Source organism: Variovorax nivicola (assembly GCF_051216475.1).
Taxonomy (GTDB): Bacteria; Pseudomonadota; Gammaproteobacteria; order Burkholderiales; family Burkholderiaceae_C; genus Variovorax.
Genome location: NZ_JBPJZK010000006.1, coordinates 112,687 through 335,918 on the forward strand (window position 1 = coordinate 112,687; position 223,232 = coordinate 335,918).

Below are 223,232 nucleotides of genomic sequence, written 5' to 3' on the forward strand. Positions count from 1 at the left end.
GGCATATGCCGCTGGGGTTGCTGTTGATCGCCGTCGCCTTGTGGGCACCCAAAGGACTTGCTGCCCTGTACAAGCGCCGCTTGCCCCTCACCCCAACCCTCTCCCCAGAGGGGCGAGGGAGTAAGACGACACCATGAGCCTTTTCAGAATCGAAGGGTTGGTCAAGCGCTTCGGCGGACTGCTGGCGACCGACCATGTGAACCTCACCGTGGAGCGCGGCGAAGTGCATGCGCTGATCGGGCCGAACGGCGCGGGCAAGACCACGCTGGTGAACCTGATCACCGGCCTGCTGAAAGCCGATGCCGGTCGCATCCTGCTCGACGAAGCCGACATCACGAAGCTGAAGGACCACCAGCGCGTGGCCGCCGGCATGTCGCGCTGCTTCCAGGTAACGCGCGTGTTCCCGAAAGAGACCGTGCACGACAACCTCATGCTCGCGGCGCAGGCCCATGCGGGCACCAGCTTGCGCTTCATGGCGCCGCGCGCGAAGGAGCGCGACCTTGTCGATCGCGCCATGGCGCTGGCCGACCGCGTCGGCCTCGGCAGCGAACGCGAGCGCATCGCGGGCACGCTGCCCCACGGCGCGCAGCGTGCGCTCGACGTGGCGCTGGCGCTCGCGGCCGAGCCCAAGCTGCTGCTGCTCGACGAGCCGATGGCCGGCATGGGCCCGGACGAATCGGCGCGCATGGTGGAGCTGATCGAATCGCTGCGCGCATCGATGGCCATCCTGCTGATCGAGCACGACATGGATGCGGTGTTCCGCCTCGCCAACCGGCTCACCGTGCTGGTGCAGGGCAAGGTGTTGATGAGCGGCACGGCCGACGAAGTGCGGGGACATCCCGACGTACAAGCCGTCTACCTCGGCACCGAAGCGGAGGGCCACTCATGAGCACGGCCACTACATTGCTCGAAGCTAAATCCATCGAAGCCGGCTACGGCGCGAGCCAGGTGCTGTTCGGCATCGACCTCGACATTCGCCCCGGCGAAGTGCTCGCGCTGCTCGGGCGCAACGGCATGGGCAAGAGCACACTGCTGAAGGTGCTGACGGGCACGCTCTCGCCGATGCGCGGCAGCGTGCACTTCGGCGGCGCGGCCATCGGCGGCCACAAGCCCGACGCCATTGCACGGCGCGGCGTGGCCATCGTGCCCGAGGGGCGGCATGTGTTTCCCAACCTCAGCGTCGATGAGCATCTGCGCGCCTTCGCAAGACCGCGTCCGGGCAGCGCGCCGCGCTGGACGCTCGATGCGCTCTACGGTTTGTTCCCTCGCTTGTCCGAACGCAAGGCCAACGCGGGCAACCAGCTCTCGGGCGGCGAGCAGCAGATGCTGGCCATCGCCCGCGCGCTGTCGACGCACCCGCGCCTCTTGATCCTCGACGAAGCCACCGAGGGCCTGGCCCCGGTGATCCGCGAGGAGATCTGGCACTGCATCGCCACGCTCAAGGCCGAGGGCGAAGCGATCCTGGTGGTCGACAAGTACGTGCAGCGCCTGCTGCCGCTGGCCAATCGCCATGTAATCCTCGAACGCGGGCGCGTGGTGTGGCAGGGCGACTCGACCGCGCTGGATGCCGACCGGTCGTTGTGGACGCGCTACCTGGGCGTGTAGGGCCTCCGTCTCATTGCGGACGAAGCGCCAGGAAGTAGACCCACGCTTCCTCGTTGCGGCCGATGCGCTCCATCTCCCAGTGCGTGCGCAAGCCGGCCTCTTCAAGCTGCGCGGCGAACAGGTCTTTCGCCCAGTACACGGTGTGACAGTCGCCATTCGTCTCGCCTTCGCCGACGCGCATGGAGACCAGGAAGACACCGCCGGGCTCGAGTGCGTCGAAGACCTTGCGCAAGATCGGGCCGATCTGCGCGCGATCGACATGAATCAGCACGCACATCGCGAGGATGGCGTTGTAGGGCCCGCCCAGCGCATCCGTGATGACGTCGAGCAGTTCGCCCTTCTTGCCGCGCTCCGCCTGCAGATCGAGAAATGCCTGTGCCGCATCGGTGCGCCTGACGACCCCGCCCAGGGACTCGACGAAGTCGGCGTCCCGCCCCGGACCGGAGCCGATCTCGAGCACGGTGCCGCCGGTGGGCACGAACTGCATCATCCGCCGCAGCGCGTCCGCGATTTCGGGCTGCAGCGGGTGTTCGGCCACGATCGCGTTGTACTCGCGGGCAGAACCTTCATAGGACTGGACGGTGCGGTGCGATTTCTCCAGCGCCTGTGCGGAGATTTTCATGAGCAGCCTTTCCGGCCCATCGGACATCCGGCGGGACCTGGATGGAAAGTCTAGGTCCAACGCGCCATCCGGCGCATGGTGGGCGAAAGCCCCGGGCGCTTTCGCACGCTGAGCCGCGGCGATCGCGCAATCAGCGCCTAGCGCACTTCGCAGTCGACAGCGTTCGGCTTGGGGGCAGAGGAACTGCCGCTGACGGGTGATGGCGCGCTGAAGGCGGGCGGCAGCGTGAACGTGAGGCCGGGGTTCTTCGGAACGACGACCGGCGCCTGGATAGGCGTTGGCGTGAAGCCGAATTGCCCCGCGGCAAAGTTGGCGCTCCCGCCCTTGTTGCTGACATTGATCAGGCCATCGATCACCTGGACATACAGACCCGGCGGAAGAACGGGAGTGGAAGCAGCTGGTACAGACCTGGGCAGCACAAGCTGCTGTGCAGTTGCGTGCATCGGGACCAGGGCAGCCAACAGCGCAGAAAGGAAGAAGAAAGAGAAATTTTTCATCGGATGGTCTCCTTGCAGTACGCGGCTCACTGCGGCACGAGGGAAACGACCATGCTGGCGCTCCCCTTCAGCACACCCGCCGGGGTGTTGATGACGGTCGCGTCCTGGCTGCGCTGGCCGAGCGCGCCCGCGATGCTGCGAAAACCGCCTTGCGCCAGCCCCAGTTCGACCTTGTCGTCCTGCGGCTTGCCGGCGTCGTAGCTGTAGCGCGTCACCACGAGCATCGACTGCGGCTGCAGGATCAGCTCGGCGCCGTCCGCGAACTTCAGCTGCGCATAGGCGCGGCTCTCGGTCGTGAGCGTGTCGCCCTGGTGAACCGGCGAATCCACCGCCAGCAGCCGGGTGACGCCCTGCGCGTTGCGCGCGGCCAGGATGCCCGAGAGATTGGTCACGGTGCCGACCACCTGTGCGTAGGCCGAGGGCGCCAGCGCCAGCCAGCCGATGAGGCAGAGCAGGCCCGCGATGCGTCGTGTCGTCGTCGATTTCATGTGGCGCTCCTCAATTGCAGTACATCTTCTTGGCGGGCTCGTTCTTGGTCGCGACCTTGTCCGCCGACGCCACTTCCTTGGTGTCTGTCTTGTCGGCGGCTTTGTCGGACTTCGTGTCGCTCGTCTTGTCGTCGCTGGACGACGTGGACGAAGTAAAGAAGAGCGCGCCCCCGGAAGACGACCAAGTCACGGTCTTGATGATCTCGTTGGTCGCCTGCTGCACCGGCTTGACCGGTTCCGACGCCGTCGGCGGGCTCAGGACCTGGCAGAGCGCCGAATTGGGCGCGATCGTGCAGATGTCGGCGGAAGGCGGTGTCGACGTGACCGGCGTTGTCGTTGTGGGCGGCGCCTCGCACCCCAGCATCGTGGGGCTCACGGTGCATGCGGCCGCAGTCGGCAACACGGCCGAGCAGCCGTCGAGCGACCTGTTCGCCACGCACTGCGTCAGCGTCGGCAATACCGCGTCGCAGCCAGGCAGCGCGGGGTTGGTGGTGCAGGCCCCCAGCGTGGGCACGACGGCGGCGGTGGCGCGCGCCACCGAGCTTCCGCCGGTCGGGTAGCTGACGGTCAGCGTGGCCGTGCTGCCCGGCGAGGTCTGCGCGGGCGCGTTGACCTGGCTGAAGGTGCCGCTGTTGCTCAGGCCCCGCGCCACGACGAAGTCGGCCTGCGCGCCGTTCGCGGGCAAGGCGCCGCCAAGCCCGGCGAGGTTGAGCGCGCCGGCGAGATGCGCCGACCCGTCGATGTCGAGCAGGTCGAAGCCGCTGCCGCCGACCTTGATGTTCAGCGTGCCGCTGCCGGTCTGCGTGTAGTTGCCGCGCACGGTGAGCGTGCCCGCCGTCGTGGCGGTGCCGGGCGACACGATGCCGTTGTTGACCAGCGTGCCGTCGCCGCCCAGCGCGATGGTGCCGCTGCCGCTGATGCTGCCGTTGTTGTAGATGTCCGCGCCGCCACCGCCCAGCGTGGCGCCGGCCTGCAGCACGATGGCGCCGTTGTTGGGGTTGTCGGTGCCCTGGCGCGCATCGAGCGTGCCGCCTTCGATGCGCACCGTGCCGCCCGCCATGTTGCTCAGAGGCACGGCAACGAGGCCCGTGCCGGTCTTCACCACCGTGCCGCCGTTCGCGAGCCGCCCGTCGCCGGCCGTGAACGCAGCGCCGTCGCCGAGGTTGAGGGTGCCGAGGTTGTTCCACGTCACGGCTGCCAGCGTCACTTCGGAGCCGGCCATGTTCACGACGTTGCGCGTGGTGAGCGTGTTGCCCTGCCCCTGGATCGCGGTCGATGCGCCCATCGACAGCACCGGGGCGGCCGCCTTGACGTCCACCGCGCCGAGCAGCGAGATGTAGTTCTGCCAGGTCATGGCGCCGGCGCCGGAGAAGTCGGTGCTGCTGTCGAGCGTCACGTTGTCGAGCGTCAGTTGCGCGCCGCTCGCGACCTGCATCTTGCCGCCGAGCGTGGAGCTCGCCAGGGTCAGTCGCCCGGCGTCGGCGCGGATGGTGCCGGCCGCGCCGTTCTGGATGCCAGTGAACTGCTGGTCGCTGGCAGTGGCCTTCACCAGCGTGCCGTTGTTGATGAAGGTGGCCATGACACCGCCCGTGCCCGCGAACACGTCGGAGCGCGTGCCGGTGGTGGTGACGGTACCGTCGTTCTCGAACTTCACGCGCTCGTCGTGCGCCAGGATGGCGCCGCTGCTGCCCCTGACCTCGACGGCCGCGCTGTTCCTCCAGACGCCGGCTTCGCGCAGGGTGACTGCGCCGTCGACCACCACGCCCGCGCCCTGCGTCAGCAGCGTGTTGCCGCCGGTGTTGAGGCTCATGTCGTGCAGCACCAGGCTGTTGCCGCCCTGGCTGAAGCTCAGGTTCGTGCCCAGCGTCACGGCGTCTGACCACGCGACCGTGCCGGTGCCGGTGAAGCCCGAACCGGCGTTGAAGGTCTGCCCGCCCGACATCGACAGCGTGGAGGGCGCGCTCACGTTGAACACGCCGCTGTGGGTGCCGCCTTGGCCGAACGACACCGTGCCGGGGCTGTCGATGCTCACCGTGCCGGCGTTGTTGAGCACGCCCGAGATCGGCGAGCCTTCGCGTTGCACCAGCAGCGTGCCGCCCGCTCCCACATTGACGGTGCCGGCGACGATGGCCGAGGTGGGCGCGGCCAGCGAGGTGGTTCCGCCGCCGATGATGAGCGTGCCGTTGCCGGTCGTCGAAGAACCTTCAGACACGGTCAGCACGCCGCCGTTCAGGTTCATGTCGGCGTTGACCTGGGCCGCATGACTGGCGCCCGAGTCGTCGTTCTGCAGGTTGCTGTTGAGATTGAGCCCGAGCTTGCCGCCCTTGCTGGTGATCGCCGCATTGATGACGATGTTGTTGCTGGCGTTCAGCGTCAGCGTGGAGTCGGCGGCGCTGGTCCTGGCGATGGCCGACGAGACGGTGATGTCGCCGGCGCCGGTCGTGGGGCTGCCCGTGGTGATGCTCACGTCGGTGCCCGCGTCGAGCTGCGACGTGATGATGTCGGCGCCGATGTGCGCGCCGGTTTCGCTCGAGGTGATGGCGTTGGTGCCGGTGGTGCCGCCACTGCCGCCGCCGGCCACGATCTCGATGCTGAGCGGGTCGATGTGCCACTCGCCGCCGCGGCCCACGATGGGCACGTTGACCACGTCGAGCGAGCGCTGGCCCGAGGTGTCGACATAGCCGCCGCGCCCCGCGCTGCCGGTGGCCGACACGCGGCCGTCGATCGCCGCCGCGCCGTCGGCGTAGAGAACGACGTTGCCGCCGGTCGTGCCGTTGGCGCTGATGTCCGATGCTGCCGTCGTCTTCAGGTCGCCGGAGGCGCGCAGGAACACGCGGCCACCCTCGCGCACCACGCTGTCGGCGTTGATGCTGCCGCTGTTGGTCACGAGGCCCGCCGCCAGGCCGATGCGCCCGGCCTCGGCCGCGATGCGCCCGAGGTTCTTCGCCTCGCCCGGCGTGCCGGTGATGGCCACCGAGACACCCGGCGTGCCGGTGTCGACCAGTTGCACGGTCTGCCCCGCGGCCAGCAGCACTTCGCCGTTGGGTGCATTGAGCGTGCCGCTGTTGACCACGCTGGGGCCGACCAGGTAAATGCTGCCGCCGCTCGCGGCGTTGATGGTGCCTGCGTTGCGCACTTCACCCGCCGAGGCCGTGCCGCGGAACATGAGCCGGCCCGCGAGGAAGTCGCTGTCGCTGACGTTGAGCGTGCTCGCGATGAAGCTGCCGACGTCGATGCGCGCGCCGGGCCCGACCATGATGCCGGCCGGATTGATGAGCCAGAGCGCGCCGTTGGCCTTGATCTGCCCGTAGATCAGCGACGGGTCGCCGCCGACGGTGCGCGCCAGCAGCGCCGAGGTGCTGCCCGGCTGGCGGATGTCGACCAGCGCGTTCGCGCCGACATTGAAGGTCGCGAAATTGACCAGGGCCTGCGGCGTGCCCTGCAGGATGTTCAGCGTGGTGCCGTTCTGCGTGAACGAGACATTGCCGGAAGTGACGCTCCAGCCCGTGGGCAGCGCGCCCGGCAGCGGCTGGGCCCACAGCGGGAGCGGAGCGGCTGCTGCTGCAGCGCACAGCGCAGCGGCGGCCATCGGCAGGAGGCGGCGTCTGAAGTTCGGGCGCATGGTGTGTTTGCCTTGTGTGGGGTTCAGAACGCCAGCATCGCGCTCAGGTGGGCGCGCCAGTCGCCGCGTTTTTCGGTGAACGAGGGACCTGCGTCGTTGACGCGGGCGATGTCCAGCCGTAGGCTGAAGTCGCGGCCCCAGCCGTAGCGCGCGCCCACGCCCATGCTCGACACATGGACGCGGCGCGGCAGCGTGGTGCCGGCCGTGCGGCTGTTGCTGCCCTGCCCCGCATCGAAGAAGACCAATGCGCGCAGCTGGCCGGGCACGCCTGTCAGGGCACTCAGCTCGGGTGAATAGAGCTCGGCGTTGACCACCACGCCGCTGTCGGCCACGACGGCACGCTCCTGGAAGCCGCGCACCAGCGTCTGGCCCGTCAGGCCGAACTGCTCGCTCGCCACCAGTGGCGTGTTGGTGTACTGCGCGCTGCCCGCGAGCCGTGCCTGCCATCCGCCGAATGTGCCGGACAGGTTCTTTACGTACGAGGCGCTGCCGCGCAGCACGACGAAGTCGTCCCGCGTGCGGCGGTTGCCGGGCGTGAGGTAGGAGTAGCGGTCAGTGCGGCCGTCGAGGTTGGTGTAGCGCGTGCCGCTGGGCAGGTTGCGCGACAGGCCGGCGCTGTAGGCCAGCACTTCGTCGACGCTGTCGCGCTGGCCGATGTAGGTCAGGCTCAGCGGCATGGTGACGTAGGGCACGCACGAGGCGATGGGCGGTGTGGGCGGCGCAATGCTCACCTGCTCGCCGCCGATGTCGCAGCGCGAGTCGATGCGGCGGCGGTCGAGGCCGACCACGAGCTTCGAGCTGCTTTCGCCGCTGCGGCCGAGAAAGTGGTTCCAGCGCAGGCCGTAGACATCGCCCTTGCCGGTGAAGCCCAGCACGCCGCCGAGCGTGGGCGAGCTGGCCGGCGAGTTGACGCTCGACTTGCCGTAGATGAAGTCCAGGCTGTCGCCGAAGCCGTAGAGCGGGATGCGGTAGCCCAGCGAATACAGGTGCAGCCGCATGCCCGCGGGGCTGTCGGGCGAGGTGGTGTACGCCAGCGTGCCCACCTGGTCGCGGTTGAACAGGTTGGCGTGCTGCAGCGCGACGCCGGTGCGCCAGCGGCCGCTGGTCTCGGTGCCGGTGTTGTCGAGCGTGGTGATGAGGCGCAGCGGATCGTGGTCGACCACCGCCACCTTGGCGTCGATGGTGCCGGGGCTGGCGCCTTCGCTGAGCGTCACGCCGATCTGCTTGGCCGGACTGTCGTTGGCCAGCTGCACCGACTCCGAGATGGCGCGCAGGTCGGGCACGCGGCCGGGCTGCAGGCGCGAGAGGCTGGCGCGGATGTTGTCCGAATCGAAGTGCGTATTGCCGCTGACCGTGACCGACGAGATCACGCTCTCGGTCACGCGCAGCTTCACGGTGCCGCCGGTGAGTTCCTGTTCGGGCACCGAGACCCGCACGGTCGTGTAGCCGGCGCGGGTGTAGGCCTGCTGCAGGGCGTCTACCGCGAGCTGGATGTCACCGTAGGCCTTGCCGGGGCCCGCCATGGAGGCGACCAGCCGGTCGACTTCGGCGGCGCCGAGCAGTGTGTCGCCTTCGACCTGGAAGCGCGCGATGTCGAAGCGCTCGCCCTGCTGCGCGTTGGCTGCAAAGCCCGCCATCGCCAGCGCAGCAGCCACGCCGCATCGAACCCACTTTCTCGCCAATCTTTGTCTCATTCGTTCACCCAGGGAACACCGGTGGCTGAACAAATAAGGCGCGATGGCGGCCGTGTTCAGGATGCTACATATAGTAATTCAACGTAAATAAAAGTGTAAATATGTTGTGGATCGCGACTTTATGGGGTTGATATGTTTCAAAAAGTTGTCCTCACACAACATTCGAGGCGTCAGACGGAACGCGTGATGCCGCCGTCCACGCGCAGGTTCTGGCCGGTGATGTAGCCCGCGCCTTCCGACGCGAGGAAGCCGATGACGGCGGCGATCTCGCTGCTCTTGCCGTAGCGGCCCATCGGAATGCGGCCGCGGAATTCGGCCTTCTCGGGCAGGCTGTCGATGAAGCCGGGCAGCACGTTGTTCATGCGCACGTTGTCGGCCGCGTACTTGTCGGCGAAGAGTTTGGTGAAGGCTGCAAGGCCGGCGCGGAACACGCCCGATGTGGGGAACACGGGGTCGGGCTCGAAGGCAGCGAAGGTGGAGATGTTGATGATGGAGCCGCCGCCCTGCTTCACCATCAACGGCGCAACGAGGCGTGCAGGACGCACGGCGCTCAGCAGGTAGACGTCCATGCCGCGGTGCCAGTCTTCGTCGGTGATGTCGAGGATCGGCGCGCGCGGGCCGTGGCCTGCGCTGTTGACCAGCACGTCGACGCGGCCCCATTCAGCTACGACCTTGTCGACGAGCCGCTTCAGGTCGTCGTTCGACTGGTTCGAGCCGGTCACGCCGATGCCACCCAACTCGGCGGCCAGTGCCTCGCCCTTGCCCGACGACGAGAGGATGGCGACGCGAAAACCGTCGTCTGCGAGCTTGCGGGCGGCGGCGGCGCCCATGCCGCTGCCACCTGCGGTGACGATGGCTACTTTTTTCTGCTCTTCAGAAGACATTCGGGATTCCTTGGTTCATGCAGAGCCTGCATTTAGCCAAGGAATCGGGGCTCTTGCTATTCAGGCTTTTGTTGTTCAGGGCGAGTGCGAATGACACCGGGTACTCCCCTCCGCGAATGTCCCCCGGCCTTCGGCCTCCTCCTTTATTTCGCTGCGGGGAGCACCCGATGCCATTCGCACATGAGCGCGGTCGTTGTGCCGCCGGATCAACCGCTGCGTCCATCGATCACGTCGGCGGGGTGCGCAGGCCTACTGCTTGCAGGTGCGCTGACGTTCAACCTGTTTCGTCATCTGAACGATCTCGTGCTCAACGCACATGGACTCCGCCGTCTGCTCCAGCGATCCACCGCCATAGTCCTTCGCCGCGCTGCGTTTGCATCCTTGGTCGCGCACGACTTCCCAGCGGGCGATCTTGGCTTCGAGACGCTCCTTGCAGGCCAGCAACTGCTGCACCTTGCTGGCTAAAGCGTGCTTCAGTTTCAAGTCAGCCGCAACGACATCGCGATACGCGCAAATGTTCATCGCTGATTGACTTGCCTCGCAGCGGGACAGAAGGCCGCGCAATTCGTCCTCAGGTATCCCGGAGCGTTGCGCCAAGGCGGTCAATACCTCCTGAAAACCAGGCTCGTACTTCGCAGGAGATGCTGCGGATGCTCCCGAGACTGCGCAAGCAGTCAGCAGCGCAATCAACACGCGTTTCATCGTGCGGGCTGAAATAGGGATGCCTCTTCGCGTCGGCGGTTTGCTAGGCTCTGCAAACGAACAGTGCGAAGACGGTGGCCGCGAGGTTCTGCGCGCCCACTGGCACTCATCACCGTGTTCTCGTTGGCCATTCAAGCTCCCTTGTTGTGCTTCTAAGGCCCGCGTTTTACCAACGCCTCATGACGGAACCTGTACTTGGCCGAGAACTCGGCTTTCTTGCCATTCAGGCTCTTGTTATTCGGGGTGCGTGCGAATGACACCGGGCACTCCCCTCCGCGAATGTCCCCCGGCCTTCGGCCTCCTCCTTTATTTCGCTGCGGGGAGCACCCGGTGCCATTCGCACATCAGCGCTGCTCTCGTGCCGGCGGTTCGACCGCTGCGCCCGACGATCACGTCGATGGGGTGCCTTGCGCAGCGAAATAAAGGAGGAGGCCGAAGGCCGGAGGACATTCGCGGAGCAAGGTACCCCGTCGGCGTGATCGCGCCCCCGAAAGCAAACGAGTCGAAGCTCAGGCAGTAGGCAAGGTCGCCTGCATGGAGGCACGCCGGTTGAACACCTCGAACCACTTCGCACTGTTCGGCGCCTCAGCGCGCCAGTCGACGGCAGGAAAGCGGAAGTCCATGTAGCCCAACGCACACCCGAAAGCGATGGTGCCGATGTCGACACGATCACCGAACGAAGGCGCAGCCGTCTCGAGCCATTCGAGGCCAGTGCGCACCTTGGCGAGTTGGCCATCGGTCCAGTCAGCCCAGCGCAGTTCTTCAGGACGCAGCACGCTCTCGTAGCGAGCGAGCAATGCAGCGCCAGTCATGCCGTCGGCCAGCGCGAGCTCGGTCAGGCGTGCCCAGCGCGCGGCGCCGTCGGCCGGAAACAGCTTGCCCGATTGCGTGGCGTTCAGGTACTCGCAGATCACGCGGCTGTCGAACAGCACCTGGCCGTCGTCGGTGATGAAGGTCGGCACCTGGCCGAGCGGGTTCTTCGGGATGATGGTGGCGTCGCGCTTCACCGGGCCGGCCGCGCTCGGCAGCTTCTCGATGCGGTCTGCAATGCCGAGTTCGTGCGCCACGACCATGCACTTGCGCACGAAGGGGGAAGCGGGAGAGAAGAAGATTTTCATGATGAGGCGGGAGTTTGTGTTTCAGGCGTGCACTGTGACTACGCCGGCTTCCTGATGCGCAACATGCCCTCCTGCGCGGCCGAGGCCACCAAGCGGCCGTCGCGCGCATAGAGGCTGCCGCGGCACAGGCCGCGCGCCCCGCCCGCGCTGGGCGAATCGAGCACGTACAGCAGCCAGTCGTCCATGCGGAAATCGCGATGGAACCACATCGCGTGGTCGAGGCTCGCGGGGCGCACCTGGCCGCTCATGAAGCTCAGGCCGTGCGGCAGCATCGCGGCGCGCAGCAGGCCGTGGTCGGAGGCATAGGCCAGCAGCGCGCGGTGCACCATCGGGTCGTCGGGCAGCGGCGCGATGGCGCGCATCCAGATGGCGCTTTGCGACGCCGCCGGGCGCGGCAGCGGCGCCATCAGGTCCTCGGGATCGACGCGGCGGTATTCGATGCCGTGCGGCTGGATCGCCTTGGAGCGCCAGGGCTCGGGCAGGCGGTCGCCGAGGGCGATGCGCTGGTCGAGTTCGCTGACGAGGCCTTCGGGGCCGGCCACCTCGGGCATGTCGAACTGATGCTCGACGCCTTCGTCCACCGTCTGGAACGAGGCCGACATTTCAAAAATGATGCGCTCCTGCTGGCGCGCCACCACGTGGCGGGTGGTGAAGCTGCGGCCGTCGCGCACACGGTCGACGCTGTACTCGATGGGTGCATGCTCGCCCGGCAGCAGGAAGTAGGCGTGCATCGAATGCACCGGGCGCTCGGCGCCCACCGTGAGGCTGGCCGCCATCAGCGACTGGCCCAGCACCTGGCCGCCGAACACGGCGGGCGTGCCGATGTCCTCGCTCTGGGCCCGGAAGCGGTCGCCACCCAGTGGCTCGAGCTGCATGAGCGCGACGAGTTCGTTGACGAGGTGGGAGGCGGTGGCGGAGTCGGTGGTCATCAGAGGGAGCAGTCAAAACAAGGCAGAAAGCAACCTTGGACCATAGCAAAGGACGGGCCCGCGGGCTGTCGCGGGCCCGTCAGCAGCTGCTATTTGAAGAAGCAGATGTCCATGAGGCGGGCCCGGCAGCTGTAGTCCGTTCCGCCCTGCACCACGGCGAGCGGCGCCCCGCCCAGCACCAGCGAGCCGTCGGCGGCTCGGGACACCGGCGTTGGCGCCGCCTTGTCGGCGGGGCCGCTGGCCGTTTCCTGCTCTACGTACTTGAGGTACTGCGTCCGGGTGAAGTCGACCGCCTCGTCCTGCTTCAGCACGCCGGCCTCGTAGCGGCGGCCCTTGACGCTGCCGAAGTAGCGCAGCGCCGGGCCGGTGCGGTCGCCGTATTTCACCTCGGTCTTTGCGAAGCCGGTCTGGATCAAAAAGGCCTGGTCGTCGGGCGTCAGGTCGGTGTCGAAGACCATCAGCACGTACTGGCCTTCGAGGCTCTGGTTGCGTGCCACCTTCAACTCGCCGACCAGGGCGGGCGAGATCTTGGTGCGCCCTTCCCACCGCAGGATGGTGGCCACGCCCGGGTCGCCGTCGAACACGTAGTGGTACTTCTCGCCGGCAATGACGAGCTTGCGGCCGTCCTTGCTCGCAAGAAAGCTCACCATCGCGTCCTTGCCATGAACGGGCTCGCCCTCGGGCGTGCTGGCGCAGCCCCACTGCATCAGGCCGAGCGCAGCGCACGAAAGAGCCAGGAAGCCGCGGCGCGCGGTGATCGACAACGAAAGAAGGTTCACGTTTCGTCCGGGGGTCGAGTTCATCTTGCCCCGGACTCTAGCGCGCCGCCGTGCTCAGCGGTCGAGGTCAGCGCCGTCGGCGACCAGCTTTTTCTGCAGGGCGGGCACATCGACCTTCGCAAAGGCCGTGCTGCCCAACGACGCCGCCGCCGTGCCCGCGGCCTGCCCCATGACGAAGCAGCCGCCGCTCGCGCGCGCAGCCGACTGGCCTTCGTGCGTCATCGATGCGCAGCGGCCGGCCACGAGCAGGTTGTCGAGCGCCTGCGGCACCAGCATGCGCCACGGCAGGTGGTTGTAGGCGTTGGCTTCGTCGCGCGGAAAGGCCCACTCGATGCGGCCGTCGGCATGCATTTCCATCGGCCATGCATTCAGGCCGATGTTGTCGTCGAACTTCGCCGAACCGAGGATGTCCTCGCGCCCAAGCGCGTACAGGCCCTGGATGCGCCGCGTCTCGCGGATGCCGACCTGCGGCGCGATCTCCACGATGGACGACTGCGCGAAGCCCGGCACCTCGGCCTTCAAAAACTTGAAGTACTCGCTGATCTGGCGGCGGCCTTCGAGTTCGCCTTCGGTGAGCTCGCGCGCATCGACGCCGTTCATCGCGCGGCCTTGGGCGTTGCGGATCTGCGTGACGTTGGCGCGCCATTCGCGCGGGTCCTTGTTGGGCCGCAGGATCGCGCCTTCGCGCGGAAACTTGTAGACGCCCGGCTTCTGCTGCTCGGTGCGCGCCATGTAGTCGTTGATGGCCTTGAACTCGCCCACCGCCTCCAGCGCGGCCGGCGCATCGACCTGGCCGATGCGGAACATGGTGGTCGGGAACAGCCCGCTGCCATGGCCGTCGCCCACTTCGAAGGGCACGCCAGCAAAGGCCGCCACATCGGCGTCGCCGCTGGCATCGATGAAGGCGTTGGCGCGAATGGCCTGGCGGCCCGACTTGGTCTCGACCACCAGCGCCGCGATGCGGCTGCCGTCGCGAATCACCGCGGCTGCGTAGGCATGGAACAGCAGCTTCACGCCCGCGGCGTCGAGCAGCTGGTCGGCGGCCAGCTTGTAGGCAGAGGTGTCGTACGAGCGCACGCAGATGCGCCCGCCCATGCCGTTCTGCGGCTGGTTCATGCCGTTGAGCCCGGCAATGCGCTCGATCAGCTCGTCGACCACGCCGTGCACCAGCTGCGTCATCTCGCCCTTGCGCTTGCCGTACAGGCCCGCGAAGTTGGTAACGCCGCCGGCAGTGCCCATGCCGCCGAGAAAGCCGTAGCGCTCCACCAGCAGCGTGTTGGCGCCGTGGCGTGCGGCGCTCACGGCGGCAGCGATGCCGGCGGGGCCGCCGCCGACCACCACCACGTCGTATTCGCCGAATACCGGCAGCTCGCGCGCCGGTTCATGCAATGTCTGGACTGTCATGTGATTACTGGAGCTTGATGCCGCGTGCGGAAATGATCTTGCTCATGATCGCCGCTTCTTCATTGACGCGCGTGCGCATACCGTCCGGCGAGGTGCCCACGGCCTGCCAGCCCTGCTCGAAGAGCTTGCGGCGCACGTCCGGGTTCTTCATGACCACTTCGAGTTCGCGGCTGATGCGCGCCTGCGCCGCCTTCGACAGGTTGGCCGGGCCGAGCAGCGCCACCCACACTTCGAGATTGAAGTCTTTCACGCCGGCGTCGGACAGCGGCGGAATCTCGGGCACCAGCGCGCTGCGGCCGCCCGTGAGGCCGATGGCCTTGAGCTTGCCGGCCCTGATCTGCGGCATGGCCACGCCCGGTGGGATCAGGCCCATCTGCACCTGGTCGCCCAGCATCGCGGTAATGACTTGCGGGTTGCCCTGGTAGGGCACGTGCTCGGGCTTGAAGCCGGGCACGCGGGTCTTGAGCAGTTCCATGCCCAGGTGGCCGACCGAGCCGATGCCCACCGAGCCGTAGTTCCACTTGTCGCCGGCCTTGCGGCCCTCATCGAAGAAAGCAGTGCCCGAAGGCAGGTTGTTCTGCGCCACCAGCACCAGCGGCGCGGTCGCGATCAGCGACAGGTAGGTGAAGTCTTTCACCGGGTCGTACGGCAGCTTGGCGTACAGCATCTTCGACGACGTGAGGTTGCCGTTGATGACGATGCCCAGCGTGTGGTCGTCGGTGGCCTTGGCCACCTGGTCGGCTGCGATGTTGCCCGAGGCGCCGGCCTTGTTGTCGACCACGATCGGCTGGCCCAGCGCCTTCGACAACGGCTCTGCGATGGTGCGCGCCGCGATGTCGGGCGTGGAGCCGCCCGGAAAGCCCACGAGCAGGCGGATCGGCTTCGTCGGCCAGGCGGCATTCTCTGCACTGGCGCTCATCGGCAGCGCGGCGGCGGCAGCCAGGCCGCAGGCAATCAAAAGAGCTCTCTTGGTGGCTTGCATGAAAAGAAGTGTGAAAAAGTTGTCAAAAAACAAAGAGGGCCAGCTTAACTGTCGAGCGAGACACCGGGCAAGCCCCAGGGCTTGGCAATGTCCCCGTTAATCCAGGCTGATGTTGCCCCTGCGCACCAGCTCGCCGTACACCTTCGACTTGGCCTCGGCATTGCGCTCGATTTCCTCCGGCGACCAGGCCAGTGGCTCGAAGGCGAAGGTGTCGAAGCGGGCGCGAATTTCGGGGTCGGCGATGACCTTGGCCACGTCGGCGTTGATCTTCGCCTTGATGGCCGCCGGCACGCCCTTCGGCGCGAGCAGCGACACGAACGAATTCACCTCCAGCGAGGCCGGGCCGCCGGCTTCTGCCATGGTCGGCACGTCGGGCATCTGCGGAATGCGCTTGGGCGCCGCGATGGCCAGGTAGCGCAGCTTGCCGGCCTTGTAGATGCCCTGGCTCGACGGAATGCTGGCAAAGCTCCACGGCACCTCCCCGGCGCCCACGTTGGAGAACAGTTGCGACACCTCGCGGTACGGCGCGTGACGCATATGGATGCCGGTGAGCGCTTCGAGTTGTTGCGCCCCCAGATGGCCCGGGCTGCCCACGCCCCACGAGCCGTAGACGATGCCATCGGGGTTGGCCTTGGCGGCGGCGATCAGGTCGCTCATGTTCTTCCACTTCGAATCGGTGCCCACCGCCACGAAGAAGGGCGTGCGGAACAGCGAAGCCACCGGGTCGAAGTGCTGCAGCGTCACGAAGTTGCGCGACTTGTACAGGTGCGGCAGCGCGGCGATGTGCTCGCTGTCGAGCTGCAGCAGCGTGTAGCCGTCGGGCGCCGCGCGGCGGGCCTGGTCGATGGCGATGAAGCCGCCGCCGCCGGGCTTGTTGTCGATCAGCACGCGCTGGCCCCACAGGCGAGAGAGCTTGTCGGAGACGAGGCGTAGCACCGCATCGGGCCCGCTGCCGGCCGCAAACGGGGTGACCAGGGTCACGGGCTTGTTGGGGAAGTCGCTGGCTTGCGCCATGGCGCCTGTTGCTGCCGTCAAGGCAAGGACGCCTGTGAGCAGTGCGCGCGAGAAATTCATGTCTTGTCTCCTGGGCGTGAACCTAGATGGTCGCCTCGATGGTTATGAATGATGGAAGCAACGGGTGTCAGTGCGGCGAAAGCACGGCGGCCGCTTCGGCAGATGGCCGCAGCGCCTCAGGCGCATCGTCCAGGCAATGCTCCGGCCGCCATGCATAGAGCCACTCGACCGCATCGTAGAAGCGCTCGGGCGAGCGGCCGACCCACAGGCTGTTTCGCACGAGGCGTTCCACGCCCTTGGCGTGATACAGGCGCCCCATCTCGCGCACCGACAGCACCACGCGCGCCGTGCGGGCGATGCGTGCCGCCTCGTACAACTTGAACGCGGCGGTCATGTCGAAGCCGCAGGCCTTCACCGCCTCGCCGAGCGTCACTGCGTCTTCGAGCGCCATGCAGGCGCCCTGCGCGAGGTACTGCATCATGGGATGCGCCGCATCGCCCAGCAGCGTGGCCGGGCCCTCGCTCCAGCGCTCGACCGGGTCGCGGTCGGCGGTGCTCCAGCGGCGCCACGAGGTGGGGCGGTCGAGCAGCTGGCGCGGGCGCGCATGCACGCCTTCGAAGTACGACAGCACTTCTTCCTTGCTGCCATCGGTCACGCCCCACTCTTCCTGCTCGCGGCTGTGGAAGGTGACGACGAGGTTGTATTGCTCGCCATGGCGCAGCGGGTAGTGCACCAGATGGCAGTCGGGGCCGGCCCAGACCACGGGCGCGTTCCAGCGCAGGTCGGCGGGCATGTCGGCCGCGGGCACCACGGCGCGGTAGACCACGTGGCCCGAGACGCGCGGCGCATCGCCGATGAGCTTGCTGCGCACCACCGACTTCACGCCGTCGCAGCCGACGATGGCGTCGGCCTGGAAACGGCGGCCGTCGCTCGTGACGGCCGTGACGCCCTGACTGCCCATATCGATAGCTTCAACCTGCGCCGAGGTGTGGAAGCGGATCAGCGGATGCTGCTTCACGGCCTCGTGGATCGCGCCATGCAGGTCGGCGCGATGGCTCACCGCATACGGATTTTTGAAGCGCGCGCGGAAGGCTTCGCCAACCGGCACCGAGGCCACTTCGCCGCAATCGACCGCGTCCATCATCACCAGCCGGTCGGTGAACACCGAGCCCCGGCGCACTGCCTCGCCCACGCCCAGCGCGTCGAGCGCGGCGAAGGCATTGGGGCCGAGCTGCAGGCCGGCACCGATCTCGCCGATGGTGGCGCTCTGTTCGAGCAGGTCGATGGAAACGCCCAGGCGCGCGAGCGCCAGCGCCGCGGCCATGCCGCCGATGCCGCCGCCGACCAGCAGCACGGTGGGAGGGTTCTTCGATGGGGTCATGGCGGGCCTGTGCTTTTCTCGGTGAAGGAGATCAGTCGATATGCACGGTGAGCGACGGCAGACGGTCGATGCTCACCTTGATCGTCTGGCCGGGCTTCACCGCGCCCACGCCTTCTGGCGTGCCCGTGAAGATCAGGTCGCCGGGCTGCAGCGTGAACAGCGTCGACAGGTTGGCGATGACTTCGTTCACCGACCAGATCAGGTGGGTGATGTCGCTGTTCTGGCGCACCTGGCCATCGACTTCGAGCACGATGGCACCGGCGTTGATCTCGCCCACGTCGGCCAGCGTGCGCAGCGGCGCGATGGGCGCGGAGAAGTCGAAGGCCTTGCCGATTTCCCACGGACGGCCCTGCTCGCGCATCTTCATCTGCAGGTCGCGGCGGGTCATGTCCAGGCCCACGGCGTAGCTGTGGATATGGCTGGCGGCCTGGTCGACGGGAATGTCCTTGCCGCCCTTGCCGATGGCGACCACCAGCTCGGCTTCGTAGTGATAGTTGCTCGTGAGCGGCGGGTAGGGAATGGACGCGCCCTTGCCATCGAACACCGGCACCACGGAAGCGTCGTCGTTCGGCTTGCAGAAGAAGAAAGGCGGTTCGCGGTCAGGGTCGAAGCCCATCTCGCGCGCATGGGCCGCGTAGTTGCGGCCGACGCAGTAGACGCGGCGCACAGGGAACTGCTGATCGGAACCCACGATGGGCAAGCCGACGATAGAAGGAGGCGTGAAGACGAAGGACATGAAGGCTCCCGCCGCGCGTGGCGGCACACGGTCGAACAAAAAAGAAAAGATGGGTCGCCCGGGCTTCAGGCGTCTTCGAGGAAGGCTTCGCGCAGGATGCCCATGGCCTGCTGCACCGGGCGGTCGGAAAAGCTGAACAGCACGGCGTCTTCATTCGGCGACGCCAGCCGCAGCGGCGCCCACGAAGGCACCACGAAGGTGTCGCGCGGACCGAACTCGAAGCGCTGGCCTCCGATCTCGGCCGTGCCATGGCCTTCGACCACGCTGTACACCGCGCCATCGGTCGCACGGTACGTCTTGCCTGCGAAGCCCTTGGGCAGCAGCTGCAGGTTCGTCGAGATGGTCGGCATCGGCGAACCACCGGTCAGCGGATTGATGTAGCGCAGCTTGTGGCCCAGCCAGGCGTCGGGCGCTTCCTGCGTCTGCAGCTGGGCCAGCGCCTCGCGGCTACGCGCATAGGGGTAGTTGAAGATCGGCGAGGTGGCCGATGCGTGGTCGTGCCGCACCGGCACCATGTTGTGGCCAAAGCGCGCGAGGCTGTTGCCCTCGGGGCGCGACACGTGCTGCACCTTGGCGTCGTCGTTCTCGGCGAAACCGGCATCGAAGAAGCGCAGCATCGGAATGTCGAGCCCGTCGAGCCACACCACCGGCTCCACGGTGCCGCCGATGCCTTCGTTGCCATGGTCGTGCCAGGCCCACGAGGGCGTGATGATGAAGTCGCCGGGGTACATGGTGGTGCGTTCGCCGCCCACCGTGGTGTAGGCGCCCTTGCCGTCGACGATGAAGCGCAGCGCCGACTGCACGTGGCGGTGCGAAGGCGCCACCTCGCCCGGCATGATGAGCTGCAGGCCGGCGTAGAGCGACTGCGTGATCGACGAGTTGCCGGGCAGCGCCGGGTTCTCGAGCACCAGCACGCGGCGCACGGCCTCTTCGGCGGTGATGAGCTCGGCCGACTCCATCAGCAGCGGGCGGATCTCATCGTAGCGCCACAGCGCGGGCACGCAGGGCGTCTGCGGTTCGCGCGGCACCAGCGCGTGCAGCGACTCCCACAGCGGCGTGAGGTTCAGCGGGCGGATGCGGGCGTAGTAGTCGCGGCGTTCGGCCGCATTGGAAGGCGCGGGTTTCATGGCGTGGGTGTCTCCGTGGCGGCATTGTTGAGCCGGACCACTATTTCCTCAAGACCGGTAGCCAATACACGGAATTCGAAATTTCGATAATGGTGTCTTTCACCGTACGCAGGAGCCCCGGATGTCCAAGCTCGATCTCGAATGGCTCGCCGTGTTCGACGAGGTCTACAAGACCGGCAACGTCTCCAAGGCGGCCGAGCGGCTGGGCATGGCGCAGGCGGCGGCCAGCACCGCGCTGAACAAGCTGCGCGCGCACTTCGACGACCGCCTGTTCACCCGCACCGCCCAGGGCATGCAGCCCACGCCGCATGCCGAGCGCATCTATCCGAACCTGCGCGAGGCGCTGGCGCAGCTGGCACAGGCCCAGGGCAACCGCAGCAGCTTCGAGCCCGCGCAGGCGCAGCGGCGCTTTCGCATCTGCATGACCGACATCAGCGAGGTGGTGCTGCTGCCCGGCCTGCTCGACCACCTGCGGCGCGCGGCGCCGGGGGTGCACATCGAGACCGAGATCATCTCGACCATCAGCGGACGCCGCCTGCAGGACGGCGAGGTCGACCTGGCCGTGGGCTTCATGCCGCAGCTGGACGCGGGCTTCTACCAGCAGACGCTGTTCATGCAGAACTTCGTCTGCCTGGCGGCGCAGAACCACCCGCGCATCGGCGCCAAGCTCACGCGCAAGCGCTTCGAGGCAGAGGCGCACGCGGTGGTGTCGACCTCAGGGACCGGGCATGCCATCGTCGACACGACCATCGCACGGCTGGGCCTGAAGCGCGACGTGGTGGTGCGGCTGTCGAGCTTCCTGAGCGTGGCGCGCATCGTGGCGCACACCGAGCTGATCGTGGTGGTGCCGCGCATCCTCGGCAAGGTGCTGGCCACGCAGGAGCCGGTAAAGCTGCTGGAGCCGCCCTTCACGCTGCCGGCTTATGCAGTGAAGCAGCACTGGCACGAGCGCTTTCATGCCGACCCGGGCAATGCCTGGCTGCGCCGCACGCTGGCGCAACTGTTCAGCGGCAGCTAGCCGAACGTGCCTGCGCGGACGACGGGCGGCGTCCGCAAGCGTGCGCCCGCTCGCATAATCGCGGCTCCCCACCCCATAGCCATATCCGAAAAGGCGGCCCCATGTCTTCGATCACCCTGCGTTTTCTTGCCGAGCCCAGCACCGTCAACTTCGGCGGCAAGGTCCACGGCGGCACGGTCATGAAGTGGATCGACGAGGCCGGCTACGCCTGCGCGACCAGTTGGGCCAAGCGCTACTGCGTCACCGCCTTCATCGGCAGCATCCGCTTTCACCGGCCGATCATGATCGGCGACCTCGTCGAGGTGGAGGCCCGCCTGGCCTACACCGGCAACACCAGCATGAACATCTCGGTCGAGGTGCGAAGCGGCGACATGAAGGGCGGCTCGATGGAAAAGACCACCGAATGCCTGATCGTGTTCGTCTCGGTCGACTCGCACGGACGGCCGCTGCCGGTCGAGGCCTATGTGCCCGGCACGCCCGGCGAAATGGCGCTGGCCGAGCGCGCGAAGGCGCATCTCGACGCGAGCCGCGCGGCGGGCGCAACGCCCTGAGCCTTTCCCGGAGGCTTCGCCCCATAGACGCGAAGCTCTAATGCAAAGGACGTCGAACGGCTAGAGTCAGCCGATTGTTTGCAAAGGAACATTCGCATGGCTACCCAGGACGACGACAGCAACGGCAAGGCCGCAGACCGCATCAAGGATTCCGCCCAGCAGATCTGGCTCGCCGGGCTCGGCGCCTTCGCCAAGATGCAGCAGGAGGGCAGCAAGGCCTTCGAGGCGCTGGTCAAGGACGGTGCCGGCATGCAGAAGAAGACCCAGCAAGCGGCCGAGGAAACCCTGGCCCAGGCCCAGCAGCGCATGGCCGGCTTCGCCAGCGAGTTCGGCACCAAGGCCGCGGGCCAGTGGGGCAAGCTGGAGAACATTTTTGAAGAACGCGTGGCGCGCGCCCTCGAAAAGCTCGGCATCCCGAGCGCCGCCGACATGGCCGCGCTGCAGGCGCGCGTAGAGGCGCTCGAAGCGCAGCTGAAGAAATCGCAAGGCGCCACCGCCGCTCCCCGCAAGACCGCAGCCCGCAAGACGGCCGCGCCGGCCGCCAAGAAAACCTTGCGCCGCAGCAAGGCCGGCTGAGCCAGCCCGAGCCGTCTGCCGACCGGTCGGTCTTGCGGCACTGCACAAAAATTCAGCGCCGCAAAACATGTCCCGCACCGTTCATGGTGCGGTGCACATGCGCTAGAGTGCCCCCAAGAGACCACGAGACAACCGGGGGCACCGACATGGCAAAGAAGGCGCCACGCCGCACAGCGCAACGCATCCTCGAAGCCGCATTGGATCTGTTCAACCGCTTCGGGGAGCCGAACGTCTCGACCACGCTTGTGGCGGGCGAACTCAACATCAGTCCGGGCAACCTGTACTACCACTACCCGGCCAAGGAAGAGCTGATCAACAAGCTCTACGAAGCCTACGAGATCGAGCTCAACGAGCTGCTGCACGCGAGCGAAGGCGTGCACGACGTGGAAGACGCATGGTTCTTCATGCACAGCCTGTTCGAGCTGATCTGGCGCTACCGCTTTCTCTACCGCGACCTCAACGACCTGCTCAGCAAGAACCGGCGGCTGGAGACCCAGTTTCAGCTGGTGCTGAAAAACAAGGCACGCGCCATCCGCCAGCTGATTGCCGGCCTGAGCCGCGCCGGCCACCTCGAGATCGACGTGCATGAGGTCGACACGCTCGCGCAGAGCATGGTCGTCGTGCTGACTTACTGGCTCAGCTACGAGTACGTGCGCAACCCGCGCGAGGCGCTGGAGCCCGCGCATGCGCAGGGCGCGCTGATGCGCGGCGGCCACCACACCCTGCACCTGCTCGCGCCCTACCTCGGAGGGGAACAACGGCGGCATCTGCTGACACTCAGCAATGCCTACAACGGCGAAGATTCCAGTAACGGCGGTGCCGGCAGCAGCGCCGGCGCCGTGGCTTCCCCGGTCGATATGGCGGTCTAGCAACCATGCCCCACCCCGATTTCAAACCGCTCTCGCTGATGTCTGCCAGCCCGATTGCCACCGCCGACGCGGCCCCCTGGGCGCCCCTGCCCTGGGCCGACGTGCCCCGCTTCGATGCCCGCAGCGTGCTGCTCCACTGGCCGCGCCTGCATGCCGGCCACGAACTGCCGCTGCCGGCCGAAAGCTCTGCGCTCGCCGAAGGCTGGGCGCTGTACCACAGCGGCGAATTCGAACGCGCCGCCGCCGTCGGCCTGCTGCAGGGCGCCGAAGGGCTGGCGCTGGCCAACCAGGCGACCGCGATCTACGCCAACTACGTCGAACCGCGCGAGGCCGTGCGGCTCGCGATGTTCCGACAGGTGATCGAACGCGCAAGCTCGCAGGCCGCAGCCGAGCCCGAGAACTGCCAGGCCCTCTACTGGCAGGCCTATGCGCTGGGCCGCTACAGCCAGGGCATCAGCGTGGCGCGCGCGCTGGCGCAGGGCCTGGGCAGCAAGCTCAAGGGCGCGCTGGAGCGTGTGATCGAGCTGCAGCCGCGGCACGCGGACGCGCACCTCGCGCTGGCCTCGTTCCATGCCGAAGTGATCGACAAGGTCGGTGCGCTGGTCGGGCGCATGACCTATGGCGTGCGCTCGGAAACCTCGCTCGAACTGTTCGAGCGCGGCCTCGAACTGCACCCCCATTCAGCCGCCGGAATGATGGAATACGCCCGCGCACAACTGATGCTGCACGGTGAATCGCGCATGGGCGAGGCGACGCGGCTCTATGAAAGGGCTGCAGGGCTGAAGCCGGCCGATGCGCGGGAACGGCTCGATGTGGAGTTGGCGCGGGCGGGGCTGAAGGACTGAATCTGGTACCACTGGGTACCGCGCAATTTAAGATGCACGGTTTCCGCTTTCTTCAATTCGATCCACATGTCCGATCTCAACGCCCAATTCGAAGCCGCCCAGGCCAACTCCAAGCTGCTCGCCGAGCGCCCTGACAACCCGACGCTGCTGAAGATCTACGGCCTCTTCAAGCAGGCCACCGAAGGCGACAACACCGCCAAGAAGCCCAGCTTCAGTGACATCGTCGCGCGCGCCAAGTGGGACGCGTGGACCGCCCAGAAGGGCGCAAGCGCCGACGAGGCCAAGCAGAAGTACATCGACCTGATCGAATCCCTGCGCAGCTGATCGGGGCCTGCGCTACCGCGCAGCGCAGGCAGTCAGGCCGGAAGCTTCGTGTCGGCGTAGCGCCGGATGGGCTGGACGAACGCGATGTCAACGCCATCGAGCACGTCACGCCCTTCGAGGCTTTCGAACTTGAGCCCGGTCTCTGCTTCGATGAACGCGAGCGGGCGCTGCGAGGTTTCGAAGTCTTCGAGGTCGCGCGCCACTCCTGAATCGAGATAGGTGCCCTGGCTCATCAGGTAGGCGATGGCGCTCAGCTCGCCCGTCGCTTCGCTGATGAAAGCAACGACTTTCCAGAAGTCCCGCGGAATTTGTATGCCGAATCTCTCCGGGTCGTCCGACCGGAGGATGGGGCCCGTGAAGACGCTGATGCGCTTGTCGTCGCCCTGGGCATTCCCGAGGATGTAGTCCTCGAGGTCACCCCACAGCCCATCGTTGAAGGGCTGCCATTGCGGGCAGGCGTTGGTGGCAAAGAAGGTATCGATGTTGGCCCGTTGCGCCGTTGCCAGCGAGCCCCAGTTCGGGTCCTGCCTGCGCGTCATGTGGCCGCGGGAAAATTTCTTGTCCTGCTCGGGGCCGTAGGCCTCCCGCAGCATCTGGTATTCCTTCCTGATGCGGCCGTCGTAGTTCCAGGTGTCATGGCGCGGAACGTTCTTCGACTTCGACCCGTCGATGTTGCAGGCTGAATAAAGCGGCACGCGCCGGGAAATGCATTGCACCGTGCTGAAGTGCTGGTACTTGAGCTCGAAGGAGCCGTCTTCGAGCCTTGCGATGTCGTCCATGGAGATGGCTTCGCCCATCGATGGCAGCTCCACGCGGTTGGCTTCCCCGAAGAACTCTGGTGCGTAGCCCTCGCGGCCCCTGAAGAATTCAGGCGGCTTCGGCGTTGCGGCGACACGCTGGATTCCGGCCCATGAATTGCTCACGACCTGGATGTCTGTATCGGACATGAAACTCCCTATCCAAAAAACTCCATGACCACCAGCGGCCGTGGGCGCCTTGCGGCTATTTCGCGAGCTTGGCGCGTGCGTTTTTCAGATTGAAGACAGGCTTGCGGATTTCCGCGAAGGTAGGTTGGGACACGGCCCATTCGGGGTTCTGTTCGAGCGCCGCCAGCTGCTCCTCGTCGAGCTGGGCTTCCACCAGGGTGCTCGTCTTCGGCGTCAGCACGGCGCCCGGCACGCTGCGGCGCAGCCGCGCCTGCGCCGACAATTTCTTGCCTGGGCTGCCTGTGTAGGTCAACACGACGCTTGTCACTTCAGAACTCCAAAACCTTCATATTCGACTGGCCAACCCACCTTTTGCGCCGTCTGCGACAGCATCTTGACGATGGCGTCGGCCTTTTCAGGACCGTCAGGCATGTTAAGCAGCTTCGAATTCCCTGACAACAGACGGGCCGCCATGCCCGACGTGTACGGCGTGGCCATCGAAGTGCCGGACATCATTGCGTACTTTTCACCCGGAAACGTCGACAGCACGGCCACGCCGGGGCCGATGAAATCGGTCGAAAGCCCGTAGTTCGAGAACTCGGCGACAAACTCCTTCTTGCGGCGGATCTCGCTCTCCTGAAAGCTCTCGGGGCAATCGGCCGGAAATGTCCCGTCGCGCCCCAGTGCGCCAACGGCCATGGTGTGGCTGTACCGGGCCGGATAGCGCAGCAGCGGCTGGCCGTCGTTGCCGGTGGCCGCGAACACCACAACGCCGGCATCGCGCGCCTTCTGGAGGATGTCCGGCATCTCCGGCATCGGCTCCAGGCTGCCCATGCTGATGTTGACGATGTGGCAGCCGTCGCTGATGGCGCGTTCGAGCGCACTGGCAATGTCGGTCGATTTGGCGCGTCCGCGCTCGCCGGTTTTCGGGCAGACGCGGTAGGCCAGCAGGCGGCAGGCCGGTGCCAGGCCATAGATGCCGGTGGCCGCGGCCTTCTTGCCCGCGATGATGCCGGCGACGTGGGTCCCGTGCCCGATGCCGTTGTCGAGAAAATCCGCGGCATTCTCGCCAGTGACGAAGCAGCCGCCGCCCGCCACGGCGATGTCCGCATGCGGCCCGACACCGCTGTCGATGACGCCGACCGTCACGCCCGCTCCCGCCTGGGGGTCGTAGGGCGCGTAGTTCGCCAGCAGCTGGAAGGCATCGGGTACCAGCGGCGCGGCCTGCACGTTCAATCGCTTCGGTGCCGCGACCCGGTCGAATCCCTTGATGAATACCGACCAGTGCGTGTGTTCCGGCTCGACCAGGATCATTTCCACACGGGGGTAGAGCACCGGAATTCCCAGGCTCGCGATTCCCTTGCTGTCGGTCACCGCGGGCACATGCGCGCCGTCCCAATCGACGAGCGCCTTGACCCGGACGCCCGGCACGGGCTTGCCCTGCGGGTCCGCAAGATGCAGCTCGAAACTCTTGACCTTGGCCCCCGGCGCAACCTGGATCGCGCTGGAATCCAGTTCATCGCCCAGCGGCCGGATGTACTGGAGGTAGGCCCATGCAGCAGGTGCCACACGCAGCCCTGGCGTGTTGCGGCGCATTGCCAGCAGGGCGGACGAGTTGGCCTGCATCACGGACACGTCGTCGAGCTGCTTGACGAGCTTCATCCGGGGAATGCCGCGACCTTCCACTCTTTGGCCGAGCGCCTCCGCCGCGTTGCCGAGATTGATCGCGCTCAGTGTCGCCATCTCGGCACCACCAGCCACAGCGCTCCTTGAAGGCCACACGATGACGTCATCGGAGAACTTGGGCTCCACAGCCACGCGGCGCAGACGCAGTTGCAGCAGCAGGCGCTCCATCTTCTCGCCGTCCGATTTCGACAAGTCCCATTTCGCAGTCCCGTAGACGCGTTCGGGTTCGCGCGGAGCGGTTTTGTTTCGCTTCGGGGCTTCCTGTCGCCTGTTCGCTGCTGCCATGGACTCTCCTTGTTGCCCGGTTTATCGCACGGAGGCCATTTCAGGCCCATGAATGGCCTGCTGTATCGGCTAGCCCACTATTCCGCGCTCGTGCAACGCGGCGATCTGCTCGGCGCTCAGGCCGATCTCCTTCAGCACCGCATCGGTGTCCGCGCCCAGCGCCGGCGCGTTGTGCCGGTGGCTGGCCGGCGTGAGCGAGAGCTTGGGCACGAAGCCGGGCACGGCGAGCGCACGGCCATCAGCCATCTGCACCTGCTGCAGCATGCCGCGCGCGGCGTAGTGCGGGTCGGCCGCGATGTCGGCGATGGTGTAGATGCGGCCGCCCGGCACATGCGCTGCATCGAGCGCTGCCAGCACCTCGTCGACGGTGTGCTGCGCGGTCCAGTCGCCGATGGCGGCGTCGAGCATTTCGACCTGCGCCACACGGCCGGTGTTGCCGGCCAATGACGGATCAGCGGCCAGGTCGGGCCGGCCGATGCAGGCCATCAGCCTGCGAAAGATGCTGTCGCCATTGCCCGCGACGATGGCGTAGCCGCCGTCCGCGCAGCGGTACGCATTGGTCGGCGCAATGCCCGGCAGTGCGCTGCCGGCCGCCTCGCGCACCGCGCCGAATTCACCGTACTCGGGCAGCAGGCTTTCCATGCAGTTGAAGACGGCCTCGTAGAGCGCCACGTCTATCACTTGCCCGCGGCCTTTCGGATATTCCGCGCTCACCGTCGCATGCCGGTGCTGCATCGCCATCAGCACACCGATCACGCCATGCAGCGAGGCCAGCGTGTCGCCGATCGAAACCCCCACGCGCACTGGCACACGTCCCGGCTCGCCCGTGAGGTGGCGCAGCCCGCCCATGGCCTCTGCCACCACGCCGAAGCCGGGGCGATCACGATATGGGCCGGTCTGGCCGTAGCCGCTGATGCGCAGCATCACGAGCGCGGGGTTGGCGGCCAGCAGCTCGTCGGGGCCGAGGCCCCAGCCTTCCATTGCGCCGGGGCGGAAGTTCTCGATCAGCACGTCTGCCTCGGCCGCGAGCTTGCGCACGACGGCCTGCGCTTCGGGCTCGCGCAGGTCCAGCACCAGCGAGCGCTTGTTGCGCGACTGCACCTGCCACCAGACGGAGGTGCCGTCTTTCAGCAACCGCCAGGTGCGCAGCGGATCTCCCCCGCCGGGCGGCTCGATCTTGATGACCTCGGCGCCGAAGTCAGCCAGCGTGCGCGCGGCGAAAGGCCCGGCGATGAGCTGCCCGAGCTCGATGACCTTGAGGCCGGCCAGCGGGCCCGCTGTGGGAGGGGAAGAGCTTGTTGTCGTCATGACGCCAGAGTGTGCCCGGGCCTGCCGGGGCGGGAAAACACCTATGAATTCTTGACTCCGCAATTCCGGCGCTTTCCGCAGCGCAGCAAATACCGCCCTCGCACCCTCCCCTCCCCGAGGAGAAAGGGCTTTGCTGCGGCGCAATGCATGGCGCGGCATCGGCCAATCAGGCCTCCTCGAAAGTCAAAAAAGTATCGGTTCAGGGCGCCATCTCTGGTTGTTGGCATCGGGAGCGGTTCGTACAGTCCGCCCCATGCAACCCGACCTGGAAATCGTTGAAGTCCGCGGTGACGAATCGTTCACCTGCTGGGCGCACGGCTACCCGTACCGCACGGTGCGCTGGCACTTCCATCCCGAGTACGAGATCCAGCTGATCGTCGAGACCCAGGGCGTGTATTTCGTGGGCGACCACGTCGGCCACTTCGAGCCGGGCAACCTCGTGATGATGGGGCCCGACCTGCCGCACAACTGGATCAGCGACGTGCCCACGGGCCAGAGCGTCGAGCGGCGCGGCATCGTGATCCAGTTTCCGGCCGGGCTGATGCAGAACATGGCCGGCACCTTTCCCGAGTTCGAGCGCATCGCGCCGCTGCTGGCCGAAGCGGGCTCGGGCCTGCTGTTCTCGGTGGAGACCGCCGCCGCGGCCAAACCGATCATGGAATCGCTGCTGGAGGCGCGCGGCCTGCGCCGCGTGATCCTGCTGCTGTCGCTGCTCGAACTGCTGGCCGACGGCCACGACCGCCAGCGCCTGGCCAGCCCCGCGTTCAAGCCCGACCCCAAGGCCTTCATGTCGCACGCGATCAACAACGTGCTGGCCCACATCGCGGCCAACCTCGGCGACGACCTGCGCGAGCCGATGCTGGCCGAGCTGGTGGGCCAGAGCCCGAGCGCGTTCTCGCGCTCGTTCCGCAAGCACACGGGTCAATCGTTCGTGCGCTACGTGAACCGGCTGCGCATCAGCCGCGCCTGCGAGCTGCTCACCAACAGCGAGAAGCCGGTGCTCGACGTCTGCATGGACGTGGGCTTCAACAACGTGTCGAACTTCAACCGGCAGTTCCTGCTGCACAAGCGCATGCCACCGACCAAGTTCCGCAACTTCCATCGCATGCAGGCAGCCGCCTCGCGCGCAGCCAGCCCGCCCTAGCGCGCCACCCGAGTTCCCCGCGTCGTTTCTGGCGTGGCGCATGGGCGCCGCGCGGGGCGACCCTTTGCCAGCGTTTTTCAAACAGAGACAACCTCAAGGAGACAGCCACCATGAAGAACATCCTCAAAGCCACCGCCCTCACCGCCGCGCTGGTCTGCGGCGCATCCGCCGCACAGGCGCAGGCACCGAAACAGCCGCTGCGCATCGGCATGACCTTCCAGGAGCTCAACAACCCCTACTTCGTGACGATGAAGCAGGCGCTAGAAGAGGCCGCCGCCAGCATCGGCGCCACCGTGGTCACCACCGACGCGCGGCACGACGTGGCCAAGCAGATCGGCGACGTGGAAGACATGATCCAGAAGAAGGTCGACATCCTGCTGCTGAACCCGACCGACTCCACCGGCGTGCAATCGGCCGTGCGCTCGGCCAAGAAGGCGGGCCTCGTGGTGGTGGCGGTTGATGCCAATGCGCAGGGCCCGGTCGATTCCTTCGTCGGCTCGAAGAACACCGACGCCGGCCGCCTGGCCTGTGAGTACCTGGCAAAGAGCATCGGCGAAAAAGGCGACGTGGCCATCCTCGACGGCATTCCGGTCGTGCCTATCCTGGAGCGCGTGAAGGGCTGCCGTGAAGCGCTCGCCAAGTACCCCGGCATCAAGGTGGTGAGCACGCAGAACGGCAAACAGGAGCGCGCCACCGCGCTCACCGTGACCGAGAACATCCTGCAGGCCAACGGCAACCTCAAGGGCATCTTCAGCGTGAACGACGGCGGCTCGATGGGCGCGCTCGCCGCCATCGAAGCCAGCGGCAAGGACGTGAAGCTCACCAGCGTGGACGGCGCGCCCGAAGCCATCAAGGCCATGCAGAAGCCCGGCTCGAAGTTCATCGCCACCACCGCGCAGTACCCGCGCGACCAGATTCGCCTGGCCATCGGCATCGCGCTCGCGAAGAAGTGGGGCGCCAATGTGCCCGCTGCGGTACCGGTCGATGTGAAGCTGATCGACGCCGAAGGCGCGAAGACCTTCACCTGGTAACTAACGCTCGAAGCAGCGCACGGCCATGAACGACACCGCCGAAATGCTGAGGCTCGAAGGCGTCTCGAAGAGCTTTCCGGGCGTGAAGGCTCTCGCGGGCATCGACCTCTCGATCCGCAAGGGCGAAGTGCACGCGCTGCTCGGCGAGAACGGCGCGGGCAAGTCGACGCTGATGAAGATCCTCGGCGGCATCTACCAGGCCGACGAGGGGCGCATCTTCATCGAAGGCAGCGAGCGCAAGTTCGCGGGCTACAACGATGCGATTGCTGCCGGCATCGGCATCATCTTCCAGGAGTTCAGCCTCATCCCGTACCTGAACGCGGTGGAGAACATCTTCCTCGGCCGCTACCTGAAGAACCGTTTCGGGCTGATGGACAAGACGGCGATGAAGCGCTCTGCGCAGGCCTTGTTCGACGAGCTGGGTGTGCAGATCGATCTCGGCGTGCCGATCTGCCAGCTCTCGGTGGCGCAGCAGCAGTTCGTTGAAATCGGCAAGGCGCTGTCGCTGAAGGCGCGCCTGCTGGTGCTCGACGAGCCGACCGCTACGCTCACGCCGAACGAGGCCGGGCACCTGTTCAAGATCATGCGGGAGCTGCGCGCCAAGGGCGTGGCGATGATCTTCATCTCGCACCACCTCGACGAGATCTTCGAGGTCTGCGACCGCATCAGCGTGCTGCGCGACGGCGCCAACGCAGGACACGCCGAGGTAGGTGCGACCGACGTGGATGCACTGGTCGAGATGATGGTGGGCCGCCGCATCGAACACAACTTTCCGCCGAAGCCGGTGCCCGCGCCGCGCGGACGCAAGGTGCTCGAGGTGCCGCACATCCAGCTTGCGAAGGGCGGGCCTGTCAACGCCTTCGACCTGCACGAAGGCGAGATCCTCGGCTTTGCGGGGCTGGTCGGTTCGGGCCGCACCGAGCTGGCGCTGGGCATGATGGGCGCCGACCGCGCGCACCGCAAGACGGTACTGCGCAACGGCAAGCCCGTGCGACTGAACGACCCGACGCAGGCGCTGGAAAACGGCATCGGCCTGCTGCCCGAAAGCCGCAAGGTCGAGGGGCTGATCACCGACTTCACGATCCGCTTCAACATCTCGCTGAACAACCTCGGCAGGCATCGCACCGCGGGGCTGGTAAGCCAGGCGTCTGAGAAGCAGGCGGCCGGGGAACTGTCGCGCCGCGTAGGCGTGAAGGCACCGGGCATCGAGACGCGCGTGGCGACGCTGTCGGGCGGCAACCAGCAGAAGGTGGTGATCGCGCGCTGGCTCGGCCACGCCTCTGAAGTACTGATCTTCGACGAACCCACACGCGGCATCGACGTGGGCGCCAAGGCCGAGATCTACGGCCTGATGCGCGAACTCACGCGCCAGGGAAAGTCCATCGTGATGATTTCGAGCGAGCTGCCCGAGATCGTCGGCATGTGCGACCGCGTCGCGGTGTTCTCGGGCGGCTCCATCGTGGCCGTGCTCGAGGGCGACTCCATCAACTCCGGCGACATCATGCGCCACGCAACCACAGGGGGCCTGCAATGAACGCCACCGCCACCCATCCCGTGCCACCGGTTCCCACCGGCGGATTCCTCACCCGGCTGCGCCGCTCGACGGCCTTTCTTCCGCTGGTGGGCCTGGTCGCGATCTCGGTCTTCATGATCGTCGCGACCGACAACTTTCTCTCCTGGGGCAACCTGCAGAACATCGCGCTGCAGTCGTCGATCAACGCGATCATCGCTGTGGGCATGACGGCTGCGATCCTCACCGGTGGCATCGATCTGTCGGTGGGCGCGGTGGTGGCGCTGTCGGGCACGCTGGCCTCGGGAATGATGGTGCAGTTCGGCCTGCCGCCGATGCTGGCTGTGCCACTCGGCCTGGCCGTGGGCGTGGTGATCGGCCTCTTCAACGGCTACTGCGTGGCCTACCTGCGCATGCCGCCGATCATCGTGACGCTGGCCACCATGGGCATCGCACGCGGCATTGCGCTTATCTACACAGGCGGCTACCCCATCGACGGGCTGCCCGACTCGTTCGCCTTTCTCGGCGGCGGCGTGCTGGCCGGCATCAAGGTGCCGATCATCATCATGCTGGCGACCTACCTCGTGGCGTACGTGCTGCTGAACATGGCACCGTTCGGCCGCTACGTGTATGCCATCGGTGGCAATGAGGAAGCCACCCGGCTGTCTGGCGTGCGCGTGTCGCGCTACAAGCTGCTGGTGTATGCGCTGAGCGGATTCACCGCCGCCATCGCCGGCATCGTGCAGGCGGCGCGCGTAACCAGCGGACAGCCCGGCGTGGGCGTGGGCTTCGAGCTCGACGCCATCGCGGCCGTGGTGATGGGCGGCACGTCCATTGCCGGCGGGCGCGGCGCCATCGTCGGCACGCTCGTCGGTGCGTTGCTGCTGGGCGTGCTGAACAACGGTCTCAACATGATCGGCGTGTCGCCGTACCTGCAATTGATCATCAAGGGCGGCATCGTCCTGCTCGCCATCTTCATCAGCCGCGAAGCAAAGAGATGAGCTCGCCCCCAGGCTTCGCGCACTTCGTGTCGCTTCTCCTTCCCCCTACCGGGGGCAACACCAGCGGCCCGGCAAAGCCGGTTCCGCGGTGTTTCGCGAAAAAACCGCAATCCTTCTGATCAGAGAGAACCATGAGCTACCAAAAACTCCAACCCGGCACATCCGGCGCCATCACCCAGCTCGCCATGCAGGCCGTCGTCTGCCATGGCCCCAAGGACTACCGCCTCGAAACCGTCGACATGCCGACCATCGGCCCGAACGAGTTGCTGATCTCCATCGCCGCCTGCGGCATCTGCGCCTCCGACTGCAAATGCCACTCGGGTGCGAAGATGTTCTGGGGTGGCGACGGCCAGCCCTCGTGGGTGAAGGCGCCGGTCATCCCCGGCCATGAATTCTTCGGGTATGTCGAAGCCCTCGGCGAAGGCGCGGGCGAACACTTCGGCGTGGAGAAAGGCGACCGCGTGATCGCCGAGCAGATCGTGCCCTGCGGCAAGTGCCGCTTCTGCACTTCGGGCAAATACTGGATGTGCGAAGTGCACAACATCTTCGGCTTCCAGCGCATCGTGGCCGACGGCGGCATGGCCGACTACATGCGCCTGCCGCCAACCTCGCGCGTGCACAAGATCCCCGACGGCATCTCGCTGGAAGATGCGGCCATCATCGAGCCGCTGTCGTGCGCGATCCACACGGTGAACCGCGGCGACATCCAGCTCGACGACGTGGTGGTCATCGCAGGTGCCGGCCCGCTGGGGCTGATGATGGTGCAGGTCGCGGCGCTGAAGACACCGAAGAAGCTGGTCGTGATCGACCTCGTGCCGGAACGCCTGGCGCTCGCGAAGCAATACGGCGCCGACGTCGTCATCAACCCGAAGACCGAGAACGCCGACGCCGTCGTCAAGGGCCTGACCGAAGGCTACGGCTGCGACGTATACATCGAGACCACGGGCGCCCCCATCGGCGTGACGCAGGGGCTGGACATGATTCGCAAGCTCGGCCGCTTCGTCGAGTTCAGCGTGTTCGGCTCGGAAACCAGCGCCGACTGGTCGATCATCGGCGACCGCAAGGAACTCGACGTGCGCGGCGCGCACCTGGGCCCGTACTGCTACCCCGTTGCCATCGACCTGCTGGCGCGCGGCCTCGTCACCTCGAAGGGTATCGTCACGCACGACTTTCCGTTGACCGAATGGGAGCGCGCCTTCGCGCTGGCAAACTCGCTGGATTCCATCAAGGTGCTGCTCAAGCCGCAGCCCCGATCCTGAGAGACAACACACCATGAAGTACGTGATCGGCGTCGACATCGGCACGCAGAGCACCAAGTGCCTGCTGGTCGGCATCGACGGCAAGGTGCATGCGCAGACGAGCGTGGCCTACCAGCCCGAGACGCCGAAGCCGCTGTGGGCGCAGCAGGACTGCGCCGTGTGGTTCGACGCGGTGTGCGAGAGCGTGCGCGCCTGCGTGGCTGGCAGCGGCGTCGCGCCGTCGGACATCGCCGCGATGTGCGTGAGCAGCCTCTACGGCGGCGCGGGCATTCCAGTCGATGAAGAGATGCAGCCGCTGCACCCCTGCCTGATCTGGATGGACCGCCGCGCCACGGCCGAGGTCGCATGGGTGAACGCGAACGTGGACGTACCACGCCTCGAAGCCATCACCGGCAACGGCGTGGACAGCTATTACGGCTTCACCAAGATCCTGTGGGTGCGCGAGCACCTGCCCGAGGCGTGGGCGAAGACGCGCCACTTCCTGCCGCCCAACAGTTACATCAACTGGCGGCTCACGGGCGAGCTGGCGGTCGATCACAGCTCGGCCGGCAACATCGGCGGCGTGTACGACGCGGCGCGCCGGCAGTGGTCCGAAGAGGCGATGCAGATGCTCGGCGTTCCCTCGCGCATGATGCCGCCGCGCCTGGTCGAGTCGAGCGAGGTGGTCGGCGGCCTGAGCGCCGAATGGGCCGCGAAGCTCGGCCTTGCCGAAGGCATGCCACTGATGGCGGGCGGTGTCGATGCGGCGGTAGCCACCTTCTGCGCGGGCGTTACCGGCAGCGGCGACCACGTGGCGATGATCGGCACCAGCATGTGCTGGGGCTTCGTGAGCCCTACGGTCGATGCGCGGCACAAGCTCATCACGATGCCGCACGTGTATCGCGGTGCGGACCGCAGCTATGTGTTCGGCGGCGCGATCACGGCGGGTGCGGCCATCACGTGGTTCCGCGAAGCCTTCTGCCAGGCAGAAATCGCCGAGGCGACGCGCACCGGCGAAGACGCGCACGCGCTGATCGAACGCAAGGCCATCGACGTGCCCCCCGGCGCGGAAGGCCTCGTGTTCCTGCCCTACCTCATGGGCGAGCGCAGTCCGATCTGGGACGCGCAGGCCAAGGGCGCATTCATCGGCCTCTCGCTCGCGCACAGCCGGGCACATCTCTATCGCGCGGTGCTCGAAGGTGTGAGCTTCGCGCTGCAGCACAACATCGAGGCGGGACGCCAAAGCGGACAACCACTGGACAACCGGCTGATCGTGGTGGGCGGCGCGGCGCACTCGGACCTGTGGATGCAGATCGTGGCGGACATCACGGGCTACCCGGTGTTCACCATCGAGCAGGAGGTCGAAGCGGCGCTGGGTGCGGCGATGCTCGCGGCACTCGGTGCTGGGCTGGTCGATGCTGCAACGGCCGAGCGCGGCTGGGTCACGCTGGTGGAGCGCGCGCGGCCTGAGCCTGCAGCGCAGGCTGTGTATCGCGAGCGCTTCGAGATCTACAAGTCTCTTTATCCAGCATTGCGTGATGCGATGCATCGGCTGATGTGACTGCTCGATGCGATCGGGGGTGCGATCACGCCAACGGTGTGCTCTGCTCCGCGAATGTCCCCCGGCCTGCGGCCTCCTCCTTTATTTCGCTGCGCAGAGCACACCATCGACGTGATCGTTGGACGCAGCGGTTGATCGGTCGGCACTACAGCTGCGCCCATGTGCGAATGACACCGGGTGCTCCCCGCAGCGAAATAAAGGAGGAGCCGAAGGCCGGGGGACATTCGCGGAGGGGAGTACCCGGTGTCATTCGCACGCACCCCGGACGAACACTGAAGCAACTGACATGACAACCTCCTTCAACTTCTCCGGCCAACGCGCACTAGTGACCGGCGCGAGCAGCGGCATAGGCCGCACAGTGGCGATGCGACTCGCGCAGTCCGGCGCAATGGTCACAGCCGTGGGACGCAACGCCGCGGCACTGGAAACGTTGCACGCCGAAGCCGGCTGCACGCCACTGGTGCTCGACGTGGCCGACGCTCCCGCCCTGGAGCGCGCGCTAGCTGCATTGCAAGCATTCGACCTCGTAGTGAACTGCGCCGGCATCGCGCTGCTCGAATCTGCCGTCGCAATGAAGGCCGAGAGCTTCGACGCCGTGATGGCAGTCAACGCGCGCGCCGCAGCGCTCGTGGCCTCACGCTGCGGCAAGGCCATGATCGCGGCCGGCATACGCGGCAGCATCGTCAACGTGTCGAGCCAGGCTTCGCTGGTCGCGCTCGACGCGCATCTTTGCTACTGCGCCTCGAAGGCCGCGATGGACGCCATCACGCGCTCGCTGTGCCTGGAGTTCGGGCCGCACGGCATTCGCGTGAACAGCGTGAACCCGACCGTCACGCTCACACCGATGGCCGAACAGGCCTGGGCCGACGCGGACAAGAGCGCTGCCGCCCTCAGGAACATTCCGCTGGGCCGTTTCGCGCAGGTGGAAGAAGTGGTGGCGCCGATCCTCTTTCTGCTGAGCGATGGCGCGTCGATGGTGAGCGGCGTGTCGCTGCCGGTGGACGGCGGCTACACCATCGTCTGAAGCTGAAGGCTCTCAGGCCAGACGAGTGCCTCCGCCCCGAGGGGCATCGAGCAGCGCGTCGAGGTTGCGCGTGATCTTCTGCTCGATCATTTCGCTGAAGCTGCTGAACAGGAAACCCAGCGTCGCATCGAGCGTGAAGGTGCTGGCCGTGACCTCGACGGTGCCGTCGATGCCCGCGCGCGTGAAGGTTGCCACGTCGCGGTCTTCGCCCCGGGTGTAGACGCATTCGAGGCCGAACTCCTGCTCGGCCTGCTTGATCCACTGGCGCGCGGCGACGCGCGCACCAGTGAGCCCCAGCGTGTGATTGCGTTCGATATGGATGTCAGGCACCGTGATCTCCGTTTTTTTGTTCCGGGCTGGAATGGGTTTGCATGATGCCGGTCGCCGCCTGCAAGGCACTGCGGCGTTCTTCCGTGGTCGGCAGCGCGGCGATGCGCCGGACCTCAGTGTAAAAGCGCGGCCAGTCGTGGCCTTCGCGTTCGAAGAGTTTCTCGAAGCTGGGCACGAGATCGTCGTAGGCGCCCTGTGCGCCGAAGGCCGCGTTGTTGGCGCGTGCCACCCAGGCGTCATAGGCGTTGCGGCGGGGGCCAGACCAGCCCGCCTTCAGCTTTGCATAGCGCTCGCGAAAATCGGCCATGGCGGCCTGCTTCATGACCTCGACCTTGGCCCAGTCCTTGTCCTTGGCTTCGGGCGATTCGTAGACCTGCGTCAGCGCGCGGCGGGTGTTCAGCGCCAGCGCGCGGAAGTCCTGGCGCTGCCCATCGAACTGGGCGTACTCGCGACGGGCCTGCTCGCCGGCCTCGCGCTGCAGCCACATCGCCCCGCCGATGCGCTCGACCGCCGTGGCGTACGACTCGTTGAACACAGTGTCGCCGGCCACGTAGAGCACCTGGTGCGCCAGTTCGTGGAACACGATGCGCGCGAGCTCGCCCTCGGGGTAGCCAATGAAGGTGGACAGCAGCGGATCGCCACCGGCCCAGTTCATCCAGCCCAGCGTGGAGTACGCGGGCACCGGGTACACGGCCACTTCCAGGTCCTGCTTCTTCTGCGCTTCGGCTTCGGTCTTGGCCGCATCCTCGCTGTAGTAGCCCCGGTAGCCCACGCAGCCGGCCACCGGGAAGCACCAGCTCTTGAGCGTGAGCGAGTACGGCGGCGCGGCCACCACGTTCCACACGGCGGCGGGGCGGTGCAGGTCGGCGTACGACTTGTAGCTGGCGTTGTCGGGCAGGCCGAGTTGGGTGGAAGCGAAGCGGCGGATGCGCTGCGTGAGTTCGAGCTTGGCCTTCAGCGGCGCGGACACGGCCGGGTCGGCCAGCCACTCGGGCACGGGCTTGGCGGCCCGCATGATGCCGATGTGGCCGCTGGCGGACTGCCAGTAGTAGCCGAGGTCGGCGCAACCGGTGAGCAACAGCGAGCCGGCCAGCGCAAGCGCGGGAAGAGGCCTCACGCTTTTTCGACCTCGACGAGGCAGTCGTAGAAGGTCGGCCCGCGGCCGATGTCGGTCAGGCGCTGGCTGGTCAGCTCGTTGACGTTGGTGCCATCCATGCCGAGCTTGCGCCACCAGATGCCCATGCCGTGCACCACGCCCTGCCGCGCGCGGCGCGAGACTTCGGCGCGGCAGCGGTGTTCGCCGCGCTTGTTGAACACGCGCACCATCGCGCCGTCCTCGATGCCGCGCGCTGCGGCGTCGGCCTCGTGGATTTCGAGCAGCGGCTCGACCTCGATGGCGCGCAGGCTCGTCACGTTGACGAAGGTCGAGTTGAGGAAATTGCGCGCCGGCGGCGAGATCATGGCCAGCGGGAATTCGGTCGAGCTGCCGGCCGGCTCCCAGTTGGGCACGTGGTCGGGCAGGCCGCCGATGCCCATGGCTTCGAGGCGCGCGCTGAAGAATTCGCAGCGGCCCGAAGGCGTGGGGAACCTGCCTTCGGCAAACGGCGCCTCGGGCAGCTTCACGCTGGTGAAGCCCTGCGCCAGCAGTTCGGGGAAGTCGATGGCGTTGTCGGCAAAGGCGGTGCGGCACAGCGTCTCGTCGGAGTCCGAGAAACAGGGCTCGGTAAAGCCCATGCGACGCGCCAGTTCGCGGAACACCCAGGCGTTGCTGCGGGCCTCGCCGCGCGGCGCCACGGCCGGGCGGTTCAGCAGCACGTCGGTGTGGCCGTAGCTGCAGTGGATGTCCCAGTGCTCCAGCTGCGTGGTGGCGGGGAGCAGGTAGTCGGCGTAGTCGGCGGTGTCGGTGCGGAACTGCTCCAGCACCACGGTGAACAAATCTTCGCGCGCGAAGCCCGCCGCCACCTTGGCCGACTCGGGCGCCACCGCCACGGGGTTGCTGTTGTAGACCACGATGGCCTTCACCGGATTGGCGGTGTCCAGCAGCGCGTCGCCGATGGTGCTCATGTTGATGGTGCGCGGCTTGCGCCCGGCCAGCAGGTCGGGGCGCTGAAGCGCGGCGCGGTCGACCGGGTAATGACCCGAGCTGCTCAGCAGCAGGCCGCCCGCGCGGTCGCGCCAGGCGCCAACCAGCGCCGGCAGGCAGGCGATGGCGCGGGCCGCGTTGCCGCCGCCGCGCACGCGCTGCATGCCGTAGTTCAGGCGGATCGCGGCCGGCTTGGTGGTGCCGTAGGCCTTTGCCAGCGAGACGATTTGCTCTTCTGGAATGCCGCAGACTTCGGCCGCGCGCGACGGCGGCCATTGCAGCGCGCGCTCGCGCAGCTCCTCCCAGCCCAGCGTGTGGCTGGCGATGTAGTCGTGGTCGAGCCAGTCGTGCACGATCAGCTCGTGCATCAGGGCCAGCGCCAGTGCGGCGTCGGTGCCGGGCAGCAGCGCGATGTGCTCGTCGCACTTGTCGGCGGTTTCGGTCTTGCGCGGGTCGATGCACACCAGCCGTGCGCCGGCACGCTTGGCGGCCTGGGCGTGGCGCCAGAAATGCAGGTTGCTGGCGATGGAATTGCTGCCCCAGATGAGGATTAGCTTGGCTTCGGCGAAGAATTCGATGCGCATGCCGACCTTGGCGCCCAGCGTGTAGACCATGGCTTCGCCGCCGGCCATCGAGCAGATGGTGCGGTCCAGCAAGGTGGCGCCCAGCTTGTGGAAGAAGCGCCGGTCCATCGACTCGCCCTGCACCAGGCCCATGGTGCCCGCATAGCTGTAGGGGACAATAGCTTCGGGTTTTCCCTGTAATACTCGAAGATGCGCGGCGATGTCGTCCAGCGCGGCGTCCCACGACACGGGCTCGAACTGGCCGCTGCCCTTGGGGCCGACACGTTTCAGGGGCTGTACCAGCCGTTCGGCGTGATCATTGCGTTCGATGTAGCGGGACACCTTGGTGCACAGCACGCCACCGGTGTGCGAATGGGCGGCGTTGCCCTGCAGCTTGACGGCCACGCCGTCCTTGACGGTGGTAACGAGCGCGCAGGTGTCCGGGCAGTCGTGGGGACAGGCGCCCAGCACGGTGGTCGTTACGGGCTGGGAAGGCGCTTCTTCGAGCAAGGTATCCGGTGCGTGGGCCATCGGGCGAGTCTAATTTGTGCGCGAGTCAGAGCGCGGGAGTGGGTTTTCATCATGTTGAATCGACGTCATTTTTCTTTGGCCGCAGGCGCGGCCGCCACACTGGGTGGCTTCGGCATCGCGCGGGCACAGGGCGACACGCCGCTGGTGCTGGGCCAGTCGGCAGCGTTCACCGGTCCGGCGGCGCAGCTGGGCATCCAGTTCCACCAGGGCGCCAAGCTGTTCCTGGACCAGTACAACGCCCAGCCGGGCCGCCGCAATGTGGTGATCAAGAACCTCGACGACGGCTACGAGCCCGACCGCTGCGCGGCCAACACGCAGAAGCTGATCGAGGAAGACGTGTTCTCGCTCTTCGGCTACATCGGCACGCCGACCAGCCTGGCGGCGCTGCCGCTGGCGGTGAAGGACAAGGTGCCGTTCGTGGCGCCGTTCACTGGCGCGATGTCGCTGCGCGAGCCTTTCCAGAAGAACGTGTTTCACCTGCGCGCCTCGTACAACGACGAGACGGCGCTGATGGTGAAGCAGCTCACCCACCTGGGACTGAAGAAGATCGCGGTCTTCTACCAGAACGACGCTTACGGCAAGGCCGGGCTCGACGGCGTGACGCTGGCGCTCGGCGAGCAGCAGCTCAAGCCCGTGGCGCTGGCCACGGTGGAGCGCAACTCGGCCGACGTGGCGCAGGCGGTGAAGTCCATCGTGGCGGCGAAGCCCGACGCGGTGGTGCAGGTGGGCGCGTACAAGGCCTGCGCAGCCTTTATCCGCCAGGCGCGAAAGGCGGGCTATGGCGGCACTTTCTTCAACATGTCTTTCGTCGGCACGCAGGCGCTGGCGGACGAGCTGGGCAAGGACGCGGCCGGCGTGATGGTGACGCAGGTGGTGCCCTCACCCTACAACCAGGCCAATGCGCTGGCGCGCGAGTTCACCGAGGTGGTGCGCAAGGCCGGCGGCGGCGCGAGCGCCAATTTTTCGAGCATGGAAGGCTACCTGGCCGCGAAGGTGCTGACCGAGGGCCTGCGCAAGGCGCCGGGCAAGCCCACGCGCGACAGCCTGATCGCGGGGCTGGAGAGCATCGACCGCCAGCAGTTCGGCGGGTTCGAGGTGTCGTTCTCGGCCAAGAACCACGTGGGCTCGAAATTCGTCGAGCTGTCGATGCTGACCGGCGACGGCCGCGTCAGGACCTGATCAGGCCGCCTTGCCGCTGAGACCGTCCACAGCCTGGAACATCGCCTGCCGCGCCTGGCTGACGATCTGTCCGCGCCAGGCATCGGTGTCCGTATAGAACGCTTCCAGCATCCGCGCCCGGATGCCGTCGGCCAAGTCGGCCGGCGCCTCGGGGTGCTTGTGCAGCCAATGGTCGGCACGCAGCGCGCCGGTCACTTCGAGGATGGGCAACGTGCCGTATTCGAGCGCGATGCCGGTGTATTCCGCCTGCGGGCACTCCTCGTAAACAGAGTCCCACATCAGCCCCCGCAGCAGCGCAGAGGTCGAGGAGCCGTCGTAGATCGAGGTGACGGGCGCGGCGGGCGTGCCCCACCACGCATTGGCGCGCGCATAGGCGACCTTGTCGTCGCGGCAGGCGAAGATGCGTTCGCCCAGGCCGTTCGGGCCAAGCCCCGTGTGCAGGTCGATCCAGGCAATGCGCTTCGCGCTGCCCGCGTGGCGCTTCAGCACGCTGCGGATGGTCTTGTTGCTCCAGGTCGGCGCCTTGCCGCCGAAGAACAGGCCGTCGTCGAACTGGTACTGCCCGCTGGTCACGGCCGCCTGATAGGCAGTGGCGCCGTGCTTGCCGATCCACTTGTCCACCGCCGCCTGGTTCTCGGGAGTGGGCGGCCAGGTGGCGGGCAGCAGCAGGTCGTGTAGCTTGGCATACGGCTCGTTGATCGGCACCGGCTTCGAGAAGTCGATGAAGTTGCGGTTCAGGTCGACGTTCTCGTGCGTCACGCGCCGGCCGTAGGAAAAGCCGTGCGGGTTGAGCGCGTGCACGTAAAGCACCGCCACGCCCTGTGCCTTGGCCTTCTCGCGCCATTCGGCGTCGTGCAGTGCGAACACCTGCACGCCGCTGCCGCAGTGGCCCTCGGCGCCATGGCAGGCACTGGAGACGATCAGCAGGTTCTGCGCATTCGCGTCGCCGTCGAGCGCGACGTCCATCGACAGGTCTTCGCCGTCGCGCCCCTTGAGCGGGTGCGCATGCGGCTCGACCGTGAGGCCGGCGCTCACGCAGCCTTGCAGGAACTTCTGGCGCGCCTGGGCGTAGCGCGGCGAAAAGGCCTCGGCGATGCCGATCATGTCGCTGCGCCGCCGGGCTTGAGGAACTGCTCGGCGATCTGCACCCAGCAGGTCGCGCCCAGCGGGATGAGATCGTCGTTGAAGTCGTAGCTCGCGTTGTGCAGCGTGCAAGGGCCTTCGCCGTGGTGCACGTCGCGATGCGTGCCGTCGCCGTTGCCGATGAAGGCATAGGCGCCGGGCTTGGCCTGCAGCATGAAGGCGAAGTCTTCGGACGTCATGGCGGCCTCCTGCTTCAGCACGTTCTCGGGGCCGACGATGCCGCCCATCACGCGGCGCGCGAAGTCAGCCTCGGCCTCGGTATTGATGGTGGGCGGGTAGTAGCGCTCGAAGCGGAAGTCGCAGGTGGCGTCGTGCGCCGCGCAGATGTGGTCAGCGACCTGCTTCATCTTTGCCTCGATCAGGTCGAGCACCTCCAGCGAAAAAGTGCGCACGGTGCCCGACAGCTCGCAGTTGTCGGGAATCACGTTGTTGGTTTCGCCGGCATGGATGGTGGTGACCGAGATCACGGCCGAGTCGGTCGGCTTCATCTTGCGCGTGAGGATGGTCTGGAAGGCCTGCACGATCTCGCAGGCGATCGGCACCGGGTCGATGCCCGTATGCGGCAACGCGGCGTGGCCACCCTTGCCGATCACGTTGATGTGGAACTTGTTGCCCGACGCCATCACCGGCCCCGGGCTCACGGCGAACTGGCCCGCCTTCATGCCGGGCCAGTTGTGCATGCCGAACACGGCGTCCATGGGGAACTGCTCGAACAGCCCTTCCTTGATCATTTCGCGGGCGCCGCCGCCGCCCTCTTCCGCCGGCTGGAAGATCAGGTAGACGGTGCCGTCGAAGTTGCGGTTCTTCGCCAGGTGCTGCGCGGCCGCCAGCAGCATGGCCGTGTGGCCGTCGTGGCCGCAGGCGTGCATCTTTCCGTGGTGCTTGCTCGCGTGGGCGAAGGTGTTGAGTTCGGTGACGGGCAGCGCGTCCATGTCGGCGCGCAGGCCAACTGCGCGGCTGCTGGAGCCATTCTTGACGATACCCACCACGCCGGTGGTGCCCAGCCCACGGTGAATGGGAATGCCCCATTCGGTGAGCTTGCCTGCCACCACGTCGGCGGTGCGGACTTCCTGGAAACAGAGTTCGGGGTGGGCGTGGAGGTCACGTCGGACGGCGGCGATGCCAGCCGCCTGCGTGACGAGCGAGTCGATGAGTTTCATGGCGTGGACGTCTCAAAATGCCAGTCTATCCACTCTGGCGTTTTGAGGCACCACCAAAAATACGCACCCCAGGTGCGCACCCGGGGTTCAGTGCCCGGCGGTCCAGAAGCCGACGTGCGGCACGGCGGCCTCTTCCTCGAGCAGCGGCCCCACCACCTCGACGCGCCGCTGCCCGCGCGCAAAGACCTCGCGGCAGGGGAGCGAAAAAGTCGGGTTTTCGGGGTGGTCGCCGGTCAGGCCAAGCAGCGCGTGCTCTGAAAGCGCGTAGACCACGCGGCCGATGTTCGTCCAGTAGATGGCGCCCGCGCACATGCAGCAGGGCTCGGCGCTGGTGAACAGCGTGCAGCGCGCGAGCTGCTCGGGCGTGAGCAGGCGCGCGGCCTGCGCGGCGGCCACCAGCTCGGCGTGCTGCGTGGGGTCGCCCTCTGGTGGCATCGAGTTGTTGCCCGCGGTGACGACGACCTCGCCATGCTCGTTCGCCACCAGCGCGGCAAAGGGATGGCGCCCGCGCGCCTTCGACTCGTCCGACAGGCGGATGGCCATGCGCAGCAGTTCGAGATCGCGCGGCGACAGGTCGTCGGTGGTCATTTGCAGACAGCGCCCCCGTTCAGCGGCCGATGCTCTTCAGGTAGTCGGCGCGAGCGGCCAGCGCGGTGTCGGTGAAGTCGGTGAACACGCCGTCCACGCCGAGCTTGTAGTACACGCCGTATTCGTTCTTGCCGTCCTTGTTGTAGTCGGACGCGAGGCGGCGCGACTCGTTGCGGAAGGTGAAGGGGTGCACGAACAGGCCTGCCTTGTGCGCATCGGCGATCAGCGAGGTGGGCGCGGTGGAGGTGGCATCGGCGTCGTTGATCTTGCCGTCCTTGTTGACGTCCACCGGCTTGCCGTCGGCGCCGATGGTGCCCTTGATGCTCACGATGTAGCGCTTCCACGGACCGATGCCGTCGGCGTAGGTCTTGATCTCGGCCAGGCCCGCGGGCGTGACCATGGCGTCGAAGTTGCGCTTGTCGCCGGCCTTGGTCCAGTCGTAGGGGCGGTCGCTGGGCACGGCGAAGGTCACGGCGCCGGTCTTCAGGTCGACGCTGTCGCCGTCGATCAGCTGGATGAGCCGGGTGTTCAGGCCCTTGCTCTTCATGTACTTGAGGCTGCCGGGCTCGAAGGACTGCACGTAGATGGGCGCGGTCTTGCTGTTCCAGCCCGCTGCGTTGATGGCGGCGATGACCTTGTCTTCCATCGGCAGGCCGAGTTCGCGGAAGTAGGTCGGGTTCTTGGTCTCGGGGTAGATGGCGATGGTGCGGCCGGTTTCCTTCGACTTGGCCTTGGCGAAATCGATGATCTCCTGGAACGTGACGACCTTGAACTTGCCGTTGAATTCCTGCGGGCGCTCGGCGTCGGTGGAGATGCCGCCCAGCGTCTTGATCTCGGCCAGCGTGAAGTCGTTGCTGAACCAGCCGGTCTGGGTCTCGCCGTCGATCTTGATGGTCTTCTTGCGCGAGGCGAAGCGGGGGTGCTTGGCCACGTCGGTGTTGAGGGCGAGGTTGGGGTCGTGGCGGGCGATGAGCACGCCGTCCTTGGTGGAGATCAGGTCCATCTCGATCACGTCGGCGCCGAGCTCGATCGCACGCGCATAGGCTTCGAGCGTTTCTTCCGGCAGGTAGCCCGAGGCACCACGGTGGGCGATGACCAGCGGCGGGTTGCCGTCGAGCGTGAGCAGTTTGGTGCTGGAAGGCCCGGTAGTGGTGCAGGCGGCCACGCAGAGGGCGGCGGTGGCGGTCAAGGCGATCTGAAGGGTGCGCATGGTCCTGGTTTCTCCGTCCAAAAGAAGAGGGGCAGCGTACCTGCTTCGCGTGACTGCTTCGACATCCACGCACGCGCGGCGCCGACTTCCGGGAGAATGTGTTGCATGCTCCACACGCTTTCCCCCCAAAGCCTGCTGCTGGCCCAGACCCTGGTGCGCATGAACACCGTCAGCGCCAACAGCAACCTCGAACTGATCGACTTCGCGCAGAGCCACCTCGCGGCCCTGGGCGTCAAAAGCCGCATCACCTACAACGCCGAACGCACCAAAGCGAACCTGTTCGCCACGCTGGGCGAAGGCAAGCCAGCCGGCGTGATCGTCTCGGGCCACACCGATACGGTGCCCTGGGACGGGCAGGACTGGAGCGTCGACCCGCTCTCGGCCGTGGTGCAGAACGAGCGCCTCTACGGGCGCGGCTCGGCCGACATGAAGAGCTTCATTGCCATCGCGCTGGCCAATGCCCATCGCTTCCTGGAAAGCGACTCGCCCTTCGCGGTGCACTTCGCCTTCAGCTACGAAGAAGAAATCGGCTGCTTCGGCGTGAAGGAACTCATCGCCGACATGCGCGACGCCAACATCAAGCCGTTGGCATGCATCGTGGGCGAGCCCACCAGCATGGTGCCCGCCATCGCGCACAAGGGCGTGTACCGCTACAAGTGCTGCGTGCGCGGCAAGGAAGCACATTCCTCGCTCACGCCGAAGTCGGTCAACGCCATCGAAATGGCGGCCCGGGTGATCGGCAAGGTGCGCGACATGGCGGAAGACTTCGAGCGCAACGAGCCGCGCTACGAAGGCTTCGACGTGCCCTTCAGCACCGCGAGCGTGGGGCAGTTCCACGGCGGCATCGCCGACAACGTGGTGCCGCGCGACGCCGAGTTCCGCTATGAATTCCGCGACCTGCCCACCGCCGATGCCAAGCGCATGCAGGCCGACGTGGTCGCCTACGCGGGCAGCATCGAACCCGCGATGAAGAAGGTCGCGCCCGACGCGGGCTTCAGCTTCGAGACCATCTGCGAGATTCCGAGCTTCCTTGGCGCGGCCGACAACCCGATCACCAAACTGGCGCAGCGCCTCGCGGGCGAAGAACGCACCACGCTGGTGGCCTTCGGCACCGAAGCGGGTCTGTTCAAGAACGCCGGCATCCCCACCGTGGTGTGCGGGCCCGGCAGCATCGAGCAGGCGCACCAGCCTGACGAGTTCGTGAGCCTCGAACAACTCGCGCGCTGCGAGCTGTTCATGGAACGCCTGGCCTCCACGCCCGCCATTGGCTGAACCAGCAGAAAGCGGCGGCGACGCGCTGCGGCGCATGAAGCGAATCGCGCTCGGCCTGCTGTGCGGCGCGGCGCTGCTCTATGCGGTGGCGAGTGCGCTGCATGCGCAGCACCCGGCCTGGGGCTACGTGGCCGCCTTTTCAGAAGCCGCGATGGTCGGCGCCATTGCCGACTGGTTCGCGGTGGTGGCGCTGTTTCGCCATCCGCTGGGCCTGCCGATTCCGCACACCGCGATCATCCCGAGCAACAAGGACCGCATCGGCGCCAAGCTCGCGGGCTTCATCTGCGACAACTTCCTGAGCACTGAACAAGTGCTCGGCAAGCTGCGGCAGTTCGATGCTGCCGGGCGCATCGCCGATTGGCTGGCGCGGCCCGCCAGCGGCGAGAAGCTCGGCGAATGGGGCGTGGCCGCCACGCGCTACGGGCTCTCGGCCTTCGACGACGAGCGAGTGCGCGACTTCATGGGGCGCGCCGCCGCGGCCGGCCTCGAGAAGATCGACCTCTCGCGCCTGACCGGCCAGGCGCTCGACGCGCTCACAGCAGGCGGGCGCCACCAGGCCCTGCTCGACGACGTGCTGCAGCAGGTGGCCGGCCTGCTCGAAGGCGACGAGGTGCAGGCGCACATCACAGAAGCCATCGCGCGCGAGATCAAGACGCTGCGCTACGTGGGCCTCGACCAGGTGGCGGCCAAGCTGGCCACGCGCAAGATCGTCGCGGTCGTGGCGCGCACCATCGGCGAGCTGGCGGCCGAGCCCGAGCATCCGATGCGCAGGCGCTTCGATCACTTCGTCGACGACTTCGTGGTGCGCCTGAAGCTCGACCCCGAGTTTCAGCAGCGCGGCGAGCAGATTCGCGCGGAGCTCATCGCGCACCCGGCCCTTGGCGACTACCTGCACGGGCTGTGGGGCGAGCTGCTGGCGTGGCTGCACGACGACCTGGGCCGCAACGATTCGACCATCCGCCAGCGCATCGCCTCGATGGCCGGCTCGCTGGGCGCACGGCTGCAGGGCGACGAAGCCATCCGCCGCTGGATCAACGAGCAGATCGAGGCCGCCGCGCCGCTGGCCATCGAGCGCTACCGCGAGGACATCCGCCGCTACATCGAGGAACGCGTCGGCGAATGGAACGCGCAAGAGATGACGCTCGAGCTGGAGCGCCACATCGGGCGCGACCTGCAGTTCATCCGCATCAACGGCACGCTGGTGGGTGGGCTGGTGGGGTTGCTGATCCACACGGTGACGCAGCTGCTGCGCGGCTGAACGGGCCCGGGTAATCCACAGCGGACGAAAGTCCGCATCGTGTCTCCGGAGAGACTTCGCGGGCCCTTTCGCCTCCTAGACTGCTTCGCGCATCAACAAGAGGAGAAAAACGCCATGCCCTGTCGAAGCAGCCTGCGCACGGTCGCGCTGACCACCACCCTCGCCCTGATGGGCGCCTGCAGCACGGTCGCGCCGCCATCGCCTGCCACCCGGCCCGTCTCGTGGGGCGCTCCTGAGGCGCTGGTCGCCCCGTCGTCCTTCTCGGGCGTGCACGGGCTGGCCATCGATGCGAAGGGCCGGCTGCTCGCGGGCTCGGTGGTCGGCAACACGTTGTGGGAGGTCGACCGCAACACCGGCGCGGCCAAGGTGCTCGTCGATGCACCCGAAGGCCAGGCCGACGACATCGCCGTGGGCCCGAAGGGCGAGCTGGCCTGGACCAACTACCTCATGGGCATGCTGCGCTACCGCGAGAGCGACACCGCCCCGATGCGCGTGCTGGCCAAGGACTTGCCCGGCCTCAACTCGCTCGACTTCGACCGCCGCAACGGCAAGCTCTACGCCTCGCAGGTGTTCCTGGGCGACGCGCTGTGGGAGATCGACCGCGAAGGCCAGAAGCCGCCGCGGCTCATCAAGAAGGACATGGGTGGCTTCAACGGCTTCGAGGCCGGACCCGACGGCATGCTCTACGGGCCGCTGTGGTTCAAGGGCCAGGTGGTGAAGATCGATCCGGCGAACGGCAACATGACCGTGATCGCCGATGGCTTCAAGATACCGGCCGCCGCCAACCTCGACGGCAAGGGCAACCTCTGGGTGGTCGATGCGCGCAGCGGCGAGCTGGTGCGGGTGGAACTGGCCACCGGGCGCAAGACGGTCGCGAAGCAGCTGCGGCCTTCGCTCGACAACCTGGCCATCGCGCCCGACGGCACGATCTACGTGTCGAACATGGCCAACAACGAGGTGCAGGCCTTCAACCCCGCCACCGGCGAACTGCGCACGCTCACCAGCGGCAAGCTGGCGGTGCCGGCCGGCATGAAGATCGACGGCAACGACCTGTGGGTGGCCGACGTTTTCGGCTTCCGCCAGGTCGACGTGCGCACGGGCGAGGTGCGCGACGTGTTCCGCATGCAGCGCGACCCCGAGCTCGACTACCCGTTCGCGGTGGGGCTGTCGCCCAAGCTCTTTGCGTTGAGCTCGTGGTTCACGGGCACGGTGCAGCTGGTCGACCGGCAGACGCTGAAGACCGTCGAGACCATCCACGGCCTGAAGGCGCCGTTCGACGCCATCCCCATGCCCGACGGCAGCGTGATCTACGCCGAAATAGCTACCGGCAGCGTCACCCGCGCCAGCGGGCCGAAGTTCACTGAAAAGTCAGTGCTTGCTAGCGGCCTGAACGGCCCGGTGCAGATGATCGTCGGCCAGGACGGTGCGCTCTACGTGACCGAGGCCGCCGGCAAACTGCTGCGCATTCCGCTCGACGCCAGCGCGCCGCTGCGCACCATGGCCGACGGACTGGCGCTGCCCGAAGGCGTGGCGCAAACGCCGTGGGGCAGCTTCATCGTGGCCGAGAGCGCCGCGCGGCGGCTGGTGGAAATCGCCTCCGACGGCACACGCCGCACGGTCGCCGAGAACCTGCCGATCGGCCTCGCGCCCGGCCCCGGGCTGCCCCCGCCCTACGTGGTCACGGGCGTCGCCGTGGGCCGCGACGGTACGATCTACATGGCGGCTGATCGCAACAATGCGATATATCGAATCCGCCCCGTAAGGTAGGGTAACAATAAGTGTAAATTGCAGTTTACTTTTAAAAACAAATATTACAGACTGCGCGGGACGTCTTGTGGCGCCCCGATTGCATCCGGTGGTCGGGAGGTCTGCGAGGCGCTCTTTTCCTGAACTTGAAAGGACATCGCATGACTCCGCTCGTCGTAGGCCAACTCCTGTCGCCCGAGTACTCCCTGGGCATGGTGGCGCTCTCCTTCCTGATCTCATTCGCGGGCTCGCTGGTGGCCCTCATCTGCGCCGGCCGCATGGTCGGCGCGGACGGCAAGCCCAACCTCGCCGTCGTGGCCTGCGCTGCGGTGGCGCTGGGCGGCATCGGCATCTGGTCTATGCACTTCATCGGTATGCTGGCGTACCGCCTGCCGGTGGCCATCTCGTACAACATGCCGCTCACGGTGGTGTCGCTGGTCGCGGCCATCCTGATCTCGGGCATTGCGCTGTACATGGCCGGCGGACGGCGCAAGTTCAGCAAATCGGGCTGGCTCGCCGGCAGCCTGCTGGCCGGTGTCGGCGTCTGCGTGATGCACTACATGGGCATGTTCGCAATGAGCATGCGCGCCTCGATGAACTTCGACATGGCGGTGGTCGGGCTGTCGGTGCTCATTGCCGTCACCGCTGCCGCGGCGGCCCTGTGGCTGGCGTTCAACCTGCGCAAGCTCTCGCACAAGGTCGCGGCGGCTGCCGTGATGGGCGTGGCGGTCTGCACCATGCACTACGTGGGCATGAGCGCAGCCAGCATGGTCTGCATCGCAGCCGCGCCCGCCGACGCGCTGGCCATCGGCGGCAGCTACATGGGTCTCACGGTGTTCGGCACGGCCGGCGCGGTGCTGATCTTCATCTACTGGGTGGTCACGGGCAGCAGCCTCGACGCCCCGGTGGCCCCGCAACGCGCACGCGCCAGCTGACCAGCTAGTAGGCGCAAGCGGGCGCGGCGCCCGCCCCCTAGAGTCTGTGCAGAGCGAAAACAAGCGACCTGCACAGACTCTTCCCATGCCCGTCATCGAATCCCGGCTGCAATCGGCCAGCGACACCTTCCAGGCCAACCGCACCGGCATGCTCGCGCTGCTCGACCAGGTGCGCGCACATGAGGCCCGCGCCGTCGCAGCCTCCGGCGCCTCGGCCGAGCGTTTTGCCAAGCGCGGGCAGCTGTTGCCGCGCGAGCGCATCGCGCTGCTGCTCGACACCGGCGCGCCCTTCCTGCCGCTGGCCTCGCTCGCGGGGCTGGGGCAGGACAACCCCGATCTGGTCAAGAGCGTGCCCGGCGGTGGCCTGATCTCCGGCATCGGCCAGGTATCGGGCGTGCGCTGCATGGTGAACGCCTCCGACTCGGGCATCGACGCTGGCGCACTGCAGCCCATGGGCCTCGACAAGCAGCTGCGCGTGCAGGAGATCGCGCTCGAAAACAAGCTGCCCTACGTGCAGCTGGTGGAAAGCGCTGGCGCCAACCTCATGCACTACCGCGTGCAGGACTTCGTGCGCGGCGGCAACATCTTCCGCAACCTCGCGCGGCTGTCGGCCGCGGGGCTTCCGGTGGTGACAGTGACGCATGGCTCCTCGACCGCGGGCGGCGCCTACCAGACGGGCTTGTCCGACTACATCGTGATGGTGCGCGACCGCACGCGGGCTTTTCTCGCGGGGCCGCCGCTGCTGAAGGCGGCCACCGGCGAGATCGCCACCGAAGAAGAACTGGGCGGCGCGGTGATGCACACGCACATCTCGGGCCTCGGCGACTACCTGGCCGAGGACGACCGCGACGCCATCCGCATCGCGCGCTCGATCCTCGGCGGCATCGACTGGGCGCGCGACGAAGCGCCGCGCCGGTTCACACCGCCGCGCTACGACGCCGAGGACCTGCTCGGCATCATGCCCAGCGACGGACGGAGGCCGGTGGACATGCGCGAGGTGATCGCGCGCATCGCCGATGGCTCCGAATTCCTGGAGTTCAGCGAGCACTACGGCAGCGCCACCGTCTGCGGCCACATCCGGCTCGAAGGCCATGCTGTGGGCATCATCACCAACAACGGCCCCATCGATTCCGACGGCGCGACCAAGGCCACGCACTTCATCCAGGCCTGCTGCCAGACGCGCACACCCATCGTCTACCTGCAGAACATCACCGGCTACATGGTGGGCCGCGCGCACGAGGAGGCCGGCATCATCAAGCACGGCGCGAAGATGATCCAGGCCGTGACCAACGCCACAGTGCCGCAGATCACGCTGCACTGCGGCGCCTCCTACGGCGCGGGCAACTACGGCATGTGCGGCCGGGGCTTCGCGCCGCGCTTCTGCTTCTCGTGGCCCAACGCGCGCACCGCGGTGATGGGCGGCGAGCAGGCGGCAAAGACCATGGCCATCGTGATGGAGGCAGGCATGGCGCGAAAGGGCGCGGTCGACCACGCGAAGATCGATGCGATGCAGCAGCAGATCGTCGAACGCTTCGATCGGCAGATGAGCGTATTCACCACCAGCGCGCTGCTGCTCGACGACGGCGTGATCGACCCGCGCGACACGCGTGCGGTGCTGGCCGAAGTTCTTTCGATCTGCCGCGATGCCGATGCGCGCGTGCCGCAGGCGATGCAGTTCTCGGTGGCACGGCCATGAACAGCCCATTTCAAAAAATCCTGATCGCGAACCGCGGCGAGATCGCAGTGCGCGTGATGCGCACGGCGCGCGCGATGGGCTACCGCACGGTGGCCGTGTACTCCAGCGCTGACGCGGATGCCGAGCATGTGCGGCAGGCCGACCAGGCGGTTTGGATCGGCGAGCCTCTGCCCGCGCAGAGCTACCTGAACATCGCCGCGATCATCGAGGCCGCGCGTGCCAGCGGTGCTGATGCGGTGCACCCGGGCTACGGCTTTCTCGCGGAGAACGCAGCGTTCGCGCAGGCTTGTCGCGATGCAGACCTCGTCTTCATCGGCCCCTCGCCCGAAGCCATTCGCGCGATGGGCGACAAGGCCGGCGCCAAGCGGTTGATGCAGGCGGCGGGTGTGCCGTGCATTCCGGGCTACCAGGGCGAAGACCAGAGCGCGGAGACGCTGGCCGCCGAGGCAGCGCGCATCGGCTGGCCCGTGATGATCAAGGCAACGGCGGGTGGCGGCGGGCGGGGCATGCGGCTCGTCACCTCGGCCGCTGACTTCGCCGGTCAGCTGCACAGCGCACAGTCCGAAGCGCTCAATGCATTCGGCAATGCCACCGTGATCCTGGAGCGCGCTATCGTCGCGCCGCGCCACGTCGAAGTCCAGGTGTTCGCCGACCGACACGGCAACGCCATCCACCTCGGCGAGCGCGACTGCTCGGTGCAGCGGCGGCACCAGAAGGTCGTCGAGGAAGCGCCCTCGCCCGCAGTGTCCGAAGCGCTGCGCGAACGCATGGGCGCGACCGCCGTCGCCGCGGCGAAAGCCATCGCTTACGAAGGCGCGGGCACGCTCGAATTCCTGCTCGATGCCGAAGGCCAGTACTGGTTCATGGAAATGAACACGCGCCTGCAGGTGGAGCATCCGGTGACCGAAGCGGTGACGGGCCTCGACCTCGTCGAGCTGCAACTGCGCGTCGCGGCCGGGGAGCCCTTGCCGCTCGCACAGCAGGACGTGCGCATCACCGGCCACGCAATCGAAGTGCGCCTGTGCGCCGAAGATCCGCGGCAGGGCTTCATGCCGCAGAGCGGCACGCTCGCGGCATGGCGGCCCTCTGCCGCGTTGCGCACCGAACACGCCTTGCGCGACGGCGCCGCTGTGCCGCCCTTCTACGACTCGATGATCGCCAAGCTCGTGGCGCATGGCCGCACGCGAGAAGAAGCCCGGCACCGGCTGATTGCGGGCTTGCAGGACACGGTGGCGCTCGGCATCTCGACCAATCAGCAGCTTCTGCGACGCGTGTTGTCGCATGACGTGTTCGCAAGCGGCGCGGCAACGACCGCCTTCATCGGCGATCACCTCGACGCGCTGCTCGCCGCCGATGCGGCGAACGACACCCGCGCCGCATTGCTCGCCGCCCTCCTGCTCCAGCTGGGCGAGCGTGGCTGGCCCTCGCCGCTCGCGCACACGCTGCCCAACGCGCTGCGCTTCGCACTCGACGGCACGGTGCACGCAGCCCGGGTGACGCCGCGCGGCGCCGGCCGGTTCGACATTGCACTGGACGACGAGGCACCCATGCAGCTTGCATTGCTCGCCCTGCCAGGCGACGGCAGCCTCCGCTTCTCATGCGACGGCCTGTCCGAGCAAGCGTTCGTCGTGCGGCAGCCCGACCGCGTGGACTTCCACTTCCGCGGCCAGTCATTCCAGCTGGAGAACCTCACGCACGTCGCGGTCGCACGCACTGACGGCACCAGCGGCGACGGCCTGCTGCGCGCATCGATGAACGGCCGCGTGATCGCCCTGCTGGTAGCCGAAGGCGACGCGGTCGCCGCTGGCCAACCGCTCGTCACGCTCGAAGCGATGAAGATGGAGCATGTGCACTGCGCGCCACGTGCCGGCCGCGTCGCGCTGCATGTCACGGTGGGTGCGCAAGTCGCCGCACGCCACGTGGTCGCGCAGATCGCCGCGGTATGACAGAGACAGCCCCAAGAGACTCCAGAAGGTCATTCGCATGAACGCCCCCTCCTCCCATTACCGCTCCGTCTTCGCGCCTGGCCTGTTCGACGGACAGGTCATCGTCGTCACCGGCGGTGGCTCCGGCATCGGCCGCTGCACCGCGCACGAACTCGCCTCGCTCGGCGCGCACGTGGTGCTGGTCGGCCGCAAGCCCGAGAAGCTCGACACGGTACGCGCCGAGATCGAAGCCGGCGGTGGCAAGGCCAGCACGCAAGCCTTCGACATCCGCCAGGAAGAAGCGGTGTGCGCGGCCGTCGCCGCCATCGTCGCCGCACATGGCCGCATCGACGGGCTCGTGAACAACGCAGGCGGCCAGTACATCACGCCCCTCGCCGCCATCTCGGCCAAGGGCTGGGAGGCGGTGATCCACACCAACCTCACGGGCGGCTTCCTGGTCGCGCGCGAGTGCTACGTGCAAAGCATGCAGGCCAACGGCGGCGCCATCGTCAACATCGTGGCCGACATCTGGGGCTCCATGCCCAACATGGGCCACAGCGGCGCGGCGCGCGCGGGCATGGTGAGCTTCACCGAGACAGCGGCCGCCGAGTGGGCCGTTAGCGGCGTGCGCGTGAACGCGGTGGCGCCGGGCTACATTGCATCGAGCGGCATGGACCATTACCCGCCCGAAGCCGGCGACATGCTGCGCGCCATGCGCAACACCGTGCCCGCAGGCCGCTTCGGCAACGAGGCCGAGACCTCCGCCGCCATCGCCTTCCTGCTGAGCCCCGCGGCCAGCTTCATCAGCGGCAGCGTGCTGCGCGTGGACGGCGCACGGCCGCAGGTGCGCATGGGCTGGCCGATGGAGATTCCCGATGCGCAGACGCAGCAGCGCGCGGCGGTGCGGCCTTTCGATGGCTTTCATCTCGCGCAGGTACCGCGCGTGTTCCAGGACAAGTAAAGAACGAACGACCGGAGACAAGACACCATGCAGTACACCCATGAACACCTCGAAATACAGAAGACCCTGCGCCGCTTCATCGACGACGAGATCAACCCGCACGTGGATGAATGGGAAGCCGCCGAGATCTTCCCGGCGCACGAGGTTTTCAAGAAGCTCGGCAATCTCGGCATGCTGGGCCTGAACAAGCCCGAGGCCTTCGGCGGCGCCGGACTCGACTACTCGTACGCGATGGCGATGGCCGAGGCACTGGGCCACATCAGCTGCGGCGGCGTGCCGATGGCCATCGGCGTGCAGACCGACATGTGCACGCCCGCGCTCGCACGCTTCGGCAGCGACGAGTTGCGCCGCGAGTTCCTTGCGCCCGCCATTGCCGGCGACATGGTCGGCTGCATCGGCGTGAGCGAGCCCGGCGCGGGCAGCGACGTGGCGGGCCTGAAGAGCCATGCGCGCAAGGACGGCGACGACTACCTCATCAGCGGCCAGAAGATGTGGATCACCAACAGCCTGCAGGCCGACTGGATGTGCATGCTGGTCAACACCAGCGACGGGCCGGTGCACCGCAACAAGTCGCTCGTGATGGTGCCGATGGACAGCCCCGGCATCGAGAAGGCGAAGAAGATCCGCAAGATCGGCATGAATTCGAGCGACACCGGGCTCATCTACTTCGACAACGTGCGCGTGCCGCAGCGCTATCGCATCGGCGAGGAGGGCCAGGGCTTCGTCTACCAGATGCAGCAGTTCCAGGAAGAGCGGCTGTGGGCCGCCGCAAGTTCGCTCGAACCGATGGAAGACTGCATCGCGCAGACCATCGAGTGGGCGCAGCAGCGGCAGATGTTCGGCGCCACGCTGGCCGACCAGCAATGGGTGCAGTTCAAACTGGCAGAGCTGAAGACCGAGGTGGAGGCGCTGCGCGCGCTCACCTACCGCGCCTGCGACCTGCATGTGCAGGGCGAGGACGTGCTCGAGCTCGCGTCGATGGCCAAGCTCAAGACCGGCCGCCTCACGCGGCAGGTGTCCGACACCTGCCTGCAATTCTGGGGCGGCATGGGCTTCACGCTGGAGAACCGCGTGTCGCGGCTGTACCGCGACGGCCGGCTGGGCTCCATTGGCGGTGGCGCCGACGAGGTGATGCTCGGCATCCTCGCGAAGACCATGGGCATCGCCAAGCGGCCGCCGCGCGGTTGAACACGACATGAACGCCGAACTGCAAGCCGACCGAGCCGCGCTCGCCGACACGGTGCGGCGCTTTGCCGAAAGCGAGATCGCGCCGCATGTGCAGGCGTGGGACGACGCAGGCGAGTTTCCGCGTGCGCTCTACACACGCGCCGCCGAACTCGGCCTGCTGGGCCTGGGCTATCCGGAAGAACTCGGCGGCACGCCCGCCTCGTATTCGCTCAAGCTGCCGGCGTGGGTCGCGCTCGCGCGCCATGGCAAGAGCGGCGGCGTGCTCGCGAGCCTGTTCTCGCACAACATCGGCCTGCCGCCCGTGGTGCTGCATGCAAGCGACGCGGTGCGCCAAGAGGTCGTGCCGCCGGTGCTGCGCGGCGAGAAGATCGCGGCGCTTGCCATCACCGAACCCGGCGGCGGCTCCGACGTGGCCGCGCTGCGCACGACTGCAAAGCGCGACGGCGATCACTACGTGGTCAATGGCGAGAAGACGTTCATCACCTCGGGCATGCGCGCCGACTGGATCACCGTGGCCGTGCGCACCGGCGAGGGGCGAGGCGCTGGCGGCGTCTCGATGCTGCTGGTGCCGGGCGACTCGCCGAGCCTCTCGCGCACGCGCCTGTCGAAGATGGGCTGGCTGTGCTCCGACACCGCGACGCTGCACTTCGACAACGTGCGCGTGCCCGCGCGCTACCTTCTCGGGAACGAGGGCGAAGGCTTCCGCATGGTCATGGGCAACTTCAACGGCGAACGCATCGGCATCGCGGCGGGCACGCTGGGTTTCTCGCAGGCCTGCCTCGACGAGGCACTGGCCTGGGCGCGCGAGCGCAAGACCTTCGGCGCCGCGCTCATCGAGCACCAGGCGGTGCGTCACAAGCTGGTCGACATGCAGATGCGCATCGCCTCCACCGAGGCCTGGATCGAGGCGGTGTCGACCGAAGGCGACGCGCTCGAAGCGGCGGGGCGCTTCAATGCACCCGAATGGGTCGCGCAGATCTGCATGCTGAAGAACCACGCGACGCAGACCATGCAGTTCTGCGCCGACCAGGCGGTGCAGATCCTCGGCGGCATGGGCTTCATGCGCGGCACGGTGAGCGAGCGCATCTACCGCGAGGTGAAGGTGATGATGATCGGCGGCGGGGCCGAGGAAATCATGAAGGAGCTGGCGGCCAAGCAGATGGGCTGGTAGCCACCTTTCTTCGGACCGGGCGGAACGCTGCCGAACGCCGGGTGTCCAACCATCCAGCGCTTTCGCTGGGTCGCAGGAGACCGACATGCTCTCTCTCACCTCCGGCATCGGCGCCGTCATCCTCGTGCTGTTGGCGGTGCTGCTGTTTTCAGCGGTATGGATCTTCCGGGAGTACGAACGCGGCATCGTGTTCACACTCGGGCGCTTCTCGAAGGTTTCGGGGCCTGGTCTGGTGCTCGTGATTCCGGCCATCCAGCAGGTGGTGCGCGTCGACCTGCGCACCGTGGTGCTCGAAGTGCCGACGCAGGACGTGATCTCGCGCGACAACGTGTCGGTAAAGGTCAGCGCGGTCGTCTACTTCCGCATCGTCGACGCCGAGAAGGCCATCATCCAGGTCAAGGACTTCTTCAACGCCACGAGCCAACTGGCCCAGACCACCCTGCGCTCGGTGCTGGGCAAGCACCAGCTCGACGACATGCTGGCCGAGCGCGAGAAGCTCAACCTCGACGTGCGCGAGTCACTGGACGTGCAAACGGCGTCATGGGGCATCAAGGTGTCGAACGTGGAGATCAAGCAGATCGATCTCACCGAATCGATGGTGCGCGCCATCGCCAGGCAGGCCGAGGCGGAACGCGAGCGGCGCGCCAAGGTGATCCACGCCGAGGGCGAGCTGCAGGCTTCGGAGAAGCTGTTCCAGGCCGCCCGCGTGCTGGCGCAGGAGCCGCAGGCCATCCAGCTGCGCTACCTGGAAACGCTCACGGTGATCGGCGCGGACAAGAACACGACCATCGTGTTCCCGTTGCCGATGGATCTGATTTCGAGCTTCCTCGGCAAGCAGCACGCATAGCGGCGCGCAACGCGCGGAAGCGGAAAACTGTTCTTCACGCGCGAAGGCCTGCGGCGCATGGCCTTTCGCGAGGCGCGTGCTTACCATCGTCCGCATGTTCAAGCACATCGTGATGTGGGACCTGCGTGGCGACACGCCGGAAGAAAAGACGCAGGCCCGCCAGCTGCTCAAGCGCAAGTTCGAATCGCTGCGCGGCCAGATCCCGGGCCTGCTGCACATCGAAGTGGGCGTTGATTCGAGCCGCGCAAGCTATGCCTGCGACGTGGTGCTCTACAGCGAGTTCGACAGCCAAGCCTCGCTCGACGGCTACGCCACGCACCCTGCGCACCTGCGCGTGCGCGAAGAGCTTGGCGACCTTCGCGTCGCGCGCCACCAGGTCGACTACGCGCCCGACTGATCGGCGCCGGCCTGCGCGAGCCCAACGCAGAACTCGCGCACCAGCCGCAGCGCAGGCGCCTCGGTGCGGCCTTCGAGCGTGACGAAGGCGAACTGCGCGCTGAGCCCCGCAGCAGGCTCCACCTTCAATTCGGCCAACTCTCCGCTGTCCTGCAGCGCACGCGTGGCCGCGAGCACGCCCAGAAAGATCGCATCGGTGTTGCGCACGGCATCGATCAACGCGCCAATGTCTTCCGACGACACGTGCAGCCAGCGCTGCGGGCTCGCATCGCTGCCGTAGCGCTCGACCAGGATGCGCGCCACGTCGTCGCTGACCATCGTCGAGACCACCGGATAGCGCACGAGATCGTCGAAGCGCACGGGCTTGCCGCGGCCCTTGGCGAGAAGCGGATGGCCCCGCCGGCAGACGAAACCGGAGCGCAGTGTCGGCAACACGTCGATGTGCAGGTCCTCGCGCGGTGACACGGCCCGGTAGGTAAGCACCAGCGCGTCGAGCGTGCGCGCACGCAGCGCCGCCAGCTGCAAGTCAGGCCCGCCGCCGTGCAGTTGCAGGCCCACGCGCGGATGGTTGCGCAGCATGTGGGTCAGCAGCGGCGACGAGAACAACGCTCCCGGCGCGGCGCCAAGCCCCAGCCGCACCGAACCGGCTTGCCCGTCGGCCAGCAGCGCGGCGGCGCGCTTGAGCTCGTGCGTCTCCATCGAGATGCGCTTGGCGCGCGCCAGCACCATCGCGCCGAACGGCGTGAGCTCGTTGCGCTTGCCGACGCGGTCGACGAGCTGCATGCCGAGTTCCTGCTCGAGCATCTGGATGCTGCGGCTGAGCGCCGGCTGCGTGAGATGCACTTTCTCGGACGCACGGCTGAAAGAGCCGGTTTCGGCGAGCGCGAGCAGGTGGTCGAGTTGCTGGAGGTTCATGGTGGGCCGTCCATTGTCATACGCATGAGGCGTACTCATGGTAATGACAAAAACAATGCATTGGACAGATATACCGCTGATTCCTAGCATCCATCGCGTACTACTTTGGACCAAGGAATTTCCCCATGAAGCGGTTCGGTCAATGGCTTTGCGCGCTGGCTTTTCTAGGCTGCGGCACCGTGGCGATGGCGCAGGCGCCCTACCCCTCGAAGGTCGTCACGATGATGGTTCCCTACCCGGCGGGCGCGGCCAGCGACTTCACCGCGCGGGCGCTGAACGACCTGATCGGCAAGGAACTCGGCGGGCAGGTGATCGTCGAGAACATCGGCGGCGCGACCGGCGCCATCGCTGCGGGCAAAGTGCTGGCGGCACCGGCCGACGGCCACTACCTGTTCCAGGGCTCGCCGAACGAGCTGATCCTGTCGGGGCTGGTCAACAAGAGCACGCGCTACAAGCCGGAGGACTTCCAGTGGATCGCGCCGGTCGCCACCTCGCCGCTGGTGCTGGTGGTCAACAGCCAGCTGCCGGCTCACTCGCTCGATGAGTTCGTGGCGCTGGCGCGCTCGCGCAAGGACGCACCGCTGAGCTACGGCACACCGGGCGCCGGCACGCTGTACCACCTGCTCGGCGAGCTCTTCGTCAAGCGCACCGGCGCGCCCGTCACGCACGTGCCCTACAAGGGCGGCGCGCCGATCATTCAGGACCTGATCGGCGGACAGATCGACTTCGCCTTCATGCCCTATCAGGCCTTCTATGCCGACTACGTGAAGCAGGGGCGCCTGCGCGTGATCGGCTCGCTGTCGCCCGGCAAGCGGCTGCCCGCGCCCTTCGACACGCTGCAGACCAGCGCGCAGAGCAAGGACATGAAGGACTTCGACTTCGGCATCTGGACCTCCTACATGGTGCGCAAGGGCACGCCGCGGCCCGTGGCCGAACGGCTCAACGCCGCCATCACGGCCGCGCTGAAAAACCCGCATGCGCGCGCGCAGCTGGAGTCGCAGGCCAAGACCGTCTTCGAGCCGATGAGCCTCGAGGCGGGAGAGAAGTTCTACGCGGCCGAGATCGCGCGCTACCGCGAGCTCGTCAAGACCATCGGCTACGAGTCGCCCTGAGCCCCGTTCCATTCCAAAGCAAGAGGTGCATCAATGAAGACGAGACAAATCAATGGCCTGGTGCTGGTGGTCGCGCTATCGCTCTCGGCGTGCGGCGGCGGTGGCGGCGGCACGGGTTTCGGCGGCATCGCGCTGCCACCGGCCGCAAGCCCCGCGCCGGCACCCGCACCAGCGCAGGACGACCTCACGGTCGCGGTCACCACTGAAGGCAAGGTCGCGGGCAGCGCCGGCGCGAACATGGTGTCGTTCCTCGGCATTCCCTACGCGCAGCCGCCGGTGGGCGCGCTGCGCTGGGCGCCGCCGCAATCGCCGGCCGCGCACGCGGCAACGCTGCAAGCCAAGGCCTTCGGCAATGCGTGCCCGCAGGCACCCGGCGCGGTGTCGTCATCGATCGCCGAAGACTGCCTCTACCTGAACGTATGGAAGCCGGCAGGCACGAAGCCCGGCGACAAGCTGCCGGTGGTCTTCTACATCCACGGCGGCGCGTTCACGCTGGGTTCGGGCGAGATGGGTCCGAGCCCGCTGGCGAGCCGCGGCGTGGTCGTCGTCAGCATCAACTACCGGCTGGGCGCGCTCGGCTATCTCGCGAACAAGGCGCTGCGCGCGTCCAACAAGGACGGCAGCCTCGGCAACTTCGCGGTGATGGACCAGCTGGCCGCACTCGGCTGGGTGCAGAAGAACATCGCGGCCTTCGGCGGCGATGCGGGCAACGTCACGCTGTGGGGCACCTCGGCAGGCGCAACACAGAGCTTCTCGCTGCTGCAGTCGCCGAAGGCCAAGGGCCTGTTCCACCGGGCCGTGATGCAAAGCGGCGGCGGGGCCGAGTACTCGAACCCGAGCATGGACACCTCGCTGGCGGTCGGCGACACCGCCGTGCAGAACCTCGGATGCAGCGGCGCCGCAGACGTGGTCGCCTGCCTGCGCGCGCTGCCGGTGTCGGCGCTGCTTGCGCAGGGCGGGCTCAAGTGGCGGCCCACGGTGGACGCGCAGGTCATCACGCAGGTGCCCGCGCGCGCTTTTCTGACCGGCAACTTCAACCAGGTGCCCGTGATGATCGGCGGCGTGTACGACGAGGGCACGCTCTTCGTCGACACCAAGCTGAGCGCAACCTACTACCCGTTGTACCTGCGCGGGCTCGCGCCGGCCGGCTACGACACCACGGCCATCGAGGCGGCCTACCCGATCGGCAACTACGCCGTGCCGGCGCAAGGCATTGCGCGAGCCATGGGCGACGCGATGTACGCCTGCGGCAACAGCGCGCGGCGCGATGCGCTCGCGGCCTGGGTGCCGGTGTACGGCTGGGAGATGACCGATCCGCAGCTGTCGTTTCCGACGAGCCCCACGGCCTTCTACTACGGCACGGCGCACGGCATGGACAGCTACTACCTCACCGGCACGGTCGATGCGCTGCCCGGCTATCCGTACTACGACCCCGGCAGTGCCACGCCCGACGCGGCCACCACGGCGCAGCGCAAGGCGCTGTCGGCGCAGATGGTCGCGTACCTCCTCAACTTCGCGAAGAACGGCGACCCGAACGGCGACGGCCGCAACGTCACGACGCGCTGGCCGCGCTCCATGGGGCCAGCGGACCGCGCACTGATCGAGTTCACCTACCCCGCCGTCAAGACATCGAGCAACGCGTTCGAACACACGCACAAGTGCGACACGCTGTGGGGGCCTGACGTGTTCCCGCCGATGTACTGACGAGCCAACCCATCCCACTCACCCATGAACGAACAACAAGTCATCGACCACCTCGACGCCCGCCAGCCGGAGATCGTGGACTGGCTCAAGGCCTTCCTGCGCATCCCGAGCGTGAGCGCCGACCCGTCCTTCGCACCGGGCATGCACGAAGCCCGGCGCTTTCTCATCGAGCGGCTGCAGCAGATCGGCCTGGCCGGCGTGCGCCTGCTCGACGGCGACGGCGAGCCCGCCGTGTACGGCGAATGGAACGGCGCGCCCGGCCAACCCACGCTGATGATTTACGGCCACTACGACGTGCAGCCGGCCGATCCCGTCGACCAGTGGCGCACGCCGCCGTTCGAGCCAACGGAGGTGGACGGCCGGCTCTACGGGCGCGGCACTTCCGACGTGAAGGGCTCGACCACCATCGCGCTGGAGGTGATCGCCTCGTTCCTCGCGGTGCAGGGCCGGTGCCCGGTGAACATCAAGGTGTTCCTCGAAGGCGAGGAGGAAACGGGCAGCCCCTCGCTGCGAACCATCGTCGAACGCCACCGCGCGTTGCTGCAAGCCGACGCGGTGCTGTCCGCCGACGGCGGACGCGCGAGCGCGGACGTGCCGACGATCAACACCGGCGCGCGCGGCAATTCGCAGCTCGAAGTGCACATGCGCACCGCACAGAAAGACCTGCACTCGGGCCGCTATGGCGGCAGCGTGCGCAACGCGCTGCACGAGATGGCGCGCCTGGTCGCGTCGCTGCACCATGCGGACGGCAGCGTGGCGGTCGAAGGCTTCCATGACGGCGCGGCGCTGCCCACAGAGAGGCAACGCGCCGACACCGCGGCGTTTCCGTACGACGAGGCCGCGTTCTTCTCGGACGTTGGCAGCAGCGCGCACGGCGAGCCCGGCTACACCGCGCGCGAACGCGTCACGCTGCGACCAGCGCTCGACGTCAACGGCTTGTGGGGCGGCTACACGGGCGGTGGCGGCAAGACCATCGTGCCCTGCGAGGCGCAGGCCAAGCTCACCACGCGCGTGGTCGCGGGGCAGGACCCGCGCGCCGTGATCCACGCCGTGCTGCGCCACCTGCAACGGCACTGCCCGCAAGGCTGCACGCTCGATATGGTGGCAATGAACGACGGCTCACCCGCATCCACCCTCGCGCCGGACCATCCGCTGGTGCGAGCGGCCGAAGCAGTGCTCGAACGAGAGAGCGGCCGACGCCCCATTCACGTGCGGCTCGGCGCGAGCGTGCCGGTGACGTCGATCTTCAAGGAGATGCTGAGCATCGACACGCTGATGTTCGGCTTCAACCTGCCTGATGAAGACGTGCATGCGCCGAATGAGTTCTTCAGGCTGGCATCGATCCAGCAAGGGACGCGGGCGTGGACGTTGCTGCTTGCGGAGCTGGCAAAGCATTCGCCGGCGTCTTTTCACGTCGGCTGAAGCCTGGCGAAAGACTTCGTCAGCGCCCTTCGCCGTCGTCGCTCGGCTGCGCAGCCTTCGCCGCTGCGCGCAGCTTGTCTTTCTTGCTCGGCCGCTTGCCCTTGATGCCGCCGGTGCCCGACGCATCGACCACCGGCACCGCGACTTCCGTCGGCTCGAAGCCTTCGACGCGTTCGCGCGGCAGGCTCAGCCCCTGGCGCTTTTCGATCAACCGGAAGTGCGCCTCGGTGGATGCGCTCACGAAGCTGATCGCCAGGCCGCTCTCTCCCGCACGACCGGTTCTGCCGATGCGGTGGATGTAGTCGGTGGGCGAGCGCGGCAGGTCGTAGTTGATGACCACGGGCAGCTGCGCGATGTCGATGCCGCGTGCCGCGAGATCGGTGGCGATCACCACGTCCCAGCGGCTCTGCTTGAACTGCGAAAGGATGTCGGTGCGCGTGCCCTGCGCAATGTCGCCATGGAAGGGCACGGCGTAGATGCCGTTCTTGTAGAGCTTCTCGGCCACGATCTGCGCCGCATGCTGCGTGGCGACGAAGACCAGCACACGGTCCCACTCGTTCTCGTGCTGCTTCAGCAGATGGCGCAGCAGCTGCGTGCGGCGGGCGGCGTCGACCTCGATCACGCGCTGCACGATGTTCGGCTCGGTGCCGGGCTCGCCCTGCACGTCGACGACGGCAGGGTCGCGCAGCATGCCGTCGGCAAGCGCCTGGATAGCGCTCGGGAAGGTGGCAGAGAACAGCAGGTTCTGGCGCTGCCTGGGCAGCAGCGCAAGGATGCGGCCGAGTTCTTCGGCAAAGCCGAGGTCGAACAGGCGGTCGGCTTCGTCGAGCACGAGCATCGACACGGCATCGAGCTTCAGCGCGTTGTGCTCGACCAGATCGAGCAGCCGGCCCGGCGTAGCAACGACGATATCGGCGCCGCCGCGCAGGCCCATCATCTGCGGGTTGATCGACACGCCGCCGAAGGCGACAACGATTTTCAGGCGCTCGGGCAGGTGCTGCGCCAGGCTGCGCATGGTTTCGCCGACCTGGGCCGCGAGCTCGCGGGTGGGCACGAGCACCAGGGCGCGCACGCGGCGCGACGAACCCTGCGTGCGTTCAGCGTCCAGGCGCTGCAACAGGGGCAGGGAAAATGCGGCGGTCTTGCCGGAGCCGGTCTGCGCCGAGCCCCGCACGTCGCGACCTTGCAGAATCGCGGGGATGGCCGCGGCCTGGATGGCGGTCGGCGCGGCATAGCCGCTTTGGGCGGCAGCCTGCACGAGCGCGGGGGCCAGGCCCAGTGAGTCGAATGGCATGTAAGCAGACAGAGAGAGAAGAGACGAATCGAATGTCGACGATGAAACAGCAGCGCAATCAGTCCGGCAGCGCCCTGGTGTACTCCACCGAGGCGGGCGGACGCATGTGCCCCGACTGCGGGGAGCCCGTGGCCCAGTGCCGCTGCAAGGAACTCAAGGCGCGCCTTCCGGCCACCGACGGCATTGTGCGTGTATCGCACGAGACCAAGGGGCGCAAAGGCAAGGGCGTGACGGTGGTCAAGGGCGTCGCGCTCGATGCGGTGGCGCTCACGGCGCTCGGCAAGCAGCTGAAAACGGCCTGCGGCTCGGGCGGCACGGTGAAGGACGGCGTGATCGAAATCCAGGGCGACCACCGCGAAACGGTGATCGCCGCGCTCGTGAAGCAGGGCCACACGGTCAAGCGGGCGGGAGGCTGAGCGCGCGATGAAACCCGAAGACCTGCAGCGCCTGGTGACGCTCGAAATGCCTTTTGGCAAGCACAAAGGCACGCTGATTGCCGATTTGCCCGGAAATTACCTGACGTGGTTTGCACGCGAGGGTTTTCCCTCAGGAGAAATAGGCCGGCTACTCCATTTGATGCATGAAATAGACCACAACGGGCTCTCGGACCTGCTGAAACCGTTGCGAAACCGCCCGTCGCGCCGGGATGTTTCTCAATAACACACGATTTCGCCACGTTTTTTGCAATTAGGGCTGGATAATCCCGCCTACGTGTCTGTGAGCTTTGTCTCCCGTGCACGTAATTCGGTGATCGGTCAGTTTCGCGCCACAGCGCATTTTGTTTGTTGTGATTCTGGGACTCCATCGCTTTGTCTTGTTGGTTTGAATTAGGAGTCCCTCAATGGGCAAGAAACTCTACGTAGGCAACCTCGCCTACTCCGTGCGTGACAACGATCTGGAACAAGCCTTTGGCGAGTTCGGCGCAATCGTCAGCGCCAAGGTCATGATGGAACGTGACACCGGCCGTTCGAAGGGCTTCGGCTTTGTCGAAATGGGTTCGGATGCTGAAGCACTCGCAGCCATCGAAGCCATGAACGGCCACTCGCTGCAGGGCCGCGCCCTGACGGTGAATGAAGCCCGTCCGATGGAAGCTCGTCCCCCCCGCACCGGTGGTGGCGGCGGCTACGGTGGTGGTGGCGGCGGTGGCGGCTACGGCGGCGGTGGTGGTGGCGGCGGTTACGGCGGCGGCGGCGGTGGTCGCAGCGGTGGTGGCGGCGGTTACGGCGGCGGCGGCGGTGGTCGCGGCGGCTACTAAGCCCTTCCCTCCAGAGCCTTCGGGCTTCTGAATGAAAAGCTCCTTCGGGAGCTTTTTTCGTTTGTGGCCGCCTGTGGCGCAGGGGGCGTCGAGGGAGAACCCTAGCCCTGCGGTAAGCATTTGTCCGTACCGGGCAGGTCAGCCAACGGTCAGGCCCGCAGAACGACCCTCACCCCTCCATACAAGAGGGGCGAGACGACATGCGTATCAAGAGTCAGGCTGACTTCTTTTCAGGGGTCATGTTCACCACCGTGGGGGGCGCCTTTGCGATTGGCGCGACCACCTACACCATCGGCGACGGCGCCCGCATGGGGCCGGGCTACTTCCCGCTCATGCTGGGCATCCTGCTGGCCATCCTCGGGGCGATCATCATGTTCCAGGCGCTGGTGGTCGAAACCACCGACGGCCACCCGATCGGCAAATGGGCCTGGAAACCGCTGGCCTTCGTGCTCGGCGCCAACCTGGCCTTCGGCGTGCTGCTGGGCGGCCTGCCCAGCATCGGGCTGCCGGCCATGGGGATGATCATCGCGATCTACGCGCTCACGATCATCTCGAGCATGGCGGGCGAGCACTTCAAGCTGCGCGACGTGCTGATCCTCTCGACCATCCTGGCGGCTGGCAGCTACGTGGCCTTCATCTGGGCGCTGAAGCTCCAGATCCAGGTCTGGCCCACTTTCATTTCGGGCTGAGGAGCGCACACCATGGACCTGATCCACAACCTTTCCATCGGTTTTGGCGTTGCCTTCACCTTCACCAACCTGCTGTATTGCCTGCTGGGTTGCATCCTGGGCACGCTGATCGGCGTGCTCCCGGGCATCGGCCCGGTTGCGACCATCGCGATGCTGCTGCCCGCCACGTACGCGCTGCCGCCCGTGTCGGCGCTGATCATGCTGGCCGGCATCTACTACGGCGCGCAGTACGGCGGCTCGACCACGGCCATTCTGGTGAACCTGCCCGGGGAGTCGTCCTCGGTGGTCACCTGTATCGACGGCTACCAGATGGCAAGGCAGGGCCGCGCAGGCCCGGCGCTTGCCGCGGCCGGCCTGGGTTCGTTCTTCGCGGGTTGCGTGGGCACGCTGATCCTGGCCGCCTTCGCACCGCCGCTGACCGAGCTGGCCTTCAAGTTCGGCCCTGCCGAGTACTTCTCGCTGATGACGCTGGGCCTGATCGGCGCGGTGGTGCTGGCTTCGGGCTCGCTGCTGAAGGCGGTGGCGATGATCGTGCTGGGCCTGCTGCTGGGCATCGTGGGCACTGATGTGAACTCGGGCGTCGCGCGCTACAGCTTCGACATTCCGGAGCTCACCGACGGCATCGGCTTCGTGGTGATCGCCATGGGCGTGTTCGGCTACGGCGAAATCATCGGCAACCTCTCGCAGCCCGACGACGAGCGCGAAGTGTTCACGCACAAGGTCAAGGGCCTGTGGCCTACCAAGGACGACTTCAAGCGCATGCTGCCCGCCGTGCTGCGCGGCACGGCCCTGGGTTCTGCACTGGGCATCCTGCCGGGCGGCGGCGCGCTGCTGGCCTCGTTCGCCTCGTATGCGCTGGAGAAGAAGATCCGCATGCGCCCCGGCGAAGTGCCCTTCGGCAAGGGCAACATCCGCGGCGTGGCATCGCCCGAGTCGGCCAACAACGCCGGTGCGCAGACCTCCTTTATTCCGCTGCTGACGCTGGGCATCCCGCCCAACGCGGTGATGGCGCTGATGGTCGGCGCAATGACCATCCACAACATCCAGCCCGGCCCGCAGGTGATGACCAGCAACCCCGAGCTGTTCTGGGGCCTGATCGCCTCGATGTGGATCGGCAACGCGATGCTGATCATCCTGAACCTGCCGCTGATCGGCATGTGGATCAAGCTGCTGACGGTGCCCTACAAGTTCCTGTTCCCCGCCATCGTGCTGTTCTGCGCGATCGGCGTGTACTCGACCAACAACAACACCTTCGACGTGTGGATGGTGGCGGCCTTCGGCTTCATCGGCTACCTGTTCATCAAGCTGCGCACCGAGCCTGCGCCGCTGCTGCTGGGCTTCATCCTCGGGCCGATGATGGAAGAGAATCTGCGGCGCGCGCTGCTTCTGTCGCGCGGTGCGTGGAGCGTGTTCGTCACGCGGCCGCTGTCGGCGGGGCTGCTGGTGGCGGCTGCGCTGCTGCTGGGCATCGTGCTCTTGCCTGCCATCAAAGCCAAGCGCGAAGAAGCCTTCGTCGAGGAGTGAGCGCTCCGGTCCCCACAAGAAGCCCCCGCTCCGGGGGCTTTTTTCATTTGGGGCCTTTGTTCGGGGTGCGTGCCCCAAATGGACGCGCTCTTGTTGGTGCCCAGCAGGGTCGCCGGCGGTGCGCCCGGAAACACGGCGAGCAGCGAGGCGCCCGTTACCACCAGCATTTCCATAGGGGGAAGATTGCCCCACCCGTGGCGCTATCAAAAAGGGAGCTGGAAACGCCACTGCTTCAAGTCATTCAGGCATAAAAAAGGCGCCGACCAGCGGCGCCTTTCAAAGTCAAACACGGCATCTCGTACGGAGCCTTTGAAGCATTTTTATTGTTGCTTGGGGATTGTCTCCTCGGACCCTCGGCAGCACGAGCAGGGCCCGTTCGCGAGTGCGCAGACTTTAGGGTGCGCACCGCCTCAGTGCATTGGGAATTACCCGCTTCGCCTTACCGGAGAAGCCCGATTTGCGAACCAAAGTGTTTCTGATAGTTAACGATGTGGCACGACTTGTGCACGCAGCCCCAGGGTCCATCACTTGAAGAAGAAGAAACAGTCATGGCCCTGGCACCGCACGCCTCCATCAACGCGGCAGACACCGCTTGGCTGATGACTTCGACCGCGCTGGTGCTGCTGATGACGCTGCCCGGCATCGCGCTCTTCTATGCGGGCATGGTGCGCCGCAAGAACGTGCTGGCCACCATGGCGGGGGTGGTGGCGATTGCCGCGGCGGTCTCGCTGACCTGGTTCGCGGTGGGCTACTCGCTGGCCTTTACCGAGGGCTGGCCCTGGCTGGGCGGCACCGGGCGCTTCTGGTTCTCGGGCTTCGAGTACCTGAAGGAGGCCGGGCAGGTGGCGGTGAGCCATGTCGCGCCCAACGTGCCCGAGTCGGTCTACGCGATGTTCCAGCTGACCTTCGCGATCATCACCACCGCCCTGGTGCTCGGCGCCTTTGTCGAGCGCATGCGCTTCTCGGCGATCCTGTGGTTCGCGCTGCTCTGGAGCGTGCTGGTGTATGCACCTATCGCGCACTGGGTGTGGGAGCCGGGCGGCTGGCTCGCGCAGATGGGCGCGCTCGACTTCGCTGGCGGCTCGGTGGTGCACGTCAACGCGGGCATCGCGGGGCTGGTGTGCGCCTATGCGCTCGGCCCGCGCAAGGGCTACGGGCGCGAGGCCTTCGAGCCCTACAGCCTGGCGATGACGATGACGGGCGCGGGCCTGCTGTGGGTGGGCTGGTTCGGCTTCAATGCGGGCTCGGCGGTGGCGGCCGACGGGCGCGCGGGCCTGGCGATGCTGGTGACGCACATCGCTGCGGCGGCGGGCGCGATGAGCTGGATGCTCGGCGAATGGATCGTGCGGCGCAGGCCTTCCCTGCTGGGCCTGTGCTCGGGCCTGGTGGCTGGGCTGGTGGCCATCACGCCGGCGGCCGGCTTCGTCACGCCGCCGGCCGCGCTGGCCATTGGCGCCATCGCGGGGCTGGCCTGCTACTGGGGCGCCACCGGGCTCAAGCACCTGCTTGGCGCGGACGACTCGCTCGATGTGTTCGGCGTGCACGGCATCGGTGGCATCGTGGGCGCGCTGCTGACGGGCGTGTTCGCCGATGCGCGCATTTCGGGCGCCACGGGCGACGTGCTGACGCAGGCGATCGCGGTGGGCAGCGTGGCCATCTACAGCGCCACGGGAACGGCGGTGGTGCTGTTTCTGGTGCACATCATGGTCGGGTTGCGCGTCGATGCCGACAGCGAGGTGCTGGGCCTCGATCTTGCACAGCACAGAGAACATCTCGGGAGTAGTTGACCCACCGACGGAGGAACCATGCCATCCATGTCCGAAAGCGAACGCATCGCCCTTGCTGCCCGCCTTCACGTGGCGCTGCGGCGAAAGCATGGGCGCGTGACCGACACCGAGTGGATGGCGACCAACGCCGAGTACGCCGCCGAGATCGTGCGCATGACGCGCGCGCACGCTGCCGACACCAAGGACGAGGAGCTCTACCAGCTGGCGATGCGGCTGGAGCAGGCGATGGAGCCGCTGGCGCGCGCTGCGCGGCTGGCGGCGCGGCAGCCTGATGGGACGCCGCCTACTCCGACGCCTCGCTATGTGGGTGGTTTGCGCTGAGTCTTTTCGGGGTGCGTGCGAATGACACCGGGTGCTCAGTTCCCGGCCAGCGCTGCCTTGCGAATCGACTGCAGCGTGCTGCCAGGGGTGATCGCTTCCGGGTCCAGCAGGCAATGCAGGATCGCCGGCTTGCCGCTGGCGCGCGCACGAGCCAGCGCGGGGCCGAACTCCTCGGTGCTGGTCACGCGCTCGCCGTGGCCGCCGAACACTTCGGCATAGCCGCGGAAGTCCGGGTTCTTCAACTGCGTGGCGCTGATGCGGCCGGGGTAGTGCTTTTCCTGGTGCATTCGGATCGTGCCGTACATGGCGTTGTCGAGCAGCACCACGATGATCGGCAGGCCGTACTGCACGGCCGTCGCGAACTCCTGGCCGTGCATCATGAAGTCGCCGTCGCCCGCGAACACGACCACTTCGCGCTGCGGCCACAACCGCTTGGCCCCGACGCCGGCCGGCAGGCCGTAGCCCATCGAACCGCTGGTGGGTGCAAGCTGGCTGGCGAATGCGCGAAACGGCCAGAAGCGGTGCACCCAGGTGGCGAAGTTGCCAGCACCGTTGCAGAAAATGGTGTCGGCCGGCAGCACTTCGCGCAGGTGCTGCATGACCTCGCCCATCTGCAGCGGGCCGGGAATGCGGATGGGGGCCGGGTCGCTCCAGCGCAGGAAGTCTTCGCGGGCGGTCTTCGTTTCTGCCTGCCAGGCCGGCGTCTGTGCGGGGCGCAGCGTGGACACGGCTTCCGCGAAAGCCTGCGGCGTGGCGTGGATGCCCTGCGCCGGGCGGTAGAGCTTGCCCAACTCGTCGGCGTCGGCGTGCACATGCACCAGTGCCTGCTTCGGCTGCGGAATGGCCAGCAGCTCGTAGCCCTGCGACGGCACTTCCGACAGACGCCCGCCGACCAGCAGCACGAGGTCGGCGTTGCGGATGCGCTCCAGCATGCGCGGATTGGCGCCCAGGCCCAGGTCACCCGCATAGCAAGGGTGCTCGGCCGACATCAGCATCTGGCGGCGGAACGAGCAGTACACGGGTAGCGAGAACGCAGCCGCGAAATCCGCAAACTGCTGCGTGGCCTTCTCCGACCAGCGACTGCCGCCCAGGATGACGACCGGGCGCTGCGCCTGCGACAGCCGCTGCTGCAGTTCGGCGAGCTGCGCCGCACCGGGGTGGGTTTCCGTCACGGCGTAAGGGAGCGCGTCGGCCACCGTCGCGGCCTCGGTCAGCATGTCTTCGGGCAGCGCGATCACCACCGGCCCCGGACGACCCGAGGTCGCGACATGGAAGGCGCGCGACACCAGTTCGGGCACGCGCGCCGGATCGTCGATCTGCACCACCCACTTGGCCATGGTGCCGAACACCGCGCCATAGTCCAGCTCCTGGAAGGCTTCGCGGCCCAGCGCATCGCGCGCGACCTGGCCGACGAACAGCAGCAGCGGTGTCGAGTCCTGGTGCGCGATGTGCACGCCGGCCGCCGCGTTGGTGGCGCCCGGTCCGCGCGTGACGAAGCAAACGCCCGGCTTGCCGGTGAGCTTGCCCTGCGCCTCGGCCATCATCGTGGCGCCGCCTTCCTGGCGGCACACGGTCACGTCGATGGATGCGTCATGCAGCGCGTCGAGCACGGCGAGAAAGCTTTCGCCGGGTACGCAGAACAGTTGCTTGACACCGTGGGTGATGAGCTGGTCGACCAGGATCTGGCCGCCGGTGCGGGGTGAGGTCATGAGGTTTCCAATGAAATGAAGGAGATCATTCGAGCGCGGTGCAGGCAGCGGTGATGCGCGCGCACGCCTCTTCCAGCTGCGCCATCGACGTCGCATACGAAATCCGGAAGTACGGCGCCAGCCCGAACACGCTGCCCGGCACCACCGCCACCTCGAAGTCCTGCAGCAGGTAGCGGCAGAAGTCGCTGTCGGTCTGAAGCAGCGCGCCGCCGCGGGTGCGCCTGCCGAGCACGCCGGCGCAGCTCGCGAAGGTATAGAACGCGCCTTCGGGCACGCGGCAGTGCAGCCCCGGCGCGCGGTTCAGCGCGGCCACCACGAAGTCGCGCCGCGCCTGGAAGTCGGCGCAGCGCTCGGCCACGATGTCCTGCGGTCCGGTCAACGCCTCGATGGCCGCGGCCTGGCTGATCGACGAAGGGCATGAAGTCGTCTGGCTCTGCACCACGGCCATGGCCGCGATCAGCGCGCGCGGCCCGGCGCCGTAGCCCACGCGCCAGCCGGTCATCGCGTAGGCCTTCGACACGCCGTTGATGGTCAGCGTGCGCTCCCGCAGGCGCGGCTCCACGACCGCAGGCGTCGCAAACGCCAGTCCGTCGTAGAGGATGTGTTCGTAGATGTCGTCCGCCAGCACCCAGACCTGCGGATGGCGCAGCAGCACCTCGCACAACGGCTTCAGCTGCGCTGCGCTGTAGGCCGCACCGCTCGGGTTCGACGGCGAGTTGATGAACAGCCAGCGCGTGCGCGGCGTGATCGCCGCTTCGAGCTGCGCGGCATCGAGCCGGAAACCGTTCTCCCCGGTACACGCCACCGCCACCGGCACGCCACCGCAGATCTGCACGATGTCGGCGTACGAAGTCCAGTACGGCGCGGGCAGGATCACTTCGTCGCCGGGGTTCAGGCTGGCCATCAGCGCATTGAAGATCACCTGCTTGGCGCCCGCGCTCACGCTGATCTCGTCGAGGGCGAAGTCCAACGCGTTGTCGCGCTTGAACTTGAGTTGCACCGCCGCCTTCATCGCCGGGCTGCCGTCGAGCACCGTGTAGCGCGTGTCGCCGCGCCCGATGGCGCGCACCGCGGCCTCGCGCACGTTCTGCGGCGTGTCGAAGTCGGGCTCTCCCGCGCCCAGCACGATCACCGGACGGCCCGCGCGCTTGAGCGAGTTGGCGTGGTCGGTAATGCGCAGGATCTCCGAGACGCCGATGGCGCGCACGCGCTGCGCAGGCTGAAAAGCGAGAGGGGCGACGGTATCTGCTGTCACTTGGCGTAGGCCTCCAGTGGCTTGTCGTTGGGGTCGAGCATCAGCTGCTTCAGCGCCGTGCTCATCGGCAGGTTCAGGCTCGTGTTCTTCGGCGGAATGGCCGCCACGAACCACTTGGTGTAGATCTTCTCGAGGTCGCCACTCTTCATCATGCGGCGCAGCGAATCGTCCACCGCGGCCTTGAAGGCCGGGTCGTCCTTGCGGAACAGCAGCGCGATCGGCTCCGAGCCCAGCGCGTCGCCCACGATGCGGTAGCCCGTGGGGTTCTTCGAGTTCGCGATGATCCCGGCGAGCAGGTTGTCGTCGAGCACGAAGGCATCGGCGCGGCCCGACTCCATCAGCAGGAAGCTTTCGAGGTGGTCCTTGCCGAGCATGGTGTTGTACGAGACGTTCTGCGCGCGCTCGCGCTTGCGCAGCAGCTGCACGGCGGTGGTGCCGGTCGATGCCGACACGTTGCGGCCCGCGAGCTGGTCGAGCGTGGTGATGCCCGAGTCGACCTTGGTGGCCATGCGCACTTCGCTCACGTAGGTGGTGAGCGCGAAGGCCACCTGCTGCTGGCGCGCGGTGTTGTTGGTGGTGGGGCCGCAGCCGATGTCGAGCGTGCCGTTCTGCACCAGCGGGATGGTGTTCTGCGCGGTCACGGCCATGTATTCGAGCTTCGCCTGCGGCGCGATGTCCTTCAGCACGCGCTCGCACAGCTCGACGTGGTAGCCCACGTACTTGTCGCCCGCGCCGAGCATGTAGGCCATCGGCGGCGAGGCTTCGCGCACGCCGAGCACGACCTTGCCGCTGGTCTTGATCTTGTCGAGCGTGCCGCCAGCCGGGGTCTGCGCGCTGGCACCGAATACGAATGCGAACAACGTGGCGGCCGCGATTGTCTTGAAGGGAATGCTCATGTTCTCTGTCTCCTGGTTATGGTTTTTTGGTAAATGCATGCGGCCGCACGCCTGCCGCCGCAGCGAGGCGCCGCGCGGCAAGCTCGAACAAGCCGGGAGGCGATCAGTCGCCGATGTCGAAGGTCACGCCTTGGGCCAGGGGCAGTGCGGTCGAGTAGTTGATGGTGTTGGTGGCGCGGCGCATGTACGCCTTCCAGCTGTCGGAGCCGGCTTCGCGCCCGCCGCCGGTTTCCTTCTCGCCACCGAAGGCGCCGCCAATCTCCGCGCCGCTCGGGCCGATGTTGACGTTGGCGATGCCGCAGTCCGAACCCGCACTCGACATGAAGCGCTCGGCCTCGCGCATGTTCAGCGTGAAGATCGACGACGACAGGCCCGCGCCCACCGCGTTGTGCAGCTCGATGGCTTCGTCGAGCGTGCTGTAGCGCACCACGTACAGGATGGGCGCGAAGGTTTCGCGCAGCACCGGGCCTTCATGCGACTTCAGTTCGACCAGCGCGGGGCGCACGTAGTACGCGTCCTTGGTGCCGATGCCTTCGACGCGCTGGCCGCCGTGCACCTTGGCGCCGATCTCGCGGCATTCACCCAGTGCCTTCTGCATGCCGTCGAAGGCCGCGCGGTCGATCAGCGGACCGACCAGCGTGCCGGCCTCGCGCGGGTCGCCCACCTGCACGTTGCCGTAGACCTTGGCGAGCTTGGGCACCAGCTGGTCGTAAACGCTCTCGTGCACGAACAGGCGGCGCAGCGTGGTGCAGCGCTGGCCGGCTGTGCCCATCGCCGCGAAGGCGATGCCGCGCAGCGCGAGGTCCAGGTCGGCCGAGGGCGTGACGATGGCGGCGTTGTTGCCGCCGAGTTCGAGAATGGCGCGGGCAAAGCGCGCGGCCAGCTTCGGCCCCACTTGCCGGCCCATGGCGGTCGAGCCGGTGGCCGAGAGAATCGGCACGCGGTGGTCGTCGACCAGCACCTCGCCGATATCGCGCTGGCCCAGCAGCAGGCCGAGCAGGCCTTCGGGCGCGTCGCCGAAGCGTTCGATGGCGCGCTGCGCGATGGCATGCACGGCCAGCGCGGTCAGCGGCGTTTTTTCAGACGGCTTCCACACCACCGAGTCGCCGCACACCAGCGCCAGCGCTGCATTCCAAGACCACACGGCCACCGGAAAGTTGAAGGCCGAGATCACGCCGCACACGCCCAGCGGATGCCAGGTTTCCATCATTCGGTGCTCGGCGCGCTCGGTGGCCAGCGTAAGGCCGTAGAGCTGGCGCGAGAGACCGACCGCGAAGTCGCAGATGTCGATCATTTCCTGCACCTCGCCCGCGCCTTCGGAAGGGACCTTGCCGGCCTCCAGCGTCACGAGCAGGCCCAGGTCGCGCTTGGCGGCGCGCAGTTCTTCGCCCAGCAGGCGCACCAACTCGCCGCGGCGCGGGGCCGGCACGTTGCGCCAGGCCTTGAAGGCCTCGTGCGCGCGGCCGATGGCAGCGGTGGCCTCGGCCGGCGAGGTCTGCGGCACCTGCGCGATCACCTCGCCGCTGACGGGCGAGCGCACCGTCAGCTCGCCGCCGGTGTGCGCCTCGGGGGGCACACCCAGGCGCTGCAGCAGTTGTTCGACTTCGGTGGCGACGGAGGGGGAGGTGTGGGCTTCGGACATGGACGCGCTCCGGGAAGGAGGAGAAAGAAGGACCCGGTCAATATCTGCGAATCCCGCGCGCTTGCCTAGTGAAAATATGGAAGGACCTGATGCGTTTCAGGAATGAAGTGGGTCGTCGACGCTTCCTTGACCCGGTTCACGCGAAGCAATGTTCCACGGTTACAGTGCAACCGCCGCTCGTCCCTGAGGTTGCGGGCGCCCCTCGAACAACATCACAACATTTCTTCTTGGGAGGAACTCCATGAACTTGGCTCGTCTCGTCTTTCTCGCCGCTTCGGCCGCAAGCCTTGTGGGATGCGGCAATCTCCAAGGGCTTCAAGTCGCCTCGGTCCCGACGGCACTGTCGGGAAAACCAATTCAGGTCAGCACCACACCGCCAGCAAAGGAGGCCATCGCGCCGCGCGGCTACGCGCTGGAAAAGCAGGGCCTCTACGTGCTGCAGACAGGCGGCGGCAGTGCGATCACAGGGATCATCTTCGGTCCACTGGGGATGTTGGCGAACTCCGCCAGCATCGGCGCGCAGACCCGACAGCTCGGAGACACAGCCAGCAAGTCCAGTCTTCTGCAGCTCAATCCGCTCGATGAGCTATCGACGGCATGGAAAGCATTGCCGGAGCCGGTGCCCACCTCCGCGTCAGCAGTCGACGGCCACCTGAAGCTCTCGCCCTATCTTCTGCTTTACGTGGACGACGACCGCAAGAATCTCTTCACCGTGGTGGGCATTCGCGCGGAAGCAGAGCCGGCGAAAGGTGTAAAGGCGTGGAATGGGAACTACAACTTCGCGCTCGAACGCGTCTTGCCGGTCGACCGGTTGGCAACTGCGTCCACCGGTGCAGAGTTCGATGCATACCGGTTGGAGATCCAGGAGGCATACAGGCAGCTGCGCACGGAACTGCTCACCGACCTTGGCCCCGCAAACCCCGCCTCGCACTCGAAGGTTGCAACCGTGAAGGCGCCGATCCTGAGGTCCACCTTGATGGGCTTCGCGGGATTCACATTCGGGGACGTGGATATCGCGCCAGGCGGACGAATGGTTGTTCGCGTGAACATGGACAACTACGGTCCGGCCATGGACAAGTCGGTGCCTTACGCACTCTGGATATTCCCTAGCGCGAAGCAGTACGAATTCGACTTGGGGCCGGAGCCGCGCAAAACGCGTCAATAAGCCTGCATGCGGCCTCGCTTCGCGACTGAACATACGCGTCTCGACACCCGAAAGACTGATCGGCTGCACCAGGTGTTCCGAGGAGTGAACGCGAGGACTGCATATACAGCTAGCGCACCAACCGGGTCGCCGCCATCACCCACAGCATCACCAGTACGCCGTTGCTCGCAGCGAACAGCACCAGCCGGTGGATCACGTGGTTGTAGGTCAGGTGCACCACGCTGTGCAGCGCACGCAAGCCGACGTACACCCAGGCCAGCCAGATCGCCGCGGGCGTGGGCAGCGCCGCCACGTAGAACAGCAGGCACACCACATAGAACAGCACCGGCAGCTCCAGCAGGTTCATGTAGTTGCGATTTGGGATGCGCACGGCATCGGGCACAGCCGCCGATTCGCCCAGCTTGAAATCGATGCCCCGGACCTCGCGGCGCCGCACCGCGCGGATGCGCACGATGGGGATGAGCAGCAGCACCAGGCCGGTGAGGCCGGCGAGGGCGAATACGGGGTAGAGGATTGAAGGGTTGTTCATTGGGGGCGGCTCCTCGCACGGGGACAAGGGAAGCTGAAATTTCCGCTCGATATGATGCCCGCGGCGCACAGCGTCAAGAACTAAAAAAGGGAGTACCAGTGACGACAGAAGCAGTCTCGGTCGGTCGGCGCTCGCATCTCGCCGCGCTTCTCAGGAGGCGCTGGCGTCTCGCGCTGAATGTTGCCGCCTGGACCTTGGCGATCCCGATCCTGGGGATCATCGGTTCAGTGCTTGGCAAGACGATGTTCCGCTCGGGCGAAGCCGAAGTGATCATGGCCCACGCCATAGAGGTGGTGCTCGTTCTTTGGGCTGCCCTCATCTATTGGCGCTGCGTTCCTTCGACACCAAGCGTGCTGCGGCGCGCGATCTACCTTGCGCTTTTTGTGGCGACGATGCTTGTCGTGGGCTACTTCGCGCTGGGCGCAGCCGTCATGGTTGTCGTCTTGATCTTCGGTCTCTGACTTCAGGCCGGAGCCTCGGGCAGGCTGATGCGCTGCCCAGCCGGCGAGCTTGCCAGGCTCTGCGCCGGCCTCCTCAACGTCGCATCGAACGGATTGATCTTCGGCCCGATGGCCGCCGCCTCGCGCTTGAGCAGCTCGACCACCGTCGGCATGCGGTCCGCATTGAGCCGGTCGGCGATCGTGCCCACGCTCAGTGCCGCCACCGCGCGCCCTTCGCGGTCAAGGATCGGCACGGCCACGCCCGCCATGCCTTCGAGCAGCCCGGTGTTGCGCCCCGCGTAGCCCTGCTGCCGCACGCGCTCGATCTCGGTGCGCAGATACACCTCGTCGTACACGCCGTACTCGCGCACGCGTGAGAGGTTGAAGCGGATCACCTCTTCGCGCTCGGCTTCGGGCAGGAAGGCCAGGATCGCCAGCGCGCCCTGCCCCACGCCCAGCGCGATGCGCCCGCCGATGTCGCCGGTGAACGAACGGATCGGAAAGGGCCCTTCGCTGCGGTCCAGGCACACCGCGTCGAAGCCGCTGCGCGCCAATAGAAAGATGCTGTCGCCCAGGCTCGCGCACAGCCGCAGCAGCACCGGCCGGCAGATCGAGCGCAGGTCGCCCGGGTTGCCCGCGCTTGCGGCCAGCGCGAAGAAATCGATGCTCAGGCGGTAGAGCTTGCTGCGCTCGTCCTGCTCGACCATGCCTTCGGCCATGAGCGACTGCAGCAAACGGTGCGTGGTGGCCTGCGTGAGGCCCACGGATCGTGCGATCTGGGTCACGCGGCCGCCTTCGGCCTGCACCGCGCCGAGCGCGCGGATCACCGAAAAGACGCGTGGCACGCCGCCGCTGGCCGCCGGCGACGCCGAAGAGGTCTCCATACCTTGCTCCTGTGGAATCCGATGTATCAATCGCGGCCATCATATTCCATTGATTGGAATAAATTAAAGAAAGATTCTGATTAATGGAATACCCGAGGCGATCTGGCGCAATCGTTGCAATAGAGTGAATTAAGAGCAGCAAGCTGTCCATGGCCCGCACCAAGGTGAAACAAGGTGCCTGAAGCCATCTTTTCGCCCCCGAAGAAAGGCCCGTTCCATGTCATTCCTCCGGCTTACCGACGTGACCAAGTTCTATGGCGCCACCCGCGCGGTGTCGGCCATGAGCCTCACGGTGGAAAAGGGCGAGTTCGTCTCGCTGCTCGGCCCTTCGGGCTGCGGCAAGACCACCACGCTGCAGATGATTGCGGGCTTCGAGGCCGTGAGCAGCGGCCGCATCGAGCTCTCGGGCAAGGACATCACGCATGCCAAGGCCAACACGCGCGGGCTGGGCATCGTGTTCCAGACCTACGCCCTCTTCCCGCACATGACGGTGGCCGACAACGTGAGCTTCGGCCTGGAGATGCGCAAGATGCCCAAGGCCGAGCGCACCGAGCGGGTGAAGCAGGCACTTGCGCTGGTGCACCTCGAGGCGCATGCCGGGCGCTATCCGCGCGAGCTTTCGGGCGGCCAGCGGCAGCGCGTGGCGCTGGCGCGCGCGCTGGTGATCGAGCCGCCGGTGCTGCTGCTCGACGAGCCGCTGTCCAACCTCGACGCCAAGCTGCGCGAGGAAATGCAGTTCGAGCTGCGCCAGATCCAGCGCAAGGTGGGCACCACCACGGTGATGGTCACGCACGACCAGAGCGAGGCCATGTCGATCAGCGACCGCATGGTGGTGATGGAAGGCGGCTGCGCCACGCAGATCGACCATCCGCAGCGCGTGTACGAGCACCCGAGCACGCGCTTCATCTCGACCTTCGTGGGCAAGGCCAACCTGCTCGACTGCCGCGTGTCCAACAGCGGCGCCACGCGCACCTGCGTCGAAGTCGGTGCGCTCTCGCTCGATGTGGACGACACGGGCTTCAGCGTCGACGCCGCCGCGCTGCTGAGCGTGCGGCCCGAAAAACTCCAGCTCGTGCCACCGGGCCGGGGCCGCCTCGACGGCGAGGTGCAGGAGCGCTTCTTTCTCGGCAGCCAGTGGCTCTACCGCATGGCCACCGCCGTCGGCGATCTCACGGTGCTGAGCCCCAACGACGGACGCGAAGCGCTCGAAGAAGGCAGCCGCACGGGCCTCGACTGGCCGGCGCACTGCATGCGGCTGCTGCCTGCTGAAGAAAAGGCCGTTGCAGCATGAGCACGCTGAAGAGCAAGGCCACGCCGTGGTGGCTCTCCGGCCCGGCGCTGCTGCTGTTCACCGCGCTGCTGCTGGTGCCGCTCGCGCTCACGGCGGTGCTGTCGTTCAACGTGTACGACCCAGCCACCGGCCCGAAGTCCGGCGAGTTCACGCTCGCGCACTACGCGCTGGTGTTCTCCGACTCGTACTACCTCGGCATCTTCTGGCGCACCTTCTGGGTCTCGGCGCTGGTCACGCTGATCTGCGTGCTCGTCGGCGCGCCCGAGGCTTACGTGCTGAGCCGCATGCGCAACCCGTGGCGCTCGGTGCTGCTGCTGGTGGTGCTGGCGCCGCTGCTGGTGTCGGTGGTGGTGCGCGCCTTCGGCTGGAGCATGCTGCTCGGGCCCGAAGGCGCGGTGAACGGACTGCTGGGCCTGCTCGGCATCGGGCCGGTGAAGATCCTCTACACCAGCACGGCCGTGGTCATCGCGCTGGTGCACGTGATGCTGCCCTTCATGGTGATCCCGGTGTGGACATCGCTGCAGAAGCTGGACCCGGGTGTCGAGAACGCGGCCCTCTCGCTCAACGCCACGCCCTTCACCACGCTGCGGCGCATCGTGCTGCCGCAGGTGATGCCGGGCATTCTGTCTGGCAGCCTGATCGTGTTCGGCCTTGCCGCGAGCTCGTTCGCCATTCCGGGGCTGCTGGGCGGGCGCCGCCTGAAGATGGTCGCGACCATCGTCTATGACGAATACCTCAGCGAGCTCAACTGGCCGCTCGGCGCAGCCGTGGCGCTGGTTCTGCTGGTGGCCAATCTTGTCGTGATGCTCAGCTACAACCGCCTCGTCGAAGGCCGCTACAAGAAAGCGCTGGGCTGAAGCGATGAGCAAGAACGGCCCCATCGCCCTCGCGTTCAACGCGCTCGTCATCGTCTTCATGCTCGCGCCGCTGGTGGTGGTGTGTATCGTGGCGTTCACGCCCGAGAACACGCTGACCATTCCGACCACGCACTTCTCGCTGCGCTGGTTCAAGGCGGTGTTCGCGCACCCCGACTTCATGCAGTCGTTCTGGAACAGCCTGTGGCTCGCGCTGAGCTCGGCCACCATCGCCACGCTGCTCGCGGTGCCGGCCGGCATGGCGATCACGCGCTACGAGTTTCCGGGGCGCAATTTCCTGAACGGCCTGTTCCTCTCGCCGCTGATCGTGCCGCACCTGGTGCTGGGCGTGGCGCTGCTGCGGCTGTTCGCGCTGGTCGGCGGCACGGGCAGCTTCGGCTGGCTGGTGATGGCGCATGCGCTCATCGTCACGCCCTACACGCTGCGGCTGGTGGTGGCGGCGCTGGTGGGCTTCGACCGCAGCGCCGAGCAGGCCGCGCTGTCATTGGGCGCGAGCCAGGCCACGGTGTTCCGCCGAATCACGCTGCCGATGATCCTGCCGGGCGTGACGGGCGGCTGGATGCTGTCGTTCATCAACAGCTTCGACGAAGTGACGATGTCGATCTTCGTCACCGCGCCGAGCACGGTGACGCTGCCGGTGCGCATGTACATGTACGCGACCGAATCGATCGATCCGCTGATGGCTGCGGTGTCGGCGCTGATGGTGGCGATCACGGCCTTCGCGATGGTGCTGCTCGACCGCGTGTACGGACTGGACCGCGTGCTGGTGGGACGCAGATAAATGACGATGAATTCAAACGCACTGCTGCACCGCGTGGCCGAGACCACCGGCCGCGAGACCGTGCCCTTCACCCTCGACGGCGCACCCGCGAGCGCACTGGCCGGCGACACCGTGCTCACGGCCGTGCTCACGCAATGCGCCCAGCTGCGCCGCAACGAATTCAGCAACCTGCCGCGCGCTGGCTTCTGCATGATGGGCGCCTGCCAGGACTGCTGGATTTCCACCGGCGAAGGCGAGCGGCTGCGCGCCTGCTCGACCTTCATCGCACCCGGCATGGCGCTGATCACGGGAAGGAACGGCGCATGACGACGACGGCAAGCGAAATCCGCCCCGTGATCGTCGGCGCCGGCCCGGCCGGCGTGCGCGCGGCGCAGACGCTGGTGGCGCATGGCCTGCGGCCCGTGGTGATCGACGAAGCCTCGCGCGCCGGCGGGCAGATCTACCGCCGCCCGCCCACCGTGCTGGCACAACGCACCGCGCGAACGCTCTACGGCTTCGAGTCGAAGCGCGCCGACGCCGTGCACGCGGCCTTCGACGCACTGCAAGGCCGCATCGACCACCACCCCAACAGCCTCGTGTGGAACGCACAGGACCATCGGCTCGACGTGATGCACAACCCCACGTGCAGCACCCGCAGCGTGCCCTACAGCCATCTCATCGTGGCGACTGGCGCCACCGACCGCGTGCTGCCGGTGCCGGGCTGGACGCTGCCCGGCGTCTACACGCTGGGCGGCGCGCAGGTCGCGCTCAAGTTCCAGGGCTGCGCCATCGGGCAGCGCGTGGTGTTCATGGGCACCGGGCCGCTGCTGTATCTGGTGGCGTATCAGTACGCGAAGGCCGGTGTGGACGTGGCCGCGGTGCTCGACACCGCGCGCCTAGCCGACCAGATCGCCGCCACGCCCGCGATGCTGACGCAGCCCGCCGTGTTCGCGAAGGGCGTGTACTACGTGGGCTGGCTTCGCGCGCACGGCGTGGCGCTGCACAGCGGCGTGCGGCCGCTGCGCGTGCTCGGCGACGAGGCGCAGGGCCGCGTCACCGGCGTGGCATGGCAAGACGGGAACGAAGAACGCACGCTGGCCTGCGATGCCGTCGGCTTCGGCTACGCGCTGCGCTCCGAAACGCAGCTTGCCGACCTGCTCGGCTGCCGCTTCGACTACGCGCCGATGCACCGCGCCCACCTGCCGGTGCGCGATGCGGCCGGCCGCTCCAGCGTCGAAGGCGTGTACCTCGCAGGCGACGGCGCCGGCATCATGGGCGCTGACGCGGCCGAGTGGGCGGGCGAACGCGCGGCACTGGCGCTGCTGGCGGACAGTGGCGTAACGGTCGACACGGCGCGCGCCGCCGAGCTCGAACGCAAGCTAAACAAGCTCGCCAGCTTCCGCCAGGGCCTCGAACGCGCCTTCCCCGTGCCGCAGGACTGGGCCGCGCACGCGAGCGACGATCTGGTGATCTGCCGCTGCGAAAACATCACGGCCGGCACGCTGCGCCAGACCGCCGCCAGCACCGGCGCCGACGAGATGAACCGCCTGAAGGCGCTGTCGCGCGTCGGCATGGGCCGCTGTCAGGGTCGCATGTGCGGCGTGGCGGCGGCGGAGATCCTCGCGCACGCCACGGGCCAGCCGCTGCAGCAGGTCGGCAGGCTGCGCGGGCAGGCGCCGATCAAGCCGATTCCGATCCGGCTCATGCCCGCCGAGGGAGCCGACGCATGAGCGCCATCAGGAAACTGCAGACCGACGTCGCCATCGTCGGCGGCGGCATCGTCGGCTCTTCGGCTGCGCTGGCCTTGCGCCGCATGGGCCTGGGCGTGGTGCTGCTGGAGCGCGACCTTTGCGGCTCGCGCTCCAGCGGCGTGAACTTCGGCGGCGTGCGCCGGCAGGGCCGGTCATTGAGCCAGCTGCCGCTGACGCAGCGCGCGCACCGCATCTGGGGCCAGCTGCCCGAGCTGCTGGGCACCGACGGCGAATACATCCGCTCGGGCCATTTCAAGATCGCGCGCAGCGAATCGGACATGGCCTCGCTCGAACGCTACCGCGCGCTGAGCAGCGACTTCGACCTGGGCCTCGAGCTGATCTCCGGCGCGCGCCTGCGCGAGCAATGCCCCTGGCTCGGCACACGCGCCGTGGGCGGCTCGCTGTGCGCGGAAGACGGGCAGGCCAATCCGCGCCTGGTGTCGCCGGCCTTCGCGCTCGCGGCGCAGCGCGCGGGCGCGCTGGTCTTCGAGCGCCACAAGGTCGACGAAGTCGCGCACGACGGCGCCATGTTCATGGTGCGCAGCGGCAACGCGCTCGAAGTGCAAGCGCCCGTGCTGCTCAACTGCGCAGGCGCCTGGGCCGGCTCCATCGCCAGCCAGTTCGGCGAGACGCCACCGCTGCGCGCGCGCAGCCCCGTGATGGCGGTGACCGAGCCGGTGCCGCATTTCATGCAATGGAGCCTTGGCGTGGAAGGCGGCGGCATCTACTGCCGGCAGGTGGCGCGCGGCAACCTCGTGCTCGGCGGCGGCACGGGCATCACGCTCGATGCCGAACGCGCGCGCGCCGAGCGCGACGCCATCGCCACGCTCGCGATGCAGGCCGTGGAGCTGTTGCCCGTGCTGCGCCATGCGCACATCATCCGCACCTGGGGCGGCACCGAAGGCTACCTGCCCGACCGCGAACCGGTGCTCGGGCCCAGCCGCACCACGCCCGGCCTGTTCCACGGCTTCGGCTTCTCGGGCGCGGGCTTCCAGATCGGCCCGGCCGCCGGCGAAGTGCTGGCCGAGCTGGCGCGCGACGGGCGCACCGACACGCCCATCGACGCCTTCGCCATCGAGCGCTTCGACGAACAACCCGTTTCTTCACCTGCCACCGTTTTCCCCACCTGAACTTGATTGGAGAGCATCACCATGTCCCGCACCGCCAGGTCCCCCTTCTTCCTCCTCCTTCCTCTGGCCGCAGCGCTGCTCGCAGCCGCCGGCAGCGCCAGCGCGCAGACCAAGACCATCTACATCGGCATGAACGGCGGCACCATGGAGAAGGCGTACACGCAGTACGTCTTCCCTGCCTTCGAGAAAGCCTACGGCGCCAAGGTCGTGGTGGTGCCCGGCACTTCGTCCGACATCCTCGCGAAGGCGCAGGCCAACAAGGACAAGCCGCAGATGCACGTGATGTTCCTCGACGACGGCGTGATGGTGCGCGCCATCGGCATGGGCCTGTGCCAGAAGCAGAAGCCCAGCCAGTCGCTCAGCGAGATCTACCCGGCCGCGCGCTTCAAGGACGACATGGCCAGCGGCGTGAGCCTGGGCATGACGGGCCTCGCCTACAACGCCAAGATGTTCAAGGAAAAGGGCTGGGCCGCGCCCACCTCGTGGATGGACCTGGCCGACCCGAAGTACAAGGGCAAGGTGGTGTTCCAGTCGATGTCGTCCTCGTCCTTCGGGTTGCACGGCTTTTTGATGTTCAACCGCATCCAGGGCGGCAACGACAAGAACGTGGAACCGGGCTTCAAGGCCTGGCCCACCACCATCGGCCCGAACGTGCTGGAGTACATCCCGAGCTCGGCCAAGCTCTCGGAGATGGTTCAGACCGGTGAAGCGGCGATCTTCCCGCTGACGCCCACGGCCGTGGCCGCCCTGAAGACCAAGGGCATTCCGGTCGAGTACGCACCGCCCAAGGAAGGCGCGGTGGTGCTCATGGTCGGCCAGTGCGTGATCGCCAACAACAGCGAGCCCGAGCTGTCGCAGAAGCTCACCGAGTTCCTGCTGAGCCCGGTGGCGCAGGCCAACGTGCTGCAGTACGGCGCGCAGATCCCGACCAACCCCAAGGCCCCGGCCGTGGGTGAAGGCGCAGCGCAGGTGGCGGACATCAACAAGTGGATGAAGACCGCCGTCACCATCGACTGGGAGAGCATCAACGCGAACCGGCCCGCGTGGAACGCCCGCTGGAACAAGACCATCGAGAAGTGATTCTTCAGCCCTGCGCGGGGACCTTCCCGGTCCTGCGCAGCAGCACCGGAAGGCACAGCACGTAGAGCGACGCCCCCGCCAGCCACACGATGCCCGGAAAGCGCGTGCGGAACGCGAAGTAGAGCGGGCTGATCAGCAGCGGGCCGAACACCGCGGCCAGGCTGGTGATGCTCGCGAGCACGCCCTGCAGCCGCCCCTGCTGCGCCTCGCCCACGCGCGCCGAGAGCGTCGCCTGCAGCGCGGGCGCGCAGACGCCGCCCATGCACAGCAGCGGCAGCAGCGCGATGACCATCCAGCCCTGCGTGGCAAAGGCGATCAGCGCATAGCCCGTGCCGTCGGCGATGGTGCCGATGGCGATGGCCGCGCGTTCGCCCCAGCGCTCGACCAGCGGACCCGCCACGAAGCCCTGCACCAGCGCATGGAGCAGGCCAAAGACCGCGAGCGAGAGGCCGACCATGGTGCCGTTCCAGGCGTAGCGGTCCTGGCCGTAGAGCACCCAGGTCGTGCCGGCGACCTCGCCCACGAGCACGAGCAGCAGGAACACGCCGAGCAAGGGCAGCAGCGCCGGAAAGCTCGTGGCCCAGCGCAGCGGCGCGAGCGGATGCAGCACGCCGCGGTCGAAGGGCTGCGACGCGAGTGCCGGCGGGCGCGACTCGCGCAACACCAGCAGACCCACGAGAAAGGTCACGCCGTTGAGCACTGCAGCCGCGATGAACGGCAGCCGCACACCGTGGTCGCCGAGCATGCCGCCGATGGCCGGCCCGGCGATGAAGCCCAAGCCGAAGCAGGCGCCCATGCGGCCGAACCAGCGCGCGCGCTGGTGCTCGGGCGTGAGGTCGGCGATGGCCGCCGAGGCCACCGCCATGCTCGCGCCCGTCATGCCAGCGATCGCGCGGCCCACGAACAGCAACCACAGCGAGGGCGCAAAGGCCATGAAGAGCGCGTCGATGGCCGCGCCCAGCACCGAGGCCAGCAGCACCGGCCGACGGCCGAAGCGGTCGCTCAGTGCGCCGAGCACGGGCGCGCAGAGGAACTGCATCAGCGCATAGAGCGAGAGAAAGGCGCCAAAGTGCCAGCCGAGGTCGCCGGTGTGGCCGACCTCGCGCAGCAGGCTCGGCACGATCGGCATGACCAGGCTGATGCCGATGGCGTCGAGCGTGACGATCGCGAGGATCACGAACTGCGCGTGGTGGCCGTTCGTCGCGAAAGAAGTTGATGAGCTGTTGGAGTTTATCATTGATAAGGAATTATCAGCGATAAATTCCAGGCTGTGAAGTACCCACCCGAATCGACATGAAACTGGACCGCGAAGTGATCCTCGAGGCAGCCCTCTCGCTGCTCGACGAGGTCGGCATGGACAAGCTCAGCACCCGGCTGCTGGCCGAGCGGCTCGGCGTGCAGCAACCCGCGCTGTACTGGCATTTCAAGAACAAGCGGGCGCTGCTCGACGCGATGAACAGCGAGATCCTGCACCGCGCCCACGAGCGCAAGCTGCCGCTGCCCGGCGAGCCCTGGGACGCGTTCCTGCGCGAGAACGCGCACAGCTTCCGCCGCGCGCTGCTGGCGCGGCGAGACGGCGCGCGGCTGCATGCCGGCTCCGAGCCCGATCCGGGCGACCTCGACATGGTCGAGGCCCAGCTCGCGGCCGTGGTCAACCTGGGCGTGCCGGCGACGCAGGCGATGACGCTGCTGATCGCGCTGGGCCGCTACACCGTGGGCTGCGTGCTGGAGCAGCAGGCGACGCCGCCCGACGCGGCGGCGCAGCAGCAGGTGCTCGATGCCGCCGCGGCCTCGCGTCCGCTACTGGCTGAGGCGTTCGCCCACTACCGCCGGGCCGGGCCCGACGCGCTGTTCAAGATCGGCGTCGACCTGATGCTCGAAGGCGCGAAGGCGCGCCTCGCGGGCAAGAGCCAGCCCGCCGAGGCTAGCCCGCGGCCTCGCCGCGAATCCAGCCGGCGGCCTTCTCCGCCATCATCAGCGTAGGGCTGTTGGTGTTGCCGCTGGTGATGGTGGGCATCGCGCCCGCATCCACCACGCGCAGGCCCTGAATCCCGCGCACCCGCAGCTGCGAATCGAGCACGGCCATCGGGTCGCCCTCGGCGCCCATCTTGGTAGTGCCCACCGGATGGAAGATGGTGGTGGCGATGTCGCCCGCCAGCCGCGCCAGGTCTTCGTCGGTCTGGTACTGCACGCCGGGCTTCCATTCCTGCGGCTTGTACTTGGCAAGCGCAGGCTGCTCTGCAATTCGGCGAGTGACGCGCAGCGAATCGGCCGCCACCTTGCGGTCTTCTTCGGTGCTCAGGTAGTTGGGCGCGATGGCCGGAGCGTCTTCAAAACGCTTGCTCTTGATGCGCACCGAGCCCCGGCTCGTGGGGTTGAGGTTGCACACGCTCGCGGTGAAAGCCGGAAAGCTGTGCAGCGGATCGCCGAAGGCGTCGAGCGACAGTGGCTGCACGTGGTACTGCAGGTTGGGCCATTCGCGATCGGGCGAGCTGCGCGTGAAGGCACCGAGCTGCGACGGCGCCATGCTCATCGGGCCGCTGCGCTTGAGCAAATATTCGAGGCCGATCTTCGCCTTGCCGACCAACGACGAAGCCATCACGTTGAGCGTGGGCGCGCCCTCGATCTTGTAGACCGCGCGGATCTGCAGATGGTCTTGCAGGTTGGCACCGACGCCGGGCGCGTCGAGCACCACGTCGATGCCGTGCTGGCGCAGCAGCTCGGCCGGGCCGATGCCCGAGAGCTGCAGGATCTGCGGCGAGCCGATGGCGCCCGCGCTCAGGACAACCTCGCGCGAAGCGTGCGCGGTGGTCATCTCGCTGCCGTTCCACACCTCGGCACCGGTGCAGCGGCGCGTGCCGTCGGGCAGCGTCTCGAACAGCAGGCGCGACACCTGCGCGCCGGTCCAGAGCTCGAAGTTGGGCCTGCCATAGCAGGTCGGCCGCAGGAAGGCCTTGGCGGTGTTCCAGCGCCAGCCGTTCTTCTGGTTGACCTGGAAGTAGCCCACACCTTCGTTGTTGCCGCGGTTGAAGTCGGCGGTGTGCGGCACGCCGGCCTGTGAAGCGGCTTCGGCAAAGGCGTCGAGGATGTCCCAGCGCAGGCGCTGCTTCTCGATGCGCCATTCGCCGCCGGCACCGTGCATTTCGTCGGCGCCCAGGTAGAAGTCTTCGTGCTTCTTGAAGGCCGGCAGCACGCTCTGCCAGCGCCAGTCTTCGTCGCCGGTGAGGTCGGCCCAGTGCTCGTAGTCGCGCGACTGGCCGCGCATGTAGATCATGCCGTTGATGCTCGACGAGCCCCCGAGCGTCTTGCCGCGCGGGTAGCGCAGCACGCGGCCGTTGAGGCCGGCGTCGGGCTCGGTGCTGTAGAGCCAGTCGGTGCGCGGATTGCCGATGCAGTACAGGTAGCCCACCGGAATGTGGATCCAGTGGTAGTCGTCCTTGCGGCCCGCCTCGATGAGCAGCACGCGCTTGCTCTTGTCGGCGCTGAGCCGGTTCGCCATGAGCGAGCCGGCGGTGCCGGCCCCGATGATGATGTAGTCGAATTGGGTGTCGCTCATGGCGTTTTGCTTGTCTCTCTTTTTTGTTCGACGGAATTCCCGGGCGGAGTGGCGGCGCCCCTCGCGCCGCACCGCATGCTACTTGGCCGTCGGCATCACGAATTCAGCGCCCTTGCCGATGCTCTCGGGCCAGCGCTGCATCACCGACTTCTGCTTGGTATAGAAGCGCACGCCCTCTTCGCCGTAGGCATGCATGTCGCCGAACAGCGAACGCTTCCAGCCGCCGAAGCCATGCCAGGCCATGGGCACGGGGATCGGCACGTTGATGCCGACCATGCCCACCTGGATGCGGCGGCTGAATTCGCGCGCCACGTTGCCGTCGCGGGTGAAGCAGCTCACGCCGTTGCCGAACTCGTGCGCGTTGACGAGGTCGACCGCGTCCTTGAAGTTGGCCACGCGCACACAGCTGAGCACCGGGCCGAAGATTTCTTCCTTGTAGATGCGCATCTCGGGCGTGACGTTGTCGAACAGCGTGCCACCCATCCAGAAGCCGTCGCCGCAGCCTTCGCCTGCCTTGCTGCCGTCGAAGCCGCGGCCGTCGACCAGCAGCTTCGCGCCTTCCTTCTCGCCCAGGTCGATGTAGCCGGTGATGCGCTCGTGCGCGGCGCGCGTGACGATCGGGCCCATTTCGGCGGCGAGGTTCTCGCCGTTGAGCACCTTCAGCGTCTTCGTGCGTTCGATGAGCTTGGGAATGATCTTGTCGGCCACGTCGCCCACCAGCACCGCCACGCTGATGGCCATGCAGCGCTCGCCGGCCGAGCCGTAGCCCGCGCCGATGAGGGCGTCGACCGTCTGGTCGATGTCTGCGTCAGGCAGCACCACCATGTGGTTCTTCGCACCGCCCAGGGCCTGCACGCGCTTGCCGTGGCGGGCGCCGGTTTCGTAGATGTAGTTGGCAATGGGCGTGGAGCCGACGAAGCTGATGGCCTTGACGTCAGGGTGCTCGAGCAGCGCGTCGACGGCGGCCTTATCGCCCTGCACGACGTTGAACACGCCGTCGGGCAGGCCGGCTTCCGTCAGCAGCTCGGCCATGCGCAGCGAGGCGCTCGGGTCGGTCGGGCTGGGCTTGAGCACGAAGGTGTTGCCGGCGGCAATGGCCACCGGGAACATCCACATCGGCACCATCACCGGGAAGTTGAAGGGTGTGATGCCGGCGACCACGCCGAGCGGCTGACGCAGCGTCCAGTTGTCGATGCCGGTGCTCACCTGGTCGGTGAAGTCGCCCTTGAGCAGCTGCGGAATGCCGCAGGCGAACTCGACGATGTCGATGCCGCGGCTGACTTCGCCCTGCGCGTCGGTGAAGACCTTGCCGTGCTCGGCGGTGATGAGGTGGGCCAGCTCGTCCTTGTGCTCGTTGAGCAGCTGCAGGAACTTGAACATGACGCGCGCGCGCCGGATCGGCGGGGTGTCGGCCCAGGCCGGGAACGCGGCCTGCGCGGCGGCGACGGCAGCGGAGACTTGCGCGGCATCTGCCAGGCCGGCCTTGCCGGTGACGGCGCCGGTGGCGGGGTTGGTCACGTCCTGCGTGCGGCCGGAAGTGTTGGCGGCGGGCTTGCCGGCGATGAAGTGGTCGATGGAGGTGGGCATGGGGAAGGCTTTGAAAAGGGCTTTGCTGGCGGAGGAGTGCGGTCAGTTTAGGCAGCAGCCTGTTCCGCGCCTAGTCACGAAGCCTGAACTTATTGTTCAGAATAGCGAACAATAGAACCATGAAACCCCAAAATATCGAGTCGCTCTGGACGCATCTGCACTGGCTCACGGTGCTGGCACAGCAGGGCAGCTTCACGGCTGCGGCGCTGCGCCTGGGCGTGAGCAAGGCAGCCATGAGCCAGCGCATCGCCGAGCTCGAACGCGCGGCCGGCGCGCCATTGGTGCAGCGCACCACGCGCAGCGTGCGGCTCACCGAGGCCGGCCAGCGGCTGGTGGAAGACATGCGCGGCCCCTTCGAGCAGATTGCCCACAGCTTCGCCGGCGTGCGCGATCTCGCGGGGGTGCCGCGCGGGCTGGTGCGGGTGACGGCGCCGGTGGCATTCGCTCGCCAGCAGCTGGTGCCGCGGCTGGCCGACTTCCTGCGCGCGCAGCCGGAGGTGCGCATCGAGCTCGATCTGTCGGACCGGCTCAGCTCGCTGGCGATGGAGGGCTTCGACCTGGCCATCCGCCACACGGCCGCGCCGCCCGACACGCACGTGGCCTGGACACTGTGCGAAACCCGCTCCGTGCTGGTGGCCAGCCGTGCCTATCTGCGCCGCCGCGGCACGCCGCGCGAGCCACAGGCGCTGGCGGAGCACGACTGCCTGCACTACCCGCGCGCGCAGGAAACGCCGACCTGGCACTTCGAGGCAAAGGCCTCGGCGCCGCGCATCACGGTGCCGGTTTCGGGGCCACTGGTCGCAAACAACAGCGAGGCGCTGCGCGACGCGGCGCTGAGCGGGCTGGGCATTGCGCTGGTGCCCGACTTCAGCGCGCAGGCGGCGCTGCAGTCGGGCAAGCTGCAGCAGGTGCTGCCGCAGTGGCGCTCGGTGGGTGCTTTCGGCGAGCGGCTGTATGCAATACGGCCCTACGCCACGCATGTGCCGCAGGCGGTGACGGCTTTTGTGGGGTGGCTACGGGAGGCGCTGTCCGAGGGCTTTTCGGCGTGATCGCACCCCGAACAGCAGCCGACCATGCCCTGAAGAAAACCTGAAGAAACGGCGTTGTGCCCTACGCAAACGAGGGGTCTGGAGCACCTTCACACTGGATGCACCCGGTTACGATGCGCGCTTCCAACCCCGCGTTTGTTAACTTTCCCGCTCACCCGCCCTATGTCCCCTGCCACATCGACTGCCGACGCTTCCGCCGCCGACAGCGCGTGGCCTCGCGTCGAGCAGCGAGAGCAGGAAGGCCGCCAGTGGACAGTGGCCAGCGGCTGCTGGACCACGCTGGCAATGTCGTCCAAGCCGGCATGGCAGGCGCTGGCGAAAAGCCTGGAAACCGCCCCGCCCGCCGACGACCGCGCGTGGGACCTGCGCCCCATCGGGCAGCTCGACCACATCGGCGCGCAGTTGCTGTGGGAGCACTGGCGCCACCAGTGGCCGGCCACGCTCGAAATGTTGCCGCAGCACAAGGCCGTGCTCGACCAGGTGGCGCAGTACACCGTCGCCACGCCCGACGAGCCCCCGCCCACGCTGAGCGACCGCATCCGCGCGTTCTCGCACAACGGGCCGCGCGCGATGTACGTGGTGCGCGACTTCACAAGCCTGATCGGCCAGTTGGCGCTCGACGTGGGCCGGTTGATTCGCGCGCCGCACCGTGGGCCGTGGCGCGACTTCTCGGGGCACCTGTATCAGTTCGGCGCCACGGCGCTGCACATCACGGCGCTGGTCGGGTTGCTGATCGGCGTGGTGCTGGCTTATCTGATCTCGCAGCAGTTGCGGCAATACGGCGCCGAGACTTTCGTGGTGAACATCCTCGGGCTGTCGCTGATCCGCGAGCTGGGGCCGGTGCTGGCAGCGGTGCTGATCGCCGGGCGCTCGGGTTCGGCCATCACGGCGCAGATCGGCGTGATGCGGGTCACGGAAGAGCTCGACGCGATGCGCGTGATGGGCATCCCGCACGGCTTTCGCCTCGTGATGCCGCGCGTGCTGGCGCTGGCCATCGCAATGCCGCTGATCAGCCTGTGGACCTCGATGGCGGCGCTCGCGGGCGGCATGCTGGCGGCCGATGCGGCGCTCAATATTTCGCCCGCTTACTTTCTTTCAGCGCTGCCGCGCGCGGTGCCTATCTCGAACCTCTGGCTGGCGCTGGCCAAGTCGGCGGTGTTCGGCATTCTGATTGCGCTGATCGGCTGCTACTTCGGCATGAAGGTGAAGCCGAACACCGAGAGCCTGGGGCGCGGCACCACGCAGTCGGTCGTCACCTCGATCACCGCGGTGATCCTTGTGGACGCTCTCTTCGCCGTGCTCTTCAAGGGCATCGGATTCAGGGCCTGACACCATGAGCATGCCCGTACGCTCCGACACCTACACCACCGTGGTGGACATCCGCGGCCTGTGGACGGTGTTCCAGAGCCCCGACGGCGAGCAGGTGGTGCACCGCGACCTGCAGCTGCACATCGACCGAGGCGAAGTGCTCTCGCTGGTCGGCGGCTCGGGCACTGGCAAGACGGTGCTGCTGCGCCAGATCCTCGGGCTCGAAAAACCCACGCGCGGCCACGTCGAGGTGCTGGGACAGGAGCCCGGCGAGCTCAGCGCCTCGGGCGCGGCCAACGTGGGCATGCTGTTCCAGCACGGGGCGTTGTTCTCGGCCTTCAGCGTGCTGGAGAACATCGCCTTTCCGCTGCGCGAGCTGAAGCTGCTGCCCGACGAGCTGATCCGCCACGCAGCGCTGGTGAAACTGCAGATGGTGGGCCTGGGCCCGCAGCATGCGAACAAGAGCCCGTCGGACCTGTCGGGCGGCATGATCAAGCGCGTGGCACTGGCGCGCGCGCTCATCATGGACCCGCCGCTGCTTCTGCTCGACGAGCCCACGGCCGGCCTCGACCCCGAGGCGTCTGACAGTTTCTGCGACCTGCTGCGCGGCCTGCACCGCGAGCTGGGCCTCACGGTGGTGATGGTTACGCACGACCTGGACACGCTGTTCGACCTGAGCACCCGCATCGCGGTGCTGGCCGACCAGAAGGTGATCGTCACCGGCGCGGCGCGCGAAGTCATCGCGTACCCGCATCCCTTCATTCACGAATACTTTCTCGGCGGGCGCGGCCAGCGCGCCCTGGAAGCGCTGCACGACAAGCCCGCCGAACAATCTCCGTCGCAGCCCGCCGCCGAGGCGGGCCGCTGAAAGGTAGGTAGCCACCATGGAAAACAAGGCCCACGCCCTCGCCGCCGGCGCCTTCGTGCTCGGCCTGATCGCCGCGCTCGTCGGGCTGGTGATCTGGTTCACGCGCGACAACACCGTGCGCAACATCTACGAACTGTCCACGCGCGACGCCGTCAGCGGCCTGCAGCCGCAGGCCATGGTGCGCTACCGCGGCATCGCGGTGGGCAAGGTGGCGTCGATCGACTTCGACCCGAAGGTCAAGGGCAATGTGCGCGTGCGCATCACGGTCGACGAGCGCGTGCCGCTCACCACTTCCAGCTTTGCCACGCTGAGCTACCAGGGCGTGACCGGCCTGGCCTTCATCGCGCTGGACGACAAGGGCGAATCGACGGTGTCGCTGAAGCCGGACGACGACAACCCGCCGCGCATTCCGCTCAAGCCATCGATGCTGGCGCAACTGCAGGACCGCGGCGAGGCCATCATCAACCAGGTCGAGGAAGTGACGAAGCGCGCCAACCAGCTGCTGAGCGACCCCAACCAGAAGCGCGCGGCCGAAGCACTGGAGAACATCGCGGCCGCCTCGGCCAGTGCCAACACGCTGCTCAAGACGCTCGACAACACGGTGAAGACCGGGCTGAACCCCGCGCTGACGAAGCTGCCCGACACGCTGGCCTCGGTGAAGAAGGCCGCCGGCGACGTCTCGCGCGTGGCCACCAACTTCAACACCACCGTGGGCCGGCTGAACGCGCCCGACGGCCCGGTCGAGCGGCTGAGCGACGGCACCAAGGCGCTGGCGCAGGCGGTCGATTCGTTCAACGCGGCCACGCTGCCGCGCGTGAACCGCGTGGCCGACGACACCTCGCACGCCGTGCGCCGGCTGGGCCGCGCGGCGGACAACATCAACGACAACCCGCAATCGCTGCTGTTCGGCAACGGCGGCGCAGTCGCGGGCCCGGGCGAGCCGGGGTTCAGCGCGCCCGCTGCGGTGCGGCCCTGAACAACATCCAGGGAGGACCACTCACCATGAAGAACGCCATTCGCTCCTTGATGAACCCGGCCGCCATCGCGCTCGGCGCCGCGCTGCTGATCGCAGGCTGCGGTGCGCTGCCCGACAAGCCCGCGCGCACCACGCTCTACGACTTCGGCCCCGGCCTGACGGCGCCTGCTGCCGCTGCGCCTGCCGCAGCCACCCTGCCCACGCTGGCGCTGGCCGAGTTCGACAGCAACTCCCGCCTGGACGGCACGCAGATCCTCTACCGGCTGGGGTACGCCGACGCCAACGAGCTGCGCCCCTACGGCCAGTCGCGCTGGAGCCTGCCGCCCGCGCAGCTGCTGCGCCAGCGGCTACGCGACACGCTGTCAGAGCGCCGCACCGTGCTCGGCCCTGAAGAAAGCGCCACCATCTCGCGCAGCCGGGGCGAGGTGCCCGACACGCTGCGCATCTCGCTCGACGAGTTCAGCCACTACTTCGATTCGGCCAGCGCCAGCGTGGGCCTGGTGCGCCTGCGCGCCACGCTGGTCCGCAGCACGAGCGGCGGCGACCGCGTGCTGGGCCAACGCACTTTCACCGTGCGCCGCCCCGCCTCCAGCGCCGACGCACCCGGCGGCGTGAAGGCGCTGATCTCGGCCAGCGATGCCGCGATGGCCGAGGTGGTGCAATGGGTGGACCAGTTGCAGCAGCAGACACCGCAGCAGCCCCGGCAATAGCAGCCATTCAACGGACGGAGGATCGACCCCATGAACGCAACACGCATCGTCGGCATCCTGCTGATCGTGGCCGGCATCGCCGCCCTGGGTCTCGGCAGCTTCAGCTTCACCAAGGAAACCCATGAGGCCAAGCTCGGCCCGCTGGAGTTTTCGATGAAGGAGAAGCAGACCGTCAACTTCCCCACCTGGGCCAGCGTGGCCGTGATCGTGGTGGGCGGAGCGCTGGTGCTGCTGGGCGGCAAGAAGGGCTGAGCGCCCTCAGCCCCCTTTCTTGGCCTTTCAGCCTGGCAGGCCTGCGAGCAGCTGCGGCAGCAGGTCTTCCGAGGCGCCGCGCAGCACCACGGTCGCTGCTTCATCCAGATGAGGCAGCGGCTCCAGATTGAGCGTGATGAGCCGAGCCCCGTGCGCCAGCGCCGTCTGCGGCAGCTCAGCCGCCGGATAGACGATGGTCGTGCTGCCGACCACCATGAACAGATCGCACTCCTGCGCGGCCACCTGTGCATCGAGCAGCACGCCTTCGTTCAGCATCTCGCCGAACATCACCACGTCAGGCCGCGCGTGCGAGCCGCAGCGCAGGCAGCGGTGAAAGGGCCATGGGCCGCTGCGGTTGCCGCAGTGGTCGCAGCGCCAGCGGCGCAGCGAGCCGTGGAGTTCGAGCACGTCGAGCCCGCCCGCCTGGGTCAGCAGGCCGTCGACGTTCTGTGTGACCAGCCGGGTGGCGGGCCGCAGCCTTTGCAGCAGCGCTAGCGCGGTATGGCCCGGGTTGGGCTGTGCCGATTCGATCAGCGACAGGCGCTGCGCCCAGAATTTCGTGAAGCCCGACGGGTCGCGCTGGAGGTCTTCGGCATGGGAGAACTGCAGTGCATTCTGGTTCTTCCACAGGCCGTCCGCATCGCGGTAGGTCGGGATGCCCGAGGCGCGCGACAGGCCAGCGCCGGAGAACACGACGATGCGCCGGGCGTTGCGCAGCAGCTCGATGGCCGCGTGGAGAGGAGAAGAAGAGATATCTGGTGTGACTGGCGTCATCGCTCTGTTCTGGGGGGATTCGCGGCAGGCGGGTTGGCGGTGGCGCCCAGGCGCTGCGACACGGTGTCCGCGCAGGCCTTGAGCGCGCGGGAAATCTCGCCGTCCCACGCGGTGTCGAAGATGCCGGCCGGGCCGATGGCGGTCACGGCCAGCACGATGGCGCCAGTGTGGTCGAAGACGGGCGCGGCCATGGCGCTGACGCCTTCGATGACCTCGCCGTCGGAGCGGCTGATGCCGTGCGCGCGCACTTCCTGCAGCTGGCGCTCGAAGTCGCTCCAAGAGGGCAGCGGCTGCACCGGTGGCATGCCGGCGGCCGGAACGGGCTCGGAGCCCTTGCGCTGCTTCTGGCGCTGGCGCTCGTCCTCGAGCAGCTGGCGCACCGCGTCGGCATCGAGGTACGCGGCGAACACGCGGCCCGAGGCGGTATTGGTCAGCGAGAACACCGTGCCGTGCCGCATGTTCACATGCACCGGCGAGGGCGATTCGGCCGTGCGCACGATGGTCGCGCCGCGCGCGCCCCACACGGCCAGCGCCACGGTATGGCCGGTCTGCTGGGCCAGCTGGGCGATCAGCGGGGTGGCAATGTGCACCGGGTCGGCCTGCTGCAGGCTGATGAGCCCCAGTTGCAAGGCGAGCGGGCCGAGCAGATAGTGGCCGCTGGCACGGTCCTGCTCGATCAGGCCCAGGCGCCCGAAGCTGACCATGTACGGGTGCGCCTTGGCGGCCGTCATGTCGGCCTCGCGCGCCAGGTCTTTCAGCGCCATGGGCCGGCCGTGGTGCACCAGCGCGCGCAGCAGCTGGCCACCAACTTCGATGCTCTGGATGCCGCGCTGGGCGCGGTCGGTGTCACTGGCTGCCATGGCCGGCCTCGCCTTCTGGTCGTTCGTTCATGAAGAAGGGATTAGACATTAACTGATCAGCGGCTTACACTGCGGAAATTCGTTCACCGCGAATTCGTTCAGATTAGACGAATCCCAAATCCCAAAACTCACCCACCTCACCCCACCCCACCAACGGAGACAACCGATGAGCCAAGCCAAGAAATTCGCCAGCCAGGCCGACATGGAAGAAAAGAAGATCACCTTCAGCCAGATCTCGGAACATGCCTGGGCCTACACCGCCGAGGGCGACCCCAACACCGGCATCGTCATCGGCGACGACTGCGTTCTGGTGGCCGACACCCAGGCCACCCCCGCCATGGCGGCCGACGTGGTGCGCCGCATCCGCGAAGTGACCGACAAGCCCATCAAGTACGTGGTGCTCACGCACTACCACGCGGTGCGCGTGCTGGGCGCGGCCGGCTACGGCGCCGAACACATCCTGGCCAGCCAGGACACGCGCGACCTGATCGTCGAGCGCGGCGAGCAGGACAAGGCCAGCGAAATCGGCCGCTTCCCGCGCCTGTTCCAGAACGTCGAGACGGTGCCCCCGGGCCTGACCTGGCCCACCATGACCTTCACCGGCAAGATGACGCTGTGGCTCGGCAAGCTCGAAGTGCAGCTGATCCAGCTCGGTCGCGGCCACACCAAGGGCGACACCGTCGTCTGGCTGCCGGGCGAAAAGACGCTGCTGTCGGGCGACCTGGTCGAGTTCGGCGCCACGCCGTACGCCGGCGACGCCTACTTCAAGGATTGGCCGCAAACGCTGGACAACATCGCCGCGCTGAAGCCCGCCGCGCTGGTGCCGGGCCGCGGCGCCGCGCTGACCACGCCGGCCGAAGTGGCGGAGGGCCTGACGGGCACGCGCAACTTCATCTCCGACGTGTACGCCAGCGTGCAAGAGGGCGTGAAGGCCGGGCGCGACCTGAACGCGGTCTACAAGGACACGTACGCCAAGCTCAAGCCCAAGTACAGCCAGTGGGTGATCTTCGACCACTGCATGCCCTTCGACGTGAGCCGCGCCTACGACGAGGCCTCAGGCCATGCCGACCCGCGCGTGTGGACGGCCGAGCGCGACATCGAGATGTGGAAGGCGCTGGAAGGCTGATTGCGCGAGACGACAGAAGAAGACACGGAGACAACACGTGATCGACTATCAAAGTCTGCGCTTCGACTACCGCCGCCACGCCGACCAGGACGCGGCCGAGCCAGCCCGCCATCCGGTGGTGGTGGTCGGCGCCGGCCCGGTCGGCCTTGCGCTGGCCATCGACCTCGCGCTGCGGCAAGTGCCCGTGGTGCTGCTCGACAACGACAACACGCTCTCCAGCGGCTCGCGCGCGATCTGCTTCGCCAAGCGCACGCTCGAGATATTCGACCGCCTCGGCTGCGGCGACCGCATGGTCGACAAGGGCGTGTCGTGGAACGTGGGCAAGGTGTTCTTCCATGACGAGCAGGTCTACCGCTTCGACCTGCTGCCCGAGCCCGGCCACGAGCGCCCGGCCTTCATCAACCTGCAGCAGTACTACGTCGAGGGCTACCTCGTCGAGCGCGCGGCCACGCTGCCGCTGATCGACCTGCGCTGGAACAACAAGGTCACGGGCATCGAGCAACGCGACGACGGCGCGGTGCTGACCGTGGAGACGCCCGAAGGCGACTACCGGCTGCACGCGGACTACGTTGCCGCCTGCGACGGCTCGCGCTCCAACCTGCGCCAGCTGCTGGGCCAGGAAGCCAAGGGCCGCGTGTTCCGCGACCGCTTCCTGATCGCGGACATCACGATGGACGCGCACCTGCCCACCGAGCGTCGCTTCTGGTTCGACCCTTCGTTCCACCCCGGCCAGAGCGTGCTGCTGCACAAGCAGGCCGACGGCATGTGGCGCGTGGACTTCCAGCTCGGCTGGGACGCCGACCCGGTGGAAGAGCGCAAGCCCGAGAACATCACGCCGCGCGTGCGCGCGCTGCTCGACAGCATCGGCTTTGCCGACGTGCAGTTCCAGATCGGCTGGGCCAGCGTCTACACCTTCGCCTGCCAGCGCATGGAGCGCTTCCGCCACGGCCGCGTGCTGTTCGCGGGCGACTCGGCGCATGGCGTGTCGCCCTTCGGCGCGCGCGGCGCCAACTCGGGCGTGCAGGATGCGGACAACCTCGCGTGGAAGCTCGCGGCGGTGGTGCGGGGCCAGGCGCCCGACGCGCTGCTCGACAGCTACGCCAGCGAGCGCGAATACGCTGCCGACGAGAACATCCGCAACTCCACGCGCGCAACCGACTTCATCACGCCCAAGAGCGAGGTGAGCCGCCTCTTCCGCGATGCGGTGCTGGAGCTGACCAAGCGGCACGCCTTTGCGCGCACGCTGGTGAACAGCGGGCGGCTGTCGGTGGCCACGGTGCTGCGCGATTCGCCGCTCAACACGGCCGATGCCGACGCGTTCAATGGCGCGATGGTGCCGGGCGCGGCAGCAGCCGATGCGCCTGTCGTGCGCGCCGATGGCAGCACCGGCTGGCTGCTGCGCGAATGCCATGTCGAACGGTTCACGGCCCTGGTGTTCGGCCAGGGTGAAGCTGCCGGGCGCAGCCTTCAAGCGCTGCAGGCAAGCGACTTTCCGCTGCACGTGGTTCGCGTGGAAGGCAGCGGCGCCGAGGTCGAACTCGCCACGCAGCGCTACGACGCGCAACCCGGCACCGTCTACCTGCTGCGGCCCGACCGGCACGTGTGCGCGCGCTGGCGGCAACCCACGGCGGCAAACATCCGCGCAGCGATCGGCCGCGCATTGGCAAAGGCGTGAACACCATGCAGCAACAGCACCTGATCACCACACCGAACCTCGAAGCGCCCGACGATTTCTATGAAGCGCTGATCGAGGCGCACCAAGGGCTTTCCACCGAAGAAAGCCACGCCTTCAACGCGCGCCTCGTGCTCGTGCTGGCCAACCACGTCGGCTCGCTCGCCGTGCTGCGCGAAGCCTTCGAAGCGGCCCGCGCTGGCTAGGCCCACATTCCAACTTCATCGCGATTTCCGAAAGAGAAAGCACATGACCCAAGCAACCCCGTCCTCCGAGCGGCGCTACCAGAGCGGCTTCGGCAACGAGTACGCCTCCGAGGCAGTGCCCGGTGCCCTGCCCCAGGGCCGCAACAACCCGCAGCGCGGCCCCTTCGACCTGTACACCGAGCTGATCTCCGGCACCGCCTTCACCGCGCCGCGCCACGAGAACCGCCGCACCTGGCTGTACCGTCGGCAGCCTTCGGTGGTGTCGGGCCGCTACCAGCCCTACGCGCAGGCGCACTGGACAACCGGCGCCGACCGCGAGATCGCGCTGCCACCCGAGCCCCTGCGCTGGCACCCGCAGCCGCTCGATGGCGTGGCCGACATCGATTTTGTCGACGGCATGCGCACCATCGCAGCCAACGGCGATGCCGAATCGCAGGTCGGCGTCGGCTCGCTGATGTACCTCGCGGGCCGCTCGATGGAGCGCCGCGCCTTCGTCAACGCCGACGGCGAGATGCTGGTGGTGCCCCAGCAAGGCCGCCTCGTCATCACCACCGAACTCGGCGTGCTCGACGTGAAGCCCGGCGAAATCGCGGTGCTGCCGCGCGGCATGGCCTTCAAGGTGGCGCTGCCAGATGGGCTCTCTCGCGGCTACGTCTGCGAGAACTACGGCGCGCACTTCCGCCTGCCGGAGCTGGGCCCGATCGGCTCGAACGGCCTGGCCAACGCGCGCGACTTCCAGGCGCCCGTGGCGGCTTTCGAATCGGAAGAAGGCGCCTACGAGATCGTCAAGAAATTCGGCGGCCGCTTCTGGCAGGCGCCGATGAAGCAATCGCCTTTCAACGTGGTCGCCTGGCACGGCAACCTGTCGCCAGTGAAGTACGACACGGCGCACTTCATGGTGATCGGCTCGATCAGTTTCGACCATCCCGATCCGTCGATCTTCACCGTGCTGACTTCGCCCAGCGACACGCCCGGCACGGCCAACTGCGACTTCGTGATCTTCCCGCCGCGCTGGATGGTGATGGAGAACACCTTCCGTCCGCCATGGTTCCACCGCAACCTCATGAGCGAGTTCATGGGCCTGGTGCTGGGCGAGTACGACGCCAAGCCGGGCGGCTTCAAGCCCGGCGGCGCGAGCCTGCACAACTGCATGGTGCCGCACGGGCCCGACGAGGAAGCCTTCGACAAGGCCACGCACGCCGACCTGAAGCCGCACAAGCTGGACAACACGCTGGCCTTCATGTTCGAGAGCCGCTATCGCTTCATTCCGACGAACTTCGCGCTGAAGAGCCCTGCGCTGGATACCGACTACGCGGATTGCTGGGCCGGGCTGAAGGACCAGTTCAAGCCATGAGGAGCGCCTTCACATTCACGCGGCGCGGGGCGGCCGTGGCGCTGCTCGCGGCGCCCTTCTTCGCGCACACCGCACAGGCCGCCGACTTTCCGACGAAGCCCATCCGCTTCATCGTTCCCTACACGCCCGGCGGCACCACAGACCTGGTGGCGCGCACCGTGGGCCAGAAGGTGTCGGAGAAGCTGGGCCAGCCAGTGCTGATCGACAACCGCGGCGGCGCGGGCGGCAACATCGGCATGGACGCCGTGGCCAAGGCCGCGCCCGACGGCTACACCATCGGCTTCGGCGCCATCTCGACCAATGCGCTGAACCCGCACATCTACAAGTCGATGGCCTTCGACCCACGCCACGACTTCACGGCCATCAGCCTGCTGGGCACCTCGACCATCGTGCTCGAAGTGCCGGCGGCTTCGGCCATCAAGACCGTGCCCGACCTCGTTGCCGCCGCGAAGAAGAACCCCGGTCTGCCCTACGCCACCGCGGGCGCCGGCACCTCGATGAACCTGGCCGGCGTGATGTTCGCGCAGATGACCGGCACCGAGCTCGTGCACGTCGCCTACAAGGGCAGCGGCCCGGCCATCACCGACATGCTGGGCAACAACATCGGCGTGATGTTCGACAACCTGCCGGCCTCGCTGCCGCACATCCAGGCCGGCAAGCTGCGCGCCCTGGCGGTGGCGGGCCCCACGCGCTCGCCTTCGCTGCCCGACGTGCCAACGATGGCCGAAGCCGGGCTCAAGGGCTACGCATTGGAGCCGTGGTTCGGCGTGTACGGCCCGGCAAAGCTGCCGGCACCAATCGTCAAGGCGCTGAACGAGGCCTTCGTCGAAGCGCTCGCCATGCCCGACGTGAAGGCCAAGCTGGCGCAGGCCGGCTTCTCGCCGCGCGGCTCGACCGCGCAGGAGCTGACCACGCTGACCGAGACCGAGTACCAGCGCCTGGGCGATGTGGCCAAGAAGGCCGGCATGACCGCAGACTGAACCGATTCACAGAAAGACATCCATGACCGCACTGAACGCCACCCATGACCCGAAGCTGCGCAGCTGGGTCGCCTCGGCCAATGAAGCCGGCACCGACTTCCCGATCCAGAACCTGCCCCTCGGCCGCTTCCGCACGGCTGGCAGCAGCGAGGCTTTTCGCATCGGCGTCGCCATCGGCGACCAGGTGCTGGACCTGCGCGCGACGGGCCTCGTCGACACCGACGACATGAACGTGCTGATGAACGCCAGCATCAAGGACCGCCAGGCCCTGCGCACTGCGATCTCCGCTGGCCTGGCCGAAGGCAGCGACAAGCAGGCCGCGTGGTCGAAGGCGCTGCTGGCGCAAGGCAAGGCCGAGATGACGGTGCCCTGCCGCATCGGCGACTACACCGACTTCTACACGGGCATCCATCACGCGACCACCGTCGGCAAGCTGTTCCGCCCCGACCAGCCGCTGCTGCCCAACTACAAGTGGGTGCCCATCGGGTATCACGGCCGCGCCTCGTCCATCGTCGTGAGCGGCCAGAGCTTCAAGCGCCCGCAGGGCCAGACCAAGGCGCCCGATGCGGCGGAGCCGAGCGCCGGCCCCTCGAAGCGGCTCGACTACGAGCTGGAGCTGGGCTTCCTGGTGGGCCGCGGCAACGCGCAGGGCGAACCCATTGCCATCGGCGAGGCCGAAGACCACCTGTTCGGCGTGACGCTGCTCAACGACTGGTCGGCGCGCGACGTGCAGGCCTGGGAATACCAGCCGCTCGGCCCCTTCCTCTCAAAGAATTTCGCGAGCTCGCTGTCGCCGTGGATCGTGACGATGGAGGCGCTGGCGCCATTCCGTGCGAAGTTCGAGCGGCCCGCGGAAGACCCGCAGCCGCTGCCGTATCTCGACTCGGCATCGAACCGCGAGAGCGGCGCGCTCGACATCACGCTCGAAGTGCTGCTGCAGACCGCGAAGATGCGCGCCGAGGGCGTTGCCCCGGCGCTTCTCACGCGCGGCAACACCACCGAGGCCGCCTACTGGACGGCCGCGCAGCTCATCGCTCATCACACGGTGAACGGCTGCAACCTGCAGCCGGGCGACCTGCTGGGCTCGGGCACGCTGTCGGGCCCGAAGCCCGACGAGGCCGGCTCGATGATGGAGCTGACGCTGGGCGGCAAGCAGCCGATCACGCTGCCGAATGGCGAGAAGCGCACGTTCCTGGAAGACGGGGACACGCTGATCATTCGCGGTTACTGCGAGCGCGCGGGCGCCGTGCGCATCGGCCTCGGGGAAGTCAGCGGGACGGTGGTTTGAGGCTTGCGTTGCCCCCGTCTTGTCCACTCTCCCTCTGGGAGAGGGCTAGGGTGAGGGCAGCGGCGTCAGAACGCGTGCGATGGAGGTGAGGCCGCTCGCCCTCACCCCAACCCTCTCCCAGAGGGAGAGGGAGTAATACGGGTCAGGGCGCGGTGGCGGGCGTTGCCACAGGCACCGGCCACGCCACTTCACTCGCCACGCGCGGCTTGCCGATCGGCGCGGTCGCCTTGCCGGTCTTGATGGCCGCCATGTCGGCCTCGCTCGGGTACTGGTTGGCCAGCCAGTAGTCGAACACCCGGCGCGCAATGGGGGCTGCGGCGCCTGCGCCCCAGCCGGCGTTTTCCACGATCACGGCCACGGCGATCTTCGGGTCGTTCACCGGTGCGAAGGCCATGAAGAGGGCGTGGTCGCGCTGGTGTTCTTCCAGTGCGCGCGCGTTGTACTTGGTGTTCTGCGCCTGCGTCACCGCCTGCGCCGTGCCAGTCTTGCCGGCTGCCTGGTAGGCCGCGCCCGCGAACACGCCGCGCGCCGTGCCGGCAGTGACCACGCTGGTCAGGCCGTCGCGGACCACCGCGACGTTGGCGGCCGTGAAGCCGAGGTTTTCCGCTGGCGGTTGCTGCAGCGGCACCACTTGCCCGCTGACAGTGTTGCGCGTGGCCAGCACGAGGTGCGGCCTGTGCTTGAGGCCGCCGTCGGCCACGATGGCCGTGGCCTGCGCCAGCTGCAGCATCGTGAAGGCGTTGTAGCCCTGCCCGATGCCCAGCGAGATGGTCTCGCCCGCGTACCATTTCTTCTGCTCGGGGCGCTTGTAGGCGTTGCGCTTCCACTCGGTGCTGGGCAGCACGCCGCGCACCTCGCCGCCCAGGTCGATGCCGGTGATCTGGCCGAAGCCCAGAGGCTTCATGAAGTCGTGGATCAGGTCCACGCCCATCTCGTTGGCCAGCGAGTAGTAGTAGATGTTGCTCGACAGCTGGATCGAGCGGCGCATGTCGACGCCGCCCAGGTTGCCTTCGGGGCTGCCGAAGCGGTGGCCGCCGAAGTTGAAGTAGCCGGGGTCGTTCACCACCACGTTGGGCCCGCGCTTGCCGGTTTGCAATGCCGCCATTGCCATGAAGGGCTTGTAGGTGGAGCCGGGCGGGTAGGTGCCGCGCAGGGCGCGGTTCAGGAGCGGCTTGTCGAGGGACTCGGTGAGCGCCGCCCAGCTTTCGTTGTCGATGCCTTCGACGAACAGGTTGGGGTCGAAGGTGGGCTTGCTCACGAAGGCCAGCACCTCGCCGGTCTTGGGGTCGATGGCCACCAGCGCGCCGCGGCGGTCGCCGTACATGTCTTCCACCAGCTTCTGCAGCTTGATGTCGAGCGACAGCATCACGGTGTTGCCGGGCGTGGCCGGGTGGCTGGCCAGGCGACGCACGGCACGGCCGCCCGCCGAGGTTTCCATCTGCTCGACGCCGGTCTGGCCGTGCAGCGTCTTCTCGTAGCTCTGCTCGATGCCGAGCTTGCCGATGTAGTCGGTGCCCTTGTAGTTGGCCTGGTCTTCCTCGTCCCAGTCTTCCATCGCGGTCTTCTCGCGCTGGTTGATGCGGCCGATGTAGCCGAGCACGTGCGAAGCCAGCTCGCCCTGCGGGTAGTTGCGGAACAGGCGGGCCTTGATCTCCACGCCCGGGAAGCGGTAGCGCTGGGCCGCGAAGCGCGCCACCTCTTCGTCGCTCAGGCGGGTGCGGATCGGAATGGAGTCGAAGCTGCGCGAGTCTTCGCGCAGGCGCTTGAAGCGGCGGCGGTCGCGCGGCGAGACTTCGAGCACCTGGGTCAGGCTGTCGATGGTTTCCTCGACGTCGTTCACCTTCGAGGGCGTGATCTCCAGCGTGTAGGCCGAGTAATTGGAGGCCAGCACGATGCCGTTGCGATCGAGGATCAGGCCCCGGTTGGGCACCACCGGCACCACGGCTGTGCGATTGCTCTCGGCCTGCTCGGCCAGGTCTTCGTGGCGCGTGACCTGCAGGTACACCAGCCGCGCGCACAGCAGGCTGAACGCGAACAGCACCGCCAGGCCGATGACGATCACGCGGCGCTTGAAGCGCGCGAGGTCGGCGGCGACGTTGCGGATTTCGGTCATGGCGGTGGGAGCTTAGGCGCGTGCAGTTGCAATGGCAAATGCGGGAAGCAGGGCTTAGAGGGGGCGGTTCTCGTCCGGTTCCGGGGTGCGGCGCTGGGGCGCAAGTAACAACGCCGTGACCAAAGGCCAGAGCGCGGCCTCGATGGCAGGCGAGATCAGCACAGACCACCCCGGGAACACGCCGCCGCCGATCATCCGCGTGACGACCTCGATCAACTGCGACAGCGCAAAGAGCGGCAGCACCTGCAGCGCCTGCGACAGCACCGGGTACCAGAGCAGGCGCCGGTGGATGGTGATCGCGAAGAAGCCCAGCGTGGTGTAGGACAGCGCATGCTGGCCCAGCATCGACGACTGGTGCACGTCCATGCACAGGCCGAACACGAAGGCCGCGCCAATGCCCACGCGCGCGGGCTGGTGCACGCCCCAGAACACGATCACCAGCGCCAGCAGGTCGGGCATCCAGACCGCGCGGCCGATGGGAATCATGTTGATGAGCAGTGCCACCACGAGGCTGCTCCACATGAAGAGCGGGCTGACGGGCAGCAGGAGCTGCTGCTGGCCTGGACGCTTGATCATTGGCGCGCTCCCGCTGGCTTCTTTTCGTTCTTGCCCGCGCCGGGCTTGCCTTCAGGCCGCTTGCGCTGGGTGGCGGCAGGCGCGGCGGGCGGCGGCGCGGCCGGCGTGCCGGTGGGCTCGAGCACCAGCACGTAGCGCGCGGCCGTCACATGGGCCAGCGGCACGCAGTAGATGCGGGCGAAGGCCGAGTCGGCGCGCCGCTCGATGCGCTCGATCTTCGCCACCGGCAGGCCGGCGGGGTAGATGCCGTCGACGCCGCTGGTGGAGAGCAGGTCGCCCTCCTGCAGGTCGGCATTGGCGGCCATGAAGCGCAGTTCGAGCCCGCCGCCGTGGGCCGAGGCGTCGCCGAAGGCCACGCTGCGCACGCCGGTGCGGGTGTTCTGCACGGGAATGGAAAGATCGCGGTCGATCACCAGCGTGACCTCGCTCGTGAAGGGCAGCACCTGCGTGACCTGGCCGAGCACGCCGCGCGCGTCGATCACCGGCGAGCCGGGCGCCACGCCCTGGGTCATACCCTGGTCGATGACGATCTTGCGGGTGTAGGGGTCGGCCGCGTCGTAGAGCACCTCGGCCGCGCGGCCCGGCGTGTTCGTGGTCTGGCGCAGTTCGAGCAGCTCGCGCAGGCGGGCGTTGTCCTGCAGCAGCGTGTCGGCCTGGGCAGCGCGTTCGGCCTGCATCATCAGCGCCTTGCGGGCGTCTTCCTCGTTGCGCTGGGCGGTCTGCAGGTCTTCGAGGTAGCGCCCGCCTCCCAGCACGGCCTGCACCGGCTTCAGCGCCACCCATTGCACCGGGTAGAGCACCGCGCCGATGGCCGCGCGGATCGGCTGCACGATATGAAAGCGCGCATCGGCCACCATGAGGAACAGGGCGAGCGCGCCGAAGAAGATCAGCTTGCTGAGCGCCGACTGCCCCTGGTTGAACAGAGGTGGCGCTGTGCGATCGAGCGTGCCCAGAGGCATGAATTCAGACCCGGCGGTGGTGCGGAATCAAATAACAAAAAGCCGGCCTGCGCAAGCAGAGGCCGGCCGATGATGGCTTTCGCCTTTTACTCGCTCGTGAAGATGCTGCCGAGACGGTCCATGCGTTCCAGCGCAATGCCGCAGCCGCGCACCACGCAGGTCAGCGGGTCTTCGGCCACCAGCACCGGCAGGCCGGTTTCCTCGGCCAGCAGGCGGTCGAGGTCGCGCAGCAACGCGCCGCCGCCGGTCAGCATCATGCCGCGCTCGGCGATGTCGGCGCCCAGCTCGGGCGGCGTCTGTTCCAGCGCGTTCTTCACGGCCGAGACGATGTTGTTGAGCGGATCGGTCAGGGCTTCCAGCACTTCGTTGCTGCTGATGGTGAAGCTGCGCGGCACGCCTTCGGAAAGGTTGCGGCCCTTGACTTCCATTTCCTTGACTTCGGAGCCCGGGAAGGCCGAGCCGATGTTCTTCTTGATGACTTCGGCCGTCGGCTCGCCGATCAGCATGCCGTAGTTGCGGCGGATGTAGTTGATGATGGCTTCGTCGAAGCGGTCGCCGCCGACGCGGACGGAGCCCTTGTAGACCATGCCGCCCAGGCTGATGACGCCCACTTCGGTGGTGCCGCCGCCGATGTCCACCACCATCGAGCCAGAGGCTTCGCTGACGGGCAGGCCCGCGCCGATGGCCGCGGCCATTGGTTCTTCGATGAGATAGACCGAGGTGGCGCCAGCTGCTTCGGCTGCGTCCTTGATGGCGCGGCGCTCGACCTGGGTGGAGCCGCAGGGCACGCAGATGATGATGCGCGGGCTCGGCGTGAGCAGCGTGCGCGGGTGCACCATCTTGATGAACTGCTTGATCATCTGCTCGGTGATCACGAAGTCGGCAATGACGCCGTCCTTCATCGGGCGGATCGCCTCGATGTTGCCGGGCACCTTGCCCAGCATGGCCTTGGCCTCGCGGCCGACGGCCTGGATCACCTTCTTGCCGTGGGGGCCACCTTCGTGGCGAATGGCGACAACCGAGGGCTCGTCCAGCACGATGCCCTTGTTACGGGCAAATATCAGGGTGTTGGCGGTGCCGAGGTCGATCGCAAGGTCGGTGGAAAAGTACCGACGGAAAGCTCCAAACATGTGCGGAATTCCTCTGAGTACGGCCTGCGCATCGGCAGGTCGTCACTCTATTTTTTGGGTCGTTTGACGGGGTGAATTGATCGTTTTTGGCGCAAAAGCCGGCGCGTTCGCGGGGGTTGCGGCAAAGGCGGGATAATACCCGAATCCCCTCTGATTCCTGTATTAGCACCCGCTTCGGCGTGCGATTACCTTCGCTTTTTTGGGCCGTTCCGACCTATGTCACTCTCCGCTTCCGATATTGAGCGCATTGCCTCGCTGGCGAGGCTGCAGCTTGCCTCCGATGAAAGCGAGCGCATGCTCAGCCAGATCAACGGCTTTTTCGATTTAGTCGAACGTATGCGTTCCGTGGACACCACGGGCGTCGAACCGCTGGCCCACCCGGTGGCCGCGCTCGAAGACATCACGCTGCGCCTGCGCGACGACGTGGTGAGCGAACCCAATAACCGCGAAGCCAACCAGAAGAGCGCCCCGGCCGTCGAGGCCGGCCTGTTTCTCGTGCCGAAGGTGATCGAATAATGAGCAGCGGTGAATTGCACCAGATGAGCGTGGTCGCGCTGGCCAAGGCGCTGGCCGAGCGCAAGGTTTCGGCCGTCGAGGCCTCGCAGGTTTTTCTCGGCCGCATGAAGGCGCACGAGTCGCTCGGTACCTTCGTCGACGTCAATGAAGAAGTCACGCTGGCCCAGGCTCGCGCCGCCGACGCACTGATCGCCGCCGGCAACGCCCCCGCGCTGGCCGGCGTGCCGATCGCGCACAAGGACATCTTCGCCACCGCCGATTTCGCCACCACCGCCGGTTCGAAGATGCTCGCGGGTTATCGCTCGCCCTTCGACGCCACCGTGGTCAGGCGCCTGGCCGAAGCCGGCGCTGTGACGCTCGGCAAGCTGAGCTGCGACGAGTTCGCCATGGGCTCGGCCAACGAGAACGTCGCCGTGCCCGCCGTGGGCCACGACAAGGCCGTGCCCGTGCAGAACCCGTGGAACCGCGAGCGCATTCCGGGCGGCTCGTCCGGCGCCAGCGCGGCTGCGGTCGCGGCACGTCTGGCCCCCGCGGCCACCGGCACCGACACCGGCGGCTCGATCCGCCAGCCCGCTTCTTTCTGCGGCGTGACCGGCATCAAGCCCACTTACGGCCGCGCCTCGCGCTACGGCATGGTGGCCTTCGCGTCGAGCCTCGACCAGGCCGGCCCGATGGCCCGCTCGGCCGAAGACTGCGCGCTGCTGCTGTCGGCCTTCTGCGGCCCTGACCTCGACCGCGATTCGACCTCGCTCGACAAGCCCGCCGAGAACTTCGGCCGCTCGCTGAACGACTCGCTCGAAGGCCTGCGCATCGGTGTGCCGAAGGAGTTCTTCGGCGAAGGCGTGGCGCCCGGCGTGCGCGCGGCCATCGACGCGGCGCTTACGCAGTACGAGAAGCTCGGCGCAAAGCGCGTCGAAGTCACGCTGCCGCGCACCGAGCTGTCGATCCCCGTGTACTACATCATTGCCGCGGCTGAGGCCTCGAGCAACCTGAGCCGCTTCGACGGCGTGAAGTTCGGGCATCGCACGCAGGCCTCCTACGATCCGAAGGACGAACGAGAGAGAAGCGCGCTGACCCAGATGTACGAACGCACGCGCGCCGAAGGCTTCGGCGACGAAGTCAAGCGCCGCATCATGATCGGCACCTACGTGCTCTCGCACGGCTACTACGACGCCTACTACCTGCAGGCGCAAAAAGTGCGCCGCATGATCGCCGACGACTTCCAGCAGGCCTTCAAGCAGTGCGACGTGATCGCCGGCCCCGCCGCGCCCACCACCGCTTGGAAGCTCGGCGAACACGGCGACGACCCCGTGGCCGACTACCTCGCCGACATCTTCACGCTGCCCGCCTCGCTGGCCGGCCTGCCCGGCATGAGCGTGCCCGCGGGCTTCGACGGCGGCATGCCCGTGGGCCTGCAGCTGATCGGCAACTACTTCGGCGAAGCGAAGCTGCTGAATGCAGCGCACCGCTTCCAGCAGGCCACCGACTGGCACGCGCGCACACCGGAGGGCTTTTGAGATGAGCGAGACCGTGAACACATTCGAAGCACAACAACAGGGCCGCCCGACCGGTCCGCTGGTGCGCGGCTATGAAGTCATCATCGGCTTCGAGACGCACGCGCAACTGTCGACCGCGAGCAAGATCTTCAGCCGCGCATCCACCGCTTTCGGTGCCGAGCCCAACACACAGGCCTGCGCGGTCGACCTGGCACTGCCCGGCACGCTGCCCGTGATGAACAAGGGCGCCGTCGAACGCGCCATCAAGCTCGGCCTGGCGCTGGGCTCGCACATCGCGCCGCGCAGCGTGTTCGCACGCAAGAATTACTTCTACCCTGACCTGCCCAAGGGCTACCAGATCAGCCAGTTCGAGATTCCCGTGGTGCAGGGCGGCTCGGTCTCGTTCTTCCTCGGCGAAGAGCAGAAGACCGTGCGCCTCGTGCGTGCCCACCTCGAGGAAGACGCGGGCAAGTCGCTGCACGAAGATTTCATCGGCCAGAGCGGCATCGACCTGAACCGCGCCGGCACGCCGCTGCTGGAGATCGTGACCGAACCCGACATGCGCTCCACCGCTGAGGCCGTGGCCTATGCGCGCGAGCTGCACAAGATCGTCACGTGGATCGGCATCTGCGACGGCAACATGCAGGAAGGCAGCTTCCGCTGCGACGCCAACGTGTCGGTGCGCAAGCCCGGCGACAAGCTCGGCACGCGCCGCGAGATCAAGAACCTGAACAGCTTCAAGCACATGCAGCAGGCCATCGACTACGAGATCCGCTGGCAGATCGAGGAGATCGAGGACGGCCGCAAGATCGAGCAGGCCACCGTGCTGTTCAACGAAGGCACCGGCGAGACACGCGCGATGCGTGCCAAGGAAGACTCGGCCGACTACCGCTACTTTCCCGACCCTGACCTGCCACCGCTGGTCATCGCCGCCGACTGGATCGAGCGCGTGAAGGCCACCATGCCCGAGCTGCCGCGCGCGATGGCCGAGCGCTATGTGCGCGACCACGGCCTGTCGGAATACGACGCGGCGCAGCTCACGCAAAGCGCCGCACTCGCCGCCTACTTCGACGAAGCCGTGAACGCGGGCGCTACGCCCAAGCTCGCCAGCAACTGGATCACCGGCGAGATGGCGCGCCGCCTGAACGCCGCCGAAATCGGCATCGAGGCCGCACCAGTGAAGGCGCAGCAACTAGCCCAGCTGGTGAAGCGCATCGCCGACGGCACGCTGCCGAACAACGCCGCGCGCCAGGTGTTCGAAGCCCTGTGGACCGGCGAAGGCAGCGATGTCGACGCGATCATCGAGGCCAAAGACCTGAAGCCGATGAACGACACCGGCGCGCTCGACAAGATCCTCGACGAAGTGATCGCGAAGAACGCCAAGAACGTCGAGGAATACCGAGGCGGCAAGGAGAAGGCGCTCAACGCCCTTGTCGGTCAGGTCATGAAGGCCAGCGGCGGCAAGGCCAACCCGGCGCAGGTCACCGAGCTGCTGAAAGCCAAGCTGGGCTGACGGCAGAAAACCGGGGCCTTGCGCAAGGCCCCGGCAGGTTCATCAACGGGGGTTGCCGCCGTTTTGCGGTGACCACAGCGTTTTGAGCCGCGTGCGCTCTTCGTCGAAGCGCGCATTCACCCGCTTCTTCTCTTCTTCCTGCTCCGCAATGAAGCGGTTCTGCACCGCCGTGCTCTGCGTGTTGTCGTCGAGCTTGCGGCGTACCGCGCCCGGCGCCTTGCTGGTGTCCTGCTTGTAGAACTCCAGCTCCTCGTCGATCTTCTTGCGGTCTTCGCCCAGCTCGGCAATGCGCTTCTTCGCCGCCTGGGTCACGGCATCGATCTGCGCCAGCGCCTCGCTGCGCTCGCGGTCGTGCGTGGCGAGGTTCGGGTAGCGCACCAGCAGCGCGCGTTCACGGCGCCGCTCGTCGGTCAGGCGCGCGGTCTGGATGGCGGCTTCGCGGGCGCGGTCTTCACGCTCCTGCAGCTCGCGCGCGGTGTAGGTCGGCTCGACCTTGCGGCGTACCGAGCCGCTCGGGTTCAACTCGCGCTGCTCGCGGTCGGTGCACTCGGCAATCGGCCGGTCAGCCGTCAGCGTGCGGCCGCGGGCGTCGGTGCAGGTGTAGATGCCGGGGGAGGCGCCTTCCACTTTCTGCGGTTGCGCTTGCAATGCGCCAGAGAACGAGGAGGCAATGAGGAGGAATGATGCCGCCGCCAGCAGGCGGACCGGTGAACCGTGATCGTCGCGTGCGTGGTGCATTCGGCAGCCCTGCTCCTTTTCTCTTCAGCTGGCGCCGTAGCGCGTGCGATAGGCCAGCACACGCTCGCGGTGCGCGCCCAAGTCGGCGGCTGCATTGCCCGAGAGGTAGCTCAGCAGGTCGTCCAACGTGGCGATGGCAATCACCGACAGGCCGAGCTGATTGCGCACGTACTGCACGGCGCTGTGGTCCACATCGAGACCGTTCTCGGTGGCTTTTTCCTGCCGGTCGAGCGCAATGGCCACCGCATGCGGCGTGGCGCCGGCCGCCTGGATTGCTGCGATCGACTCGCGCACCGCGGTGCCGGCCGACATCACGTCGTCGACGATCAGCACGCGGCCCTTGAGCGGCGCGCCCACCAGATTGCCGCCTTCGCCGTGCGCCTTGGCTTCCTTGCGGTTGTAGGCAAAGGGGTAGTTGCGCCCGCGCCGGGCCAGCTCGGCAGCCACCGTGGCGCCCAGCGGGATGCCCTTGTAGGCGGGGCCGAAGATCATGTCGAATTCGAGCCCGCTTTCGATCAGCCGGTCTGCATAGAATCCGGCGAGCCGGGCGATCTTGCCGCCGTCGTCGAAGAGCCCCGAATTGAAGAAATAAGGGCTCATTCGACCGGCCTTGGTCTTGAATTCGCCAAAGCGCAGCACGCCGGCATCCAACGCAAACTGGACGAAGTCCTGTGCGACCGCGCTGCTTTTCTCACCATCTACAGCCATCGGGAATTCCTTGTGTTCAAACTGACCAGTCTCAATCTCAATGGCCTGCGTTCGGCCGCTACCAAAGGCGTGGCCGACTGGGTGGCCGAACTTGCGCCGGATTGTATTTGCATGCAGGAGATCCGGGTCCAGGCCAGCGACATCGAAGGCCGGTTCGAGGAAATGGCCGGCCTCAAGGGCCACTTCCACTTCGCCGAGAAGAAAGGCTACGCCGGCACCGCCGTCTACACCAAGCACGCTCCGAGCCAGGTCGTGGTGGGCTGGGGCGACGCCGAGTTCGACGCCGAGGGCCGCTACCTCGAACTGCGCTTCGACACGCCCAAGCGCAAGTTCTCCGTCATCAGCTGCTACTTCCCGAGCGGCAGCTCGGGCGAAGAGCGGCAGGAAGCCAAGTTCCGATTCCTGAAAGGCTTCTTCCCGCACCTGTTGGCGCTGAAGAAAGAGCGCGAGTTCGTGCTGTGCGGTGACATCAACATCGCCCACAAGGAAATCGATTTGAAGAACTGGCGCGGCAACCAGAAGAACAGCGGCTTCCTGCCCGAAGAGCGCGCCTGGATGACGAAGCTGCTCGACGCCGGCGCCGAGGGCGCGGGCCTGGTCGACGTGTACCGCATGCTCAAGCCCGACACCACCGGCGATGCCTACACTTGGTGGAGCAACCGCGGCCAGGCCTACGCGAACAACGTGGGGTGGCGGCTGGACTACCACCTGGCCACGCCGAAGACCGCGGCGCTGGCGCGCACCGAGCAGATCTACAAGACCGTGAAGTTCTCGGATCACGCGCCGATCACGGTGGATTACGACTTCAAGCTGTAGAGCTCCTGCCTAGCCGCAGCAGCCGCCCATCTGTCCGCTGCGGTAGAACGGCCCGAGGTCCTCGGCCAGCGCCTTGACGGTCTCGCGCCACGAGAGGGCGCCGGCAGAGTCCGCCGCCAGCGCGCCGCGCATACGTGCCAGCAGTTCGGCGCGCAGCGCGGGCTCGTCGATGCCCTGCACCCGGCCCGCATCGACCACCACGCGCCCGCCGACCAGCACCCGGGCAATGTGGCGGCCGTTGGCCCGCGCCAGCAGCAGATCGAGCGGATCCGTCTCGGCGAAGAGCGCGTCGTCGTCGAGCGCATCCCAGTCCAGCAGCACCAGGTCGGCCGCGGCGCCGGGTTCGATGCGGCCGCCGCCAGCCAGCCCGCCGCGCACGCTGCGCGGGCCGTTGCGCGCGGCAAAGGCCCAGAGCTGGTCGCGCGTCATCGTGGTGTCGTAGCCCCAGCCGCGGTGCAGCGAGTAGGCCAGCCGCATCTCGCGCAGCGCGTCGTCGTCTTCGTCGAAGGCCATGCCGTCCAGGCCCATGGCCACGCGGCATCCGTGCCGCAGCATCTCGGGCACCGGCGCAATGCCCGATTTCAGCCCCAGGTTGGAGCTGGTGTTGACCGCGATCGTCGCGCCGCGCTCGGCAATCAGCGCCAGTTCCTCGGGCCGCGCCCAGGTGCAGTGCGCAAGCGTGAGGCGCGGGCCCAACAGGCCGATGTCGTCGAGAAAGCGGACGATGCCGCCGGGGTGATGGACATCGGCCCAGTCGCGCTGGTAGCGCGTTTCGAGCAGATGCATGTGAACCGGCCGGCTCGTATCGGCCGACGCCTGCGCGATCGCCTCGAGCAGCTGCGTGCTGCACCATTGCACGCCGGTGGGGCCGTATTGCACGCTCACGTGGTCGCCGTGGCCGCCCTCCTCGACCATGCGCGCGACCTCGTCCACCAGCGCCAGTTGCTTCGCGGGCGCCACCGGCTTCACCGCGAGCCGCCCAGCCACCGCGTCGCGGATGCCCGGGCGCAGCGCCGCAAGCACGACCGCGTCGTCGCAGTAGGCAATGCCGTGGCGGTCGCGCATCGCGATGGCGAAACCGATGCGCACGCCGACATCGCGTGCCGCACGCGCCACCGCTTCGGCTTCGTCGACATAGGACATGCCGCCCTGCACGCGCGTGTAGTGAACCATCAGGTTCGCGACACCGTGGCGCACCGAGCGCGCGAACGAAGTCGCGGCGCAAAGATAAGGATCCATGCCCGGCACCACGCCCAGGAACGGCAGCCAGCCCTCCAGCGGCTGGCCGAAGGCGCCCAGCGTGGCGCTGCGGAAGGTGCGCGCATGGTCGTGCGCATTGGCCAGCGCCGGCAGCGCGAGCAGGCGCGGCGTGCTACTGGCCTGAACTTCGCCGGCCAGCGGCTCGATCGACCGGATGCGGCCGCCCTCCAGCGCGATGCGCACATCGGATTGCGCCGGCTGCGCGCCGGGGTCTGCCAGCAGCCATGCGCAGTCGAGCGGGCCCTCGTGCATGCGAGCGAACATTTCGTTTCCTTCGTCGACAGGTGGAGCGAGGTGGCTTATGGCGCGGCGATTCTGCGCTCCGCCAGCGGCGGCAGGAATCGCCGGTCGAAGACATCGCCTGCAGCCGGCGCACTCGCCAGTTCGAACGCCTCCTTCACCTGCCCGATGGCGCGCGCCATGCGAGCGTCGTCCACGTCGCCCACGCCGCGGGCCGCAACCTCCGGCGTCAACATCACGGTGCGAAGGGTGTAGAGCAGGCGCCGCTTCTCCAGCGCCGCATTGAGCAACGGCTCGCGCTTCATCAGCGCAGCAATCGCAGCGTCGGGGTCGGCCACCGTGTCGCGCAACGCCTTGTTGACGGCACGCACGAGCCCGGCCACGGCCTGCGGCTTGTCCCTGAGCAGCTGGCGCGACACCATCACCCCGTTGCCGTACAGGTCCACACCTTGGTCGCCGTAGTGGAACCAGCGGATGTCCTTGTCCGGGTCCACGCCCTGCGCCACCAGGTTCATGTAGCTGGTCACCGAGAACACGGCCGAGCCCTCGACATGGTCCTTGAGCAGCATCTGTTCCTGCAGATTGGGCGCCATGTTCGTCCACTTGACCTTGTCCGCGTCCACGCCGTTGCGGGTCGCCATCAACGGAAACATGCGCTGCGCGGCGCCACCGGCCGGCGATCCCAGCGTGCGGCCTTCAAGATCCTTGAGCGTCTTGATGGGGCTGCCCGCCTTCACGATGAGCGCGAACGGCGCACGGTTGTAGATCATGTAGACCATCACGGGCGCGGTGCCGGGCTTGGCAGCCGCGTTCTGGATGACCGCATTCACGTCGCCGAAACCCGCGTCGTAGGCCCCGGCCATCACCTTGGTCACGGCCGCCGCCGAGCCGTCGCCCTGGTCGATCGTCACCGCGAGCTTTTCCGCGGCGAAGTAGCCCCGGTCTTCGGCGAGGTAGTACCAGGCATGGATGCCCTGCAGCTTCCAGTCGAGGACGAACTTGATGGGCGTGAGCTGCTGGGCGCGTGCTTTGCGCACCGGAAGCGCCGCAAGCGATGCGCCCAATGCGACGGACACCGCGACGACCACAGCGCGGCGGGATACTGGAAAGGACATGCGAGGCTCCCGTGGGTTGAATCAGATGGTTTCGAAGAGCACGTCCTGCGCGCCTTCCCACAGCACCCTGGTGCCGAGCGCGCGCAGCTGCTCCCGCCCTTCGACGATGGTGAGGAAGTGGTTGCCCGCAAGCGTGCCCATCTTGCTGGCGAAGCTGCAGGCGCCGTAGGCCAGGATGATTTCGGTCTCGCTGTAGCCGCCGGGGTAGAACAGGATGTCGCCCACCGATGGATGGCTGGTGTGGTTCTCGAAGCCCACGCCCAGCTGGAAGTCGCCCAGCGGCACCCAGCAGCCCTCGCCGCTCCAGCGCACGTGGATCAGCTTCTGCCGGTAAGGCAGCAGCCGGAGAAAGGCCGCGACGGTGAGCGGCGCGTCGGAGTGCGTCTGCGCCACGAAGCGCAGGCCGCCGGCGGTGATACGGACGAGATCGTTCATGCCATGGCCATGTCTGTCTTGCGCTGGGCCCAGCCCGTCATGCGCCGCTCGACCAGCGAGGAAACGGCGTACAGCGCCACCCCCATCGCCGCGAGCAGGAAAAGTCCGGCGAACACCATCGGCACGTCGAAGTTGCCGCTGGCGATCATCATCACCGTGCCGATGCCCTTGTTGGACGCGACCGTCTCGCTCAGCACCGTGCCCACGAAGGCCAGCGTGATCGCGATCTTGAGCGATGCGAACAGGTAAGGCAGCGCGCGCGGCAGGCCCACGTTCCAGAGGATGTCGCGCCTCCTCGCGCCGAGCACGCGCAGCACGTCCTCCAGCTCGGGCTCGGTGCTCGCCAGGCCGGTGGCAACGTTCACCACCACCGGGAAGATGCTGATCACCATCGAGGTGAGCACCGCCGGCACCGTACCCGCGCCGAACCACACCACGAACAGAGGCACCACCGCCACCTTCGGAATGCTGGAGAAGCCCACCAGCAGCGGGTAGGTCACGTCGTAGGCCAGCTTCGACGAACCGATCACCACGCCGATGACGATGCCCGCTCCCACGCCCAGCACGAAGCCGGCGAGCGTGGTGTAGAGCGTCTGCACGGTGTGCGGCCACAGCAGCGGCATCTTCTGGACCAGCACCGCCGCGATCTGGCTCGGGCGCGGCAGGATCAGGTCGGACACGCCGAAGGCCAGGCACACCACCTCCCAGAGCACGAAGAAGCCGACGAGCGCGCCCGCGGAAAGCAGGCGTTGCCGTGCGAGCGGCGCGATCATGCGACCACCTCTTCGAGCACATTCCCGGGCGCCACCGGCATCGGCACGGCATCGCTTTCGCGGCGTGCCTGCGCGATGCGCATGCGCAGTTGCTGCACCAGCGCCGCGAACTCGGGCGCGTAGCTGCTCTCCAGCGTGCGCGGCCGCGCGAAGCCCACGTCGCGCGTTTCGAGAATGCGCCCCGGCCGCGCGCTCATCACGCAGATGCGGTTGGCCAGATAGGCCGACTCGCGCAGGTCGTGCGTCACCAGCAGCACGGTCGGGCGCTTGGCGATCCACAGCGTCTGCATGATGTCCCACAGCTCCTCGCGCGTGAACTGGTCGAGCGCGCCGAAGGGCTCGTCGAGCAGCAGCAGCTCGGGCTCGTGCACCAGCGCGCGGCACAGCGAGGCGCGCTGCAGCATGCCGCCCGACAGCTGCCACGGCCGCTTGTCGCCGAAGCCCTTGAGCCCCACCTGCGCCAGCAGCGCATCGGCGCGCTCGGCATATTCGCCGCGCTTCTTGCTGCGGTAGTGCTGCCGGAAGGGCTCGACGATCTTCAGCGGGATCATCACGTTCTCGCGGATCGTGAGCCACGGCAGCATGGTCGGGTTCTGGAAGGCGAGGCCGATGCGAAGGCGCGGCGCCGTCGACGCATGCACACCCGCCGGGGCCAGCGTGCCGGCCGCGCCCACTTCGCGCCCGCCGGCGATCACCGCGCCCGCGCTCGGCCTCAGCAGGCCGGCCACCAGCTTCAGGATGGTCGACTTGCCGCAGCCGCTCGGGCCTACCAGGGCGACGAAGTCGCCCTTCTCGATGTCCAGCGTCGTATGGTCCAGCGCGATGGTGCCGCCGCCATAGCGCAGCATCACGTCGGACAGTTGGATGAACGCGTTGCCCATGAGGTCCTTCAGGAAAATGTGGGGTCCGTGTCGTCCACCCGCAGGATCGCGGCCACCGGGCCGCCGCCCGCGGGCCCCTGGTGCTCGGCGCCGCCCGATACGTACAGCGCCGTGTGGCCGGCCACCGAGGCCAGCACGCCGCCCACCACGGCACGCGCATGGCGCGTCGAGTGGATGTCGGAGTCGTTGAGCATGGTGTGGCGCGTGCCGCGCACGCGGCCGTCGGGGCTGGCCTCGGCCTTCGCGAGCAGGTTCACGAGCCGCCCCGACAAGGCCTGCGCATCGCGCTCCGGGTCGAGCCCGAAGGCATCGCGCAGCAAGGCGCGCACGCTCGCGGCGTCGATCGCATCGCGCATCACCGCATGGGCGATGCGGAACGCCGAGGCGCTGCCCTGCGCCTCGCCGAGCACGATGACGACGTTGTCTTCCAGCTCGATGCCGGCCGAGGCCGACGCGCGCGCGGAAAACAGCCGCCAGTCGCTCATCACGCTGGCATCGCAGACCTCTTCGCGGGCGACTTCGCCGAGCGCGACCGCGACACCAAGCGCCGATGCGCCGCGCGAATAGCCCATCGACTCATAGCTGTCGTGGGTCACGGGTGCGGCGCCGCGTGCCAGCGCGGCGGATACCTTGGCCGCGGTGAGCAGCGGGCACTTGACCTGCACGAAGTGCACGTCGTCCACGCTCTCGATGCCCGCATCGCGCATGGCCTCGGCCACGGCTTCAGCTGTGGCGTCGACCTGTGCGGTGCGGCCCAATTCCTCCGGCAGGAAGGCGCGCGTGTGCGCGACGCCGACCACGAGGCGCTTGCCCCGGCTGGCCGGCGCGCCGGACACCCAGCGCCGCGTGAACACCGTGAAGTGCGGCGACAGCACGCCTTCGGTGCCGCCCGACATCACCAGCGCCACGCGGGCATGCACCGCGTCGGGCGTGCAGCCCAGCGCGGGCGCCAGCAGATGGCACCAGGCACTGGATGCGTACTCGCGCGTGAAGTCGTTGACGCAGCCGTTGCCTTCGGTCTTTCCCATCACGGCCACGATGTCGGCCGCGACGATCTCGCCCGCATCGATCAGCGCCCTGGCGCCGCTCAGGTCGCCCGGCCCACTGCACGGAATGCGCCAGACCTGCACCTGCTGCACACGTGCCGCGCTCATGCCGCGTCCCAATCCACCGCACCCACCGGCACGGCCGTCGCAGGCACGCCGGCCGGCGTCTGCAGGATGGCGCTGCTGTAGTGCTCGGTGTTGCGCGGCCTGGCCACGGGCATCTTCTGCACGCCCTTCACCGAACGCCCCCAGCCGACCGCGTCGGCCACCAGCTTGCCCTCGCGCATCACGAAGCGCCCGCGCAGCAGCGTGTGCAGCGGGTAGCCCTTCACCGCGCGGCCGTTCCACGGCGAGATCTTGCTGATGCTCTGCAGCCGGTTCTGCGACAGCGTACCGGCGCGCTGCATGTCGACGATGGCGATGTCGGCGTGCGCGCCCGGCGCGATCACGCCCTTGGTGCCGTACAGGCCCCAGGCCCGGGCAGGGTTCACCGCGCTCCAGCGCACGTAGTCCATCAGCGTGGCGCGTTCGCGGTTCACCTCGGTCAACATCAGCGGCATCTGCGTTTCGACGCCCGGAAAGCCGCAGTCGCAGTCCCAGATGCTCTCGCGGGTCTTCTCCTCGGGGGTGTGCGGCGCGTGGTCGGTGGCGATCATGTCGAGCGTGCCGTCGAGCAGCGCGTCCCACAGCGGCTGGTTGTGCCGCGCCTCGCGAATGGGCGGGTTGAGCCGCATCACGCCGCCGAGCTTCAGCATGTGGCCGGTGTTGAGCAGCAGGTACTGCGGGCAGGTCTCGGCCGTCACGTCGACGCCGCGGCGCTTGGCTTCGCGCAGCAGGAAGAGCGAATCGGCCGCGCTGTGGTGCGCGATGTGCACGCGCGCGCCGGTCCACTCGGCCAGTGTGAGCACGCGGCCAATGGCCTCGATCTCGGCCACGGCGGGACGCGCGGCCAGGTGCGCCATGGCGTCGATGCGGCCGGCCGCCTTCATCTTCTGCTGGCGGCGCTGCAGGATCGACGAGTTCTCCGCATGCACCACCGTGCGGATGCCCAGCGGCGCGAGCTTCTCGAAGCCCTCGAGCAAGGCACCATCGGTGGGCGCGGGCAGGTTGCCGAAGGTATTGCCGACGAAGGCCTTGAAGCTGGTAACGCCCGCGTCGAGCAGTTCTTCGAGCCGGTCCACCGTGTCGTCGCCCAGCAGGCCGTGGATGCCGAAGTCGCAATACGACGACTCGGCCGCCTTCTGCTTCAGGCGCAGGGCCTCGACGGTGCCCGTCGCGGGATTGGTGTTGGGCATCTCGAACACGGTGGTCACACCGCCCATGGCGGCGGCGGCAGAACCGGTCTTCCAGGTTTCCTTGTTCGGGTAGCCCGGGTCGCGGAAATGCACGTGGCTGTCGATGGCGCCCGGCAGCAGGTACAGCCCGTCGGCGCGCATCTCCTCGCGCGCCGGCGGCATGGTGTCGTCGTGGCCGACGGCCACGATGTGCTCGCCAGCGATGGCGACGCTGGCTTCGATGATCTGGTCCGCGGACACGACGCGCGCGCCGCGAATGACGAGGTCGACTTCTTTCATGCCGGTCTCCTCAGAGCATGGCCCAGCCGCCGTCGACGGGCAGGTCGACACCGGTGATCTGGCGGGACACATCGCTCGCCATGAAGAGGCAGGCGTTGGCAACGTCGGCATCGGTGGAGACGCGGCGCAGCGCGTAGTCGGCCGCGTGCCGCGTCATGGCCTCTTCCAGCGTGATGCCGAGCTTCTCGGCCATGTTGGCGCACACCTTCTCGCGAAAGCGGGGCCCGTCGACCATGCCCGGCGCCACGCAGTTCACGTTGATGCCGTACGGGCCGGCCTCCAGAGCGAAGCTCTTGGTGATGCCGCGCAGGCCCCACTTGGACGCCGAGTAGGCCATGCGGCCGGCGCGCCCGCGCATGCCGAAGGTGCCGCCGACGTTGACCACCTTGCCGCTCCTGCGCTCGATCATCGACGGCAGCACGGCGCGCATGGTGTTGAAGCAGCCGGTCATGTTGAGCTGCACGATCTCGTCGAATTCCTCGCTCGTGGTTTCCCAGCCGGTCTTGCCGATCGGGCCCGAGCCGCCGGCCACGTTGACCAGCACGTCGATGCGGCCGAAGGCTTCCAGCGCATGCGCCGCCAATGCCTCGGTCTGCGCGCCCACGGTCAGGTCGCAGGGCACGACGATTGCCTCCACGCCGAGCGCGCGCGCCTCTTCGGCCACGGGCTCGATGGCGCCGGTGTCGCGCCCGGCCAGCACCAGCTTGGCGCCTTCCCGGGCGAAGGCCAGCGTCACGGCGCGCCCCATGCCCTTGGCCGGGCCGGTGATGAGCGCCACCTTGTCTCTCAGTTGGAGTTCCATGTCGTTTCTCGCTTTCAGTTCAGGGTCTTGGAGGGGCGCTCGGCGCGCGCGGGCAGGAAGCTGCGGTCGAACACTTCGGCGGGCGCCGGTGTGCGCGGCAGCTGGTTGGCGTCCACCACGATGTCGATGGATTTCTTCAGCCGCACGTCGTCCACGTCGCCCAGCCCGATGCGGGCCACCTCCGGGTGGCTCATGTCGTTGCGCAGCGTGGCGAGCAGCTTTTCTTTCTCGACCTCGCGCTTGAGCAGCGGCTCGCGCTTCATGACGTGGTCGATGCCCATGTCCGGGTCGGCAATGACTTCCTTCACCGCGCGGTTCAGCGCCTTCACGAAGCCTTGCACCGCCTTGGGGTTGTCCCGGGCGAAGGCGCGCGAGAAGAACACGGCGTTCGAATACAGGTCCATGCCGTGGTCGCCGTAGCGGATGAAGCGCAAGTCCTTCGCCGGATCGAGCCCCATCGCCCTGGCGCTGAAGCTCACGGTGGTGACGTAGCCGAAGGCGGCGTCGATCTGCCCGCGCGTGAGCATCTGCTCGCGCAGGTTGGGCGCCATGTTGGTGATGCTTACCTTCGACGCATCGACCTTGGCAATCTTGGCGAAGGCCGGAAACAGCTTCAGCGCGCCGTCGTTGGCGGGGCCGCCGATGGTCTTGCCTTCGAGGTCCTTGGGCGACCTGATGGGGCTGCCCTGCTTCACCACCAGCGTGAAGGGCGGCGTGTTGTAGAGCATGTAGACCGCCACCGGCGCATCGGCCGGGCGTTTCGATGCCAGGTCGATCAGCGCGTTGAGATCGCCGAAGCCGGCCTGGTAGGCGCCCGCCGCGACCTTCGGGATGGAGGCCGCGGAGCCCTCGCCCTGATCGATCTCGACGTCCAGGCCCTCGGCCTTGAAGTAGCCCTTGTCCTGGGCCACGAAGAACCAGGCCTGCGGGCCTTCGTACTTCCAGTTGAGCACGAGCTTGACGGGCACCTGCGCGGCGGCGGAAGCGGCCGCCAGGATCAGCCCGGCGGCAGCGCCCAGCGAAGCGAGCGTGCGCACGAGGCGCGGGTTTGCGAAGAAAGACAACGGCATGCGAAGGACTCCTAGCGTTTCTTGGAGAGTGGGGAAAGCGAAGCGCGCAGCGACTCGGCGGTCGCAACGAAACCGTGCAACTGCTGCACGAGGAAATGAATGCCGCGAGTGACGTAGGCGGGCGACGAGGTGCCGCACGCGTCCTTCAGCAGCACGCAGTCGTAGCCGAGAAAGTTCGCGTCCTGCAGCGTCGAGAACACGCAGCGGTCGGTGTTGATGCCCGCGAACAGCAGCGTGGTGAGGCCCTGCTGGCGCAGGATGCTGTCGAGCTCGTTGTCCCAGAACCCGCTCAAGCGGTGCTTGTGGACCGTGATGTCAACGGGCTCGACGGCCAGTTCGTCGATCACCTGCGCGCCCCACTCACCCTGCACCAGCGACGGGCCGTGGTCGATGGGCGAATGCTCCGCATAGCCGACGCCCTGGGCGCTGCGCTTGCCCTTGAACTGCACTGTGGGCGACAGGTTGAGGCGGTCCGCGCGAATGCCCCAGTTGAGCCACACCACGGCACCGCCGGTCGCGCGCCACACAGGCAGCAGCCGCGCGATGGTGGGTATGGGCTTGCGCGCCGCGCGAATGCCGATGCCCTTCTGCGCGAACCAGCCCTCGGGATGGCAGAAGTCGTTCTGCATGTCGACCACGACCAGTGCGCTGCGCGCCAGGTCGAACTCGATCGGCTGCGGCTCGGCAGGCATCTGCACGGGCCGCGGCCGCTTCGGCGAACGCACGAGGCTGATCCGGCCACCGGCGAGCGTCCAGGCGTTGTGGGATGCCGGGCCGAAGCGGACGGGCGGTTGCGCCGCATTGGTGCGCGGGGGTGCAGATCGGCGTGTCATGCGAGATCCGCACGCAGTCGCCATGCCAGAAGGTGCTCTGGATCCGTACCGATTTACGTACTGCCCGTTGCCGTTGTGGCAACAGTCATGGCAGTGCTCCTGGCGCGCTTCGTGCAATCGCCGCGTGCATGAACCACCTTCGCTTCCTGCGCTACGCAGATGAGGTCGCCCGCGCCGGCTCGATCCGCCAGGCGGCCGAGCGGCTCCATGTCGCACCCTCCGCCGTCAACCGTCGCATCCAGGACCTGGAGGACGAACTGGGCACGCCGCTTTTCGAGCGGCTGCCGCGCGGCATGCGCCTGACCGCCGCGGGCGAGCTGTTCGTGCGCTACATCCGGGGCCGCGCGTCCGAACTGGAGCGCGTGCGCTCCGAGATCGAGGAACTGCAGGGCATGCGCCGGGGCGCCGTGCGGCTGGTGGCCAGCCAGGCGCTGGCGCCGCGCTTCCTGCCGGCGGCCGTGAAAGACTTCGCCGCGGCGCATCCGCTGGTGGCTTTCGACGCGCGCATCGGCGACCACGTGCAGGCCGCCGACGCGCTGCGCAGCTTCGAGAGCGACCTCGCACTGGTGTTCAACCTGACGCCGGTCGCCGACATCGAGCGCGTGTGCGCGGTCGAGCAGAAGCTCATGGCCTTGATGCACAGGCGCCACCCGCTGGCGAAAGCGAAGACCCTGCGCCTGAGCGACTGCGCCGACTACCCGGTGGTGCTGCCGAATCGCGACACCGGCGGGCGCCAGATGCTCGAGCGCTTCCTCGCGCGCAGCTCCACGCGGATCGGGGCCATGGTGGAGAGCAACAGCTTCGAGTTCCTGCGCGGCTGCCTCTACGACGGGCGCTCGATCTCGTTCCAGATGGCCATCGGCGCCGCGGCGGAAGACCCCGACATCGTGGCCCGCGACATCGCGGACCGCGGTTTCCCGCGCGGCGAGCTGGTGCTGGCGAGCCTGCGCGGGCGGCAGTTACCGGTGATCGCCTACGCCTTCGCGGAGTTCCTGCGCAAGCGGCTCACCGAGGCCACGGCCGCCGACACCCGCTAGCAGGCTAGCGCGACAACGCAGGCAGCGCCTTCTCCAGCGTGCCCACGAAAGCTTGCATGGCCTCGGTCTCGTGCGCGCCGCGCTTGGTGATGCGAAAGAAGTCCAGCCCCACCTTCGGCTTGGTCAGCACGTCGGTGCGCACGCGGTGCCGGCGGCAGGCCGCCAGCGCAAAGGTCGGCATCACGGCCGTGCCGAAGCCGGCCTCCACCATCGAGATCAGCGTGCCGAAGAAATTGAACGCGGGCCGCTGCGCGTCGGCACGGCCGATGGCGGCCAGATGCTGGTCGATCACTTTCTGGATCGGGTTGCCGGGTGGCAGTCCCACGAGTTCGGCGCTGCGCAACGCGGACCAGGGCACTGTGCCGATGGCTGGCGGCTCCCCGGCGCCGTCGTACGGCGCCACCCGCATCAGCTGAAAGCGCCCCACCGGCGTGCGCACCAGCCCCGCCGCGGCCTTGAAGAAAAAGCCCAGGCCCACATCGGCATCGCCGGCCGTCACCATCGCCTCGACATCGCGCAGGTCGGCGTCGAACAGGCGCAGGCTCACCTGCGGATGCGCGGCGCGGAAGGTGGTGAACACCTGCGGCAGCAGGTGCGATGACACCAGCGGCGTGGCCGCGATGCGCAGTGTCTGGCGCGCGGCATCGCCCTCGGCGCCCAGCTCGGCTGCCACGTCGTCGAGATCAGTGACGAGACGCTCCACCACCGGCAGCAGGCGCCGGCCCGCCGGCGTGAGGCTCACCACGCGCGTGGTGCGGTCGAACAGCCGGCAGCCCAGCTGCTTTTCCATCTCGCGGATCAGGATGCTGAGCCCCGCCTGCGTGATGTGAGCCTGCTCGGCCGCGCGCGTGAAGTTGCCCATGCGCGCGACCTGCAGGAAGGCACGCATCTGGCGGGTCGACAAGTTCATAAGGACTCATGATAAATCCATATCACATCTAAATTTCCCAAATGACCATCTTGCGTTCCTAATGCGGCCCGAGACAAAACGGAACGCAACGACCGACCATCCATGAGCAACGAAGTCATCATCCTGGGCGCCGGCATCGGCGGCCTGACCCTCGCGCTGAGCCTGCACCAGGCCGGCATTCCCTGCCGCGTGTACGAGGCCGTGCCCGAGCTGAAGCCGATGGGCGTGGGCATCAACCTGCTGCCGCACGCGGTGCGCGAGCTCACCGAGCTCGGGCTGCTGGACGCCCTCGACAAAGTGGGCGTTCGTACGCAGGAAGCCGTGTTCTTCACCGAGCACGGCCAGCTGGTGTTCCGCGAGGCCGCCGGCCAGCACGCGGGCTACGACTGGCCCCAGTTCTCCATTCACCGCGGCGACCTTCAGACGGTGCTGTACGAAGAGACGCTGAAGCGCCTCGGCCCCGACAGCGTGGTGTGCGCTCGCCGCTGCACGGGCGTGGTGCAAGACGCCGACGGCGTCACCCTGCACTTTGCCGATGCGCCTTCGGTGCGCGGCGCAATCGCGGTCGGCTGCGACGGCATCCACTCGGCGCTGCGCAAGCAGCTGTACCCGGACGAAGGCGCGCCGCGCTACTCGGGCGTGAACATGTGGCGCGGCACCGCGCGCTGGAAGCCCTTTCTCTCTGGCGGCAGCATGGTGCGCGCGGGCTGGCTCGCGGTCGGCAAGATGGTGATCTACCCGATTCGCAACGATATCGACGCCGAGGGCAATCAGCTCGTGAACTGGGTCGCCGAGATCCACGCGCCACAGCCCGCCCTGCGCGACTGGAGCCGCACGGGCCGGCTCGAAGACTTCCTGCCGGCCTTTGCCGACTGGCATTTCGACTGGCTCGACGTGCCCGCACTGATCCTCGCGTCGGACACCATCCTCGAGTACCCGATGGTCGACCAGGACCCGCTGCCGCGCTGGACGCACGGCCGCCTCACGCTGCTGGGCGACGCGGCGCACCCGATGGTGCCACGCGGCTCCAACGGAGCCGGGCAGGCAATCATCGACGCGCGCTTCCTGGCCGGTGCACTGAAGGACATGGGCGTAGGCACCGCCGCGCTGGAAGACTACGACCGCGTGCGCGTCAAGGCCACCACGAACGTGGTGCTCACCAACCGCAGCAACCCGCCCGACGCGATCCTGCGCGAAGTGTTCGAACGCTCGGGCGGCAAGCGCTTCCAGAACATCGAAGACGTCGTGCCCGTCGCCGAGCTGCAGGCCATCTCGGACAACTACAAGCGCGTGGCCGGCTACGACCCGGTGGCGCTGAAGGCGCGCGCTTCCTACCTTTGAACACCCTCATAAAAGAACACGGAGACACGACCATGCGTTCGCTTATCAAAAAGACCATTGCCGCCCTGCTCGCCATGGCGGGCGCCACCGCAGCCTGTGCCTGGCCCGACCAGCCGATCACGCTGGTGGTGCCCTACACACCCGGCACCGGCATCGACCTGGTGGCACGCCAGCTCTCGGCCCGTCTGCCGGCCCTGCTGGGCCAACCGGTGATCGTGGAGAACGTGGCCGGCGCCAGCGGCAACATCGGCAGCGAACGCGTGGCGCGCGCCAAACCCGACGGCTACACGCTGATGGTGCAGGTCAACACGCTGGTGATGAACCGCAGCCTCTATCGCTCGCTGAGCTACGACCCGGTGGCCGACTTCGCGCCGGTGTCGCTCACCTCGTGGGGCACGCTGCTGCTGGTGACGAACCCGAACGTGCAGAAGGCGACGACGGTGTCGCAGATGGTGAGCGCGGCCAAGGCGGCGCCCGGAAAGCTGACGTATGCCACGCCGGGCGTCGGCACGCCGCACCACCTGTCGATGGCGCTGTTCATGCAGGGCACGGGCACCGAGATGCTGCACGTGCCGTATAAGGGCACGGCCGGCGCGGTGACAGACCTGCTGGGCGGGCGCATCGACTACATGTTTCTGCCGGTGCACGTGGCGCTGCAGCACATCCAGGTGGGCAAGCTCAAGGCCATTGCCACCGGCAGCGGCAAGCGCCTGCCGCAACTGCCCGACGTGCCGACGCTGGCCGAGGCCGGCGTGACCGCCGACAACGTGGACATGTGGTACGGCGTGCTCGCACCGAAGGGCACGCCGCCGGACGTGGTGGCGCGGCTCAACAAGGAGATCGCGGCGGTGCTGAAGCAGCCCGAGGTGGCGAAATCGTTCGAGTCGCAGGGCATGGTGCCGGCGAGCTCGACGCCGGCTGAATTCGGCACGCTGATGAAGAAGGATGCCGACCGCTGGGCTGCGGTGGTCAAGCGCGGCAACATCACCGCGGACTGAGGCAGGCAGCTTCAGCGCGGCGCCGAGGCCTTCCCCGCATGCCGCGCCAGATGCACCTGGTGCAGCGTGATCTTGCGCACCTCGGCCTGGCTGGTCTCGATGTGCGCGCGCAGCAGCATCGCGGCCTGGTCGCCGCGATTGGCACGCACGGCCTTCAGGATCTTCGCGTGCTCATCGTAGGTGGCGTCGATGCGCGGCTGCTTGGTGAAGTCGAGCCGGCGGATGATGCGAATGCGGTCGGTCACGTCGCCGTGCACGCGCGCCATCTCAGCATTGCCGGCTGCCGCCACGAGCGAGCAATGAAAGGCTTCGTCCCACTGCGCCACCTGCGCCATGTCGCCGCTGCGCTGCGCCGCAGGCACCAGCCAGATGCCGGCCAGCGTGTCGAGCAGGCCGCGGTCGATGTGGCGATCGGTCTCGCACAGCCGGTGCACGGCGGTGGTCTCCAGCACCATGCGCAGGTCGTAGAGTTGTTCGAACTGGTCGAAGTCGAAGGGCAGCACGCGCCAGCCGCTGCGAAACAGCACTTCGACAAAGCCTTCCTGCTGCAGCCGGAACAACGCCTGCCGCACCGGCGTACGCGACACGCCGAGCCGGTCGCTGATCTCGCTCTCGGTGAAGCGGTCGCCGGGCACGAGGATGAAGTCGGCCACGTCGCGCTTGAGCTGCGCGTAGACCTCGTCGGCCCGCGTGCGGAAAACGGTCGCTTCGATAGCGGGGGCAACGGGAGTTTCGGGGCGGGTTCGAACGGTAGACACGTGTGGAATGGTAGTCGCTGGCGTCGGCATCAAGAAGAAGGGCTGCTGTTCAACACCGCGAGCAGCGCGGCGCTCGGTGCGGTCCATCCGACGATGGCGCCTTGCGCGCGAACCATGTCGAGCGTGGCCGCCTTGAATGCCGGGAAATAGCTTTCGGTGCAGTCTTCGAGCAGCAGGCTGTCGTAGCCGCGGTCGTTGGCTTCGCGCATGCTGGTCTGCACACAGACCTCGGTCGTGACGCCGCCGAACAGCAGGTGGGTGATGCCGCGCTGCTGCAGCAGCTCGTGCAGGCCGGTGGCGTAGAACGCGCCCTTGCCGGGCTTGTCGATGACGATCTCGCCGTCGACGGGGGCGAGCGCTTCGATGATCTGGTTGCCGGGTTCGCCAACCACGAGGATGCGGCCCATGGGGCCTTCGTCGCCGATGCGCAGCGTGGGGTTGCCGCGGTTGCGCTTGGCGGGAGGGCAGTCGGAGAGGTCGGCCTTGTGCGCCTCCCGCGTGTGTACGACGAGGCCGCCAGCTTGCCTCCATGCTTGCAGGGCCGCTTTCGTTGCCGGGACGATGGCCTCCAGCAGCGAAACATCGTTGCCCAGCGTTTCACCGAAACCGCCTGGCTCGATGAAGTCGCGCTGCATGTCGATGAGGACCAGCGCGGTCTTTGCGATGTCGAATTCGTAGGGGAACGGGTTGGCTTGTTCTATGCGCATGCTTTTGCTCGCTGGTTCTGATGTGCTCATGCCGCAGCCTTCAACGGCTCGTGATGCCCACCGCCCATGTGCGCTCCGATCACGTGTCTTTCCGCACCGGCCGCCGAAGTCTCGAACACGATCTGCCCTTCGCTCATCACGACGATGCGGTCCGCCAGTTCGAGCAGTTCGTCGAGGTCTTCGCTGATCAGCAGAACGGCACCGCCCTTCTCGCGCACCTGCACGATGCGTGAGTGGATTTCGGCGACGGCCGCGAAGTCGAGACCAAACACGGGGTTCGCGGCGATCAGCACGTTGATGTCGCCAGCGAGCTCCCGGGCCAACACCGCGCGCTGCACGTTGCCGCCCGAAAGGCTGCGGATCGGCGCGCCCTCGCCCTGCGTCTTCACGCCGTACTCGGCGATCCATTCGCGCGCCCGGCTGCGCCAGTACGGAAAGCTCAGCACGCCGCCGCGCGACAAAGGCGGTTGATCGAAATCACGCAGCGCCATGTTCTCGGCAACGCTGAGATCGCCAACGCAAGCGTTGCGCAGCGGCTCTTCAGGAAGGCTGCGGACCTTGAGCTTGCGGTTCTCGGCGCGGTGCGCACCGTAGGGCTGCCCCATCACCGTGACCTTGCCCGCAAGGCGCGGACGTTGGCCGACGAGAGCCTCTACAAGTTCGCGCTGCCCGTTGCCGGAGACGCCGGCCACGCCGAGGATTTCTCCCGCGCGCACGGACAGGCTCAGGTCATGCAGCGCCAGCGTGCCGCGATCGCCCTGTGCCTTGAGCCCTTCGACCTTCAATGCAACCGGCGCATTGGCAGGCACGGGCTTCCTGGCGACAGGCGTCGATGTCGTTGCCTGCTCGCCGCCCATCATGGCCTGCGCCAGCTGCGCCGGGCTGGTGTCAGCCACGCGGCAGTGATGCACCGCCTTGCCCCGCCGCAGCACCGTCACGCTGTCGGCGTACGCCATCACCTCGCGAAACTTGTGCGTGATGATGAGCACTGTGCACAGCCCGCTGCGCGCGAACTCGCGCACATGGCCCAGCACCTCGTCGGCCTCCTGCGGCGTAAGCACCGAGGTCGGCTCGTCGAGGATCAGCAGGCGCGGCTTCAGGTACAGCTGCTTGAGCAGTTCGAGCTTCTGTTTCTCTCCGGCCGCAAGCTCCGATGGCCGTACATCGAGGTCAAGGCTGAACGGCGTGGTCGCAAGAAATTCCTTCAGCTCCGCGCGCTTGGTCTTCCAGTCGATCAGCGCGGGCGTCTTGCCGCCCGCGAGCAACAGGTTCTCCGCCACCGTCATGCCCGGCGCCAGCGTGAAGTGCTGGTAGACCATGCCGATGCCCAGTGCGCGCGCCACGATGGGGTTGGCGATGTCCTGCTCGCGTCCGTCGATCAGGATGCTGCCCTCCTCCGCGCGCTGGAAACCGGCCACGCACTTCACCAGCGTGCTCTTGCCCGCGCCGTTCTCGCCGAGCAGCGCGTGCACCGTGCCGGGCTCGACGCGCATCGTCACGCGGTCCATGGCGGTGAAGGCTCCGAAGCGTTTGGTTAGCTCGTAGGTGTCGAGCGCGAGAGCGCCAGTGCCTGCTGGGAGGCCGCCTATGGCGTGAGGTGATGTGGCGCTCATGTTCGTTTGCCATCCCTTGGGTGCGTGTTCGGGGTGCGTGCGAATGACACCGGGTACTCCCCTCCGCGAATGTCCCCCGCCTTCGGCTCCTCCTTTATTTCGCTGCGGGGAGCACCCGATGCCATTCGCACATGAGCGCCGCCGTTGTGCCGGAGGTTTAACCGCTGTGCTGAACGATCACGTCGATGGGGTGCCTTGCGCAGCGAAATAAAGGAGGAGGCCGCAGGCCGGGGGACATTCGCGGAGCAAGGTACCCCGTCGGCGTGAGCGCGCCCCGAACAAAGCAGCTTCATACAACCGCCAGCAAAGCCTGCGAGGTGGCATGCGCCCCGAACACGCCGCCCTGCATAGTGATCATCTTCAGCGCAGCGAGGTGGTTGCCGTAGTCCGTCGCCGCCGTGCAGTCCGACAACAGCAGGCACTCGAAGCCCCGGTCATTCGCGTCGCGCATAGTGGTGTGCACGCAAACGTCAGTCGTGATGCCCGCAAGAATGATGTTCTCGATGCCGCGCGTACGCAGGATCAGCTCAAGGTCGGTCGCATAGAACGACCCCTTGCCGGGCTTGTCGATCACGATCTCGCCCGGCAGCGGCGCCAGCTCGGGAATGATTTCCCAGCCCGGCTCGCCGCGCACCAGGATGCGCCCGCACGGCCCGTCGTCGCCGATACCCACACCATTCGCGCCGATCTGCCGCGACCGCCAGCGCTTGTTGGCCGGCAGGTCACCAAGATCAGGCCGATGCCCTTCACGCGTGTGGATGATGTGATAGCCCAACGGCCGCAACACCGCCAGCGTGCGCGCAATCGGCTTGATCGGCGCCTGCACCAGCGACAGGTCGTAGCCCATCACGTCGACGTATCCGCCCTTGCCGCAGAAGTCGGTCTGCATGTCGATGACGATGAGCGCGGTGTTGTCGGGCCGCAGCGCGCCGTTGTAGGGCCAGGCATAGGGCTCGGCGGCGACGTGGCGTTCGGTGGTGTTGGCGATGGTGGTGGTCATGGTCGTCATCCTGCGTAGTTGCGTTGCGGCGGCGCGAAGCCGCAGCTCGTGCCGTCGGTCACCTTCACCTCGGCGCTCCACGGCAGCCTGTAGGTGCCGGCGGCCATGTCGTGCATGTAGGTGTAGGGGCAATCCTGCGCGCCGCCCTTCACCGCGACGTACCCGCGGTGATACAGCTGGTAGATGTTGTTCTCCACGCCCCAGCCAATGCGGGCCTCGCGCACGAGGTCGGGGCGCAGCTCGGCGGTGATGATCTCGTCGGCGCGGCCACCGCCCTCGACCAGCACCGTGCCGTCGAAGTTGCAGAACATGCCCTCGCCCATCGAATCGAAGCTGCCGTCGCTGCCGCACAGGCACACGCTCGCGGTGTAGGCGAGGTTGCAGAAAGCGTTGGCCTGGTTGGTGATCTTCCATGCGTGGCGGATGGGCGCGGTGTAGCCAGCCGTGCGCAGGATGATGTCCGCGCCCTTGTACGCGGCCTCGCGCGCCATCTCGGGGAACATGCCGTCGTGGCAGATGATGAGCGAGAGCTTGCTGCCGTTGGGCCCATCGCACACCGGAATGCCCAGGTTGCCGGGCTCCCACGGTTCGACCGGCACCCACGGGTGCAGCTTGCGGTAGTAGAGCCTGATCTCGCCGTGGTCGTCGATGATGAGGCCGCTGTTGTACGGATTGCCGCCGGGGTTGGCTTCCATGATGGAGAAGCAGCCCCAGATGCGGTTGTCGACGCAGGCCTGCCTGAAGGCCGCTACCTCGGGGCCGTCGAGCGTGCACATGATCTCGGGGTTGGTGTCCATCGAGAGCCCGTGCAGTGCGTACTCCGGGAACACCACGAGATCCATGGTCGACTGGTTGCGGCGGGCCTTGCCCACCATCTCGCAGATGCGCTGCGCCTGTGCGGCGAGGTCGGCCGGAGTCTTCACGCTCGGCAGTTGCAACTGCACCAGACCGACGACGACGCCGTGCGCCGACTTGTTGAGGCCTCCGAGACCGCTCATGACGTTCAGCTCCTTGTCGACGAGAGTTCACCGGGGCTGCCGACGGCCGCGCTGCCCGGCTTGCAGGTGAACACCAGAATCACCAGCGTGAGCACATACGGCACGGTGTTGAAGAGGTGATAGCCCCAGCCGATGCCGATGGACTGCAGCGCCGGCCCGATGGCGCCCGCGCCGCCGAAAAGCAGCGCCGCGCCCACGCAGCGCAGCGGGCTCCAGCGCGCGAAGATCACGAGCGCCACGGCGATCAAGCCCTGGCCGCTGGAGATGCCTTCGTTCCAGCTGCCCGGATAGAACAGCGTGAGCGACGCACCGCCGAGCCCCGCGATGAAGCCGCCCGCCGTGGTGGCCGCGATGCGCAGGCCCGAGACCGAGTAGCCGAGCGCACGCGTCGCCTGCGCCGAATCGCCCGCCATGCGCACCAGCAGCCCGGCGCGCGTGCGCGCAAAGCCCCACCACAGCAGCACCGCGAGCGCGACACCGATGGGCACCAGCGCATTGAGCTGCAATGCCGAGCGCACCACCGTGTTGTCGCTCCAGAAGCCCAGCGGAATCGCGGGAATCTGCGGCGCCTGCGGTTGAATGAGCGGCTTGCCGAGATAGAACGCGAGCCCCGTGCCGAGCAGCATCAGCGCGATGCCGGTCGCCACGTCGTTCACGCGGTCGAGCGAGCACAGCAGGCCGTGCAGCAGCGCCAGCGCCGCACCGGCCACCGCGCCGATCAGCACGCCGAGCCATGCGGAGTCGGTGAGGTAGGCACCGCCGAAGGCCGCCATGGCCGACAGCACCAGCACGCCTTCGAGCCCGAGGTTGATGCGCCCCGATTTCTCAGTGAGGCATTCGCCCAGGCTCACGAACAGGAACGGAGCACCGACGCGCAGCGCACCGCCGACGATGCCGGCAACCAGCGCGATCCATTGGTCGGCCGTCATGTATAGCTCCTGGCTTCGGGCAGCATGCGGTCGCCGAACTTCTTCCAGTTGACCGTGCGCAGTCCCTCGCTCGCGAGGATCAGCACGAAGGCAATGCCCTGCAGCACCAGCACGGACGCATCGGGCAAACCCAGCCGCCGCTGCAGCAGGCTGCCCGCCGCGCCGAAGCCGCCGAACAGGATCGCCACCGGCACGATGGCCACCGGGTTGTGCCGCGCGATGAAGGACACGAGGATGCCCGCGTAGCCGTACCCCGCGATCAGCGAGGCGTTGGCATTGGTGTGCACAGCCGCCACCTCGACCGCGCCCGCAAGCCCCGCGCACGCACCGCCGAGTCCGCAGGCCGAAAGAATGAGCCGCGTGGCCGGCAGCCCCACGAGCTGCGCGGTGCGCGGATTGCCGCCCACCACGCGCACCGAGAAGCCCGAAGCCGTGGCGCGCAGCCACCAGCCGAGCCCCAGGCAGGCTACGACGCCGATCACCAGGCCCCAGTGCACGTCGGAACCACCTATGCCACCAATCAGCATCCCGTCGTTCAATGCATAGGTCGACGGCTTGTTCAGGCTGGCCGGGTCGCGCAGTGGCCCTTCGACCAGGTGTTTGAAGATGCCGATGGCGATGTAGGCCAGCAGCAGGCTGCTGATGGTTTCGTTGATGCCGCGAAACTGCCGCAGCCAGCCCGCGAGCACGATCCACAGCGCACCGGCCATGGCGCCTGCAATGCAGACGATCACCGTGCCGATGACATTGCCCGGCAGCGGCACCGCATGCGCCAGCGCCGCGCAGGCCAGCCCACCCAGCACCAGCGCACCCTCGCCGCCGATGATGATGAGCCCCGCACGCGCAGGCAGCGCCACGCACAGCGCGGTGAGCATCAGCGGCGCGGCGCGCTGCAGCGTGTTCTGCCACGAGAACCAGTCGCCGAACGCGCCCTTGAACAGCGTGGTCCACACCTCCACCGGGTCGACGCCCGCGAAGGCCACCAACAGGCCGAACACCAGCAGCGCCGCCGCGATGGCGAACACCGGCAATGCGAATTCCTTGAGCGCGTGGCGCATGGCGATGCTTGTTGCTGCGCGGCTCAGACCTGGCCGACGACGCCTTCGACGAGGTAGTTCATCTTCTCGAGTTCAAGGTCGGTCTGCTTGAGCACCTTGCCTGCCGGCACCACGACCGCGCCCTTGTTGTCCTTGATGCCGTCCTTGAAGATGTCGAAGGTGCCCGCGATCATCTTTGCCTTGATGTCGTCGGCTTGCTTCTTGGCGGCGTCCGGCACCATGGGGCCGTAGGCGGACATCTTCACGTAGCCCTCCTTCAAGCCGCCGCGCAGGAAGTTGGGATGCGGCTTGCCGGTTTGCGCGGCTTCGATGGCGGTCTTGTAGGCGGTGAGCCAGTTCCACTCGGCGCCCGTCAGGTACGCATTGGGTGCCAGCTTGGCCTGGCTTGCGTGGTAGCCGCAGACCATCTTGCCGCGCTTGGCTGCGGTCTCGACCACCACCTTGGGGCCGTCGACGTGCATGGTGAACACGTCGCAGCCCTGGTCGGCCAGGCTGTTGGTGGCTTCGGCTTCTTTCACCGCCATCGACCAGTCGCCCGTGAAGATCACGCTGCAGGTGATGTTCGGCTTGACCGAGCGCGCGCCCAGCGTGAAGGCGTTGATGTTGCGCAGCACCTGCGGAATGGGCTTGGCGGCGACGAAGGCGATCTTGTTGCTCTTCGTCATGTGCGCGGCGATCACGCCGTTGAGGTACTGGCACTCGTCGATGTAGCCGAAGAAACTGCCGACGTTCTTCGGGTGCTTGCCTTCGGTCCAGAGGCCGCCGCAGTGCGAGAAGCGCACGTCGGGGTTCTTGGGCGCGACCGCGAGGATGTGCGGATCGAAGTAGCCGAACGATGTGGGAAACAACAGCCCGGCGCCGTCCTGCGAAATCATGCCGGCCATGGTCTTCTGCACGGCGGCGGTCTCGGGCACGTTTTCTTCTTCCACCACCTTGATGCCGGGCAGCTTCTTGATCTCGGCCGCGGCCATGGCGTGCGCCTGGTTGTAGCCGTAGTCGTCGCGCGCGCCGACGTAGATCACGCCGACGGTGAGCGGCTTGGGCTTGGCCTGTGCGCTGGCAAGGGCGCTCCAGCTTCCGAGGCTGCCTGCCGCGCCAAGTGCGGCCAGGGTCTTGAGGGAATCGCGGCGATTGAATTGGCTGGTCATGACGTACTCCGGTCTTTGATTTGAGGTGGGTGCAAAGAATGTGCCTACGGGTCAGCCGAGCAGGCTCACGTGGGCGGCGACTACGCGCCAGCCCCCGGCCGTGCGCATCCAGGTCTGGCTCTGGCGGCCGGTCTGGCGGCTGCCTTCGCGGCGGAACTCGACGTTGGCGGTCGCGAAGTCGCGGCCGTAGGTGGTGATGACGGTGCGCAGCAGTTCGCGCGGCGGGCTCTGCAGGGGCAGCGAGGCGCGGAATACGCTGATGTCGGCGTGGCCGTAGTGGTTCTCGGAGAAGCCGTAGCGCAGCGTGTGCGGGCTGTTCCAGAAGAGTTCGTCGAGCACCGCGCGGTCGTTGCCGACCAGCGCCGCCTCGTAGCGCGCGAACACGGCCTGCACCTCGGCGAGCACGTCGGGAATGTTGATTTCAGGCGTCACCGGCGAACCTCCCGCTGGAAGATGTCGAGGCTGAGCTTCTTCATCGCAACGAAGCTCTCGGTGCTCAGTGTCTCGACGGTGCGCGGGCGCGCGTCGCCATAGCGCAGGATCTCGGCGACCTTGGTGGGCCGCTTGGTCAGCAGCAGCACTTCGTCGGCGAGGTACACCGCCTCTTCGAGGTCGTGCGACACCAGCAGCATGGTGGTGCCGGTCTGCATGAACACCTCCTGCAGCTTCTCGCGGATGAAGAGCGTCATCTCGAAGTCGAGCGCCGAGAAAGGCTCGTCGAGAAACAGCACCTCGGGGTTGGGCGCAAGCGCACGCATGATCGACGCGGTCTGCTGCTGGCCGCCCGAGAGTTCGTACGGAAAGCGCTTGAGGTCGAACTTCACGTCGAAGGACGCCACCAGCTCTTCCATGCGCCGGTCGACTTCGGCCTTGCTGCGCCCTTCGAGCTTCAGCGGATAGGCGATGTTGTCGATGGTGCGCATCCACGGGAACATCGCCTCGCGGTAGTTCTGGAACACGTAGCCGATCTTGGTGTCCTTGCGCTGCTTGCCGTCGAACAGGATCTCGCCCGAGTCGATGGGAATGAGCCCCGCGATCATGTTGATAAGCGTGGACTTGCCGCAGCCGTTGGGCCCGAACACCGAGACGATGGCGTGCTTGGGAATGTCGAGGTCGAAGTTCTCGTACAGCGGCCAACCCGCGAAGTACTTGGTGAGGCCGCGGATGGTGATGTGCGTGCCAGCCGGACCGGGCTTGAATGCGGGCTTCGGCACGTCGGCGTACACCGGGCCGTTGACGACGATGTCCTGCGTGACTTTCATCTTCCGCTCCAGTGCACGATGCGGCGCTCGGCAATGAGGAAGAGGATGTTGAGCGCGTAGCCCAGTGCACCCGCCGCAAGAATCGCCGCGTACATGCTCTTCACGTTGAGCACCTGTTGCGCATCGATGATGCGGTGGCCCAGGCCCGTATCGGAGCCGATGAACATCTCGGCCACGATGACGATCACCAGCGCCATCGACACCGCCGAGCGCAGGCCCACGAAGCTGGGCTGCAGGCTTTCCCACACCAGCACGTCCTTGAAGATCTGCCAGCGCGAGGCGCCCATGACACGCGCCGCCATCACGCGCTGCTTGCGTGCATTGATGACGCCGTAGGCGCTGTTGAACACCACGATGAGCAGCGCACCGAAGGCCGCGATGGCAACCTTGTTGACGTCGCTCACGCCGAAGATCAGCAGGAACAGCGGAATGAGCGCGGACGACGGCGTGGAGCGGAAGAAGTCGATCAGAAATTCGACACTGCGGTACGCCTTCTCGTTGCTGCCGAGCAGCACGCCCAGCGGTACGCCGATGGCCGCCGCGATGACGAAGGCCTGCACGGTGCGCCACACGGTCATGACGAAGTCGGTGAGCAGCGGGCCGCCGGCCAGACCGGTGATGAGCGCGGCGATGGTGTCGGCGGGCGTGGGCAGCAATATCGGCTTGATGAAGCCGAGCCGCACCACCAGATCCCACACGATGAACAGCACCACCGGGCCGATGAAGGGCAGCATGCGGTCGCGCAGGGGCGGCTTCGGTGCCGCAGTGGCAGCACCGGCCGGCGGGGCCCACGGCGCGGCCGTGGTCGAGCTTGCTTCGGCCATGGTCGTCAGGCCTTGTAGAGCAAGGAGTCCACCAGCACCTTCTTCTCGAAGATGCCTTTCTCGGTGAACAGGTCGTAGAACTTCTGGAAGTACGCGACGTCGCTGGGCTTGAACTCGTTGTAGAGCATGTACGACGCGAGCGGCACTTCGGCCGTGAGCTTGCCTTCGATGGCGGTGTAGCCCTTCATGAACTGGCGCGCCTCGTCGGGCTTGGTGCGCACCAGCTCCACGCCGCGCGCGTAGGCGGCGATGTACTTCTTCGCGATCTCGGGGTTCTTCTTGATGAACTCGGTGGTGAGGCTGGCCGCCCCGCCGTGCCAGGGCGCCATCGGGTCGCCGAGGATGTACTTGGCGACCACGCCGGCCTCGACGACGCGCGTGGTGCCGTTCATGCGGCCCACGGTGCCGGTGGGCTCCAGCGTGTAGCAGGCGTCGACCTGACCCGCGACCAATGCGGCCACGTGCTGGCCGATGGGCAGCTCGCTCACGGTAGCGCCCTTGGCACCCGCGCGCTCCAGCATGGTCTTGCACAGCGTGACGTTCTGGATGCCGGGCCCCGAGGCGACCTTCTTGCCGGCCAGCTCGGCCATGGTCTTGATCGGGCTGTCCTTGGCGACGATGAATTCGTCGAGCACGTATTTCGCGTTGCTCGGGTTGGTGCAGAAGATCTTGAACAGGCCGGGCTGCGCGATCTCGCCGATGGCGAGGTTGGCCGAGCCGGTGCCGTTGGCGCTGCCGTCGCAGCGGCCCGCGAGCATGCCTTCCATCACTTGCTGCGCGCCGGCGAACTTGAGCGGCTCGACTTCGAGGCCGGCTTCCTTGAAGTAGCCCTTGTCGACCGCCGCGAAGAACGGCAGGCCGGCGGCCACGGGCCAGAAGCCGATGCGCAGCTTGGCCGCGCCCTGCGCACGCACGATGGCTGGCGCGGCCAGCACGGCCAGGCCTGCGGCACCGGCCTGCAGCAGCTTTCGGCGGCTACTACTGCTGCTCGATGCGGGAGGTTTGTCTTGGGTGCTCATCGGAACTCCTGATCAGTTGGAACTCGGGGTGGCGCGGCTCGCGACGTATGCGCGCCAGCCGCCGTGGAGGGTCACGTCCTGCGCGCCGGCCAGCGCGTGGCCCTCGCAGATGAAGCCTTTCACCCAGCTGCCGTCGGCCAGCTCGACGCTGCCGAGGCCCAGGGGCGGTGGAATGAGGGCGAGAAAGCTGCCGACCTGCGCCAAGGGCACGGCCCACACTTCGAGCGCGATGGCGGCGCCTTCATTGCCTTCGACCACGCGCTGCAGGCCGGGCTTGGGCGGCACGGTGCCCGGCAGCGCGTAAAGGCGATAGGCGGGCGATGTGGTGGTGGCGCGCAGCAGCGTCGCCCCGCGTTCTGCGAGCTGGCTGTTGAGTGGCATGCCCGAGAGATGCGCGCCGACCACGGCGATGGACAGGGTGCCGGCGTCTGGCGCGGCGAGGCCGGGAATGGCGCGCGGCTCTGGCAGCGGCACGCCGGTCGCGCCTTGCGCGAGCCCCGTGGCGTGGTGGTAGCGCTGGCCCAGGTCGGCCAGCGCGAGGTCGCTGCCGCAGGGGCCGATCAGCGTGATGCCGAACGGCAGGCCGTCCGGGCGCAGGCTGCTGGGCACGGAGAGCGCGGCGTAGTCGAGCAGGTTGACGAAGTTGGTGTACGCGCCGAGGTTGCGGTTCAGCACCACCGGATCGGCGCGCATCTGCTCGCGCGTGTAGTGCGTGGGCGCGGTGGGCACGAGCAGCACGTCGATGTCGCGCCACATCGGCTCGACCTGCTGCGCGATGGCGCGCAGCCGCGTCTGGGCTTCGAACACGTCGGCGGCGCTGTAGCTGCGGCCACTCGCGAGGATGCCGCGCACGGGCTCGATCACCTCGTCGCCGTGCGCGTCGAAGAACTCGCGCACCGCGGCGTAGCGTTCGGCGACCAGCGCGCTTTCATAGAGCAGCGCGGCGGCCTCGGCGAGCGGGGCGTAGGAAATGGTGACTGGCGAGCCGCCCATGGCCAGCAGGCGCGCGGTCGCGTCGTTGAACGCCTGTTCAGCGTCGTCGTCGCCGAAGAAGCTCAGCTTGTCGGGCACGCCGAAGCGGAAGTGCGCGGGCAGCGGCTTGCGGCGCAGGGCCAGGTCGCGCGAATACGGGTCGCGCGCGTCGTGGCCTGCGGCGGCGAGCAGCACGTCGACCGCTGTGGCGACGGTACGCGCGAAGATCGAGACGCAGTCGGCGCTCTGCGCCGCGGGCACCACGCCGAAGGTGCTCAGCAGGCCGCGCGAAGGCTTCAAGCCGACGATGTTGTTGAGCCCGGCCGGCACCCGGCCTGAGCCGGCGGTGTCGGTGCCCAGCGCGAAGTCGACTTCGCCGGCCGCCACCACGTAAGCCGAGCCCGAGCTGGAGCCGCCCGAGACATAGCGCGCATCGAAGGCGTTCGGCACCTCGCCGTACGGCGAGCGCGTGCCGTTCAGGCCGCAGGCGAACTGGTCGAGGTTGGTCTTGCCGGCCAGCGATGCACCGGCTTCGAGCAAGCGCTGCACCACGGCTGCGTGGACTGTGGGGAGGCGGTCGAAGGCCGGGCAGGCGGCCGTGGTGGGCGCGCCGGCCACGTCGATGTTGTCCTTGACCGCGAAGCTCAGTCCGGCGAGCGGCAGGGCGAAACCCAGGGCCTTGCCAGCCGCTGCGTCCGCCACGGGGGCCGCGAATTTCGCGATCCAGGCGGCGGCGGGCGATCCGCTTTCTCCGTTTACTTCATGCACCATCATTAGGCATCCAAACATGTGTACAAGTTGAGATGCAAGCGGCGTGCCAGCGGAAACGCGGTGTGGCGCGGATCGGAAACGTGTCGGGGATTGGCTCCCTCTCCCCTCGGGGAGAGGGTTGGGGTGAGGGCAGGTGCGGACGATGAAGCGCGGCTCTTATCTAGAGGCCGTCACCCTCACCCCCGCCCTCTCCCCAAGGGGAGAGGGAGCAAGAAACTCAGCTCTTGTTAGCGTCGCGGTAGAGCTTCTCGACCTTGGGCAGATTCGCTTCCAGCTTGGTGATGCGATCCGGCCCACTCGGGTGCGTCGAGAGAAAGTTCAGGCTGCCCTGATTCTTCGACGCCGCGGCCATCTTCTGCCACAGCGACACCGAAGCCTTCGGGTCATAGCCCGCACGCGCCGCGAGTTCGAGCCCCACGAGATCGGCCTCGGACTCGTCGCTACGGCTGAACTTGAGCGTGATGAGCTGTGTGCCGGCGCGCGCCGCCAGGTCGCCCACCTGCCCCCAGCCGAGCAACTGCGCACCGATGGAAAGCGCCGCGCCCGTGCCCGCGCTCTTTGCCATGCGGGCGCGCGCATGTTCGCGCAGCGCGTGGGCCATTTCGTGGCCCATGACCATCGCGACCTCGTCGTCGGTGAGCTTGAGCTGTTCGAGGATGCCGGTGAAGAAAGCGATCTTGCCGCCGGGCATGCAGAAGGCGTTGATCTGCTTGCTGCCGATCAGGTTGACCTCCCACTTCCAGTCGCGGGCGCGCGAGTTCCACGGCGTGGCGAAAGGAATGAGGCGCTTGGCGATGGCGCGCAGACGCTGCAGCTGCGGGTTGCTGTCGCCCGCGAGCGCGTTCTTGGCGCGTGCCTGTTCGAGCAACTGGCCGTATTGCTGCACGCCGGCCGCCTCTATCTTGTCAGCCGGCACGAGGTTGCGCGCCACCGAGGCATTGCCGACATCGACCTGCGCCAATGCCGGTGCGCTCAGGGCCGCGCCGGCGGCGGCCAGAAGAAAGGCCCGCCGGGGATTCCACGTGGAAGCGGCAGAAATGGCAGAAGTGGCGGAAACAGGGCGATCGCAGCGTGTGCACATAGGAGCCGGATCATAGGAACAAATGAAGACAAAGGCCCTGGCCGATGTCCCCCGCCACTCATGGACAATCCGGGGTTCATGTCCGCCTCGCCCGCAGAAAACCCCACCGCCCCCTCACCGCCCTGGCGCGACGCGCTGAAGGTCTACCTGGAACCCGCCACCCTGCGCATGCTGGCGCTGGGTTTCTCCGCTGGTCTGCCACTGCTGCTGGTGCTTGGCACGCTGAGTTTTCGCCTGCGCGAAGCGGGCATCGACCGCACCACCATCGGCTACCTGAGCTGGGTCGGCCTGGCCTACGGCTTCAAGTGGGTCTGGGCGCCGCTGGTCGACCGGCTGCCGCTGCCGCCGCTGACCACGCTGCTGGGGCGCCGGCGCGGCTGGCTGCTGCTGGCGCAATGCGTGGTGATCGCCGGGCTGATCGGCATGGCGATGAACGACCCACGGCTGGGCCTCACGCCGCTGATCTGGTGCGCGCTGCTGGTGGCCTTCGGCTCGGCCACACAAGACATCGCGCTCGACGCCTTCCGCATCGAATCGGCAGAGACGCGCAAGCAGGCCGCGCTGGCGGCCGCCTACCAGACCGGCTACCGGCTCGCGATGATCTGGGCCGGCGCGGGCGTGCTGTGGGTCGCGGCCTGGGCCGAGGTGGCGCCAGCCGCCGCAGTCACGGGCGCGGCGGCGTACCAGAACGGGGCGTGGAAGACGGCCTACCTGGTCATGGCGGCCTCGATGGCAGTGGGCGTGGTCACGGTGCTGCTGTCGCCCGAGCCGGTGCCGCGCGTGCTGCCCAAGGCAAAGAATGCCGCCGAATGGCTGCAGAGTGCGCTGATCGAGCCCTTCGCCGACTTCATCCGCCGCTACAAGTGGCAGGCGGTGCTGATCCTCTCGCTGATTGCCATCTACCGCATCAGCGACGTGGTGATGGGCATCATGGCCAACCCCTTCTACGTGGACATGGGCTTCACCAAGGATCAGGTGGCCTCGGTCAGCAAGATCTACGGCGTGATCATGACGCTGGTGGGCGCCTTCGTCGGCGGCGTGCTGTCGATGCGCCTGGGCGTGATGCGCGTGCTGATGCTGGGCGCGGTGCTGAGCGCGGCCAGCAACCTGCTGTTTGCCTGGCTGGCCTCGCGCGGGCACGACCTGACGGCGCTGATCGCAGTGGTCTCGGCCGACAACCTGGCCGGCGGCATTGCCTCGGCGGCCTTCATCGCCTACCTGTCGAGCCTCACGAACATCAGCTACTCGGCCACGCAGTACGCCCTGTTCAGCTCGCTGATGCTGCTGCTGCCGAAGTTCATCGCCGGCTATTCCGGCGTTTTCGTCGATGCCTACGGCTACAGCACCTTCTTCGTCGCCACCGCGCTGCTGGGCGTGCCGGTGCTGGTGCTGGTGGCGCTGGCCTCGCGGATGACGGCCATCACAAGGCCCGCGGACCGTCAATAGGGCCTGGGCCCTATAGGAAACAGCCGACGCTGCACGCGCCGCGCAACTGGTAGGCTGTGCCGGTATACATTCGTTTCCTTTCCTTTTCGCGCCCTCTTCCTGCGCGCCCATCGTTCGCGAGCCTGCCAGCAAGCCCTACAAGATCGTGCCGTCCCGAATTTCTCCTCTCCAAATCAGCGCCTACACGGCGACCTCGGCCGTCGGTGTCGGCAAGGACGTGCTGGCCGACGCGCTCGCACAGTCGCGCAGCGGGCTGCGCGCCAATGACTTCGGCGATGCGCCGCTGCCCACCTGGATCGGCCGCGTGGACGGGCTCGAAGAAATCCGCCTGCCCGAATCGCTCGCCCAGTGGGACTGCCGCAACAACCGGCTCGCCTGGCTGGGCCTGCATGCCGACGGCTTCATCGAGGCCGTGGCTTCCGCGCGCGAGAAGTACGGCGCCTCGCGCATCGCGCTGATCCTGGGCACCTCGACCGCCAGCATCGGCGAGACCGAGCTGGCCTACACCCAGCTCGACGAACAGGGCATGTTCCCGCTGAACCAGCGCCGCGCCGCGGTGCACACGCCGCATTCGCTGGCCATGTTCACGCAGCAGCTGCTGGGCATCAGCGGCCCGAGCGAGACCATTTCCACCGCCTGCTCGTCGAGCGCCAAGGTGTTCGCCTCGGCCGAGCGGCTGATCCGCCTGGGCCTGGCCGACGCAGCCGTGGTCGGCGGGGCCGACACGCTGTGCGGCAGCGTGCTGTTCGGCTTCAACTCGCTCGAACTGGTGTCGAGCGAGCCGTGCCGGCCCTTCGACGCCACCCGCAAGGGCATCAGCCTCGGCGAGGCCGCGGGCTTCGCGCTGGTCGAGCGCGTGCAAACGGGCGCCGATGCCGCGCCGCTGCACCTGCTGGGCTACGGCGAGGCCAGCGACGCGCACCACATGTCGACGCCGCACCCCGAGGGGCTGGGCGCCGAGCGTGCGCTCGATGAGGCTCTGGCGCGCGCCGGCCTTGCCCCCGAGGCCATCGACTACATCAACATGCACGGCACCGCGAGCCAGAAGAACGACGAGGTCGAGGGTGCACTGGTGGCGCGCCGCTTCCCGGCGCGCACGCACGCGAGCTCGACCAAGGGCTTCATGGGCCACACGCTGGGCGCGGCGGGCATCGTCGAGGCCGTCATCAGCCTGCTGGCCATCGAGCGCGGCGTGATGCCGGGCACCGTCAACACCCACACGCTGGACGAAGGCTTCGGCCCGCAGATCAGGCTCGAGCCGGCGCGCGGCGAGGTGCGCTACGCGCTGACCAATTCGTTCGGCTTCGGCGGCAACAACTGTTCGCTCGTCTTCGGTAAAGCGGCATGAGCGATATGAATCAGGCCCCGACGCCCCCCACCCTCTACATCGAAGGCCCGGCCTTCTGGACACCCACGCTGCCCGGCTGGGAGGCCGCGCGCGCCGCCTTCCGCGGCGAAGGCTCGCTGGCCGACCCGCCCGCCAAGCGCCCGTCGCCGCAGGTGCTGGCCCCGGCCGAGCGCCGCCGCGCGCCCGACACCGTGGCGCTGGCGCTCGAAGTAGCGGCCGCCGCCCTGGCCGGCTCGGGCCGCAACGCGGCCGACGTGCCCTGCGTGTTCACATCGGCGCACGGCGACCTGTCGATCAACGACTACATGTGCAGCACGCTCGCGGGCGACCCGAAGATGCTGTCGCCCACCAAGTTCCACAACTCGGTGCACAACGCGGCCGTGGGCTACTGGACCATCGGCACCGGCTGCATGGCGGCCAGCAATGCCGTGTCGGCCTACGAGCACAGCTTTGCCTCGGGCCTGCTGGAGGCTGCGGTGCAATGCGCCTGCGACCAGGAGCCGGTGCTGCTGGTGGGCTACGACGCGCCCACGGTGGGTGCGCTGACCTCCGTCACCGACAGCCGCGGCCTGCTCGCGCTGGCACTGGTGATCGCCAGCGAACCGACCGAACGGACCGTGGCGGCGCTCGACTGGTCGCTGGCCAGCATCGACAACAACAGTGCCACGCCGCCCCGCTCCGAGGCCGCGAAGTCGCTCGCCGAAATCAACCCCATGGCACAGGCGCTGCCGCTGTTCGAATCGCTGGCGCACATCGACAATGGCAACGGTTCGGCCCCCATCGACCTGCCGCTGTCTCCCTCGCTGTCGCTGCGGCTGCAGCTGAGGCCGCACAGCAGGGGCTGAGTACCGTGCCCCCTGCCTCCGGCGCTATGCTTTTCGCAGCATCGCCGGTTGACAGGGATATTCGAGGTTTACCCAACTTTACGGAGCGTTCAAGCCTGCTTGCTCCCTGTGGACGACCATGAAGCGCATGAGCACCCCCCAACTCCTGATGATCGAAGACGACGCCCGCCTGGCGCAGATGGTGGGCGAATACCTGACGCAGTCGGGCTTCGCGTTCAACCATGCCGGCGACGGCGCCGCCGGGCTCGAGCAGCTGCAGCAGCACGCGCCCGACCTGGTGATCCTCGACCTGATGTTGCCCGACACCGACGGGCTCGAAGTCTGTCGCCGCATCCGCGCGCTGCCCGGCCCGCTGTCGAAGGTGTCGGTGCTGATGCTGACGGCCAAGGGCGACCCGATGGACCGCATCATCGGCCTCGAAATCGGCGCCGACGACTACCTGCCCAAGCCCTTCGAGCCGCGCGAGCTGCTGGCGCGCATCCGCGCCGTGCTGCGCCGCCGCAGCGAGAACGCCACCGAGGCCGAAGCCTCCACGGTGATGCGCTTCGGCACGCTGGAAATCGACCGCAATGCACGCACCGTGTCTGTGGCCGGCGCGCTGGCCGACCTGACCTCCTACCAGTTCGACCTGCTGGTGGCGATGGCCGAGCGCGCGGGCCGCGTGCTCACGCGCGACCAGATCATGGAGGCCGTGCGCGGCCGCGAACTCGAAGCCTTCGATCGCTCCATCGACGTGCACATGGGCCGCATCCGCGCGGCCATAGAAGTCGACGCGAAGAACCCCAAGCGCATCCTCACGGTGCGTGGCGTGGGCTACGTCTTTGCCAAGCAGCAAGACTGAGCGGCTGCCGATGCTGCGCAGCCTCTACTCACGCCACCTCTACGTCCGCATCTGGCTCGCGGTGGTGGGCGGCGTCGTCATCCTCACGCTGATGGCGAACTGGATCGTGCGCGAAGCAGCGGAGGCCGAGCGCGAGCGCCTGGCGCCGGTGCCGCGCAACGTGGTCGTGCTGGACGCACAAGACAAGCCGATCGGCGCAGGCACCGCCCTGCGCGTACCGGGCCAGGGCCTGGAGTTCGACGTGACGCTCAGCGACGGCAAGGCCATCACGCTGCGCGTGGCGCCGCGCGAGCGGCCCACCGGTTCCGGCGGCTTCGCGCCGTGGCGCACGCCCTTCGGGCTGGGCTGGATGATCGCGCTGGTGGGCGTGGCGGTGGCATTGGGCGTGTACCCGATCGTGCGGCGCATCACGCAGCGGCTGGAATCGCTGCAGCGCGGCGTGCAGCGATGGGGCGAGGGCGATCTCTCGGTGCGGGTGACCGAAGAAGGGCAGGACGAAGTGGCTGATCTCTCAAAACGATTCAACGCGTCGGCAGAACGCATCGAGCAACTGGTGCGTTCGCACAAATCGCTGCTGGCCAACGCCTCGCACGAGCTGCGTTCGCCGCTCACCCGCATCCGCATGGGCCTGGAGCTGATGGGCGAGCGCCCGAGCCCGGCCGCGCGCGAGGAAATTTCGCGCAACATCGGCGAGCTCGACCAGCTCATCGACGAGATCCTGCTGGCCAGCCGGCTCGACGCCAGCGAGGCCGACATGGGCACCATCGAGGCGGTGGACCTGACCGGTCTGGCGGCCGAGGAGTGCTCGCAGGTGAACGCCGAGCTCGACCTGGCCGAAGGCACCGACAACGCCACGCTCACCGTGCCCGGCGTGTCGCGCCTGCTGCGCCGGGCCATCCGCAACCTGCTGGAGAACGCTCGCCGCTACGGCGCCGGCGAAATCGCGGTGGAGCTGGGCAGTGCAAACGGCTATGCCACAGTGCGCGTCAACGACCGCGGCCCCGGCGTGCCCACGGCCCTGCGCGAACGCATCTTCGAGCCCTTCTACCGCCTGCCGGGCGCCAGCGAGCGCAACGGCGGCGTCGGCCTGGGGCTGGCGCTGGTGAAGTCGATCGCCGAACGGCACGGCGGCACGGTGCGCTGCGAAGACCGCCCGGGCGGCGGCGCGAGCTTTGTGATCCGCCTGCCTGCAGCCGCGCGCGGGCACTGAGCGCGCCACCCTCGCGCGTGAGGGGCCGTGGTCAGGTTGGCTCCCAGATGCCAACCTAAAATCCCGCCCCTATGCAGAGATCGCACATCGTTCGGCCCGCGGCCATGTTCTGGGGGCTGGTGGTGTTCATGCCGGTCGGCGTCACCTACCTTTCAGCCATCCTGCTGCTGCTCACCATGCTGGTGGCCGGCGGCTTGCGCGAGCGCTACGCGCTGCTGCGCGCCAACCCGCTGTGGTGGCCGGTGATGGCCTACCTGGCCTGGACTTTCATCGTGCTGGCCTTCGGGCGGCACTATCCCGAAACCGGCTCCAATCTGTTCCACGGGGTGCGCATCGGCCTCACGATATTGATGGCGATGGCGCTCACGCGCGAGGAAGCGATATGGGCGCTGCGCGGCTTCCTGCTGGTCGCGGCGCTGAATGTGCTGCTGATCGTGGCCTATTACGCCATCGGCTTTCCGATCTGGTCGCCGCTGCGCGCGGTGGTCATGGAAGTGGGCAACAAGTCGATCAGCAATGCGCTGCTGTTCAGCGTGGTGGCGTCCACCGCCGCCGTGTGGGGCATTGCGCAGATCGCCGCGCACAAGCCGCTGCGCGCCATTCCGGCCTTCGTGCTGCTGCTCGGGCTGGGCGTGGTGGTGGCGCTGCCGCTGACCTCGCGCACCTCGGTGCTCGCGCTGATGCTGGTGATTCCGGTGGTGTGCATTCACCAGTGGCGCAATCATCTGAAGATGCTCGTGGGCGCGCTGGTGCTGGGGGCCGTGGTGCTGGGCGCCGGGCTATATCAGCTACCGCAGCTCCAGCACAAGGTCGAGACCGGCGTGCAGGAAATCGAAGAGGCGCAGGCCGGCGCCATCTTCAAGGGCAGCTGGGTGATCCGCTACTACATGTACAAGGACACGGGCCTCATGATCGCCGACCGGCCGCTCACCGGCTGGGGCATCGGAGGCTGGACCGAGCAGTGGCACAAGCGCGGCCCGGCGCTGTTCGCCGACTCGAACATGCCGCACAACGACTTTTTATGGGTCGGCGCGCAGGGCGGGCTGCCGGCCTTGCTGAGCCTGCTGGTCATCATGGTCGCCGCCGTCTGGCAGGCGTGGAAACGGCCCGACATGGCGGGCCGTTATGCGCTGGCAGCCACGCTGATCGCGCTGATTGCGTCGAGCGTGAACTCGGCGATGCGCGATGCGCAGATCGGCCTGGCACTGCTGTTCATCGCGATGATCTACCTGCGGCTCGCGCAGGAGAAGCAAGACCCGGATCCGTGGCGCGACCTGCTGCCGTCGCGTTGGCGCAAAAAAGAAACCGCCCCCCAGGCTGCTGCCTGAAGGGCGGTTGCGTCGGCTCGGCTCAGTGCCGCGCCGACACCGTCTCGCCGGCCTTCAGCCGGTACACCGTGCCGCAATACGGGCACTTGGCCTCGCCGGTGCGCGCCACGTCGAGGTACACCTTCGGGTGGTTGTTCCAGAGCTTCATGTCGGCCTTGGGGCTGGGGCAGAACACGCCGCCCTGATGGTTGAGCTCCTTGGCCAGGAGTTCGACGACTGCATTGGTGGACATGGGTTCTCTCAGACTTTCGTGAGCCAGTGGGCGTACTTGGGGTTCTTGCCGTTCACGATGTCGAAGAAGGCAGACTGGATTTTCTCAGTGATCGGGCCACGGGCGCCGCCGTCGCCGCGATTGCCGATCTCGACGCGGTCGAGTTCGCGGATGGGCGTCACTTCGGCGGCCGTGCCGGTGAAGAAGGCTTCGTCGGCGATGTAGACCTCGTCGCGCGTGATGCGCTTTTGCACCAATTCGAGGCCCAGGTCCTTGCACACGTGCAGGATGGTGTTGCGCGTGATGCCGTTGAGCGCGCCGGCCGAAAGGTCAGGCGTGTAGACCACGCCGCCCTTGACCACGAAGATGTTCTCGCCCGCGCCTTCGGACACGAAGCCGCTCGCGTCGAGCAGCAGCGCCTCGTCGTAGCCGTCGTCCAGCGCTTCCATGTTGGCCAGGATCGAGTTGGTGTAGTTGCTCACCGTCTTGGCCTGCGTCATCGTGATGTTGACGTGGTGGCGGGTGTAGCTCGACGTTTTCACGCGAATGCCGCGCTTCATGCCCTCTTCGCCCAGGTAGGCGCCCCAGGACCATGCCGCGACCATGGCGTGAATCTTGTTGCCCTTGGGGCTCACGCCGAGCTTTTCGGAGCCGATCCAGATCAGCGGACGCAGGTAGCAGCTTTCGAGCTTGTTCTCGCGCACCACCTGTTTCTGGGCCTCGTTGAGCTGTTCGGGCGTGAAGGGGATCTTCATGCGAAGGATTTTTGCGCTGTTAAACAGGCGCTCGGTGTGCTCGGCCAGGCGAAAGATTGCTGTGCCGCCGTCCGCCGTCTTGTAGGCGCGCACGCCCTCGAAAGCGCCGCAACCGTAGTGCAGCGTGTGGCTCAGCACGTGGATCTTGGCGTCGCGCCAGTCCACGAGTTCGCCATCCATCCAGATCTTGCCGTCACGGTCGTCCAGCGAGGGGGGGATCGAGCTCATTTCCTGATTCCTTTGTTTGGGAAGCGGTGTGGGGGTGGGTGCGACGGGGAGGGAAGTCGCAAAAGCTTTCGATTTTACGGCCGAGGCCGGAACGGGGTGCCCGACAATGGCCAGTTGTGCAAACCAGTGGAAAAAGGGTTTCCGTGTCCGTATTCAAGAACGTCATCGTCTATCGCATCGAACCTGCCTGGTCCCAAACACTGGCCGAGGCGGAAGAAGGGCTCGGCAAGCAGCGCTTCGAGCCTTGCGGCCCCTCGCAGGAAAAGTCCGCCGGCTGGGTCGAGCCCCGCGGCGAAGCCAACGGCCCGTTGGTCGAATCCATCGACGGCCAGTGGCTGGTCGAGTACATGATCGAGAGCAAGACCGTGCCCGGCTCCGTGGTTCGCCGCAAGCTCGACGAGCGCTGCGCGCAAATCGAAACCACCACCGGCCGCAAGCCCGGCAAGAAGGAAAAGAAGGAACTCAAGGAAGACATCACCCTGGAGCTGCTGCCCATGGCCTTCACGCGCAGCGCGCGCGTGGCGGTGTGGATCGACAAGGCCGAGAACCGCCTCGTGATCAACAGCGGCAACGCCGCGCGCGCCGACGAAGTGGTCACCAGCCTCGTGAAGTCGCTCGACGGCTTTGCCGTGGCCCTCATCAACACGCAGATCGAGCCCGCCGCCGCCATGGCCAACTGGCTGCTCACGCAGGAGCCGCCAGCCGGCTTCACCATCGACCGCGAGTGCGAGCTCAAGGCCTCCGACGACTCCAAGGCCGTGGTGCGCTACGCCAAGCACCCGCTGGACATCGACGAAGTGAAGCAGCACATCACCGACGGCAAGCGCCCGACACGGCTCGCGCTGACGTGGGACGACCGCGTGTCCTTCGAGCTGACGCACGGCATGCTGATCCGCAAGATCACCTTCCTCGAAGGCACGGGCGACGGCGCCGCGGGCGGCAAGAAGGAAGACAACTTCGACGCCGACGTGGCGATTGCCACGGGCGAACTGGGCCAGCTGGTGCCGGCGCTGCTCGACGCGCTGGGCGGCGAGGCGGCGTTCTCGGCGGCATTGCCCGACGAAGCACTGAAGCCTGCTGCGGCAGCCGCTCCCACGACGACGGTGCCGGCCGATGCACCCGAGGAAGAAGACGCGCCGTTCTGACGCGCCTTCAGCAGCTCAGGCGACCAGGTAGGTCTGTGCCAGCCGCACCCAGCAGGCGGCTCCGAGTGGCAGCACCTGGTCGTTGAAGTCGTAGCCGGGGTTGTGCACCATGCAGCCCCCGAACTCGCCCTCCCCGTTGCCGAGCAGCAGATAGCAGCCCGGCAGCGCGTCGAGCATCCACGCGAAGTCCTCGCTGCCCGCAAAGCCCTTGGGCACCTTCGTGACGACATTCGCCTCGCCCACCAGCTCGGTGCAGACCTGCGCCATCAACTGCGTCTCGGCCGCGGTGTTGACCACCGGCGGCACCAGCTGGCGGTAGTCGATCTCGGCCTCCACGCCGTGCGCCTGCGCGGTGAGGCTCACGATCTCGCGGATGCGCTGCTCTACCAGCGCGCGCGTCTCGGGCTGCGCCGCGCGCACGTTCAGGCCGAGCGACACCGACTGCGGAATCACGTTGTGCGTGGCGCCACCGCGGATGAAGCCGACCGACACCACCGCCGTGTCGTCGGGCGCCACGTTGCGTGCCACCACGGTCTGCAGCGCCGTCACCACCGCCGCAGCGGCGGCGACCGGATCGCGCGCGCGGTGCGGCATGGCGCCGTGCCCGCCCACGCCCTTGATCGTGACGTCGGCCACGTCGGACGACAGCGTGACCGGGCCCTCGACCGCCAGCACGGTGCCCACCGGCACGCCCGGCGCGTTGTGCAGCGCGTACACCGCATCGCAGGGGAAGCGCTCGAACAGGCCGTCCGCGATCATCGCGCGCGCACCGCAGAGGTTTTCTTCATCGGGCTGGAAGATCAGGTTCAGCGTGCCGTCGAAGTTGCGCGCCGTCGCCAGCGCCTTGGCCGCGGCCAGCAGGATTGCCGTGTGGCCGTCGTGCCCGCAGGCATGCATGCGGCCGGGGTTGCGGCTCGCATACGGCAGGCCGGTGGCCTCGGCAATGGGCAGTGCGTCCATGTCGGCGCGGATGCCGAGGCGGCGCGTGCCGCTGCCGAGCTTGAGCTGCGCCACGATGCCGGTCTTGCCGATGCCGGTGTGCACCTCGTAGCCCCAGCTGCGCAGCAGGTTGGCAACGAGCTCGCTGGTGGCGCTCACCTCGAAGCCGAGCTCCGGGTTGGCGTGGATCTGGCGGCGGATGTCGACGAAGGCCCGGGTGTCGACGTCGGCCTGCGGCAGCAGGCGGGACAGCAGCTTGGTGGTCTGGGGACTGAGTTCGCGGGTCATGTGGAAGGTTCGTTCTCGGTGAAGTTCTTCGATCAATCGGCCTTGCGTTCGCGCAGACTCAGCAGCGCGCACAGGCTCAGCACCCCGCAGACCATCATGTAGAAGGCCGGCGACATGGGGTTGTCCGTCTTCGCGAGCAGCCAGGTGACGATGAACTGAGAAGAACCGCCGAACACCGTCACGCCCACGCTGTAGATCACCGAGATGCCGCTGGCGCGCACGCCGGCCGGCAGCATTTCGAGCAGCATCAGGAACATCGGCGTGGTGCCGATGTTCACGCTCGCCGTCAGCAGCGCCGACAGCGCCAGCACCAGCGGCACGCTCGGGTAGTGGCTGATGATCCAGAACACCGGGTACACGGCGACAACGCTGAACAGCAGCGAGCCGATCACCAGCGGCTTGCGGTTCGGCAGCCTGTCGGCCAGCCGCCCCGCCACCAGCGACACCACGAACAGCGTGATGCCCGTGACGCAGCCCGACAGCAGCGACAGCGACGGCGGCATGTGCAGCACGCGGATCATGTAGGTGGGCATGAAGAACACCACGAGGTACATCGTCGCCGTGCCCGCCGTGGTGGCCAGGATGCCCTTGAGCACCGTGCCGCCATGCTCGCGCAGCAGCCGGCCGACAGGGCTGGATTCATGGCTCTCGGCGGTGTGCGTTTCTTCGAGGTGCGCGCGAATGTAGAGCCCCACCGGTGCGATCAGCAGGCCCAGCAGAAACGGCAGGCGCCAGCCCCAGCTCTCGAGCGACGCCTGCGGCAGCGCCGCGTACAGCGCGGCACCTGTGAGCGCACCCAGCAGCGCCGACACGCCCTGGCTCGCGAGCTGCCAGCTCACGCGGAAGCCCCGGCCCTTGATGCCGCCGGCCTCCATCAACATCGAAGTGGCTGCACCCACTTCACCGCCGAGCGAAAAGCCCTGCAGCAGCCGGCCCGCCACGATCATCAGCGAGCCGAACACGCCGGCCGACGCATAGCTTGGCGCGAACGCGATGCACAGCGTGCCGAGCACCATGAGGCCGATGGTCAGCGTCATCGCGGCCTTGCGGCCCTTGCGGTCGGCGTAGTTGCCGATGATCACGCCGCCCAGCGGCCGCATCACGAAGCCGATGCCGAAGGTGGCCACGGCCAGCAGCAGCGAGCCGTACGGGCTGTCGGAGGGAAAGAACAGCTTGCCGATCAGCAGCGCGAAGAAGCTGTAGACGGTGAAGTCGTACATCTCCAGCGCATTGCCCAGCGAGCAGGCGGCGATCAGGCGGAACTGGCTCTGCCTTCCCTTGCCTTGCACGGCAGTAGCGGTGGCTGGTGAAGGGCCCCGGATCGGGCTTGCGGGCAATGCGGCTTCGCTCATCTAATGTCACTCCACGAACAGGTTGCGGGGGGCCGGATCGGCCTCTGGCGGCGGAGTATTCAGGCAAAGCGCCGTGGCAAAGAATCACAAATTTTCATGCTGATAACCAAACGGCATCCCCGTCATAAATCGGCGCCGGAAGCCATCGGGACAACCCCAAGAACGCATTTTTTCGGGAGATCGGCACCACGATGAAGCTGCAACAGTTGCGCGTTCTGCTGGCGGTGGCACAGCACGGCAGCATCCATGAGGCGTCGCGCAGCCTGCACACCACGCAACCCGCGCTGTCGAAAACCATCTCCGAACTGGAGCGCGAACTCGGCGTGACGCTGATGTCGCGCTCCACGCGCGGCGTGAGCCTCACGGCCTATGGCGTGGCGCTGGTCAAGCGCGCGAGCCTGGTCGAGCAGGAGCTGCGGCATGCGCTGGAAGACATCGAGGCGATCCGCGGGCACGACGAGGCGCAGCTCAACATCGGCTTCACCGCAGTGGCATCGAGCGGGCCGCTGCCCGATGCGATGGCTTCGTTTCGCCAGCGCTTTCCCAATGTGGCGATGCGCGGCTTCGAGCTGCGGCCGCAGCAGATCTTCGAAGGCCTGCGCGAGGGCCGGCTCGACCTGGGGCTGATTTCCACCTGCAACGGGCCCGGCGCCGGCGCCTTCCAGTGGGAGCCGCTTTTTTCAGTGGCGATGCACCTGAGCGTGCGCGCCGGCCATCCGCTGCGGCGCGTGCGCAAACTGCAGCCGCTGCTCGACGCCGACTGGCTGGTGCTCGACCCCATCGACGACGCCGGCAGTCCGCTGGTGAGCACGATGAACATGCACGGCCTGGAGATGCCCACGCGCATGGTGCACAGCGCCTCGAACCTGCTGGGCCTGCAGTTGGCCACGCAGACCGACCTGATCAGCATGTGGTCGGATTTCGTCTTCCACGGCGCGGGGCCGCTGCGGCTGCAGCCCGGCCTGCTGGAGAAGCTGCCGATTACCGATGCGCTGCCGGACTTCGACGTGTTCCTGGTCTACCGCTCGGCCGATCTCATGACGCACGTGTGCACCGAGTTCGTGAAGGAAGCGCGCCACCATGCGAAGGCGAATCCGCCATGGCGCCAGCCGCGGCGCAAGGCGGGCGCGGGCTGATCAGGCCGCGGGGGTCTGCGTGCTGTCGTCTTCGGGCGCCGTTTCGGGCCGCGTCATCGTCCAGCTCTGCAGCTTGCCGCCGTTGAACACGGTGTCGACATACGAGCCGCCGCCGTCGGTCCAGCGGTAGTGCTCGGGCTGCTCGTCTTTCGGCGAGCGCAGCTCGCCGAGGGCGCGCGTCATCGCGATCACGTGCATCAGCGTCACGCCCGGCTTGAGCTTGGCATTGAGCATCACCGCGCTGGCCACATAGCCCACCGGCCGTTCGGCCGCGCGCTTGAGCACCTGCATCGCGCGGTTGAAGTGCAGCAGCAAAAACATCACGATCGCGCCGCCGGCCAGGGCAACGCCACCCCAACCGCCGCTGCGCCAGGCCAGCCCCAGGAGAAGGATGGCGCCCACGGGCACCAGAAGTTTCTTGAAATTCATGGCGCGCATTGTCGCCGCCCGAGGCAGGCGCCCGAAGTAGCGGCCCTGACTACCGCCGGGCGCGCCGAACGGTACTCACCCCGAAAAGCGCATGGCCCGCGAGCGCCACGCGGCACATTTCGCTTCACGGGCTCAGCAAGCCCGGGCCACCGAAAAGCGTATGACCATTCCGCGTTCCGTCACATTCGTTCGTCTCACGCTCGTCGGCACGGCAATCAGCAGCATGGACGGCCGCGAACAGTTTCAGGGAGAGGCAACCCGGGTCGCAGGCTCGCAAGGCACCGGCATGGCGAACGCCACCGGCAGCCGCGGCGACAACCCGGAGTGCCAGTACACGATGAACCCGGCCACGTTGGGCAGCGGCCAATGCGTGCCCAGCAGCGGACCGGCGTTCACGAAACACATCGGGGGATAGGGAGGGTAGCCCGGCGCGTCACAGGCGCGCCGGGCATTTTTTCCCGATGGTCAATCGAGGCGGCGGACCACGTCCATCGCCTCTTCGATGCGTTCGACGGGGTGGATCGTCAAACCTTCGATCTCTTTCGTGCCCTTGCGCGGCGCATTCGCCTTGGGCACCACGGCCACGCTAAAACCCAGCTTGGCCGCTTCGCGCAAACGCTCCTGCCCGCGCGGCGCGGGGCGCACCTCGCCGGCCAGGCCCACTTCACCGAACGCGATGAAACCCTTGGGCAGCGGCTTGCCGCGCAGGCTCGAGGTGATGGCCAGCATCACGGCCAGGTCGGCCGCGGGCTCGCTGATGCGCACGCCGCCCACCGCGTTGACGAACACGTCCTGGTCCATGCAGGCCACGCCCGCATGGCGGTGCAGCACGGCCAGCAGCATGGCGAGGCGGTCGCGGTCCAGGCCCACCGACAGGCGGCGCGGGCTGGGGCCGCCGTTGTCGACCAGCGCCTGGATTTCCACCAGCATCGGCCGCGTGCCTTCGAGCGTGACCAGCACCACGCTGCCGGGCACCGGCTCGGGGTGCTGGCTCAGGAAGATCGCGCTCGGGTTGGTCACGCCCTTCAGGCCGCGCTCGGTCATGGCGAACACGCCGATCTCGTTGACCGCGCCGAAGCGGTTCTTGATGGCGCGCACGAGGCGAAAGCTCGAATGCGTGTCGCCCTCGAAGTACAGCACCGTGTCGACCATGTGCTCGAGCACGCGCGGGCCTGCGAGCGCGCCCTCCTTCGTCACGTGGCCCACCAGCACCACGGCCGTGCCGCTGGTCTTGGCAAAGCGCGTAAGGTGAGCCGCGCATTCGCGCACCTGCGCCACCGAGCCTGGCGCGGAGGTGAGCTGGTCGGAATACACAGTCTGGATCGAGTCGATCACCGCGATGGCCGGGCGCGTGGCGTCGAGCGTGGCGATGATTTTCTCGAGCTGGATCTCGGCCAGCACCTGCACCTGCGAGTGATCGAGGCCGAGCCGCCTGGAGCGCAGCGCCACCTGCGAGCCGCTTTCCTCGCCCGTGACGTAGAGCGCGTTCTGCCCTGCGCGCTGCAGCGCATCGACCGCCTGCAGCAGCAGCGTCGACTTGCCGATGCCCGGGTCGCCGCCGATCAGCGTGACGCCGCCCGAGACAATGCCGCCGCCCAGCACGCGGTCGAGCTCGTCGATGCCGGTGGGGGTGCGCGCGATGTCAGTCGCCTCGATTTCGGAAAGAGTCGCGAGTTCCGCTGCGCCCGCGAGCGACGCGAACTGCGTGCCAAAGCGGTTGTTGGCCGGCCCGTTGCCCGCGCCCGCGACCTGCTCGATGAGTGTGTTCCAGGCGCCGCAGCTCGGGCATTTGCCGAGCCACTTGGGGCTGGTGCCGCCGCATTCGCTGCAGACGAAAAGTGTTTTGTCCTTGGCCATGCGGCGAGTTTAGGTGTCCGCACAAACCCTGATACGTGGCGCCTTGGAAAGAATCGGCCAATCATTTAACATGTTAAGTAATTTCGAGAAAGACGAGCCTTGAGCACGACATTCACGCACCGCAATTTGCCGCGCCTGCTGCTGCAGGCCCGCGAAGCCGTGATGGCCCACACCCGGCCCAGCCTGCGCGAGCACGCGCTGTCCGACCAGCAATGGCGGGTGCTGCGCGTGCTGGGCGAGCACGGCGCGGTCGATACCGGCCGCGTCGCGCGCGAGGCCTTCATCCTCGGGCCCAGCCTCACCGGCGTGCTCGCGCGCATGGAGCGCGACAACCTCATCACCCGCGCCCGCGATCCGGCCGACCAGCGCCGCACCGTGGTCGAGGCCACGCCGCACGGCATGAAACTCGTGAAGCGCCTGTCGACCAGCATCGAATCGCACTACGACTGGATGGAGAAGTCGCTCGGCAAGGCCAAGCTCACGCAGCTCTATGGGCTGCTCGACGAACTGATCGCACTGGAGCAACCCTCGCCATGAGCCATTTCCTGCCTACAGGCACGGTGTACGGCACCCTGCTGAACTTCCGCGCCGAAGTGGATGCGCTCACGCCGCAGATGACGCAGCCGCCCTACAAGGCGTCGCCGAAAGCGCCCGTGCTCTATGTGAAGACAGCCAACACCTGGAGCCCGCACGGCAGCGACATCGCCGTGCCGGCAGCGGTGCCCGAGGTGGAAGTCGGCGCGAGCATCGGCATGGTGATCGGCGCCGAGGGCGACGTCGAAGGCTTCGTGCTGATGAACGATCTTTCGATTCCGCACGCGAGCTTCTTCCGCCCACCGGTCAAGTTCAAGTGCGTCGACGGCTTCCTGGGCATCGGCCCCGTGCTGCGCGATGCACAGGAGGTCGCCGACCCGGCGAGCTTCCGCGTCGAGGTGCGCATCAACGGCGAACTGAAGCAGTCCATCGACTTCTCGCAACTCGTGCGGCCGGCGCAGCAGTTGCTCGCCGACGTCGGCGATTTCATGACGCTCGCGCACGGCGACGTGCTGATGCTCGGCTGCGATCTCGGCCGCCCGCTCGCCCGCGCGGGCGAGCGCATCGACATCTCCGCGCCGGGGTTCGAGACACTGAGCAACACGCTGGTGAAGGAAGCCGCATGAAGCACGCACGCGTCATCTTCGAAGGCCGCGAGCACACCGGCACGAGCCACGAGTTCAACGGCCAGCCGGACGCCGCCGTGCGCCTGAACGACGGCCGCGTCGTACCGCAGGACCAGCTCGTCTGGCTGCCCCCGCTCGCGCCGACGGCACGCCCACGCACCATCCTCGCGCTCGGCCTCAACTACGCCGACCACGCGAAGGAACTCGAATTCAAGGCCCCTGAAGAACCCCTCGTGTTCGTCAAGGGACAGAGCACGCTGATCGGCCACCGCCAGCACACGCACCGCCCGGCCGATGTGAAGTTCATGCACTACGAATGCGAGCTCGCCATCGTCGTCGGCAAGACCGCGAAGAACGTGAAGCGCGACGATGCCTACGACTTCATCGTCGGCTACACGGTGGCCAACGACTACGCCATCCGCGACTACCTCGAGAACTGGTACCGCCCCAACCTGCGCGTGAAGAACCGCGACACCTGCACGCCACTGGGCCCGTGGTTCGTCGACGCCGCCGACGTGCCCGACCCCATGGCCCTCGCGCTGCGCACCACGGTCAACGGCACCGTCACGCAGCAGGGCAACACGCGCGACATGATCTTCGATGCGCCCTTCCTCATCGAGTACTTCAGCCGCTTCATGACGCTGTCGCCGGGCGACCTGATCCTCACCGGCACGCCCGACGGCGTGGTCGATTGCCAGCCGGGCGACATCGTCGTCACCGAGATCGAGCGCATCGGCGCTCTCCAGAACACCATTCAAGGAAAAGCATGAGAGTCGATCACCTGATCGCCGGCAAGAGCGTGGCCGGCACGGACTACTTCGAAACCGTCAACCCCGCCACGCAGGAAGTGCTGGCCGAGGTCGCCTCTGGCGGCGAAGCCGAAGTGAACGCGGCCGTGGCCGCCGCCAAGGAAGCCTTTCCGAAGTGGGCCGGCATGCCCGCGCCCGAGCGCGCGAAGCTGATCCGCAAGCTCGGCGACCTGATCGCCAAGCACGTGCCCGAGATCGCGCAGACCGAGACCAACGACTGCGGCCAGGTCATCGCGCAGACCGGCAAGCAGCTCATTCCACGCGCGGCCGACAACTTCTACTACTTCGCCGAGATGTGCACGCGCGTGGACGGCCACACCTACCCAACGCCCACGCACCTGAACTACACGCTGTTCCATCCGGTGGGCGTGTGCGCGCTCATCAGCCCGTGGAACGTGCCCTTCATGACGGCCACCTGGAAGGTCGCGCCCTGCCTGGCCTTCGGCAACACGGCCGTGTTGAAGATGAGCGAACTCTCGCCGCTGACGGCCGCGCGCCTGGGCGAGCTGGCACTCGAAGCTGGCATTCCGACCGGTGTGCTGAACCTCGTGCACGGCTACGGCAAGGAAGCTGGCGAACCGCTGGTGGCGCACCCCGACGTGCGCGCCATTTCATTCACCGGCTCCACCGCCACCGGCAACCGCATCGTGAAGAGCGCGGGCCTGAAGAAGTTCAGCATGGAGCTGGGCGGCAAGAGCCCCTTCGTGATCTTCGACGACGCCGACCTCGACCGCGCGCTCGACGCGGCCGTGTTCATGATCTTCAGCAACAACGGCGAGCGCTGCACGGCCGGCTCGCGCATCCTGGTGCAGCAGTCGATCTATGCCGACTTCGCGGCGAAGTTCGCGGAGCGCGCGAAGCGCATCACCGTGGGCGACCCGCTGGACGAGAAGACCATCGTCGGCCCGATGATCTCGCAGGCCCACCTGGCCAAGGTGCGCAGCTACATCGAGCTGGGCCCGAAGGAAGGCGCGACGCTGCTGTGCGGCGGCCTCGAAGCGCCGGGCAACCTGCCCGACCGCGTGAAGAAGGGCAACTACGTGGTGCCCACCGTGTTCGCCGATGTCGACAACCGCATGAAGATCGCGCAGGACGAAATCTTCGGCCCGGTCGCCTGCCTGATTCCGTTCAAGGACGAGGCCGATGCCATCCGCCTGGCCAACGACATCCAGTACGGGCTGAGCAGCTACGTGTGGACGGAGAACATCGGCAAGGCGCACCGCGTGGCCGCAGCCGTGGAAGCCGGTATGTGCTTCGTCAACAGCCAGAACGTGCGCGACCTGCGCCAGCCCTTCGGCGGAACCAAGGCTTCGGGCACGGGACGCGAAGGCGGCACCTGGAGCTACGAAGTCTTCTGCGAACCGAAGAACGTGGCGGTGTCGCTGGGCTCGCACCACATTCCGCACTGGGGCGTAGCGTGAACATGCAACGCCGCGCGCTGCTGCAAGGCGCGGTCGCATTGGCGGCCCTGCCCTCGCTGGCGCGTGCGCAGGGCACGTGGCCCAACAAGCCGATCCGCGTGATCGTGCCCTTCACGCCCGGCGGCACCACCGACTTCGTCGCGCGCCTCGTCGGCGTCGAACTGTCGAAGACGCTGGGCCAGCCTGTCATCGTCGACAACAAGCCCGGCGCAGGCACGGTGATCGGCGTCGATGCGGCCGCCAAGGCCGCGCCCGACGGCTACACCTTCGTCTGCGTGGCCAACAGCTTCACGGCCAACCAGACGCTGATCCGCAAGCTGCCCTACGACACGCAGAAGGACCTGCGCCCCGTCGCGCTCATGGGCATGTCGGAGCACGTGCTCGCCACGCATCCGGCCAGCGGGCTGAAGACGCTCGCCGACCTGCGCAACCAGGCAAAGGCGAAACCCGGCACGCTGAGCTTCGCCTCCTTCGGCAACGGCACCTCGGCCCACCTGTCGGGCGAGATGCTCAAGCTGCAGATGGGCCTGGACATCGTGCACGTGCCCTACAAGGGCCAGGGCCCGGCGCTCACCGACCTGCTCGGCGGTCAGGTGACGATGATGTTCGGCAACTGGCCCGAGTTCCGCAGCCACATCCAGAACGGCAAGCTCGTCGCGCTGGGCATGGCGACAGCGCAGCGCTCGCAGTACGCACCGGCCATACCCACACTGGCGGAACAGGGTGTGCCCATCGAGTCCAATTCGTGGAACGGTCTGCTGGCGCCCGCCGGCACGCCCGACGCCGTGGTGCAGCGCATGAACGCCGAAGTGAACCGCGCGCTGGCGGGGCCGGTAGTGACGGAGGCCTTCCACAAGGGAGGCATCGCGTCGCTGTCGGGCACTCCGGAGCGTTTTGCGGCCTTCATCCAAAGCGAGATTGCGAAGTACGGCGACGTGATCCGCAAGGCCAACATCCAGGTGGAGGGCTGAACGATGAGCCTCTATGCGATGCAGAAATTTTTGTTTGCGCTGAATCGCGAGCAGGAAGTGCAGCGCCGCTATGCCGAAGGCGGCGAGACGCGCGCGGCGCTGCTGAGCGCCTATGACTTCACGGACGAAGAACGCGAGGCCATCGACACCGGCGACATCGGCAAGCTCTACGTGCTGGGCTGCAATGGCCAACTGCTGATGCACTTCGCACCGCTGCTCGGCATTCCATGGGCCGACTACCTCGAAGCCATGCGCGAAGGCGTGCGCAAGTACGGCCCGGTGCGTGCGGGCATCTATGCAATGACAACCGGAACCGACGAGAAAGTGGCAGGCGTATGAGTCTCGTATTCGCAGGCGTGTGCAGCCACGCCCCCGGCATCACCGGCCGCGCGCATCTCGCCGACCCGGCGGTGAAGGACGAGTTCCACGCGCAGTTCCACCGCTTCGGCGAGGCGATGCGCGCCACGAAGCCCGACGCGGTGATCGTGATCGCGGCCGAGCACTTCGCGAACTTCTTCATGAACAACATGCCGGCCTATGCGATCGGCATGGCCGACAGCTACGAAGGCCCGATCGAAGACCCGAAGTGGCTGGGCATCGAGAAGCACAAGATTCCTGGCAACGCTGCGCTGTCGCAGCGCCTGATCCGCGAAGTGATGCAGACAGTGGACGTGGCCTACGCGGAAGAATGGAAGTTCGACCACGGCATCATGGTGCCGCTGAACTTTCTCACGCCGCAGTTCGACACCAAGGTCATCCCTGTGAACATCAACTGCCAGGGTCCGCCGCTCACGCCGCTGCACCGTGCGTGGGCCTTCGGCGAAGCATTGCGCCGCGCCTGCGACAAGGTGCCCGAGCGCATCGCGCTGGTGGGCACCGGCGGCATCTCGCACTGGCCGGCCACGCCCGATTCGGGCAAGGTCAATGCCGAGTGGGACGCCGAGTTCATGAAGCGCTGGTGCGCCAACGACCGCGAGGGCCTGCTCTCGCAGAACGACTATGGCGATGAGGCCACCTATCGCGAAGCGGGCCAGGGCGGCTTCGAGATCCGCACCTTCATCACCGTGGCCGCGGCCGCGCGCGGCAAGGGCGAGATCTTCCACATGAAGGCCATCCCGATCTTCGCCGTGACGTGCACTGCCGCGACGATGTCGGTGGAATGAACGAAAAGAGAGCAGCACCCATGCCCCATCTCGTGATCCTCTACACGCCGAACATCGAGGCCGAGACCGACATGTCGGCCCTGTGCCGCACGCTGGCCGACACCATGCTGAAGCAGCGCGACGAAGCCGACAAGCCGGTATTCCCCATCGGCGGCACGCGCGTGCTGGCCTACCCCGCCGCGCATTACGCGGTGGCCGACGGCAAGGCCGACTACGCCTTCGTGTATCTCAACATCCGCATGGCCGCGGGACGTTCCGAAGCGGTGAAGAAGAAAGCCGGCGACGAGCTGCTGGCCGATGTTCGCGCGCATTTCGCGCCGATCTTCGAGAAGCGCCACATCGGCATCACGCTGCAGATCGACGAAAGCCCGGGGCAGGTGTACGACGGCAAGCACAGCAACCTGCATCCCCTGTTCAACAAGAACTGAACGAAGCCAGCCCATGCTCCCCCAAGCCACCATCGCCCAACTGGCCGCCGAGCTGCACGAAAGCGAAAAGTCGCGCGTGCAGGTCGAGCACTTCTCCAAGCGCTTTCCAGAAATGACCATCGAGGACGGCTATGCCATCTCGCGCGAATGGGTTAAGAACAAGATCGCCGAAGGGCGCATCGTGCGCGGCCACAAGATCGGCCTGACCTCACGCGCCATGCAGCAGTCCAGCCAGATCGACGAGCCCGACTACGGCACGCTGCTCGACGACATGTTCTTCGAACAGGGCGGCGACATCCCGTTCAAGCGTTTCATCGCGCCGCGCATCGAGGTGGAGCTGGCCTTCATCCTCGGCAAGAAGCTGCAGGGCCCGAACGTGACCATCTTCGATGTGCTGGCCGCCACCGACTACGTGGTGCCCGCCATCGAGATCATCGACGCGCGCATCGAGCAGTTCGACCGCCACACCAAGGCGCCCCGCAAGGTGTTCGACACCATCTCCGACAACGCGGCCAATGCCGGCATCGTGATGGGCGGTCGGCCGGTGAAGCCCGATGCTGTGGATCTGCGCTGGGTGAGCGCGCTGCTCTACAAGAACGGCGTGATCGAGGAATCGGGCGTGGCCGCGGCCGTGCTCAATCATCCGGCCACCGGCGTGGCATGGCTCGCGAACAAGCTCGCGCCGTGGGAAGAATGCCTGGAGGCCGGCGAAGTGGTCTTGGGCGGCTCGTTCACGCGGCCCACCACTGCCGTGCCGGGCGACACCTTCCATGCCGACTACGGCCCGCTCGGCTCCATCGCCTTCCGCTTCGTCTGAAAAGAAACCCATGCACACCCCCATCAACACCTTCAAGCAGGCCCTGCAGGCCGGCAAACCCCAGATCGGCCTGTGGGTCGGCTTGGCCGACGGCTACGTGGCCGAGATCCTGGCCGGCACCGGCTACGACTGGCTGCTGGTCGACGGCGAGCACGCGCCCAACGACGTGCGTTCGGTGCTCGCCCAGCTGCAGGGCATCTCCAGCGCATGGTCGGCACAGGCCGAGGCAGAGCGCTCGCACCCCATCGTGCGCATTCCGGTCGGCGACACCACGCTGGTCAAGCAGTACCTCGACATCGGCGCGCAGACGCTGCTGGTGCCGATGGTCGACACGGCCGAGCAGGCCGCGCGGATGGTGCAGGGCATGCGCTACCCGCCAGAAGGCATCCGCGGCATGGGCAGCGCATTGGCGCGTGCCTCGCGCTGGCAGGCCTACCCGAACTACCTGCACGAAGCCAATGCGCAGACCTGCCTGCTGGTGCAGGCCGAGACGGTCGAGGCGATGAAGAACCTCGACGCCATCGCGGCCACACCGGGCGTGGACGGCGTGTTCATCGGCCCGGCCGACCTGTCGGCCTCGATGGGCTTCGTGGGCCAGCCCAACCATCCCGAGGTGCAGGCCGTGATCGCCGATGCCATCGCGCGCATCCGCAAGGCCGGCAAGGCGCCGGGCATCCTGTCGACCACCGAGGAGCAGGCGCGCAAGTGGCTCGCGGCCGGCGCGCTGTTCGTGGCGGTGGGCGTGGACACCATCGTGCTGGCGGCGGCGGCGAAGCAGCTGCTGGCCAAGTACAAGAACGCACCGGGCGCAGTCTCGCCCAACGGCTACTGATTTCCTTCACACCGGAGCACCCTTGATGCAACGCATGACTTTGGCGGCCATGGCCGCAGCAGCCACCCTGTTCCTTGCCGCCTGTGCCCCCATGAGCGCCGGCAAGCAGGGCCCCACCGCCCAGCAGGAAGCCAACCGCCAGACCGTGCTCGCCTTCTACGAAAAAGGCCTGAACCAGAAGGACGCCGACGCGGCCCTTCAGTACGTGGGCAATCGCTACGTGCAGCACAACCCCACAGCGGCCGATGGCCCCGAGGGCTTCCGCAAGTTCATCGGGTTCCTGCGCGAGAAGTTTCCGAAGTCGCACAACGACATCAAGCGCAGTTTTGTCGACGGCGACTACGTGATCCTGCACGTCAACTCGGTGCGCGAACCGGGCACGCGTGGCAGCGCCATCGTCGACATCTTCAAGCTGGAGAACGGAAAGATCGTCGAGCACTGGGATGTGGTGCAGCCCGTGCCCGAGACCGCCGCGAACAAGAACGGCATGTTCTGACCTGTCCGCAATCCAGCCAGCAACCAACGCCAGCCCGATGACCACGCCCACCGACCCGAACAGCAAGCGCCTGCGCTCCGCCACCATCCGCGAGGGCACGATCCGCGCGACCACGCGCAGCTTTCTCCATGCGCTGGGCCAGGACGACGAGGACATCGCGCGCCCGCACATCGGCGTGTTCCACACGGGCGGCGAGATGAGCCCGTGCAACCTCAACCTGCGCGACCAGGCGCAGCACGCCAAGACCGGCATCTACGCGGGCGGCGGCACGCCGCACGAATGCCCCGTGGTGTCGATCAGCGACGGGCTGACGATGGCGCATTCGGGCATGCGCTTCTCGCTGATCTCGCGCGAGCTGATCGCCGACAGCGTGGAAGCCTCCACGCGCGGCCACCAGTGGGACGGCATCTTCGCCATCGGCGCGTGCGACAAGAACCTGCCGGGGCTGATGATGGGCATGGTCCGCTGCAACGTGCCGAGCGTGTTCGTTCACGGCGGCTCGGCATTGCCGGGCCAGATGCCGGGGCCCGACGGGCGTGACCTGAACGTGGTCGACACCTACGAGACCATCGGCAAGGTGCTGGCCGGCACCGCCACGCACGACGAGCTCGACGCGATGAGCCGCGCCTGCCTGCCTACCGCCGGCGCGTGCGCGGGGCAGTTCACGGCCAACACGATGGGCATGGTGTCGGAGGCGCTGGGCCTGGCGCCCATCGGCTCCAGCATGGTGCCGGCCGTGTTCAGCGAACGCGCGCCGCTGATGCGTCGCGCCGCCAAGACGCTGATGAAGGCGGTGATGGGCGACAGCCCATTGCCGCGCGACATTGTCACGCGCAAGGCGCTGGAAAACGCCTGCGCCATCGTCTCGGCCACGGGCGGCTCGACCAACGCGGCGCTGCACCTGCCGGCGATTGCGCACGAGGCGGGCATCAAGTTCCACCTAGACGACGTTGCCGAGGTTTTTGCCCGCACGCCGCTCATCGCCGACCTGCGTCCGGGCGGCCAGTACCTCGCGCGTGACGTGTTCTATATCGGCGGCGCGGGCGTCATCCTGCGCACGCTGCTGGAGCAGGGCTTCCTGCATGGCGACGCGCTCACCTTCACCGGCCGCACGATGGCCGAGGAACTGGCCGGTGCGCTGGCGCCCGACGGCCGCGTGGTGCGCGAGGCCGGCAACCCGATCACGCGCGACGGCGGGCTGGCGGTGCTCAAGGGCAACCTCTGCCCAGACGGCGCGCTGCTCAAGACGGCGGGGCTCAAGGGCCTGATGTTTCGCGGGCCGGCGCGCGTCTTCAACTCCGAGGAAGAAGCGCAGACCGCGGTGCAGAACCGCCTGTACGAGGCGGGCGACGTGATCGTGATCCGCAACGAGGGCCCCAGGGGCAGCCCCGGCATGCGCGAGATGCTGGGCATTACCGCCCTGCTCTACGGGCAGGGCATGGGCGACAAGGTGGCGCTGCTGACCGACGGACGCTTCTCCGGCGCGACGCGCGGCCTGTGCATTGGCTATGCGGGGCCCGAAGCGGCGGACGGCGGCCCGATTGCGGCATTGCGCGACGGCGACGTGATCGCCATCGACGCGCGGGCCGAGGCGCGCTCGATCACGGTCGACCTTTCGGCCGAGGAAATCGCCGCGCGGCTCGCCCGACGTGAGGTAAACGTGGGGGTCGCCCGAGGTGGCTTGCTGGAAAAATACGCGCTCACCGTGCGCCCTGCCCACCAGGGCGCCGTGACCCACTCGGGCGCGGTCACCTGGCTGCGCGACGAGTCTTGATCCTCCATAACCAACGTCCGGAGAGAGACACCATGAGCTTCACGCGCCGCCAGATCCTGCAGACCACCAGCGCCTCGGCCTTGATGGCCAGCCTTGGCCAGAATGTTTTCGCGCAAGCGATGAACATCGAGACCGCCACCCTCGTCACCGGCTTCGCGGCCGGGGGCACCTCGGACACGACCTGCCGGCGCCTGGCGACCAGGCTCAGTCCGGAATACGCGAAGACCGTGGTGGTCGAGAACCGCACCGGCGCGGGCGGCCAGATTGCCGTGAGCTACGTGAAGAGCCGCCCGGCCGACGGCAGCACCATCCTGCAGACGCCGACCTCGATCCTCACGATCTACCCGCACATCTACAAGAAGCTGCCGTACGACCCGATGGTCGACATCACGCCGGTGAGCCTGGCCTGCATCTTCGACTTCGGCTTTGCCGTGGGCCCGGCCGTACCGGCCAGCGTGAAAACGGTGCCCGAGTTCCTGGCCTGGGCCAAGGCCAACCCGGCGGGCGCCAACTTCGGCTCGCCAGCCGCGGGCTCCACGCCGCACTTCATCGGTGCGCTGCTGGGCCAGAAGGGTGGCGTCGAACTCAAGCACGCGGCGTATCGCGGCACGCAGCCGGCCATGCTCGACCTGCTGGGCAGCAACATCTCGGCGGTGTCGGGGCCCATCGGCGACATCACGCAGCATCTGCAGACGGGCAAGGTGCGCATCCTTGGCGTGTCTGGCGCCAAGCGCAGCCGCTTCGCGCCCGATGTGCCGACCTTCGGCGAACAGAGCATCAAGGACATGGCGCACAGCGAATGGTTCGCCTTCTTCCTGCCGGCCAAGGCCTCGCCCGAACTGGTGGCGAAGCTGAACACGGCCATGAAGAACGCGCTGGCGCAGAAGGACGTGATCGACGGCCTCGGCACCTTCGGCCTGGAAGCGATGTCTTCCACGCCGGCCGAGCTGACCGAACTGCTCAAGAAAGACACCGCCAAGTGGGCGCCGATCGTGAAAGAGGTCGGCTTCACCGCGGAAGGTTGAAACACATGAAGGAACTGCCATGAACACACTCGCCACTCCAGCAGCCTCGGCGCTGGTCCATCCCTCGATCCATCCCGACGAGCGCGCCGCGCGCGAAGAGCTTGCGGCCTGCTATCGCGTGTTCGCGATGCTGGGCTGGGTCGAGATGATCTACAACCACATCACGGTGCGGCTGCCCGACAGCGTGACGGGTGGCGAGAAGCAGTTCCTCATCAACCCCTTCGGCCTGCACTACAGCGAAGTCACCGCCAGCAACCTGGTGAAGATCGACCTGCATGGCAAGGTGCTCGACGGATCGACCTACCCGGTGAACCCGGCCGGCTTCACGGTGCACGCGGCCATTCACGACGGCCTGCCCGGCGCGCACTGCGTGATGCACACGCACACGACCGCCGGCGTGGCGGTGGCCTGCCTACAGGGCGGCCTGCAGCAGACCAATTTCTATACCGCGCAGCTGCACGGCATGGTGGCGTACCACGACTTCGAGGGCATCACCATCCATGCCGACGAGGGCCCGCGCCTGCTCAAGAGCATTGGCGACCGCAACGCGGTGATCCTGCGCAACCACGGCCTGCTGGCCTGGGGGCAGACGCTGCCGCAGACTTTTGCGATTTTGTGGACGCTGCAGCGCGCCTGCGAGATCCAGATGGCGACCTTCTCGATGGGCGCCGCCATTCCGGTGAGCGAGGAAATCGCGCAGCGCTGCACGCGCGACGCGCTGCAGTTCAGCCCCGAGCACGGCGCCGGGCAGGATGTGTTCAATGCGCTCGTCCGCCAGGTGGACCGCATCGACCCTACGTACCGCAACTGAACCCGAAGCGACGGACCCCATGAAGATTTGTATTTACGGCGCCGGCGCGATCGGCGGATGGATCGGCGTCGGCCTCGCGCAAGCGGGCCAACGCCTGAACGTGGTGGCACGCGGCGCCACGCTCGAAGCATTGCAGCGCGACGGCCTCTCTTTGATGCGCGGTGACGTGCGCACGCGCGTGCCCGTCAATGCCGTGGCCGACCCCGAGTCGCTCGGCGTGCAAGACCTGGTGGTCATCGCCGTCAAGGCGCCGGCTTTAGCCGGTGTGGCGGAGCGCATCGGGCCGCTGATCGGCGCCGACACCATCGTGCTGGTCGCGATGAACGGCGTGCCGTGGTGGTTCCTCGAAGGCGGCTTCGGCGGCGAGATCACTGGCCACCGGCTCGCGGCCGTGGACCCCGAAGGCGCCATTGCCAAGGCCATTCCGTCGCGCAACGTGATCGGCTGCGTGGTGCACGCAAGCTGTTCGCTCGACGGGCCGGGCGTGGTGCGGCATCACTTCGGCAACGGGCTGATCGTGGGCGAGCCCTCGGGCGAGGCCACGCCGCGCGTGCAGAAGCTGGTCGAACTGCTTAAGAGCACGGGCATCGACACCACGCTGTCGCCGCAGATCCAGAAGGACGTGTGGTTCAAGCTGTGGGGCAACATGACGGTGAACCCGATCAGCGCGCTGACGGGTGCGACCACCGACCTGATCATGGGCGACGACTACGTGCGCGGCTTCATCTCGGCGGTGATGCTGGAGGCCAAGGAGATCGGGCGGCGCATCGGTATCGAGATCACGCAGAGCCCGGAAGACCGGCACGCGATCACCATGAAGCTCGGAGCGTTCAAGACCTCGATGCTGCAGGACGTGGAAGCCGGGCGCTCGGTGGAGCTCGATGCGCTGGTAACGGTGGTGCGCGAACTGGGCGAGCTGACGGCGGTGGCAACGCCCTTCACCGACGCGCTGCTGGGGCTGGCGCGCTTGAGAACGCGGCAACTCGGGCTGTACTGAGCGCCTGCGCAGCGCACCAGGACCCAAGGTCAGGCGGCGCACAGGTTCGGCCCGCAGACTGCAAATGCAGCGTCTGCAGAACCCTGTACACCCTTTTTTCTTCTTGGGCTATCCTCTCGCCATTCGAATGCACGTAGCGATTTCTTACACACCAACAAGGCTATATGCGTGCTTGAGCGAAGGGGGAGACAGATAGATGCGCTTGATCTTCATCGAACTTCTGGTGGCCTTGGTGCTGCTGCCCATCAGCGGCCTGTTCTGGTGGTGGGCCTTCGGCATGGGCGGCCTGGCTGTGGCCGGCTTTCTGCTGGTTGGCGGCGGCGCTCTGTACCTTGTCTTGCGGGGCGTGCGCTCGGCCAAGAACCAGCTCGGTCACCCCGGCGATGACCGCGAGCAATAGGCCCTGAGCCTTTTCGCCTGACACATTCGCATTCAATTTGGCAGGGAATTGGTGCAATTTGTTTTTTCGATCTCACCTGCCATGGCGTCGGCACGGCCGGATCTGAATTCTTTTTTCTGATTTACCCCGGCCTCGCGATGGGCCAGGCACGGTTTCATTGATTGAAATCTGAAACATCCTTCGGCTCCCGAATGATGCAAATAAGAAAACACTACAAAAGTGTCGATCAGGCCGCCGCAAATCGCATTTCTCCTGAATTGAATCAGCAATTAGCCTGAAATCATTCATCGATTTCTTGGGGCCGATTTCGCACGGTCCTGGTGCTCCTGGCCCCGGCGGAGGGCGAGGAATTCGGGAGTAATTCAAAAATCCTACCGCCGATTCGCCTTGGGCAACGGCTGACTGGGTACCCTCCCGCGCCGTTGCTCGACGCTCAAACCGGGCAAACTGAAGCTCATAGCCCACGATTTGTCGGCTAAGTCCTACCCAGTTGACAATTGCTTACAAAGTAGAACGCAATGTCAAAAACCCTATGTGGGTGGCCTTTGTGGTTCGAGAGCCACGATCTCCCGTATCAATGGGGTAATTAATAAGTTGCATTTTCCATTTCGGCTGACGGCATCCTGACCAGGCGTTTGCCCCCTCGATTCCCAATGAAAAAGGGTCTCCGGAAGGGGAAGCAAGGGATAACCCTGCCCCCGGCGTGGTCGCACCACGAATGGACACGCCTTTTGCGTCTACTCCACGAAATAGGGCTGCTGCGAAGGCAGCGACAATTTCCTTTTCATTGCTCTCCCGATAAATCTCCGGTCAAGCCGGAAAAGCGTCTTGGTAATAAAAAGAATTACCGGCGCAAATCGGGCTCGGGCTTTGCATATGAATCGCAGTTGTTGAAAAAACCAAGTTCGCAATGGAGTTCCATTTGACACGCTACCTGTACCTGATGGGGTGGAGTGCCGCCTTGGCCGGCGCGTTGATGCTTCAGGGCTGCGCACCGGGCTTTGGCTCCGTGGTGGCTTACGAGCCCGATCAGAGTCCGGCGCCATCTCTTGCCGCCGACGGCACGCCGCAGGAGGCGCTCGTCCCCATCTCGCCGAGCCTCATCCGCGCGATGGCCGAAGCGCAGCCGGCGGCGATTCCGCCCGACGTGAAGGCCCTGTTCGGCGAAGCCCCGACCTACACGATCGGCCCGGGCGACGTGGTGGGCGTCATCGTCTACGACCACCCCGAGCTGCTGCCCAACGCCGGCGCCGTGATTTCCCAGCAGACGGACCCCACGGGCATCAGCGTGGCGCCGGGCTTCATCGTCGGCGCCAACGGGCAGATCAGTTTTCCGTACATCGGCCGGGTCCAGATGCAGGGCCTGACCGAGATCGAGGCGTCCGACGTGATCGCCAAGCGCATCGCGCGCTACATCAAGGACCCGCAGGTGACGGTGCGCATCCAGTCCTTCAGAAGCCGCCGTGCATTCGTGGAAGGCGAAGTGCGCACGCCGGGGCTGCAGCTCTTCACCGACGTTCCGATGACGCTGTCCGAAGCGCTCAACCGGGCCGGCGGCATCACGTCCAGCGGCGACCGTTCGTTCGTCACGCTGACGCGCGGCGACAAGACCACGCTCATCGACCTGCCCAAGCTGCAGGACCTGGGCGGCAACGCCAGCAAGATCCCGCTGCAGAACGGCGACGTGGTGCAGGTGCGCAACCGCGACGAGAGCAAGGTGTTCGTGATGGGCGAAGTCGCCAAGCCCTCGGCGCTGACCATGCACAACGGCAGGCTCACCCTCAACGAGGCGCTGGGTGAGGCCGGCAGCGCAAGCCTGAGCACGGCGAACACGGGGCAGATCTACGTCGTGCGCAACAACGCCAACAACACGAAGGGCTCGCCGTCGGTCTTCCACCTGAATGCGAAGAACCCCGCCGCGCTGGCGCTGGCCGAGCGCTTTCCGCTGCAGCCGCGCGACGTGGTCTACATCGACTCGGTGCCGCTGGCCACCTGGAGCCGGGTGGCCAGCCTGATCCTGCCGGCGACCCAGGCGCTCTACTACAGCGACCAGGTCTACATGAACCACCGATGAGATCCGTACTGACAGTCTGCATCGGCAATATCTGCCGAAGCCCGATGGCGGAAGGCCTTCTTGCCGCGGGCTTGCCGCATCTGCGCGTGTTCTCCGCGGGCACCGGCGCGCTCGTCGGCAAGCCGGCCGACCCGATGGCGCAGGCGCTCATGCGAAGACGCGGGCTCGACATCTCGGACCACGTCGCGCAGCAGGTGAGCCAGATGCTGTGCCGGCAGGCCGACCTGATCCTGGTGATGGACCGGGAACAGCGTCGCCATCTCGAATCTACCTACCCCTTCGTGCGCGGCAAGGTCTTCCGCATTGCCGAGTTCTCGGTCGCGCAGGACGTGCCCGACCCATATGGAAAAGACGAGGCGGCGTTCGAGCACGCCTTGGCCCTGATCGATGCCGGCGCCCGGACATGGATCGACCGCATTCTGAAAATCACAAAACCCGAGCAGCAACCGACATGAACGCACCCCCGCAAGCCGCGCCGATGCCGATGCAAGCGCTGGAAGAGGATGGCGACGGCATCAACCTGGCCGAGTACCTGGACATCCTGATCGACCACCGCTGGCTCGTCGCGGCCATCGTTGCCGTAACAGTGCTCCTGGGCGCGGCCTATGCCTTCCTCGGCAAGCCCGTCTACGAAGCCAACGTCGCGGTGCAGGTGGAAGATTCCGGCAACTCCGCAGGCAGCTTCCTGGGCGATGCCGCCTCCTCGCTGCTGAGCGTGAAGACGCCGGCCGCGGGCGAGATCGAAATCCTTCGCTCGCGCGCCATCCTCGGCAAGGCCGTGGAGAACACCAAGCTCTACATCAGCGCGCGGCCGCGGTATGCACCCATCGTGGGCAGCTGGCTTGCCCGCCGCGCCACCGAGCTGTCGGACCCTGGCTTCATGGGGCTTTCGGGCTACGTGACGGGCACCGAGAGCATCCTCGTTCCGAGGTTCGACGTTCCCGCGGATTTCGAGGAAAAGCCGTTCACGCTGACCCTCGGGGCCGACGGCCAGTACGAGCTGAGCAACCCCGACATCGATACGCCGATGAAGGGCTCCATCGGCACGCTGCTGATGGCAAACGTTCCGAGCGTTCCCAACGGAAGCGTGAGCCTGCTGGTCAGCAGCATCAACGCGAAGCCGGGCGCGCAGTTCCAGCTCGTGCGGTCTTCGACGCAGCTCACGCTCCTGGCGCTGCAGGACAACCTGAAGGTCGTGGAGAAAGGCAAGCAGTCGGGCGTGCTCGATGTCAGCTGGAGAAGCGGCGACGCAGAAAAGCTGACGCAGCTGCTCAACGAAATCGGTCGCCTCTACGTTCGCCAGAACATGGAGCGCAAGGCGGCCGAGGCCGAGAAGACACTGGGCTTCCTGGACGGCGCGCTGCCCCAGTTCAAGAAGCAGCTGGAGCAGTCCGAAGACATCTACAACCGCTACAGAAACCAGAACGGCACGGTCAGTCTCGACGACGAGGCAAAGAACGCGCTGACCCAGACCATCGACCTGCAGTCCAAGCTGCTCGAGGCGGAACAGAAGCGGCGCGAACTCACCGCGCGCTTCACGAGCGAGCATCCCGCCGTCCAGACGCTGGACACCCAGGTCGCCGCATGGAAGAGCGCGCTCGCCACCGTCGATGCGCGCATCCGCAAGATGCCGGAGCTGCAGCAGAACACCGTTCGCATGCAGCGCGACATCAAGGTCAACACCGACCTGTACGTATCGCTTCTCAACAGCTCGCTGCAGATGCGGCTGGCCAAGGAAGGCAAGGTGGGCAACGTGCGCCTGCTGGACGACGCCATCGTTCCGGAAGAACCGGTGTGGCCCAAGCGGCCCCTGGTCATCGCGCTGGCTGTGATCCTGGGGCTGGCTGCCGGCATCGGCGCCGCGATTGCAAGGAACTCGTTCTTCGGCGGCATCCGCAATCCGGGAGAAATCGAAAGCCACACCGGGCTCAACGTCTACAGCAGCATTCCGCTGAGCGCCGCCCAACGCACGATCGAGAGGAACATCGAGAACAAGGTCGTCGGCAAGCACGTCCTGGCGCACCTGTTCCCCGAAGACCCCGCGGTGGAAAGCCTGCGCAGCCTTCGCACCGCGCTGCAGTTCGCCATGCTGGAAGCGACCAACAACCGCCTTCTCATCTCCGGCGCGACGCCTGGCGTGGGCAAGACCTTCATTTCGGTCAACTTCGCGGCGATCACCGCGGCAACCGGCAAGAAGGTTCTGTTGATCGATGCGGACTTGCGAAAAGGCCGCGTGAATCAATTTCTCTCGATCCAGCGGTCTTCCGGCCTGTCCGAATTGATCGCCGGCACGCTCGACCTCGAGAAAGCGATTCGCCCGTCGGCCCTGCCGAATCTGGACATCATTACCACGGGTGTGCTTCCGCCTAATCCGGCCGAGCTGCTGACGAGCGATTCCTTTGTCCAGGTACTGGAAAAGTTATCTCCGCTATACGACCTCGTCATCATCGATACGGCCCCGGTTCTCGTTGCCGCGGATACCGCATCGGTCGCCCCGCTTGCGAGCACTTTGCTACTCGTTGCACGCGCCGAAAAAACCCATCTCGGCGAATTGAATGAGAGCGTCAGAAGACTTGCGCATGCAGGCCGTACGGTAAATGGCGTAATTCTGAATGCTATTGATCTAACCCGCCGCCACGCTGGCAGCGGGAGTTACAAATATGGTGCTTACAAGCATTTACAATATACATACAATACCAACAGGGATTCCACCTAGACCGTGAAAATTGGGGTTAAATTCAAAATCATGAGCCTGGAATTTTGCTCCGGCTCATCGATTAAATACTCACTTAGTATTCGGAGTAATAAGGCACTACAAATGATGGTTAGCCCATTTGTATTGCCTTCATCGAGTCATTTGGCCGCGCAATAGTTTCTGCATTGCAGATCCTACGAGGCATTTGTGCGGGTCGTCTCGGCCAAAAAACCAAGGCCATAACAGAGGACATGCAGGCTTTTGCCTGCGTGAGGAAAGGTGCGTCAAAAATGAAATCATTTCGACGAGAAATCTTGTCGCGCTTCAAATCCGGGCGGAGAAATCCCATGGGAAATCTTCGCCCTGAAGAATCGCTGGTACCGCAAGGCTGGAATATTTCGGACGCAAACGGCGAAATGTCCCGCGGCGGCTCGCAAACCGGAATTCATCATCCGGCCGTACTGCGGATCGGGAAAAGGTCGGTAGATATTGCCGCCGCGCTGTTCTTTTTTGCTGCCTTCGGCTGGCTCTTCGTGTTGATCGGCCTCTTTGTGCTGATCAGCTCCGGGTCTCCGGTCCTGTATTACCAGTCGCGCTACGGAAAAGACGGGCGAATATTCAGGTTCTACAAATTCCGCTCGATGATCGCCAATTCGGCCCAGGTGCTCGAGGAACATCTGAAAAGCAATCCGGAGGCACGCCGCCAATGGGATGAATACCAAAAGCTGGACGACGATCCACGGATCACGCGTTTCGGCAAATTCATCCGCAAGACCAGCCTGGACGAGCTGCCGCAATTCTGGAACGTGCTGACGGGCGACATGAGCCTCATCGGCCCCCGCCCCTGCATGCTCGAACAGAAAGAGCTCTACGGCCAGAACTGGTCGCACTACTGCGCTGTCCGCCCCGGAATCACGGGTTTGTGGCAGGTCAGCGGTCGCAATCAGCTGACCTACAACGCACGCGTTGCGTTGGACGTGAGGTATGTCGAGACCCTTTCCGTCGGGAAGGACGTGGACATCTTCTTCAGAACCATCTGGGTGGTTGCTGCCGGTCACGGGTCCCGATGAATTTCATCGGTCCCGGATGATCGGCTCCGGCCGGGCCGGCCGGACAGATTTTCCTTCGCTTTCGAAATGATTGGATTGGAATCCACATGCGGATGAGCCACGCCATTCCGGGACCGGCGGTGAGAAGAAGAAGCACGCGCCGCTTCAATCAATTCTCGATTGCCGGAATACTGATCGTGCTCGTGTACACGATCATCTACGCGTATTTCAGGGAAATGCTTCCCGAGAAATGGAGCGTGGACTCGGCAAAGATCATCGAGATCCTCAATTACGGCGGCACGGGCGACATGGACAACTCGTTCGCTGTCACCGCCGCTCTGTTTGCCGTTATTGGGGTCGACAACCTGGACGTTTTCACTTGCGGCGTGAGCATCGTGTTTTTGTTTTTTGCGACTCACGACGTTCGCAAGGCTGGCGACTTTTTCGCCAGGCTGCTGCTGATTGCGCCTTGCATCATGCTGAACATGTTTGCGCCGTCCAAGGAGACGGTCGTGCTCATCATGACCATGTTCATCACCGTTTCGACTATCTATTTTCGAACGTCGAAATTACTTACCGTCGGGGCCTTCCTTTTTCTTTACGCGATCTACGGGGTCTTCGTACGGCAATACTATTTGTTGATTGTCGGCGTGTTCTTCATCGTCTATTACCTGTGGCGGCGCCCTCTTAAATATCACGTTCTGGCCGCCATCGTGGTCGTCGGAGCGATCATGGCGGCACCTTCCAGCATTTTGCAGACGCTCCAATCACCGCGAGATACATCGAACGCCTACGCGGAACAGATCGGCAGCGACAACAGAACGGCCTTTACCAATATTGCGTCTCCCGCCAGCGGCCCCGGATTTTTGGTCAATTACGTCTATGCCGCAACGGTGCTGATCACGCCGGTTCTTTATTTTCAGACTGCAAGCGACGCATTCATGCAATTGATGATCGCAGCCATGCTGATCATTTTGTACAGGGCGCGGCGAAAGTCCAAACGCGATCCAGATCGATTCGAGCCGAGGTTTTTCGGCAGCCTTTTCATAGCGCACATTCTTGTGCAATTGATATTTGAACCAGATCTCGGCAGCTTCACCAGGCATTTGACCTCCGTAATGCTCTACATCATTGCCATCAAAGTTTCCGAGAACAAAGCAGTCTCCAGATGAAAAAAATCCTGATTTGTGCGGTGCCGTACAGCGACAACCTGGGTGACGGGGTCATCGCGGCGTCGCTGGCTCACATCGCCGGCATGAAATATCCGCAGGCGAAGGTGGAGTTCCTCGACATCGCCGGCCGCGTCGCGTTCGACGAATCGAATCTGCGGGGCGGCGGCGCGTTCGAAATCTTCCAGAAGATGCCGGCCTTGCTGCGATCGGCAATCGTTTTTGCGTATTGCCTCAAGAACTACCTCCTGGGCTGGCGCAAGCAATGGAAAGCTGCAGTAGACGATGCGGACCTGGTCCTCATCGGCGGTGGTCAGCTGTTCTGCGACGTGGCGTTGAACTTTCCCGTCAAGCTGTTTCTGCTGAGCAGATTGCTTCGCGGCAAGAAGGTCGCGGTGGTTTCGGTTGGCGTCACGGCCAAATGGTCGTTCTGGGGGAAATTTCTCGTCAAGAAATTCCTCAGGAACGCCGCCCCCGTTTTCTACGCGACGCGCGATGTGGATTCGGCGAACAACCTGCACGCGTTCTTCGACATCCCGCGCAGCGAGATCAAGGTCGTTCCCGACCCCGCACTGGTTTGCGCGAGCGCCTTTTCGGACGAGCTTTCTCCGGACAAGAAGTGGGACGTGGGAATCTGCGTCAGCAGCCTCGATGCCCTGGTGATGAATTCCGAATACGGAGACACGCGCACCAGCGGCTCCGCGGAATTCTTCTCGGGCCTGGCCGAAGCATTGCAGGCAGAAGGCGCGCGGGTGCTGTATTTCACGAACGGCGCGGCGGAGGACAACAAGATCCTTGCCGAGATTTCTTCTTCACGAGCAGCCGCGCCGGGCTTCTCGTTCGTCGTTCCCAAGCGCCCCGACGATCTTGTTGCGCTGATCAGCGCCTGCTCGTGCATTGCAGCGCACAGGCTGCACGCAAACATCGTCGCCTACAGCCTGAACATTCCTTCCATCGGGATGAATTGGGACAAGAAGGTCGAGTCCTTCTTCCAGCTGACGGATCGAACCCAGTATTTGTTCGGCCTGTCGCCACGCCGGGAAGAGCTGAAGGCCTCCGTACTGAATCTGCTCAACGAAAAAAATGCCGACCGCAGAAGACTGGACGAATTGAAGACCGAAGTCATCGCCGGAACCCACGCATTGATCTGAGGAGCGAATCTCCATGAAAGTACTGCACGTTGCCGAAACGCTCAAGGGCGGGTTGGAAACCTATCTTCGGATCGTTTCGAATTTCCAGAAGAACTCTCCGGAAATCAGCCAGGTGAAGTTCATATTGCCCGGAACGGTCGATTGGCTGAACCCCGAGAGCGCCCACGTGGTGCCCACCGCCCGCAGCCCCCTGTCCCTGGTGGGCTATGCCGCGCGCGTCAAGAAGATCATCGAGTCGGAGCGCCCTTCCGTGCTCCACCTGCACAGCTCGATTGCAGGGGGCATCGTCCGGGTCATGGCCATGCTCGGGCAGATACCCAGCGAGGTGAAGATCGTCTATTGCTCCCACGGCTGGGCCTTCGATCAGGCTGCGTCCCGCTACAAGAAGTCGGCCTACCGATGGATCGAGCGGCTGCTTTCCTCGCGCAGCGACGCCATCATCTGCATCAGCCGCCATGAGATCAGGATCGCGTCGAAATCCGGCATCAGGCGATGCACATGCATTCCCAATGGGATCGACTCCGTCAGTCCCAGGCTGCCGAGTCAATTGCTGCCTGATGAAGTCGAGCGCAGCCCGCGAAAAGTTCTCTTCGTCGGCCGACTGGACCGGCAAAAGGGAATCGACGTCCTGCTCGACTCGTACAACAGGGTTCAGCCGAACTTCAAGCTGATCGTTGTCGGCGAGGCCGTGCGTAATGATCTTTTTCTTGCCAAGGCCGATCGGGTCGAGTTCAAGGGCTGGCTGGAAAAAGACGAGCTGGACACCGTCTACCAGGACTGCGACGCCATCATCGTTCCGTCGAGATGGGAAGGCTTCGGGCTCGTTGCCGTCGAAGCAATGGCGAGGAGCAAGGCAGTTTTTGCATCCGCTGTGGGCGGCCTCGTCGACATCGTTGAAGACGACAGGAGCGGCCGGCTCTTTTCCCTGGAGCAGATGGACCAGATGCTGCGGGAAATCGACGGCATCCCCAATGAAACCTTGCGGCAGATGGGGCAGACGGGGCGAAAGATCTTCGAAGAGAAGTTCACTTCGCAGCGAATGAACACCGCCATCGTCGATCTGTACAAGGAGTCGGTTCTGCCATGAAGATTTCCGGATTCTTTGCCCGGGGCCTCATCGGGCTGCTGGGCGCCCTGCTGTTCATTGCCGCGCCGATCGGCACGGCCAATGCCAGAGGCATCGATGGCCTGACCTCGGAGTACCCGGTTGCGCTGAGCGTGCAGATCGATCCCGCGACCATCACTGACGACGACCTGCATGAAATACGCGCGGCCGGTTTCGAATTCGTGCGGTTCGGCGTGCGGCCTCCGCTGAAAAGCGTCAACCCCAATTTGATCGACTACCCGAGCCTGATCCAGCGCGTGCGCAAGGCCAGGCTCGAAGCCATCGTCACGTTGTTCGGCGGCCGCGAGATCTGGGGACACGAGCCCTCGGACCTGCGTGGTGGCAACCGCAGCAGGGAAACCATGTTCGCGGACTTTGCGAGCGACTTCATGAAGGCGCACACCACCGATGTCGCCGTTTGGGAGATATGGAACGAGCCGGACAACAAGACATTCCTGCAGCCCAGCCTTCTTTCGAACTTCGGGACCGCCTCGTCGGAGCTGTGCAACAAGCTGACGCAGCAAAAGATCCAGCCGAACATCGTCATCGGATACGGCTTCGCGAAGCTGCCCTTCGCCGGAGGCAAGGTTCCTTCGGAGCTGGAAGATGCCTTTGTCTCGGCCGCCAGGACCGATTGCCTGACGGACATCTCGATTCATCCATACCGCTCGGTTCCCGAAACGGCGCTGGCCGACTACCAGAAGCTGCGTGCGCAACTGGACCAGCGGCAACTGAAGAAGACCGGCATCGTCGCCTCGGAATGGGGCTACGCCTCGTACATGCCGGTTCGCGACCGCAACGCACAGGCTTCGTTGATCTTCAGGGAGTACCTGATCAATGCCGCCGCGGGCATCAAGCTGTTGAACCTCTATTCCTGGCGCGACAGGGGCCAGTCTTACTTTTCGAAGGAAGACAACTTCGGAATCAAGTCCAAAGCCGGGGAAAAGAAGGAGGCCTACTCCGCGCTGACCGAATTTCTCAAGATCGCCCGGCATTCGCAAAAGGTGTCGTACCAGGATGCCAAGGGCATGAGCCAGCTCGTGCTGCGTCGCGGCGAGTCTTTGCTGCACGTGGTCTGGACGCAGGGCCCCGAACAGACTGTGTCAGTCCCCGCGGGCAGCGGCAAGAAATGCACGCGCGTCGACTTCTTCCCCCAGATGCGTGAAGGCAGTTGCGGAAGCCCGTCGGGTGGGAGCTTTTCTGTCAAGGCGAATGCCAATCCCGTTTTGCTGTCCATATCGGACTGAACGGGATGAAGCATCTGTCCGGACTCAGAAAACGCCTTGGTGGTCCGATCTACGCCGTTGCAGACCAATGCATATACAGCGCGAGCCAACTGCTGCTGAGCTTTGCGCTGGCCCGCGTGCTTTCGCCTTCGGATTTCGGCGTTGCCTCCGCATTCCTGGCGGTGAGCAGCTTTCAATACATCCTGCACATGGCCATGGTGCATGAGCCCTTGCTGATCAAGCGCTACTACGCGCATCGATCCGCGGCATGGCTCACATGGGCCCTGGTGGTTCTTTTTTCTCTTCTGGGTTTCGTGGCCTGGCAAGTGGCGGCTTTTCCCGGGCAGTTGCACTGGGTGGGTGTGGCCTTGATCCTCGGCTACGAGATCTTCTGGATTTCGCGCAGCCTCCTGCTCACGGGACGGCGGTACGGGATTCTTTGCGTCACCGGCGTGCTGGTCGGTGTGGCGTATGTCGCTGTGCTGAAAGCCGAAAAGCCCGCGACGTGGATGGAAGCCCTGCTGCTGATTTCCATCATCCAGGTCCCGTTTCTTTTTCTGGTGCTCAGGAATGCGGGGAACGTGATTCTTCCGCTCCCGGCCGCGAAAACCGCGCAAGGGCTGACGGTCGGCGAATCGATGGCTTATGGCTGGAAGGCCAGCCTCTCCCAGTTCATGAGCTGGATCATGACGGGAGGGGCCATCCTGCTGCTTGGCTCTTCGGCAGATTCCGAGCAGGGTGGCTTGCTCAAGATCTACATCACCTTCCTGCTGCCGATGCAGTACGTGCTGTCGGCGCTTGGCTACTACCTGCTTCCGCAATTGGCGGCGAACTGGAATTCCGAAGGAAGAAAAAAGGCCTTCCGCGATTTCATCAAGTTCGTGCTGCTCGGGTTCGTGATTGCCGAAGGGGTCGGCGTCTTGCTGGGCCTGCTGGGGCCTCGCCTCGTCGTGCTGGCATTCGGCCCGAACTACAAGGGAATGGACTTTTCCCCCTTCTTCTATGCGCCCGCGATCTTTGGGTTGACCATGTGCCTGCGGACGGGCTTCAGGGCAGCCGCGCGGCCAGGGGCTCTCTTGCTGTGTTCGGTCGTCGGCGCCGTGGTGTTCGCCATTTTGATGTTCGCGGCAACGCCACCCATCTCCTACACCCAGACCATCCGCGCCATGACATGGGGCTTCGCCTGCATGGCCGCCTTGATGATCGGCTGGCTGTTCTATTTCATGCGAGCGACAACGACAGGGGAGAGTGCCTGAAAACGGGCAAGCAGGCCTTGGAGATCTTTATGAGCAACCCTTTGCTTCGCAGCGTAAGCATCGACGAGCGCCTTCGGTTCCTGAGGGATGGCGTGGTGTGTCTGCGCAAGATCATCTCGCCCGAATGGATCCAGCTGGCGCAGGACGGCATCGAGCAGCAGCGGCGCGCTCCTTCGCCCTACGCGACCGTGGTGGATGCCGACCCGCTCTATCTGCTGATCGACCAGATGCCGTCGGTGAAGAACGGCATGCTCCAGCGCGTGGTGTTCGAATCGGGCGCCGGCGAGATCGCCAAGCAGCTGACCGTGACGAGACGGCTGCGCTGGATTTACGACCAGCTGTTCTACAAGGGCCGTGGCCCGGCGGCAGAGACGCCCTGGCACCAGGACACGTCCTATGGATTGGCCGACAGCCATCGCATCGTGCGCGTGTGGATGCCGGTCGACCACATGCCGCGCGAGACCGCCATTGAGGTGGTGCGTGGCTCGCACCTCTGGAAAACGCACTATGGGCTGAGCGGCAGCAAGATCGAGGTGCTGGACGATGAATTCGAACTGCCGGACATCGAAGCCAATCGCAGCGCCTTCGACATCGTGGGCTACGAGGTGGACCCGGGCGACGTGGTGGTCTTCAACTACCGGGCACTGCACCATGCCGGCCCCGGCGTGAACTTCAACGAGAAACGCAGGGCCTTCGCCATCCTCTACGCCGACGACGAGCTCACGCTGAAGCATCGCCCTTCCTTGATGCCCGGGCCGCTGGACACGGCCGGCCTCGCATGGCGCGACGGACAGAAGACGGGCGATTTTCCGGAGGTGTTTCGCGCCGTCTAGGGCGGCGACGCGTTCAGCCGGACAGCGTGCGCAGCGCCGCGTCGAGCACCCTGTCGTGGTCCTGCGGATGGGCCTGCAGCCAGTCGTGCAGCTTGTGCCCCGCGCCCGCGAGCCGGATGACCTCGACGGATTTCACCCTGCGGGCCCTGCGCTCGTATTGCTCGAGAACCTGCGCGGGGATCACCGCATCTGCCGTTCCGTACACCAGCAGCAGGCGGCCTTCGAAGCCTTCGAGCGCCGTGAACGCCGGCGAACTCGCGTAGTCCACGGTCGAGCGAAGAATGCCCTGGAACTGCGGGCCGAACGGTGCGTCCTGCGCCTGGGCCACATAGGCGGCCGGGCAGAAGAGCACCAGCGCAGGCGGCTGCAGCCGTTCGATCAGGGAGCACGCGATGTGGCCGCCCATGCTCGTGCCGATCAACGAAAACGGACGCCCTGGCGCCACATGGCCAGCCACGGCAATTGCCTGCGCCACGCGTTCGTTCAGGCTGGAGCCTTCGAGTTGCCCGGAGCTTTCTCCATGGCCGGAGAAATCGAAGGATGCGCTGGCCACGCCACCGCGCGCCAGACCCGCAAGAAGGTACTGGATGCCGCGCCGCGACGACTGGCCGCCGCCGTGAAGTGCCAGCACGCAAGGCGCATCGCCTGTCGGGTTGTTCGTGATCGTGCCGCGCAGCGCCTGGGCACCCGAGGTCACGGAAAAGTCGTCGTTCATCGGCACGAGCATGACACGGCCGATGCGCGCAGCCTCAGGCGGTATCGCCGACGACACCACGGCCCGGGCCTTCCCTGGCCGGCAGCGTCACCCACCACGCCGCGCAGACGATCAGCAAGCCCCCTGCCCACCCCCACGGCCCGATGCGTTCGCCGAAGCCGTATGCCGCGATCAGTGCGCCGAACACCGGTTCGCTCCCCATCAGCTGCGACACCCGGCTCGGGCTCGAACGCGAGGCCGCGTGGTTCTGCGCGAAGAATGCGAAGACGGTGCACAGCAGCACGAGGTACGCCATGCCCCACCAGAACGACGCCGTGGCGGGCGGCATGTGCCACGCGCCACCGGCCGGCGAGGCGACCAGCGAGATCGCCGCCGCGCCGAGGGCCATCACGCCCGATTGCACGGCCGTCAGCGTCAGTGCCGGCAGCGCGTGATGCCCGGCGAGCCGCCGCGTCAGGCAGACCATCACGGCGCGCAGAAAGGCGGCGATCACCATGAGCCCATCGCCCCAGCCCACCGACAGATCCGCGGGCGACGTGGCCGACAGCATGGCCGCGCCCAGTGCCGACAGGCCGGCCGCCCAGAACATGCGCCGCTCCGGCCGCCGGCCCAGCAGCCACCATTCGACGACCGGCGTGAGCGCGACGCACAGGCTGATGAGGAAGGCGGCGTTGCTGGCCGTGGTCAACGACACGCCGAAGGTCTCGCACACGAAGATCGCCAGCAGGTTCGCGCCGAGCAAGCCGCCGACCGCAAGGCCCTGGCGCCACTGCGCATCGAACAGCGGCCTCAACGCGGGCAGCAGCACGACGAAGGTCAGCCCGAAGCGCAGCGCGATGAACTCCAGCACGGGCAGCTGCTGCGTCGCCTGCTTGGCCACCGCATAGCTGCCGCCCCACACGGCGGCCACCAACAGCAACATGATTTCGGCCGGGCCGATGCCCATCCGCTTCTTTGAATCCATACTGTCGGCCCGCCGTCCTTGAACAACCAAGAGAGAAAGAGGGAATTGTTCAGGGCATCACCCGGGCCGCACAGCCATCGGCCGGAACAGGACTATTGCGTCGTGGGAACGAATTCATTTCTCAAGGTCTTGCCGCAGATGGTGACCTTCGTGCGGGTCGCCGAACTGGGCAGCTTCTCCGCGGCTGCCGATCTGCTGGGCATGACGCCGTCCGCGGCGAGCCGGCAGGTGAAGCGGCTCGAAAAGGAAATCGGCGTGCAGCTACTGCAGCGCACGACGCGCCAGCTGCGGCTGACCGAGCCCGGCGCCGAAGCCTTCGCGCGCTGCCGCGAACTGGTGTTCGCGGCGCAGGGCGCGATGGAAATCGGGCAGCAGTTCGCCGCCGGGCCGAGCGGGCTGGTGCGCATCAGCGCGCCCAAGGCTTTTGCGCGGCGCGTGCTGCATCCGCACATTCTCGAATTCCTGCGGCGCTATCCGGAAGTGGATGTGCAGCTCATCGTGGCCGACCGCGACGTCGACCCGATCCGCGAAGGCGTCGACCTGGTGATGCGGCTGACGACGAAGCCGCCCGAAGGGCTGGTGGCGCGGCAGCTGATGCCGGTGGCGCACATCCTGTGCGCCTCGCCGCGCTATCTGGCGGAGCACGCCGCCATCGCGCACCCGGGCGACCTGGCTGCGCACAGCTGCCTTTCGCTGGGCGAGCACGAGCGCGACAACCACTGGCGGTTCAGCAGGAAGGAAGAAGAGGAAAAAGAAGAAGGAGAAAAAGAGGAGATGGAAGTCATCGTGCGCGGCCGCTACGTCTCCAACCACAGCGAGGTTCGGCTCGAGGGCGCACTGGCGGACCTCGGCGTGGCCGTGGTGCCGGCCTTCGTCGCGCAGGAGGCGCTGGACGCGGGCAGCGTGGTCCGCGTGCTGCCCGGCTGGGAGTACCGGGGCAACTACCAGGGGCACGCGTACATCCTGTACCCGCCCAACCGCTTCATAGCGCCCAAGTGCAAGGCGCTGGTCGATCACCTGCTCGGCGCGCTCGGGCTCAGTGCTTCTTCAGCAGAACGCGCACCGCCTCGGGCAGGGAATTGACCTGCGGCATGAAGTGATCGAGCAGCGCGCCGAGGATCACCGCGCTCGCGACCGCACCAAGCAGCGGCTTCCACGTGAGCCGCACTGCCGCCATGAGCCAGCCCTCGCGCGCCACGCGCACCGCGGCGCGAGCCGATACGTACGAGAACGCCACTTCGATGGCCACAGCCAGCAATGCGTCCCAGCTGAAGTACAGCAGCACGAGCGAGCCCGCACCGAGCACGATGGCCACGCAGACCAGGAAGATGGCGACCACCGGCACGACGATGATCGCGCCTTCGTCCGCGCCGCCGGCAACGTCGAGCGCGCCGCTCGCCACGTCGGACATGACGCTGCCGTCACCGCCACCACCAGCGTCACCAACGCTCGCGTGGCTTTGTGAGCCGCCTCCGCCACGTCCACTGCCGAAGTCCATGTCGGGCGCATCGACATCGAAGTCCGCCCTGCGGCCCTCCACCAGCCGCCTGGCCCACCAGCGCAGCACCAGCAGATAGCCCAGGTACCCCACGCCCAGCGTAAGGAAGTAGCGCACTGCCAGCGAATCGACATGCAGCAGGTGCATCTGCAGCGCCGACGCGCCCCACATCAGCAGCAGGGTGAAGGTGCCGATCAGGATGCCGTGCGTGCGCAGGCTGTAGTTGCGATGCAGGTCGCGTTCGACCTGCGTTTCCCACAGGCGCACGGAGCGCCAGTTGGAAAGGATCTTCATTGACCTTCGACGGGAGCGAACGGTACGCGCTGCGCCACGGCGCACATGAGCTCATAGCCGACCGTGCCGCCGGCCTTGGCAACCTCGTCGATAGGGAGCACGGCCCCCGTCTTCGCCGACTTGCCCCACAGCGTGACCTCGCTGCCGAACTTCGCATCGGGCACGTTCGTGAGGTCGACGGTGATCATGTCCATGCTCACGCGGCCGACCATGCGGGTGCGCACGCCGTTCACCAGCACCGGCGTGCCGGTGTTGCAGTGGCGCGGATAGCCGTCGGCGTAGCCGACCGCTGCCACGCCGATGGTGAGCGGGCCCTCGGCCGTGAAGTTGGAGCCGTAGCCGATGGTGTCGCCGGCTTTCAGCGTCTGCACCGAGATGAGCTGGGTCGAGAGCGTCATGGTGGGCTGCAGCTGCCAGTGCGCCGAGTCGTGTTCGGGAAAGTCGGGCGCGCTGCCGTACAGCAGGATGCCGGGACGCACCCAGTCGCCGCGCGTCTGGTCGGCGTGGCGCAGGGTGGCAGCGCTGTTGGCGATGGAGCGTTCGCCCGGCAGGTCGCGGGTGACGCGCTCGAAGGTCTCGAACTGGTGGCCGATGCCGCGCGCGCCGTCGGCGTCGCTGAAGTGGGTCATGAGCGAAATCTCGTCAACCTGCGTGAGCGCGTTCAGGCGGGTCCATGCGGAGCCGAAGCGCTCGGGCGTGAAGCCCAGGCGGTTCATGCCCGAATTCATCTTCAGGAACACGCGCTGCGGCTTCAGGGTCTTGTGGGCGGCGAGCATGTCGATCTGCTCGTCGCAATGCACGGTGTGCCAGAGGTCCAGCCGCGAGCACAGTTCCAGGTCGCGGGCATCGAACACACCTTCCAGCAGCAGCACCGGGCCGCGCCAGCCGAGGGCGCGCACGCGTTCGGCTTCGGCCAGATCGAGCAGCGCGAAGCCGTCGGCGCCGCGCAACCCCTCATAGACCCGCTCGATGCCATGGCCATAGGCGTTGGCCTTGACGACGGCCCAGACGCGGGCTTCGAGGGCCGAGCGGCGCGCCCGGTCGAGGTTGTGACGCAGGGCGTCGGTGTGGACAGTGGCGAGTATGGGACGCGGCATGGGTGGTTCCGGGAGAGACTCGGGGACAATGCAGACCACGTTTTAGCATCTTCGGGAATGAGGTCGAACACCGTGGGGACGCCGGATTCCGTGTCGCACCCCCGTGCTATAACCGCCCATTCGCCCGCAACGCGACACTTTTTCACTACCGCCAGCAGACCCTCTGGCCAGCCAGCCCATCGATGAAGCGCGGTTTCTACACGATCATGTCGGCCCAGTTCTTTTCGTCGCTGGCCGACCAAGCGCTTTTCGTTGTTGCCGTCGATCTCATGCGAAGTTCGGGCGCGCCTGAATGGCAGCGCGCGGCACTGGTGCCTATCTTCGCGGTCTTCTACGTGGTGCTGGCGCCGCTGGTGGGCGCCTTTGCCGACGCCCTGCCCAAGGGCAAGGTGATGTTCATCAGCAATGCCATCAAGGTGGTGGGCTGCCTGATGATGCTGTTCGGCTCGCACCCGCTGCTGTCCTATTCGATCGTGGGGCTGGGCGCTGCGGCGTATTCGCCGGCCAAGTACGGCATCCTGACCGAACTGCTGCCGGCATCGCAGTTGGTCAAGGCCAACGGCTGGATCGAAGGGCTGACCATCGCATCGATCCTGCTGGGCATCGTGCTCGGCGGCACGCTGGTGGGGCATTCCATCTCCAGCAAGCTGCTGGCCTTCGATCTCCCGTTCATCGACACCGGCATCGACACGCCGGCCGAGGCCGCAATCGCGGTACTGATCTTCGTCTACATACTGGCGGCCTGGTTCAACACGCGCATTCCGCACACCGGCGTCGAGATGCGCCCGCTGCGCTCCAACCCCGAGCACGGCATGGCACGCAACATCGCCGCGCTGCTGCCCGACTTCTGGCATTGCAACGCCCGCCTGTGGCGCGACCGCCTCGGCCAGATTTCGCTGGCCACCACCACGCTGTTCTGGGGCGCGGGCGGCAACCTCAAGTACATCGTGCTGGCCTGGGCCTCGCTGGCGCTGGGCTACAACACCACGCAGGCCTCGGCGCTGACGGGCGTGGTGACCATCGGCACGGCCGTGGGCGCCATCGTGGCCTCGATGCGCATGCGGCTGGACATGGCCACGCGCGTGATCCCCATGGGCATCGCGATGGGGCTGATGGTGATCTGCATGAACTTCATCAGCAACGTGTGGCTGGCGGTGCCGTTCCTGATTTTGCTGGGCGGCCTGGGCGGCTTCCTGGTGGTGCCGATGAATGCGCTGCTGCAGCACCGCGGCCACAACCTGATGGGCGCGGGCCGCTCCATCGCGGTGCAGAACTTCAACGAGCAGGCCTGCATTCTTCTGCTGGGCGGCTTCTACAGCGTGTGCACGGGGCTGGGCCTCTCGGCTTACGGCGCGATCAGCGCGTTCGGGCTGGTGGTGGCGGGCTGCATGTGGCTCATCAAGCGCTGGCACGAGAACAACCTCAAGAAATATCCGGAAGAAGTTGAGCACCTGCTGGCCATTGCCCGCAGCGACAAGCATCACTGACATCGCGCGCCCGCGTTGGTGAAACGGCCGGCGCGCCCGGCGCTCCCCCCTTCTCCAACGCCACCATGCCCGCGCTCGCCCTGATCTTCAACGCCTTCGTCTGGGGCGTTTCATGGTTCCCCTTCCGCCAGATCGCAAGCCACGGCATGCATCCGCTGTGGGCCACCTGCCTCATCTACCTGGCCATCGCGGTCGTGATGGGCCTCATGCGCCGGCACGCGTGGAAGGGCTTTGCGGCCTTTCCGATGCTGGCGGTGCTGGGCTTCGCGGCCGGCTTCACCAACGTGGGTTTCAACTGGGCCGTGACGCAGGGCGACGTGGTGCGCGTGGTGCTGCTGTTCTATCTGATGCCGCTGTGGAGCGTGCTGCTGGGCTGGCTGCTGCTGGGCGAGCGGCCGACCGGCGGCGCGCTCGCGCGCGTGGCGCTGGCGCTGACCGGCGTGGTGGTGGTACTGAAGGCGCCGGGCGCCGACTGGCCGGTGCCGTCGAGCCTGCCCGACTGGCTTGGGGTGGCGGCGGGCTTCGGCTTTGCTGTTACCAACATCGCGCTGCGCCATCTGCGGCAGGCCCCGGGCGAGTCGCGCGCGCTGGCAATGTTCTGCGGCTGCGCCTTCGTGGCCGGCGTCACGGCACTGGGTGGCACCGCGCTCGGCGCATTCGATTCGCCGCTGCACGCCTCGCCGGGCTGGCTTGGCTGGGCGGTGCCGCTGGGCATCGCGTTCGTCTTCGCCAATGTGTGCCTGCAGTACGGCGCAGCCCGGCTCGCGGCTGCCGCAACCTCGGTGATCATGCTGTCGGAGGTGCTGTTCGCGAGCGTGTCGTCGGTGGCGCTGGGCGCGGCCGAGATGAGCCCGCGCATCCTCGCCGGCGGCGCGCTGATCGTGCTGGGCGCCGTCTGGGCGGCGTTTGCACGAACGCCCGCGCGGCGCGATGATCGCGCCTCTTCTCCCATCTGAGGAACAACAGCATGACCAGCGTCTACGACTTCGAGGCCAACCAGATCGACGGCAAGCCGGTGAAGCTTTCCGCCTTCAAGGGCAAGGTGCTGCTGATCGTCAACACCGCCAGCAAATGCGGCTTCACGCCGCAGTTCGCGGGACTGGAGGCGCTGCACGAGAAGTACGCCGACCAGGGGCTCACGGTGCTGGGATTTCCGTCGAACCAGTTCGGCGCGCAAGACCCGGGCAGCAACGAGGAAATTGGCGCCTTCTGCACCAAGAACTACGGCGTGAGCTTTCCGATGATGGAAAAGATCGACGTGAACGGCAGCAGCGCCGCGCCGCTCTACCAGTGGCTCACCAAGGAAAAGCCGGGCCTCCTGGGCAGCACGGCCATCAAGTGGAATTTCACCAAGTTCCTGATCGGGCGCGACGGCACGGTGCTCAAGCGCTATGCGCCGCTAGATACGCCAGCCTCGCTCACACGCGACGTCGAGGCCGCGCTGGCGGCGGGCTGAAGAAGCCCCGGCCGCCTCAGAAGCGGAAGTCCGCCGTCTTCGAGCCCCCGCCCACCGTCACGGTCTGGCTCTTGGCTGCGCCGCCGGGCATGGCGGCATCGATCACGTAGCGCCCGTTCGGCAGGTCGATCAGGCAGACGGGGCCGCTGGCGCGGAATGCCAGTGCGGCAGCGTTGTTGGCGTCGCCGCCCTTGATCGTCACGTCGACATTGGCCAGATAAGCACCATCGGCACGCGCGAACAGCAATGCCAGCGGGTGGTCCTTCATGGCGGCGCGCATGGCTGTCGATTCGTCGGAGCCGATACCACCGCACACATAGCGCGCCGGGCCCGCGCCCTGCCAGGGCGGCATGGCGCCTTGGGCCTGCGCGGCCATCGCACCGGCCACGCAGGTGAAGGCCACCAGCACGCGCCGCAGCGTGGAAGGAATAAGGGATGCGACAACATGGGACATGACACTGGCTCCTTGCAGATTCGGTGCGGCCATGATGCGCCGCGAACCGGCTCCGCGCGAGTCGGACCAACCCCCTCCTGCTTGTGCGATCAGGCCTTGTCAGACAGCGCCGCGTCCAGCAGTTCGACCCAGTGCCGCACCGGCGTCTCGCCGCTGCCGCTTTGCAGATGCGTGATGCAGCCGATGTTGGCTGACGCGATGGTGGCGGGCTGCAGCTGCTTCAGGTGGCTCAGCTTGCGGTCGCGCAGCGGATAGGCCAGCTCGGGCTGCAGCACCGAGTAGGTGCCGGCCGAGCCGCAGCACAGGTGCGATTCGTTCATCGCCACGCGAATGTCGAAGCCGAGCGCACGCAGATGCGTCTCGACGCTGCCGCGCAGCTTCTGGCCGTGCTGCAACGTGCACGGCGGGTGGTAGGCCACCACGCCCGAAGGCGCCTTCACGCGGGCCTTCAGCGCGGGCACGAGATCGGGCAGCAGCTCGCTCAGGTCGCGCGTGAGTTCGCTGATGCGCGCGGCCTTCAGCGCGTAGGCCGCGTCGTGCTGCAGGATGTGGCCGTACTCGCGCACCGTGACGCCGCAGCCCGAGGCATTCATGACAATGGCTTCGACTTCGTTGCGCTCCACGAGGGGCCACCACGCGTCGATGTTGGCGCGCATCTGCACCTTGCCGCCGTCCTGGTCGTTGAGGTGGAACTTCACCGCGCCGCAGCAGCCGGCCTCGGGCGCAATCACAGTCTGGATGCCGGCCGCGTCGAGTACGCGCGCGGTGGCGCTGTTGATGTTGGGCATCATCGATGGCTGCACGCAGCCCGCGAGCATCAGCACCTTGCGCGCGTGCGTGGCGGTGGGCCATGCGCCAGCGTCCTGCTTCGCCGGCACCTTGGCTTTCAGCGCCTCGGGCAACAGGCCGCGCACCGATTGGCCCAGCTTCATCGCGGGGCCGAAGAGCGGCGACGACAGGCCCTCTTTCAGCAGCCAGCGTTGTGCCGATTCCATTGCGGGGCGCGGCACCTTCTCGTCGACGATCTTGCGGCCGATGTCGACGAGGTGGCCGTACTGCACGCCGCTCGGGCAGGTGCTTTCGCAGTTGCGGCAGGTCAGGCAGCGGTCGAGGTGCAGCTGCGTGCTGCGCGTGGGCGCCTTGCCTTCGAGCACCTGCTTGATGAGGTAGATGCGCCCGCGCGGACCGTCGAGCTCGTCGCCGAGCAGCTGGTAGGTCGGGCAGGTGGCGGTGCAGAAGCCGCAGTGCACGCACTTGCGCAGGATGGCTTCGGCTTCTCGGCCTTCGTCGGTGCCGCGGAATTCGGGGGCGAGCTCGGTTTGCATGTCTGTCGGTTCTTGTTGTTTTACGTGGGCGCGAGCAGGCGGCCGCGGTTGAAGATGCCGTGGGGGTCGAACTCGCGCATCAGCGCGCGATGGATGCGTTCGACGGGAGCGCTCATGGCGTCGAAGCGAGGGACACTGCTGCGTGTGTCCGCACCGGGCAGACGGAACAGTGTGGCGTGGCCACCCGCCGTGCGTGCGATCTCGCGGATGCGCGCGGCCTGTTCGGGCGCAGCCTTGTACCAGCGCTGGCCGCCGTGCCATTCGATCAGCGGCGCGACGCCGTCGAGGGAGAGCACGGGCGCAGTCTGCGGCACCGACAGGCGCCACAACGCATCCGTGCCTTCGTTCGTGGCGAACCACGGCAGTTGCTGGTCGCGCAGCGATTGCCAGTCTGCGGCGGCGCGCGCGTTGTCCTTGCGCTCGCCGCCGAGGTGCGTGCATGCCGCTTCCACCGCCGCGACCGCACCGCGCAGACGCAGGTACAGCGTGCCCTGCCCTTCGTATTCGAACCAGCAGCTCGCGTTGAGCGGCAACGGCCGACCGCCCCACTCGTTGAGCAGCCGCAGCGCATCGGTCTGGTTGCAAGCGAATTCGAGCGTGGCCTCGGCGGGCGCCACGGGCAGCACCTTGAGACTCACCTCGGCGATCACGCCCAGCGTGCCGAGCGATCCGGCCAGCACGCGCGAGACGTCGTAGCCAGCGACGTTCTTCATCACCTGGCCGCCGAAGGTCAGCACCTCGCCGCGGCCGTTGACGATCGTGGCACCGAGCACGTAGTCGCGCACCGCGCCGACGCTCGCGCGCGCCGGGCCACTGAGGCCTGCGGCGACCATGCCGCCCACCGTTCCGTTGTTGCCGAAGCACGGCGGCTCGAACGGCAGGCACTGGCCCTTTTCTGCCAGCGCCGCTTCGAGTTCGGCGAGCGGCGTGCCGGCGCGCACGGTAACGACCAGCTCGCTGGGCTCGTAGCTCGTGATGCCGGCGAGCGCGCGTGTGTCGAGCAGCTCGCCTTGCAGCGGCTCGCCGTAGAAATCCTTGGTGCCGCCGCCGCGAATGCACAGCGGCGTGGTGTCATCAGCAGCGGTGCGGATGCGCTCGACGATCTGGTGGAGTGCAGTGTCCATCGTCATCAAAACCTTGGCAGGTCGGGATGGGACAGCTTGCCCCCGCGCACCACCTGCTTGCCGTATTCAGCGCAGCGCTGCAGCGTGGGAATCACCTTGCCGGGGTTCAGCATTCCTTCGGGATCGAAGGCGCGCTTGACGCCGAACATCTGCTCGTTCTCCGCGGCGGTGAACTGCACGCACATGCTGTTGAGCTTTTCCACGCCCACGCCATGCTCGCCCGACACGGTACCGCCCATCGCGACGCTGGTCTCCAGGATGTCGGCGCCGAACAGCTCGCAGCGGTGCAGCTCGTCAGGGTCGTTGGCGTCGAACAGCACCAGCGGATGCAGGTTGCCGTCGCCCGCGTGGAACACGTTGCAGCAGCGCAGGTTGTACTTTTTCTCCATCTCCTGGATGGCCAGAAGGATGTCGGCCAGGCGCTTGCGCGGAATGGTCGAGTCGAGGCACATGTAGTCGGGGCTGATGCGGCCCGAGGCGGGGAAGGCGTTCTTGCGCCCGCTCCAGAACTTCATGCGCTCTTCCTCGCTGCTGCTCACCGCGATGGCGGTGGCGCCGCAGCCGCGCAGCACGGCGGTCATGCGGCCGATTTCTTCTTCCACCTCTTCGGGCGTGCCGTCGGATTCGCACAGCAGGATGGCGGCGGCGTCGAGGTCGTAGCCCGCGCGTACGAAGTCTTCGACCGCAGCGGTCATGGGCTTGTCCATCATCTCCAGCCCCGCGGGGATGATGCCGGCCGCGATCACCGCGGCCACTGCGTCGCCCGCTTTGCGCACGTCGTCGAAGCTGGCCATGATGCAGCGCGCCAGCTGCGGCTTGGGCACGAGCTTGACGGTGACTTCGGTGGTCACGGCCAGCATGCCTTCGCTGCCGATGACGAGCGCGAGCAAGTCGAGCCCCGGCGCGTCGAGCGCCTCGCCGCCGAACTCGATGGGCTCGCCTTCGGCAGTGAAGCCGCGCACGCGCAGCACGTTGTGCAGCGTCAGCCCGTACTTCAGGCAGTGCACGCCGCCCGAGTTCTCGGCCACGTTGCCGCCGATGGTGCAGGCGATCTGGCTCGACGGATCGGGCGCGTAGTAGAGGTTGAAGGGCGCGGCCGCTTCGCTGATGGCGAGGTTGCGCACGCCACACTGAACCACGGCCGTGCGGCTCACCGGATCGATCTTCAGGATGCGGTTGAACTTGGCGAGCGACATCGTCACGCCCATGGTGTGCGGCATGGCGCCGCCCGAGAGCCCGGTGCCCGCGCCGCGCGCCACCACGGGCACGCCGAGCTGGTGGCAGGTCTTGAGCACGGCGGCCACTTGTGCCTCGGTTTCGGGCAGGGCCACCACGAGCGGGCGGGCGCGGTAGGCGGTGAGGCCGTCGCACTCGTAGGGGGTGGTGTCTTCTGCGTGCCAGATCAGGGCGTGGGCTGGCAGATGGGCCTGCAGTGCGCGCACTACCTGCGACTGGCGTTCTGTTTTCTGTAGCGAATCGTTTTGTGTGGGGGTGAGCGGCGCGTTCATGCGGCGACCTCTTTTCTTCTGCTCGCGGGATGTCTCTGGTGTTTACCGTACTCTAGCTATTCAGGGTGCGTGCGAATGACACCGGGTACTCCCCTCCGCGAATGTCCCCCGGCCTTCGACCTCCTCCTTTATTTCGCTGCGGGGAGTACCCGGTGCCATTCGCACATGGGCGCAGTCGTTGTGCTGGCCGATCAACGACTCACCTAGTCCTCGAAGAAGCTGACCGGCAACCCGGGCGTATCGACGCGCATCGAGATCACCGTGCCCGAGGCGGGGAGGCGCTCGATCTCGGCGGCAGGCCGGCCCTTGCGGCCGCTGGTGACGAAGAGTGTCTTCAGATCATCACCGCCGAAACAGGGCATGGTCGGGCATTGAACAGGCACGGGAACGGAAGCCACGATCTTGCCTGAAGGTGCAAAGCGCAGCAGTTGCGCGCCTTCGAACATCGCAACCCAGTAGTGGCCCTGCGCGTCGATGGTCGCGCCGTCGGGGCGGCCTTGGTAGCCCAGCGGCGCATCGGGCGTCCAGCCCTCGGGCTTGGCGTCGAACTGGTGGAACACGCGGGCGTGCGAGAGCGAGTTGCCTTCGGCGTCCCAGTCCCACGCGCACACCACGTGCGCAGCGGTGTCGGCCCAGTAGAGGGTGCGGGCATCGGGCGAGAAAGCCAGGCCGTTGGCGGTGGTGGACTCGTTGGCCATCTGCGTCAGCGTGGGCGAGATGTCGGTGTCGGGGCGTGCATCGAAGCAATAGAGCGCGGCGTTGGCGCGGTCCTTGGCTTCGTTGAGCGAACCGCCCCAGAAGCGGCCGAGCGCGTCGCACTTGCCGTCGTTGAAGCGCATGGTGCGCACGTCGTGCTCCACGCGCGCCATTGCGACCAGTTCGCCGCCCCACTCGCGCGCACGGTAGATGCCGTCGCGCAGCGCGATCACGAAGCCGCCGCTGCGCGCGGGCGCCATGCAGCCGGGCTCGGTGGACAGCGGCCATCGCTCGACCTTCGCGTTTGGAGAGCCGATGTCGCCGCGGGTACGCAGCACGGCGCGGCCGGGAATGTCGAGCCAGTAGAGAGCGCGTTCCTGGGGGTGCCAGAACGGCGACTCGCCGAGTTCGCAGAGGCTGTCTTCGAGGGAGGTCCACATGGTGTCGCGATTGTGCCCCCGGCCATCGCGGCAAAGGGCAAAAAAAAGCCCGCTGGCGCCAGAGCGCTTGCGGGCTGAACATCCAAAGGAGACCTCGCTTGAAAAACTCGTTACGAAGAATTGTTCTTGTAAAAGGTGGTGGTGGTGGTCGTTTCAGTGGCGGGGCTGCCCGAAGGCAACCCGGCCAGAGCAGATCAGCGGTTGTAAGCCGTTTCGCCGTGCGACGAGATGTCGAGGCCTTCGCGCTCTTCTTCTTCCGACACACGCAGGCCGAGGGTCAGGTCGGCGATCTTGTAGGCGATGAAGGCAACCACGCCGGACCACACGACGGTGAGCGCCACGCTCTTGACCTGGATCCAGACCTGTGCGCCCATCGCGAAGGTGTCGGGCGTTGCGCCGCCGGTGCCGCCGAGGCCCTTGGCCGCGAACACGCCGGTCAGGATGGCACCCAGGATACCGCCCACGCCGTGCACGCCGAACACGTCGAACGCGTCGTCGGCACCGAGCATGCGCTTCAGGCCGCCCACGCCCCACAGGCAGATCAGGCCGGCCAGCAGGCCCAGCACGATCGAACCCATCGGGCCGATGAAACCGGCGGCAGGCGTGACGGCCACGAGGCCGGCAACGGCACCGGACGCAGCGCCCAGCATCGAGGCCTTGCCCTTGTGCAGGCTTTCACCCAGGATCCACGACAGTGCCGCGGCAGCGGTGGCGAGCACCGTGTTGATGAAGGCCAGGCCAGCAACGGCGTTGGCAGCACCAGCCGAGCCGGCGTTGAAGCCGAACCAGCCGACCCACAGCAGCGAAGCGCCGACCATGGTGAGCGTGAGCGAGTGAGGCGTGAACGCTTCCTTGCCGTAGCCGACGCGCTTGCCGACCATGTAGGCACCAACCAGGCCGGCCACACCGGCGTTGATGTGCACCACAGTGCCGCCTGCGAAGTCGAGTGCGCCGTCCTTGCCCAGCAGGCCGCCGCCCCACACGATGTGGGCGATCGGCACGTAGCTGAAGGTGAACCACAGCACCGAGAACAGCAGCACGGCCGAGAACTTGGCACGCTCTGCGAACGCGCCGACGATCAGCGCCACGGTGATGGCCGCGAAGGTGCCCTGGAAGGCGACGAACACGTATTCGGGAATCGTGGTCAGCGCACCGAAGGTCTCCTGCGTGATGCCCTTCATGAAGATCTTGTCGAATCCTCCGAAGAAGTTGCCGTCACCAGAGAAGGCCAGGCTGTAGCCGTAGATGGCCCACAGGATGCTGATCAGCGAGAAGATCACGAAGACCTGCATCAGCACCGACAGCATGTTCTTCGAGCGGCCCAGGCCGCCATAGAACAGCGCGAGGCCGGGAATGGTCATCAGGATCACGAGAAGCGTCGAAGTCAGCATCCAGGCGGTGTCGCCGGAGTCGATCTTCGGGGCGGGTGCGGCGGCAGGCGCCGCGGGAGCTGCGTCGGCGGCGGCAGCCGGGGCGGCTGCAGCAGCGGGCGCGGCCGCGGGGGCCGATGCCGACGCGGCCGGTGCTTCGGCCGTGGCCGCAGCGGGGGTTTGCGCGAAGCCGGCAGTACCGGCAGCCAACACGCTCAAGCCGAGCGCAAGAGAGACAAGCAGTTTTTTCATAATCGTTGTTCTTTCGGGCCTGGACTCGATCAGAGGGCTTCGCGGCCCGTTTCGCCGGTGCGGATGCGCACGACTTGTTCGAGGTTGTAGACAAAGATCTTGCCGTCGCCGATCTTGCCGGTGCGTGCCGCGCCTTCGACGGCCTCGATCACGCGATCGACCAGGTCGTCGGAGACGGCCGCTTCGATCTTGACCTTGGGCAGGAAGTCGACCACGTACTCCGCGCCGCGGTAGAGCTCGGTGTGGCCCTTCTGGCGACCGAAGCCCTTGACCTCCGTGACGGTAATCCCCTGCACGCCGATGGCCGACAGTGCTTCGCGCACCTCATCGAGCTTGAACGGTTTGATGATGGCTGTGACCAGCTTCATGAGTTTTCTCCTTCGGATGGAAATGGAATGGTGCGGCAGCTTGGGCCGCACCTCGTTGTTGTATGGATCAGAGCGTCTTCGTCAGCGTAAGGATGAAGCGCGCCTTGTTCGGCGAGTAGGTCGTCTGGCCGAAGGTGCCGAAGCCCAGGTCGACGCCCGGGTTGGCCACCGCGAGGTACGAGCTCTTCTTGTTGGCGCCCTGCACCGAGCCGGTCAGCGACAGGCCGTTGCCGAAGTCGTAGCTCGCACCGACGTTGTAGTCGACATAGCTCTTGTAGCCCAGGCTGCGGATGTCGCTGGACATGTTCGTGTAGCCCACGGCCGCCTTCAGCGTGACCTTGGGCACGATTTCCTTGCTGTACGACAGGTTCAGGTAGCCGGTGTTGGTGCCCTTCAGGCCCGAGCCGGCCTTGTTGCCCGCGTAGCCGAAGTAGTCCTTGGACACGGTGTGCGAGTACTTGGCGGTAAACGAACCGAGGGTTTCGTTGGCGTAGGTGCCCGCAACGTACAGCTCGGTGGTGTTGCCCGCGGAGTTGCCCGGGTAGATGTAGGTGAGTGCGCCGACGTCCATGTCCAGCGGGCCGGCCTTGAACTTGTAGCCGCCGTAGATGTCGCTCTCGATGCTGTTGCCCTTGAGCCAGTTGACGCTGGAGTTCCAGTTACCAACGTAGAAGCCGCTGTCGCCGAAGGCGTAGTCCAGGCCGCCCTGGATGGCGGGCTTGAAGCCCTTGGTCTTGGCGTAGTCGTTCTTGCCGATCATGTCCTGATCCTGGCCACGGAACTTGTAGTTCGTGGTGAGGGACACGTTGCCCGTGAGATTCGGGGCGGGAGCGGCTGCCGGTGCTGCTGCGGCATCCGTCGTTGCTGTCTGCGCCAAGGCTGCGCCCGAAGCGGTCAATGCAGCGGCCAGAACGATCAGCGCCTGGGCGGCGGTACGGTGCGTCATCAGGGAACTCCTCGCAAGTGTGTTGTTGGACCTGTGGGGCTCAAAGCAGGGAGCGTGCCAAACTGCACGAATACCGGTCATAACCACCCTCGCCCCTGCCTTGGTTGAGAGCCAAATCGTTACAACGTCTGTTGCGAGTGGTTGCAGTTGTCTGGTGCGCCGCACCACCGCGGGTATGTCAAAGATGGGCGCACCATCTTGGGGAGAGGGAGAAGAATGGGATTGTCTTTGGTGCAGAGCCGCGCCTTGCTGGGCCTGGAAGCGGCCAGTGTCACTGTCGAGGTGCATCTGGCGAACGGTTTGCCCAGCTTCACGCTGGTCGGGCTGGTGGAAACCGAGGTCAAGGAGGCGCGCGAACGGGTTCGCTCGGCGCTCCAGAACGCGGGGCTGGAGTTTCCAAATAACAAGCGCATCAGATGTAGTCAAGAGACTTTCAATCAAAGTGAGTCAGATAGCCGTAGCTGCCAGGCTCATCTCATTGCGCTTTTGACGTGTGGGCCATGCAGCACGGAGGCGCCGAATTTCTCTGTGCGAGCCGCCCAGTTGAATCGGTCTGACTGATTTTTTTATTTCTTCAGGCCCCTGCCAGGCCGCCGGAGGCCCCCCCGGTTGAGCGATGTACTCATGTTCAACCTTGTGCACACACAAAACTCCAAAGAAGCTCTCGGAGTTCGCTCATCACAATCAACTGCCGTCAGGCACCGAAGTAGGTCCTCCGGCTTGAGTTGCATCCGGCGAATCCATGACGCGCGACAAGCTCGCTTGAATGGCCTCGATATAGGTCATGCGCCCGTCGATCACACTCTCGCAATCCGAAAGAAATTCTGCGGTCGGCCTATGGCCCTCAATGCGAGTGTTCGCGAGAGCCTGGGTTATCGCGAATCGACGCTCTGCCTTCGTGCTCATATTCGTTTCCCCTGGTTTCGACAGACTCGCACCTTTTTAGGGCTAGAGCACTGCACGATCATTCCCAAAGTCTTTCCAGCGTAGCGTCTTGCTAACGTTGCTCAGGGAGATCTTTTCATCTTGGGGATCAATGAACGGGCCACGATCGGTTTCAAACAGCCAGCTGATTTGTCCCTGCTTGTCGACTGCGCAGCACTCCCACAGCGCATCACATCGAGCCAGTGTGGGCATACCGTCAATGGTCATATAGCCCGGTAGAAGGACGTGCACTCGGGACTGTGCCCATTGCCCGCTCAGCACGATTCCGCATGCGTCGGCCGCGCGGGTGGCCAGGTAGCAGTTCCAGCGACCTCGCTCCACGATAGAAGAGGTGGACGGACGCACCTTGACGAGCCAAAGCGGAACCTCAAAGACCTGCTCGACAAGATGGAAATGCTGAACTCCGGGCGCTATGGCGCTGAGCGCGGAGTTGACGAGCTCGAACTGCTCTTGAACGCGAAACATAGGGCCTCTCGCTTTTTGTGGAAGATCGTCCGTGGTTTAATCGTACGCATGGCAGGACCATTTTGTCCATGCCTGTCCCCTCGCCCAAACACGCGCTGGATCCTGCGCTCGTGGCGCTTGGGATGGCTATCCGTTCGACACGTAAAGCACGGGGCATCTCCCAGGAAGAGCTCGCGCATCGCAGCCACGTTGAGCGCTCCTACATGAGCAGCATCGAGCGAGGGCTGCAAAATCCTGGTGTGATGACGATAGTTCAAATTGCAGCAGGAATCGGGATATCTGTTGCCGAATTGACCGCTGAGGCCAGGCTCTAGTTCTTACTCAGCGCACAGACACGAGACTGCTGCATTGGGCGCTGCCAGCCAAACGTAGCTCATCGGGGCCAGACGCCATGTGCCCCAGAAAGATTTCGTCAATAGCAGCCCATTGCATACGCACGGGGGCTCGACTAGATGCAACGAACGGCCTCAAATGACCCCTTCTGACTCTGATCCGAAATCGCCCCCCTCCCGAGCCGGCCGAAAAGGCAACCCTAGCGTTCCGAACTTGTCGGCCATGCTCGCGCAATTTGAGCCAAAGCTGCATGGCGGGGAGGCCATGCCTTGGAGCCCAATCGGCGTCGAATTCGGCGCCCCATCACAGCGGTCTTCGTTGGCCCAGAGCACTGCTGGCTAGCGTCAAGCTGACCACGTGTGGCGCTCAAGGCGCGAGTTGACGTATGGATTCACAATCGACAGAGGCTCTATATCCAGCTGATTTGACTTCGCGCCCGCAAGAAACGGACAGCTTTGGCGTGCGAATTTACGATCCGGGGTTTGCAGGGCAGCCGGCGCAGCAGCTTTCGGACCGGTACTGGTCGATGGCCTCTATCGGCTCTCAGCCAGAATCGGGCGATGGAATACTTTCACGTCGATCACGGCAATCACTCGCTTCTCAAAGTGGGGACCACGATTCGAACGAGCGATATGGTCCGCAATCCATACTATGAGAGCATTCGAAATCAACTCAATGACGTGCAGCCTGTCTTTGGCAAGCCGCGAAAACTCCTTGAGTTTCTTCACTCTGTAGACGCTTCCAAGTTCACAAGGGAACAGTTGGCAGCGGCGTATAGCCACAACATGAATAGCTACATCCGTGTTGTTCGCGAATTGGAGTTCGAAAACGTGAGGCGCGAAAGCTACGCGTTGCGCCCATCTCGGCACCGATGCATATGGCTCGCCCAAAGCAGTTCGGACGCCAAATCTTGGCAAAAGCAGATAGGCAAGGCTGGACCTTTTCGAATTCTCCGGGTTTTAGCTGAGGGGAATATGTTTCTCGCGAATGAAGGGCATCTTCGGACTGACTCGTGCGCAATGAACGAACTTGAGAGCGCTGCCCATCGATACTGGAGCGGGGAGCCCTCTTCTGGACAGTGTGAAATTCTGTTGGAAGGTGCTATGACGGTGCTCGATGAAGAGCGATAGATGGCTACTGCGAGTACCCTCAGAGTGAAAGAGTGAATGTTGTCCTGATGGTTGCGGAAAACCTGGGACAGCCCAGTCCAGGATTGGATGCCTTTGCATCGATGTCTGATAGCGGTAAGCGGCCAGCCTCCCTCTTGAGAGCTGAAGCCAAGCCGGAGACCATGCCGCCGATGCCTAGCGGACGCAGACCAAGGTGGCGGCGAAGGCGAAGCGCTCTCAAAGCGCGCAGCCGTCCTCAACTGCAAGCCGTCGACGGAGCGCTGCGGCGAGAACGCTAGTGCTTTTATGCGACGGCGTTCTGCAGAGCGCGCGCGTCCCCCTCCTAGAACAAGTCGGCTGTCCGTTCGCCCCCCTTTGTTTTGACAGGCTGCATCAGAAGAAGTAGCTCCTCCAGTTCTGCTCGCAGTTGCGTCCGCCGACCACCGTAATGGGCCTCACGATGGTGCGTTGGACAAAGGGCTACGACATTCGACACCCTGTCGGCGCCATCCTCAGCTAGGGCTTGAACGTGATGGGTTTCAAGATAGAGCCGACCATCAGCCATGACAAACCCCAAAACGTCGCAGAGTTCACACCGGCCTTGGGCGCGCTCCAGGACCGCCATGCGTACGGCGCGGTCGCGGCGCAAAGCAGTGGACGTCACGTGAACGCGATCAGGTCGGTCCGAGCCCAGCAGATCGTGTTGGTCGGCAAACCGCACCGTAGCTTCCAACTCGGGCCCGCGAGTAGCTTTCGCGCGCGGTTTGGTGGCTCTCCTCAACGTGCACGCGCCCGTGTGCGGGTCATAGGCCACGACCTGCCACGGCTGCGAATCCAGCAGGCGCACTCGCACGAAGGAGCTGTCTTCACCCAAGTCGGCCTCGCTGCGCATATCGCCCTCATTGACGATGACACGAATTTCCTGACCGGTATCCCCACATCGGCGAATGAGCTCGTCGAGCTTTCGAGCCCGCGCCGCCTGTTGCCGCGCGCGATCTCTGTGCCCCCCGGGGCGGATCGGGTCCTTGGCAATTTGCTCCAATCGCAGCGCAAGATCGCGCAGGTTCTCGCTAATCGAGATCCCCCCGTCCACCACGTTCATTGAGGCGTGCCACAAGCAAGCAAGCGCGGGCTCCTGCGTGCCTCCAAACGACCAGTTGTAGCAGTACGCAGGATTGCTGCGAGGCTTCACAGCCTGCGTGCCATCGATCTTCACGTGCCACGGTTCAACAGAGATCCCGGCCGAGCGAACGAGATCAATCACAGCATAGGGCTTGGTCGGTAGAAGCCGCGCGAGTTCCATTTCGAGGTCCGCCGCCGCATCGTGCTCGGGCGTTCGCATTGCCAACTGTGTATTGATCGCCTCCAAGCGACTCGACGGGAGCAGGCCCTTGCGCATCTGCCAACATTCCCGCAAGAACGCTAGCGCAGCGGCAAAGGTAAACCCCAAGATGGGCCAGTCGCTCCCATGTTTGTGCGTGGCACAGGGCAATGGATGCTCGACTTTCAGAAGCTCGATCCAGGCGTGGAGAGTTCGAGCGTCGTAGTACTGGGTCAGGCGGGCAGGCGCCAATGCAATCTCTACCTCATTGCTTGGGTCCAGGGCGCTCCAATAGATCGCAGACACTTGACCTGCCGAGGTATTAACTCGAAAACCGTTCTCCAGTTTGCCGGCGCTGCCCAAAAAAGCTTTGAGCGCTTCATCCTCCAGCCTTCTTTGTTGGGCAGGGGTCAGGGGCATCCGCTTTATCCTCCAGTTTTCAGTTCTACCGTCATTTTCAGCAACGCTGGCGTTCTCTTCAATCCGCCCAGCGAGCAGACTCCGTTACGAAGCGCGTATCCGCGCACTGCGCTGCCCACGCGTGGCAAACGTTCTGAAGCATGGACTGGCGAGCGCATCAACTGTTGGTCAGCCGACCCCAGATCGATCCCTCGAGCCCATCGGCTATATCCCCGCCTGCAGTGACGGAGGTAAATTATTCCAGGCAACCCGCCAGTCAGACCGCCATAGTGGCGGCATGACTGCTGCGACTTCACTTATCGTAGCTTCACCCACTTGGGGGGCAGAGTTGTCAACCCCCTAATTAAGTATGGCCCCCTGAGCAGGCCGCCATAAGATTTGCGGCTCACCAACCTCAAGGTGTGCCGTGCCAAAGCGCTACGCCACGCGGATGGCGGTGCAGTCGGCCAGGTAGCGTGTGCATGCGGTCACCGAGCTTCAGATGCGCTCCTGTGAATGGGAGCAACTTGCGACTCGGGATTCCGTACGGCGAGCCGCGGTCCCCCAATGAATTTCGGCGTCGCGAAGGCTGCGGAGGCACGAATTCAGAGAGGTCTGGTGGAGGCGGCAACCTGGCGCAATGCTTCCGTGCGGAGGCGCAGGTAGCCGGTCTTCGTAGGTTCTTGCGGACAGGTGTCGGCATGCTCAAATCTGTTGAACACTCGGTCGCCGCGCCGGGGGTTTGCAGCTACTACACCCTCGCCGCCCACAGACAGGCGGTCGTATTAAGGCAAGCGCCATGATTACGGACAAGATTTCTGCTCCCCCGCCCACCGCCCTCCCAGTCGCGGGGCCCGCACCGAGCGCGTCCGCAGCGCCGCCCACTGCAACGGCCGCGCCTCCCTTCGCTTCACCAATTCGGCTCGCCTGCGTCGAGGTCTGCAACTTCCGACGACTAGGCAAGACCCGCCTTGAGCTCGATGAGTCCACCACGATCCTGGTTGGCGCCAACAACAGTGGAAAGACTTCTCTACTCACCGTCCTTCGAAACTTCCTGAGCGAGGCTCCCGGTTTCCGCGCTTTCGACATCAGCCTCTCGCAGTGGGCGAAGTTGCGTACGTTGGGTGAACTCTGGGAGGCGCTCGATGAGGATCCTACGACCGAATCCAAGGATGCCGAAAAGTGGGAAGACCAGTATCAGCAGCTCATGGCCTGCATGCCGTTTATCGACCTTTGGTTCGATGCGAAGGAAGGGGCGTACAACCATGTTGCACCGTTCATTACGTCGCTAAAGTGGTCGGGAGGCGCAGTTGGCGTGCGGGTTCGGCTGGAGCCCGTGGCCGCCGCGGACGAACTTCGTAAGCTGGCGTGGCGCTACCGTGAAGCGCGTGCTCCCGTTCGGAAGCTTGCGAAGGATGGCCACGCGTGGCCGATGGACCTGCTTGATTTCTGGCTTCGGAACTCTGCCGATCTGCGCCGCATTGCGGCATATCGCCTTGACCCTGCGAAAGGGCCTCTGGCAGACAAGAAGCGTCGCGACCTCCAAGATCTGCCGCTTGGATCACAGCCAGTCGAGCTGTCGCTCCTGCGCAAGCTCATCCGGGTGGACTTTGTTCCAGCTCAACGTGGACTCGGTGCCGAAGAAGATGAGTCGCGGTCTGAGTCGACCAACACTCGACCCGGAATGTTCTCGAGCCAGCTCCTGAAATTTGCTCGGCAACATTTGAACGTCGCGCCGTCCGGCCATGGACATCGGGAGGATCTGGTCGAGGCGATCGCCAAAGCTCAAGCCGAACTCGACGACTCGATTTACAAGGCACTGCAGCCGGCGATGGAGGATGTGGAGGTTCTCGGATATCCGGGCATGCATGATCCTCAGCAGATCTACTTCCGCACCCGTATCCAGACCGCTGATCTTCTGGCGCACAGTACTGCCGTTCAGTATCGTCTAGACAAAAGTGAGGTAGACGAATCGTTGCCTGAGCACTCCATCGGGCTTGGCTACCAGAATCTTCAGTCCCTGAGCTTCATGCTCGTTTCGTTCCGAGCTGCGCGTCTCAATCCGCCGCAGGGCACTCCAGCCGCGGTTCACCTCGTGATGGTTGAGGAGCCTGAAGCCCACCTTCACGTGCAAGTCCAGCGCAGCTTCTCGGCGAATGCCCACGGGCTCATTCGCCCCAAAGAGCCAGTGCATAGTTACCTTCGCAGCCAGTTGCTCATCAGCACCCACTCAAGCCATCTGGCTCATGGAGACAGCTTCACGAGGCTTCGATATGTGAAGCGGGTGGCAAGCACTGGTGCGGGAGTCAAGCCCAGCACGGAGGTCATCAATCTTGGCGACGCCTTCGGTGATGACATCCAGACCAGGACGTTCGCCGAGCGCTACTTTCAGGTTCAGCACACGGACCTGCTCTTTGCTGATGCGGCTGTCTTCGTAGAGGGCACTGCGGAGCGGATGCTCGTGCCACTGTTCATCGAGCGGGATTTCCCCAAGCTTGCCAAAAAGTACGTGTCGTTCCTCGACATCGGAGGCAGTCATGCGCACCGGCTCAGGCCGCTGGTGGAGCGGCTGGGAATCCCAACGGCCGTCATCACCGATTTGGACCCTGTGCTTCCGACCAAGAATGCCAAAGGGCGCATCGTGCGGGCGGCGGTGCACATAGCAGGCCAAGCGGGTCTGGAATGCGGGAACGACACACTGACCGCATGGCATCCGAAGTTGCCAAACTTCCAAGCCTATGCAAAGCCAGTGGCCGCTCAACTGGAGTGGACCTCAGACTCCGGTGTCAAAGTCCGCTTCGCATGGCAGTTACCCATCGCGGCCGCCAGCGACCAATGGCCCAGCTCGTTTGAGGACGCTCTCGTACTCTCCAACATCAACTGGTTCAAGGCGTTAGATGACGAAAAGGACACCGCCGGCAAGAAAATAAGCCATCGTGGCACTCTTGGGAAAGTGATTGGCCTCGTGCTCGACCACCCCCAACACTCCGAGTTGCTGAAAGAGCTCCACGCGATGCTGCGTGGGAACTTCAGCAAGGGCGACTTCGCCGCCACCCTTTTCGAGCGACTAAACAATGGTCAATCCCTGGCCTGTCCCACGTACATCGCTGACGCACTTGCTTGGCTGGGCGACCAACTTAACGTTACAGCGGGGGAAACTCCGTGAGCGCCGCAGTGCAGCCGCCGAACAATGACCGCGACGCACACGTTATCGAGGACATCTGCGGCTACATCACCGCAGTCCCACCGCGCAGCTTCTTCCTTTTCGCCGGAGCTGGGTCGGGGAAGACTCGCACGTTGGTCGAGGTCCTGCGACGACTCACCGGAGTGGTGGGGCACGAAGCAGGTGGACAGTATGCCGAGCGGCTCCGATCTCGTGGTCAGTCGGTTCGCGTCATCACCTACACCAAGAACGCGACCGCTGTCGTCACCGGTCGGCTTGGCGAGAACTACCTGACCGCCGTATCGACGATCCACGCTTTCTGCTGGGAACTCATCAAGGGCTTTGACGAGGACATCCGAGACGCGCTGCTTGCTCGCAATGCCAAGAAGCTTGCGGATGCCAAGGCCTATGCAATGGGCAAGAAGAAGGGGGAGTCGGACAGAGATCGGGAGAAGTACGCTGAGCTTGAGACAGAGGCCGACGAAATCCGCAAGACGGAGGCGTTCATCTATCACCCGGACCGGAACACCTACGGACACGGCGCGCTGTCACACGCTGAAGTCCTGGAAGTAGCGGCATGGCTCATTCGTGAGCGGCCTACTCTGCAGCGCGTTCTGGAAGATCGGCATCCACTCATCCTCATTGATGAGTCGCAAGACACGATGAAGGGTGTTCTCGATGCCCTGTTCGAACTTTCGAAGAGCCGCCCGGGTCGCATCACGCTCGGTCTCCTAGGCGATCATCGGCAGCGCATTTACCCTGATGGCCACGACGACCTGCCGTCACACGTGCCCGAGGACTGGGAGCGCCCCGCGCTGCAGATGAACCATCGCAGCCAGCAACGCATCGTCGAGCTTATCAACAAGATTTGGGACGCAGACATCGAAGGCCGTACTCAGCCCAAGACTGGCGTGCCTCAGCATTCGCGGACGGAGAAGAATGCTGGCACGGTCCGCATCTTTGTCGGAGATACCAAGACGGATACGGCCAACAAGATCGAGCAGGAGGCGAGCTGCGCGCAGGCCATGGTGACCGCAACTGCCAGCGTGGCCTGGCGGGGGGATGTGCGAGGCTACAAGACGCTCGCGCTTGAGCACAAGCTGGCAGCCAAGCGAGGCGACTTCTTCGAGGCATACAACGCGATGGACCTATTGGACAAGGATGCCGCAATGCCCAAAAGCAACGGGGAGCGAACCGGTCCTGCCATGGTTCGGCCGATCCTCGGCCCAATGCTTGAGCTTGCCGAGTGCCTGCTACCGGATGGCTCGCTAAACGAGTTTGCTGCTATGGATGTACTGCGCCGCCATGGCGCACTTGCGAAGCTGCCGCAGACCAGTGCTGAACGCCAAGCGGCCTTGAACAACATTCACGCCGCAGTCATGGGATTCACCGCCGCCACGTTCAAAGACGGCGCTACGGTGCGGGAGGTCCTATCGCCTGTCCTTGAGCAGAGACTGTTCGACGCGGACTCGCGTTTAGTCCAAGCATATGAAGACACCTCGCCTCCGCCACCCGAACCGAAGATCAAAGGCAAGGAAGCAAAGGAAGACAGGCTAAAGCGCGGATGGCACGCTCTCTTCAGCGTGCCGTGGCAAGAGATTGCTAGGTATCGCGCCTACCTCGCCGGAGAAGCTGAGCTCGCAACGCATCAAGTTGTCAAAGGCTCCGAGTTCAAGCACGTCATGGTCGTCATGGACGATGAGGAAGCTGGCGGTAACCAGTTCTCCTATGACAAGCTTTTCGGAGCCGAGGCGCTGAGCCCGACCGACCAAGAGAACGTCGACGAGGGCAATGAGACGACCATCGATAGAACGTTGCGACTTCTTTACGTCACTTGCAGCCGAGCTGAAGAAAGCCTTGCTCTAGTTCTTTGGGCCAAAAACCCCGAAGCAGCGCTTGCTGCAATCAAGCAGTCTGAATGGTTTACCGAGAACGAAATAAGCGCTTTGTAGCGCTGGTCGATGCCCATGCATTGATGACAGCAGTTCATCGCGGACATTTCCGCTGGATAATTTCATAGCGACGTGCCCCTCCCATCTTCAAACTGCAGACATCGGATGCAATGGCCAAGGTAAAAAAATGGCATAGGTACCAAGAGGAAGCGGCTCAGCTCTTCCGCTCGATGGGCTTGGAGGCTGAGACGAATGTCACGATGCATGGCGCCCGCACCAAACACGATATCGACGTCGTCGTGAAATCACGCCATGTTGGCTTCGATATCACTTGGCTCGTGGAATGCAAGTACTGGAAAAATCCAGTGAACAAGCTCCATGTGCTTGGGCTTCGGACAATCGTTCACGACCTTGGAGCAGACCGCGGAATTCTTTTGTGCGAGGTTGGATTTCAGAGCGGTGCGCTGGAGGCCGCCAACCTCACTAACGTACAGCTCACTACATTGAAGGATGTCGGACTAACTGCCGGTGGAGACATCTCCGCGATGCGACTGCGTGACTTGTACGACCGGACCGAGAGCTTGCACGAACGCTACTGGAAGATTTCCAAAGATCTTCGGATTCGGTATGGACTCCGCTGTGATGTCCATGAATATGGGTACTCAGGCGATCTGGAATTACGCTTCTGTCTGAAACTGTTTACGCCAGCGCTTCGCGGTGTCTATCCATTCATTGCCGATGGATTGGAGATCTACACTGCTTACGGCGATGCCAAGCAGTTCAATACGCCAGCAGATGTCATTGCCGCAGTCGAGCCGAGGATCAAGGAGCTTGAACAGAAATTTCTCGATGCCGAGCAGCGGGCGGAGGCTGACGGCAGACCAGGAAGTATTTAGCTAACCCGCCCAACAACAACGGCTCGGCACGGACATTGCCGCTGAACACATGTCTATCCAGCGGAAACTGGATGGCGGCAATTTCACTGCTTTTCCACAGTGTTAGCCAGGTACGGCGCGAGAAGCCGTGCTTATCATCAGCTGTTACAACGATCGAAAGCACCGCAATGGCAAGATGCACCGCACCAGTACGTGGACATAGCTCGTCGGCTGCAGCCGCCGCCTGTCCGGCATGCAGTTCCCGTGGTTACGGCTACGGCGGTGGTTATCGCAGCAGCTATGGCTACGGTGGCGGTGCGTCGTATTCGTCAGGTGGGAGCAACTACAGCAGCGGCGGTAGCAGGTCCAGCGGAGGCGGAGGTTCAAGGGCGAAGTGGTCGCGGCCAGGATCGTCGGTTTCGTACACGCCAGCTCAGGTGGCATCGCTCACGCCGGTTCGTGCAGAGGTAGAAGCACGGGCGGCGGTGCTTGACCTTCGCGATTGCTTCCTGTGCCACGCATGGGACGACCGGCAAGGGCCTGCCAAGGAGTTGCACGATTTGCTCGAAGCGGCTGGCGTCAAGGTCTGGTTCAGCGAGAAAGATCTAGGCCTGGGCGTGCCCATGATGCGTGCAATCGACAAGGGCTTGGCTGCTTCGAAAATTGGGCTCGTTCTGGTCACCCCAGCGCTTCTGAAGCGGCTCCCTGCTGAGGGCGTCGCAGACAAGGAGCTCTCCACCCTCCTTTCGGGTAACCGGCTCGTGCCCATCGTGCACGGTACGACATACACCGCGCTCCGCGATGTCAGCCCGATGCTCGCTTCCCGCAGCGGCCTGGACACGGCGGAGGACTCGATGCCGGTGGTCGCGAAGAAGATTGCCGAGCTGGTCGAAATTTGGAGCTAGCACCTTCGAGGCGGACGTGGTTTGGGGCTAACTGTGCTCGATGCTGTTGTCGAGGTGTTCAACCGTCGCTGTTGAGATCGGTCGAGGACTCCAACGAGAGTTCAAGAGCGCATTTCGCTGCTCACTGGGATAGCGGTGTCGTCCGGTGGCAGCTTTCCATCTGTTATCCAGTAGCTGTTGAAGACCATGTTGAAGATGAGCCACCAAGCGTAGATGCTCTCGGCACTCTGCACCGCGTCGAGATCGAGTAGGCCGTGGGCCATGTCGTTTCGGAGGTTCGGCCCCGATTGTTCGCAGAACAGCGCCTGAATCTCGAAGGTGAGGTCCGGTCCGAACACGTTCTCCATCTCATCTATAGCTACCAGCGTGCTGAGGCCGAGCTCCATCAGAACACCGTCGGTTTCCAGCCTCGCGGTTTTGGCGCCTCTGCGGCTCAGATGAACCCGAACGAAGTTCTCGAGCTGTGGTATCAGCAGGTGCAGCGCCGCCGCAAAATCTCCGTCGAAGCCGGCCTTCAACCCCTTTGCCACCAGCGAGGCGCGGCTTCTGGGAACAATGCGCGACTGAAGGCAGATGTTGAAGAGGTCTTCTTCATCGACTAGATGGTCAACTATCACCTGTTCGCGTGCCGGCGCGATGCTTGAAGCAGTCAGATATCGAATCCGAATTCGATGGTCTTGGACCATGCGCGCAAGCAAGGCAGCCTCGGCTTCATGGCCGTCCGAACCGTCCGCCGCAGGCGTGCGCTGGATGATGCGTCCATCGCTCGCGCGGTGGCTGGTGGAAAAGAGTCGGCCGAAGAATTCCCGCTCCATTAGCATCTTCACGCTCTGCTTGGAGGACGCTCGGGAAGTGTAGGGGGCGATGTTCGCAAACACTCGAAGTGCCTCGATGAACGCCTTGTCTCCAACATCGCGATAAGCGGACTCGACTTCCTCCTTGATGTTGATTCGCTCGCCTTGAAAAGAAACAAACTCGTCCATCGATCGTGCGCCGGCCTCCCTCAAAAGACCATAGAGGCGACGCAGCTCCGAATCGATGTCGCGCGCGGGCCGAAGCATTTTGGGGATGCTGTAGAGTTCGTGAAGTGCATCGGTATAAAACTCCGTTGCGGCCGCGTAGCTAGGGTGCGGCCCAGTGGTTCTCGCTGCCGCCTCGCCCGCGTAGGTCCGTGCGGCAATCACTGCCATGTCCGCCTGGCGCTCCTCATCCTGGACCGCAGCGAAGAACTGTTTGGCGGCCGAAATATGGAAGCGAGCCTGAAAGAATTCGCCCTCCGACATCAACTTCTCGCCGCGCCGGACAAGCAGTTCGGCCAAGTGACGGTAGTCTGGGCTCGCCAGTCCGAGCTCCAACAGCATGCGCGACATCGAGATGACGGTATTGCTGCGGCTGTCTGATGCGAGGTCACTTTCAACCTTCGACCTTAGGGTTTCGCCCATCTCGGTCCAGTGCGCTTCACCCTGACCCCGTAGTTGCGCGGCCAACGTGATGCCGCGGCGCCAGCAGTTCTCGCTGTCGTGCATGAACCAGCCTTCTTCGTGCAAGGGAACGCATCGGTATGCAGCGATGGCTTGAAGGGCGTCGGCCACTACTCGCTTTGGACGCCGGGCGAGCCAGGCGACATCTGCCAGCCGCGCTTTCAAAAGCGGCTCGTCCGTCAGCGGGTAGATTTCCGAAAGAAGCTGCGCGTAAGGCTCAAAGCTGGCAACACCGCGGGGCTGCTGGAACTCGTCGACCTCGGTCGCCCTCAACGGCTCGTTGGTATTTGCCGGCGTGAGCCGCAGCGAGCAGGCATCCGCGAGCAGCCATAGCATCCTCGCCTTCGAGAGAGCTCCAGCCTGATTCGCCTCCGTTGCCTTCGAAGCTAAGAAATTCCACCAGTCGAAGTATCCAGCGGTTGCGGACTTGCCAGCCTCCCACCCGCAATCTTGGAAATCGTTGAGGGTGGGCTGAACCGAATCGGGTGGACGGAAATTGCTAGTCACGGGTCGAGTCGACGTGTTGGGTGAGTGAGCGGCATGCTTCGCGAACAGTAGGACACAACGCTGTGGCCTCGACGAGCATAGTGGAACATGGCCCTCGGGAAGTTACCTCGTCGCCGGCTGACTGGACTGGCTTTCCGGCTCAGCTACGCCCAGCCGCGGCACGGCGATCTGACCGATTGCCGTAGGTCGTGACAGCTGCTGCTCGCCGGAAGCCCTCGTGCCGGTCAACGCGCCGCAGCCGTCATGAGCTTGATCCAGTCGGCCCAGCTCAATGAACTCGACCCGTACGCTTTTCTGAAGGACTTGTTCGTGCGCTTGCCCATGCAGCCGCCTAGCCGTATCGACGAATTGTTGTCGCATCGCTGGCAGCAGCGCTGACCGCCTCGGTCACGCACGGTTTGGCCGAACGACCGAGCGAGAGATGATGACGATCAAGAGCCTCCGGCAAAAATCGAGGCACTCGTCTTGTTCAAGGCGACCCGGCAATAGTCGATGGAAGCAAATCGCTACAGAGCCGGTATCCTGGTGATGGGCACAATGCGTGCCATGCCAAATATTGCATCTATCCTCAAGGCCGAAATCTCGCGCGTAGCCCGAAAAGAAGTTCGCGCGGAAATCGAGACTCTCAAAAAGGCATCCGCAAACTATCGCTCCTCGATCGCTGAACTGCGCCGGCAGGTGAATGCGTTGGAAAAGGAACTGAGGCGTGCGTCTAAGAACTCCACACGACGTGCTGGAGCGAATGCGCCTGATGAAAGTGTGACGGAGCCGAAGCGGCGATTCAGTGCAATTCGCCTGGCGGCCCACCGCAACAAGCTTGGCCTCTCGGCTGCAAGCTACGGCAAGCTCGTGGGCGTCTCCGGTCAGACGATTTACCACTGGGAGCAGGGCAAGGCAAGACCGCGTACCGCTCAGCTCAAGAACTTGGCTGCTGTCAGAAATCTTAGTCAGAAGGAAGCGGTACTGGCCATAGCTAGTGATTGAAGGCTGGCAGCGCAGGTTTTCTGCAACAACGACGCTGCCGAGCTCGCTTAAATTGAGGCGCGTCAGCGATTCAGATTCGACCTTGCCGGGAATTCTGGGTCGGACGGCTGAAGCGATTGAGCTCACTTCAGACTGGATCAAATCGGCGGCCAAGTCGTATCGACTCACGATACCGGCTGAAGGTCTCGCGTTCTTGCGAAGTCAGAGGTCGTCCAACGATGAATCCGGACTCTTTAGTGGATTCATCAAGCGTCGGATGGCGTCGATGATCAAATGCCCAGTCACCCTCAGCGTTAAACAGCGAATGTTGTTGAGGCGGTCGGGGCAGGCTTGAACCAGCCCAGTCTAGAACAGGAAGTGGTTGTCGACGAACTCGTGAAATCACGTGCCAAGAGCGCACTTCGACCCATGGAAATCCAGCCGCTTGATAGGCCGCCTTCTTTTTGGCACTGACTGTGTGCGTGTGCCATACCTCGACTACCAGCAAGATCCGATGCGTACGCACACACCTCACGATCAAGTCGGGCACGAACCTGCTGCGTCCGATCTTGAGGGACTTTTCGGTCTCCACCGTAATCGATGCGGTCAGGCTCACGAGGCAGGCGAAGGCTCGCCAAGTCACTCCAGCGTGGAACAGGCCCATCAGCCCTTCGCGCGCCTTCAGCTCCATTGAAAGGCGTCGAATCGCGCGCTCGTGCGGGGTGCCCTGTGGATCGCGCGGTCTGCGACTCCTTTGCGTTCGTTGGGCCCAATGCCGTCTGCGCGAATGTCTGAAAGCCTTTGATGCCATGAGGGGTCCTTGAGGTGTTTGAGCGCCGTATGCTCAACACCATGACGATCGCCGTGCAGTCCGAAACCCTCCCAGCCCCATCCTCGGAGGCCTCTCCTCACCCGCAGGCGCAGGCTGCGGCGGTAGTGCTCGCTTACCTTGAGAACACCCAATTGGCAGTTCGACACAAGGCGTTCCAGGTGCTCAAGGAGCTAGCGATCCAAACAATCGCACGCGTGAGGGAGGGAAAGCCGACAGACATCACGACGCTGAATCTCAAAACCGGCGTCGCCCCGGACACGTCCAAAGAGCCCAGTGCTTGGCTCAGCCCCCACTGGTCCCGGCTGGTCGACGAGGAGAAGGAATGGCACGAAGGCATGGTCGAAGTGGCCCGTCGGGAGGGTATGGCATTCATCCCGCGGCTCGAAAAACTCCTGGGCAACCCATCTGTTTACCGAATCCATGCCGATCCCATTCCTGATGAGACGATGCCCGAACCGGTCCCGGAGATCCCGAAGGGTGGGATCTACTACACGCCGGAGAGTGTTGCTGCCCCTGGTGCCTTTCTGAACAAGGCACTGCGCGCGGGCGTTATCCGTTGGTCCGCTATGACCCGGTGGTCGATCATGCTTGCCGTCATGTCGACATTGATTGGCGTGATGATTCTGACCTGGCTCTTGCTCTATTTCAGCGTTCGGATATCCCGGCCCCTCAGCCCTGCCGATCTCAGTGTCGCGTTCGTTGTTCTGATGCTGGTGGTCAGCGTCGTCTCGCTGTTTCGTTTCTTCGGCGAGCTTTTTGAGCTTCGGATCGTGATGGCGCCGACGTTGCTAACGCCCTTGTCCAAGGACAACGTAACGCTAGAGCTCCGACCTTCGACCGAAGACAGCGTCGGCGCGCTGGTATTCGTCCGTTATTCCTCTACCTGTCCCATATGCAATGGGAGCGTAGAACTGTTCGATGGCAGCAAGGACTTTCCGGGACGGATTGTGGGTCGCTGCAGGCGTTCTGCGCGCGAGCATGTCTATAGCTTTGATCTCGCTCGCAAGATCGGTCGCCCTCTGCGTGAAACGGCAATTTGAGTTCCCTGTCTCGCCAGTACTTCGATGTCCTATATCGTTCCAACGATGCCACTTAGACGCTCAGCGCGCACTTCGGCGGAACGGCCAGCCTTGGATCAAACTTCGGAAGCCAACGCATACGGCATCTCTACTCAAAACTGTCTTCTGGAATTGCCTCCTCGCAGATTGTCCAAAGGCATAATCCAGCGATAACCACTGCTTCTGCGCAAGACCTTGGAAATCAACTTTGAAACGAAGGAATTGCGCGACTTATGCGAAGACGAGACGCTTGCCTCTCATTCGCTGGGGCCGGCGGCGGCCGAATCTTTGAAGCACCGCCTTTCGGACATTCGTGCGGCGGACTCCATGCACGATGTGCCGGCGGGGAAGCCGCGGATGGACAAATTCCAGAACATGGATTGCTATCGTTTGGAACTCGCAGATGGCCGCTCTTTGGTGGTGCTCCCGAATCACACACCACCACGAAACAACGCCGCCGGCGAAACCGACTGGGGTTGGGTGCGCCGCGTCAAGGTCGTAGCTCTGGAGGCGTAAAATGACGCACATGAACACGTTCGAGCCAAAGTGGACGTCGCCGCCAGGTGCCACAGTGCTTGACCTTTTGCAGGAACGCAGTCTTCCTGTGAGCGAATTGGCACAGGTAGTCGAAAAGGACGTGCAAAGCGTTTCGCGCCTGCTTTTTGGGGTCGAGCCTTTGACGGCCGACTGGGCGGATTGCTTGTCTCGTGCTTTAGGCGCGAGCCCGTCGTTCTGGCTGCGCCGTGAGGAACTTTATCGCGCCGACCTTCGGCGACTGTGTGATGCGGCCACCGCCACCGATACTGAGAAGTGGCTCGATGACCTCCCAATGAAAGACATGGTGCGTTTCGGTTGGATCGAGCAAGGCGCATCGGCACGCGAAACCGCGCTGAATGCGTGCGCGTTCTTCGGTGTCACGACGTCGGAAACGTTTGAGCGGAAGTACCAGGGCCTTCGAGCGGCTGCGGCCTATCGCACAAGTGCCACCTTTTCGACGCGCCCTTCTGCCGTTGCGGCCTGGCTGCGACAAGGCGAAATTGCAGCGGCGGCGATCGATTGCGAGCCTTGGAACGACGAAAGTCTTCATGACTCGCTTGACGCTATTCGCACGCTGACTAGAGAGCCAAATCCCGCCGTGTTCTTGCCTGAGCTTGAACGGTTGTTGGCTGGTTGCGGTGTGGCGACAGTGGTCGCTCGTGCTCCCGAAGGTTGTCGCGCAAGCGGGGCCACTCGATTTCTGAGTCCAGACAAAGCTCTTATTCAGCTCAGCTTCCGCTATCTTGCAGATGACCAGTTCTGGTTCACCGTCTTCCACGAGATCGGACATCTGCTATTGCATGCCCATGAAGACATGTTTTTGGAAGGGCTTGAGGAGCGAAATTCCAAAGCCGAGGCCGAAGCGGACGCCTTTGCCTTGTCCACGATTTTCGCCAGGACGGGGGTTGATGCTCTCGATAAAGTTAGCAACTCAAGATTCGACATCGCCCGCCTAGCTCGAAAAGCAGGGATTGCTCCAGGCATAGTTGTTGGGCAGTTGCAGGAAAGAGGACGTGTTCCGTACCACCACTTCAACTATATGAAGACACGTTACGCTTGGGCCTGATCGATGACTAGCCTTTGAAGTGCGTGTAGACACTCGTGTCCTTACCCCAGTTGCACAGGGAATCTTCCATTTCCTGCATCCCGACATCGAGATACCGCCCTAGCACTTGGATCCGACGTTCAAGTTCAGCGATGGTCAGCGCCTGACCACTCTCAAGTAGCAGCCGTGCGCCCTTATTCGGACCATTCGTGTTTGCGTCGAGATAGGGACGTCCTGGCCGAACGTTTGCAAATCCGAGCTTCTGCAACATAGTCAGATAGTCGAATTTTCCGATCCGCCCAAACGAGGCAACGGACCCCATCGATCGATACAGCCACTCGAATGCCTGCTCTGGCGAATTGCCTGACTCCAGAAGTGCGATGGCAAACAGGTTGTCATGGTTACCGTACGCGCGGATCCATTGCACGTAGGTTTCGAACGCGTCACCAGTTCCATTTTTCTTTGAGCCTGACAAGCTCAAATACTTTCGATGGTTCCCGAAGCCCCGGTTGCTGCCACGGCGCAAGTGATCCTCGTTCTGGTTCAGCCAATTTCGCATACCTTGGGTATCGGCTACCACTGCAGCAAAGGTCCATGGCTCACGCTGCCCCAAGGCACTGTAGAACTCACGGGTGTAGCGATACCCAGCTACGGGATGGCGCCCAAAGTGCACAAACAGAAATGCCAACCAGCATGCTTCGTCGAAGCGTCCCGCTTGAAAATGGAAGACCGCTGCCCGGATTGGGTCGAACATCTCGCTGAGGCCATCAGCTCGATCGGGATGAATGTCACGGTTGGCAATTGTCGGTACAAAACTCACTCGGCGAATACTGTCGATGATCTGGCGCACCAGTACGTCGCGCTGGACGGGGTTTTGCGCGCCTGGGAGCGAGAACTCGTTCTGATGGCACGCCCGCAGCCCCTGTACGAGCTGTTGACGACGTTGGGCTTCGTGTGGCCTCATGCAATAACTCCAGCTGAGCTGCGGGCCACCCAGGTGGCAATGCGCGAGACAACATCAGTGGTGACACCGAAGCTGCTCTGAATATTGTGGTTGTATCCGAGCACCAGAAGCTCTCTGTCCAGCGCAATGCCGTTCAACTCTGAGACCCGTCCGACGTGAGAGACGCCGGCGACGCGCCCGCCTTGAAGAGCCCAAGATGGCATCTCGTGAGAATCGAGTACTTGGCCATTCAACAGCCGACTGAACTCCCGAACCACGGTGCTTCCATTTAGGACGAGAACGCGTATGTCGGACGCCTTAACGGTTCGAACCAACGACGGTATCCCAAGCTCGATCAATCCCGCTCTATGTGCTGCGGTCAATGAAGACCACTTCTCAGCCGTCGCGAAGGGAACAAGATCGAGGTGGCATGCCTGCTCGCCTATACGGGAATAGTACGTCGCCCCAGTACCGACAAGCACCTTCTCCAAACGCTTGAACCATTGGTCATATGGGTTTCGGTAGAAATAGTCTTCACACGCTTGCCAGACCCGCTGAATGCCTTGCGCCGCAACTTCGCTCCAGTCGCGAACTTGCAAGGTGGTGAGAGACTCGAATCGGTGGTACGGGGCCTGCAGCTGATTCCCGCTGCCGTCCGAAAACTCCAAATTGCTGGGGTTCAATCCGAGCGTAGCGACCTTACTGTTCGCGGGATTCCCGAAAGAGACCACCGGCGAAGCCCATGGAATAGCGCCAAAGGCGACCGGCTCACCCGCATGCAAGAGTCCGATGAGGGTGTTCACCTCACGCATGAGAGCGGTGGAGCTCAACGCGAAGCCCCCCCTGCTGTGTTCAGTTCCGGGTGGGCCAAGCGGTCGACTCGAGGTTGAATAAACATCTTGTAGACATCTGAATCCATAGCCCCCATCAACGCTGTCAACTCTGCCAAATTTTTCGCCTTTGACGCACGGTACGCGGCAAACAGTCGCCCGAGGTCTTTCCAATAGCCAACGAGCGGCACTTGCTCGACATCGACGTTCTCTCCGCTACGAATCTTCTCTTCGACCTTCTGGAGTTCACGAACGCTATCCCACGGATCACCCTTTGGCATGGGAGGCATTGAGATGGTGGACTGCAATCCTTCATTGAGGTAAGCGATCGCCAGATCATTGTGCTTTTCGTACAGATGGAGACTACCTGCACAGTGCTTGTACTCTCCGATTTCCAGATCGGTTGATCGCGCTACCAACTCCTGCAGCATGGTGAATGAAAACACATCATGTGGCAGCCCGAGGTAGGCATCGTTAGACCGCATTGCAACGAACATATGCAAGCGTCCATCGCGCGCTAAGAACTGCAGCGTGCATGTGCAAGGTATAGAGGCAAACGATCCAACCAAGTCAGATGCATCGAACAGCTGTATGACGGCACGCCTCGAAGTCTTCTTGTCGTTGAGTAAATTGATGACGTTTTGAAGCTGATTTAGCTTACGGAAGGAAGAAAGGCGCTCACCGTACCCACTACGCACTCGCACCTGGTCGTCGGACTCCTCTTGGAAGCGCCCCGGCACGTAGTAGTCGATGAAGTCCAGCTTGGTATCGCCCGAAAGGTACCAAAACAGCTCGCCAAGCGCGCTAAAAAGCTTGCCCTTGCCTTCGCTACGGCTAAGCCTGGCTCGCGGATTTCTCAAATGTAGGCAACCGCCGAAGATCTCTCTGAAGTCCCCGCGGGAAGCTTTGATGACTGTCTTATCTTCGAGAAGCCGCTCTAATACGTCACGCATCAGATCGTCAAGCGTTTCATGCGAGATGTACATGCATTCCTCACGAGTATTTTCCGACAACCAACCCAGACGTATTCCCCGAATCCCGCGACACACACATCGTTCTCCCAATGCGGCATAGTCAAACGATGCGCATAGTCAGTGGCCATACCTACGCAAAGAGTCTGTACTGCTCAACTTGTTCAGCCAGCATCCGACGCGCAACACGAACGGCCTCTCTCGCCGTCACAGCCTGTGCCCCCTCCCTTAATGCCAACTGGCGTTGCCGAAGCGTAATGTCATAGTGAGGATGCCGCGCACCGCGGTGAAAGGCTCGCTTCGATACCCCGATAAGCGAGGCAAACTCATGAAGCTCAGCGAGCCCGTCCGCGAGAAGGTGGCACCACAAATATCCGTGCCTCGGAACCTTGGCGTCGTCTACGTAAACCATGTGTACTCCTTCGACCCGTCGGCGACTGTAGCATTCGATTTGGCAGTCTGAAATAGCCGCTGCATGAACACAGGGGATACCCGTGTTTCGCTAGTCACTCCTTCGGTCGCGGCTGCGCGCTTACGAACCCGCACGCGGGCTGCACACTGCGGCGCACCACCGGAGGATGCAGTGCAATCGAGCACAACGTGGAAGATTCCTCCGAGGCAACTGCGCCACAATCCTCAGGAAACATCCTTCTTGTTTCTCGCATACAACTGGCGGCGGAGAAACTCGACTTTCTCCCGCTCAGAATCGAGTTTGTCCTGGAGACTTTCGATCAACTCGGCCTCCTTGGAACGAGGGGTCAATGCGCTCAGGGACTGCGCTGCGGAGACATAGGCATACAGCGAATCCGAATTCCGATGCCCCATGCGAAGCGCCACCGCAGCGGCGATGGAAGCTGAGCTAGTGTCCATCCCTCGGGCTTGTCGAATCTCCAGTTCCTGATTGATCAGATCGTTGGCAAACTTCGCCCGAAAGGTGTGCAGGGACGAACGCCTCGGCGCGCCCGCATTGCGCATCGCGCGGCTCACGATCTGAGAAATGGCGCGATCGGTCATAGGCTTTCCATTTCTCGCAGACAGAAAGATCTCGCTGCAGGTGATTTTGGCTTTGCCGCAGCTAAGCGGCCTGTACTGGTCACAGAAGTCGCAGATCCTCAGTCCGAGCCAGACAGGAAAAGGGAAGTCGGTTTCGTACCCAAACTTTTGCGAGCGAGGCCGAATCAGAACCACAGGATCACGCGTGCTCTCAAGCATCAAGCGATCAAACTGATCGACCGTCAACGAGTTGATGGAAGCTCGCCTGAACCCCACCGAGTTGGCAATCTCGACGATCAGGGCGTTCCTGTGCGCGACATATGCATTGGATGTCGACTCGAAAAAGTACCTCTGCACGGCGTCGAAGGTCTCCTGTGATGCGACGAAGCTGGTCTTGTGCTTGGAGGCGCTGCCGACACTTCGGAAGAGGACGTTCGACTTCGACTTGAGTGTCGCTGCCGCGTGCGAGCCGCGATACTTCGCGCGCTGCGGAACTCGCCCACGTTCAATCAACGAAGTGACCTTAGGTGCTGTGATCATTCCTCGCTTATGCTGCCAGGCCAGCCACGAAAGTACCGCGACAAGCTTGTCGTTTACTGTCCTTCGCGCCGGCGCGAGGCTACCCAACGCCGATCCTTTTTTGAGCACCGATTCCAACTCGCGATCCCGGAAGGCAATGAGATGCCGGTCAGCCACCTCCTGGGAGCTCACCCCCTCGATACTCAGGTATCTCCAGAACTGCACCAGCTGACCGATCCTTTTCGAGATCGTCAGACCGGTCAGTTGCTCCTGATCCGCCATGTGGATAGCGTAGTCGGTCAACTCGCGAATCACCTGTCCCCGAGAGAGGTCGTACACCAGTACAGTGGATCGGCCGCCGACATCAACAGCCGAGACCAGGATTGGGTTACTGGCCGTCATCTGACGAAGGCCTGAGCGGCGTTACCGCGGTGAGCATCTTGGTCAAATCGG

216 protein-coding genes and 4 pseudogenes (2 of these 220 only partly in view) are annotated in these 223,232 nt (G+C 66.0%); 118 read left to right on the forward strand and 102 right to left on the reverse strand.

Features of this window, described 5'->3' with window-relative positions:
- The 3 genes and pseudogenes from ACSFBF_RS24150 to ACSFBF_RS24160 form a co-directional block, all read left to right on the forward strand.
- Positions 1-137 carry the 3' portion of a branched-chain amino acid ABC transporter permease gene (locus ACSFBF_RS24150; protein ID WP_435471425.1) on the forward strand. Its footprint begins 856 nt before the window's first position, so 137 of the gene's 993 nt are visible here — the last part of the coding sequence; the start codon falls outside the window, past its left edge; it ends in the stop codon at positions 135-137.
- Entirely contained in the window at positions 134-889 is a 756-nt protein-coding gene (locus ACSFBF_RS24155; protein WP_435471427.1) for an ABC transporter ATP-binding protein, read from the forward strand. The genes ACSFBF_RS24150 and ACSFBF_RS24155 overlap by 4 nt, the downstream gene beginning before the upstream one ends.
- A 77-nt stretch (positions 890-966) precedes the next feature.
- A pseudogene (locus ACSFBF_RS24160) lies at positions 967-1,605 on the forward strand (ABC transporter ATP-binding protein); the annotation flags it as partial.
- A 10-nt stretch (positions 1,606-1,615) separates the two neighbouring features.
- Here the strand turns inward: ACSFBF_RS24160 and ACSFBF_RS24165 are convergent.
- From ACSFBF_RS24165 to gtdA, 16 genes are all read right to left on the reverse strand, one after another.
- Positions 1,616-2,227 carry a methyltransferase domain-containing protein gene (locus tag ACSFBF_RS24165; RefSeq protein ID WP_435471429.1) on the reverse strand — a complete coding sequence of 204 codons (612 nt, stop codon included), beginning with the start codon at positions 2,225-2,227 and terminating at the stop codon, positions 1,616-1,618.
- A gap of 137 nt (positions 2,228-2,364) precedes the next feature.
- Entirely contained in the window at positions 2,365-2,724 is a 360-nt protein-coding gene (locus ACSFBF_RS24170; protein ID WP_435471431.1) for a hypothetical protein, read from the reverse strand.
- Positions 2,725-2,750: 26 nt separating this feature from the next.
- On the reverse strand, positions 2,751-3,212 hold the full coding sequence (locus ACSFBF_RS24175) for a FecR family protein (RefSeq protein WP_435471433.1): 462 nt from the start codon (positions 3,210-3,212) through the stop codon (positions 2,751-2,753).
- A gap of 10 nt (positions 3,213-3,222) precedes the next feature.
- Positions 3,223-6,834, reverse strand: a complete 3,612-nt coding sequence (locus ACSFBF_RS24180) for a beta strand repeat-containing protein (protein ID WP_435471435.1) — start codon at positions 6,832-6,834, stop codon at positions 3,223-3,225.
- A 23-nt stretch (positions 6,835-6,857) separates the two neighbouring features.
- Complete coding sequence (locus ACSFBF_RS24185; protein ID WP_435471437.1) at positions 6,858-8,516, reverse strand: ShlB/FhaC/HecB family hemolysin secretion/activation protein; 1,659 nt, start codon at positions 8,514-8,516, stop codon at positions 6,858-6,860.
- Between the two features lie 182 nt (positions 8,517-8,698).
- Complete coding sequence (locus ACSFBF_RS24190) at positions 8,699-9,412, reverse strand: SDR family oxidoreductase (protein ID WP_435471439.1); 714 nt, start codon at positions 9,410-9,412, stop codon at positions 8,699-8,701.
- Positions 9,413-9,661: 249 nt separating this feature from the next.
- Positions 9,662-10,114 (reverse strand): lysozyme inhibitor LprI family protein, encoded by a 453-nt coding sequence (locus ACSFBF_RS24195; protein ID WP_435471441.1) that lies wholly within the window; start codon positions 10,112-10,114, stop codon positions 9,662-9,664.
- A 509-nt stretch (positions 10,115-10,623) separates the two neighbouring features.
- Entirely contained in the window at positions 10,624-11,232 is a 609-nt protein-coding gene (locus ACSFBF_RS24200) for a glutathione S-transferase (RefSeq protein ID WP_435471443.1), read from the reverse strand.
- Positions 11,233-11,270: 38 nt separating this feature from the next.
- Positions 11,271-12,161 carry an acyl-CoA thioesterase gene (locus ACSFBF_RS24205; RefSeq protein ID WP_435471445.1) on the reverse strand — a complete coding sequence of 297 codons (891 nt, stop codon included), beginning with the start codon at positions 12,159-12,161 and terminating at the stop codon, positions 11,271-11,273.
- 89 nt (positions 12,162-12,250) lie between these two features.
- Complete coding sequence (locus tag ACSFBF_RS24210; RefSeq protein ID WP_435471447.1) at positions 12,251-12,940, reverse strand: hypothetical protein; 690 nt, start codon at positions 12,938-12,940, stop codon at positions 12,251-12,253.
- A gap of 54 nt (positions 12,941-12,994) precedes the next feature.
- The gene (locus tag ACSFBF_RS24215) at positions 12,995-14,344 is read right to left on the reverse strand and encodes an FAD-dependent oxidoreductase (RefSeq protein ID WP_435471449.1); all 1,350 of its coding nucleotides are present in this window, start codon (positions 14,342-14,344) and stop codon (positions 12,995-12,997) included.
- Between the two features lie 4 nt (positions 14,345-14,348).
- On the reverse strand, positions 14,349-15,326 hold the full coding sequence (locus ACSFBF_RS24220) for a Bug family tripartite tricarboxylate transporter substrate binding protein (RefSeq protein WP_435471451.1): 978 nt from the start codon (positions 15,324-15,326) through the stop codon (positions 14,349-14,351).
- Between the two features lie 96 nt (positions 15,327-15,422).
- Positions 15,423-16,400, reverse strand: a complete 978-nt coding sequence (locus ACSFBF_RS24225) for a Bug family tripartite tricarboxylate transporter substrate binding protein (protein ID WP_435471453.1) — start codon at positions 16,398-16,400, stop codon at positions 15,423-15,425.
- 67 nt (positions 16,401-16,467) lie between these two features.
- Positions 16,468-17,721, reverse strand: coding sequence for a 3-hydroxybenzoate 6-monooxygenase (locus tag ACSFBF_RS24230; RefSeq protein WP_435471455.1), 1,254 nt, complete (start codon positions 17,719-17,721; stop codon positions 16,468-16,470).
- 31 nt (positions 17,722-17,752) lie between these two features.
- On the reverse strand, positions 17,753-18,457 hold the full coding sequence (locus ACSFBF_RS24235) for a fumarylacetoacetate hydrolase family protein (protein ID WP_307615995.1): 705 nt from the start codon (positions 18,455-18,457) through the stop codon (positions 17,753-17,755).
- A 65-nt stretch (positions 18,458-18,522) separates the two neighbouring features.
- Positions 18,523-19,584 (reverse strand): gentisate 1,2-dioxygenase, encoded by a 1,062-nt coding sequence (gene gtdA / locus ACSFBF_RS24240; RefSeq protein WP_435471458.1) that lies wholly within the window; start codon positions 19,582-19,584, stop codon positions 18,523-18,525.
- Positions 19,585-19,705: 121 nt separating this feature from the next.
- Here gtdA and ACSFBF_RS24245 point away from each other — a divergent pair, with 121 nt between their 5' ends.
- The 6 genes from ACSFBF_RS24245 to ACSFBF_RS24270 all read left to right on the forward strand — a co-directional run bounded on the left by ACSFBF_RS24245 (position 19,706) and on the right by ACSFBF_RS24270 (position 23,767).
- Positions 19,706-20,602 carry a LysR family transcriptional regulator gene (locus ACSFBF_RS24245; protein WP_093053751.1) on the forward strand — a complete coding sequence of 299 codons (897 nt, stop codon included), beginning with the start codon at positions 19,706-19,708 and terminating at the stop codon, positions 20,600-20,602.
- A gap of 101 nt (positions 20,603-20,703) precedes the next feature.
- Positions 20,704-21,153 carry an acyl-CoA thioesterase gene (locus ACSFBF_RS24250; protein WP_093053749.1) on the forward strand — a complete coding sequence of 150 codons (450 nt, stop codon included), beginning with the start codon at positions 20,704-20,706 and terminating at the stop codon, positions 21,151-21,153.
- A 96-nt stretch (positions 21,154-21,249) separates the two neighbouring features.
- The gene (locus tag ACSFBF_RS24255; RefSeq protein ID WP_435471460.1) at positions 21,250-21,729 is read left to right on the forward strand and encodes a phasin family protein; all 480 of its coding nucleotides are present in this window, start codon (positions 21,250-21,252) and stop codon (positions 21,727-21,729) included.
- A gap of 146 nt (positions 21,730-21,875) precedes the next feature.
- Positions 21,876-22,598, forward strand: a complete 723-nt coding sequence (locus tag ACSFBF_RS24260; protein WP_435471462.1) for a TetR/AcrR family transcriptional regulator — start codon at positions 21,876-21,878, stop codon at positions 22,596-22,598.
- A gap of 5 nt (positions 22,599-22,603) precedes the next feature.
- On the forward strand, positions 22,604-23,443 hold the full coding sequence (locus ACSFBF_RS24265) for a tetratricopeptide repeat protein (protein WP_435471464.1): 840 nt from the start codon (positions 22,604-22,606) through the stop codon (positions 23,441-23,443).
- 66 nt (positions 23,444-23,509) lie between these two features.
- The gene (locus ACSFBF_RS24270) at positions 23,510-23,767 is read left to right on the forward strand and encodes an acyl-CoA-binding protein (RefSeq protein WP_435471466.1); all 258 of its coding nucleotides are present in this window, start codon (positions 23,510-23,512) and stop codon (positions 23,765-23,767) included.
- A gap of 32 nt (positions 23,768-23,799) precedes the next feature.
- On the opposite strand, the gene ACSFBF_RS24275 is transcribed toward ACSFBF_RS24270, so the two are convergent.
- From ACSFBF_RS24275 to ACSFBF_RS24290, 4 genes are all read right to left on the reverse strand, one after another.
- Positions 23,800-24,714 carry a DNA/RNA non-specific endonuclease gene (locus ACSFBF_RS24275; protein WP_435471468.1) on the reverse strand — a complete coding sequence of 305 codons (915 nt, stop codon included), beginning with the start codon at positions 24,712-24,714 and terminating at the stop codon, positions 23,800-23,802.
- A 55-nt stretch (positions 24,715-24,769) separates the two neighbouring features.
- Positions 24,770-25,009 carry a hypothetical protein gene (locus ACSFBF_RS24280; RefSeq protein ID WP_435471470.1) on the reverse strand — a complete coding sequence of 80 codons (240 nt, stop codon included), beginning with the start codon at positions 25,007-25,009 and terminating at the stop codon, positions 24,770-24,772.
- Positions 25,010-25,017: 8 nt separating this feature from the next.
- Positions 25,018-26,571: a S8 family peptidase gene (locus ACSFBF_RS24285; RefSeq protein WP_435471472.1), complete on the reverse strand. Its 1,554-nt coding sequence runs from the start codon at positions 26,569-26,571 to the stop codon at positions 25,018-25,020.
- A gap of 162 nt (positions 26,572-26,733) precedes the next feature.
- Positions 26,734-27,972, reverse strand: a complete 1,239-nt coding sequence (locus ACSFBF_RS24290; protein ID WP_435471474.1) for a CaiB/BaiF CoA transferase family protein — start codon at positions 27,970-27,972, stop codon at positions 26,734-26,736.
- Positions 27,973-28,225: 253 nt separating this feature from the next.
- On the opposite strand from ACSFBF_RS24290, the gene ACSFBF_RS24295 reads away from it, so the two are divergent.
- The 7 genes from ACSFBF_RS24295 (at position 28,226) to ACSFBF_RS24325 (ending at position 36,481) form a co-directional block, all read left to right on the forward strand.
- Positions 28,226-29,116, forward strand: a complete 891-nt coding sequence (locus tag ACSFBF_RS24295) for a helix-turn-helix domain-containing protein (RefSeq protein WP_435471476.1) — start codon at positions 28,226-28,228, stop codon at positions 29,114-29,116.
- 110 nt (positions 29,117-29,226) lie between these two features.
- Positions 29,227-30,147, forward strand: coding sequence for an ABC transporter substrate-binding protein (locus tag ACSFBF_RS24300; RefSeq protein ID WP_435471478.1), 921 nt, complete (start codon positions 29,227-29,229; stop codon positions 30,145-30,147).
- A 25-nt stretch (positions 30,148-30,172) separates the two neighbouring features.
- Complete coding sequence (locus ACSFBF_RS24305; RefSeq protein ID WP_435471480.1) at positions 30,173-31,681, forward strand: sugar ABC transporter ATP-binding protein; 1,509 nt, start codon at positions 30,173-30,175, stop codon at positions 31,679-31,681.
- Complete coding sequence (locus ACSFBF_RS24310; RefSeq protein ID WP_435471482.1) at positions 31,678-32,658, forward strand: ABC transporter permease; 981 nt, start codon at positions 31,678-31,680, stop codon at positions 32,656-32,658. Before ACSFBF_RS24305 ends, ACSFBF_RS24310 begins: the two co-directional genes overlap by 4 nt.
- Positions 32,659-32,789: 131 nt before the next feature.
- Positions 32,790-33,917 carry an alcohol dehydrogenase catalytic domain-containing protein gene (locus tag ACSFBF_RS24315; RefSeq protein WP_435471484.1) on the forward strand — a complete coding sequence of 376 codons (1,128 nt, stop codon included), beginning with the start codon at positions 32,790-32,792 and terminating at the stop codon, positions 33,915-33,917.
- 13 nt (positions 33,918-33,930) lie between these two features.
- A complete protein-coding gene (locus tag ACSFBF_RS24320; RefSeq protein WP_435471486.1) occupies positions 33,931-35,457 on the forward strand; it encodes an FGGY-family carbohydrate kinase in 1,527 nt (508 codons plus the stop codon).
- A gap of 286 nt (positions 35,458-35,743) precedes the next feature.
- Positions 35,744-36,481, forward strand: a complete 738-nt coding sequence (locus ACSFBF_RS24325; protein WP_435471488.1) for an SDR family oxidoreductase — start codon at positions 35,744-35,746, stop codon at positions 36,479-36,481.
- A gap of 12 nt (positions 36,482-36,493) precedes the next feature.
- Here the strand turns inward: ACSFBF_RS24325 and ACSFBF_RS24330 are convergent, their stop codons facing one another.
- From ACSFBF_RS24330 to ACSFBF_RS24340, 3 genes are read right to left on the reverse strand one after another with little or no spacing between them, the layout of a single operon-like run.
- Positions 36,494-36,811: a polyhydroxyalkanoic acid system family protein gene (locus ACSFBF_RS24330; protein WP_435471490.1), complete on the reverse strand. Its 318-nt coding sequence runs from the start codon at positions 36,809-36,811 to the stop codon at positions 36,494-36,496.
- Positions 36,804-37,928 (reverse strand): aminopeptidase, encoded by a 1,125-nt coding sequence (locus tag ACSFBF_RS24335; protein ID WP_435471492.1) that lies wholly within the window; start codon positions 37,926-37,928, stop codon positions 36,804-36,806. The genes ACSFBF_RS24330 and ACSFBF_RS24335 overlap by 8 nt, the downstream gene beginning before the upstream one ends.
- Positions 37,925-39,988, reverse strand: a complete 2,064-nt coding sequence (locus ACSFBF_RS24340; protein WP_435471494.1) for a molybdopterin-containing oxidoreductase family protein — start codon at positions 39,986-39,988, stop codon at positions 37,925-37,927. The genes ACSFBF_RS24335 and ACSFBF_RS24340 overlap by 4 nt, the downstream gene beginning before the upstream one ends.
- Positions 39,989-40,039: 51 nt before the next feature.
- Between ACSFBF_RS24340 and ACSFBF_RS24345 the strand changes: the two genes are divergently transcribed.
- Entirely contained in the window at positions 40,040-41,167 is a 1,128-nt protein-coding gene (locus ACSFBF_RS24345; protein WP_435471496.1) for an ABC transporter substrate-binding protein, read from the forward strand.
- Here the strand turns inward: ACSFBF_RS24345 and ACSFBF_RS24350 are convergent, their stop codons facing one another.
- From ACSFBF_RS24350 to ACSFBF_RS24365, 4 genes are all read right to left on the reverse strand, one after another.
- Entirely contained in the window at positions 41,168-42,271 is a 1,104-nt protein-coding gene (locus ACSFBF_RS24350) for a M14 family metallopeptidase (RefSeq protein ID WP_435471498.1), read from the reverse strand.
- A complete protein-coding gene (locus tag ACSFBF_RS24355) occupies positions 42,268-43,470 on the reverse strand; it encodes a M20 aminoacylase family protein (RefSeq protein ID WP_258351714.1) in 1,203 nt (400 codons plus the stop codon). The genes ACSFBF_RS24350 and ACSFBF_RS24355 overlap by 4 nt, the downstream gene beginning before the upstream one ends.
- Before the next feature lie 87 nt (positions 43,471-43,557).
- Positions 43,558-44,058 carry a nucleoside deaminase gene (locus ACSFBF_RS24360; RefSeq protein ID WP_435471500.1) on the reverse strand — a complete coding sequence of 167 codons (501 nt, stop codon included), beginning with the start codon at positions 44,056-44,058 and terminating at the stop codon, positions 43,558-43,560.
- Between the two features lie 19 nt (positions 44,059-44,077).
- Positions 44,078-45,268, reverse strand: a complete 1,191-nt coding sequence (locus ACSFBF_RS24365; RefSeq protein ID WP_435471502.1) for a glycerophosphodiester phosphodiesterase — start codon at positions 45,266-45,268, stop codon at positions 44,078-44,080.
- A gap of 105 nt (positions 45,269-45,373) precedes the next feature.
- On the opposite strand from ACSFBF_RS24365, the gene argE reads away from it, so the two are divergent.
- From argE to ACSFBF_RS24420, 11 genes are all read left to right on the forward strand, one after another.
- Positions 45,374-46,540 (forward strand): acetylornithine deacetylase, encoded by a 1,167-nt coding sequence (gene argE, locus ACSFBF_RS24370; protein WP_307616010.1) that lies wholly within the window; start codon positions 45,374-45,376, stop codon positions 46,538-46,540.
- On the forward strand, positions 46,533-47,798 hold the full coding sequence (locus tag ACSFBF_RS24375; protein ID WP_435471504.1) for a DUF445 domain-containing protein: 1,266 nt from the start codon (positions 46,533-46,535) through the stop codon (positions 47,796-47,798). Before argE ends, ACSFBF_RS24375 begins: the two co-directional genes overlap by 8 nt.
- 114 nt (positions 47,799-47,912) lie before the next feature.
- Positions 47,913-49,565, forward strand: coding sequence for a Vgb family protein (locus ACSFBF_RS24380; protein WP_435471506.1), 1,653 nt, complete (start codon positions 47,913-47,915; stop codon positions 49,563-49,565).
- A 140-nt stretch (positions 49,566-49,705) separates the two neighbouring features.
- Positions 49,706-50,479, forward strand: coding sequence for an MHYT domain-containing protein (locus ACSFBF_RS24385; protein WP_435471508.1), 774 nt, complete (start codon positions 49,706-49,708; stop codon positions 50,477-50,479).
- Between the two features lie 85 nt (positions 50,480-50,564).
- The gene (locus ACSFBF_RS24390) at positions 50,565-52,175 is read left to right on the forward strand and encodes an acyl-CoA carboxylase subunit beta (protein WP_435471510.1); all 1,611 of its coding nucleotides are present in this window, start codon (positions 50,565-50,567) and stop codon (positions 52,173-52,175) included.
- The gene (locus tag ACSFBF_RS24395; RefSeq protein WP_435471512.1) at positions 52,172-54,121 is read left to right on the forward strand and encodes an acetyl/propionyl/methylcrotonyl-CoA carboxylase subunit alpha; all 1,950 of its coding nucleotides are present in this window, start codon (positions 52,172-52,174) and stop codon (positions 54,119-54,121) included. The genes ACSFBF_RS24390 and ACSFBF_RS24395 overlap by 4 nt, the downstream gene beginning before the upstream one ends.
- A gap of 37 nt (positions 54,122-54,158) precedes the next feature.
- Positions 54,159-55,061: an SDR family oxidoreductase gene (locus ACSFBF_RS24400; RefSeq protein WP_435471514.1), complete on the forward strand. Its 903-nt coding sequence runs from the start codon at positions 54,159-54,161 to the stop codon at positions 55,059-55,061.
- 27 nt (positions 55,062-55,088) lie between these two features.
- Complete coding sequence (locus ACSFBF_RS24405; protein ID WP_435471516.1) at positions 55,089-56,249, forward strand: acyl-CoA dehydrogenase family protein; 1,161 nt, start codon at positions 55,089-55,091, stop codon at positions 56,247-56,249.
- A gap of 7 nt (positions 56,250-56,256) precedes the next feature.
- On the forward strand, positions 56,257-57,420 hold the full coding sequence (locus ACSFBF_RS24410) for an acyl-CoA dehydrogenase family protein (RefSeq protein WP_435471518.1): 1,164 nt from the start codon (positions 56,257-56,259) through the stop codon (positions 57,418-57,420).
- 85 nt (positions 57,421-57,505) lie between these two features.
- Complete coding sequence (locus ACSFBF_RS24415) at positions 57,506-58,267, forward strand: slipin family protein (RefSeq protein ID WP_093076802.1); 762 nt, start codon at positions 57,506-57,508, stop codon at positions 58,265-58,267.
- Positions 58,268-58,361: 94 nt separating this feature from the next.
- The gene (locus ACSFBF_RS24420; protein WP_435471840.1) at positions 58,362-58,664 is read left to right on the forward strand and encodes a Dabb family protein; all 303 of its coding nucleotides are present in this window, start codon (positions 58,362-58,364) and stop codon (positions 58,662-58,664) included.
- On the opposite strand, the gene ACSFBF_RS24425 is transcribed toward ACSFBF_RS24420, so the two are convergent.
- A complete protein-coding gene (locus ACSFBF_RS24425) occupies positions 58,649-59,578 on the reverse strand; it encodes a LysR family transcriptional regulator (RefSeq protein ID WP_435471520.1) in 930 nt (309 codons plus the stop codon). The genes ACSFBF_RS24420 and ACSFBF_RS24425 overlap by 16 nt on opposite strands.
- Before the next feature lie 125 nt (positions 59,579-59,703).
- On the opposite strand from ACSFBF_RS24425, the gene ACSFBF_RS24430 reads away from it, so the two are divergent.
- The 3 genes from ACSFBF_RS24430 to ACSFBF_RS24440 are packed head-to-tail and all read left to right on the forward strand — an operon-like array spanning position 59,704 to position 63,816.
- Positions 59,704-60,690 (forward strand): Bug family tripartite tricarboxylate transporter substrate binding protein, encoded by a 987-nt coding sequence (locus tag ACSFBF_RS24430; protein WP_435471522.1) that lies wholly within the window; start codon positions 59,704-59,706, stop codon positions 60,688-60,690.
- Positions 60,691-60,723: 33 nt separating this feature from the next.
- On the forward strand, positions 60,724-62,394 hold the full coding sequence (locus tag ACSFBF_RS24435) for a carboxylesterase/lipase family protein (protein ID WP_435471524.1): 1,671 nt from the start codon (positions 60,724-60,726) through the stop codon (positions 62,392-62,394).
- Between the two features lie 24 nt (positions 62,395-62,418).
- Positions 62,419-63,816, forward strand: a complete 1,398-nt coding sequence (locus ACSFBF_RS24440; protein WP_435471526.1) for a dipeptidase — start codon at positions 62,419-62,421, stop codon at positions 63,814-63,816.
- Positions 63,817-63,835: 19 nt separating this feature from the next.
- Here ACSFBF_RS24440 and ACSFBF_RS24445 read toward each other — a convergent pair whose 3' ends face one another.
- Positions 63,836-65,110 carry a DEAD/DEAH box helicase gene (locus ACSFBF_RS24445; protein ID WP_435471528.1) on the reverse strand — a complete coding sequence of 425 codons (1,275 nt, stop codon included), beginning with the start codon at positions 65,108-65,110 and terminating at the stop codon, positions 63,836-63,838.
- Positions 65,111-65,151: 41 nt separating this feature from the next.
- On the opposite strand from ACSFBF_RS24445, the gene ACSFBF_RS24450 reads away from it, so the two are divergent.
- From ACSFBF_RS24450 to ACSFBF_RS24470, 5 genes are all read left to right on the forward strand, one after another.
- A complete protein-coding gene (locus ACSFBF_RS24450) occupies positions 65,152-65,526 on the forward strand; it encodes a translation initiation factor Sui1 (protein WP_435471842.1) in 375 nt (124 codons plus the stop codon).
- Positions 65,527-65,533: 7 nt separating this feature from the next.
- Positions 65,534-65,770, forward strand: a complete 237-nt coding sequence (locus tag ACSFBF_RS24455) for a DUF3820 family protein (RefSeq protein ID WP_093053658.1) — start codon at positions 65,534-65,536, stop codon at positions 65,768-65,770.
- A 181-nt stretch (positions 65,771-65,951) separates the two neighbouring features.
- A complete protein-coding gene (locus ACSFBF_RS24460; protein ID WP_093127640.1) occupies positions 65,952-66,365 on the forward strand; it encodes an RNA recognition motif domain-containing protein in 414 nt (137 codons plus the stop codon).
- Positions 66,366-66,565: 200 nt separating this feature from the next.
- The gene (locus ACSFBF_RS24465) at positions 66,566-67,054 is read left to right on the forward strand and encodes a tripartite tricarboxylate transporter TctB family protein (RefSeq protein WP_093053650.1); all 489 of its coding nucleotides are present in this window, start codon (positions 66,566-66,568) and stop codon (positions 67,052-67,054) included.
- Between the two features lie 12 nt (positions 67,055-67,066).
- Positions 67,067-68,578, forward strand: a complete 1,512-nt coding sequence (locus ACSFBF_RS24470; RefSeq protein ID WP_093053647.1) for a tripartite tricarboxylate transporter permease — start codon at positions 67,067-67,069, stop codon at positions 68,576-68,578.
- A gap of 68 nt (positions 68,579-68,646) precedes the next feature.
- On the opposite strand, the pseudogene ACSFBF_RS24475 reads toward ACSFBF_RS24470, so the two are convergent.
- Positions 68,647-68,751 (reverse strand): annotated as a pseudogene (locus ACSFBF_RS24475) (sulfite exporter TauE/SafE family protein); the annotation flags it as partial.
- 375 nt (positions 68,752-69,126) lie between these two features.
- On the opposite strand from ACSFBF_RS24475, the gene ACSFBF_RS24480 reads away from it, so the two are divergent.
- Entirely contained in the window at positions 69,127-70,365 is a 1,239-nt protein-coding gene (locus ACSFBF_RS24480) for an ammonium transporter (RefSeq protein ID WP_435471531.1), read from the forward strand.
- 18 nt (positions 70,366-70,383) lie between these two features.
- The gene (locus tag ACSFBF_RS24485) at positions 70,384-70,686 is read left to right on the forward strand and encodes a hypothetical protein (protein ID WP_435471533.1); all 303 of its coding nucleotides are present in this window, start codon (positions 70,384-70,386) and stop codon (positions 70,684-70,686) included.
- A 35-nt stretch (positions 70,687-70,721) separates the two neighbouring features.
- Here the strand turns inward: ACSFBF_RS24485 and ACSFBF_RS24490 are convergent, their stop codons facing one another.
- The 4 genes from ACSFBF_RS24490 to amaB form a co-directional block, all read right to left on the reverse strand.
- Positions 70,722-72,395: a thiamine pyrophosphate-binding protein gene (locus ACSFBF_RS24490; protein ID WP_435471535.1), complete on the reverse strand. Its 1,674-nt coding sequence runs from the start codon at positions 72,393-72,395 to the stop codon at positions 70,722-70,724.
- Between the two features lie 25 nt (positions 72,396-72,420).
- Positions 72,421-73,650: a pyridoxal phosphate-dependent aminotransferase gene (locus ACSFBF_RS24495; protein ID WP_435471537.1), complete on the reverse strand. Its 1,230-nt coding sequence runs from the start codon at positions 73,648-73,650 to the stop codon at positions 72,421-72,423.
- The gene (locus ACSFBF_RS24500) at positions 73,647-74,546 is read right to left on the reverse strand and encodes an amino acid ABC transporter substrate-binding protein (protein ID WP_435471539.1); all 900 of its coding nucleotides are present in this window, start codon (positions 74,544-74,546) and stop codon (positions 73,647-73,649) included. The genes ACSFBF_RS24495 and ACSFBF_RS24500 overlap by 4 nt, the downstream gene beginning before the upstream one ends.
- 103 nt (positions 74,547-74,649) lie before the next feature.
- The gene (gene amaB / locus ACSFBF_RS24505) at positions 74,650-76,188 is read right to left on the reverse strand and encodes an L-piperidine-6-carboxylate dehydrogenase (protein ID WP_435471541.1); all 1,539 of its coding nucleotides are present in this window, start codon (positions 76,186-76,188) and stop codon (positions 74,650-74,652) included.
- 241 nt (positions 76,189-76,429) lie between these two features.
- Between amaB and ACSFBF_RS24510 the strand changes: the two genes are divergently transcribed.
- Positions 76,430-77,353: a hypothetical protein gene (locus ACSFBF_RS24510; RefSeq protein ID WP_435471543.1), complete on the forward strand. Its 924-nt coding sequence runs from the start codon at positions 76,430-76,432 to the stop codon at positions 77,351-77,353.
- Between the two features lie 109 nt (positions 77,354-77,462).
- Here the strand turns inward: ACSFBF_RS24510 and ACSFBF_RS24515 are convergent, their stop codons facing one another.
- Positions 77,463-77,882 carry an MAPEG family protein gene (locus ACSFBF_RS24515; RefSeq protein WP_435471545.1) on the reverse strand — a complete coding sequence of 140 codons (420 nt, stop codon included), beginning with the start codon at positions 77,880-77,882 and terminating at the stop codon, positions 77,463-77,465.
- A 98-nt stretch (positions 77,883-77,980) separates the two neighbouring features.
- Here ACSFBF_RS24515 and ACSFBF_RS24520 point away from each other — a divergent pair, with 98 nt between their 5' ends.
- Positions 77,981-78,343 (forward strand): hypothetical protein, encoded by a 363-nt coding sequence (locus ACSFBF_RS24520; protein WP_435471547.1) that lies wholly within the window; start codon positions 77,981-77,983, stop codon positions 78,341-78,343.
- 2 nt (positions 78,344-78,345) lie between these two features.
- On the opposite strand, the gene ACSFBF_RS24525 is transcribed toward ACSFBF_RS24520, so the two are convergent.
- A complete protein-coding gene (locus ACSFBF_RS24525) occupies positions 78,346-79,206 on the reverse strand; it encodes an IclR family transcriptional regulator (RefSeq protein WP_435471549.1) in 861 nt (286 codons plus the stop codon).
- Between the two features lie 217 nt (positions 79,207-79,423).
- Here ACSFBF_RS24525 and ACSFBF_RS24530 point away from each other — a divergent pair, with 217 nt between their 5' ends.
- From ACSFBF_RS24530 to ACSFBF_RS24560, 7 genes are read left to right on the forward strand one after another with little or no spacing between them, the layout of a single operon-like run.
- A complete protein-coding gene (locus ACSFBF_RS24530) occupies positions 79,424-80,497 on the forward strand; it encodes an ABC transporter ATP-binding protein (protein WP_435471551.1) in 1,074 nt (357 codons plus the stop codon).
- On the forward strand, positions 80,494-81,354 hold the full coding sequence (locus ACSFBF_RS24535) for an ABC transporter permease (protein WP_435471553.1): 861 nt from the start codon (positions 80,494-80,496) through the stop codon (positions 81,352-81,354). Before ACSFBF_RS24530 ends, ACSFBF_RS24535 begins: the two co-directional genes overlap by 4 nt.
- Positions 81,355-81,358: 4 nt before the next feature.
- Complete coding sequence (locus tag ACSFBF_RS24540) at positions 81,359-82,153, forward strand: ABC transporter permease (protein WP_435471555.1); 795 nt, start codon at positions 81,359-81,361, stop codon at positions 82,151-82,153.
- Entirely contained in the window at positions 82,154-82,459 is a 306-nt protein-coding gene (locus tag ACSFBF_RS24545; RefSeq protein WP_435471557.1) for a (2Fe-2S)-binding protein, read from the forward strand.
- Complete coding sequence (locus ACSFBF_RS24550) at positions 82,456-83,862, forward strand: FAD/NAD(P)-dependent oxidoreductase (protein WP_435471559.1); 1,407 nt, start codon at positions 82,456-82,458, stop codon at positions 83,860-83,862. The genes ACSFBF_RS24545 and ACSFBF_RS24550 overlap by 4 nt, the downstream gene beginning before the upstream one ends.
- On the forward strand, positions 83,859-85,013 hold the full coding sequence (locus tag ACSFBF_RS24555; protein ID WP_435471561.1) for an NAD(P)/FAD-dependent oxidoreductase: 1,155 nt from the start codon (positions 83,859-83,861) through the stop codon (positions 85,011-85,013). Before ACSFBF_RS24550 ends, ACSFBF_RS24555 begins: the two co-directional genes overlap by 4 nt.
- A gap of 21 nt (positions 85,014-85,034) precedes the next feature.
- Complete coding sequence (locus tag ACSFBF_RS24560; RefSeq protein ID WP_435471563.1) at positions 85,035-86,093, forward strand: ABC transporter substrate-binding protein; 1,059 nt, start codon at positions 85,035-85,037, stop codon at positions 86,091-86,093.
- Positions 86,094-86,097: 4 nt separating this feature from the next.
- On the opposite strand, the gene tet is transcribed toward ACSFBF_RS24560, so the two are convergent.
- Positions 86,098-87,330 carry a Tet(A)/Tet(B)/Tet(C) family tetracycline efflux MFS transporter gene (tet, locus tag ACSFBF_RS24565; RefSeq protein WP_435471565.1) on the reverse strand — a complete coding sequence of 411 codons (1,233 nt, stop codon included), beginning with the start codon at positions 87,328-87,330 and terminating at the stop codon, positions 86,098-86,100.
- 56 nt (positions 87,331-87,386) lie between these two features.
- Between tet and tetR the strand changes: the two genes are divergently transcribed.
- On the forward strand, positions 87,387-88,076 hold the full coding sequence (tetR, locus tag ACSFBF_RS24570) for a tetracycline resistance transcriptional repressor TetR (RefSeq protein WP_435471567.1): 690 nt from the start codon (positions 87,387-87,389) through the stop codon (positions 88,074-88,076).
- On the opposite strand, the gene ACSFBF_RS24575 is transcribed toward tetR, so the two are convergent.
- The gene (locus tag ACSFBF_RS24575; RefSeq protein WP_435471569.1) at positions 88,018-89,649 is read right to left on the reverse strand and encodes a GMC family oxidoreductase; all 1,632 of its coding nucleotides are present in this window, start codon (positions 89,647-89,649) and stop codon (positions 88,018-88,020) included. The two genes, tetR and ACSFBF_RS24575, sit on opposite strands and share 59 nt — an antisense overlap.
- A gap of 78 nt (positions 89,650-89,727) precedes the next feature.
- A complete protein-coding gene (locus ACSFBF_RS24580; RefSeq protein ID WP_435471571.1) occupies positions 89,728-91,236 on the reverse strand; it encodes a CoA-acylating methylmalonate-semialdehyde dehydrogenase in 1,509 nt (502 codons plus the stop codon).
- A 119-nt stretch (positions 91,237-91,355) separates the two neighbouring features.
- Here ACSFBF_RS24580 and ACSFBF_RS24585 point away from each other — a divergent pair, with 119 nt between their 5' ends.
- The 6 genes from ACSFBF_RS24585 (at position 91,356) to ACSFBF_RS24610 (ending at position 96,399) form a co-directional block, all read left to right on the forward strand.
- Positions 91,356-92,285 (forward strand): LysR family transcriptional regulator, encoded by a 930-nt coding sequence (locus ACSFBF_RS24585; protein ID WP_435471573.1) that lies wholly within the window; start codon positions 91,356-91,358, stop codon positions 92,283-92,285.
- A 162-nt stretch (positions 92,286-92,447) separates the two neighbouring features.
- Positions 92,448-93,614, forward strand: a complete 1,167-nt coding sequence (locus ACSFBF_RS24590; RefSeq protein ID WP_435471575.1) for an MlaE family ABC transporter permease — start codon at positions 92,448-92,450, stop codon at positions 93,612-93,614.
- A gap of 4 nt (positions 93,615-93,618) precedes the next feature.
- Positions 93,619-94,461, forward strand: coding sequence for an ABC transporter ATP-binding protein (locus ACSFBF_RS24595; RefSeq protein ID WP_093053581.1), 843 nt, complete (start codon positions 93,619-93,621; stop codon positions 94,459-94,461).
- 16 nt (positions 94,462-94,477) lie between these two features.
- Positions 94,478-95,437 carry an MlaD family protein gene (locus ACSFBF_RS24600; RefSeq protein WP_435471577.1) on the forward strand — a complete coding sequence of 320 codons (960 nt, stop codon included), beginning with the start codon at positions 94,478-94,480 and terminating at the stop codon, positions 95,435-95,437.
- A gap of 26 nt (positions 95,438-95,463) precedes the next feature.
- Positions 95,464-96,147, forward strand: a complete 684-nt coding sequence (locus tag ACSFBF_RS24605) for an ABC-type transport auxiliary lipoprotein family protein (RefSeq protein ID WP_435471579.1) — start codon at positions 95,464-95,466, stop codon at positions 96,145-96,147.
- Between the two features lie 30 nt (positions 96,148-96,177).
- A complete protein-coding gene (locus ACSFBF_RS24610; RefSeq protein WP_093053572.1) occupies positions 96,178-96,399 on the forward strand; it encodes a hypothetical protein in 222 nt (73 codons plus the stop codon).
- Positions 96,400-96,426: 27 nt separating this feature from the next.
- Here ACSFBF_RS24610 and ACSFBF_RS24615 read toward each other — a convergent pair whose 3' ends face one another.
- Positions 96,427-97,173, reverse strand: a complete 747-nt coding sequence (locus ACSFBF_RS24615) for an SIR2 family NAD-dependent protein deacylase (RefSeq protein ID WP_435471581.1) — start codon at positions 97,171-97,173, stop codon at positions 96,427-96,429.
- A complete protein-coding gene (locus ACSFBF_RS24620) occupies positions 97,170-98,033 on the reverse strand; it encodes an IclR family transcriptional regulator (protein WP_435471583.1) in 864 nt (287 codons plus the stop codon). The genes ACSFBF_RS24615 and ACSFBF_RS24620 overlap by 4 nt, the downstream gene beginning before the upstream one ends.
- A gap of 166 nt (positions 98,034-98,199) precedes the next feature.
- Between ACSFBF_RS24620 and ACSFBF_RS24625 the strand changes: the two genes are divergently transcribed.
- The 6 genes from ACSFBF_RS24625 to fahA are packed head-to-tail and all read left to right on the forward strand — an operon-like array spanning position 98,200 to position 104,659.
- Positions 98,200-99,159 (forward strand): MBL fold metallo-hydrolase, encoded by a 960-nt coding sequence (locus ACSFBF_RS24625; RefSeq protein WP_435471585.1) that lies wholly within the window; start codon positions 98,200-98,202, stop codon positions 99,157-99,159.
- A 37-nt stretch (positions 99,160-99,196) separates the two neighbouring features.
- Positions 99,197-100,834 carry an FAD-dependent oxidoreductase gene (locus ACSFBF_RS24630; protein WP_435471587.1) on the forward strand — a complete coding sequence of 546 codons (1,638 nt, stop codon included), beginning with the start codon at positions 99,197-99,199 and terminating at the stop codon, positions 100,832-100,834.
- Positions 100,835-100,839: 5 nt separating this feature from the next.
- Positions 100,840-101,037 (forward strand): DUF2783 domain-containing protein, encoded by a 198-nt coding sequence (locus ACSFBF_RS24635; protein ID WP_435471589.1) that lies wholly within the window; start codon positions 100,840-100,842, stop codon positions 101,035-101,037.
- Positions 101,038-101,080: 43 nt separating this feature from the next.
- The gene (gene hmgA, locus ACSFBF_RS24640) at positions 101,081-102,391 is read left to right on the forward strand and encodes a homogentisate 1,2-dioxygenase (protein WP_435471591.1); all 1,311 of its coding nucleotides are present in this window, start codon (positions 101,081-101,083) and stop codon (positions 102,389-102,391) included.
- Entirely contained in the window at positions 102,388-103,371 is a 984-nt protein-coding gene (locus ACSFBF_RS24645) for a Bug family tripartite tricarboxylate transporter substrate binding protein (RefSeq protein ID WP_435471593.1), read from the forward strand. The genes hmgA and ACSFBF_RS24645 overlap by 4 nt, the downstream gene beginning before the upstream one ends.
- Positions 103,372-103,393: 22 nt before the next feature.
- A complete protein-coding gene (gene fahA / locus ACSFBF_RS24650) occupies positions 103,394-104,659 on the forward strand; it encodes a fumarylacetoacetase (protein WP_435471595.1) in 1,266 nt (421 codons plus the stop codon).
- A 142-nt stretch (positions 104,660-104,801) separates the two neighbouring features.
- Here fahA and mrdA read toward each other — a convergent pair whose 3' ends face one another.
- From mrdA to ACSFBF_RS24670, 4 genes are all read right to left on the reverse strand, one after another.
- Positions 104,802-106,772 carry a penicillin-binding protein 2 gene (gene mrdA / locus ACSFBF_RS24655; protein ID WP_435471597.1) on the reverse strand — a complete coding sequence of 657 codons (1,971 nt, stop codon included), beginning with the start codon at positions 106,770-106,772 and terminating at the stop codon, positions 104,802-104,804.
- Positions 106,773-106,826: 54 nt separating this feature from the next.
- Positions 106,827-107,348, reverse strand: coding sequence for a rod shape-determining protein MreD (mreD, locus tag ACSFBF_RS24660; protein WP_093076761.1), 522 nt, complete (start codon positions 107,346-107,348; stop codon positions 106,827-106,829).
- Complete coding sequence (gene mreC / locus ACSFBF_RS24665; protein ID WP_435471599.1) at positions 107,345-108,307, reverse strand: rod shape-determining protein MreC; 963 nt, start codon at positions 108,305-108,307, stop codon at positions 107,345-107,347. Before mreC ends, mreD begins: the two co-directional genes overlap by 4 nt.
- An 86-nt stretch (positions 108,308-108,393) precedes the next feature.
- A complete protein-coding gene (locus ACSFBF_RS24670; protein ID WP_007833435.1) occupies positions 108,394-109,437 on the reverse strand; it encodes a rod shape-determining protein in 1,044 nt (347 codons plus the stop codon).
- A 216-nt stretch (positions 109,438-109,653) separates the two neighbouring features.
- On the opposite strand from ACSFBF_RS24670, the gene gatC reads away from it, so the two are divergent.
- The 3 genes from gatC to gatB are packed head-to-tail and all read left to right on the forward strand — an operon-like array spanning position 109,654 to position 112,962.
- Entirely contained in the window at positions 109,654-109,953 is a 300-nt protein-coding gene (gene gatC, locus ACSFBF_RS24675) for an Asp-tRNA(Asn)/Glu-tRNA(Gln) amidotransferase subunit GatC (protein ID WP_093053537.1), read from the forward strand.
- Positions 109,953-111,470 (forward strand): Asp-tRNA(Asn)/Glu-tRNA(Gln) amidotransferase subunit GatA, encoded by a 1,518-nt coding sequence (gene gatA / locus ACSFBF_RS24680; protein WP_435471602.1) that lies wholly within the window; start codon positions 109,953-109,955, stop codon positions 111,468-111,470. The genes gatC and gatA overlap by 1 nt, the downstream gene beginning before the upstream one ends.
- Position 111,471: 1 nt before the next feature.
- Positions 111,472-112,962: an Asp-tRNA(Asn)/Glu-tRNA(Gln) amidotransferase subunit GatB gene (gene gatB / locus ACSFBF_RS24685; RefSeq protein ID WP_435471604.1), complete on the forward strand. Its 1,491-nt coding sequence runs from the start codon at positions 111,472-111,474 to the stop codon at positions 112,960-112,962.
- Positions 112,963-113,004: 42 nt separating this feature from the next.
- On the opposite strand, the gene ACSFBF_RS24690 is transcribed toward gatB, so the two are convergent.
- On the reverse strand, positions 113,005-113,700 hold the full coding sequence (locus tag ACSFBF_RS24690) for a DUF4124 domain-containing protein (protein WP_435471606.1): 696 nt from the start codon (positions 113,698-113,700) through the stop codon (positions 113,005-113,007).
- 24 nt (positions 113,701-113,724) lie between these two features.
- On the reverse strand, positions 113,725-114,408 hold the full coding sequence (pyrE, locus tag ACSFBF_RS24695) for an orotate phosphoribosyltransferase (protein ID WP_435471608.1): 684 nt from the start codon (positions 114,406-114,408) through the stop codon (positions 113,725-113,727).
- A gap of 12 nt (positions 114,409-114,420) precedes the next feature.
- Between pyrE and ACSFBF_RS24700 the strand changes: the two genes are divergently transcribed.
- Complete coding sequence (locus ACSFBF_RS24700) at positions 114,421-115,224, forward strand: exodeoxyribonuclease III (RefSeq protein WP_435471610.1); 804 nt, start codon at positions 114,421-114,423, stop codon at positions 115,222-115,224.
- A gap of 9 nt (positions 115,225-115,233) precedes the next feature.
- Here ACSFBF_RS24700 and ACSFBF_RS24705 read toward each other — a convergent pair whose 3' ends face one another.
- The 10 genes from ACSFBF_RS24705 to ACSFBF_RS24750 are packed head-to-tail and all read right to left on the reverse strand — an operon-like array spanning position 115,234 to position 125,253.
- The gene (locus ACSFBF_RS24705; RefSeq protein ID WP_435471612.1) at positions 115,234-116,748 is read right to left on the reverse strand and encodes an amidohydrolase family protein; all 1,515 of its coding nucleotides are present in this window, start codon (positions 116,746-116,748) and stop codon (positions 115,234-115,236) included.
- Between the two features lie 35 nt (positions 116,749-116,783).
- Positions 116,784-117,839, reverse strand: coding sequence for an ABC transporter substrate-binding protein (locus ACSFBF_RS24710; RefSeq protein WP_435471614.1), 1,056 nt, complete (start codon positions 117,837-117,839; stop codon positions 116,784-116,786).
- Positions 117,840-117,860: 21 nt separating this feature from the next.
- Positions 117,861-118,274, reverse strand: coding sequence for a DUF3830 family protein (locus tag ACSFBF_RS24715; protein ID WP_435471616.1), 414 nt, complete (start codon positions 118,272-118,274; stop codon positions 117,861-117,863).
- Complete coding sequence (locus ACSFBF_RS24720; protein WP_435471618.1) at positions 118,271-119,047, reverse strand: ABC transporter permease; 777 nt, start codon at positions 119,045-119,047, stop codon at positions 118,271-118,273. The genes ACSFBF_RS24715 and ACSFBF_RS24720 overlap by 4 nt, the downstream gene beginning before the upstream one ends.
- Positions 119,044-119,928, reverse strand: a complete 885-nt coding sequence (locus ACSFBF_RS24725) for an ABC transporter ATP-binding protein (protein ID WP_435471620.1) — start codon at positions 119,926-119,928, stop codon at positions 119,044-119,046. Before ACSFBF_RS24725 ends, ACSFBF_RS24720 begins: the two co-directional genes overlap by 4 nt.
- A gap of 8 nt (positions 119,929-119,936) precedes the next feature.
- The gene (gene atzD / locus ACSFBF_RS24730) at positions 119,937-121,082 is read right to left on the reverse strand and encodes a cyanuric acid amidohydrolase (RefSeq protein WP_435471622.1); all 1,146 of its coding nucleotides are present in this window, start codon (positions 121,080-121,082) and stop codon (positions 119,937-119,939) included.
- The gene (gene allB / locus ACSFBF_RS24735) at positions 121,079-122,548 is read right to left on the reverse strand and encodes an allantoinase AllB (RefSeq protein ID WP_435471624.1); all 1,470 of its coding nucleotides are present in this window, start codon (positions 122,546-122,548) and stop codon (positions 121,079-121,081) included. Before allB ends, atzD begins: the two co-directional genes overlap by 4 nt.
- Positions 122,549-122,558: 10 nt before the next feature.
- Entirely contained in the window at positions 122,559-123,350 is a 792-nt protein-coding gene (locus ACSFBF_RS24740) for an SDR family NAD(P)-dependent oxidoreductase (protein WP_435471626.1), read from the reverse strand.
- 14 nt (positions 123,351-123,364) lie between these two features.
- Entirely contained in the window at positions 123,365-124,420 is a 1,056-nt protein-coding gene (locus ACSFBF_RS24745; protein ID WP_435471628.1) for an ABC transporter substrate-binding protein, read from the reverse strand.
- A gap of 11 nt (positions 124,421-124,431) precedes the next feature.
- Positions 124,432-125,253, reverse strand: a complete 822-nt coding sequence (locus tag ACSFBF_RS24750; protein WP_435471630.1) for a cysteine hydrolase family protein — start codon at positions 125,251-125,253, stop codon at positions 124,432-124,434.
- 128 nt (positions 125,254-125,381) lie between these two features.
- Between ACSFBF_RS24750 and ACSFBF_RS24755 the strand changes: the two genes are divergently transcribed.
- Positions 125,382-126,290 (forward strand): LysR family transcriptional regulator, encoded by a 909-nt coding sequence (locus ACSFBF_RS24755; RefSeq protein WP_435471632.1) that lies wholly within the window; start codon positions 125,382-125,384, stop codon positions 126,288-126,290.
- A 4-nt stretch (positions 126,291-126,294) separates the two neighbouring features.
- Here ACSFBF_RS24755 and ACSFBF_RS24760 read toward each other — a convergent pair whose 3' ends face one another.
- Positions 126,295-127,200, reverse strand: a complete 906-nt coding sequence (locus ACSFBF_RS24760) for a LysR family transcriptional regulator (RefSeq protein WP_435471633.1) — start codon at positions 127,198-127,200, stop codon at positions 126,295-126,297.
- 102 nt (positions 127,201-127,302) lie between these two features.
- On the opposite strand from ACSFBF_RS24760, the gene ACSFBF_RS24765 reads away from it, so the two are divergent.
- Together ACSFBF_RS24765 and ACSFBF_RS24770 are read left to right on the forward strand one after the other, a co-directional pair.
- A complete protein-coding gene (locus ACSFBF_RS24765; protein ID WP_435471635.1) occupies positions 127,303-128,541 on the forward strand; it encodes a flavin-dependent oxidoreductase in 1,239 nt (412 codons plus the stop codon).
- Between the two features lie 32 nt (positions 128,542-128,573).
- Positions 128,574-129,539, forward strand: coding sequence for a tripartite tricarboxylate transporter substrate binding protein (locus tag ACSFBF_RS24770; RefSeq protein WP_435471637.1), 966 nt, complete (start codon positions 128,574-128,576; stop codon positions 129,537-129,539).
- Between the two features lie 11 nt (positions 129,540-129,550).
- Here ACSFBF_RS24770 and ACSFBF_RS24775 read toward each other — a convergent pair whose 3' ends face one another.
- The 14 genes from ACSFBF_RS24775 to ACSFBF_RS24840 form a co-directional block, all read right to left on the reverse strand.
- Complete coding sequence (locus ACSFBF_RS24775; RefSeq protein ID WP_435471639.1) at positions 129,551-130,327, reverse strand: GntR family transcriptional regulator; 777 nt, start codon at positions 130,325-130,327, stop codon at positions 129,551-129,553.
- A complete protein-coding gene (locus ACSFBF_RS24780) occupies positions 130,327-131,004 on the reverse strand; it encodes a cysteine hydrolase family protein (RefSeq protein ID WP_435471641.1) in 678 nt (225 codons plus the stop codon). The genes ACSFBF_RS24775 and ACSFBF_RS24780 overlap by 1 nt, the downstream gene beginning before the upstream one ends.
- 26 nt (positions 131,005-131,030) lie before the next feature.
- Positions 131,031-132,617 (reverse strand): ABC transporter ATP-binding protein, encoded by a 1,587-nt coding sequence (locus tag ACSFBF_RS24785; RefSeq protein WP_435471643.1) that lies wholly within the window; start codon positions 132,615-132,617, stop codon positions 131,031-131,033.
- 289 nt (positions 132,618-132,906) lie between these two features.
- On the reverse strand, positions 132,907-133,617 hold the full coding sequence (gene biuH / locus ACSFBF_RS24790) for a biuret amidohydrolase (protein ID WP_093054229.1): 711 nt from the start codon (positions 133,615-133,617) through the stop codon (positions 132,907-132,909).
- A 5-nt stretch (positions 133,618-133,622) separates the two neighbouring features.
- Positions 133,623-134,615 (reverse strand): formamidase, encoded by a 993-nt coding sequence (locus tag ACSFBF_RS24795; protein WP_435471645.1) that lies wholly within the window; start codon positions 134,613-134,615, stop codon positions 133,623-133,625.
- A gap of 5 nt (positions 134,616-134,620) precedes the next feature.
- Positions 134,621-135,544 (reverse strand): ABC transporter permease, encoded by a 924-nt coding sequence (locus ACSFBF_RS24800; RefSeq protein WP_093053407.1) that lies wholly within the window; start codon positions 135,542-135,544, stop codon positions 134,621-134,623.
- The gene (locus tag ACSFBF_RS24805; RefSeq protein ID WP_435471648.1) at positions 135,541-136,602 is read right to left on the reverse strand and encodes an ABC transporter permease; all 1,062 of its coding nucleotides are present in this window, start codon (positions 136,600-136,602) and stop codon (positions 135,541-135,543) included. Before ACSFBF_RS24805 ends, ACSFBF_RS24800 begins: the two co-directional genes overlap by 4 nt.
- 23 nt (positions 136,603-136,625) lie before the next feature.
- The gene (locus tag ACSFBF_RS24810) at positions 136,626-137,750 is read right to left on the reverse strand and encodes a BMP family ABC transporter substrate-binding protein (protein WP_435471650.1); all 1,125 of its coding nucleotides are present in this window, start codon (positions 137,748-137,750) and stop codon (positions 136,626-136,628) included.
- 51 nt (positions 137,751-137,801) lie between these two features.
- The gene (gene hpxZ, locus ACSFBF_RS24815) at positions 137,802-138,182 is read right to left on the reverse strand and encodes an oxalurate catabolism protein HpxZ (protein ID WP_435471652.1); all 381 of its coding nucleotides are present in this window, start codon (positions 138,180-138,182) and stop codon (positions 137,802-137,804) included.
- Complete coding sequence (locus ACSFBF_RS24820; protein ID WP_435471654.1) at positions 138,179-139,012, reverse strand: ABC transporter ATP-binding protein; 834 nt, start codon at positions 139,010-139,012, stop codon at positions 138,179-138,181. The genes hpxZ and ACSFBF_RS24820 overlap by 4 nt, the downstream gene beginning before the upstream one ends.
- The gene (locus ACSFBF_RS24825; RefSeq protein ID WP_435471656.1) at positions 139,009-139,836 is read right to left on the reverse strand and encodes an ABC transporter permease; all 828 of its coding nucleotides are present in this window, start codon (positions 139,834-139,836) and stop codon (positions 139,009-139,011) included. Before ACSFBF_RS24825 ends, ACSFBF_RS24820 begins: the two co-directional genes overlap by 4 nt.
- 5 nt (positions 139,837-139,841) lie before the next feature.
- Positions 139,842-140,855 (reverse strand): ABC transporter substrate-binding protein, encoded by a 1,014-nt coding sequence (locus tag ACSFBF_RS24830; RefSeq protein ID WP_435471658.1) that lies wholly within the window; start codon positions 140,853-140,855, stop codon positions 139,842-139,844.
- Positions 140,856-140,867: 12 nt separating this feature from the next.
- Positions 140,868-142,601, reverse strand: coding sequence for an allophanate hydrolase (gene atzF / locus ACSFBF_RS24835; RefSeq protein WP_435471660.1), 1,734 nt, complete (start codon positions 142,599-142,601; stop codon positions 140,868-140,870).
- Positions 142,602-142,815: 214 nt separating this feature from the next.
- Complete coding sequence (locus tag ACSFBF_RS24840; protein WP_435471662.1) at positions 142,816-143,679, reverse strand: M48 family metallopeptidase; 864 nt, start codon at positions 143,677-143,679, stop codon at positions 142,816-142,818.
- A gap of 60 nt (positions 143,680-143,739) precedes the next feature.
- On the opposite strand from ACSFBF_RS24840, the gene ACSFBF_RS24845 reads away from it, so the two are divergent.
- From ACSFBF_RS24845 to ACSFBF_RS24870, 6 genes are all read left to right on the forward strand, one after another.
- Positions 143,740-145,125 (forward strand): AmpG family muropeptide MFS transporter, encoded by a 1,386-nt coding sequence (locus ACSFBF_RS24845; protein WP_435471664.1) that lies wholly within the window; start codon positions 143,740-143,742, stop codon positions 145,123-145,125.
- Positions 145,126-145,270: 145 nt separating this feature from the next.
- Complete coding sequence (locus ACSFBF_RS24850) at positions 145,271-146,473, forward strand: beta-ketoacyl-[acyl-carrier-protein] synthase family protein (protein ID WP_435471666.1); 1,203 nt, start codon at positions 145,271-145,273, stop codon at positions 146,471-146,473.
- The gene (locus tag ACSFBF_RS24855; protein ID WP_435471668.1) at positions 146,470-147,318 is read left to right on the forward strand and encodes a beta-ketoacyl synthase chain length factor; all 849 of its coding nucleotides are present in this window, start codon (positions 146,470-146,472) and stop codon (positions 147,316-147,318) included. The genes ACSFBF_RS24850 and ACSFBF_RS24855 overlap by 4 nt, the downstream gene beginning before the upstream one ends.
- A 118-nt stretch (positions 147,319-147,436) precedes the next feature.
- The gene (locus ACSFBF_RS24860) at positions 147,437-148,159 is read left to right on the forward strand and encodes a response regulator transcription factor (protein WP_093053372.1); all 723 of its coding nucleotides are present in this window, start codon (positions 147,437-147,439) and stop codon (positions 148,157-148,159) included.
- A 10-nt stretch (positions 148,160-148,169) separates the two neighbouring features.
- Positions 148,170-149,369, forward strand: a complete 1,200-nt coding sequence (locus tag ACSFBF_RS24865; protein ID WP_258351788.1) for an ATP-binding protein — start codon at positions 148,170-148,172, stop codon at positions 149,367-149,369.
- Between the two features lie 71 nt (positions 149,370-149,440).
- On the forward strand, positions 149,441-150,697 hold the full coding sequence (locus ACSFBF_RS24870; RefSeq protein WP_435471671.1) for an O-antigen ligase family protein: 1,257 nt from the start codon (positions 149,441-149,443) through the stop codon (positions 150,695-150,697).
- Between the two features lie 22 nt (positions 150,698-150,719).
- Here the strand turns inward: ACSFBF_RS24870 and ACSFBF_RS24875 are convergent, their stop codons facing one another.
- Positions 150,720-150,929: a zinc-finger domain-containing protein gene (locus ACSFBF_RS24875; RefSeq protein ID WP_130426560.1), complete on the reverse strand. Its 210-nt coding sequence runs from the start codon at positions 150,927-150,929 to the stop codon at positions 150,720-150,722.
- An 8-nt stretch (positions 150,930-150,937) separates the two neighbouring features.
- The gene (locus tag ACSFBF_RS24880) at positions 150,938-151,891 is read right to left on the reverse strand and encodes a branched-chain amino acid transaminase (RefSeq protein ID WP_435471673.1); all 954 of its coding nucleotides are present in this window, start codon (positions 151,889-151,891) and stop codon (positions 150,938-150,940) included.
- Between the two features lie 143 nt (positions 151,892-152,034).
- On the opposite strand from ACSFBF_RS24880, the gene ACSFBF_RS24885 reads away from it, so the two are divergent.
- Positions 152,035-153,036 carry a recombination-associated protein RdgC gene (locus ACSFBF_RS24885; RefSeq protein WP_435471675.1) on the forward strand — a complete coding sequence of 334 codons (1,002 nt, stop codon included), beginning with the start codon at positions 152,035-152,037 and terminating at the stop codon, positions 153,034-153,036.
- Between the two features lie 15 nt (positions 153,037-153,051).
- Here the strand turns inward: ACSFBF_RS24885 and ACSFBF_RS24890 are convergent, their stop codons facing one another.
- Both ACSFBF_RS24890 and ACSFBF_RS24895 read right to left on the reverse strand, forming a co-directional pair.
- Positions 153,052-154,263 (reverse strand): M20 aminoacylase family protein, encoded by a 1,212-nt coding sequence (locus ACSFBF_RS24890; protein ID WP_435471677.1) that lies wholly within the window; start codon positions 154,261-154,263, stop codon positions 153,052-153,054.
- Between the two features lie 32 nt (positions 154,264-154,295).
- Positions 154,296-155,615, reverse strand: coding sequence for an MFS transporter (locus ACSFBF_RS24895; protein WP_435471679.1), 1,320 nt, complete (start codon positions 155,613-155,615; stop codon positions 154,296-154,298).
- A 191-nt stretch (positions 155,616-155,806) separates the two neighbouring features.
- Between ACSFBF_RS24895 and ACSFBF_RS24900 the strand changes: the two genes are divergently transcribed.
- Positions 155,807-156,751, forward strand: coding sequence for a LysR family transcriptional regulator (locus tag ACSFBF_RS24900; RefSeq protein ID WP_435471681.1), 945 nt, complete (start codon positions 155,807-155,809; stop codon positions 156,749-156,751).
- On the opposite strand, the gene ACSFBF_RS24905 is transcribed toward ACSFBF_RS24900, so the two are convergent.
- Positions 156,752-157,189: a glycerate kinase gene (locus ACSFBF_RS24905; RefSeq protein ID WP_435471683.1), complete on the reverse strand. Its 438-nt coding sequence runs from the start codon at positions 157,187-157,189 to the stop codon at positions 156,752-156,754.
- Between the two features lie 82 nt (positions 157,190-157,271).
- Here ACSFBF_RS24905 and ACSFBF_RS24910 point away from each other — a divergent pair, with 82 nt between their 5' ends.
- A complete protein-coding gene (locus ACSFBF_RS24910) occupies positions 157,272-157,595 on the forward strand; it encodes a hypothetical protein (RefSeq protein ID WP_435471684.1) in 324 nt (107 codons plus the stop codon).
- Between the two features lie 50 nt (positions 157,596-157,645).
- On the opposite strand, the gene radA is transcribed toward ACSFBF_RS24910, so the two are convergent.
- A complete protein-coding gene (radA, locus tag ACSFBF_RS24915) occupies positions 157,646-159,037 on the reverse strand; it encodes a DNA repair protein RadA (RefSeq protein WP_435471686.1) in 1,392 nt (463 codons plus the stop codon).
- 99 nt (positions 159,038-159,136) lie between these two features.
- Here radA and hpaR point away from each other — a divergent pair, with 99 nt between their 5' ends.
- The 16 genes from hpaR to ACSFBF_RS24995 all read left to right on the forward strand — a co-directional run bounded on the left by hpaR (position 159,137) and on the right by ACSFBF_RS24995 (position 172,141).
- Positions 159,137-159,574, forward strand: a complete 438-nt coding sequence (hpaR, locus tag ACSFBF_RS24920) for a homoprotocatechuate degradation operon regulator HpaR (RefSeq protein ID WP_435471688.1) — start codon at positions 159,137-159,139, stop codon at positions 159,572-159,574.
- A complete protein-coding gene (locus tag ACSFBF_RS24925; RefSeq protein WP_435471690.1) occupies positions 159,571-160,197 on the forward strand; it encodes a fumarylacetoacetate hydrolase family protein in 627 nt (208 codons plus the stop codon). The genes hpaR and ACSFBF_RS24925 overlap by 4 nt, the downstream gene beginning before the upstream one ends.
- Positions 160,194-160,967: a fumarylacetoacetate hydrolase family protein gene (locus ACSFBF_RS24930; RefSeq protein WP_435471692.1), complete on the forward strand. Its 774-nt coding sequence runs from the start codon at positions 160,194-160,196 to the stop codon at positions 160,965-160,967. The genes ACSFBF_RS24925 and ACSFBF_RS24930 overlap by 4 nt, the downstream gene beginning before the upstream one ends.
- Complete coding sequence (gene hpaE, locus ACSFBF_RS24935; protein ID WP_435471694.1) at positions 160,964-162,427, forward strand: 5-carboxymethyl-2-hydroxymuconate semialdehyde dehydrogenase; 1,464 nt, start codon at positions 160,964-160,966, stop codon at positions 162,425-162,427. Before ACSFBF_RS24930 ends, hpaE begins: the two co-directional genes overlap by 4 nt.
- A 2-nt stretch (positions 162,428-162,429) precedes the next feature.
- Entirely contained in the window at positions 162,430-163,398 is a 969-nt protein-coding gene (locus ACSFBF_RS24940; protein ID WP_435471844.1) for a tripartite tricarboxylate transporter substrate binding protein, read from the forward strand.
- A 3-nt stretch (positions 163,399-163,401) separates the two neighbouring features.
- Entirely contained in the window at positions 163,402-163,737 is a 336-nt protein-coding gene (locus ACSFBF_RS24945; RefSeq protein ID WP_093175568.1) for an aromatic ring-opening dioxygenase subunit LigA, read from the forward strand.
- Positions 163,734-164,561 (forward strand): DODA-type extradiol aromatic ring-opening family dioxygenase, encoded by an 828-nt coding sequence (locus ACSFBF_RS24950; RefSeq protein WP_435471696.1) that lies wholly within the window; start codon positions 163,734-163,736, stop codon positions 164,559-164,561. The genes ACSFBF_RS24945 and ACSFBF_RS24950 overlap by 4 nt, the downstream gene beginning before the upstream one ends.
- A 20-nt stretch (positions 164,562-164,581) precedes the next feature.
- Positions 164,582-164,989: a 5-carboxymethyl-2-hydroxymuconate Delta-isomerase gene (locus ACSFBF_RS24955; protein ID WP_435471698.1), complete on the forward strand. Its 408-nt coding sequence runs from the start codon at positions 164,582-164,584 to the stop codon at positions 164,987-164,989.
- 13 nt (positions 164,990-165,002) lie between these two features.
- Positions 165,003-165,806, forward strand: a complete 804-nt coding sequence (gene hpaH, locus ACSFBF_RS24960; protein WP_435471700.1) for a 2-oxo-hept-4-ene-1,7-dioate hydratase — start codon at positions 165,003-165,005, stop codon at positions 165,804-165,806.
- 10 nt (positions 165,807-165,816) lie between these two features.
- Positions 165,817-166,638: a 4-hydroxy-2-oxoheptanedioate aldolase gene (hpaI, locus tag ACSFBF_RS24965; RefSeq protein ID WP_435471702.1), complete on the forward strand. Its 822-nt coding sequence runs from the start codon at positions 165,817-165,819 to the stop codon at positions 166,636-166,638.
- 25 nt (positions 166,639-166,663) lie between these two features.
- Complete coding sequence (locus ACSFBF_RS24970; protein ID WP_435471704.1) at positions 166,664-167,134, forward strand: nuclear transport factor 2 family protein; 471 nt, start codon at positions 166,664-166,666, stop codon at positions 167,132-167,134.
- Positions 167,135-167,171: 37 nt separating this feature from the next.
- Positions 167,172-168,908 carry a dihydroxy-acid dehydratase gene (ilvD, locus tag ACSFBF_RS24975; RefSeq protein WP_435471706.1) on the forward strand — a complete coding sequence of 579 codons (1,737 nt, stop codon included), beginning with the start codon at positions 167,172-167,174 and terminating at the stop codon, positions 168,906-168,908.
- A gap of 32 nt (positions 168,909-168,940) precedes the next feature.
- Entirely contained in the window at positions 168,941-169,933 is a 993-nt protein-coding gene (locus ACSFBF_RS24980) for a Bug family tripartite tricarboxylate transporter substrate binding protein (RefSeq protein ID WP_435471708.1), read from the forward strand.
- Between the two features lie 19 nt (positions 169,934-169,952).
- Positions 169,953-170,744, forward strand: a complete 792-nt coding sequence (locus ACSFBF_RS24985; protein WP_435471710.1) for a class II aldolase/adducin family protein — start codon at positions 169,953-169,955, stop codon at positions 170,742-170,744.
- Positions 170,745-170,763: 19 nt separating this feature from the next.
- A complete protein-coding gene (locus ACSFBF_RS24990; protein ID WP_435471712.1) occupies positions 170,764-171,741 on the forward strand; it encodes a 2-dehydropantoate 2-reductase in 978 nt (325 codons plus the stop codon).
- Between the two features lie 196 nt (positions 171,742-171,937).
- Positions 171,938-172,141, forward strand: coding sequence for a hypothetical protein (locus ACSFBF_RS24995; RefSeq protein WP_176928761.1), 204 nt, complete (start codon positions 171,938-171,940; stop codon positions 172,139-172,141).
- Between the two features lie 32 nt (positions 172,142-172,173).
- Here the strand turns inward: ACSFBF_RS24995 and ACSFBF_RS25000 are convergent, their stop codons facing one another.
- Positions 172,174-172,410, reverse strand: coding sequence for a hypothetical protein (locus ACSFBF_RS25000; protein ID WP_435471714.1), 237 nt, complete (start codon positions 172,408-172,410; stop codon positions 172,174-172,176).
- 641 nt (positions 172,411-173,051) lie between these two features.
- On the opposite strand from ACSFBF_RS25000, the gene ACSFBF_RS25005 reads away from it, so the two are divergent.
- From ACSFBF_RS25005 to ACSFBF_RS25050, 10 genes are all read left to right on the forward strand, one after another.
- Positions 173,052-174,215: a polysaccharide biosynthesis/export family protein gene (locus ACSFBF_RS25005; protein ID WP_435471716.1), complete on the forward strand. Its 1,164-nt coding sequence runs from the start codon at positions 173,052-173,054 to the stop codon at positions 174,213-174,215.
- Positions 174,212-174,670 (forward strand): low molecular weight protein-tyrosine-phosphatase, encoded by a 459-nt coding sequence (locus ACSFBF_RS25010; protein WP_435471718.1) that lies wholly within the window; start codon positions 174,212-174,214, stop codon positions 174,668-174,670. Before ACSFBF_RS25005 ends, ACSFBF_RS25010 begins: the two co-directional genes overlap by 4 nt.
- On the forward strand, positions 174,667-176,931 hold the full coding sequence (locus tag ACSFBF_RS25015) for a polysaccharide biosynthesis tyrosine autokinase (protein ID WP_435471720.1): 2,265 nt from the start codon (positions 174,667-174,669) through the stop codon (positions 176,929-176,931). The genes ACSFBF_RS25010 and ACSFBF_RS25015 overlap by 4 nt, the downstream gene beginning before the upstream one ends.
- 326 nt (positions 176,932-177,257) lie before the next feature.
- Positions 177,258-177,980 (forward strand): sugar transferase, encoded by a 723-nt coding sequence (locus ACSFBF_RS25020; protein ID WP_435471722.1) that lies wholly within the window; start codon positions 177,258-177,260, stop codon positions 177,978-177,980.
- A 92-nt stretch (positions 177,981-178,072) separates the two neighbouring features.
- Positions 178,073-179,131: a hypothetical protein gene (locus tag ACSFBF_RS25025; RefSeq protein ID WP_435471724.1), complete on the forward strand. Its 1,059-nt coding sequence runs from the start codon at positions 178,073-178,075 to the stop codon at positions 179,129-179,131.
- The gene (locus ACSFBF_RS25030; RefSeq protein WP_435471726.1) at positions 179,128-180,279 is read left to right on the forward strand and encodes a polysaccharide pyruvyl transferase family protein; all 1,152 of its coding nucleotides are present in this window, start codon (positions 179,128-179,130) and stop codon (positions 180,277-180,279) included. Before ACSFBF_RS25025 ends, ACSFBF_RS25030 begins: the two co-directional genes overlap by 4 nt.
- 13 nt (positions 180,280-180,292) lie before the next feature.
- Positions 180,293-181,366, forward strand: a complete 1,074-nt coding sequence (locus tag ACSFBF_RS25035; protein WP_435471728.1) for a glycosyltransferase — start codon at positions 180,293-180,295, stop codon at positions 181,364-181,366.
- A complete protein-coding gene (locus tag ACSFBF_RS25040; protein WP_435471730.1) occupies positions 181,363-182,631 on the forward strand; it encodes a hypothetical protein in 1,269 nt (422 codons plus the stop codon). The genes ACSFBF_RS25035 and ACSFBF_RS25040 overlap by 4 nt, the downstream gene beginning before the upstream one ends.
- Positions 182,556-183,866: a lipopolysaccharide biosynthesis protein gene (locus tag ACSFBF_RS25045; RefSeq protein WP_435471732.1), complete on the forward strand. Its 1,311-nt coding sequence runs from the start codon at positions 182,556-182,558 to the stop codon at positions 183,864-183,866. Before ACSFBF_RS25040 ends, ACSFBF_RS25045 begins: the two co-directional genes overlap by 76 nt.
- 29 nt (positions 183,867-183,895) lie before the next feature.
- A complete protein-coding gene (locus tag ACSFBF_RS25050; RefSeq protein ID WP_435471734.1) occupies positions 183,896-184,699 on the forward strand; it encodes a phytanoyl-CoA dioxygenase family protein in 804 nt (267 codons plus the stop codon).
- A gap of 13 nt (positions 184,700-184,712) precedes the next feature.
- Here ACSFBF_RS25050 and ACSFBF_RS25055 read toward each other — a convergent pair whose 3' ends face one another.
- Together ACSFBF_RS25055 and ACSFBF_RS25060 are read right to left on the reverse strand one after the other, a co-directional pair.
- Complete coding sequence (locus ACSFBF_RS25055) at positions 184,713-185,414, reverse strand: alpha/beta hydrolase (RefSeq protein ID WP_435471736.1); 702 nt, start codon at positions 185,412-185,414, stop codon at positions 184,713-184,715.
- A gap of 34 nt (positions 185,415-185,448) precedes the next feature.
- Complete coding sequence (locus tag ACSFBF_RS25060; RefSeq protein ID WP_435471738.1) at positions 185,449-186,378, reverse strand: DMT family transporter; 930 nt, start codon at positions 186,376-186,378, stop codon at positions 185,449-185,451.
- A gap of 102 nt (positions 186,379-186,480) precedes the next feature.
- Here ACSFBF_RS25060 and ACSFBF_RS25065 point away from each other — a divergent pair, with 102 nt between their 5' ends.
- Positions 186,481-187,461, forward strand: a complete 981-nt coding sequence (locus ACSFBF_RS25065) for a LysR family transcriptional regulator (protein WP_435471740.1) — start codon at positions 186,481-186,483, stop codon at positions 187,459-187,461.
- Here the strand turns inward: ACSFBF_RS25065 and ACSFBF_RS25070 are convergent.
- Both ACSFBF_RS25070 and alr read right to left on the reverse strand, forming a co-directional pair.
- On the reverse strand, positions 187,415-188,170 hold the full coding sequence (locus ACSFBF_RS25070; RefSeq protein WP_435471742.1) for a hypothetical protein: 756 nt from the start codon (positions 188,168-188,170) through the stop codon (positions 187,415-187,417). The two genes, ACSFBF_RS25065 and ACSFBF_RS25070, sit on opposite strands and share 47 nt — an antisense overlap.
- Complete coding sequence (gene alr, locus ACSFBF_RS25075; RefSeq protein ID WP_435471744.1) at positions 188,167-189,267, reverse strand: alanine racemase; 1,101 nt, start codon at positions 189,265-189,267, stop codon at positions 188,167-188,169. Before alr ends, ACSFBF_RS25070 begins: the two co-directional genes overlap by 4 nt.
- 182 nt (positions 189,268-189,449) lie before the next feature.
- Between alr and lplT the strand changes: the two genes are divergently transcribed.
- From lplT to ACSFBF_RS25090, 3 genes are all read left to right on the forward strand, one after another.
- Positions 189,450-190,754 (forward strand): lysophospholipid transporter LplT, encoded by a 1,305-nt coding sequence (lplT, locus tag ACSFBF_RS25080; protein ID WP_435471746.1) that lies wholly within the window; start codon positions 189,450-189,452, stop codon positions 190,752-190,754.
- 65 nt (positions 190,755-190,819) lie between these two features.
- Positions 190,820-191,710 carry a DMT family transporter gene (locus ACSFBF_RS25085; protein ID WP_435471748.1) on the forward strand — a complete coding sequence of 297 codons (891 nt, stop codon included), beginning with the start codon at positions 190,820-190,822 and terminating at the stop codon, positions 191,708-191,710.
- An 11-nt stretch (positions 191,711-191,721) separates the two neighbouring features.
- Positions 191,722-192,210, forward strand: coding sequence for a glutathione peroxidase (locus tag ACSFBF_RS25090; RefSeq protein WP_435471750.1), 489 nt, complete (start codon positions 191,722-191,724; stop codon positions 192,208-192,210).
- 16 nt (positions 192,211-192,226) lie between these two features.
- On the opposite strand, the gene ACSFBF_RS25095 is transcribed toward ACSFBF_RS25090, so the two are convergent.
- From ACSFBF_RS25095 to ACSFBF_RS25130, 8 genes are all read right to left on the reverse strand, one after another.
- The gene (locus tag ACSFBF_RS25095; protein ID WP_435471752.1) at positions 192,227-192,664 is read right to left on the reverse strand and encodes a carboxypeptidase regulatory-like domain-containing protein; all 438 of its coding nucleotides are present in this window, start codon (positions 192,662-192,664) and stop codon (positions 192,227-192,229) included.
- Between the two features lie 89 nt (positions 192,665-192,753).
- Positions 192,754-193,989, reverse strand: a complete 1,236-nt coding sequence (glcF, locus tag ACSFBF_RS25100) for a glycolate oxidase subunit GlcF (RefSeq protein ID WP_435471754.1) — start codon at positions 193,987-193,989, stop codon at positions 192,754-192,756.
- Positions 193,990-194,009: 20 nt separating this feature from the next.
- Positions 194,010-195,113: a glycolate oxidase subunit GlcE gene (glcE, locus tag ACSFBF_RS25105; protein ID WP_435471756.1), complete on the reverse strand. Its 1,104-nt coding sequence runs from the start codon at positions 195,111-195,113 to the stop codon at positions 194,010-194,012.
- A gap of 5 nt (positions 195,114-195,118) precedes the next feature.
- On the reverse strand, positions 195,119-196,621 hold the full coding sequence (locus tag ACSFBF_RS25110) for an FAD-linked oxidase C-terminal domain-containing protein (protein ID WP_435471758.1): 1,503 nt from the start codon (positions 196,619-196,621) through the stop codon (positions 195,119-195,121).
- 203 nt (positions 196,622-196,824) lie between these two features.
- A complete protein-coding gene (locus tag ACSFBF_RS25115; RefSeq protein WP_435471760.1) occupies positions 196,825-197,757 on the reverse strand; it encodes an SMP-30/gluconolactonase/LRE family protein in 933 nt (310 codons plus the stop codon).
- Positions 197,758-197,951: 194 nt separating this feature from the next.
- On the reverse strand, positions 197,952-199,379 hold the full coding sequence (locus ACSFBF_RS25120; RefSeq protein WP_435471762.1) for an ammonium transporter: 1,428 nt from the start codon (positions 199,377-199,379) through the stop codon (positions 197,952-197,954).
- A gap of 29 nt (positions 199,380-199,408) precedes the next feature.
- Positions 199,409-199,747, reverse strand: coding sequence for a P-II family nitrogen regulator (glnK, locus tag ACSFBF_RS25125; protein ID WP_007833403.1), 339 nt, complete (start codon positions 199,745-199,747; stop codon positions 199,409-199,411).
- 67 nt (positions 199,748-199,814) lie between these two features.
- Positions 199,815-200,693 (reverse strand): TorF family putative porin, encoded by an 879-nt coding sequence (locus ACSFBF_RS25130; protein WP_435471764.1) that lies wholly within the window; start codon positions 200,691-200,693, stop codon positions 199,815-199,817.
- A 216-nt stretch (positions 200,694-200,909) separates the two neighbouring features.
- On the opposite strand from ACSFBF_RS25130, the pseudogene ACSFBF_RS25135 reads away from it, so the two are divergent.
- Positions 200,910-201,107: pseudogene (locus ACSFBF_RS25135) on the forward strand (magnesium chelatase domain-containing protein); the annotation flags it as partial.
- Positions 201,108-201,377: 270 nt separating this feature from the next.
- Here the strand turns inward: ACSFBF_RS25135 and ACSFBF_RS25140 are convergent.
- Positions 201,378-201,599 carry an antitoxin VbhA family protein gene (locus ACSFBF_RS25140; RefSeq protein WP_435471766.1) on the reverse strand — a complete coding sequence of 74 codons (222 nt, stop codon included), beginning with the start codon at positions 201,597-201,599 and terminating at the stop codon, positions 201,378-201,380.
- 42 nt (positions 201,600-201,641) lie between these two features.
- Positions 201,642-202,103 (reverse strand): hypothetical protein, encoded by a 462-nt coding sequence (locus ACSFBF_RS25145; protein ID WP_435471768.1) that lies wholly within the window; start codon positions 202,101-202,103, stop codon positions 201,642-201,644.
- Positions 202,104-202,225: 122 nt separating this feature from the next.
- Between ACSFBF_RS25145 and ACSFBF_RS25150 the strand changes: the two genes are divergently transcribed.
- On the forward strand, positions 202,226-202,417 hold the full coding sequence (locus ACSFBF_RS25150) for a helix-turn-helix domain-containing protein (protein WP_435471846.1): 192 nt from the start codon (positions 202,226-202,228) through the stop codon (positions 202,415-202,417).
- 579 nt (positions 202,418-202,996) lie between these two features.
- Entirely contained in the window at positions 202,997-203,566 is a 570-nt protein-coding gene (locus ACSFBF_RS25155; protein WP_435471770.1) for a DUF2441 domain-containing protein, read from the forward strand.
- 322 nt (positions 203,567-203,888) lie between these two features.
- Here ACSFBF_RS25155 and ACSFBF_RS25160 read toward each other — a convergent pair whose 3' ends face one another.
- Positions 203,889-205,286 carry an HNH endonuclease gene (locus ACSFBF_RS25160; RefSeq protein WP_435471772.1) on the reverse strand — a complete coding sequence of 466 codons (1,398 nt, stop codon included), beginning with the start codon at positions 205,284-205,286 and terminating at the stop codon, positions 203,889-203,891.
- Between the two features lie 778 nt (positions 205,287-206,064).
- Between ACSFBF_RS25160 and ACSFBF_RS25165 the strand changes: the two genes are divergently transcribed.
- From ACSFBF_RS25165 to ACSFBF_RS25180, 4 genes are all read left to right on the forward strand, one after another.
- Complete coding sequence (locus ACSFBF_RS25165; protein ID WP_435471774.1) at positions 206,065-208,431, forward strand: AAA family ATPase; 2,367 nt, start codon at positions 206,065-206,067, stop codon at positions 208,429-208,431.
- The gene (locus tag ACSFBF_RS25170) at positions 208,428-210,380 is read left to right on the forward strand and encodes a UvrD-helicase domain-containing protein (RefSeq protein ID WP_435471776.1); all 1,953 of its coding nucleotides are present in this window, start codon (positions 208,428-208,430) and stop codon (positions 210,378-210,380) included. Before ACSFBF_RS25165 ends, ACSFBF_RS25170 begins: the two co-directional genes overlap by 4 nt.
- Positions 210,381-210,490: 110 nt before the next feature.
- Complete coding sequence (locus ACSFBF_RS25175; protein WP_435471778.1) at positions 210,491-211,216, forward strand: restriction endonuclease; 726 nt, start codon at positions 210,491-210,493, stop codon at positions 211,214-211,216.
- Between the two features lie 416 nt (positions 211,217-211,632).
- A complete protein-coding gene (locus tag ACSFBF_RS25180; RefSeq protein ID WP_435471779.1) occupies positions 211,633-212,100 on the forward strand; it encodes a toll/interleukin-1 receptor domain-containing protein in 468 nt (155 codons plus the stop codon).
- 101 nt (positions 212,101-212,201) lie between these two features.
- On the opposite strand, the gene ACSFBF_RS25185 is transcribed toward ACSFBF_RS25180, so the two are convergent.
- Positions 212,202-214,088, reverse strand: a complete 1,887-nt coding sequence (locus ACSFBF_RS25185) for a DUF4209 domain-containing protein (RefSeq protein WP_435471781.1) — start codon at positions 214,086-214,088, stop codon at positions 212,202-212,204.
- Positions 214,089-214,286: 198 nt separating this feature from the next.
- Here ACSFBF_RS25185 and ACSFBF_RS25190 point away from each other — a divergent pair.
- Positions 214,287-214,466 (forward strand): annotated as a pseudogene (locus tag ACSFBF_RS25190) (transposase domain-containing protein); the annotation flags it as partial.
- 168 nt (positions 214,467-214,634) lie between these two features.
- Entirely contained in the window at positions 214,635-215,072 is a 438-nt protein-coding gene (locus ACSFBF_RS25195; protein ID WP_435471848.1) for a helix-turn-helix domain-containing protein, read from the forward strand.
- 127 nt (positions 215,073-215,199) lie between these two features.
- On the opposite strand, the gene ACSFBF_RS25200 is transcribed toward ACSFBF_RS25195, so the two are convergent.
- On the reverse strand, positions 215,200-215,742 hold the full coding sequence (locus tag ACSFBF_RS25200) for a hypothetical protein (protein ID WP_435471783.1): 543 nt from the start codon (positions 215,740-215,742) through the stop codon (positions 215,200-215,202).
- Positions 215,743-215,903: 161 nt separating this feature from the next.
- On the opposite strand from ACSFBF_RS25200, the gene ACSFBF_RS25205 reads away from it, so the two are divergent.
- The 3 genes from ACSFBF_RS25205 (at position 215,904) to ACSFBF_RS25215 (ending at position 218,544) form a co-directional block, all read left to right on the forward strand.
- On the forward strand, positions 215,904-216,923 hold the full coding sequence (locus ACSFBF_RS25205; protein WP_435471785.1) for a hypothetical protein: 1,020 nt from the start codon (positions 215,904-215,906) through the stop codon (positions 216,921-216,923).
- A 213-nt stretch (positions 216,924-217,136) separates the two neighbouring features.
- Entirely contained in the window at positions 217,137-217,457 is a 321-nt protein-coding gene (locus ACSFBF_RS25210; RefSeq protein ID WP_435471787.1) for a hypothetical protein, read from the forward strand.
- A gap of 1 nt (position 217,458) precedes the next feature.
- Entirely contained in the window at positions 217,459-218,544 is a 1,086-nt protein-coding gene (locus ACSFBF_RS25215; protein ID WP_435471789.1) for an ImmA/IrrE family metallo-endopeptidase, read from the forward strand.
- Between the two features lie 7 nt (positions 218,545-218,551).
- Here ACSFBF_RS25215 and ACSFBF_RS25220 read toward each other — a convergent pair whose 3' ends face one another.
- The 6 genes from ACSFBF_RS25220 to ACSFBF_RS25245 form a co-directional block, all read right to left on the reverse strand.
- Entirely contained in the window at positions 218,552-219,487 is a 936-nt protein-coding gene (locus ACSFBF_RS25220; RefSeq protein ID WP_435471791.1) for an alpha-glutamyl/putrescinyl thymine pyrophosphorylase clade 3 protein, read from the reverse strand.
- Positions 219,484-220,269, reverse strand: a complete 786-nt coding sequence (locus ACSFBF_RS25225) for a hypothetical protein (protein ID WP_435471793.1) — start codon at positions 220,267-220,269, stop codon at positions 219,484-219,486. Before ACSFBF_RS25225 ends, ACSFBF_RS25220 begins: the two co-directional genes overlap by 4 nt.
- Before the next feature lie 23 nt (positions 220,270-220,292).
- Positions 220,293-221,282 carry a thymidylate synthase gene (locus ACSFBF_RS25230; protein ID WP_435471795.1) on the reverse strand — a complete coding sequence of 330 codons (990 nt, stop codon included), beginning with the start codon at positions 221,280-221,282 and terminating at the stop codon, positions 220,293-220,295.
- Between the two features lie 118 nt (positions 221,283-221,400).
- On the reverse strand, positions 221,401-221,679 hold the full coding sequence (locus tag ACSFBF_RS25235; RefSeq protein ID WP_435471797.1) for a DUF4031 domain-containing protein: 279 nt from the start codon (positions 221,677-221,679) through the stop codon (positions 221,401-221,403).
- A gap of 224 nt (positions 221,680-221,903) precedes the next feature.
- Positions 221,904-223,181: a tyrosine-type recombinase/integrase gene (locus ACSFBF_RS25240; protein ID WP_435471799.1), complete on the reverse strand. Its 1,278-nt coding sequence runs from the start codon at positions 223,179-223,181 to the stop codon at positions 221,904-221,906.
- Positions 223,168-223,232 carry the end of a hypothetical protein gene (locus ACSFBF_RS25245; RefSeq protein WP_435471801.1) on the reverse strand. It continues 595 nt past the right edge of the window, so 65 of the gene's 660 nt are visible here — the last part of the coding sequence; its start codon lies off the right edge, out of view; its stop codon occupies positions 223,168-223,170. Before ACSFBF_RS25245 ends, ACSFBF_RS25240 begins: the two co-directional genes overlap by 14 nt.

Excerpts from the sequence above, each read along its gene's own strand:
- ACSFBF_RS24770 (WP_435471637.1), top strand. The coding sequence starts at position 128,574 with ATGCGTTCGCTTATCAAAAAGACCATTGCCGCCCTGCTCGCCATGGCG.
- ACSFBF_RS24470 (WP_093053647.1), top strand. The coding sequence starts at position 67,067 with ATGGACCTGATCCACAACCTTTCCATCGGTTTTGGCGTTGCCTTCACC.
- ACSFBF_RS25235 (WP_435471797.1), bottom strand. The coding sequence starts at position 221,679 with ATGGTTTACGTAGACGACGCCAAGGTTCCGAGGCACGGATATTTGTGG.
- mrdA (WP_435471597.1), bottom strand. The coding sequence starts at position 106,772 with ATGACCGAAATCCGCAACGTCGCCGCCGACCTCGCGCGCTTCAAGCGC.
- ACSFBF_RS24315 (WP_435471484.1), top strand. The coding sequence starts at position 32,790 with ATGAGCTACCAAAAACTCCAACCCGGCACATCCGGCGCCATCACCCAG.
- ACSFBF_RS24435 (WP_435471524.1), top strand. The coding sequence starts at position 60,724 with ATGAAGACGAGACAAATCAATGGCCTGGTGCTGGTGGTCGCGCTATCG.
- ACSFBF_RS24535 (WP_435471553.1), top strand. The coding sequence starts at position 80,494 with ATGAGCACGCTGAAGAGCAAGGCCACGCCGTGGTGGCTCTCCGGCCCG.
- ACSFBF_RS25145 (WP_435471768.1), bottom strand. The coding sequence starts at position 202,103 with ATGTTTCGCGTTCAAGAGCAGTTCGAGCTCGTCAACTCCGCGCTCAGC.
- ACSFBF_RS24380 (WP_435471506.1), top strand. The coding sequence starts at position 47,913 with ATGCCCTGTCGAAGCAGCCTGCGCACGGTCGCGCTGACCACCACCCTC.
- ACSFBF_RS24465 (WP_093053650.1), top strand. The coding sequence starts at position 66,566 with ATGCGTATCAAGAGTCAGGCTGACTTCTTTTCAGGGGTCATGTTCACC.
- ACSFBF_RS24715 (WP_435471616.1), bottom strand. The coding sequence starts at position 118,274 with ATGAACGATCTCGTCCGTATCACCGCCGGCGGCCTGCGCTTCGTGGCG.
- ACSFBF_RS24290 (WP_435471474.1), bottom strand. The coding sequence starts at position 27,972 with ATGACGACAACAAGCTCTTCCCCTCCCACAGCGGGCCCGCTGGCCGGC.
- gatC (WP_093053537.1), top strand. The coding sequence starts at position 109,654 with ATGTCACTCTCCGCTTCCGATATTGAGCGCATTGCCTCGCTGGCGAGG.
- ACSFBF_RS24870 (WP_435471671.1), top strand. The coding sequence starts at position 149,441 with ATGCAGAGATCGCACATCGTTCGGCCCGCGGCCATGTTCTGGGGGCTG.
- ACSFBF_RS25220 (WP_435471791.1), bottom strand. The coding sequence starts at position 219,487 with ATGAGGCCACACGAAGCCCAACGTCGTCAACAGCTCGTACAGGGGCTG.
- ACSFBF_RS24775 (WP_435471639.1), bottom strand. The coding sequence starts at position 130,327 with ATGCCGACGCCAGCGACTACCATTCCACACGTGTCTACCGTTCGAACC.
- ACSFBF_RS24195 (WP_435471441.1), bottom strand. The coding sequence starts at position 10,114 with ATGAAACGCGTGTTGATTGCGCTGCTGACTGCTTGCGCAGTCTCGGGA.
- mreD (WP_093076761.1), bottom strand. The coding sequence starts at position 107,348 with ATGATCAAGCGTCCAGGCCAGCAGCAGCTCCTGCTGCCCGTCAGCCCG.
- ACSFBF_RS24780 (WP_435471641.1), bottom strand. The coding sequence starts at position 131,004 with ATGCGCATAGAACAAGCCAACCCGTTCCCCTACGAATTCGACATCGCA.
- ACSFBF_RS25215 (WP_435471789.1), top strand. The coding sequence starts at position 217,459 with ATGACGCACATGAACACGTTCGAGCCAAAGTGGACGTCGCCGCCAGGT.
- ACSFBF_RS25050 (WP_435471734.1), top strand. The coding sequence starts at position 183,896 with ATGAGCAACCCTTTGCTTCGCAGCGTAAGCATCGACGAGCGCCTTCGG.
- ACSFBF_RS25175 (WP_435471778.1), top strand. The coding sequence starts at position 210,491 with ATGGCCAAGGTAAAAAAATGGCATAGGTACCAAGAGGAAGCGGCTCAG.
- ACSFBF_RS24395 (WP_435471512.1), top strand. The coding sequence starts at position 52,172 with ATGAACAGCCCATTTCAAAAAATCCTGATCGCGAACCGCGGCGAGATC.
- gatA (WP_435471602.1), top strand. The coding sequence starts at position 109,953 with ATGAGCAGCGGTGAATTGCACCAGATGAGCGTGGTCGCGCTGGCCAAG.
- ACSFBF_RS25165 (WP_435471774.1), top strand. The coding sequence starts at position 206,065 with ATGATTACGGACAAGATTTCTGCTCCCCCGCCCACCGCCCTCCCAGTC.
- ACSFBF_RS24500 (WP_435471539.1), bottom strand. The coding sequence starts at position 74,546 with ATGAGCATTCCCTTCAAGACAATCGCGGCCGCCACGTTGTTCGCATTC.
- ACSFBF_RS24600 (WP_435471577.1), top strand. The coding sequence starts at position 94,478 with ATGGAAAACAAGGCCCACGCCCTCGCCGCCGGCGCCTTCGTGCTCGGC.
- ACSFBF_RS24585 (WP_435471573.1), top strand. The coding sequence starts at position 91,356 with ATGAAACCCCAAAATATCGAGTCGCTCTGGACGCATCTGCACTGGCTC.
- tetR (WP_435471567.1), top strand. The coding sequence starts at position 87,387 with ATGAAACTGGACCGCGAAGTGATCCTCGAGGCAGCCCTCTCGCTGCTC.
- ACSFBF_RS24455 (WP_093053658.1), top strand. The coding sequence starts at position 65,534 with ATGAAACCCGAAGACCTGCAGCGCCTGGTGACGCTCGAAATGCCTTTT.
- ACSFBF_RS24345 (WP_435471496.1), top strand. The coding sequence starts at position 40,040 with ATGTTGAATCGACGTCATTTTTCTTTGGCCGCAGGCGCGGCCGCCACA.
- ACSFBF_RS25060 (WP_435471738.1), bottom strand. The coding sequence starts at position 186,378 with ATGGATTCAAAGAAGCGGATGGGCATCGGCCCGGCCGAAATCATGTTG.
- ACSFBF_RS24605 (WP_435471579.1), top strand. The coding sequence starts at position 95,464 with ATGAAGAACGCCATTCGCTCCTTGATGAACCCGGCCGCCATCGCGCTC.
- ACSFBF_RS24450 (WP_435471842.1), top strand. The coding sequence starts at position 65,152 with ATGAAACAGCAGCGCAATCAGTCCGGCAGCGCCCTGGTGTACTCCACC.
- ACSFBF_RS25140 (WP_435471766.1), bottom strand. The coding sequence starts at position 201,599 with ATGAGCACGAAGGCAGAGCGTCGATTCGCGATAACCCAGGCTCTCGCG.
- ACSFBF_RS24480 (WP_435471531.1), top strand. The coding sequence starts at position 69,127 with ATGGCCCTGGCACCGCACGCCTCCATCAACGCGGCAGACACCGCTTGG.
- gatB (WP_435471604.1), top strand. The coding sequence starts at position 111,472 with ATGAGCGAGACCGTGAACACATTCGAAGCACAACAACAGGGCCGCCCG.
- gtdA (WP_435471458.1), bottom strand. The coding sequence starts at position 19,584 with ATGAAACCCGCGCCTTCCAATGCGGCCGAACGCCGCGACTACTACGCC.
- ACSFBF_RS24840 (WP_435471662.1), bottom strand. The coding sequence starts at position 143,679 with ATGTGCACACGCTGCGATCGCCCTGTTTCCGCCACTTCTGCCATTTCT.
- ACSFBF_RS24255 (WP_435471460.1), top strand. The coding sequence starts at position 21,250 with ATGGCTACCCAGGACGACGACAGCAACGGCAAGGCCGCAGACCGCATC.
- ACSFBF_RS24890 (WP_435471677.1), bottom strand. The coding sequence starts at position 154,263 with ATGACCCGCGAACTCAGTCCCCAGACCACCAAGCTGCTGTCCCGCCTG.
- ACSFBF_RS24855 (WP_435471668.1), top strand. The coding sequence starts at position 146,470 with ATGAGCGATATGAATCAGGCCCCGACGCCCCCCACCCTCTACATCGAA.
- glcE (WP_435471756.1), bottom strand. The coding sequence starts at position 195,113 with ATGGACACTGCACTCCACCAGATCGTCGAGCGCATCCGCACCGCTGCT.
- ACSFBF_RS24440 (WP_435471526.1), top strand. The coding sequence starts at position 62,419 with ATGAACGAACAACAAGTCATCGACCACCTCGACGCCCGCCAGCCGGAG.
- biuH (WP_093054229.1), bottom strand. The coding sequence starts at position 133,617 with ATGACCACCACCATCGCCAACACCACCGAACGCCACGTCGCCGCCGAG.
- ACSFBF_RS24360 (WP_435471500.1), bottom strand. The coding sequence starts at position 44,058 with ATGACCACCGACGACCTGTCGCCGCGCGATCTCGAACTGCTGCGCATG.
- ACSFBF_RS25110 (WP_435471758.1), bottom strand. The coding sequence starts at position 196,621 with ATGAACGCGCCGCTCACCCCCACACAAAACGATTCGCTACAGAAAACA.
- ACSFBF_RS24595 (WP_093053581.1), top strand. The coding sequence starts at position 93,619 with ATGAGCATGCCCGTACGCTCCGACACCTACACCACCGTGGTGGACATC.
- ACSFBF_RS24950 (WP_435471696.1), top strand. The coding sequence starts at position 163,734 with ATGAGTCTCGTATTCGCAGGCGTGTGCAGCCACGCCCCCGGCATCACC.
- ACSFBF_RS24510 (WP_435471543.1), top strand. The coding sequence starts at position 76,430 with ATGAACTTGGCTCGTCTCGTCTTTCTCGCCGCTTCGGCCGCAAGCCTT.
- ACSFBF_RS24970 (WP_435471704.1), top strand. The coding sequence starts at position 166,664 with ATGCAACGCATGACTTTGGCGGCCATGGCCGCAGCAGCCACCCTGTTC.
- ACSFBF_RS25010 (WP_435471718.1), top strand. The coding sequence starts at position 174,212 with ATGAGATCCGTACTGACAGTCTGCATCGGCAATATCTGCCGAAGCCCG.
- ACSFBF_RS24925 (WP_435471690.1), top strand. The coding sequence starts at position 159,571 with ATGAGCCATTTCCTGCCTACAGGCACGGTGTACGGCACCCTGCTGAAC.
- glnK (WP_007833403.1), bottom strand. The coding sequence starts at position 199,747 with ATGAAGCTGGTCACAGCCATCATCAAACCGTTCAAGCTCGATGAGGTG.
- ACSFBF_RS24180 (WP_435471435.1), bottom strand. The coding sequence starts at position 6,834 with ATGCGCCCGAACTTCAGACGCCGCCTCCTGCCGATGGCCGCCGCTGCG.
- ACSFBF_RS24845 (WP_435471664.1), top strand. The coding sequence starts at position 143,740 with ATGGACAATCCGGGGTTCATGTCCGCCTCGCCCGCAGAAAACCCCACC.
- ACSFBF_RS24550 (WP_435471559.1), top strand. The coding sequence starts at position 82,456 with ATGACGACGACGGCAAGCGAAATCCGCCCCGTGATCGTCGGCGCCGGC.
- ACSFBF_RS25025 (WP_435471724.1), top strand. The coding sequence starts at position 178,073 with ATGAGCCACGCCATTCCGGGACCGGCGGTGAGAAGAAGAAGCACGCGC.
- ACSFBF_RS24485 (WP_435471533.1), top strand. The coding sequence starts at position 70,384 with ATGCCATCCATGTCCGAAAGCGAACGCATCGCCCTTGCTGCCCGCCTT.
- ACSFBF_RS24580 (WP_435471571.1), bottom strand. The coding sequence starts at position 91,236 with ATGCCCACCTCCATCGACCACTTCATCGCCGGCAAGCCCGCCGCCAAC.
- ACSFBF_RS24215 (WP_435471449.1), bottom strand. The coding sequence starts at position 14,344 with ATGACAGTCCAGACATTGCATGAACCGGCGCGCGAGCTGCCGGTATTC.
- ACSFBF_RS25205 (WP_435471785.1), top strand. The coding sequence starts at position 215,904 with ATGACGATCGCCGTGCAGTCCGAAACCCTCCCAGCCCCATCCTCGGAG.
- ACSFBF_RS25035 (WP_435471728.1), top strand. The coding sequence starts at position 180,293 with ATGAAAGTACTGCACGTTGCCGAAACGCTCAAGGGCGGGTTGGAAACC.
- ACSFBF_RS24155 (WP_435471427.1), top strand. The coding sequence starts at position 134 with ATGAGCCTTTTCAGAATCGAAGGGTTGGTCAAGCGCTTCGGCGGACTG.
- amaB (WP_435471541.1), bottom strand. The coding sequence starts at position 76,188 with ATGTCCGAAGCCCACACCTCCCCCTCCGTCGCCACCGAAGTCGAACAA.
- ACSFBF_RS24560 (WP_435471563.1), top strand. The coding sequence starts at position 85,035 with ATGTCCCGCACCGCCAGGTCCCCCTTCTTCCTCCTCCTTCCTCTGGCC.
- ACSFBF_RS24710 (WP_435471614.1), bottom strand. The coding sequence starts at position 117,839 with ATGTCCTTTCCAGTATCCCGCCGCGCTGTGGTCGTCGCGGTGTCCGTC.
- ACSFBF_RS24225 (WP_435471453.1), bottom strand. The coding sequence starts at position 16,400 with ATGAATTTCTCGCGCGCACTGCTCACAGGCGTCCTTGCCTTGACGGCA.
- ACSFBF_RS24430 (WP_435471522.1), top strand. The coding sequence starts at position 59,704 with ATGAAGCGGTTCGGTCAATGGCTTTGCGCGCTGGCTTTTCTAGGCTGC.
- ACSFBF_RS24515 (WP_435471545.1), bottom strand. The coding sequence starts at position 77,882 with ATGAACAACCCTTCAATCCTCTACCCCGTATTCGCCCTCGCCGGCCTC.
- ACSFBF_RS24765 (WP_435471635.1), top strand. The coding sequence starts at position 127,303 with ATGAGCAACGAAGTCATCATCCTGGGCGCCGGCATCGGCGGCCTGACC.
- ACSFBF_RS25230 (WP_435471795.1), bottom strand. The coding sequence starts at position 221,282 with ATGTACATCTCGCATGAAACGCTTGACGATCTGATGCGTGACGTATTA.
- ACSFBF_RS24265 (WP_435471464.1), top strand. The coding sequence starts at position 22,604 with ATGCCCCACCCCGATTTCAAACCGCTCTCGCTGATGTCTGCCAGCCCG.
- ACSFBF_RS24865 (WP_258351788.1), top strand. The coding sequence starts at position 148,170 with ATGCTGCGCAGCCTCTACTCACGCCACCTCTACGTCCGCATCTGGCTC.
- mreC (WP_435471599.1), bottom strand. The coding sequence starts at position 108,307 with ATGCCTCTGGGCACGCTCGATCGCACAGCGCCACCTCTGTTCAACCAG.
- lplT (WP_435471746.1), top strand. The coding sequence starts at position 189,450 with ATGAAGCGCGGTTTCTACACGATCATGTCGGCCCAGTTCTTTTCGTCG.
- ACSFBF_RS24705 (WP_435471612.1), bottom strand. The coding sequence starts at position 116,748 with ATGTTCGCTCGCATGCACGAGGGCCCGCTCGACTGCGCATGGCTGCTG.
- ACSFBF_RS24615 (WP_435471581.1), bottom strand. The coding sequence starts at position 97,173 with ATGACGCCAGTCACACCAGATATCTCTTCTTCTCCTCTCCACGCGGCC.
- ACSFBF_RS24645 (WP_435471593.1), top strand. The coding sequence starts at position 102,388 with ATGAGGAGCGCCTTCACATTCACGCGGCGCGGGGCGGCCGTGGCGCTG.
- ACSFBF_RS24460 (WP_093127640.1), top strand. The coding sequence starts at position 65,952 with ATGGGCAAGAAACTCTACGTAGGCAACCTCGCCTACTCCGTGCGTGAC.
- ACSFBF_RS24275 (WP_435471468.1), bottom strand. The coding sequence starts at position 24,714 with ATGTCCGATACAGACATCCAGGTCGTGAGCAATTCATGGGCCGGAATC.
- ACSFBF_RS25020 (WP_435471722.1), top strand. The coding sequence starts at position 177,258 with ATGGGAAATCTTCGCCCTGAAGAATCGCTGGTACCGCAAGGCTGGAAT.
- ACSFBF_RS25030 (WP_435471726.1), top strand. The coding sequence starts at position 179,128 with ATGAAAAAAATCCTGATTTGTGCGGTGCCGTACAGCGACAACCTGGGT.
- ACSFBF_RS24205 (WP_435471445.1), bottom strand. The coding sequence starts at position 12,161 with ATGACCACCGACTCCGCCACCGCCTCCCACCTCGTCAACGAACTCGTC.
- ACSFBF_RS25150 (WP_435471846.1), top strand. The coding sequence starts at position 202,226 with ATGGCTATCCGTTCGACACGTAAAGCACGGGGCATCTCCCAGGAAGAG.
- ACSFBF_RS24295 (WP_435471476.1), top strand. The coding sequence starts at position 28,226 with ATGCAACCCGACCTGGAAATCGTTGAAGTCCGCGGTGACGAATCGTTC.
- ACSFBF_RS24325 (WP_435471488.1), top strand. The coding sequence starts at position 35,744 with ATGACAACCTCCTTCAACTTCTCCGGCCAACGCGCACTAGTGACCGGC.
- ACSFBF_RS24635 (WP_435471589.1), top strand. The coding sequence starts at position 100,840 with ATGCAGCAACAGCACCTGATCACCACACCGAACCTCGAAGCGCCCGAC.
- ACSFBF_RS24670 (WP_007833435.1), bottom strand. The coding sequence starts at position 109,437 with ATGTTTGGAGCTTTCCGTCGGTACTTTTCCACCGACCTTGCGATCGAC.
- ACSFBF_RS24245 (WP_093053751.1), top strand. The coding sequence starts at position 19,706 with ATGTCCAAGCTCGATCTCGAATGGCTCGCCGTGTTCGACGAGGTCTAC.
- ACSFBF_RS24300 (WP_435471478.1), top strand. The coding sequence starts at position 29,227 with ATGAAGAACATCCTCAAAGCCACCGCCCTCACCGCCGCGCTGGTCTGC.
- ACSFBF_RS24540 (WP_435471555.1), top strand. The coding sequence starts at position 81,359 with ATGAGCAAGAACGGCCCCATCGCCCTCGCGTTCAACGCGCTCGTCATC.
- ACSFBF_RS24745 (WP_435471628.1), bottom strand. The coding sequence starts at position 124,420 with ATGCCGTTGTCTTTCTTCGCAAACCCGCGCCTCGTGCGCACGCTCGCT.
- ACSFBF_RS24445 (WP_435471528.1), bottom strand. The coding sequence starts at position 65,110 with ATGCCATTCGACTCACTGGGCCTGGCCCCCGCGCTCGTGCAGGCTGCC.
- ACSFBF_RS24390 (WP_435471510.1), top strand. The coding sequence starts at position 50,565 with ATGCCCGTCATCGAATCCCGGCTGCAATCGGCCAGCGACACCTTCCAG.
- pyrE (WP_435471608.1), bottom strand. The coding sequence starts at position 114,408 with ATGGCTGTAGATGGTGAGAAAAGCAGCGCGGTCGCACAGGACTTCGTC.
- ilvD (WP_435471706.1), top strand. The coding sequence starts at position 167,172 with ATGACCACGCCCACCGACCCGAACAGCAAGCGCCTGCGCTCCGCCACC.
- ACSFBF_RS24785 (WP_435471643.1), bottom strand. The coding sequence starts at position 132,617 with ATGAGCGCCACATCACCTCACGCCATAGGCGGCCTCCCAGCAGGCACT.
- argE (WP_307616010.1), top strand. The coding sequence starts at position 45,374 with ATGCTCCACACGCTTTCCCCCCAAAGCCTGCTGCTGGCCCAGACCCTG.
- ACSFBF_RS24625 (WP_435471585.1), top strand. The coding sequence starts at position 98,200 with ATGAGCCAAGCCAAGAAATTCGCCAGCCAGGCCGACATGGAAGAAAAG.
- ACSFBF_RS24400 (WP_435471514.1), top strand. The coding sequence starts at position 54,159 with ATGAACGCCCCCTCCTCCCATTACCGCTCCGTCTTCGCGCCTGGCCTG.
- ACSFBF_RS24690 (WP_435471606.1), bottom strand. The coding sequence starts at position 113,700 with ATGCACCACGCACGCGACGATCACGGTTCACCGGTCCGCCTGCTGGCG.
- ACSFBF_RS24385 (WP_435471508.1), top strand. The coding sequence starts at position 49,706 with ATGACTCCGCTCGTCGTAGGCCAACTCCTGTCGCCCGAGTACTCCCTG.
- ACSFBF_RS25195 (WP_435471848.1), top strand. The coding sequence starts at position 214,635 with ATGCCAAATATTGCATCTATCCTCAAGGCCGAAATCTCGCGCGTAGCC.
- ACSFBF_RS24305 (WP_435471480.1), top strand. The coding sequence starts at position 30,173 with ATGAACGACACCGCCGAAATGCTGAGGCTCGAAGGCGTCTCGAAGAGC.
- ACSFBF_RS25085 (WP_435471748.1), top strand. The coding sequence starts at position 190,820 with ATGCCCGCGCTCGCCCTGATCTTCAACGCCTTCGTCTGGGGCGTTTCA.
- ACSFBF_RS24415 (WP_093076802.1), top strand. The coding sequence starts at position 57,506 with ATGCTCTCTCTCACCTCCGGCATCGGCGCCGTCATCCTCGTGCTGTTG.
- ACSFBF_RS25160 (WP_435471772.1), bottom strand. The coding sequence starts at position 205,286 with ATGCCCCTGACCCCTGCCCAACAAAGAAGGCTGGAGGATGAAGCGCTC.
- ACSFBF_RS25070 (WP_435471742.1), bottom strand. The coding sequence starts at position 188,170 with ATGAAGATCCTTTCCAACTGGCGCTCCGTGCGCCTGTGGGAAACGCAG.
- ACSFBF_RS24825 (WP_435471656.1), bottom strand. The coding sequence starts at position 139,836 with ATGGCCGAAGCAAGCTCGACCACGGCCGCGCCGTGGGCCCCGCCGGCC.
- ACSFBF_RS24555 (WP_435471561.1), top strand. The coding sequence starts at position 83,859 with ATGAGCGCCATCAGGAAACTGCAGACCGACGTCGCCATCGTCGGCGGC.
- ACSFBF_RS24810 (WP_435471650.1), bottom strand. The coding sequence starts at position 137,750 with ATGACCAGCCAATTCAATCGCCGCGATTCCCTCAAGACCCTGGCCGCA.
- ACSFBF_RS24955 (WP_435471698.1), top strand. The coding sequence starts at position 164,582 with ATGCCCCATCTCGTGATCCTCTACACGCCGAACATCGAGGCCGAGACC.
- ACSFBF_RS24365 (WP_435471502.1), bottom strand. The coding sequence starts at position 45,268 with ATGCGCACCCTTCAGATCGCCTTGACCGCCACCGCCGCCCTCTGCGTG.
- ACSFBF_RS24820 (WP_435471654.1), bottom strand. The coding sequence starts at position 139,012 with ATGAAAGTCACGCAGGACATCGTCGTCAACGGCCCGGTGTACGCCGAC.
- ACSFBF_RS25115 (WP_435471760.1), bottom strand. The coding sequence starts at position 197,757 with ATGTGGACCTCCCTCGAAGACAGCCTCTGCGAACTCGGCGAGTCGCCG.
- ACSFBF_RS24985 (WP_435471710.1), top strand. The coding sequence starts at position 169,953 with ATGAACACACTCGCCACTCCAGCAGCCTCGGCGCTGGTCCATCCCTCG.
- ACSFBF_RS24270 (WP_435471466.1), top strand. The coding sequence starts at position 23,510 with ATGTCCGATCTCAACGCCCAATTCGAAGCCGCCCAGGCCAACTCCAAG.
- ACSFBF_RS24320 (WP_435471486.1), top strand. The coding sequence starts at position 33,931 with ATGAAGTACGTGATCGGCGTCGACATCGGCACGCAGAGCACCAAGTGC.
- ACSFBF_RS25055 (WP_435471736.1), bottom strand. The coding sequence starts at position 185,414 with ATGAACGACGACTTTTCCGTGACCTCGGGTGCCCAGGCGCTGCGCGGC.
- ACSFBF_RS24900 (WP_435471681.1), top strand. The coding sequence starts at position 155,807 with ATGAAGCTGCAACAGTTGCGCGTTCTGCTGGCGGTGGCACAGCACGGC.
- ACSFBF_RS24990 (WP_435471712.1), top strand. The coding sequence starts at position 170,764 with ATGAAGATTTGTATTTACGGCGCCGGCGCGATCGGCGGATGGATCGGC.
- ACSFBF_RS25040 (WP_435471730.1), top strand. The coding sequence starts at position 181,363 with ATGAAGATTTCCGGATTCTTTGCCCGGGGCCTCATCGGGCTGCTGGGC.
- alr (WP_435471744.1), bottom strand. The coding sequence starts at position 189,267 with ATGCCGCGTCCCATACTCGCCACTGTCCACACCGACGCCCTGCGTCAC.
- ACSFBF_RS24425 (WP_435471520.1), bottom strand. The coding sequence starts at position 59,578 with ATGAACCTCCAGCAACTCGACCACCTGCTCGCGCTCGCCGAAACCGGC.
- ACSFBF_RS24800 (WP_093053407.1), bottom strand. The coding sequence starts at position 135,544 with ATGACGGCCGACCAATGGATCGCGCTGGTTGCCGGCATCGTCGGCGGT.
- ACSFBF_RS24910 (WP_435471684.1), top strand. The coding sequence starts at position 157,272 with ATGGCCCGCGAGCGCCACGCGGCACATTTCGCTTCACGGGCTCAGCAA.
- ACSFBF_RS24200 (WP_435471443.1), bottom strand. The coding sequence starts at position 11,232 with ATGAAAATCTTCTTCTCTCCCGCTTCCCCCTTCGTGCGCAAGTGCATG.
- ACSFBF_RS24235 (WP_307615995.1), bottom strand. The coding sequence starts at position 18,457 with ATGTCCTTCGTCTTCACGCCTCCTTCTATCGTCGGCTTGCCCATCGTG.
- hpaI (WP_435471702.1), top strand. The coding sequence starts at position 165,817 with ATGCACACCCCCATCAACACCTTCAAGCAGGCCCTGCAGGCCGGCAAA.
- ACSFBF_RS25155 (WP_435471770.1), top strand. The coding sequence starts at position 202,997 with ATGGAATACTTTCACGTCGATCACGGCAATCACTCGCTTCTCAAAGTG.
- ACSFBF_RS24525 (WP_435471549.1), bottom strand. The coding sequence starts at position 79,206 with ATGGAGACCTCTTCGGCGTCGCCGGCGGCCAGCGGCGGCGTGCCACGC.
- ACSFBF_RS24980 (WP_435471708.1), top strand. The coding sequence starts at position 168,941 with ATGAGCTTCACGCGCCGCCAGATCCTGCAGACCACCAGCGCCTCGGCC.
- ACSFBF_RS25200 (WP_435471783.1), bottom strand. The coding sequence starts at position 215,742 with ATGGAGCTGAAGGCGCGCGAAGGGCTGATGGGCCTGTTCCACGCTGGA.
- ACSFBF_RS24260 (WP_435471462.1), top strand. The coding sequence starts at position 21,876 with ATGGCAAAGAAGGCGCCACGCCGCACAGCGCAACGCATCCTCGAAGCC.
- ACSFBF_RS24220 (WP_435471451.1), bottom strand. The coding sequence starts at position 15,326 with ATGCAAGCCACCAAGAGAGCTCTTTTGATTGCCTGCGGCCTGGCTGCC.
- ACSFBF_RS24490 (WP_435471535.1), bottom strand. The coding sequence starts at position 72,395 with ATGACCTCACCCCGCACCGGCGGCCAGATCCTGGTCGACCAGCTCATC.
- ACSFBF_RS24165 (WP_435471429.1), bottom strand. The coding sequence starts at position 2,227 with ATGAAAATCTCCGCACAGGCGCTGGAGAAATCGCACCGCACCGTCCAG.
- fahA (WP_435471595.1), top strand. The coding sequence starts at position 103,394 with ATGACCGCACTGAACGCCACCCATGACCCGAAGCTGCGCAGCTGGGTC.
- ACSFBF_RS24190 (WP_435471439.1), bottom strand. The coding sequence starts at position 9,412 with ATGTCTTCTGAAGAGCAGAAAAAAGTAGCCATCGTCACCGCAGGTGGC.
- ACSFBF_RS24620 (WP_435471583.1), bottom strand. The coding sequence starts at position 98,033 with ATGGCAGCCAGTGACACCGACCGCGCCCAGCGCGGCATCCAGAGCATC.
- tet (WP_435471565.1), bottom strand. The coding sequence starts at position 87,330 with ATGATAAACTCCAACAGCTCATCAACTTCTTTCGCGACGAACGGCCAC.
- ACSFBF_RS25095 (WP_435471752.1), bottom strand. The coding sequence starts at position 192,664 with ATGTCCCATGTTGTCGCATCCCTTATTCCTTCCACGCTGCGGCGCGTG.
- ACSFBF_RS24895 (WP_435471679.1), bottom strand. The coding sequence starts at position 155,615 with ATGAGCGAAGCCGCATTGCCCGCAAGCCCGATCCGGGGCCCTTCACCA.
- ACSFBF_RS24175 (WP_435471433.1), bottom strand. The coding sequence starts at position 3,212 with ATGAAATCGACGACGACACGACGCATCGCGGGCCTGCTCTGCCTCATC.
- ACSFBF_RS25090 (WP_435471750.1), top strand. The coding sequence starts at position 191,722 with ATGACCAGCGTCTACGACTTCGAGGCCAACCAGATCGACGGCAAGCCG.
- ACSFBF_RS24805 (WP_435471648.1), bottom strand. The coding sequence starts at position 136,602 with ATGCGCCACGCGCTCAAGGAATTCGCATTGCCGGTGTTCGCCATCGCG.
- ACSFBF_RS24995 (WP_176928761.1), top strand. The coding sequence starts at position 171,938 with ATGCGCTTGATCTTCATCGAACTTCTGGTGGCCTTGGTGCTGCTGCCC.
- ACSFBF_RS24725 (WP_435471620.1), bottom strand. The coding sequence starts at position 119,928 with ATGGGCAACGCGTTCATCCAACTGTCCGACGTGATGCTGCGCTATGGC.
- ACSFBF_RS25005 (WP_435471716.1), top strand. The coding sequence starts at position 173,052 with ATGGAGTTCCATTTGACACGCTACCTGTACCTGATGGGGTGGAGTGCC.
- ACSFBF_RS24170 (WP_435471431.1), bottom strand. The coding sequence starts at position 2,724 with ATGAAAAATTTCTCTTTCTTCTTCCTTTCTGCGCTGTTGGCTGCCCTG.
- ACSFBF_RS24610 (WP_093053572.1), top strand. The coding sequence starts at position 96,178 with ATGAACGCAACACGCATCGTCGGCATCCTGCTGATCGTGGCCGGCATC.
- hpaE (WP_435471694.1), top strand. The coding sequence starts at position 160,964 with ATGAGAGTCGATCACCTGATCGCCGGCAAGAGCGTGGCCGGCACGGAC.
- ACSFBF_RS24340 (WP_435471494.1), bottom strand. The coding sequence starts at position 39,988 with ATGGCCCACGCACCGGATACCTTGCTCGAAGAAGCGCCTTCCCAGCCC.
- ACSFBF_RS25130 (WP_435471764.1), bottom strand. The coding sequence starts at position 200,693 with ATGACGCACCGTACCGCCGCCCAGGCGCTGATCGTTCTGGCCGCTGCA.
- ACSFBF_RS24760 (WP_435471633.1), bottom strand. The coding sequence starts at position 127,200 with ATGAACTTGTCGACCCGCCAGATGCGTGCCTTCCTGCAGGTCGCGCGC.
- ACSFBF_RS24420 (WP_435471840.1), top strand. The coding sequence starts at position 58,362 with ATGTTCAAGCACATCGTGATGTGGGACCTGCGTGGCGACACGCCGGAA.
- ACSFBF_RS24590 (WP_435471575.1), top strand. The coding sequence starts at position 92,448 with ATGTCCCCTGCCACATCGACTGCCGACGCTTCCGCCGCCGACAGCGCG.
- radA (WP_435471686.1), bottom strand. The coding sequence starts at position 159,037 with ATGGCCAAGGACAAAACACTTTTCGTCTGCAGCGAATGCGGCGGCACC.
- ACSFBF_RS24350 (WP_435471498.1), bottom strand. The coding sequence starts at position 42,271 with ATGATCGGCATCGCCGAGGCCTTTTCGCCGCGCTACGCCCAGGCGCGC.
- ACSFBF_RS24880 (WP_435471673.1), bottom strand. The coding sequence starts at position 151,891 with ATGAGCTCGATCCCCCCCTCGCTGGACGACCGTGACGGCAAGATCTGG.
- ACSFBF_RS24945 (WP_093175568.1), top strand. The coding sequence starts at position 163,402 with ATGAGCCTCTATGCGATGCAGAAATTTTTGTTTGCGCTGAATCGCGAG.
- ACSFBF_RS24410 (WP_435471518.1), top strand. The coding sequence starts at position 56,257 with ATGAACGCCGAACTGCAAGCCGACCGAGCCGCGCTCGCCGACACGGTG.
- ACSFBF_RS24740 (WP_435471626.1), bottom strand. The coding sequence starts at position 123,350 with ATGGAACTCCAACTGAGAGACAAGGTGGCGCTCATCACCGGCCCGGCC.
- glcF (WP_435471754.1), bottom strand. The coding sequence starts at position 193,989 with ATGCAAACCGAGCTCGCCCCCGAATTCCGCGGCACCGACGAAGGCCGA.
- ACSFBF_RS24310 (WP_435471482.1), top strand. The coding sequence starts at position 31,678 with ATGAACGCCACCGCCACCCATCCCGTGCCACCGGTTCCCACCGGCGGA.
- ACSFBF_RS25240 (WP_435471799.1), bottom strand. The coding sequence starts at position 223,181 with ATGACGGCCAGTAACCCAATCCTGGTCTCGGCTGTTGATGTCGGCGGC.
- ACSFBF_RS25015 (WP_435471720.1), top strand. The coding sequence starts at position 174,667 with ATGAACGCACCCCCGCAAGCCGCGCCGATGCCGATGCAAGCGCTGGAA.
- ACSFBF_RS24575 (WP_435471569.1), bottom strand. The coding sequence starts at position 89,649 with ATGAGCGACACCCAATTCGACTACATCATCATCGGGGCCGGCACCGCC.
- ACSFBF_RS24355 (WP_258351714.1), bottom strand. The coding sequence starts at position 43,470 with ATGAAACTCATCGACTCGCTCGTCACGCAGGCGGCTGGCATCGCCGCC.
- ACSFBF_RS24940 (WP_435471844.1), top strand. The coding sequence starts at position 162,430 with ATGCAACGCCGCGCGCTGCTGCAAGGCGCGGTCGCATTGGCGGCCCTG.
- hpaH (WP_435471700.1), top strand. The coding sequence starts at position 165,003 with ATGCTCCCCCAAGCCACCATCGCCCAACTGGCCGCCGAGCTGCACGAA.
- atzD (WP_435471622.1), bottom strand. The coding sequence starts at position 121,082 with ATGAGCGCGGCACGTGTGCAGCAGGTGCAGGTCTGGCGCATTCCGTGC.
- ACSFBF_RS24905 (WP_435471683.1), bottom strand. The coding sequence starts at position 157,189 with ATGCGCGCCATGAATTTCAAGAAACTTCTGGTGCCCGTGGGCGCCATC.
- allB (WP_435471624.1), bottom strand. The coding sequence starts at position 122,548 with ATGAAAGAAGTCGACCTCGTCATTCGCGGCGCGCGCGTCGTGTCCGCG.
- ACSFBF_RS24750 (WP_435471630.1), bottom strand. The coding sequence starts at position 125,253 with ATGACACGCCGATCTGCACCCCCGCGCACCAATGCGGCGCAACCGCCC.
- atzF (WP_435471660.1), bottom strand. The coding sequence starts at position 142,601 with ATGATGGTGCATGAAGTAAACGGAGAAAGCGGATCGCCCGCCGCCGCC.
- ACSFBF_RS24830 (WP_435471658.1), bottom strand. The coding sequence starts at position 140,855 with ATGAGCACCCAAGACAAACCTCCCGCATCGAGCAGCAGTAGTAGCCGC.
- ACSFBF_RS24875 (WP_130426560.1), bottom strand. The coding sequence starts at position 150,929 with ATGTCCACCAATGCAGTCGTCGAACTCCTGGCCAAGGAGCTCAACCAT.
- ACSFBF_RS24930 (WP_435471692.1), top strand. The coding sequence starts at position 160,194 with ATGAAGCACGCACGCGTCATCTTCGAAGGCCGCGAGCACACCGGCACG.
- ACSFBF_RS24405 (WP_435471516.1), top strand. The coding sequence starts at position 55,089 with ATGCAGTACACCCATGAACACCTCGAAATACAGAAGACCCTGCGCCGC.
- ACSFBF_RS24530 (WP_435471551.1), top strand. The coding sequence starts at position 79,424 with ATGTCATTCCTCCGGCTTACCGACGTGACCAAGTTCTATGGCGCCACC.
- hmgA (WP_435471591.1), top strand. The coding sequence starts at position 101,081 with ATGACCCAAGCAACCCCGTCCTCCGAGCGGCGCTACCAGAGCGGCTTC.
- ACSFBF_RS24230 (WP_435471455.1), bottom strand. The coding sequence starts at position 17,721 with ATGACCCCATCGAAGAACCCTCCCACCGTGCTGCTGGTCGGCGGCGGC.
- ACSFBF_RS24720 (WP_435471618.1), bottom strand. The coding sequence starts at position 119,047 with ATGATCGCGCCGCTCGCACGGCAACGCCTGCTTTCCGCGGGCGCGCTC.
- ACSFBF_RS24755 (WP_435471632.1), top strand. The coding sequence starts at position 125,382 with ATGAACCACCTTCGCTTCCTGCGCTACGCAGATGAGGTCGCCCGCGCC.
- ACSFBF_RS24860 (WP_093053372.1), top strand. The coding sequence starts at position 147,437 with ATGAAGCGCATGAGCACCCCCCAACTCCTGATGATCGAAGACGACGCC.
- ACSFBF_RS24795 (WP_435471645.1), bottom strand. The coding sequence starts at position 134,615 with ATGAGCGGTCTCGGAGGCCTCAACAAGTCGGCGCACGGCGTCGTCGTC.
- ACSFBF_RS25120 (WP_435471762.1), bottom strand. The coding sequence starts at position 199,379 with ATGAAAAAACTGCTTGTCTCTCTTGCGCTCGGCTTGAGCGTGTTGGCT.
- ACSFBF_RS24250 (WP_093053749.1), top strand. The coding sequence starts at position 20,704 with ATGTCTTCGATCACCCTGCGTTTTCTTGCCGAGCCCAGCACCGTCAAC.
- ACSFBF_RS24545 (WP_435471557.1), top strand. The coding sequence starts at position 82,154 with ATGACGATGAATTCAAACGCACTGCTGCACCGCGTGGCCGAGACCACC.